Annotated in this window: 172 protein-coding genes and 3 tRNA genes (1 of these 175 cut by a window edge); 93 read left to right on the top strand and 82 right to left on the bottom strand. The window is 67.9% G+C overall.

Annotated features, from left to right (window positions below; genetic code table 11):
- Nucleotides 1-162: 162 nt before the first annotated feature.
- Complete coding sequence (locus tag ACFQ9R_RS23650) at nucleotides 163-1,698, bottom strand: amino acid permease (protein ID WP_378993322.1); 1,536 nt, start codon at nucleotides 1,696-1,698, stop codon at nucleotides 163-165.
- A gap of 217 nt (nucleotides 1,699-1,915) precedes the next feature.
- Here ACFQ9R_RS23650 and ACFQ9R_RS23645 point away from each other — a divergent pair, with 217 nt between their 5' ends.
- Nucleotides 1,916-2,587 (top strand): TetR/AcrR family transcriptional regulator, encoded by a 672-nt coding sequence (locus ACFQ9R_RS23645; RefSeq protein WP_378993320.1) that lies wholly within the window; start codon nucleotides 1,916-1,918, stop codon nucleotides 2,585-2,587.
- A 37-nt stretch (nucleotides 2,588-2,624) separates the two neighbouring features.
- On the opposite strand, the gene ACFQ9R_RS23640 is transcribed toward ACFQ9R_RS23645, so the two are convergent.
- Nucleotides 2,625-3,446, bottom strand: coding sequence for an alpha/beta fold hydrolase (locus ACFQ9R_RS23640; RefSeq protein ID WP_378993318.1), 822 nt, complete (start codon nucleotides 3,444-3,446; stop codon nucleotides 2,625-2,627).
- A 203-nt stretch (nucleotides 3,447-3,649) separates the two neighbouring features.
- Between ACFQ9R_RS23640 and ACFQ9R_RS23635 the strand changes: the two genes are divergently transcribed.
- Nucleotides 3,650-4,570, top strand: coding sequence for a GlxA family transcriptional regulator (locus ACFQ9R_RS23635; RefSeq protein ID WP_378993316.1), 921 nt, complete (start codon nucleotides 3,650-3,652; stop codon nucleotides 4,568-4,570).
- Nucleotides 4,571-4,576: 6 nt separating this feature from the next.
- Here the strand turns inward: ACFQ9R_RS23635 and ACFQ9R_RS23630 are convergent, their stop codons facing one another.
- From ACFQ9R_RS23630 to ACFQ9R_RS23605, 6 genes are all read right to left on the bottom strand, one after another.
- On the bottom strand, nucleotides 4,577-5,104 hold the full coding sequence (locus tag ACFQ9R_RS23630) for a hypothetical protein (protein WP_101465660.1): 528 nt from the start codon (nucleotides 5,102-5,104) through the stop codon (nucleotides 4,577-4,579).
- 95 nt (nucleotides 5,105-5,199) lie between these two features.
- Nucleotides 5,200-5,997: a family 1 encapsulin nanocompartment shell protein gene (locus tag ACFQ9R_RS23625; protein ID WP_378993315.1), complete on the bottom strand. Its 798-nt coding sequence runs from the start codon at nucleotides 5,995-5,997 to the stop codon at nucleotides 5,200-5,202.
- Entirely contained in the window at nucleotides 5,998-7,053 is a 1,056-nt protein-coding gene (locus tag ACFQ9R_RS23620) for a Dyp-type peroxidase (protein WP_378993314.1), read from the bottom strand.
- Nucleotides 7,054-7,130: 77 nt separating this feature from the next.
- Nucleotides 7,131-7,457 carry a cupin domain-containing protein gene (locus ACFQ9R_RS23615; RefSeq protein WP_101465662.1) on the bottom strand — a complete coding sequence of 109 codons (327 nt, stop codon included), beginning with the start codon at nucleotides 7,455-7,457 and terminating at the stop codon, nucleotides 7,131-7,133.
- Nucleotides 7,458-7,561: 104 nt separating this feature from the next.
- Nucleotides 7,562-8,047 (bottom strand): dihydrofolate reductase, encoded by a 486-nt coding sequence (locus tag ACFQ9R_RS23610; RefSeq protein WP_378993312.1) that lies wholly within the window; start codon nucleotides 8,045-8,047, stop codon nucleotides 7,562-7,564.
- Nucleotides 8,044-8,847, bottom strand: a complete 804-nt coding sequence (locus ACFQ9R_RS23605) for a thymidylate synthase (protein ID WP_378993310.1) — start codon at nucleotides 8,845-8,847, stop codon at nucleotides 8,044-8,046. The genes ACFQ9R_RS23610 and ACFQ9R_RS23605 overlap by 4 nt, the downstream gene beginning before the upstream one ends.
- A gap of 58 nt (nucleotides 8,848-8,905) precedes the next feature.
- Here ACFQ9R_RS23605 and cobF point away from each other — a divergent pair, with 58 nt between their 5' ends.
- Nucleotides 8,906-9,664 (top strand): precorrin-6A synthase (deacetylating), encoded by a 759-nt coding sequence (gene cobF / locus ACFQ9R_RS23600; protein ID WP_378993309.1) that lies wholly within the window; start codon nucleotides 8,906-8,908, stop codon nucleotides 9,662-9,664.
- A gap of 18 nt (nucleotides 9,665-9,682) precedes the next feature.
- A complete protein-coding gene (locus ACFQ9R_RS23595; protein ID WP_378993308.1) occupies nucleotides 9,683-10,552 on the top strand; it encodes an Fpg/Nei family DNA glycosylase in 870 nt (289 codons plus the stop codon).
- Here ACFQ9R_RS23595 and ACFQ9R_RS23590 read toward each other — a convergent pair.
- The 3 genes from ACFQ9R_RS23590 to ACFQ9R_RS23580 are packed head-to-tail and all read right to left on the bottom strand — an operon-like array spanning nucleotide 10,545 to nucleotide 13,677.
- On the bottom strand, nucleotides 10,545-11,990 hold the full coding sequence (locus ACFQ9R_RS23590; protein ID WP_378993306.1) for a dihydrolipoyl dehydrogenase family protein: 1,446 nt from the start codon (nucleotides 11,988-11,990) through the stop codon (nucleotides 10,545-10,547). The two genes, ACFQ9R_RS23595 and ACFQ9R_RS23590, sit on opposite strands and share 8 nt — an antisense overlap.
- Complete coding sequence (locus ACFQ9R_RS23585; RefSeq protein ID WP_101465668.1) at nucleotides 11,987-12,232, bottom strand: DUF2630 family protein; 246 nt, start codon at nucleotides 12,230-12,232, stop codon at nucleotides 11,987-11,989. Before ACFQ9R_RS23585 ends, ACFQ9R_RS23590 begins: the two co-directional genes overlap by 4 nt.
- Nucleotides 12,233-12,282: 50 nt before the next feature.
- Nucleotides 12,283-13,677, bottom strand: a complete 1,395-nt coding sequence (locus ACFQ9R_RS23580) for a PLP-dependent aminotransferase family protein (RefSeq protein WP_378993305.1) — start codon at nucleotides 13,675-13,677, stop codon at nucleotides 12,283-12,285.
- A gap of 79 nt (nucleotides 13,678-13,756) precedes the next feature.
- On the opposite strand from ACFQ9R_RS23580, the gene ACFQ9R_RS23575 reads away from it, so the two are divergent.
- A complete protein-coding gene (locus ACFQ9R_RS23575) occupies nucleotides 13,757-14,449 on the top strand; it encodes a pyridoxamine 5'-phosphate oxidase family protein (RefSeq protein ID WP_378993304.1) in 693 nt (230 codons plus the stop codon).
- 17 nt (nucleotides 14,450-14,466) lie between these two features.
- Here ACFQ9R_RS23575 and ACFQ9R_RS23570 read toward each other — a convergent pair whose 3' ends face one another.
- A complete protein-coding gene (locus ACFQ9R_RS23570; RefSeq protein WP_378993303.1) occupies nucleotides 14,467-16,569 on the bottom strand; it encodes a bifunctional lysylphosphatidylglycerol flippase/synthetase MprF in 2,103 nt (700 codons plus the stop codon).
- 132 nt (nucleotides 16,570-16,701) lie between these two features.
- Here ACFQ9R_RS23570 and ACFQ9R_RS23565 point away from each other — a divergent pair, with 132 nt between their 5' ends.
- Together ACFQ9R_RS23565 and ACFQ9R_RS23560 are read left to right on the top strand one after the other, a co-directional pair.
- On the top strand, nucleotides 16,702-18,000 hold the full coding sequence (locus tag ACFQ9R_RS23565) for an alpha/beta hydrolase (protein WP_378993300.1): 1,299 nt from the start codon (nucleotides 16,702-16,704) through the stop codon (nucleotides 17,998-18,000).
- Between the two features lie 44 nt (nucleotides 18,001-18,044).
- Complete coding sequence (locus ACFQ9R_RS23560; protein WP_378993299.1) at nucleotides 18,045-18,737, top strand: TetR/AcrR family transcriptional regulator; 693 nt, start codon at nucleotides 18,045-18,047, stop codon at nucleotides 18,735-18,737.
- On the opposite strand, the gene ACFQ9R_RS23555 is transcribed toward ACFQ9R_RS23560, so the two are convergent.
- Nucleotides 18,686-19,360, bottom strand: a complete 675-nt coding sequence (locus ACFQ9R_RS23555) for a DUF4386 family protein (RefSeq protein ID WP_378993297.1) — start codon at nucleotides 19,358-19,360, stop codon at nucleotides 18,686-18,688. The genes ACFQ9R_RS23560 and ACFQ9R_RS23555 overlap by 52 nt on opposite strands.
- A 57-nt stretch (nucleotides 19,361-19,417) precedes the next feature.
- Here ACFQ9R_RS23555 and ACFQ9R_RS23550 point away from each other — a divergent pair, with 57 nt between their 5' ends.
- The gene (locus ACFQ9R_RS23550; protein WP_378993294.1) at nucleotides 19,418-20,107 is read left to right on the top strand and encodes a TetR/AcrR family transcriptional regulator; all 690 of its coding nucleotides are present in this window, start codon (nucleotides 19,418-19,420) and stop codon (nucleotides 20,105-20,107) included.
- Here ACFQ9R_RS23550 and ACFQ9R_RS23545 read toward each other — a convergent pair whose 3' ends face one another.
- Nucleotides 20,108-21,475: a hypothetical protein gene (locus ACFQ9R_RS23545; RefSeq protein ID WP_378993292.1), complete on the bottom strand. Its 1,368-nt coding sequence runs from the start codon at nucleotides 21,473-21,475 to the stop codon at nucleotides 20,108-20,110.
- On the bottom strand, nucleotides 21,475-22,287 hold the full coding sequence (locus ACFQ9R_RS23540; RefSeq protein WP_378993291.1) for a crotonase/enoyl-CoA hydratase family protein: 813 nt from the start codon (nucleotides 22,285-22,287) through the stop codon (nucleotides 21,475-21,477). Before ACFQ9R_RS23540 ends, ACFQ9R_RS23545 begins: the two co-directional genes overlap by 1 nt.
- Before the next feature lie 64 nt (nucleotides 22,288-22,351).
- Here ACFQ9R_RS23540 and ACFQ9R_RS23535 point away from each other — a divergent pair, with 64 nt between their 5' ends.
- The 4 genes from ACFQ9R_RS23535 to ACFQ9R_RS23520 are packed head-to-tail and all read left to right on the top strand — an operon-like array spanning nucleotide 22,352 to nucleotide 25,943.
- Entirely contained in the window at nucleotides 22,352-22,957 is a 606-nt protein-coding gene (locus ACFQ9R_RS23535; protein ID WP_378993290.1) for a TetR/AcrR family transcriptional regulator, read from the top strand.
- A gap of 18 nt (nucleotides 22,958-22,975) precedes the next feature.
- Nucleotides 22,976-24,604 carry an acyl-CoA dehydrogenase family protein gene (locus ACFQ9R_RS23530; RefSeq protein WP_378993289.1) on the top strand — a complete coding sequence of 543 codons (1,629 nt, stop codon included), beginning with the start codon at nucleotides 22,976-22,978 and terminating at the stop codon, nucleotides 24,602-24,604.
- 47 nt (nucleotides 24,605-24,651) lie between these two features.
- Nucleotides 24,652-25,317, top strand: a complete 666-nt coding sequence (locus ACFQ9R_RS23525; protein WP_378993288.1) for a nucleoside/nucleotide kinase family protein — start codon at nucleotides 24,652-24,654, stop codon at nucleotides 25,315-25,317.
- Between the two features lie 59 nt (nucleotides 25,318-25,376).
- Complete coding sequence (locus ACFQ9R_RS23520) at nucleotides 25,377-25,943, top strand: potassium channel family protein (RefSeq protein ID WP_378993286.1); 567 nt, start codon at nucleotides 25,377-25,379, stop codon at nucleotides 25,941-25,943.
- Here the strand turns inward: ACFQ9R_RS23520 and pgi are convergent.
- Nucleotides 25,912-27,555 carry a glucose-6-phosphate isomerase gene (pgi, locus tag ACFQ9R_RS23515; protein WP_378993285.1) on the bottom strand — a complete coding sequence of 548 codons (1,644 nt, stop codon included), beginning with the start codon at nucleotides 27,553-27,555 and terminating at the stop codon, nucleotides 25,912-25,914. The genes ACFQ9R_RS23520 and pgi overlap by 32 nt on opposite strands.
- Nucleotides 27,556-27,745: 190 nt before the next feature.
- Here pgi and ACFQ9R_RS23510 point away from each other — a divergent pair, with 190 nt between their 5' ends.
- Nucleotides 27,746-29,200: an NAD-dependent succinate-semialdehyde dehydrogenase gene (locus ACFQ9R_RS23510; RefSeq protein ID WP_378993284.1), complete on the top strand. Its 1,455-nt coding sequence runs from the start codon at nucleotides 27,746-27,748 to the stop codon at nucleotides 29,198-29,200.
- A 102-nt stretch (nucleotides 29,201-29,302) separates the two neighbouring features.
- On the opposite strand, the gene ACFQ9R_RS23505 is transcribed toward ACFQ9R_RS23510, so the two are convergent.
- Nucleotides 29,303-29,596 carry a chorismate mutase gene (locus ACFQ9R_RS23505; RefSeq protein WP_056816138.1) on the bottom strand — a complete coding sequence of 98 codons (294 nt, stop codon included), beginning with the start codon at nucleotides 29,594-29,596 and terminating at the stop codon, nucleotides 29,303-29,305.
- A 377-nt stretch (nucleotides 29,597-29,973) separates the two neighbouring features.
- Between ACFQ9R_RS23505 and ACFQ9R_RS23500 the strand changes: the two genes are divergently transcribed.
- Nucleotides 29,974-32,556 carry a UvrD-helicase domain-containing protein gene (locus tag ACFQ9R_RS23500; protein WP_378993282.1) on the top strand — a complete coding sequence of 861 codons (2,583 nt, stop codon included), beginning with the start codon at nucleotides 29,974-29,976 and terminating at the stop codon, nucleotides 32,554-32,556.
- Nucleotides 32,557-32,608: 52 nt separating this feature from the next.
- On the opposite strand, the gene ACFQ9R_RS23495 is transcribed toward ACFQ9R_RS23500, so the two are convergent.
- Together ACFQ9R_RS23495 and ACFQ9R_RS23490 are read right to left on the bottom strand one after the other, a co-directional pair.
- A complete protein-coding gene (locus ACFQ9R_RS23495; RefSeq protein WP_378993281.1) occupies nucleotides 32,609-33,985 on the bottom strand; it encodes a DUF1731 domain-containing protein in 1,377 nt (458 codons plus the stop codon).
- 238 nt (nucleotides 33,986-34,223) lie between these two features.
- The gene (locus ACFQ9R_RS23490; protein WP_378993280.1) at nucleotides 34,224-35,264 is read right to left on the bottom strand and encodes a M23 family metallopeptidase; all 1,041 of its coding nucleotides are present in this window, start codon (nucleotides 35,262-35,264) and stop codon (nucleotides 34,224-34,226) included.
- A gap of 517 nt (nucleotides 35,265-35,781) precedes the next feature.
- On the opposite strand from ACFQ9R_RS23490, the gene sucC reads away from it, so the two are divergent.
- The 6 genes from sucC to purH all read left to right on the top strand — a co-directional run bounded on the left by sucC (nucleotide 35,782) and on the right by purH (nucleotide 43,024).
- Entirely contained in the window at nucleotides 35,782-36,951 is a 1,170-nt protein-coding gene (sucC, locus tag ACFQ9R_RS23485; protein WP_378993279.1) for an ADP-forming succinate--CoA ligase subunit beta, read from the top strand.
- A 12-nt stretch (nucleotides 36,952-36,963) separates the two neighbouring features.
- Nucleotides 36,964-37,881 carry a succinate--CoA ligase subunit alpha gene (gene sucD / locus ACFQ9R_RS23480; RefSeq protein WP_378993277.1) on the top strand — a complete coding sequence of 306 codons (918 nt, stop codon included), beginning with the start codon at nucleotides 36,964-36,966 and terminating at the stop codon, nucleotides 37,879-37,881.
- Between the two features lie 204 nt (nucleotides 37,882-38,085).
- Complete coding sequence (locus ACFQ9R_RS23475) at nucleotides 38,086-39,120, top strand: DUF5336 domain-containing protein (protein WP_378993276.1); 1,035 nt, start codon at nucleotides 38,086-38,088, stop codon at nucleotides 39,118-39,120.
- Between the two features lie 114 nt (nucleotides 39,121-39,234).
- Nucleotides 39,235-40,749: a DUF6350 family protein gene (locus tag ACFQ9R_RS23470; protein WP_378993274.1), complete on the top strand. Its 1,515-nt coding sequence runs from the start codon at nucleotides 39,235-39,237 to the stop codon at nucleotides 40,747-40,749.
- A gap of 36 nt (nucleotides 40,750-40,785) precedes the next feature.
- A complete protein-coding gene (purN, locus tag ACFQ9R_RS23465) occupies nucleotides 40,786-41,466 on the top strand; it encodes a phosphoribosylglycinamide formyltransferase (protein WP_378636340.1) in 681 nt (226 codons plus the stop codon).
- Nucleotides 41,459-43,024, top strand: coding sequence for a bifunctional phosphoribosylaminoimidazolecarboxamide formyltransferase/IMP cyclohydrolase (purH, locus tag ACFQ9R_RS23460; protein ID WP_378993273.1), 1,566 nt, complete (start codon nucleotides 41,459-41,461; stop codon nucleotides 43,022-43,024). Before purN ends, purH begins: the two co-directional genes overlap by 8 nt.
- A gap of 54 nt (nucleotides 43,025-43,078) precedes the next feature.
- Here purH and ACFQ9R_RS23455 read toward each other — a convergent pair whose 3' ends face one another.
- Nucleotides 43,079-43,522 carry a hypothetical protein gene (locus ACFQ9R_RS23455; RefSeq protein WP_378993271.1) on the bottom strand — a complete coding sequence of 148 codons (444 nt, stop codon included), beginning with the start codon at nucleotides 43,520-43,522 and terminating at the stop codon, nucleotides 43,079-43,081.
- A 170-nt stretch (nucleotides 43,523-43,692) separates the two neighbouring features.
- Here ACFQ9R_RS23455 and ACFQ9R_RS23450 point away from each other — a divergent pair, with 170 nt between their 5' ends.
- A complete protein-coding gene (locus ACFQ9R_RS23450) occupies nucleotides 43,693-44,250 on the top strand; it encodes a LysM peptidoglycan-binding domain-containing protein (protein WP_378635915.1) in 558 nt (185 codons plus the stop codon).
- 59 nt (nucleotides 44,251-44,309) lie between these two features.
- On the opposite strand, the gene rpsR is transcribed toward ACFQ9R_RS23450, so the two are convergent.
- The 4 genes from rpsR to rpmB are packed head-to-tail and all read right to left on the bottom strand — an operon-like array spanning nucleotide 44,310 to nucleotide 45,325.
- The gene (gene rpsR / locus ACFQ9R_RS23445; RefSeq protein WP_067449582.1) at nucleotides 44,310-44,567 is read right to left on the bottom strand and encodes a 30S ribosomal protein S18; all 258 of its coding nucleotides are present in this window, start codon (nucleotides 44,565-44,567) and stop codon (nucleotides 44,310-44,312) included.
- A 36-nt stretch (nucleotides 44,568-44,603) separates the two neighbouring features.
- Nucleotides 44,604-44,909: a 30S ribosomal protein S14 gene (rpsN, locus tag ACFQ9R_RS23440; protein ID WP_378993269.1), complete on the bottom strand. Its 306-nt coding sequence runs from the start codon at nucleotides 44,907-44,909 to the stop codon at nucleotides 44,604-44,606.
- The gene (rpmG, locus tag ACFQ9R_RS23435; protein WP_378635921.1) at nucleotides 44,909-45,079 is read right to left on the bottom strand and encodes a 50S ribosomal protein L33; all 171 of its coding nucleotides are present in this window, start codon (nucleotides 45,077-45,079) and stop codon (nucleotides 44,909-44,911) included. The genes rpsN and rpmG overlap by 1 nt, the downstream gene beginning before the upstream one ends.
- A 9-nt stretch (nucleotides 45,080-45,088) precedes the next feature.
- Nucleotides 45,089-45,325, bottom strand: a complete 237-nt coding sequence (gene rpmB / locus ACFQ9R_RS23430; RefSeq protein ID WP_194826729.1) for a 50S ribosomal protein L28 — start codon at nucleotides 45,323-45,325, stop codon at nucleotides 45,089-45,091.
- Nucleotides 45,326-45,428: 103 nt separating this feature from the next.
- On the opposite strand from rpmB, the gene mrf reads away from it, so the two are divergent.
- From mrf to rpmF, 3 genes are read left to right on the top strand one after another with little or no spacing between them, the layout of a single operon-like run.
- The gene (gene mrf / locus ACFQ9R_RS23425) at nucleotides 45,429-46,733 is read left to right on the top strand and encodes a ribosome hibernation factor-recruiting GTPase MRF (protein ID WP_378993268.1); all 1,305 of its coding nucleotides are present in this window, start codon (nucleotides 45,429-45,431) and stop codon (nucleotides 46,731-46,733) included.
- On the top strand, nucleotides 46,730-46,996 hold the full coding sequence (locus tag ACFQ9R_RS23420) for a type B 50S ribosomal protein L31 (protein ID WP_378635925.1): 267 nt from the start codon (nucleotides 46,730-46,732) through the stop codon (nucleotides 46,994-46,996). Before mrf ends, ACFQ9R_RS23420 begins: the two co-directional genes overlap by 4 nt.
- Before the next feature lie 3 nt (nucleotides 46,997-46,999).
- Complete coding sequence (gene rpmF / locus ACFQ9R_RS23415) at nucleotides 47,000-47,173, top strand: 50S ribosomal protein L32 (protein ID WP_378635926.1); 174 nt, start codon at nucleotides 47,000-47,002, stop codon at nucleotides 47,171-47,173.
- 76 nt (nucleotides 47,174-47,249) lie between these two features.
- On the opposite strand, the gene ACFQ9R_RS23410 is transcribed toward rpmF, so the two are convergent.
- From ACFQ9R_RS23410 to ACFQ9R_RS23385, 6 genes are all read right to left on the bottom strand, one after another.
- Nucleotides 47,250-47,474: a hypothetical protein gene (locus ACFQ9R_RS23410; protein ID WP_336084385.1), complete on the bottom strand. Its 225-nt coding sequence runs from the start codon at nucleotides 47,472-47,474 to the stop codon at nucleotides 47,250-47,252.
- Between the two features lie 504 nt (nucleotides 47,475-47,978).
- Nucleotides 47,979-48,755, bottom strand: coding sequence for an MHYT domain-containing protein (locus ACFQ9R_RS23405; protein ID WP_378993267.1), 777 nt, complete (start codon nucleotides 48,753-48,755; stop codon nucleotides 47,979-47,981).
- Nucleotides 48,748-49,347: an ATP/GTP-binding protein gene (locus tag ACFQ9R_RS23400; RefSeq protein WP_266295760.1), complete on the bottom strand. Its 600-nt coding sequence runs from the start codon at nucleotides 49,345-49,347 to the stop codon at nucleotides 48,748-48,750. Before ACFQ9R_RS23400 ends, ACFQ9R_RS23405 begins: the two co-directional genes overlap by 8 nt.
- Nucleotides 49,348-49,351: 4 nt before the next feature.
- Nucleotides 49,352-49,723, bottom strand: a complete 372-nt coding sequence (locus ACFQ9R_RS23395; RefSeq protein WP_056813973.1) for a DUF742 domain-containing protein — start codon at nucleotides 49,721-49,723, stop codon at nucleotides 49,352-49,354.
- Nucleotides 49,724-49,729: 6 nt separating this feature from the next.
- Nucleotides 49,730-50,134, bottom strand: coding sequence for a roadblock/LC7 domain-containing protein (locus ACFQ9R_RS23390; RefSeq protein ID WP_056813970.1), 405 nt, complete (start codon nucleotides 50,132-50,134; stop codon nucleotides 49,730-49,732).
- A complete protein-coding gene (locus ACFQ9R_RS23385; RefSeq protein ID WP_378993266.1) occupies nucleotides 50,131-52,911 on the bottom strand; it encodes an ATP-binding protein in 2,781 nt (926 codons plus the stop codon). The genes ACFQ9R_RS23390 and ACFQ9R_RS23385 overlap by 4 nt, the downstream gene beginning before the upstream one ends.
- A 292-nt stretch (nucleotides 52,912-53,203) precedes the next feature.
- Between ACFQ9R_RS23385 and ACFQ9R_RS23380 the strand changes: the two genes are divergently transcribed.
- The 8 genes from ACFQ9R_RS23380 to ACFQ9R_RS23345 all read left to right on the top strand — a co-directional run bounded on the left by ACFQ9R_RS23380 (nucleotide 53,204) and on the right by ACFQ9R_RS23345 (nucleotide 61,357).
- Complete coding sequence (locus ACFQ9R_RS23380) at nucleotides 53,204-53,890, top strand: response regulator transcription factor (protein WP_358071318.1); 687 nt, start codon at nucleotides 53,204-53,206, stop codon at nucleotides 53,888-53,890.
- A 9-nt stretch (nucleotides 53,891-53,899) separates the two neighbouring features.
- The gene (locus ACFQ9R_RS23375) at nucleotides 53,900-55,354 is read left to right on the top strand and encodes an ATP-binding protein (RefSeq protein WP_378993264.1); all 1,455 of its coding nucleotides are present in this window, start codon (nucleotides 53,900-53,902) and stop codon (nucleotides 55,352-55,354) included.
- A gap of 93 nt (nucleotides 55,355-55,447) precedes the next feature.
- Nucleotides 55,448-56,935, top strand: coding sequence for a trypsin-like peptidase domain-containing protein (locus ACFQ9R_RS23370; RefSeq protein WP_378993263.1), 1,488 nt, complete (start codon nucleotides 55,448-55,450; stop codon nucleotides 56,933-56,935).
- On the top strand, nucleotides 56,935-57,477 hold the full coding sequence (locus tag ACFQ9R_RS23365; protein ID WP_194826720.1) for a MogA/MoaB family molybdenum cofactor biosynthesis protein: 543 nt from the start codon (nucleotides 56,935-56,937) through the stop codon (nucleotides 57,475-57,477). The genes ACFQ9R_RS23370 and ACFQ9R_RS23365 overlap by 1 nt, the downstream gene beginning before the upstream one ends.
- A gap of 742 nt (nucleotides 57,478-58,219) precedes the next feature.
- Nucleotides 58,220-58,900 (top strand): MspA family porin, encoded by a 681-nt coding sequence (locus ACFQ9R_RS23360; RefSeq protein WP_378993261.1) that lies wholly within the window; start codon nucleotides 58,220-58,222, stop codon nucleotides 58,898-58,900.
- A gap of 66 nt (nucleotides 58,901-58,966) precedes the next feature.
- Nucleotides 58,967-59,626 carry an MspA family porin gene (locus ACFQ9R_RS23355; protein ID WP_378993260.1) on the top strand — a complete coding sequence of 220 codons (660 nt, stop codon included), beginning with the start codon at nucleotides 58,967-58,969 and terminating at the stop codon, nucleotides 59,624-59,626.
- 344 nt (nucleotides 59,627-59,970) lie between these two features.
- Nucleotides 59,971-60,639 carry an MspA family porin gene (locus tag ACFQ9R_RS23350; protein WP_378993259.1) on the top strand — a complete coding sequence of 223 codons (669 nt, stop codon included), beginning with the start codon at nucleotides 59,971-59,973 and terminating at the stop codon, nucleotides 60,637-60,639.
- A gap of 61 nt (nucleotides 60,640-60,700) precedes the next feature.
- A complete protein-coding gene (locus ACFQ9R_RS23345) occupies nucleotides 60,701-61,357 on the top strand; it encodes an MspA family porin (protein ID WP_378993258.1) in 657 nt (218 codons plus the stop codon).
- Nucleotides 61,358-61,430: 73 nt separating this feature from the next.
- Here the strand turns inward: ACFQ9R_RS23345 and mscL are convergent, their stop codons facing one another.
- From mscL to ACFQ9R_RS23325, 4 genes are all read right to left on the bottom strand, one after another.
- Entirely contained in the window at nucleotides 61,431-61,877 is a 447-nt protein-coding gene (gene mscL / locus ACFQ9R_RS23340; protein WP_378993257.1) for a large conductance mechanosensitive channel protein MscL, read from the bottom strand.
- Nucleotides 61,878-62,025: 148 nt separating this feature from the next.
- On the bottom strand, nucleotides 62,026-62,694 hold the full coding sequence (locus ACFQ9R_RS23335) for an SAF domain-containing protein (protein WP_378993255.1): 669 nt from the start codon (nucleotides 62,692-62,694) through the stop codon (nucleotides 62,026-62,028).
- A gap of 90 nt (nucleotides 62,695-62,784) precedes the next feature.
- Nucleotides 62,785-63,102 (bottom strand): FmdB family zinc ribbon protein, encoded by a 318-nt coding sequence (locus ACFQ9R_RS23330; RefSeq protein ID WP_378993253.1) that lies wholly within the window; start codon nucleotides 63,100-63,102, stop codon nucleotides 62,785-62,787.
- A gap of 71 nt (nucleotides 63,103-63,173) precedes the next feature.
- Nucleotides 63,174-63,773 carry a 5-formyltetrahydrofolate cyclo-ligase gene (locus ACFQ9R_RS23325; RefSeq protein WP_378993329.1) on the bottom strand — a complete coding sequence of 200 codons (600 nt, stop codon included), beginning with the start codon at nucleotides 63,771-63,773 and terminating at the stop codon, nucleotides 63,174-63,176.
- Nucleotides 63,774-63,923: 150 nt separating this feature from the next.
- Here ACFQ9R_RS23325 and ACFQ9R_RS23320 point away from each other — a divergent pair, with 150 nt between their 5' ends.
- The 6 genes from ACFQ9R_RS23320 (at nucleotide 63,924) to ACFQ9R_RS23295 (ending at nucleotide 70,220) form a co-directional block, all read left to right on the top strand.
- Nucleotides 63,924-64,850 carry a UTP--glucose-1-phosphate uridylyltransferase gene (locus ACFQ9R_RS23320; protein ID WP_378993251.1) on the top strand — a complete coding sequence of 309 codons (927 nt, stop codon included), beginning with the start codon at nucleotides 63,924-63,926 and terminating at the stop codon, nucleotides 64,848-64,850.
- A 39-nt stretch (nucleotides 64,851-64,889) separates the two neighbouring features.
- The gene (glp, locus tag ACFQ9R_RS23315) at nucleotides 64,890-66,149 is read left to right on the top strand and encodes a gephyrin-like molybdotransferase Glp (protein WP_378993248.1); all 1,260 of its coding nucleotides are present in this window, start codon (nucleotides 64,890-64,892) and stop codon (nucleotides 66,147-66,149) included.
- 12 nt (nucleotides 66,150-66,161) lie between these two features.
- Nucleotides 66,162-66,812, top strand: coding sequence for a GNAT family protein (locus ACFQ9R_RS23310; RefSeq protein WP_358109313.1), 651 nt, complete (start codon nucleotides 66,162-66,164; stop codon nucleotides 66,810-66,812).
- Nucleotides 66,813-66,948: 136 nt separating this feature from the next.
- Complete coding sequence (gene glpR / locus ACFQ9R_RS23305) at nucleotides 66,949-67,959, top strand: gephyrin-like molybdotransferase receptor GlpR (protein WP_378993246.1); 1,011 nt, start codon at nucleotides 66,949-66,951, stop codon at nucleotides 67,957-67,959.
- A gap of 98 nt (nucleotides 67,960-68,057) precedes the next feature.
- Nucleotides 68,058-68,130: transfer RNA gene (locus ACFQ9R_RS23300), tRNA-Ala, on the top strand.
- Nucleotides 68,131-68,450: 320 nt separating this feature from the next.
- Nucleotides 68,451-70,220, top strand: a complete 1,770-nt coding sequence (locus ACFQ9R_RS23295; RefSeq protein WP_378993244.1) for a glycosyltransferase family 39 protein — start codon at nucleotides 68,451-68,453, stop codon at nucleotides 70,218-70,220.
- 69 nt (nucleotides 70,221-70,289) lie between these two features.
- Here the strand turns inward: ACFQ9R_RS23295 and ACFQ9R_RS23290 are convergent, their stop codons facing one another.
- Nucleotides 70,290-71,774: an MDR family MFS transporter gene (locus ACFQ9R_RS23290; protein WP_378993242.1), complete on the bottom strand. Its 1,485-nt coding sequence runs from the start codon at nucleotides 71,772-71,774 to the stop codon at nucleotides 70,290-70,292.
- A 327-nt stretch (nucleotides 71,775-72,101) separates the two neighbouring features.
- On the opposite strand from ACFQ9R_RS23290, the gene ACFQ9R_RS23285 reads away from it, so the two are divergent.
- A complete protein-coding gene (locus tag ACFQ9R_RS23285) occupies nucleotides 72,102-73,028 on the top strand; it encodes an alpha/beta hydrolase (RefSeq protein WP_378993240.1) in 927 nt (308 codons plus the stop codon).
- 54 nt (nucleotides 73,029-73,082) lie between these two features.
- Here the strand turns inward: ACFQ9R_RS23285 and ACFQ9R_RS23280 are convergent, their stop codons facing one another.
- Nucleotides 73,083-75,371, bottom strand: coding sequence for a hypothetical protein (locus tag ACFQ9R_RS23280; RefSeq protein ID WP_378993238.1), 2,289 nt, complete (start codon nucleotides 75,369-75,371; stop codon nucleotides 73,083-73,085).
- 151 nt (nucleotides 75,372-75,522) lie between these two features.
- On the opposite strand from ACFQ9R_RS23280, the gene ACFQ9R_RS23275 reads away from it, so the two are divergent.
- The 7 genes from ACFQ9R_RS23275 to ACFQ9R_RS23245 all read left to right on the top strand — a co-directional run bounded on the left by ACFQ9R_RS23275 (nucleotide 75,523) and on the right by ACFQ9R_RS23245 (nucleotide 83,552).
- A complete protein-coding gene (locus tag ACFQ9R_RS23275) occupies nucleotides 75,523-75,966 on the top strand; it encodes a GyrI-like domain-containing protein (RefSeq protein WP_378993237.1) in 444 nt (147 codons plus the stop codon).
- A complete protein-coding gene (locus tag ACFQ9R_RS23270) occupies nucleotides 75,963-76,403 on the top strand; it encodes an AraC family transcriptional regulator (protein WP_378635974.1) in 441 nt (146 codons plus the stop codon). The genes ACFQ9R_RS23275 and ACFQ9R_RS23270 overlap by 4 nt, the downstream gene beginning before the upstream one ends.
- A gap of 205 nt (nucleotides 76,404-76,608) precedes the next feature.
- Nucleotides 76,609-77,325, top strand: coding sequence for a hypothetical protein (locus ACFQ9R_RS23265; protein WP_378993234.1), 717 nt, complete (start codon nucleotides 76,609-76,611; stop codon nucleotides 77,323-77,325).
- On the top strand, nucleotides 77,322-79,454 hold the full coding sequence (locus ACFQ9R_RS23260) for an Rv1355c family protein (RefSeq protein ID WP_378993232.1): 2,133 nt from the start codon (nucleotides 77,322-77,324) through the stop codon (nucleotides 79,452-79,454). The genes ACFQ9R_RS23265 and ACFQ9R_RS23260 overlap by 4 nt, the downstream gene beginning before the upstream one ends.
- Nucleotides 79,455-79,477: 23 nt before the next feature.
- Complete coding sequence (locus ACFQ9R_RS23255; RefSeq protein ID WP_378993231.1) at nucleotides 79,478-81,346, top strand: putative bifunctional diguanylate cyclase/phosphodiesterase; 1,869 nt, start codon at nucleotides 79,478-79,480, stop codon at nucleotides 81,344-81,346.
- A gap of 9 nt (nucleotides 81,347-81,355) precedes the next feature.
- Nucleotides 81,356-82,345, top strand: a complete 990-nt coding sequence (locus ACFQ9R_RS23250; RefSeq protein ID WP_378993230.1) for a GAF domain-containing protein — start codon at nucleotides 81,356-81,358, stop codon at nucleotides 82,343-82,345.
- A gap of 79 nt (nucleotides 82,346-82,424) precedes the next feature.
- Nucleotides 82,425-83,552: a glycosyltransferase gene (locus tag ACFQ9R_RS23245; RefSeq protein WP_378993229.1), complete on the top strand. Its 1,128-nt coding sequence runs from the start codon at nucleotides 82,425-82,427 to the stop codon at nucleotides 83,550-83,552.
- A gap of 23 nt (nucleotides 83,553-83,575) precedes the next feature.
- On the opposite strand, the gene rsmI is transcribed toward ACFQ9R_RS23245, so the two are convergent.
- A complete protein-coding gene (gene rsmI, locus ACFQ9R_RS23240; RefSeq protein ID WP_378993328.1) occupies nucleotides 83,576-84,445 on the bottom strand; it encodes a 16S rRNA (cytidine(1402)-2'-O)-methyltransferase in 870 nt (289 codons plus the stop codon).
- Nucleotides 84,446-84,622: 177 nt separating this feature from the next.
- Between rsmI and ACFQ9R_RS23235 the strand changes: the two genes are divergently transcribed.
- The gene (locus ACFQ9R_RS23235) at nucleotides 84,623-86,227 is read left to right on the top strand and encodes a dolichyl-phosphate-mannose--protein mannosyltransferase (protein ID WP_378993227.1); all 1,605 of its coding nucleotides are present in this window, start codon (nucleotides 84,623-84,625) and stop codon (nucleotides 86,225-86,227) included.
- Nucleotides 86,228-86,238: 11 nt separating this feature from the next.
- Here the strand turns inward: ACFQ9R_RS23235 and ACFQ9R_RS23230 are convergent, their stop codons facing one another.
- Entirely contained in the window at nucleotides 86,239-86,604 is a 366-nt protein-coding gene (locus ACFQ9R_RS23230) for a GntR family transcriptional regulator (protein ID WP_378993225.1), read from the bottom strand.
- Nucleotides 86,601-87,842, bottom strand: coding sequence for an arginine deiminase (gene arcA, locus ACFQ9R_RS23225; protein WP_378663679.1), 1,242 nt, complete (start codon nucleotides 87,840-87,842; stop codon nucleotides 86,601-86,603). The genes ACFQ9R_RS23230 and arcA overlap by 4 nt, the downstream gene beginning before the upstream one ends.
- 164 nt (nucleotides 87,843-88,006) lie before the next feature.
- Here arcA and soxR point away from each other — a divergent pair, with 164 nt between their 5' ends.
- Both soxR and ACFQ9R_RS23215 read left to right on the top strand, forming a co-directional pair.
- Nucleotides 88,007-88,492 carry a redox-sensitive transcriptional activator SoxR gene (gene soxR, locus ACFQ9R_RS23220; RefSeq protein WP_101465780.1) on the top strand — a complete coding sequence of 162 codons (486 nt, stop codon included), beginning with the start codon at nucleotides 88,007-88,009 and terminating at the stop codon, nucleotides 88,490-88,492.
- Between the two features lie 33 nt (nucleotides 88,493-88,525).
- A complete protein-coding gene (locus ACFQ9R_RS23215; protein ID WP_378993223.1) occupies nucleotides 88,526-89,278 on the top strand; it encodes an isocitrate lyase/phosphoenolpyruvate mutase family protein in 753 nt (250 codons plus the stop codon).
- A gap of 3 nt (nucleotides 89,279-89,281) precedes the next feature.
- Here the strand turns inward: ACFQ9R_RS23215 and ACFQ9R_RS23210 are convergent, their stop codons facing one another.
- Nucleotides 89,282-90,028, bottom strand: a complete 747-nt coding sequence (locus ACFQ9R_RS23210; RefSeq protein ID WP_378993221.1) for a TetR/AcrR family transcriptional regulator — start codon at nucleotides 90,026-90,028, stop codon at nucleotides 89,282-89,284.
- 132 nt (nucleotides 90,029-90,160) lie between these two features.
- Between ACFQ9R_RS23210 and ACFQ9R_RS23205 the strand changes: the two genes are divergently transcribed.
- Nucleotides 90,161-91,351 carry a DUF418 domain-containing protein gene (locus tag ACFQ9R_RS23205; RefSeq protein WP_378993219.1) on the top strand — a complete coding sequence of 397 codons (1,191 nt, stop codon included), beginning with the start codon at nucleotides 90,161-90,163 and terminating at the stop codon, nucleotides 91,349-91,351.
- 62 nt (nucleotides 91,352-91,413) lie between these two features.
- On the opposite strand, the gene metG is transcribed toward ACFQ9R_RS23205, so the two are convergent.
- On the bottom strand, nucleotides 91,414-92,982 hold the full coding sequence (metG, locus tag ACFQ9R_RS23200; RefSeq protein WP_378993217.1) for a methionine--tRNA ligase: 1,569 nt from the start codon (nucleotides 92,980-92,982) through the stop codon (nucleotides 91,414-91,416).
- Between the two features lies 1 nt (nucleotide 92,983).
- Between metG and ACFQ9R_RS23195 the strand changes: the two genes are divergently transcribed.
- From ACFQ9R_RS23195 to rsmA, 5 genes are all read left to right on the top strand, one after another.
- Nucleotides 92,984-93,838, top strand: a complete 855-nt coding sequence (locus ACFQ9R_RS23195; RefSeq protein ID WP_378993215.1) for a TatD family hydrolase — start codon at nucleotides 92,984-92,986, stop codon at nucleotides 93,836-93,838.
- 172 nt (nucleotides 93,839-94,010) lie between these two features.
- Complete coding sequence (locus tag ACFQ9R_RS23190) at nucleotides 94,011-95,138, top strand: transglycosylase family protein (protein ID WP_378993213.1); 1,128 nt, start codon at nucleotides 94,011-94,013, stop codon at nucleotides 95,136-95,138.
- A gap of 196 nt (nucleotides 95,139-95,334) precedes the next feature.
- Nucleotides 95,335-96,480 carry an alpha/beta fold hydrolase gene (locus ACFQ9R_RS23185; RefSeq protein ID WP_378993211.1) on the top strand — a complete coding sequence of 382 codons (1,146 nt, stop codon included), beginning with the start codon at nucleotides 95,335-95,337 and terminating at the stop codon, nucleotides 96,478-96,480.
- Between the two features lie 121 nt (nucleotides 96,481-96,601).
- On the top strand, nucleotides 96,602-97,759 hold the full coding sequence (locus ACFQ9R_RS23180) for an alpha/beta fold hydrolase (RefSeq protein WP_378993210.1): 1,158 nt from the start codon (nucleotides 96,602-96,604) through the stop codon (nucleotides 97,757-97,759).
- 34 nt (nucleotides 97,760-97,793) lie between these two features.
- Nucleotides 97,794-98,678 (top strand): 16S rRNA (adenine(1518)-N(6)/adenine(1519)-N(6))-dimethyltransferase RsmA, encoded by an 885-nt coding sequence (gene rsmA / locus ACFQ9R_RS23175; RefSeq protein ID WP_378993208.1) that lies wholly within the window; start codon nucleotides 97,794-97,796, stop codon nucleotides 98,676-98,678.
- Nucleotides 98,679-99,024: 346 nt separating this feature from the next.
- On the opposite strand, the gene ACFQ9R_RS23170 is transcribed toward rsmA, so the two are convergent.
- Nucleotides 99,025-99,231, bottom strand: a complete 207-nt coding sequence (locus tag ACFQ9R_RS23170) for a heavy-metal-associated domain-containing protein (protein ID WP_378993206.1) — start codon at nucleotides 99,229-99,231, stop codon at nucleotides 99,025-99,027.
- A gap of 153 nt (nucleotides 99,232-99,384) precedes the next feature.
- On the opposite strand from ACFQ9R_RS23170, the gene ACFQ9R_RS23165 reads away from it, so the two are divergent.
- Together ACFQ9R_RS23165 and ACFQ9R_RS23160 are read left to right on the top strand one after the other, a co-directional pair.
- Nucleotides 99,385-100,320 carry a 4-(cytidine 5'-diphospho)-2-C-methyl-D-erythritol kinase gene (locus tag ACFQ9R_RS23165; protein WP_378993204.1) on the top strand — a complete coding sequence of 312 codons (936 nt, stop codon included), beginning with the start codon at nucleotides 99,385-99,387 and terminating at the stop codon, nucleotides 100,318-100,320.
- A gap of 198 nt (nucleotides 100,321-100,518) precedes the next feature.
- Nucleotides 100,519-102,309, top strand: coding sequence for an ABC-F family ATP-binding cassette domain-containing protein (locus ACFQ9R_RS23160; protein WP_378993202.1), 1,791 nt, complete (start codon nucleotides 100,519-100,521; stop codon nucleotides 102,307-102,309).
- 58 nt (nucleotides 102,310-102,367) lie between these two features.
- Here the strand turns inward: ACFQ9R_RS23160 and ACFQ9R_RS23155 are convergent, their stop codons facing one another.
- Both ACFQ9R_RS23155 and ACFQ9R_RS23150 read right to left on the bottom strand, forming a co-directional pair.
- Nucleotides 102,368-103,270, bottom strand: coding sequence for an Abi-alpha family protein (locus ACFQ9R_RS23155; RefSeq protein ID WP_378993201.1), 903 nt, complete (start codon nucleotides 103,268-103,270; stop codon nucleotides 102,368-102,370).
- Nucleotides 103,261-104,475: a hypothetical protein gene (locus ACFQ9R_RS23150; protein WP_378636028.1), complete on the bottom strand. Its 1,215-nt coding sequence runs from the start codon at nucleotides 104,473-104,475 to the stop codon at nucleotides 103,261-103,263. The genes ACFQ9R_RS23155 and ACFQ9R_RS23150 overlap by 10 nt, the downstream gene beginning before the upstream one ends.
- Before the next feature lie 405 nt (nucleotides 104,476-104,880).
- Here ACFQ9R_RS23150 and ACFQ9R_RS23145 point away from each other — a divergent pair, with 405 nt between their 5' ends.
- Both ACFQ9R_RS23145 and ACFQ9R_RS23140 read left to right on the top strand, forming a co-directional pair.
- Nucleotides 104,881-105,753 (top strand): Abi-alpha family protein, encoded by an 873-nt coding sequence (locus tag ACFQ9R_RS23145; protein WP_378993200.1) that lies wholly within the window; start codon nucleotides 104,881-104,883, stop codon nucleotides 105,751-105,753.
- Between the two features lie 240 nt (nucleotides 105,754-105,993).
- Nucleotides 105,994-106,560 carry a nuclear transport factor 2 family protein gene (locus ACFQ9R_RS23140; protein ID WP_378993326.1) on the top strand — a complete coding sequence of 189 codons (567 nt, stop codon included), beginning with the start codon at nucleotides 105,994-105,996 and terminating at the stop codon, nucleotides 106,558-106,560.
- A 19-nt stretch (nucleotides 106,561-106,579) separates the two neighbouring features.
- Here the strand turns inward: ACFQ9R_RS23140 and ACFQ9R_RS23135 are convergent, their stop codons facing one another.
- Nucleotides 106,580-108,220, bottom strand: a complete 1,641-nt coding sequence (locus ACFQ9R_RS23135) for a peptide chain release factor 3 (protein WP_378636033.1) — start codon at nucleotides 108,218-108,220, stop codon at nucleotides 106,580-106,582.
- Nucleotides 108,221-108,702: 482 nt separating this feature from the next.
- Between ACFQ9R_RS23135 and ACFQ9R_RS23130 the strand changes: the two genes are divergently transcribed.
- Complete coding sequence (locus ACFQ9R_RS23130; RefSeq protein ID WP_378993198.1) at nucleotides 108,703-109,320, top strand: 50S ribosomal protein L25/general stress protein Ctc; 618 nt, start codon at nucleotides 108,703-108,705, stop codon at nucleotides 109,318-109,320.
- A 21-nt stretch (nucleotides 109,321-109,341) separates the two neighbouring features.
- The gene (gene pth, locus ACFQ9R_RS23125; RefSeq protein WP_378993196.1) at nucleotides 109,342-109,920 is read left to right on the top strand and encodes an aminoacyl-tRNA hydrolase; all 579 of its coding nucleotides are present in this window, start codon (nucleotides 109,342-109,344) and stop codon (nucleotides 109,918-109,920) included.
- Between the two features lie 42 nt (nucleotides 109,921-109,962).
- Here pth and ACFQ9R_RS23120 read toward each other — a convergent pair whose 3' ends face one another.
- Nucleotides 109,963-111,606 carry a fatty acyl-AMP ligase gene (locus tag ACFQ9R_RS23120; RefSeq protein WP_378993194.1) on the bottom strand — a complete coding sequence of 548 codons (1,644 nt, stop codon included), beginning with the start codon at nucleotides 111,604-111,606 and terminating at the stop codon, nucleotides 109,963-109,965.
- Between the two features lie 122 nt (nucleotides 111,607-111,728).
- Nucleotides 111,729-112,385, bottom strand: a complete 657-nt coding sequence (locus tag ACFQ9R_RS23115) for a lysophospholipid acyltransferase family protein (RefSeq protein ID WP_378993191.1) — start codon at nucleotides 112,383-112,385, stop codon at nucleotides 111,729-111,731.
- Between the two features lie 97 nt (nucleotides 112,386-112,482).
- Here ACFQ9R_RS23115 and ACFQ9R_RS23110 point away from each other — a divergent pair, with 97 nt between their 5' ends.
- The gene (locus ACFQ9R_RS23110) at nucleotides 112,483-113,043 is read left to right on the top strand and encodes a TetR/AcrR family transcriptional regulator (protein WP_378993190.1); all 561 of its coding nucleotides are present in this window, start codon (nucleotides 112,483-112,485) and stop codon (nucleotides 113,041-113,043) included.
- On the opposite strand, the gene ACFQ9R_RS23105 is transcribed toward ACFQ9R_RS23110, so the two are convergent.
- Entirely contained in the window at nucleotides 113,033-114,211 is a 1,179-nt protein-coding gene (locus ACFQ9R_RS23105) for an aminotransferase class V-fold PLP-dependent enzyme (RefSeq protein WP_378993189.1), read from the bottom strand. The genes ACFQ9R_RS23110 and ACFQ9R_RS23105 overlap by 11 nt on opposite strands.
- 122 nt (nucleotides 114,212-114,333) lie before the next feature.
- Between ACFQ9R_RS23105 and egtA the strand changes: the two genes are divergently transcribed.
- From egtA to egtD, 4 genes are all read left to right on the top strand, one after another.
- Nucleotides 114,334-115,620 (top strand): ergothioneine biosynthesis glutamate--cysteine ligase EgtA, encoded by a 1,287-nt coding sequence (egtA, locus tag ACFQ9R_RS23100; RefSeq protein WP_378993187.1) that lies wholly within the window; start codon nucleotides 114,334-114,336, stop codon nucleotides 115,618-115,620.
- Between the two features lie 82 nt (nucleotides 115,621-115,702).
- Nucleotides 115,703-117,037: an ergothioneine biosynthesis protein EgtB gene (egtB, locus tag ACFQ9R_RS23095; RefSeq protein ID WP_378993185.1), complete on the top strand. Its 1,335-nt coding sequence runs from the start codon at nucleotides 115,703-115,705 to the stop codon at nucleotides 117,035-117,037.
- Nucleotides 117,037-117,879 carry an ergothioneine biosynthesis protein EgtC gene (gene egtC / locus ACFQ9R_RS23090; RefSeq protein ID WP_378993182.1) on the top strand — a complete coding sequence of 281 codons (843 nt, stop codon included), beginning with the start codon at nucleotides 117,037-117,039 and terminating at the stop codon, nucleotides 117,877-117,879. Before egtB ends, egtC begins: the two co-directional genes overlap by 1 nt.
- Nucleotides 117,876-118,847 carry an L-histidine N(alpha)-methyltransferase gene (gene egtD, locus ACFQ9R_RS23085; RefSeq protein ID WP_378993180.1) on the top strand — a complete coding sequence of 324 codons (972 nt, stop codon included), beginning with the start codon at nucleotides 117,876-117,878 and terminating at the stop codon, nucleotides 118,845-118,847. Before egtC ends, egtD begins: the two co-directional genes overlap by 4 nt.
- A gap of 112 nt (nucleotides 118,848-118,959) precedes the next feature.
- Here egtD and ACFQ9R_RS23080 read toward each other — a convergent pair whose 3' ends face one another.
- The 6 genes from ACFQ9R_RS23080 to ACFQ9R_RS23055 all read right to left on the bottom strand — a co-directional run bounded on the left by ACFQ9R_RS23080 (nucleotide 118,960) and on the right by ACFQ9R_RS23055 (nucleotide 123,613).
- Nucleotides 118,960-119,334, bottom strand: a complete 375-nt coding sequence (locus ACFQ9R_RS23080; RefSeq protein ID WP_378993177.1) for a hypothetical protein — start codon at nucleotides 119,332-119,334, stop codon at nucleotides 118,960-118,962.
- Nucleotides 119,335-119,399: 65 nt separating this feature from the next.
- Nucleotides 119,400-120,065 carry a DUF2461 domain-containing protein gene (locus ACFQ9R_RS23075; RefSeq protein ID WP_378993175.1) on the bottom strand — a complete coding sequence of 222 codons (666 nt, stop codon included), beginning with the start codon at nucleotides 120,063-120,065 and terminating at the stop codon, nucleotides 119,400-119,402.
- A gap of 86 nt (nucleotides 120,066-120,151) precedes the next feature.
- On the bottom strand, nucleotides 120,152-120,778 hold the full coding sequence (locus ACFQ9R_RS23070) for a hypothetical protein (RefSeq protein WP_378993173.1): 627 nt from the start codon (nucleotides 120,776-120,778) through the stop codon (nucleotides 120,152-120,154).
- Between the two features lie 205 nt (nucleotides 120,779-120,983).
- Nucleotides 120,984-121,964, bottom strand: coding sequence for a ribose-phosphate diphosphokinase (locus ACFQ9R_RS23065; RefSeq protein ID WP_056813833.1), 981 nt, complete (start codon nucleotides 121,962-121,964; stop codon nucleotides 120,984-120,986).
- Nucleotides 121,961-123,451, bottom strand: a complete 1,491-nt coding sequence (gene glmU, locus ACFQ9R_RS23060) for a bifunctional UDP-N-acetylglucosamine diphosphorylase/glucosamine-1-phosphate N-acetyltransferase GlmU (RefSeq protein ID WP_378993172.1) — start codon at nucleotides 123,449-123,451, stop codon at nucleotides 121,961-121,963. Before glmU ends, ACFQ9R_RS23065 begins: the two co-directional genes overlap by 4 nt.
- Nucleotides 123,452-123,542: 91 nt before the next feature.
- Nucleotides 123,543-123,613 (bottom strand) — tRNA-Gln (locus ACFQ9R_RS23055).
- A 188-nt stretch (nucleotides 123,614-123,801) separates the two neighbouring features.
- On the opposite strand from ACFQ9R_RS23055, the gene ACFQ9R_RS23050 reads away from it, so the two are divergent.
- Both ACFQ9R_RS23050 and ACFQ9R_RS23045 read left to right on the top strand, forming a co-directional pair.
- Nucleotides 123,802-124,479 (top strand): TetR/AcrR family transcriptional regulator, encoded by a 678-nt coding sequence (locus ACFQ9R_RS23050; RefSeq protein WP_378993171.1) that lies wholly within the window; start codon nucleotides 123,802-123,804, stop codon nucleotides 124,477-124,479.
- 160 nt (nucleotides 124,480-124,639) lie between these two features.
- Nucleotides 124,640-125,287, top strand: a complete 648-nt coding sequence (locus ACFQ9R_RS23045; protein ID WP_358071707.1) for a TetR/AcrR family transcriptional regulator — start codon at nucleotides 124,640-124,642, stop codon at nucleotides 125,285-125,287.
- Nucleotide 125,288: 1 nt separating this feature from the next.
- On the opposite strand, the gene ACFQ9R_RS23040 is transcribed toward ACFQ9R_RS23045, so the two are convergent.
- Nucleotides 125,289-125,912, bottom strand: a complete 624-nt coding sequence (locus ACFQ9R_RS23040) for a TIGR03085 family metal-binding protein (RefSeq protein WP_378993169.1) — start codon at nucleotides 125,910-125,912, stop codon at nucleotides 125,289-125,291.
- Nucleotides 125,913-126,000: 88 nt separating this feature from the next.
- Nucleotides 126,001-127,284, bottom strand: a complete 1,284-nt coding sequence (locus ACFQ9R_RS23035; protein ID WP_378993167.1) for a hypothetical protein — start codon at nucleotides 127,282-127,284, stop codon at nucleotides 126,001-126,003.
- Between the two features lie 218 nt (nucleotides 127,285-127,502).
- Between ACFQ9R_RS23035 and mfd the strand changes: the two genes are divergently transcribed.
- From mfd to ACFQ9R_RS23015, 4 genes are all read left to right on the top strand, one after another.
- A complete protein-coding gene (gene mfd, locus ACFQ9R_RS23030) occupies nucleotides 127,503-131,117 on the top strand; it encodes a transcription-repair coupling factor (protein ID WP_378993165.1) in 3,615 nt (1,204 codons plus the stop codon).
- Nucleotides 131,118-131,125: 8 nt separating this feature from the next.
- Nucleotides 131,126-131,821: a MazG family protein gene (locus ACFQ9R_RS23025; protein ID WP_378993163.1), complete on the top strand. Its 696-nt coding sequence runs from the start codon at nucleotides 131,126-131,128 to the stop codon at nucleotides 131,819-131,821.
- 201 nt (nucleotides 131,822-132,022) lie between these two features.
- Nucleotides 132,023-132,508: a hypothetical protein gene (locus ACFQ9R_RS23020; RefSeq protein ID WP_378993162.1), complete on the top strand. Its 486-nt coding sequence runs from the start codon at nucleotides 132,023-132,025 to the stop codon at nucleotides 132,506-132,508.
- Nucleotides 132,509-132,546: 38 nt separating this feature from the next.
- The gene (locus tag ACFQ9R_RS23015) at nucleotides 132,547-133,122 is read left to right on the top strand and encodes a TerD family protein (protein ID WP_378993159.1); all 576 of its coding nucleotides are present in this window, start codon (nucleotides 132,547-132,549) and stop codon (nucleotides 133,120-133,122) included.
- A 57-nt stretch (nucleotides 133,123-133,179) separates the two neighbouring features.
- On the opposite strand, the gene ACFQ9R_RS23010 is transcribed toward ACFQ9R_RS23015, so the two are convergent.
- Genes ACFQ9R_RS23010 through ACFQ9R_RS22990 form a run of 5 tightly spaced genes read right to left on the bottom strand, consistent with a single transcriptional unit; the run spans nucleotide 133,180 to nucleotide 139,183 of the window.
- A complete protein-coding gene (locus ACFQ9R_RS23010) occupies nucleotides 133,180-134,571 on the bottom strand; it encodes an MATE family efflux transporter (RefSeq protein ID WP_378993157.1) in 1,392 nt (463 codons plus the stop codon).
- Nucleotides 134,572-134,608: 37 nt separating this feature from the next.
- Entirely contained in the window at nucleotides 134,609-135,643 is a 1,035-nt protein-coding gene (locus ACFQ9R_RS23005; RefSeq protein WP_378636088.1) for a PLP-dependent cysteine synthase family protein, read from the bottom strand.
- Nucleotides 135,644-135,679: 36 nt separating this feature from the next.
- The gene (locus ACFQ9R_RS23000) at nucleotides 135,680-137,134 is read right to left on the bottom strand and encodes a Y4yA family PLP-dependent enzyme (RefSeq protein WP_378993156.1); all 1,455 of its coding nucleotides are present in this window, start codon (nucleotides 137,132-137,134) and stop codon (nucleotides 135,680-135,682) included.
- Nucleotides 137,125-138,135: an ornithine cyclodeaminase family protein gene (locus ACFQ9R_RS22995; protein WP_378636093.1), complete on the bottom strand. Its 1,011-nt coding sequence runs from the start codon at nucleotides 138,133-138,135 to the stop codon at nucleotides 137,125-137,127. The genes ACFQ9R_RS23000 and ACFQ9R_RS22995 overlap by 10 nt, the downstream gene beginning before the upstream one ends.
- Entirely contained in the window at nucleotides 138,107-139,183 is a 1,077-nt protein-coding gene (locus ACFQ9R_RS22990; protein WP_378993155.1) for a TauD/TfdA family dioxygenase, read from the bottom strand. The genes ACFQ9R_RS22995 and ACFQ9R_RS22990 overlap by 29 nt, the downstream gene beginning before the upstream one ends.
- 327 nt (nucleotides 139,184-139,510) lie before the next feature.
- Between ACFQ9R_RS22990 and ACFQ9R_RS22985 the strand changes: the two genes are divergently transcribed.
- The 8 genes from ACFQ9R_RS22985 to ACFQ9R_RS22950 all read left to right on the top strand — a co-directional run bounded on the left by ACFQ9R_RS22985 (nucleotide 139,511) and on the right by ACFQ9R_RS22950 (nucleotide 148,766).
- Nucleotides 139,511-141,016: an ABC transporter substrate-binding protein gene (locus ACFQ9R_RS22985; protein ID WP_378993153.1), complete on the top strand. Its 1,506-nt coding sequence runs from the start codon at nucleotides 139,511-139,513 to the stop codon at nucleotides 141,014-141,016.
- A 5-nt stretch (nucleotides 141,017-141,021) separates the two neighbouring features.
- A complete protein-coding gene (locus tag ACFQ9R_RS22980; RefSeq protein WP_378993151.1) occupies nucleotides 141,022-141,951 on the top strand; it encodes an ABC transporter permease in 930 nt (309 codons plus the stop codon).
- Complete coding sequence (locus tag ACFQ9R_RS22975) at nucleotides 141,948-144,401, top strand: ATP-binding cassette domain-containing protein (protein ID WP_378993150.1); 2,454 nt, start codon at nucleotides 141,948-141,950, stop codon at nucleotides 144,399-144,401. Before ACFQ9R_RS22980 ends, ACFQ9R_RS22975 begins: the two co-directional genes overlap by 4 nt.
- Before the next feature lie 131 nt (nucleotides 144,402-144,532).
- Nucleotides 144,533-145,249, top strand: a complete 717-nt coding sequence (locus ACFQ9R_RS22970; RefSeq protein ID WP_378993148.1) for a lytic transglycosylase domain-containing protein — start codon at nucleotides 144,533-144,535, stop codon at nucleotides 145,247-145,249.
- A gap of 114 nt (nucleotides 145,250-145,363) precedes the next feature.
- Entirely contained in the window at nucleotides 145,364-146,650 is a 1,287-nt protein-coding gene (eno, locus tag ACFQ9R_RS22965) for a phosphopyruvate hydratase (RefSeq protein ID WP_378993146.1), read from the top strand.
- Between the two features lie 23 nt (nucleotides 146,651-146,673).
- On the top strand, nucleotides 146,674-147,249 hold the full coding sequence (locus tag ACFQ9R_RS22960) for a septum formation initiator family protein (protein ID WP_378636108.1): 576 nt from the start codon (nucleotides 146,674-146,676) through the stop codon (nucleotides 147,247-147,249).
- Nucleotides 147,246-147,761 (top strand): DUF501 domain-containing protein, encoded by a 516-nt coding sequence (locus ACFQ9R_RS22955; RefSeq protein ID WP_378636110.1) that lies wholly within the window; start codon nucleotides 147,246-147,248, stop codon nucleotides 147,759-147,761. Before ACFQ9R_RS22960 ends, ACFQ9R_RS22955 begins: the two co-directional genes overlap by 4 nt.
- 45 nt (nucleotides 147,762-147,806) lie before the next feature.
- Nucleotides 147,807-148,766, top strand: coding sequence for an exopolyphosphatase (locus ACFQ9R_RS22950; RefSeq protein ID WP_378993144.1), 960 nt, complete (start codon nucleotides 147,807-147,809; stop codon nucleotides 148,764-148,766).
- Between the two features lie 63 nt (nucleotides 148,767-148,829).
- On the opposite strand, the gene ACFQ9R_RS22945 is transcribed toward ACFQ9R_RS22950, so the two are convergent.
- Together ACFQ9R_RS22945 and ACFQ9R_RS22940 are read right to left on the bottom strand one after the other, a co-directional pair.
- A complete protein-coding gene (locus ACFQ9R_RS22945) occupies nucleotides 148,830-149,840 on the bottom strand; it encodes a hypothetical protein (RefSeq protein ID WP_378993142.1) in 1,011 nt (336 codons plus the stop codon).
- Between the two features lie 60 nt (nucleotides 149,841-149,900).
- Nucleotides 149,901-150,167 (bottom strand): YdeI/OmpD-associated family protein, encoded by a 267-nt coding sequence (locus tag ACFQ9R_RS22940; protein WP_378993139.1) that lies wholly within the window; start codon nucleotides 150,165-150,167, stop codon nucleotides 149,901-149,903.
- Nucleotides 150,168-150,262: 95 nt separating this feature from the next.
- Between ACFQ9R_RS22940 and ACFQ9R_RS22935 the strand changes: the two genes are divergently transcribed.
- The 4 genes from ACFQ9R_RS22935 (at nucleotide 150,263) to ACFQ9R_RS22920 (ending at nucleotide 154,010) form a co-directional block, all read left to right on the top strand.
- Nucleotides 150,263-151,504 carry a cytochrome P450 gene (locus ACFQ9R_RS22935; protein WP_378993138.1) on the top strand — a complete coding sequence of 414 codons (1,242 nt, stop codon included), beginning with the start codon at nucleotides 150,263-150,265 and terminating at the stop codon, nucleotides 151,502-151,504.
- Between the two features lie 70 nt (nucleotides 151,505-151,574).
- Nucleotides 151,575-152,153: a TetR/AcrR family transcriptional regulator gene (locus tag ACFQ9R_RS22930; RefSeq protein WP_378993136.1), complete on the top strand. Its 579-nt coding sequence runs from the start codon at nucleotides 151,575-151,577 to the stop codon at nucleotides 152,151-152,153.
- 52 nt (nucleotides 152,154-152,205) lie between these two features.
- Entirely contained in the window at nucleotides 152,206-153,432 is a 1,227-nt protein-coding gene (locus tag ACFQ9R_RS22925) for an acyl-CoA dehydrogenase family protein (protein ID WP_378993135.1), read from the top strand.
- 128 nt (nucleotides 153,433-153,560) lie between these two features.
- A complete protein-coding gene (locus tag ACFQ9R_RS22920) occupies nucleotides 153,561-154,010 on the top strand; it encodes a cupin domain-containing protein (protein WP_378993134.1) in 450 nt (149 codons plus the stop codon).
- A 14-nt stretch (nucleotides 154,011-154,024) separates the two neighbouring features.
- On the opposite strand, the gene ACFQ9R_RS22915 is transcribed toward ACFQ9R_RS22920, so the two are convergent.
- From ACFQ9R_RS22915 to ACFQ9R_RS22900, 4 genes are all read right to left on the bottom strand, one after another.
- Nucleotides 154,025-155,269 carry a hypothetical protein gene (locus tag ACFQ9R_RS22915; protein ID WP_378993133.1) on the bottom strand — a complete coding sequence of 415 codons (1,245 nt, stop codon included), beginning with the start codon at nucleotides 155,267-155,269 and terminating at the stop codon, nucleotides 154,025-154,027.
- Between the two features lie 178 nt (nucleotides 155,270-155,447).
- Nucleotides 155,448-155,996: a carboxymuconolactone decarboxylase family protein gene (locus ACFQ9R_RS22910; RefSeq protein WP_378993130.1), complete on the bottom strand. Its 549-nt coding sequence runs from the start codon at nucleotides 155,994-155,996 to the stop codon at nucleotides 155,448-155,450.
- 350 nt (nucleotides 155,997-156,346) lie between these two features.
- The gene (locus ACFQ9R_RS22905) at nucleotides 156,347-156,628 is read right to left on the bottom strand and encodes a hypothetical protein (RefSeq protein WP_378993128.1); all 282 of its coding nucleotides are present in this window, start codon (nucleotides 156,626-156,628) and stop codon (nucleotides 156,347-156,349) included.
- A gap of 98 nt (nucleotides 156,629-156,726) precedes the next feature.
- Complete coding sequence (locus tag ACFQ9R_RS22900; protein ID WP_378993126.1) at nucleotides 156,727-157,263, bottom strand: contact-dependent growth inhibition system immunity protein; 537 nt, start codon at nucleotides 157,261-157,263, stop codon at nucleotides 156,727-156,729.
- Between the two features lie 200 nt (nucleotides 157,264-157,463).
- On the opposite strand from ACFQ9R_RS22900, the gene ACFQ9R_RS22895 reads away from it, so the two are divergent.
- From ACFQ9R_RS22895 to ACFQ9R_RS22885, 3 genes are all read left to right on the top strand, one after another.
- Nucleotides 157,464-157,826 carry a hypothetical protein gene (locus ACFQ9R_RS22895; RefSeq protein ID WP_378993124.1) on the top strand — a complete coding sequence of 121 codons (363 nt, stop codon included), beginning with the start codon at nucleotides 157,464-157,466 and terminating at the stop codon, nucleotides 157,824-157,826.
- Nucleotides 157,827-157,921: 95 nt separating this feature from the next.
- On the top strand, nucleotides 157,922-158,203 hold the full coding sequence (locus ACFQ9R_RS22890; protein WP_378993123.1) for a hypothetical protein: 282 nt from the start codon (nucleotides 157,922-157,924) through the stop codon (nucleotides 158,201-158,203).
- 329 nt (nucleotides 158,204-158,532) lie between these two features.
- Nucleotides 158,533-158,892: a hypothetical protein gene (locus tag ACFQ9R_RS22885; RefSeq protein ID WP_378993121.1), complete on the top strand. Its 360-nt coding sequence runs from the start codon at nucleotides 158,533-158,535 to the stop codon at nucleotides 158,890-158,892.
- 134 nt (nucleotides 158,893-159,026) lie between these two features.
- Here ACFQ9R_RS22885 and ACFQ9R_RS22880 read toward each other — a convergent pair.
- From ACFQ9R_RS22880 to ACFQ9R_RS22870, 3 genes are all read right to left on the bottom strand, one after another.
- Nucleotides 159,027-159,100, bottom strand: a tRNA-Leu gene (locus ACFQ9R_RS22880).
- Nucleotides 159,101-159,216: 116 nt separating this feature from the next.
- Complete coding sequence (locus ACFQ9R_RS22875) at nucleotides 159,217-160,728, bottom strand: APC family permease (protein WP_378993120.1); 1,512 nt, start codon at nucleotides 160,726-160,728, stop codon at nucleotides 159,217-159,219.
- A gap of 51 nt (nucleotides 160,729-160,779) precedes the next feature.
- The gene (locus ACFQ9R_RS22870) at nucleotides 160,780-162,267 is read right to left on the bottom strand and encodes a peptide MFS transporter (RefSeq protein WP_378993119.1); all 1,488 of its coding nucleotides are present in this window, start codon (nucleotides 162,265-162,267) and stop codon (nucleotides 160,780-160,782) included.
- A gap of 163 nt (nucleotides 162,268-162,430) precedes the next feature.
- Between ACFQ9R_RS22870 and ACFQ9R_RS22865 the strand changes: the two genes are divergently transcribed.
- The gene (locus tag ACFQ9R_RS22865; RefSeq protein ID WP_378993118.1) at nucleotides 162,431-162,877 is read left to right on the top strand and encodes an SRPBCC family protein; all 447 of its coding nucleotides are present in this window, start codon (nucleotides 162,431-162,433) and stop codon (nucleotides 162,875-162,877) included.
- A gap of 187 nt (nucleotides 162,878-163,064) precedes the next feature.
- Nucleotides 163,065-163,862 carry an MHYT domain-containing protein gene (locus ACFQ9R_RS22860; RefSeq protein ID WP_378993117.1) on the top strand — a complete coding sequence of 266 codons (798 nt, stop codon included), beginning with the start codon at nucleotides 163,065-163,067 and terminating at the stop codon, nucleotides 163,860-163,862.
- Between the two features lie 36 nt (nucleotides 163,863-163,898).
- Here the strand turns inward: ACFQ9R_RS22860 and ACFQ9R_RS22855 are convergent, their stop codons facing one another.
- The 9 genes from ACFQ9R_RS22855 to ACFQ9R_RS22815 all read right to left on the bottom strand — a co-directional run bounded on the left by ACFQ9R_RS22855 (nucleotide 163,899) and on the right by ACFQ9R_RS22815 (nucleotide 169,561).
- Entirely contained in the window at nucleotides 163,899-164,111 is a 213-nt protein-coding gene (locus tag ACFQ9R_RS22855; protein WP_378993115.1) for a hypothetical protein, read from the bottom strand.
- Nucleotides 164,112-164,146: 35 nt separating this feature from the next.
- Complete coding sequence (locus tag ACFQ9R_RS22850; protein WP_378993113.1) at nucleotides 164,147-164,302, bottom strand: DUF6131 family protein; 156 nt, start codon at nucleotides 164,300-164,302, stop codon at nucleotides 164,147-164,149.
- A 159-nt stretch (nucleotides 164,303-164,461) separates the two neighbouring features.
- Nucleotides 164,462-164,737 (bottom strand): hypothetical protein, encoded by a 276-nt coding sequence (locus ACFQ9R_RS22845; RefSeq protein ID WP_378993112.1) that lies wholly within the window; start codon nucleotides 164,735-164,737, stop codon nucleotides 164,462-164,464.
- A gap of 85 nt (nucleotides 164,738-164,822) precedes the next feature.
- Nucleotides 164,823-165,554 (bottom strand): GntR family transcriptional regulator, encoded by a 732-nt coding sequence (locus ACFQ9R_RS22840; protein WP_378993109.1) that lies wholly within the window; start codon nucleotides 165,552-165,554, stop codon nucleotides 164,823-164,825.
- A 108-nt stretch (nucleotides 165,555-165,662) separates the two neighbouring features.
- Nucleotides 165,663-166,949, bottom strand: a complete 1,287-nt coding sequence (locus ACFQ9R_RS22835; protein ID WP_378993108.1) for a serine hydrolase domain-containing protein — start codon at nucleotides 166,947-166,949, stop codon at nucleotides 165,663-165,665.
- Nucleotides 166,950-167,058: 109 nt separating this feature from the next.
- Entirely contained in the window at nucleotides 167,059-167,598 is a 540-nt protein-coding gene (locus tag ACFQ9R_RS22830) for a hypothetical protein (protein WP_378993107.1), read from the bottom strand.
- A gap of 155 nt (nucleotides 167,599-167,753) precedes the next feature.
- Nucleotides 167,754-168,353 (bottom strand): DUF305 domain-containing protein, encoded by a 600-nt coding sequence (locus tag ACFQ9R_RS22825; RefSeq protein WP_378993105.1) that lies wholly within the window; start codon nucleotides 168,351-168,353, stop codon nucleotides 167,754-167,756.
- Between the two features lie 65 nt (nucleotides 168,354-168,418).
- A complete protein-coding gene (locus ACFQ9R_RS22820) occupies nucleotides 168,419-168,958 on the bottom strand; it encodes a DUF6153 family protein (protein ID WP_378993104.1) in 540 nt (179 codons plus the stop codon).
- Nucleotides 168,959-168,982: 24 nt separating this feature from the next.
- Nucleotides 168,983-169,561: a hypothetical protein gene (locus ACFQ9R_RS22815; protein ID WP_378993103.1), complete on the bottom strand. Its 579-nt coding sequence runs from the start codon at nucleotides 169,559-169,561 to the stop codon at nucleotides 168,983-168,985.
- A gap of 402 nt (nucleotides 169,562-169,963) precedes the next feature.
- Between ACFQ9R_RS22815 and ACFQ9R_RS22810 the strand changes: the two genes are divergently transcribed.
- Both ACFQ9R_RS22810 and ACFQ9R_RS22805 read left to right on the top strand, forming a co-directional pair.
- The gene (locus ACFQ9R_RS22810; protein ID WP_378993102.1) at nucleotides 169,964-171,112 is read left to right on the top strand and encodes a class I SAM-dependent methyltransferase; all 1,149 of its coding nucleotides are present in this window, start codon (nucleotides 169,964-169,966) and stop codon (nucleotides 171,110-171,112) included.
- 150 nt (nucleotides 171,113-171,262) lie between these two features.
- On the top strand, nucleotides 171,263-172,120 hold the full coding sequence (locus ACFQ9R_RS22805) for a Bax inhibitor-1/YccA family protein (RefSeq protein ID WP_378636207.1): 858 nt from the start codon (nucleotides 171,263-171,265) through the stop codon (nucleotides 172,118-172,120).
- A 178-nt stretch (nucleotides 172,121-172,298) separates the two neighbouring features.
- On the opposite strand, the gene ACFQ9R_RS22800 is transcribed toward ACFQ9R_RS22805, so the two are convergent.
- Nucleotides 172,299-173,519, bottom strand: a complete 1,221-nt coding sequence (locus tag ACFQ9R_RS22800; protein ID WP_378993100.1) for an acetyl-CoA C-acetyltransferase — start codon at nucleotides 173,517-173,519, stop codon at nucleotides 172,299-172,301.
- 61 nt (nucleotides 173,520-173,580) lie between these two features.
- Nucleotides 173,581-174,450, bottom strand: coding sequence for an SGNH/GDSL hydrolase family protein (locus tag ACFQ9R_RS22795; protein WP_378636213.1), 870 nt, complete (start codon nucleotides 174,448-174,450; stop codon nucleotides 173,581-173,583).
- A 113-nt stretch (nucleotides 174,451-174,563) separates the two neighbouring features.
- On the opposite strand from ACFQ9R_RS22795, the gene ACFQ9R_RS22790 reads away from it, so the two are divergent.
- A complete protein-coding gene (locus tag ACFQ9R_RS22790; protein WP_378636216.1) occupies nucleotides 174,564-175,946 on the top strand; it encodes a cystathionine beta-synthase in 1,383 nt (460 codons plus the stop codon).
- On the opposite strand, the gene ACFQ9R_RS22785 is transcribed toward ACFQ9R_RS22790, so the two are convergent.
- On the bottom strand, nucleotides 175,914-176,885 hold the full coding sequence (locus tag ACFQ9R_RS22785) for a LysR substrate-binding domain-containing protein (protein WP_378993098.1): 972 nt from the start codon (nucleotides 176,883-176,885) through the stop codon (nucleotides 175,914-175,916). The genes ACFQ9R_RS22790 and ACFQ9R_RS22785 overlap by 33 nt on opposite strands.
- 156 nt (nucleotides 176,886-177,041) lie before the next feature.
- On the opposite strand from ACFQ9R_RS22785, the gene ACFQ9R_RS22780 reads away from it, so the two are divergent.
- Nucleotides 177,042-177,748 carry the 5' portion of a Glu/Leu/Phe/Val dehydrogenase dimerization domain-containing protein gene (locus ACFQ9R_RS22780; protein WP_378993324.1) on the top strand. It continues 541 nt past the right edge of the window, so the window shows 707 of its 1,248 coding nt (coding positions 1-707); the start codon lies at nucleotides 177,042-177,044; the stop codon falls past the right edge of the window.

Genomic DNA, 177,748 nt, shown 5'->3' with positions numbered 1-177,748 from the left:
GGTCAGGCACCGGGCTTGCTCCTTCGTCGCCTACGCCCCGGCGCCTGACCGGCGGCCCGGCCGCGGACCGGCCACTTCGTGGCCGTCCCTCCCTAGGGGTCGGGAGTGCGGTGGCTGGGTTGGGTGGGTTGTTGAAGACGGGGACGGGCTGGGTGTGGCGGATCAGGTTGTGGCGGGGGCGGTTTCGGTGCGGGGAGTGGGGGTTTTGGCTGCTACTACCGAGCGGTAGACGATGGCGCCGGTGGTGAGGATTACGGCTACCGACAGGGGGCCTGCCCAGAGTTGCCACCAGCTGCCGCCGGCGGGGGTGTAGACCTCGGGGCGGGGCCAGGCCAGGTTGATGACCATGGCGATGCCCCAGACGACGGCGAGGGCGTTGATGGGGATGCCGAGGCGGCCCAGGTGGAACAGGGTCTTGTCGTCGGGGGCGGGCAGGCCCTGGACGCGGCGCAGCAGCAGTGGCACGGTGACCAGGAGGTAGGCCAGGTACAGGCTGACGATGCAGACGCTGGCGAGGGTGGCGAAGATGGCGGGGTTGCCGAGGTTCAGGACCAGCAGGCCGATGCCGAGGGCGCCGATCGCGACGGCGGGCCACACGGGGGTGCCGAAGCGGGGGTGCACGGTGGAGAGGGCCTTCGCGAAGGGGAGTTTGCCGTCGCGGGCCATCGAGAACATCAGGCGTGAGCCGGCGGTCTGGATGGCGAGGGTGCACACGATCACCGCGACCGCGACACAGCCGAGCAGCACCGAACCGGCGGGGCTGTTGAGCTTCGAGGTGATGACGTAAGCCAGTCCACCGGTGGACAATTCGCCGTCGGACAGGCTCGGAGCCGCCATCAGCGCGCCGAGCAGCATGAGGCCACCGCCCAGCGCCGAGACCGCCAGCGCGAGCAGGATGGTGCGGGGAGCGACCTTGCGCGGGTTCTTGGTCTCCTCGGAAAGCTCACCGGCGGAATCGAATCCGACCATCACGTACGCGGCCATCAGGCCCGAGACCAGGAATGCCGCCCAGTACGGGCCGGGGGAGGCCTGGTCGGTCTGGAACACCACATCGGGGCCGCGCTCGGTGTTGGCGAAGAACAGCGCGATGATCGCCAGCACACCGACGATCTCGACGGTGACACCGATCGAATTGATCTTCGACATCAGGTCGATGCCGATCACATTGATGGTGGTGGTGACGACGAGCAACACGCTGCCGAGCAGCACCGCGTTCATCGCGCCGTCGCGGGAGGTGAGCGCGGTGTCGGTGCCGATGAGCTGGAATCCGCTCCAGATCGAGGGCAGCACCACCTGGAGCGCGATGGCGGCCGCGGCGGCGGTCACGACCTGCGCGATCACCATCATCCAGCCGGCGAACCAGCCGATCAGCCCACCGGCCAGCCGACGTGACCACTGATAGATACAGCCCGAGATCGGGTAGCGGGCGGCGAGCTCGGCGAAGTTCAGCGCGACCAGGAACTGGCCCGCGAACACCAGCGGCCACGTCCAGAAGAAGGCGGCGCCGCCGAACGAATAGCCGAAGCCGAAGAACTGGAAGATCGTGGTGAGGATGGAGACGAACGAGAAACCTGCCGCGAAGGACGCGTAACGCCCCAGTTTGCGGTGCAGGACCGGCGTGTAGCCGAAGGCTGCCAGATCGGCGCTGTCGCGGCCGAGTTCGGTTGGGGCGGCGGGGGATTCGAATGTCGTGGCCATGTCGGAGTCCTTCAGCGGTTCGGCCAATATCTATCAGTCGATAGTTTTGCGCGCGCGATCGCTCGAACGGTGTCGTGCGTGTATCGACTGGACGCCCCGCGGTAACTTCTGCGTTGCGTGAGTTTCTGTCAAATGACAGAAATTCGACCGCTGGGCATTCCCGCCGGTGAGCTGCCCGCTGCGGTGCAGGTCGTGGCCCGATGACAGAATCTTCGGTGTGGCGAATCTCGGTCCCGGGCGTCCCCGGCTGGAACAGCGGCGCAGGCAGGGAACTACGCCGCGCGCGGAGATCCTCGACGCGGCGGCGGAGCTCTTCACCACCAAGGGGTACGCCAACACCTCGACGCGGGCAGTCGCCGACGCGGTCGGCATCCGGCAGGCATCGCTGTATCACCACTTCGCCGCCAAGGACGACATCCTCGACGCACTACTGGCCGAAACAGTGGCGGGACCGGTCGAACTGGCGCAGCGGATGATGACCGAACCGGATGACGTGGCGACCCAGCTCTACGCGCTTGCCCTGTTCGACGTGCGCCAACTGCGGACGGCGCGGTGGAATCTGGGCGCGCTGTACCTGCTCCCGGAGTTGCGCACGGAACGCTTCGTCGCGTTCCGGCGACGACGTGACGAACTGCGCGGACACTACGAGCGTCTGGCCGCCGCGGCCTCGACGGCCGCGGGGGAATCCGACGACGCGCGGATCCTTCCGTTCCGGCTGGTGGAGACGGTGATCGCGATCAGGTACGACGAGGGGGCGGCGGGCGTGGACACCGAGCGCGTCATCCCGGACGCCGTGCTGCGCATCGTCGGCTACCCGGGCGACACGGGTACGGTGCGGGCATCGGCCGCGGCGCTCCTCGCACGGCTGGGCGAGATCGCTCCCGCCTGAGAGGCCGTACCCGGTGGGCGAGGAGCGCCGCGATACCTCAACTTCGGATGAACGCCAGGATGTCCTGGATGAGTTCCTGCTGATAGGCGCCGAAGACGCCGTGCGGTGCGCCCGCGTACACCTTCAATGTCCCGTTCTCGACGAGCTCGATCGACTTCAGTGCCGCATTCGCGATCGGCACGATCTGGTCGTCGTCGCCGTGCGCGATGAAGACCGGCACCTTCAGGGCCTTCAGATCCTCGGTGAAGTCGGTCGCGGAGAACGCGGCGACACACTCGTAGGCGGCCTGGATCCCCGCGAGCATGCCCTGGCGCCAGAAGTCGTCCTGCGCGCCCTTCGAGACGACGGCGCCCTCGCGGTTGAAGCCGAAGAATGAGGGGGCGAGCTCCTGATAGAAGCGGGAGCGGTCGCTGAGCACCCCGGCGCGGATATTGTCGAACACCTCCATCGGCAGGCCGTCGGGATAGGCATCGGTGGCGACCATGATCGGCGGTACCGCGCCGATGGTGACGACCTTGGCGACCCGGTCCACACCGTGCTGGGCGGCGTAACGCACTACTTCGCCGCCTCCGGTCGAGTGCCCGACCACGATGACATCGCGCAGGTCGAGTGACTCGATCAGCTCGGCGAGATCGCGCGCGTAGGTGTCCATGTCGTTGCCCTGCCACGGCTGCGAGGAGCGGCCGTGACCGCGGCGGTCGTGCGCGATGACGCGGTAGCCCGCGTCGGCGAAGGTCTTGCGCTCCAGCGCCCACGCGTCGGAGCTCAGCGGCCAGCCGTGGCTGAACACCACAGGTCGTCCGGTGCCCCAATCGGAGAAATAGATCTCGGTGCCGTCGGTGATGGTGAAGTAGGGCATTGTGCTGTGCTCCTGTCGGAGATGCGGACGAATAGGTTGCCCATAGTTGTCGAGCGCCGGTGCGCTGTCGCCCACCGGAACGGCCGAAGATCCCGCCATTCCGGCCGAGTATTAGATTTATCGGCATGTCCACACCCCGGAATCGCCTACGTCACAGTGCATCCAGTGGTACACGGCGTATCGGGTTTCTCCTGTTCGACGGGGTGAAGGCGCTCGACTACGTCGGTCCCGCAGAGGTATTCGTCGAGGCGAATCAGTTCGCCGATGCCTACGAGATCGTGCTGATCTCGCCCACGGGCGCACCGGTGCACAGCTCGGTGGGCCAGGGAGTTGCTGTGACGACTTCCGTGGCGGACGCGCCCCCGCTCGACACGCTCGTGGTGCCCGGCAGCGAAGTGCGCCCCGCCGAGTTCGTACGTCCCGATCTGGTCGAGGCCGCTCGCGTTCTCGCGGCGCGCAGTCGTCGGGTCGTTTCCATCTGCAGTGGCGCCTTCGTGCTGGCCGAACTCGGGATGCTGGACGGCCGAAGCGCGACCACGCACTGGAAATTCGCCGCCGAGCTCGCCCGCCGGTATCCCCGGATCGACGTGCAGGCGGACCGGATCTTCGTGCGGGACAACGACATCGCGACCTCGGCGGGCGTCGCGGCGGGCATCGACCTCGCGCTCGCACTGGTGGCAGACGATCTGGGCAGCGACATCGCTCGCCAGGTCGCTCAGGGGCTTCTCGTCTATCTGCAGCGTTCCGGCGGGCAGACCCAGTTCTCGACGCCCATGCGCGCCGTCGCCCTGCCGCCCGGTCCGGTGCGCGTGGTCACCGACCTGATCGCCAGGGACCCCGCCGCGCGGCACAGTGTGGTGGACCTGGCGCGATACGTCAATGTGAGCGTCCGCCACCTCACCCGCCTGTTCACCGAGGAGACCGGGCTCAGCCCGGCCGAGTACGCGGCGAATGTGCGCTTCGATCTCGCCCGGGCCGAGCTCGAAGCCGGCAGTTCGGTGAGTCGGGCCGCCTCCGGCGCGGGTTTCGCCAGCGCCGAGGCGCTACGCCGGGCCTTTGTGGCGCGGCTCGGGGTGTCGCCCTCGGACTACCGGCGCAGGTTCGAATCCGAGGCGAGTGCGTAGCGGGTCTCAGCGGGCGGTCGGCGGGGCGATCTGCCAGTGCTGGTTGAGCGCGCCCGCGATCTCGGGCAGCACGGTGATCGGGATTCGTTTGGCGCGCAGCATTTCCCGGATCTCGCTCACCTGTTCGCGCTTGCGCATGTCGTAGGCGCCGGTGACGGGGCGGATCACCGGGGGGATGGACAGCAGTACGAGCTCGTCGGCCGACTCGCCGTTCAGGTCGAGTGCCAGTGCCCAGCGGGCGTGCTCGTCGAGGGTGAAGCGGCCGGCGACGACACGGTCCCACGGCACGGTCGACGAGCGGAACGGGGTCCGCGCGTAGATGGCGTGCTCGTGCAGTTCGATGACATCACGGACGAACAGCGCGACACCCACCGCGAACCCGCCGACCGCCCCGACCAGCAGGCCGGTGATCACCCGGTTCACCCCGAACATCGCCAGGAACAACCCGACGACGCCCGTGGTGACCAGGACCGCGATCAAGCAATAGAACAGACTCCGCCTGGTGGACACCACACCGGCACGCACGACCGACATGCGGACCTCCCTCTCCAGCTCGCCGGGCCCGATGCTCGCGCCGATCGGCGAATCACGATTCGTGGCTCACCCTAGCGGTGCGCATCGCCGCGGTCTCACGAGCCGAGCGACACCGCTGCCTCCGAGGTCTCGACGAGGAAGGTGAAGGTCTCCTGGAAGTACAGCTGCACCGTCTCGGCATCGTGGCTGAGGTAGCCGATCGACAGGTCCTGGCCCAGCGCGAGCTCGAAGTCGCCGCCGCGGGTGGTGAGCGCGAAACCGCCGGAGATCGCCGGCGCCCAGATGATCTCGCCGTCGATCAGCCGCTCGATGTGGGTCCGGATCGGGTGACCGTGATCGGAGGTCTCGCTGACCTGGGTGTACAGCTCGGCGCTGAGCACCACCGAATACGGGCCCTGCACGCCGGCCAGACGCAGGCCGGTGAGGGCGTGCGAGATGGCATCGGGAATGTCGACGACGTTGCTCGGCAGCGCGACGGGGGAGTTCGAGGCGGCATCGCGGATCCCGGTGATGCCCGCGGCGGCGTAGCTCTCGAAGATCGCACGGTCTTCGGCGAAGGCGATCTTCTGCGCGGCGTCCTTGAGATTGTCGAGGTCGGCGTCGCCCGCGCCGCGCTCGATGTCGTCGAGCTCGGAGCGTTGCAGGGTGAACGGCACCCGCAGCTCGATAACCGGTTGGATCAGGCGCTGATGAGCCTGCACGCCGTCGTCGGGCGAGGCGATCGAGGTGATCCGGCCGAGGTTGCGGGCCGAGAAGTCGAAACCATGCGGTCCCGATACGTCGACGACCCGGCGACCGGCGATATTGCGCTTGAACGTGCGGGTCGCCTCCTCCTCGATCTGCGACCAGGCTTCGCCGGTGATCGGCGCGAGTTCGCGATGCAGGTTGTTCATTCAATTACTCCTTTTCATCGTGCCGATTGCGAGGGAGCCGTCCGAGCGAGCGGCTGCCGCCGCGTTCGCACGTTCGACGGGGACGATTTCGGGCAGTGTCGCCGGCTCGATCTCGGTGGCCGCCGTGTCGGGTGCGTCGGGCAGGTCATCGAGGAAATCCACGGTGGGAGTGAAGAAGAGCGTGCCGGTCACGGCGAAAGAGAAGTCGAGGATGCGGTCGTAGGCGGCCTCGCCGGTACCGAGGAACATCCGTTCGAGCATGCGTTCGGTGACGCTCGGGGTGGCGGCGTAGGCCACGTAATAGGTGCCGAACTCGCCGGTGCCGATGGTGCCGAACGGCATATTGGCGCGCACGATCTGGCGTTCGGTGCCGTCGGCTTCGGTGATGGTGTTCACCGCGACGTGCGAGTCGGCGGGTTTCACGTCGTCGGGCAGTTCGTAGTCGGCGAGCTTGGTCCGCCCGATCACCCGCTCCTGTTCCTCGATCGACAGTGCGTTCCACTGGTCGAGCGGGTGGGTGTACTTCTGCACGACCACGTAGCTACCGCCGGTGAACTCGGGGTCCTCGTCGCCGATCAGCGCCGCCGAGGCCGCGCTCGGGCCCTCCGGGTTCTCCGTACCGTCGACGAAGCCGAGCAGGTCGCGCTGCTCGAAATAGCGAAAGCCGATCGTCTCGTCGACGATGGTCGCCGCGCCTTTGAGGCGAGCGCCGATCACCATGGCGAGTTCGAAGCACGGGCCCTGAGTTTCGCCTTTGATATGGAAGAACAGGTCGCCAGGGGTGGCCGGTGCGCTGTGGATCGGGCCGTTGTAGCCCGGGAAATCGTGCAGCTCAGCGGGTTTCGGGCCGACGAAGAGCCGGTCCCAGGCCGCGGAGCCGATCGAGGTGACGCAGGTCAATCCTTCACCGGGCACCCGGAAACCGATCGAACGGCGCAATCCGGAGAGATCTGCCAAGAGGTCACGGACCGCGGATTCGCCACCGGAGTCGATGGTGGCGACAAGGAAAATCGCGGACGGCGTGAGTGGATCGAGGATCGGCTGTGGCTCACCCATGGCGTCCACAGTACGGCTCCGCGCCGACAGGTTTGATCAACACCTCGCGGTGTCAAGCAATTCGGGCGATCGACCTGCTATTTCGCGACGGTCAGCAAAAATGTGACATCGTCGACAGCTTTGACGCTGTGCCGGGCGCGCGGCACCACGATGAGATCGCCCGCCGAACCCTTCCACTCGTCGGTGCCCGCGATCAGCACCAGCGTGCCGGAGAGCACCTGGATGGTGGCATCGCCCGCATTGTCGTGTTCGGCCAGGCTCTGTCCCTCGGCGAGTGCGACGACCGTCTGGCGCAGCGCGTGGGTGTGGCCGCCGATGAGGGTTTGCGAACTCCGGCCGCTCGTCGACGTGGCCGCCAGCTTGAGCTGTTGACGGGCCACGGCGGTCAGCGATTTCTTGTCCATGGATCGGGCCTTTCGCAGGCATCTCGCGGGCAGGTCTTGCCAGGAGTATGCCCGACGGTGCCCACGCGTTCGGGCGTTTTGCCGCGACCGTTAGCTGCGTGTTGTCAGCCGCGGGTGTAGTGGCGAATGCGGTAGCGCAGACCGGTTTTCGAGGTCAGCCACGGGGTGTCGTCCGCATGCCATTCCGGGCCGATGACCGGGGCGAACGCATCGCCCGCCACGGTGGTGTCGACCTCGGTGACCAGCAGCGTCGTCGCCGAGGCCAGCGCGGCGCGGTAGATCTCGCCGCCGCCCGCCACCCAGGTGTCGGACTCGCCGGTCATCGTCAGCGCGTCGGGTACGGATGCGGCGCGTTCGGCACCGTCGGCCGCCCAATCAGTCTGGCGAGTGACTACGATGTTGCGGCGGCCGGACAGCGGACGAAAGCTCGCGGGCAGCGAATCCCACGTCCGTCTGCCCATGATCACCGGGTGCCCCATGGTGGTGTCGCGGAAATTCGCCATATCCTCGGGCACCCGCCACGGAATGGTGTTGTCGACACCGATCACCCGGTCGTTCGCCTGCGCCCAGATCAGGCCGATCCGCTTCACACCGCCACCGGCGCCTTGATGCCGGGGTGATGTTTGTAGTCGGACAGCTCGATGTCCTCGTAGGCGTAGTCGAACAGGCTCGTCGCCGGGCGCAGGCGCAGCGTCGGGAACGGGTAGGGCTCGCGGGTGAGCTGCTCGCGGACCTGGTCGAGGTGATTGTCGTAGATGTGCACGTCGCCGCCGGTCCAGATGAACTCGCCCGGCTCGAGCTCGGTCTGCTGGGCGACCATCAGCGTGAGCAGGGCGTAGCTGGCGATATTGAACGGCACACCGAGGAACAGGTCGGCGCTGCGCTGGTACAGCTGGCAGGACAGTTTGCCGTCGGCGACATAGAACTGGAAGAAGGCGTGGCAGGGGGCCAGCGCCATCTTGTCCAGGTCGGCCACGTTCCAGGCCGAGACGATCATCCGGCGCGAGTCGGGGTCGGTGCGCAGGGTGTGCAGCACCTGGGCGATCTGATCGATGTGGGTGCCGTCGGGGGTGGGCCACGAGCGCCACTGCACGCCGTATACGGGGCCGAGCTCACCCTTGGCGTCGGCCCATTCGTCCCAGATGGTCACGCCGTGCTCGCGCAGCCAGGAGACATTGGAGTCGCCGCGCAGGAACCACAGCAGTTCGTAGGCGATGGACTTCATGTGGACCCGCTTGGTGGTGATCAGCGGGAAGGACTCGGCCAGGTCGTAGCGCAGCTGGTGACCGAAGATGCTGCGGGTTCCGGTGCCGGTGCGATCGGCTTTTGGCGTGCCTCGCTCCAGCACGTGCCGGAGCAGATCCTCGTACTGCGTATCAGGGGTGGCCACGTCTCGCGATTCTACGGGGGTCGGCTCGGCGGATCGGCACCTGGCAAGCTCTTCGGCTATGCGCAAGCTCTACGTGATCGGCATCGGCGCCGGCGACCCCGACCAGGTGACGGTGCAGGCGATCAAGGCCATGCGAAAGGCCGAGGCCTTCTTCGTGATCGGCAAGGGCACCGAGAAACAGGAACTGGTCGACGTGCGTACCACGATCCTGGCCGAACACGTGGACACGCCGCATCGGATCATCGAGATCACCGATCCGCCGCGTGAGCGCACTCCCGCCGACTACGCCGGTGTCGTCGTGGATTGGCACGAACGGCGCTCCGAGCTCCTCGAAGCCGCGTTCGACCAGGTGGACGGCATCGGCGCGATCCTCGTGTGGGGAGATCCGGCGCTCTACGACAGCACCCTGCGCATGGTCGAGCACGTGCTGGGGCGCGGGCGCGCCGACTTCGACTACGAGGTGATCCCCGGCGTCACCAGCATCGCCGCGCTGGCCGCCCGGCACCGCATGGTGCTGCACCGGATCGGTGAGCCCGTCCACGTCACGACGGGGCGCAGACTGCGCGAAGAAGGGCTCGGACCCGGATCGACCGTGGTGATGCTGGACGGTGAATGCTCGTTCACCGAGGTTCGTGGCGACGACATCCATATCTGGTGGGGCGCCTACCTCGGCATGCCCGACGAAATCCTGATCGAAGGCGCTCTGCGCGAAGTCGAAAGCCGCATAGTGGCCCGCCGCGCGGAACTGCGCGCGGAAAAAGGCTGGATCATGGATGTCTATCTGCTCCGCGACGGATCCCGCGCCGACGCACGATGAATAGCTAAACTGGCAACCGTGCCCGAACTGCCGGAAATAGAGGCGTTGGCGCAGTTCCTTCGGGATCATGCCGTCGGCGCTGTGGTCGGCCGTGTGGACGTGGCGGCGTTGAGCGCGGTGAAGACGTTCGATCCGCCGGTCACCGCGTTGTCCGGCCGCGATGTCACCGGTGCGGGACGGTGGGGGAAATTCCTCGGAATGGATTGTGGCGGACTGTGGCTGATCACCCATTTGTCGCGCGGCGGATGGTTGCGCTGGGTCGATGAGCCGAATCCGTTGCCACCCAAGCCGGGCGGTAAGAGCCCGCTGGCGCTGCGCGTGCATTTCTTCACGCCCGAGGGCGCCACGCCCGCGATCGACCTGACCGAGGCGGGGACGAAGAAACGGCTGGCGGTGTATGTCGTCGAGGATCCGATGCTGGTGCCGGGGATCGCGCGGCTCGGACCCGACGCGCTCGGACTGACCGAGGACGAATTCGCCGCGCTGCTGAAAAGTACATCGCAGCGAATCAAGACCGCGATCGTGGATCAGACTCTGATCGCCGGAATCGGCAATGCCTATTCCGACGAGATTCTGCACACCGCGAAGATCTCCCCGTTCGCGAACACCAGAACGATGTCCGCGGAGAAGGTTTCGCACTTGTACACCGCGATGCGCACGGTGCTGCTCGACGCGGTCGATCGTTCGGTGGGACAGGACGCGGCCCGATTGAAGGGCGAGAAGCGTTCGGGCATGCGGGTGCACGCCAGAACCGGCCAGGCGTGCCCGGTGTGCGGTGACACCGTGCGTGAGGTGTCCTACGCGGAGCGGTCCTTCCAGTACTGCGCCACCTGCCAGACCGGCGGCAAGGTGCTCGCCGACCGGCGGATGTCGCGGCTGCTCAAATAGTCTTCTCGCGCCAGGCTTCCAGCAGCCGGAGCCAGAATTCGCTGACGGCGGGAAAGGCGGGCACCGCGTTCCACAGCGTCTCCATGGGCACCCGTCCCACCACCGCGATGGTGGCCGCGTGCAACTGCTCGCCCATATCGGGGCCGACGAAGGTAGCACCGAGAATACGGTCGGCGGCGGTATCGATCACGAGTTTCGCGCGGCCGTGGAAGTCGTCACGCGAGAGCGCGGAACCCGCGACGGCGATGTCGAGCTCGACGGTGTCCACCGCGTGTCCGGCGGTGCGAGCCTCGTGTTCGGTGAGGCCCACGGAGGCGAGTTCCGGTGCGGTGTAGACGACTTGGGGAACCTGCTGATGGTCGGCGCTCGCGGTGAACCGCGAGCCGTCGAGTGGCTTGCCCTCCGCGCGGGCGGCGATCACGTCACCGCACACCCTGGCCTGGTACTTGCCCATATGTGTCAGCGCCACACGATGATTCACGTCGCCGACGGCGTAGAGCCAGTCGCCGGACACCGCACGCGCGGTCAGCTGATCGTCGACCTCGACATAGCCGGCGGGCAGCCCCACCGCGTCGAGGCCGAGATTCGAGGTGGCGGGGCTGCGGCCGGTGGCGACGACGAGTTCGTCGACCTCGAGTTCGCCGTCGCCGAGCACCAGGGTGACCGGACCGCCGTGGAGGCGGCCGACGCCGGTGTCCTCGGGATCGCGGCGCGAGACCAGTAACGGCTCGGTGTGGAACCGCACCTCGACGATTCCGGTGTCACGCAAGCCCCGCAGCACCAGCTCGGACGCGAACGATTCGCTGCGCGGCAGCAGGCGGTCACCCCGGACCAGCAGGGTCACCTCCTCGGCGCCGAGTTCGGCCAGCCAGGTCGCCGTTTCGCAGGCGACGACACCGCCGCCGATGATGGCGACCCGGCGCGGGACGACGGTCAGGTTGGTGGCGTCGCGGGAGGTCCACGGCAGCGCCTCGCGCACGCCCTGAATGTCGGGGATGGTGGCGGTGGTGCCGGTCGCCAGGACGACGGCGTGCCGGGCCCGCAAGCGCTTCACGCCGTCGTCGGTGGTTACCTCGACGAGTCGTTCGCCGACCAGACGGCCGGCCCCGCGGACGGTGTCGATGCCGGTCGATTTCGCCCACTCCACCTGGGAACTGTCGTCGCGGTCGTGCACGAAGGCGTCGCGGCGGGCGAGGATGTCGGCCACCTGCGGGCCGCTCGCGCTCACCCCCGGCATCGCCTCGCCGAGGTCGAGTACGGCGCCGGGGCGCAGCAGTGCCTTGCTGGGAATGCACGCCCAGTAGCTGCATTCGCCGCCGAACAGTTCCCGCTCGACCAGGGCGGCGGTGCGGTCGCTGCCCGCGATGGCGTAGGCGGCGGCGTTCTCACCCGCCGGGCCCGCGCCGATGACGATGACGTCGTACTCGAGCTCGGTCACTGCAGATAGCCCTCGACCTCACGGGGGGAACGCAGCCCGGTGTCCTCGGGAGATTCGCCGGAGCCGCTGCGGGCGCGCCGCTGCCGCAACAGATCCCAGGCCTGATCGAGCATCACTTCCAGTTCGGCCAGCTGCTTGCGTTCGGCTACCGGGTCGATCTCGCCCGCGGTGGCCTTGGCTCGCAGCGAGTGCTCGTCGTCGACCAGCTGTTTGATCCGCGCCAGAATGTCCTGATCGGTCATGCTCTCACCACTTCGATAGTCGGAGGGGTCGTGCCGGTTCCTGGTCCATGCTACGACCGCGCGGGTCCGGCGGGGCGTGCTGCTTCGGCGAGGCAGCGGGCCGCGATGGGCATGGCGCGGGCGAGGTCGGTGCTGTTCAGCGCGGTATAGCCGATGGCGACGCCGAAGTGGTGTGGTACGCCGAGGTGGTGGCGGGCCAGACCGTCGAGCAGGACGCCGCGGGCGCGGGCGGCGTCGACGGCGTGGCGCTCGGCGGCGGGACCGGGGAGTTCGACGACGACGTGTGAGCCCGCGTCGTCGCCGATGACGGGGAGCCCGCGGCGGGTGAGCGCGTCGACGACCAGGGCGCGTCGTGGCGGGACGACTCTGCGGAGCCGGCGCAGGTGCCGGGACAGGTCGCCGTGGCGGGCGAATTCGCTGAGGATCCGTTGCCCGGCGGGGCTCGGGGAACTACCGATCTCCGCGCGATGGGCCAGCACCGCGTCGGTGATGTCGGGGCGGGCGACGAGCCAGCCCACGCCGAGGGTGGTGGCGATGATCTTGCTGGTGGTGCCGAGATGGACGACGACATCCGGCGCCATCGCCGCGAGCAGTGGTAATGGTGCTGTGTCGTAACGCAATTCGCCGTCGTAGTCGTCTTCGATGATGAAAGCGCCCGTTCTTCTCGCGAATTCGATGAGCTCGACCCGGCGCGCCGCGGGCATCATCGCACCGATCGGGAACTGGTGTGCCGGTGTGCAATACACCGCGCGGACCCCGGGCGGAATCCGATCCACACACAAACCCCCGGCGTCGACGGGCACCGGCAGCACCTCGATGCCCACGGCTCGCAGCGCGCCGACGGCGCGTAGGTAGCCGGGATCCTCGATGGCGACGGTGTCGCCGGGACGGAGCAGCGCGGTGGCGAGCTCACCCACCGCCGCGCTGGTACCGGCGGTGGCCAGCACCACCGATCCGGCGCCTGCCGCCAGTCCTCGATGGCGCAGGAGGTGATCGGCGACCGCCGCCCGGAAGTCCGGTTCGCCCGCACGGTTCTTGCGGGCCTCGGGAGCTTGGTCGCCGGCCGCCCGCCACGCGCGGCGCCAGGCGGCGGAGTCGACCGCCTCGGCGCACGGTGCGCCCGGACCCAGATCGAGCAGGCCCGCGTCGGGATCGGCACCGTGGCCCGCGCCGGTGGACGGTGGCGCGGTGGCGGGGGCGGTGCTGAGGTAGGTGCCGGAGCCGTGTTTGCCGGTGAGCCAGCCTTCCGCGTGCAATTGGTCGTAGGCGCCCGCCACCACCGCCCGGCTCACGCCGAGCCGTCGTGCCAGGGCGCGCGAGGACGGTAGACGGTCGCCGATGCGCAGCACCCGATCGGTCGCCGCGGCGCGCAGGGCGTCGGCCACCTGCACCGACAGCGGTTCGGGGGCGGTGCGGTCGAGCGGGATCGGAAGGTCGTCGAGCATCGTCCACCTGGAATTGGCCTGTTGAAATTCTGTTGGATTGGACCTACGCGTAGTCCACTTCTTCGGCGAAGCTCATCTTATGAGCACGCACGACGTCAACCGCAACCCCCTGTCACCGACCCCGCGCACCACGCTGACACGCTCCAAGGAACGCGGCGCCACCGACCGCGCGGCACTGGACGCGGTGCTCGACGCGGGCCTGGTCTGCCACCTCGGCGTGCTGCTCGGTGGCTCGCCCGTGGCGCTGCCCACCATCTACGGCCGCGTCGGCGATACCCTCTACCTGCACGGATCCACCGGCGCGGGCAATATGCGCGCCGCGATCGACACCGACATCTCCCTGACGGTGACCCACGTCGACGGGCTGGTGTACGCGCGCTCGGCCATGCACTTCTCGATGAACTACCGCTCCGCGGTGATCCGGGGCAGGGCGGTGCTGGTCACCGACGAGGCTGAGCGCGACAACGCGCTGCGGGTGATCGTCGAGCACGCCGCGCCCGGCGCCTGGGATCGGGTACGCCCGCCCAACCGCAAGGAAATGGCGGCGACGATGGTGCTCGCGCTCGACCTCACCGAGGCCTCGGTGAAGGTGCGTTCGGGTGGGCCGAACGACGACGAGGGCGACATCGCGACCGGCGGTGTGTGGGCGGGCGTATTGCCGCTGCGTCAGGTGTGGGGCGAGCCGATCCCGGCCGGCGACCTCGAACCCGGCATCGACGTGCCCGCTGACGTCAGCGCCCGGGTTACGCCGGTCGCGGTGCCCGCGCGTTGAGATCCGCGCGTCGGCGTCTATTTGCCGGACGCTCCGAGAGTCATCAGATCCTTGGCCGAGACCTCGGGTAGGTATGCCTTCGTCAGAGCGATGCCGATGCGGGGCAGGTCTGCCTCGTCGCGGTAGCACAGGTACACCGGCTCGTGGCGGGGCTGGAACTTGGCCTTGAACGTATGCAGTGACCGGAAGCCGTAATACGGCTCCATCGCGGCGCCGAGCCCTTCGAGCAGACGGTCGATGGGCTCGGCACCGTCGGTCCTCGCACTGCGCGCCAACGGTGCCCCCGAGAGCGAAACGATCTCGGCGCCTTCCTCTTTGAACACCTGGCAGGACGAAGCGATGAGAAATTCCACCACCGGCCGGAAACCGCCGGGGCGCCTGCGCATCACGTCGAGGGTCCAGCCGCGGATCTCGTCGCCGGGGCCGTAGACGGGCAACCACGAGGTGACGCCGTGCACGCTGCCCTTGGCGTCGACGGCCAGCCCCACCCGCACGGCCGGGTCGAGTGCCTCCTCCACGCCGCCGAGGGTGAATCCCATTTCGGGCAGCCCCTTTTCGCCCACCCACTCCTCGGAGATGGCGCGCACCTGGGCGATCACCGCGAACGGTTCGTCGGCCAGCTCGACGAGCCGGAACTCGATGCCCTCCTTGTTCGCCTTGTTGATCGCGGACCGGATGTCCTGCCACGCCTTGCCCTTGAACTCGAGCTGCGGCAGGTCGACGATGGTGTCCTCGGCGATCTGCACACTGCGCCAGCCGAGTTCGTCCGCGATCTCGGCGACCGCCTCGGTGGTGGAGAACAGGCACGGGACGAGTCCGTCGGCTTCGCAGCGATCGGTGAACCCGGCGATGGTGGCGGGGAGGAGATCCGCGGGGCCGATCGGATCGGTGAGCACGATGACAGTGCCCGCGTGACGCTGGTAGGCGACGCAGCGTTCACCGTCGGCGGCGAACCAGTATTTGTTCTCCGGCCAGGTCGTCATCCACGACATGGTGCTGCCGCCGTAGCGGGCGAGCAAGGCGCGCACCGCATGTCCGGGATCGGTGCCGGTGAGTGCGCCGTCGGTGATCTTGCGCCGCACGGGCACCCGGAACGCGCCGCGGCCGCTGTAGAGCAGCGCCACCTCGACCGCCCACAGCAGACCTGTTCCGAAGGTCACCGCGCCTTCGGTCTCGAAGTCGGTGCCGATGGCCACGCCGAGCAGCACCAGCGTGAACACCACGTGCAGCAGGCCGTAGGCGAGAGTGCCCCACCACGCCCAGTGCCTGCCTTTCCGCAGTTGCTCGGCCACCACCGTGATCACCACCACGGTCAGGATCGTGCTCCACAGCGAGCCGCGTTCGTTCTCGGTGGGACCGAGCAGGCTGTTGCCGGGGAAGAAGTACACCGCCACCGAGGCCGTCGCGATCACCAGCAGGCCGATGAAGGCCAGCATGCGAACCTCACGTCGGGTGCGGGGCCAGAAGCCGTGTTCGGTGCGGCTGAACAGCTTTTCGCCCGCGGGCAGCCAGACGGCGATCGCGATGAGATGCATGAGATCGGCGAAGGTCGACTCGAACAGGAACGTGAGCGCCACGTGCGCCATCAGCACAGCGCGTACCCGCAGGCGCCACGGCGACCGCAGCGTTGCCGAGACCGCGGCCAGTGCCGAGAACGCGGCCGTGGTGAATCCGACATCGCGGACCTCGGAAAGCCGGTCGGCCCAACCGAGATGGGTGTGGGCCAGCAGCCCCACCGTCACCGACGCGCCGAGAATGCCGATCAGCTGGCCCGACAGACAGACCAGTGCGGTGCGCACGGTGCCGAGCCGCCACTCCGTCCAACCGACTGCCGCCGCGAAAATGACTGCCATGCAGAAGTATTGGAAGGGGGTGAGTCCGAAGAACCAGCCGGACAGCGGCGTCCACCACTTGCCCTCGGTGAGCGGCGGCCAGCCGTAGGCGATATCGGGATACCAGGAACGTTCGTCGAGCCTGCGCCACAGACCACCGCCGGCGATGCCGAGGATCGCGACCACGACGAGGAAGCCGAGGGTGAACGGCATCCGGCGGATCACAGTGTGCGCCATGGTGACGCCGCGCGAGGGCGCCGATTCGGGGGCAGCCGCGTTGTCGTTCATAGAACCACCCTTTGCTGCGAGTGCGCCGCACCGGCGCGGTGAGGTCGTCTGTGTACCGTATGTCATCGCGGTCGTACCAGGACCGCGATGCGCGCGCCAGGGCAGTCGAGGTGGCATCTGTGGAGGTCAGAGATGACGCAAATCACCGATCTGTCGTTGCTCACCGGATGGTTGCCGGTGGCGTTGACGGTCCTCGGCGCCCTGGGTGCGGTCTGGTTGCTGTTACCTCGTGTACGACGATATGTCACGACGATCATGCCGATCGTGGTGCTGGCCGCGGTGGTGCTCACCGTGGCGCTGTACTTGTTCGTGGAGGAGGTGTGGCGGCCCTTTCCCGATCCGATCGCCGTGTCGGTGTACGTGCTGATCGGGATCGCGGTGGCGGCAGTGCTGTTGGTGGTGCCGCGAATCCTGGTGCGCCGGACGGTGTGGACCGGCGTGGTGACTGTGCTCGCGGCCGTGGCGGTGCTGGTGGCGGTGGGAGTCAGGATCAACCTGGAGTACGCGTCGTATCCGACGGTGGGCGCGGCGCTCGGGGTCGAACAGATCGACCGGGTCGACGCGCGTGAGCTGACCCGGCGCGAGCAGGTGATCAGCGCGCGTCCGCTCGAGCCGGCCTGGCCCGCGCCCGGTGGATTGCCCGACGGCGGGCGAGTTCTGACCGCGACGGTGCCGCCGACGGCGTCCGGATTCACCGCGCGCGATGCCCAGATCTATCTGCCGCCCGCCTATTTCGCGGATCCACGTCCGCTGCTGCCGGTGCTGGTATTGCTCGCCGGTGAGCCGGGTGCGCCGCAGGACTGGTTCGTCGGTGGGCAGCTGGTCGAGACCATGGATTCGTTCGCCCGCGCGCACAACGGGCTCGCACCGGTCGTCGTGGTGGCCGACGGGACCGGCTCCCAGCTGGCGAACCCGCTGTGCCTGGACTCGAAACTCGGCAATGTCGCCACGTACCTGGCCGTCGACGTGCCGAACTGGACGCGAGCGAATCTGCAGATCGACCCGGATCCGCGTTCCTGGGCGGTGGGCGGACTCTCCTACGGCGGCACCTGCGCACTGCAACTCGCCACCAATTACCCCGCCGTCTATCCCACCTTCCTCGACATGTCGGGTGAGGACGAGCCGACCCTGGGGGACCGTCAGCGCACGGTGGACGCCGCGTTCGGTGGGGATACCGCGGCGCTGCTGCGGGTCAACCCGCTCGATCTGCTGCGGACGCGGGCGTATCCGGACTCCGCCGGCGCGTTCGTGGTCGGCGCCGATGACGAGACGTACCGGCCGCAGGTGGAGCGGATGTATCAGGCGGCGAAGGACGCGGGGATGGACGTGCGGTTACGGATTCTGCCCGGCGGACACAGCTTCGCGCTGTGGGAGTTCGGGCTGCGTGATCAGCTGCCGTGGCTGGCTACCCGGCTCGGCCTGACACCCTGATCGGCGACGGATTCCGCGAGGGTCCCCGGAGTACAGTTCGACGCATGTCCGAGGCGAAAACCCCAGGTACGGACGTTGGTGGCCCGCCCGCCGAGCAGCAGATCGCCGAGGCCGCGCTCGCCATCGTCGACGCGGACGGCGCGGGGGCCCTGTCCGTCGGTGCGGTGGCGCGACGGCTCGGGGTCGACGCGGACACTGTGCACGCCCGCGTCGGTGGGTTGGACGGCCTCGAACGCGCGGTGATCGACAACGTGCTGTCGTCGGTGGCGCTCGGGCCGCTCTCCGACGACGGTGTGGAGTGGACCGCGGCGGTGATCCAGTTCGCGCTCGGCATGCGCGCTCGGCTCTTCGACCACCCCGCCGTGGCGGAGTTGATCATGTCGGGGCCGATGGACAGTCCGTCGGCCGATGGACCGGTGGCACGGGATATGACCGAGTCGCTGTTCGTCTGCCTCGCCCGCGGCGGCCTCCAGGCGCCCATCCGTGCGCACGGGGTCTACGCGGTATTCGTGTACGTGCTCGGTTCGATCGCCCTCGACGTGGCGGAAACCGACGGAAAGCCGCCACTGCCAGGCGAATCGGAGCGGATCGCGGCCCGCCGCGCGGCGCTGCGAGACCTGGATCCAACCAGGTGGCCGCGCACCGCGGCGCACCTGGAGGAGATCGCCGCCTGGACCTCGGTGGATCAGTTCGTCTGGGGGCTTCGTGTGCTGCTCGTCGGGATGACGGCGACCTGACGCGCGAACGCGCCGCGGCCGAGCAGGGCCGCGAAGGCCAGCAGCCACCCGCTCCACAACAGGTAGCCGGGGAAATTGACGACGGCGGCGGGCTCGATGCCGAGCGGGATGACGACGCCGGTCGCGATGGCGGCGGCGCTGGTGTAGCCGAGTGCGGCGAACCACCGCGGGGTGCGCAGGGCCGCGATGACCAGCGCGGTCCAGATCGCGGTGAGGGTGTAGCCGGCGGTTTCGCCCAGGAGGGTGCCGAGCAGGGTGTGCTGTCGTTCGAAGGTGTCCGCGTCGGTCAGGGTGGGGACCAGTAGCGGCCAGCGCAGCAGGCCGATGGTTTGCACGAGGGCGGCGGCGATGCCGGCTCGCACCGCCCAGCGCATCGTGGGGGAGTCGTCCAGGCGCCCGATCAGAACGGACAACGGGACGAAAGCGCACGCCGCGGCCGCGAGGAGGGCGAACAGCGTGACGATCGTGGCTTGCTCGGCCCGGAATCGGGCGAGGACCTCGGTGGCGGGCAATTGCAGGACGTCGGGGTAGTCGAACGTCATCCCGAGGCCGACGAAGGCGAGGTTCATCAGGATCGGGGCGCCGATCAGCAGCGTGATGGTGGTCCATGGCTTGTTGTGCACGAGAATCCATTCTGGCTGTACGGGGTACAGGTAGCTGTACGGGGTACAGTCCACCGCATGTCGAAGGCGAAGTCAACAGGTGGCGGCGCGGCGCGGCCGGCGCGGCGCTCGTTCACCGAAGAGCAGGTGGTGGACATCGCGCTACAGCTCCTCGATGAGGGCGGGACCGGGGCGCTGTCGATCCGGGCGGTGGCGGGCAAGCTCGGGGTGAATCCCAATGCCGTGTACACCTACGTGGCGAGCCGGGCCGATCTGGAGCGCGCCGTGATCGAACGCGTGCTCTCGGCGGTTGCCCTCGAACCCCTGCGCGACCCCGGCGTGGAGTGGGCCGACGCGGTGATCCAGTTCGCGCGCGGCCTGCGCGCGGAGTTGCTCGCGCATCCGGCGGTCGCGCTGTTGATGATGTCGGGGCCGATGGACGGGCCGTCGGCGAGCGATGTCGGCGAGGCGCTGTTCGGGTGCCTGGCTCGAGGCGGTTTGTCCGAGGCGAGGCAGGCGAACGGTGTGTACTCGCTGATCGTGCAGGTGCTCGGCGGCATCGCGCTCACGGTCGCCGAGACCGACGGAAAGCCGCCGCTCACCCCGGAATCCGAGCGGGTCGCGCAACGTCGCGAGGGGCTGGCCCTGCTCGACGGCGATCGCTGGCCACGCTCGGCAGCACAGGTCGACGCGATGGCGGCGTGGAACTCCGAGGATCAGTTCGTGTGGGGGCTGCGTGCCTTGCTCACCGGGATCGCTGCCGGATGACTACCAGGGCGCGGGATGTAATCCTGTTGCCGCACAGGCCTTGTCGACGGCGTCGGGCAGGGAATCGTTGTCGGCGGCGAGGCTGACCAGGGCGAGTGTGTAGGTATCGCCGAGGTGGGAGAGGTAGCCCGCGAGCTGGGTGCGGGGGAAGGCGGTGATGCCGGGATGGATCGCGCGGGCGGCCACCCGGGTGCAGTCGTGCGGGCCGACTCTTCGCACCGCGTCGGGGAGGGTTCCGATGTTGGAGCACAGGATGTCTCGCTCGCCCGCGCCCTTGCTGAGGGTGTAGGCCCAGCGGTCGGGGATCACCTGGAGGATCTCCTCGGGCAGGCCCGCGGGGCTGGACATTCGGTGCTGATAGGCGGACCTCGCCTTGTCGCGAATGGTCGCGGGAGTGTCGACGCGGTGGATGGCGATCTCGGTCACCGCGAGATCGTTGTCGACTCGGGGTTCCTCGCGCGTGTCGACGGGCAGGCTCGCGGTGATGATCGGGTTCGGGAAGCCGTTCTGCCACAGGATGTTCGCGATCAAGTGGATGAACAGGCTGTTCGGGGTCCCGCCGAGAGTGCTCGCGGTGGCGTCCCAGTGGGCGGCATCGAAGGTCAGCAGGAGGGGGCGCAGGTGCCGGTCGCCGGTCGAACCGGGATTCGCCGGCGCAGCGCTGCTGGAGGCCGACTCGCGCGGAACGTGGTCCGTGGTCGGTCGGGCCGACCGCCGGGGGAACCTGCGTAGCAGCGCCCGGGTCGTGCCGCCGAAGATGGTGACCCACTGGGAGACCGCATCCGTCCACTCCGATGACGTTGTCCGGTACCGCGTTTCGCTGGTGGGCGCTGGGCCGATCGAGGCGTGCGCCGGATCGAGCGAGCGCAGGGCGGCGGTGACAGCGTGGATCAGGCCACGGGCGTCGGCCAGGACATGCGAACAGGTCAGGGCGACAACGGTTCCGCCGTCGTCGAGGCGGGCGGCGGACAGGCGCCAGCCGGGCGCGAACTCCGGGTCCAGATCGGTGCCGAGGCTGTCGGCCCATGGCAGGACCGCGTGGGCGGGGAGTGGGCCGATACCGCGACCGGAATCGTGGTGGGCGATCGGCATTGCCGGCCAGCCGGTCTCGGAGATCGCGGTCCGGTTCGGGAGGAGGTCGAGGGGGTGGGCGCTGGTGTTGGGCTGCCAGCCTCTGCGGGCGCCCGGAACCCGGGAGCCGACCACTCTGCGGCCGAGCCTGCCCAGCCGCAAGTGATCGTGAATCGCTTGCAACAGCGCGGGTTCCATCGCATCGGGAGTACGCCACAGACCCTGTAGCGCGATGGGCGTGCCCATCCCGCGGTGGGTCCGCAGGAAGATCTCGTCGACGACCGTGAGGCGGTCCATCAGCGGTGGTCGGCGCTACCGTGCCTGCCCTCACCCGCGGCGAAGCGGGCGGCGCCGTCGAGTGCGCCGCCGGTCAGGGCGGTCATGCCGTGCCGGAATTCGACGCGCAGCGCCTCCTCCTCGGTGTGTCCGTACTGGTCGTACAGGGCGGCGCGGTCGGTGCGCAGACAGGTCTGGGGGAGCGCGGCGAGCTGGGCGGCCAGTTCCTCTGCCGCGCGGCGGGCGTCGCCGGTGGGCACGACCCGGGTGACCAGGCCCATCTGTAGCGCCTCGGGCGCGCTCACCGGGCGGCCGGTGAGGATCATGTCGAGTGCGCGACCTTCGCCGACGATGCGTGGGAGGCGCACGGTGCCGCCGTCGATCAGCGGGACGCCCCAGCGGCGGCAGAAGACGCCGAAGATGGAGTCCTGCTCGGCGATTCGCAGATCGCACCACAGGGCAAGTTCGAGCCCGCCCGCCACGGCGTACCCGGACACCGCCGCGATCACCGGCTTGGACAGGCGCAGCCGGGTCGGGCCCATCGGGCCGTCACCGTCCTCGGTGGCCTGATTGCTGTTCTCGGTGCCCAGAGCTTTGAGGTCGGCGCCGGAGCAGAAGGTGCCGTGTTCGCCCCACAGCACGGCGACCGAGGAGGTGGGGTCGGCGTCGAACGCGCGGAACGCCTCCACCAGCGCGCGAGCGGTCGGGCCGTCCACCGCGTTGCGGGCGTGTGGGCGATCCAGGATCACCGTCGTGACCGGGCCCGCGTGTTCGACGCGCACCGAATTCGCCGGACCGGATGCGCTGGTTTCGGCGGGTGAACCTGTTTCCATTCCTCGACCATACGGCCACGGTGCCCCTTGTGTGAAGAGGTGAATCAATGGTTCACTTCTTCACATGGTGTACCGCAGGACCCCGGCCGTACAGGCCCGGCTCGACGCGCAACGGGCGCTGATCGTGCACGGCGCCACCCGCGTGCTCTCCCGTGACGGGTTCGCCGGGCTGTCGATGGCGGCGGTCGCGGCGGAGGCCGGCATCGCGACCGGCACCGTGTACAAGCAGTTCGAGAACAAGGCCGAATTGGTCGCGGCGGTCTTCGCGACGGTCGTCGCCCGCGAGGTCGACGCGGTCCGGGCCGCGGTGGCCGAGGGTGACGTGGTGGGGCGGGTCACCGCCGCGGTGGAGACCTTCGCCGGGCGCGCGATGAAGAATCCGAAACTTGCCTACGTGCTGCTGGCCGAGCCCGTCGACGCCGCCGTCGACGCGCAGCGGCTGGAATTCCGGCGGGCGTTCGCCGCGTCGTTCGAGACCGCGATCGCACACGGTGTCGCCGAAGGCCGCTTGCCTGCCCAGGAATCGAGCCTCACCGCCGCCGCCCTCGTCGGCGCGATCGGCGAGGTGCTGGTCGGCCCGCTGGCCGCCGCGCCGCACGCCGAGACCGTCATCCCCGAATTGGTCGCTTTCGCCGTGCGCGCACTCGGTGCGCGCCCGGAAACGTTGTAGTCGAAGGAGTTACCGGATATGCCGACCCACGAAGTCTTCAACCAGGCGCCACCACTGATCCCCTTCGATGCCGCGCGCAACCCCGCGCTGCTGGAAGGTCTGCACCGCGAAGGTGCGGGCTGGGCCGAAGCCGAAGTGCGCGAACTCGGCGCGCTGGCAGGCGGTTTCGCGGCGCAGGAGTGGGGCAGACTCGCCAACGAGTACCCGCCGGTGCTGCACACCCACGACCGGTGGGGCAATCGTGTCGACGAGGTGGAATTCCACCCGCACTGGCACGACCTGATGAATGTCGCGGTGACACATGGGCTGCACGGTTCGCCGTGGCTGGACGAGCGGCCCGGCGCGCACACCGCGCGCGCCGCAAAGTTCTACACCTGGGGCGCCGCCGATGCCGGACACATGTGCCCGATCTCGATGACCTACGCGGTGGTGCCCGCGCTGCGCCACAACCCCGAACTGGCGGCCCGCTTCGAGCCGCTGCTGGGCTCGCGCACCTACGATTTCGGCTTGCGCGAACCATCGACCAAGGCCGGTCTCATCGCGGGCATGTCGATGACGGAGAAGCAGGGCGGCTCCGATGTCCGGGCCAACACCACCACTGCCACACCGCAACCCGATGGCTCGTACCGCATCGTCGGGCACAAGTGGTTCACCTCGGCGCCCATGTCGGATATGTTCCTCACGCTCGCGCAGGCCCCGGGCGGCCTGTCGTGTTTCCTGCTGCCCCGGGTACTGCCCGACGGCACCCGCAACCCCCTCCGCATCCAGCGGCTGAAAGACAAGCTGGGCAACAAGTCCAACGCGTCCTCGGAGATCGAATACGAGAACGCCACCGGCTGGCTCGTCGGCGCCGAGGGGGCAGGCGTGAAGACGATCATCGAGATGGTCAACATGACCCGTCTCGACTGCGTGATCGGCTCGGCCACCGGCATGCGGCTCGGCGCGGTCACCGCGATCCACCACGCCCGCCACCGAAAAGCCTTCGGCGCCGAGCTGATCGACCAGCCCGCCATGCGCAATGTGCTGGCCGACCTCGTCATCGAATCGGATGCCGCGACCACGGTGATGATGCGACTGGCCGGGGCCACCGACCGCGCGGGCAGCGATCCGGCCGAGGCAGCGCTGCGCCGGATCGCGCTCGCCATCACCAAGTACTGGGTCTGCAAGCGTGCTCCCGCCCACGCCGCCGAAGCACTGGAATGCCTGGGCGGCAACGGCTATGCCGAGGAGTCGGGCATGCCGCGGCTGTATCGTGAGGCGCCGCTCATGTCGATCTGGGAAGGGTCGGGCAATGTGGCGGCGCTGGACGCGTTGCGCGCCATGGGACGTCAGCCCGAGACGGTCGAGGCCTATTTCGCCGAGGTCGGACTCGCCCGCGGCGCCGATGCGCGCCTCGACGACGCGATCGACCGGGTGGGCAAGGAACTCACGGACCTGTCCGATATCGAATATCGTGCCCGCCGCGTCGTGGAACTGATGGCACTCGTCCTGCAGGGCGCACAGTTGGTGCGGCACGGGCATCCCGCCGTCGCGGATGCCTTCTGCGCCACCCGCCTCGGCGCCGACTGGGGCATCGCCTTCGGCACGCTGCCCGTCGGCGTCGACACCGGTGCGATCCTCGAGCGAGGCTTCGTCGAGGTTCGCTGAGTCCGTCTTGTCCTCACGTGCTGCCACCCGGTGCGTAGGGTAGGCCCGTGACCTGGGCGAACGAGGTGCTGTCGGTGGGCGAACTGGCGCAACGGGTCCCGGTGCGTCATGAGCGGTTTCTGCTGGGGATCGCCGGGCCGCCGGGAGCCGGGAAATCGACACTGGCGCAGCGGCTTCGCGTCGAGCTGTGCCGGTCGGGGCGGCCCGCGGCGGTGGCGCCGATGGATGGCTATCACCTGCGAAACGAGGTGTTGCGGGCGCGGAACGCCCTGGCGCGCAAGGGTGAGCCGGATACCTTCGATGCGGGCGGGTTCGTCGCGGATCTGCGGTTGCTGCGGGAAGCGCCGGTCGGAGCGCCGGTGCCGTGGCCGCTGTTCGATCGCGCGATCGACGAGCCGACCGATGGCGGTGTTGTCGTGCGTGACGAGCGGGTGGTCGTCATCGAGGGCAACTATCTGCTGCTGACCGAGACCGAGGCACCGGGTTGGGCGGATGTCCGCGGGCTGCTCGACGCGTGCTGGTACCTGGACGCGCCGCGGCAGGTGCTCACCGAACGACTCATGGACCGGCACACCGCGGGCGGGCGAACACCGGACCAGGCGCAGGAGAAGGTGCTGGGGAGCGATCTGCGCAACGCCGATCTCATCGCGGCGAGCAGGAACCGCGCTGACCACGTGTTGACCGCTGTGGGGGACGGCTATCGCGTGACCTGATTCGTGTCGAACGGCGCGTGTGGCACGGAAATCGGCGGCTTCGGGGCAATCATGGAGTGATGACGCGAGGTCGGCGGTTTCCCGGGCATGCGATGCGCAACGGCGCGGCGGCGTTGTGCGCGGTGCTGTTGTACTACAGCGTGCCGGTGGGCTGGATGTTCGAGCTCGACGCGTGGCCGGGGCGGTTGGTAGGGGTGGTCCTCTTCGCCGGCGGGATCGCGGGGCTGGGCTGGCTGGTCTGGCGGCGGATCGACAACTATCTGCGGGAGCCGACCGCCGCGGGAGCACAGGTCGACGGATTGCTGCTGCTCGTATGCATCGTCGGCGTGGTGTTCGCCCTGTTCTACTACCGCTTGCAGCAGCTTCATCCGGATCAGTTCGCCGGGCTCGAAACTCGTACCGACGCACTGTATTACACGCTCGTCACCCTCGGCACCGTCGGATTCGGCGACGTGCACGCCGTCGGTCAGGCCGCGCGCATCGCCACGATGGTGCAGATCGTGTTCGACCTGGTGGTGCTCGGCACCCTGCTCACCATCATCACTACCAGCGTGACCGGCCGGATCCAGGCCGCGACCCGTGCCGCGCACAAGGTCAGCGGCGATGCGCCCGATACCACTCGATGAGCTCGTCGGTCGACGAATCACCCACCGACACCGGCTTTTCCGGTCCGCTCAGCAGCGGCATCAGGGCGAGCGCCTGCTGCTTGCCCAGCTCGACACCCCACTGGTCGAAACTGTCGACACCCCAGATGATGCCCTCGACGAACACCTGGTGCTCGTAGAGCGCGATCAGCTGACCCAGCGCCGACGGCGTGAGCTCCGCCGCCAGGATCGTGGTGCTGGGCCGATTGCCCGGCATCACCTTGTGCGGCACCAGTTCCGGGTCGGTGCCCTCGGCGCGGATCTCCTCGGCGGTCTTGCCGAACGCCAGCACCTTCGACTGCGCGAACAGGTTGCTGATCAGGATGTCCTGCATGCTGCCGGTGCCGTCGCGGGTCGGCAGGTCGTCGGTGGACCTGGCGAAGCCGAGGAAATCGGCGGGGATCAGGCGGGTGCCCTGGTGGAGGAGCTGGTAGAAGGCGTGCTGGCCGTTGGTACCCGGCTCGCCCCAGAAGATCTCGCCGGTCGACGAGGTGACCGGGGTGCCGTCGGCGCGGACCGACTTGCCGTTGGACTCCATCGTCAATTGCTGGAGATAGGCGGGGAATCGGGCCATGTCATTCGAATAGGGCAGGACCACGCGGGATTCCGCGCCGAAGAAATTCGAGTACCAGACACCGAGCATCGCCAGCAGGACCGGCGCGTTCTCCGCCAGCGGCGCGGTGGCGAAATGCTTGTCTATGGCGTGCATTCCGCTGAGGAATTCCGCGAACTGCTCCTTGCCGATGGTCACCATCACCGAGAGACCGATCGCCGAATCCACCGAGTAACGGCCGCCGACCCAATCCCAGAAGCCGAACATGTGCGCGGTGTCGATGCCGAAGGCAGCCACACGTTCCGCGTTCGTCGACACCGCGACGAAATGCTTGGCGACCGCTTCCTCACCGAGCGCGTCGACCAGCCAGCGGCGCGCGGCGGTGGCGTTGGTGAGGGTTTCCAGCGTCGAGAACGTCTTGGACGCGACAATGAACAAGGTGGTGGCCGGGTCGAGGCCGGTGAGCTTGGCGACCAGATCGGCCGGGTCGACATTCGAGACGAAACGGGCGCCGATGCCCGCGTCGACGTAGTGGCGCAGTGCGCGATACACCATGTCGGGGCCCAGATCCGAGCCACCGATGCCGATATTGACGATGGTCTCGATGCGTTCGCCGGTCGCGCCGCGCCACGCGCCCGAGCGCACGGAATCAGCGAATTCGCCCATCCGGCGCAGGACGTCGTGCACCTCTGCATCGGCGTCGGTGCCGTCGATGCAGAGCTGGTCGCCGACCGGTAGGCGCAGGGCGATATGGCCGACCGCGCGATCCTCGGAGGTGTTGATGTGCTGGCCCGCGTACATCGCGTCGCGGCGTTGCGGCACACCCGCCGTGTGCGCGAGATCGACGAGCAGGCGCAGGGTTTCGCGGGTCACGCGATGTTTGCTGTAGTCGATGTGCAGGTCCGCCACCTGCATCGTCAGCTCGCGACCGCGTGCCGGGTCATCGGCGAACAGCTGCCTCAGGTGCATCGGCGCAACGGTGCGGTGATTGCTGTGCAGTGCCTGCCAGGCCGCCGACGCGGTGATGTCGCTGCTGCTCACGAGCCGAGGGTACCGCGTTACCGGCGGGCAGGCGCGCGGGTGTCGACGACCTCGACAAGCCACCGGTACGGTCTGGGAGTGTGCCGGGCACGAGGCCCCACCGCCTCCCACTGCCGCGCACGCGACGCAGGGCCGAGAGCTGCCAGTCGAGCTCCCGGACGACGCGCTACATTCTCGGAGAGGCGGGACAGTGTCTGAACGCGATGTACTCGAATTCGTACCCAAGGGTTTGTGGATCGGCTCCGGGCCCGTCGACGCCACCGGGGGTGGCACTTTCGACGTACACAATCCGGCCGATGGGACGGTGATCGCGCAGGTCGCCGACGCGACTCCCGAGGACGCGATGCGGGCGCTGGACGCGGCCGTCGCGGCGGGACCGGCGTGGGCGGCGACGCCGTCGCGGGAGCGGGGCGAGATCCTGCGGACGGTGTTCGAGCAGCTCACCGCGCGAGCGGAGGAATTCGCGCTGCTGATGACGCTCGAGATGGGCAAGGCGCTGTCGGAGAGCCGCAACGAGGTGCGCTACGGCGCCGAGTTCTTCCGCTGGAACAGCGAAGAGGCCGTGCGGATCCACGGGCGGTATCTGAACGCGCCGTCGGGAACCGGGCGGATCATGGTCGCCAAGCAGCCGGTGGGTCCGTGCCTGGCGATCACACCGTGGAATTTCCCGCTGGCCATGGGCACCCGCAAGATCGGGCCCGCGCTGGCGGCGGGCTGCACGATGATCGTCAAGCCCGCCTCGGCGACGCCGCTGACCATGCTGGCGCTGGCCGAGCTCTGTAGCGAGGCAGGCCTGCCCGACGGGGTGCTGTCGGTGATCACCACCCAGCGTTCCGGGGCCGTCACGGGCCCGCTGATCGACGATCCGCGGCTGCGCAAGCTCACCTTCACCGGCTCCACCGAAGTCGGTAAGAAGCTCGTTGCGGCGTCCGCGAACCGGCTGCTGCGCACGTCCATGGAATTGGGCGGCAACGCGCCGTTCGTCGTGTTCGACGATGCCGATATCGACGCCGCCGTGGCCGGTGCGATGCAGGCGAAGCTGCGCAACGGCGGCGAAGCCTGCACCGCCGCCAACCGGTTCTACGTCCAGCGCGGTGTGGTCGCCGAGTTCACCGAGAAGTTCGTCGCCGCGATGGCAGACACCGTCGTGATGGGCCCCGGCACCGACGCCGCGACCACCCTCGGCCCATTGGTGAGCGAGGATCAGCGCGAGATCGTGAGCGACCTGGTCGACGATGCTGTCGCCGTGGGCGCGCGAGCATTGATCGGCGGCAAGGTTCCCGGCGGTCCAGGGTGGTATTACCCCGCCACGATCCTGGGCGATGTCCCGCCGTCCGCCCGCATCCTGCGCGAGGAAGTGTTCGGTCCGGTCGCCCCGATCGTCGCGTTCGACACCGACGAAGAGGGCGTCGCCGCCGCGAACGACACCGAATACGGTCTGGTCAGCTACGTGTTCACCCGAGATCTCGACCGTGCGCTGCGCATCTCGGAGGCGATGGAGAGCGGCATGGTGGGCGTGAACCGCGGCGTCATCTCCGACCCCGCCGCCCCGTTCGGCGGCGTCAAGGAATCGGGCTTCGGTCGCGAGGGCGGCACCGAGGGCATCGAGGAATACCTGAACACCAAATACATCGCCCTGACCTGAGCCGGACAGAAAAATAACCGCCCCGGGGATGGTGTCGCACCCGGGGCGGCTTTTCGGAAGCGGCGAACTGGCTGGTCCGTCGCGTGGTTTGTGGTCTGGGGGCTAGCGGCCGAGACGGCCGCGGCCGAGGCGGAGCAGGAGCATGGCGAGGGTGTGGCCCTCCTGGCCCAGCTCACTGAAGCGCTCGAGAACTTTCATCTCACGGCTGTGGACCAGGCGCGTACCACCGGAAGCCATCCGGGTGCGGCCGATGATCCGGGAGATCTCGCTGCGGCGTTTGATCGCGGCGAGGATCGTGGCATCGAGCTGATCGATCTCGAGGCGGAGCTTGTCGATCTCAGCTTCGGACTGCGGCAAGGCCGAATCGGAGCCGGTGGTCGTAGCAGGGGTGCTCATCATTCATCTCCTCGTGTCAGAACTTGGATCGGTCAAACCGAACGGCCTGTTACCCGATCTGTTCCGTCACCCTGAAACTTTTCCCGATGGGCAGTACTGGATCCCCCCGGGAGTGCGCGATCAGTACTCCCCGCCACGATATCGGATCGGCTGCCGACCCGGACATGCGGAGAAGCGCTGACCATGTGGCTCAGTCTGCCACGGGGCGCTAGGTAGGCAAAACAGTTCTGTTTGTGAATTCGCTGAGAACGTTCACCAAGCGTCGCCCGCGTCGACCTGGCCGGGTTCACCGGAAGTTTGCCCGGCTGTCGCTGCCCGGTCATCGTGGTAGCGGCAGTTCGCGGCTTGTCGGTGCCCGCCGGTAGCGTGGACACACGATGGATATCACGGTCGCTCCCCACGCCTCAGCCACCGATCCCAGCGAACCCGCGCCCGCGGCGAAGGGTGCCGTGCCAGCGCCTCGGGACGGGGGTGGCACCGGCGTGTCCGCGCTGGCTCAGGCGGCGGCGCGAAACAGCGCCGACCAGTCACAGCGTCGTCAGGAGCGGGAACAACAGCGCGCCGAGGAGATCGAGCGTCTACTCGACGGGCTCAACCCGCCCCAGCGTGCCGCGGTGATGCACGCGGGCTCCCCACTGCTGATCGTGGCGGGCGCGGGCTCGGGCAAGACCGCCGTGCTCACCCGCCGGATCGCCTATCTGCTCGCGGCGCGCGGCGTCCGCACCGGGGAGATCCTGGCCATCACCTTCACCAACAAGGCCGCCGCCGAGATGCGGGAACGGGTCGCCGGGCTGGTCGGTCCGCGGGCGGCCAGCATGTGGGTGTCGACCTTCCATTCCAGCTGTGTGCGCATTCTGCGGATGCAGGCGGCCCTGCTGCCCGGCCTGAATTCGAATTTCTCGATCTACGACGCCGACGATTCTCGTCGGTTGCTGACGATGATCAGTCGCGATTTCGAGATCGATACGAAGAAGTATTCGGCGCGTTTGCTGTCGACCGCCATTTCGAATCTGAAGAACGAACTGATCGGTCCGGAAAAGGCCGCCGCCGACGCCGAAGCCGACGACACCGAACTGCCCGCGCTGGTCGCCCGGGTCTACGCCGAGTACCAACGGCGACTGCGCACGGCCAACGCGATGGACTTCGACGATCTGATCGGCGAGACGGTGGCCCTGCTGCAGAACCATCCCCAGGTCGCCGAGTACTACCGGCGCCGGTTCCGGCACGTGCTGGTCGACGAGTACCAGGACACCAACCACGCCCAGTATGTGCTGGTGCGTGAGCTGGTCGGGCACCACAGCACGGCGCAGGAGCAGGCGGTCGAGCCGAGCGAGCTGTGCGTGGTCGGCGACGCCGATCAGTCCATCTACGCGTTCCGTGGCGCCACCATCCGCAACATCGAGGAATTCGAACGCGACTTCCCGGACGCGGAAACCATTCTGCTGGAACAGAACTACCGCTCCACCCAGCACATTCTGTCCGCCGCCAACGCGGTGATCGCGCGCAACGAGGGCAGGCGCGAGAAGAAACTGTGGACCGATTCCGGCGAAGGTGAACTGATCACCGGCTACGTCGCCGACAACGAGCACGACGAAGCGTCCTTCGTCGCCAAGGAGATCGATCGGCTCGTCGACACGGGCGAGGCCAACTACGGCGACGTGGCGGTGTTCTATCGCACCAACAACAATTCGCGTGCGCTGGAAGAGATCTTCATCCGCATGGGCCTGCCGTACAAGGTCGTCGGTGGTGTGCGGTTCTACGAGCGCAAAGAAGTGCGCGACGTGGTTGCCTACCTGCGCGTGCTGGAGAATCCCGAAGACGCGGTGAGTGTGCGCCGCGTTCTCAACACTCCACGTCGCGGGATCGGCGATCGTGCGGAGGCGTGCGTGGCAGTGCATGCCGAACAGCGCGGTATCGGTTTCGCCGCGGCGCTGCGTGATGCCGCCGAAGGCAAAGTCGCCCTGCTGAATACCCGCGCGCAGCGGGCCATTGCGGGATTCCTCGATCTGCTCGACGAGATCCGGGTGGCCGGAAAACGGGCCGACAGCGACTATCCCGATGTGGGCAATGTCGTCGAGGCGGTGCTCGACCGCACCGGATATCGCGGTGAATTGGAAGCCTCCGACGATCCGCAGGACGGTGCGCGGCTCGACAACCTCAACGAATTGGTCAGCGTCGCACGCGAATTCAGTTCCGAGGCATTCAACAACGCCGAGGCCGCCCGTGAGGAAGGGCTGGTGCCGGAGGCGGGCGACGGCGAACCCGAGCCGGGGTCGCTGGCTGCGTTCCTCGAGCGGGTGTCGCTGGTCGCCGATACGGATCAGATCCCCGATGAGGGCACCGGCGTGGTCACCATGATGACGCTGCACACAGCCAAGGGGCTGGAATTCCCGGTGGTCTTCGTGACCGGCTGGGAGGACGGGCAATTCCCGCACATGCGGGCGCTGGGGGATCCGAACGAGCTGGCCGAGGAACGTCGTCTGGCCTATGTGGGGATCACGCGGGCTCGCCAGCGGCTCTATCTCTCGCGCGCTGTGGTGCGGTCGGGCTGGGGGCAGCCGGTGTCGAACCCGGAATCCCGTTTCCTGCAGGAGATCCCGCAGCATCTGCTGGATTGGCGCAGATTGGAGCCGGTTGTCTCGCCGGTGCAGCGCGGGCGGCGCCGGGGTGAGGACAGTGGGTTCGATCGGGATTGGACCAGTGGGAGCGGCTGGGATCAGCGGCCGGGTGTGCGTGGTGGATCCGGCGAGCGCCGGCCCGCGCCGGGCGGGGCGGTGAAGCGGAACAACACCGAACTGGTTCTTGCCGTGGGGGATCGGGTTACCGATGACAAGTACGGGTTGGGGCGGGTTGTGGCCGCCGATGGGGTGGGGCCGTTGGCTACGGTGACCATCGACTTCGGGTCGGCGGGCAAGATTCGGCTGATTCCGCAGTTCAGTCGGACGATTGTGAAGTTGTGATGGTGGACCCCCGCCCACGCTCCCGGCATGCGGAGCGTGGGCGCGGGTCGGGTCAGTGGGGCAACAGGTCTGTCAGGGCCTCGTCGAGGGTGGGGTAGCGGAAGTCGAAGCCGGCCTTGTGGAGGACTTCGGAGGTGGCGTGGCGGCCGGTGAGGCCGAGTGCTGGGTCGGTGCGGAGGAAGACGGCGCCGACGGTGAGCACTGCCTTCGGCGTGGGGGGTGATGGGGGGCGGTGCAGGATTCGGCGGAGGGTGGCCATGAGTTCGGTGTTGCGGACCGGGAATTCGGTGGCGGCCACGAGGATGCCGTCGGGGAGGGTGACGGAGGGGTCGAGGCCGAGGGAAGCGCGGACGATGGCCAGCCAGTCCTCGATGTGGATCCAGCTGAACCATTGATCGCCGGGGCCTACGCGACCGCCGAGACCTGCCTTGGTGAGCTGGCCCAGGCGTTTGAGGGCGGGGGCGTCGGGGTCGAGGACGATGGAGGTGCGCAGGATCGTCCAGTGGTCGGCGCGAGCGGGGTCGAACGCCTCCTCCCATGGCTGGGCGACGCCGGTCATCTGCGGGAGGCCGACGGGCAGGGGAGTTGTTTCGGTGCACCGGGTTTCGCCCGCGTCGGACCAGATGGCCGTAGTGCTCGCCTGGACCCAGTAGTCGACGGGGGTGTCGCGCAGGCGGGCCGCGGCGACGAGAGCAGTGGTGGAATCGACTCGGCTGGAGCGTAATTCGGCGACATTGCGTTCGGTCGGCCTGCAGTCGACCAGTTTCCCGGCGAGGTTGATCACCGCGAGACGACCTGGTTCGCGCAGTTCGGCGGACCATGAGCCGACCGAGCGGCCGTCCCACTCGGTCTGGCGGAACGGCAGATCCGGGTTGCGGCGGCGGGTCAGCAGGGTGACACGTTGTCCGCGGCAGGTCAGATCGGCGGCGATCTGGAGACCGAGCGCGCCGGTGCCACCGGCGATGACGACATTCAGCGCGTCGTCGACGGGAGCCAGTCCGGCCAGCCGGGCCAGCCGCGAGAAGTTCACGCGCGCATCGGTTTCGATGAACGGACGGACTACGGTGCGCGCCGCGGCGGCGGGGCCGGTGAACCGCAGTTCCTGGGTGATCTCGGTGCCGCCGTCGCGCGGAGTCAACCGCCAGGTGAGGTGCATGGTGCCCGCGGGTTCGGGCTGCTCGATGCCGAGCTCACGATTCGGTTCGAACACGGTGACAGTGAACGGTTTCGCGAACCGCCCGTGAATTCGCGCGGAGACCTTGCCATCGGGGAGATAGTCGCCGGTGGCGCCGACGGCAACCGGCCCGTGCATCCGCACCGACCGCACCCCGGGGTTCCACTCCGGCCACTGCTCGAGATCCCCGAGCACCCCCCACACCAATTCCGGTGCGAGCCCGATGAACTGCGTGTACTTCGTCGTACCAGCCATAGCCGAAACGCTAACCCCGCCACCTGCTCAGGGGAAGCGTGCCGCTGGTCACGCAACAAGACCGTCCACAAGCTGCCTCGATTACGCAACAGCCGGGCGAACAAAAGATGATCGGTCGTTTTCACCGACCACGCGTCGGCATCCCGACGGCAGTCACAGCAAGCCGACCAGTGCTGAGGTCCGGCCTGAATTCATGGGAAGGCGGACCGCGAGTTATCCCTGTTCTTACCGGTGATCACTAATCGCGCTGGGCGCCGAGGCTGATGCCGCGGGTGGCCAGCCACGGGACCGGATCGATCTTGTCGGTGCCGTTGAGCCAGACCTCGAAGTGGCAGTGCGGGCCGGTGGAGAAGCCGCGGTTGCCCATCGTGGCGATCTGGTCGCCCGCCATCACGCGCTCGCCCTGCGAGACGGTGGCGGTGTCGATGTGGCCGTAGATGGTGACGGTGCCGTCGTCGTGCAGGACGCGGACCCACATGCCGAAACCGGACGCCGGGCCCGCTTCGATGATGGTGCCGTCGGCGACCGCGTAGATCGGGGTGCCGATCGGTCCCGCGACGTCGATGCCGAGGTGCTGGACGCCCCAGCGGGCGCCGAAACCGGAGGTGTAGTTGCCCGCGGCGAACTTGGTGAACAGGGGCCGCAGCTTGGCGGATTCCTGGGCGGCGAGGTCTTCGGCGAACTTGGCGCCCTTGGCCAGGATGTCGTCGAAGTGGTTCTTGTCGGCGATGGTGGTGGCGTCGAGTACCTGGGGTGCCGCGCCGGTGCCCGGGTCGCCGACGTCGGCCGTGCTCATGGACTGGGCGGCGATCTCGTGGACCTGACCCGCTGCCTCGTAATCGATACCGTGCGCGGGCTGGCCCGGATCGGCCATGGCCGCCTGACCTGCGGCGACAACCGCACCGGCGGCGACGGCGATGACCGCGGCGCGGCCCTTCAGCGCGGCGGGCGGTGCGGGGACGCGGTGTGCGCCACCACGCCGTTCGGCGCGGCGCGGCGCGGGGGATTCTTCCGCGGTGGTCTCTTCGGCCGCGGGCGCCCAGTCGGTGCCGTACGTGCCGGTGTCATAGGACTCGTCCGCGGTCCATTCGTCCTCGGCGGGCGTCCACGCCGCGTCGTCGGACCACGAGTTCTGGTCGCGCCACGCGTCGTCGGTCTGCGGCCATGCGGCGGCGGGAGCCCGGCGGGCCTGCGGATGCGACGTGTATTCGTCGGCGTACCGGTAACGGTGGCCGGAGTTGGTGCGATTTTCGACTGGAAGGGTGGAGCGGTGGTTCATCGGCCGGGCCGATTCGCCAGCTGTTCCAAGCGAGTACTGAAGTACCTCAAGCTTGTCGTCCTCCTCAGTCCTGACTTGCCAGTCGTGACCTGGTTGTCGTGACCTGGTTGTGACTTCGACCGCATTGACGGTAACGAAGCGATTGCAGAGTGGCAAGCGCTGGTTGAAAACCTACACGCGTGTGTGACATTCGTCACCGTAACGCCATGGAATATCTCACCGTTTTCCGGCATCTCGGGTGAGGTCTGTCGACGACATAACGTAGTAGATGCCGGGGGGTTCCAGTTTTAGGCGGCCCGACCTGCCAAGGCGTTGTGAAACATCCAAAAACTACTCGCCAGTAGCCTTGGCCAGCGGTTTTCCGGGGCTCCCGTTATGGGTCGTGACCTGCGCCACTTACTATGAACGTGGTCGTTTACCCCTCCCCGTGACTAGCTACAGTCCGATCCGACCCGCTACCGACGTCGGGCCGCCAACAAAGACGTTGTCATAGCAACGCAGACGAGACGGTGAGTACATGGATCTCTTCGAATATCAGGCGAAGGAGCTCTTCGTTAAGCACGGAGTGCCTTCGTCCGAGGGTCGTGTTTGCGACACGGCCGAAGAAGCACGCGCCATTGCCGAGGAAATCGGCAAGCCCGTGATGGTCAAGGCGCAGGTCAAGGTGGGCGGCCGCGGCAAGGCTGGCGGCGTCAAATACGCGGCCACCCCGGAAGACGCGTTCACGCACGCGCAGAACATCCTCGGCCTCGACATCAAGGGCCACATCGTCAAGAAGCTCCTGGTCGCCGAGGCCAAGGACATCGCGGAGGAGTACTACATCTCCTTCCTGCTCGACCGCTCCAACCGCACCTACCTGGCCATGTGTTCGGTCGAGGGCGGCATGGAGATCGAAGAGGTCGCGGAGAAGACTCCCGAGCGCCTCGCCAAGATCGCCGTCGACGCCGTCAAGGGTGTCGACCTGGCCTTCGCCCGTGAGATCGCGGAGAAGGGCCACCTGCCCGCCGACGTGCTCGACGCCGCGGCCGTGACCATCCAGAAGCTGTGGGAGGTCTTCGTCAACGAGGACACCACCCTGGTCGAGGTCAACCCGCTGGTGCGCACTCCCAACGACGAGATCCTCGCCCTCGACGGCAAGGTCACCCTGGACGAGAACGCCGAGTACCGGCATCCCGACCACCTCGAGTTCGCCGACGTCGACGCGACCGACCCGCTCGAGCTCAAGGCCAAGGAAAACGACCTCAACTACGTCAAGCTCGACGGTGAGGTCGGCATCATCGGCAACGGCGCCGGTCTGGTCATGTCCACCCTGGACGTCGTCGCGTACGCCGGTGAGAACCACGGCGGCGTGAAGCCGGCCAACTTCCTCGACATCGGCGGCGGCGCTTCGGCTTCCGTGATGGCCGCGGGCCTGGACGTCATCCTGGGCGATGCGCAGGTCAAGAGCGTGTTCGTCAATGTCTTCGGTGGCATCACCGCCTGTGACGCGGTCGCCAACGGCATCGTGGGCGCCCTCGAGGTGCTCGGTGCCGCGGCCACCAAGCCGCTGGTCGTTCGTCTGGACGGCAACAACGTCGAAGAGGGTCGTCGCATCCTCGCCGAGGCCAACCACCCGCTGGTGACGCTGGCCCAGACCATGGACGAGGGCGCCGACAAGGCCGCCGAACTCGCCTTCAGCGCCAAGTAAGGAACAGCGAACATGTCCATCTTCCTGAACAAGGACAACAAGGTCATCGTCCAGGGCATCACCGGCGGCGAGGGCACCAAGCACACCGCGCTGATGCTGAAGGCGGGCACCAACGTCGTCGGCGGCGTGAACGCGCGCAAGGCCGGCACCACGGTCAAGCACACCGACAAAGACGGCAACGCGATCGAGCTGCCCGTGTTCGCCTCCGTCGCCGAGGCGATCGAGAAGACCGGCGCCGACACCTCCATCGCGTTCGTGCCGCCCGCCTTCTCCAAGGACGCCATCATCGAGGCCATCGACGCGGAGATCCCGCTGCTCGTGGTCATCACCGAGGGCATCCCGGTGCAGGACTCCGCCTTCGCGTGGGCCTACAACGTCGAAAAGGGCGAGAAGACCCGCATCATCGGCCCGAACTGCCCCGGCATCATCACCCCCGGCGAGGCGCTGGTCGGCATCACCCCGAACAACATCACCGGCAAGGGCCCGATCGGCCTGGTGTCGAAGTCGGGCACCCTGACCTACCAGATGATGTACGAGCTGCGTGATTTCGGTTTCTCGACCGCGATCGGCATCGGCGGCGACCCGGTCATCGGCACCACCCACATCGACGCCATCGAGGCGTTCGAGAAGGACCCCGAGACCAAGATCATCGTCATGATCGGCGAGATCGGTGGCGACGCCGAAGAACGCGCGGCCGCGTACATCAAGGCCAACGTGACCAAGCCGGTCGTCGGCTACGTCGCCGGTTTCACCGCGCCCGAGGGTAAGACCATGGGCCACGCAGGCGCCATCGTCTCCAGTGGTGGCGGCACCGCGCAGGCCAAGCAGGAAGCGCTCGAGGCCGCAGGCGTGAAGGTCGGTAAGACGCCGTCCGCCACCGCCGCGCTCGCTCGCGAGATCCTGGAGAAGGCGTCCATCGCTTCTGCGTGATCTGAAATCTCACACTGTCGAAGGCCGCCTTCAGGTTTAACCTGGGCGGCCTTCGTCGATTCATCCACAGGCGGTGGTTTATCCACAGCCTGCATCGGTAGGTGATGACCGGGGCCGTGGCGTGCAGTAGCGTCAGGTATCGGATCAGGCACCAGTCAGTTCGACGCGACCGATGCGCACGACTCGACAAGGAGACGACGAGACATGTCATACCCGACCGGGGGCTCCGGGTACAACACACCCGCGACACCCGCCGCGCCTCAGGGCCCGAGTACCGGAGCCGCCGCGGCTTCGCCATCGACCGCGACCGGTTCGGATGGCAAAGGACTGCCGTTCATCCTGACCGCGGCCGCCGCCGGACTCGGCGTCGTCACCTTCCTCCTCGGCTTCGCGCCGTATGTCGGCTTCACCGCGCTGCGTGAGACCACCACCGGCAGCATGTTCGAGTCGAGCAGCGGCGCCCTCGCGACGCTGATCCTGGCCGCCGCCTTGCTGGCCGGGCTGTCGTTGCTACCCAAGCAGAACGTTCTCGGCGTCGCCGCGGCGCTGGCCGTGGCCTCGTTCCTCGGCGTCGTGGTCTCGCTGATCAGCGTGGGCGAGGGCATGGAACTGCAGTGGGGCGCGTTCGCGGTGGCCGCGTTCTCGTTCATCGTCGCCGTGCTGCTGGTGCTGGCATTGCTGTTCGGGCTCGGCATCATCAAGGTGCCGGCGCCGAAACCGGCCCAGCCGCAACAGCAGCAGAACCAGTACGGCCAGTACGCCCAGCAGGGTTACGGCCAGCAGGGCTACGGCCAGAGCACCGGCCAGCAGCCCTACGGGCAGACCGGTTACGGCCAGGCCCAGACCGGTGGGCAGTACCCGACGCAGTCGCCGTCGCCGTACGGCCAGCAGAGCCAGCCGTCGGTGCCGCAGGCGCAGCAGCCGGCCTACGGCCAGCCGGGCCAGCAGTCCTACGGTCAGCCGGCACAGCAGTCGCCGTACGGCCAGCAGTACGGTGCCCCGCAGGCGCAGCAGCAGCCCTCGCCGTATGGTGCGGCGCCGCAGGCACAGCCGCGTCCCGACGAGAGCGCGACGCAGACGTTCGGTGGGCAGCAGCAGGGCCAGCCGTTCGGTGCGCCGACCTACGGTGGCGCGCAGCCGTCGTCGCCCGGTCAGCCGCAGCCGTTCGGTGGCGAGCAGACCGCCGACCCGGCGGCCGATGCGACCACCGCGTTCCGTCCGAACGACGACAACAAGTAAAACCGACGGCTGCCGCACGGTGGTTCAGGTTCGATCGCGAGCCCACAGGTACGCCTGTGGGCTCGCGGCGCGCCTGACCCGCGGCCGCCGGGGAAGCTGCCACGCTGAATTGTCATGAGCTCCCGTAACGCCCTCGTGCGCCGGACCTCCGGGTCACGCGGCACCGGGGAGACAGTCGCCGCATCACCGCCCGGGCAGGAGCCCGGCTGGTGGTCGCTCTCGCCCGAGCGGGCGCGAACCCTGCTGCTGGTCGCGGCGAGGCCGACGATCACCGCCTTGGCGGCGACGGTGCTGCTCGTCCTCGTGGTCATGCTCACCACCGGCACCGATCTCACCAGTGCGCCCGCCGCGGTCGCCGCGACGTGGCTTGCCGCCCACCAGGTTCCGCTCACGGTCGGCAGGACGACCCTCGGCCTGCTGCCGCTGGCGCCGACGGCCGTGCTGGTCTGGCTGGCCGCCCGCGAATGCGCGCGGGCCGTTCCGAACCGCCCCACTCCCGTCGAGCTGGGCTGGTTGACCGGTGCCGTGCTGGCCGGACCGCTGCTGATGACAGCCGTCTGCCTCGCCGTCACCGGCGATGCCGCGGGTGTCACCCCGCTCGAATCCTCGGGTCCGATCGCGGCGTTCGGCTGGGTGTTCGTGCTGTATCTGTTCGCGGCCGCCGCCGGGATCGCCGGCCGGGCGTGGAGTTCGCTGTGCGCGCTGGTGCCGATCGAGATCCCGGAATGGGCGGTCCTCGGCGCCCGCGCGGCGCGTCGCACCGTGTTGCGCATGCTCGGCTGCGCCGTGCTGGCCACCGTGATCTCCTTCTTCGTGCATCTGTCCCGGCTCGACGGTGCCTTCCAGCAGGCCCACAACGTCACCGACGTGCTGGGTATGACCTTGCTTTCCCTGCTCTATCTGCCGAATGTGGTGATCGGCGCGGCGGGGATCCTCAGCGGCGCCGCGGTGCTGTTCGGAGCGGGCTCGGTCGGGCTGTTCGGCGTGACCGGCGGGCACATGCCGGTGCTGCCCGCGCTGATCCCCGTGCCGGAAGGCCCCGCGTCCCCGTGGTGGGCGGCGCTGCTGCTGGTCCCGCTCGCCGTCGGCGTGCTCGGCGGGATCGAACTCGGCCGCACCAGCGATGACCGGCCCGGCGCGCCGTGGGCGACGCTCACCTGCGCCGCGCTGTCCACGCTGACGTTCCTGATGCTCGCGATCCTCGGCAGCGGTCAGCTCGGCGCCGTCGGGTGGGTGGGCGTCGATCTGCTGATGCTGGTCGTGCTGATGGTCACCTGGTTCGGTTTCGGCGGCTTCGTCGGCATGGTGTTCGCCCGCCGCTTCCTGGCACCGACCGCGCCGGCCGAGGTGTACGACGACTACGACGACGCAGACGACTACGAGGACTACGACTACTACGACGAGGACGAGTACGACGACGAGGACGACGATCCCGACGAGTACGCCGATGCTGTCGAATACGACGATCCCGCAGTCGAAGTCGACGGCGAACTGGTCGAGGACTTCGACGACGACCTCGAAGTGAGCATCGCCGCGCCCGGCTCGACCGACGAGCCCGCCGACGACATCGTCGACGTCGAAGTGGTCGAGTCGGACCTGCCGGACGAGGACAAGACCCCCGGTCGCTAAGCTCGACCCGGCGCCTGTCGCCATCGCCGCCGCCCGATCACACGCAGGAGTAGAGCGCTGACGTCCTCGTTTGCCCCGTGGAAGCCCGCCAGAACACCGGCCACCGTCGTCGTTCTGGCCTCGGGCACCGGCTCGCTGCTCAACGCACTGCTGGCCGCCGCACGCGAGCCCGGCTACCCGGCGCAGATCGTGGCCGTCGGTGTCGACCGCGACTGCCCGGCCACCGCGCACGCCGAGGCCGCCGGTGTGCCGCACTTCAAGGTGGGGCTCAAAGACTATTCCGACCGGGACGCCTGGAACGTCGCCCTTACCGAGGCCGTCGACGCGCACAAGCCCGATCTGGTGGTCCTGGCCGGCTTCATGAAAATCCTCGGCCCCGCGTTCATGGAACGTTTCGGCGGCCGGCTCATCAACACCCATCCCGCGCTGCTGCCGTCGTTCCCGGGCGCGCACGGGGTGCGTGACGCGCTCGCCTACGGCGTCAAGGTCACCGGCTGCACCGTGCACCTGGTCGACGCGGGCGTGGACACCGGCCCGGTCCTCGCGCAGGAAGCGGTCGCCGTGATGCCCGGCGACGACGAGGACACGCTGCAGGAGCGCATCAAGGTTGTCGAGCGACGGTTACTGGCGGAGGTCATCGCCGCCGTCGCGACGCGAGGCATTGTCTCCGACGGACGAAAGGCAGAAATACCAGTGAGCGAGCACGCCGGTGAGTGAACGTAAGGCGATCCAGAGGGCGCTGGTGAGCGTCTACGACAAGACCGGGCTCGTCGAGCTCGCCACCGGGCTGCACGCGGCCGGTGTGGAGCTGGTGTCGACGGGGTCTACCGCGGGCAAGATCGCCGAGGCCGGGATTCCGGTCACCAAGGTCGAGGATCTGACCGGGTTCCCGGAGACCCTCGACGGCCGGGTCAAGACGCTGCATCCGCGCGTGCACGCGGGCATCCTGGCCGACACCCGTCGTGCCGAGCATGTCGAGCAGCTCGTGGAACTGGGTGTCGAGGCGTTCCAGCTGGTGGTGGTGAACCTGTACCCGTTCACCCAGACCGTGGCCAGTGGCGCGAGCGTCGACGAGTGCGTGGAGCAGATCGACATCGGCGGGCCGTCGATGGTGCGTGCCGCGGCGAAGAATCACCCGTCGGTGGGTGTGGTCGTCGACGTCACCGACTACGACGACGTGCTCGCCGCGGTGAAGTCCGGCGGGTTCACCCTCGCCGAGCGGACCGCGCTGGCCGCCAAGGCCTTCCAGCACACCGCGAGCTACGACGTGGCCGTCGCGAGCTGGATGGGCTCGGTCGCCGTGCCCGCCGTCGCCGAGGAGACCGAGCAGTTCCCCGGCTGGGTCGCCGGTTCGTGGGAGCGCGCCGCGGTGCTGCGCTACGGCGAGAACCCGCACCAGGCCGCCGCGCTGTACACCAGCAACGACGGCACGGTCGGGATCGCGCAGGCGAAGCAGTTGCACGGCAAGGAGATGTCGTACAACAACTACACCGACGGTGACGCCGCCTGGCGGGCCGCGTTCGACTTCGACGAGCCCGCGGTCGCGGTGATCAAGCACGCCAACCCGTGTGGCATCGCCGTGGCGGGCGATATCGCCGAGGCGCACCGCAAGGCGCATGCCACCGACCCGGTGAGTGCCTACGGTGGCGTGATCGCGGCCAACCGTGAGGTGAGCGTCGAGATGGCCGAGCAGGTCGCCGAGATCTTCACCGAGGTGATCATCGCCCCCGGGTACGCGCCCGGTGCGGTGGAAGTGTTGCAGCGCAAGAAGAACGTGCGCGTGCTGGTGGCCGACGCGCCGCAGCGCAAGGGCGTGGAGCTGCGCCCGATCAGCGGCGGTGCGCTGCTGCAGGACCGCGACGTTCTCGATGCCGAGGGCGATGATCCGGTCAACTGGACTCTCGCCGCGGGCGACCCGGCCGACGTGACGACCCTGGCCGACCTCGAATTCGCCTGGCGCGCATGCCGTTCGGTGAAGTCGAACGCGATCCTGCTCGCCGAGGACGGCGCCGCGGTCGGCGTCGGCATGGGCCAGGTCAACCGTGTCGATTCCTGCAAGCTCGCCGTCGAGCGCGCGGGTGAGCGTGCGAAGGGTTCCGTCGCCGCCTCCGACGCCTTCTTCCCGTTCTCGGACGGGCCGGAGATCCTGGTGGCCGCGGGTGTTCGCGCGATCGTGCAGCCCGGCGGTTCGATCCGCGACAAGGACACCATCGAACTCTGCAAGGAAGCCGGCGTCACCCTGTACCTGACGGGCGCACGTCACTTCGCTCACTGAGTCCGAACCCGAAACGGGTGCCGCGCCGAATCCTCGGTGCGGCACCCGTTTCGGCTATCCGGCGTCGACTACCTCGCGGCTGCCCAGCGGGGAACTCAAGGGGATTTCCAAGGTGCCGAAGACGGCGTTCATGGTGCACATCTTGTTCACGGAGTCCGCTCGGGTCCCGGAGCGCAGGGATACGGTGACCACCTCGGCGGTTTCGGTGACGGAGGCGTCCACGGCGTAGCACTCGGGGTTGCCGGTCTGGAAGTTGACGCTGATCTTGTTCTCGCTCAGCCGGTTCCAGGACGTGAACGGGATCGGGTGCGGGTTGACGAGGGTGGGATCCGCGGTGAAGGGCTGCCCGATGCCGGGGTTCGGGTCTTCGGGCCGGGTGTTCGTGGTCGACGTATTCGGTTGGGGCGCAGCATCATCCGAGGATCCGCAGGCGGTGAGCGGTGCGATCAGCACGGCCACGGCTGCCGCGGCGGCGGTGTAGCGCGACATCGTTCTCATGGTGTCGACCCTAGACGGCGCGGCCCGGCCGTGAACTTTCCGCGAACCCTGCGCATAACTCCTCCATTTCCCGGCCGCGGCGACTACATTCGGCTTCGATGCGGCTCTGCGGCAATCGGCCGGCATCTTCTGTTGGGCTGAAGCAATTGGCGATCTTCGAAAGGAACAACGTGGCCGACACGCTGCGCGTAGGCGAAGAACTGGGACTGGGGCAGTCCCTGACCGGCGGTGCGTACACCCTGGCTCTGCAGCCGGATGGCAACCTGGTGCTGACCGAGCCCGACGGCAATGTCGTCTGGGCCGCCATGACGCACGGGCAGGACGCGCAGCGCGCGGCCCTGCAGCACGACGGCGACTTCGTCGTCTACAGCGGTGGCGGCGCGCGTATCTGGGCGACCGACACCAGCGGCAAGAACGTCGAGAAGCTGGTCGTGCAGCCCGACCGCAACGTGGTGCTCTACGGCACCGACGGCTCGGTCGCGTGGGCCACCGCCACCAATACCGACAACCCGCTGCCCGCGCCGGAGCCGGTCGCGGCGGCCCCGATCGCCGAGGAGGTCCCGCCGCCGCCGGCTGCGCAGACCTACACGGTCGAGTCGGGCGACACCCTGTGGGCGATCTCGGAGCGCTTCTACGGTGACGGGAACCGCTACCAGGAGATCGCCGCGGCCTCCGGTATCGACAATCCGGATCTGATCAACGCCGGTCAGGTACTGACCATCCCGTAAGGCGCAGACGAAAGTGGCCCCGAGGCAACAGCTTCGGGGCCATTCTCGTGTTCACGGCGCTACTTGGTGGTGGTGAACGGCAGCAACGCCATCTCCCGCGCGTTCTTCACCGCGACGGCGACCTGACGCTGCTGCTGCGGGGTCAGGCCGGTGACGCGGCGGCTGCGGATCTTGCCGCGATCGGAGATGAAGGTCCGCAGCAGGTTGACGTCTTTGTAGTCGACGTACTCGATGCCCGCGGCGATCAGCGGATTCTTCTTCGGCTTACGCCCCTGGTCGGCGCGTGCCTTCTTGGACGGTGCTCGCTTCACTGCCATGGGATATTCCTTCTCACGAATCAGTTTGGGGAGTCTCTACCAGCTCGATTTGTGGACCCCGGGAAGCTCACCCCGATGGGCCATCTCGCGCACACGGACACGGGAGAGGCCGAACTTGCGGAGATAGCCGCGTGGGCGGCCGTCAGCAGCGTCCCGATTGCGCAATCGTACCGGACTGGCATTGCGTGGCTGGTTGCGCAGTTCGGCCTGGGCGGCCGAGCGTTCGGCCTCGCCGGTGCTCGGCTTGCGGATGATCTCCTTGAGCTCGGCGCGCCGGGCCGCGAACCGTTCGACGATCTCGCGCCGCTGCTCGTTGCGGGCGATCTTGGATTTCTTCGCCATCAGCGCTCTTCCCGGAAGTCGACGTGGCGGCGCACGACGGGGTCGTACTTGCGCAGAACCAGCCGGTCGGGGTCGTTGCGGCGGTTCTTGCGGGTGACGTAGGTGAAGCCGGTGTCCGCGGTGGACTTCAGCTTGACGATCGGTCGGATATCGGTCGCTTTCGAGGCCATGTTCAGCTCCTAGATCTTGTCCCCACGAGCGCGGATGCGGGCCACCACGGCCTCGATCCCGTCGCGGTCGATGGTCTTGATGCCCTTGGTGGAGACCGTCAGCGTGATGCGGCGGCCCTCGCTGGGCAGGTAGTAGGTCTTGTGCTGGATGTTGGGGTTCCAGCGTCGGTTGGTGCGCCGGTGCGAGTGGGAGACGGCTTTTCCGAAGCCGGGCTTGCGACCGGTGACCTGGCAGTGGGCCGACACGCGACCTCCTTCCATGGTTATGACAACCATTTTCGACAACGATTATTCCGCACTGTACAGTCGCCGTGAGGTAAATGAAAATCATTGTCGAAAGGGGTATCGGGTGCTGGACCAGTCAGACCGGAGAACGCCCGTGGTGCTGCTGGCCGGCTTCTCCGGACCCGCCATGGGCGGCGTCGAGCACATCGCGGCGACGCTGAGCGAGGACGCGGGCACCGTGGTGGTGCATCACGACCTCGCCGAGCTACGTGAAGGCGTGGTGCGGCGCACGGTGCGGACCGCGGGCAACGTGAGCACCACGGTGCTCGAACTGGCGCACGGGTGCGTGTCGTGCACGTTGCGCGCCGATCTGCTGCCGATGCTGTGCACGCTCGCCACCCGCGATCACGTCGAGCGGATCGTGCTCGCGCTGGATCCCGGCATCGAGGCGGAGGCGCTGTGCCACGCGATCGAGCATGTCGAGGTCAGCGGGGTGGCCGATCGTGTCGACGGGCCCGCGGGCCGCAGCGTGCGGATCGAAGCCGTGCTGACCTGCCTGGACGGGCAGCAGTGGCTCGCCGATGCCACCGGTGACGAGGTGCTGGCCGATCGCGGGCTCGCCTCGGCCGATGACGAGCGCACGGTCGCGCAGGTGGCTGTCGGCCAGGTCGACTTCGCCGACGCGCTGGTGGTACTCACCGCGGGCGCCGACGCGCTCGATCACGAGCGGCTGGCAGCCGTGCTCGCCCGCCTCGCACCCGCGGCGCCGGTCGCCTGGCTGCCCGACCTGTCCGGCTTCGACGCCATCGAGATCGGTGCGCTGCTGACCCGTGTGCCCGCGGACTCACGCCGGGGCCGGATCTTCGACGCGCACGCACCGCTGCTGCGGGGGCAGCCGCCGCTGAGCACCGACTGCGGCGTCTCGATCGTCGAATTCGCCGCGCGCAGGCCGTTTCATCCCGAGCGGCTGCACGAAGCCCTCGACGTACTCCTCGACGGCGTGGTCACCGCCCGCGGCCGGATCTGGCTGGCGACCCAGCCCGACCACGTGGTCTGGCTCGAGTCGGCCGGTGGCGGGCTGCGGGTCGGCGGCGCCGGTCGCTGGCTGGCCGCGATGAGCGCCGAGGAACAGGCCGGCGCCGACCGGGATCGGCGGGCGATGGGCGCGCTGGGCTGGGACGAGCGATTCGGCGATCGCGATGTGTCGCTGGTGATCCTGGCTCACGACGCGGACCCCGCCGAGATCCGGCACGCCCTGCACTGGGCGCTGGTCGAGGACGACGAACTGCTGCTCGTCGACCGGGCGCCGGAACGAGTCGCGTTGTGGGAGGACCCCTTCGGCGACTGGCATCAAGATCCCTGCGCCGATCCCACCGAGGCAACGGCCTCGGCGAGCGAGCGCACAAACCCGAGAGGAGAAACGGCATGAAAGCGGGCATCCACCCCGACTACCACCCCGTCGTGTTCGAGGACGCGAGCACCGGCAAGCAGTTCCTGACCAGGTCGACCGCGAACAGCGACCGCACGATCGAATGGGCCGACGGGAACACCTACCCGCTCATGCTGGTCGACGTGACCTCGGATTCGCACCCGTTCTGGACGGGCACCGCCCGCAACCTCGACACCCAGGGCCGGGTCGAGAAGTTCGAGCGCAAGTACGGAAAGCGCTCGCGCGCAGGCAAGGAAGGCTGAATCATGGCGGTCCCCAAGCGCAGAATGTCGCGCTCGAACACCCGAAGCAGACGCGCGCAGTGGAAAGCGGAAGTCCCGCAGCTGGTCCCAGTGACAGTGGGCGGTGTCGAGTACCGAGTGCCACGCCGTATCGTCAACGCCGTCCGCAAGGGCATGATCGACCCCGCCCGGCTCTGACGCCGACGACAACGGCCTGCCGGAACCGCCCGGCAGGCCGTTGCCTGTCTCTACCGCCCTGGGTTTGCGGCCCGCGTCATCCTTCTCGTTCGGCCAGCGCTACGAGGGTCGCGGCGAGCTGGAAGAACTTGTTGTTGCCCAGGTCGGCGATGGTCTTGATCTTCAGCGCCTCGAGCAGTTGCTTGTCGTGCGCCTCGGTGAGGCCGGCCAGCGCCGACGGGGGCGCGGCGAGAATTTCGGCGAGCGTCTTGTTCTCGAATTCCTTGTCGAGGACTTTGTCGAGCACCACGTTGACGGCCATGCGAACTCCTTCGAACGAACCTTGGATGTGCCGGGCGAGACGGATGCGCCCATCAGCGACCATAACTCGGTTGGCGCACCAGATGGTGGGCTTCCGGGGGCTCGGCGGTTCGTTCTGCCCTGCCATCTGTCCAGGGGACTTACTGCGGTGCTGTTCTGCCTGTTCAGGGCCCTAGGGGAGGGTGTGGGGCAACCGCCCCGTTAACCGTGTGATGCATGCCACTTGGCATGAACGCGCGCAAGGGCTTGCGGAGTATTTGCTGACGGTCGAATTACCAACTCTCGGTTTGTTTTTCGCCACAAGAAAATTCCCGAACCACTGATGCGGAGTCCCTCACAGGTATGTACTCTCGTGCGGGAGGGCGGGTTCCCCGAGTATGGGGAACCCGCTCATCGCCACTTCAGAGGCGGTTTTCGCGGCAGTTCGCCGCAGGTTGCGAGAGCTCGGATCAGCGGGGCGGAAGACCGGAAATATTCCGACAAACCGGACGTTAGCTGGTTGCGGTCAACGGGCCGGAACGGGCTGACGCACCGGGACCGCGACATCGCGTCGATCCGGCGCCACCAGCACCGCGGTGATCGGCACGGTCAGGCCGAGCGCACCGATCACGAACATCGGGAACACCAGGTCGAACAGGGGCATCCCGGCCGGTGTCCGGATACCCGGATCGATCGAGAAGCTCAGCGCGGCGATGGCCGTGTAATACACCGCCGCGACGCCGAGCGCGAACAGCACCGACACCAGCACCCGCATCGGCACCCGCCGGACCACCTGCGATACCCACAGGGTCGCGGTGCACAGCGCCATCGACACCAGCACCGACACCCCGATGAGGCCGAGTGACTCGTCGACGGTGCCCTGCACGGCGAGCGCGTCGAGGGTCAGATAGGTCGACAGCCCGATGCTCAACCCCATCGTCAGCCCACCGATGATCAGCCGCGGCACCTGGGGGGTCCGGCCACTGATCAGCAATCCGGCCAGGACGCCGACCACCGCGATGGCCAGTGCAGCGGCACCGAGCGCGACGTTGTAGCGCATCGTGCTGTCGTTCACCCGCATCGCCAGCAGCGCGACGGAATTCGCCAGCCACAGCCCGACCCCGCCGAGCGAGACCGCGGCCATCGTCAGCCAGATCAGCCGGAACCGGATCGAGTACTTCGCATGCCGGATACAGGCGAACGCCACCAGCGCGCCGAGCGCCGACAGGTCCAACGCGAGCCACGCGATCCCGGTGCCGTGCGCGAATGTCTCGGCACCGGTCGCGGCGAGCAGATCAGGCACGCCTGCCCGCTCCTTCGAACTGCTGCGGCTCGAGCTGGGCGATGGCGTATTCGGTCACCGCCGCCAGTGCCTGACGGACCTCGACGGCATTGCGCGCGTCGATGTCGACGATCGGGATGCCCTCGCGCACCGAGAGCGCTTCGCGCAGTTCGGCGATGGGGAAGCGCGGAGCGTTGGGGAAGCGGTTCACCGCGATCAGGAACGGCAGTCCACGCGCCTCGAAGAAGTCGACGGCGGCGAAACTGTCTTCCAGCCTGCGGGTGTCGATCAGCACCACCGCGCCGATGGCGCCCCGGATCAGGTCGTCCCACATGAACCAGAAGCGCTTCTGGCCCGGGGTGCCGAACAGGTAGAGCACCAGGTTGCCGGGCAGCACGATGCGCCCGAAGTCCATGGCCACGGTGGTGGTTTCTTTTTCCGGCGTCTCGGCGAGATCGTCGATGCCGTCGGAGAAATGGGTCACCATCGCCTCGGTGCGCAGCGGCACGATCTCCGACACCGCACCGACGAAAGTCGTTTTACCGGCGCCGAATCCGCCCGCTACGACGATCTTGGTCGACGCGACCCGTTGTTCTTGTGCCGGCGGGCGCATGCCATCAGAGGCCACGGAGTCCACGCAAAGTCCTCTCCATCAGTGATCGGCGTTCGTCGTAGCTCGCCTGTTCGGTCAGCGTCGAATGCACTCGAAGAATCCCGCCCACTACGAGATCACCGATCATCACCCGGACCATACCCAGTGGGCGACCAAGGTATGCGGCAATCTCGACGACAGAAAGCCGATGTGTGGCAAGACGCACGATTTCGATCCGCAAATCGCCTGCGGACCAGTCGTTGTGCGCTGTATAAGATACCGTCTCGACGACCGCCTCCAAGGGCAGCGCGATCGCGGGCTCGGTGCGGCCGGAGGTCAGGGCATAGGGCCTGACCCGGGTAGTCGGCCGGTGATCGGATCCGTAAGGGCTCGACATCTCACCTCAGCCGGCGGAGCGGGCGGTGGCGGTAACCGCCGAGCCCACCCGGTCGACGAGCAACGCCATCTCGTAGCCGATGCGGCCGATGTCGTGGCTCTTGTTGGCCAGAACCGCCAGGTGCGAACCGTTTCCGACGCTCATCACCAGCAGATAGCCCCGCTGCATCTCCACGATCGACTGCATCACCTTGCCGCCGTCGAACAGGTGCGCGGCACCCATCGACAGGCTGGCCAGACCGGCGGTGACCGCAGCCAATTGCTCGGCGCGGTCGGCGGGTAGATGCGGACTGGTCGCCTGGAGCAGTCCGTCGGCCGAGACGAGCACCGCGTGTGAGACGCCGGGTACGTCGCGGGTGAAGCGGGCGACCAACCAGTTCAGATTTTCGTCTGTGGGGTGCGCGTTGCTCATTCGAGGCCTCCGTCGTTGTACTGGATCTCGGCACGGCCGCTGCGGACGCCGCTGAGATGTCTGGTCAGGTTGTTGCGGATCTCCTCGGGGTCGCGAGCGCCCGCTTCCTCCGCGGGGGTGAGCCCACCGGGGACGAGCTGAGCGCCCGGCTTGCGGATCGGCAGCCCGCCGCTCGTTCGCGAGGACGTAGGTGGGTGGTCCGCCTCGGCGGCGGCCGACCAGCCCGCGTCGCCGGGGGCGCTCCACGACGCGCCGTTGCCGTTGCCGGATTCGGTGGGGGCCGAGGCGGGTTCGACGAGCCACTCCGAGACCATCCGCTGGTAGATCGGGGTCGGCGCCGGGCCGGAGACCGGCTGTAAACGGGTGCTCGTCGTCGGCATCGGGTCGACGTCGAGGGGACGCGGCGCGGGTTGCGGCTCCTGGGGCGCGGCCGGTGCGGACGACGCGGCGAGCTCGGCCAGCGCGTTCGCGGGGATGCGCTGCGGCAGGCCGAACGGCGACGAGTCGGGAGCGGGCGCCGCCGGATCGGTCGTCACCGGGAGATCGTCGGTGTCGTGATCGTGCTCGGCCCACATGCCCGCCGGTGCCGCGTCCTCGTCGGGTTCGACGATGGCCGGTTCCGGCGGGGGCGCCGGTACCGCGGCCGGAACACGTTGCGGGAGACCGACACTGGTGAGTGGGTTCTTGGGCGTGCTCGCGCCGTTGGCCGGGACGAGCGGATTCGGATCCGCGAACGTCGGCAGCGCGGGAAGCGGTGAGGCGGGCAGGTCGAGATCGGTCACGGCGTCGAGCGAGACCAAGGGGCGCGGTCCGGTCGGCATGATCGGATTCGGGCCGGTGATGTCGGCCGGAGTCAGCGCGTACGGGCCGATCCCGGCGGGGACGATCGGATTCGGCCCGGTGGCCGGACCCGACGACATGGGCGGCGACGGCGCGACGAGCGCACTGGGCAGATGCACGCTGGCCGTGATGCCGGGCTGCGGGGCCGCACCGCTGGTACGGCGCAGGCTGACCGTGATGGTGTGCCGCTTGGCGAGCCTGCCGACCACGAAAAGACCCATGCGACGGGCGGTTTCGATGGTCACCTCGCCACCGGAGGCGAGCCGGTCGTTGGTCGTCTGCAGATCCTCGGCCGACATGCCGAGGCCGCGGTCGGTGATCTCGATCAGATAGCCGCTGTCGACCGCCCGGCCGACGATGACCGCCACCGATGTACTCGGCGGGGAGTAGCGCAGGGCGTTGTCGATGAGCTCGGCGAGCAGGTGCTCGATATCGACCGCGGACTCACCGGCCACGACGCCGTCGGGCACATTGCCGATCTCGACCCGCTGGTAGTCCTCCACCTGCGAGACTGCGCTCCACAGCATGTCCGACAGCGGCACCGGCGGCAGATGACCGCGGCGCAGCACGGTGCCCGCGAGCACCAGCAGGTTGTCGCCGTTGCGGCGCATGCGGGTGGCGAGGTGGTCGAGGCGGAACAGCGTCTGCAGGCGCGAGGGGTTGTCCTCGTCGTGCTCGAGTTCCTCGATGAGCGCGAGCTGCTGCTCCACCAGCGACTGGCTGCGCCGCGACAGCGTCTCGAACATGTTGCCGATCTGCAGGCGCAGGCGGGCCTGATCGCCCGCCAGATTCAGCGCCTGCTCGTGGATCTCGTCTACGGCACGGGCCAGCTGACCGATCTCGTCGGTGGAGTGCACACCCACCGGCATGATCTCCGGCGTCGCGCCGCCGCTGCGGACCACGGCCAGCTCGTCGGGCAGCTTCACGTGCGCGACCTCGAGCGCGTCGCGGCGCAGCCTGCGCACCGGCACCACCAGGGTGCGGGCCACGGCCAGCGCGAGCGCCAGGCCCGCCAGCAGCATGCCGAGCACCAGGGTGGTCTCGCGCAGGGCGCCGGTCTGTGCCGTCGCGGTGTTGCTGTCGAGAGTGTGGTCGATGTTGTCGAGCAGCGCGGAGATCGTGGAGGCGTAGGTGTCGGCGCTCACCTGGAGCGTGTTGAGTACCGCCGCGTTGGTGGTCGGATCACCGCTGTTCTGGCTGAACACACTGATCCGGGTCTGCACCGCGTCGAGCAGCGCGGCCATGCTGCCCGCCTGGTCGGGCAAGACCATCGCGTAGGTCTTGATCATGTTCGATTCGGAGCCGAGCTCGACGAGCATCTTCGCTCGCGCGCTCTGGCTGCGACCGGATTCGGGCGAGACGACCAGCGTGCGCTCGCGGGTGAGCACCCGGCGGGCCTGGTGCAGCGCGGCCAGCTGGAGGAAGTAGCGCTGCACGACGAAGTCCTGGACCTGCGGGGTCTTGGACAGCGCCTTTCCGATCCGTTCGCCGATCTCGTCGGTCTGCTCGCCGACCATCGCCGGGGACCCGCCGCGCACGGTATTGCGCAGGGTGGCGCCGGTGGTGGTGGCCGCGGTGAGTTCACTGGCGACGACAGGGTCGATGCGGGCCGAGCGCAGCGCGCTCTGCACCTCGGCGAGCGCCTGGTCGTAGGTGGTGAGCGCGGCGTCGGTCTGGGGGTCGGCGATCGCACCCCAGTTGGCCGTCGCGGCGACGGCGAGTTGTTCGGTGGCGGTGGCGAATTTGACGACGGGACGGATGACGGTGGCCTGTTCGGTGGCCGCGCCCAGCTGCGTCATCGTCTGCAGTTCGTTGTTGATCCGCAGCACGGCGAAGGTGGTCGCGAGCATCACCGGCAGCACCAGCACCACACCGACCTTGCGCGTAACCGACCAGTTGGACAGGCTGAATTGCCAGGAGCGCGATGCAGGTTCCATCCGCGTGCGTTGCCTCTGCTTCCACGTGTGACCCCGGCCCGCGCGGGGAGGTCGCGGAGCGATGCGAGCGCAGAACCAACTGGAGGTCTTCTTTTACCGCAGGAAAGATACCGTGCCGAGTGGGCATCGGCAATCCGGGCCACACGGTCTGTAATTCGCCGAATATGCGCTGACACAACGACGATTCGTTCGGGTTTGTCAAGACCTACAACATACCTCCGGCGAGAACACGACGTTCGGCGCGCCGAGGCCTCTCAGTACGTTCTCAGTCGGTCACGGCAAACTACAGCACATGCGCATTCTGGTAGTCGACGACGATCGCGCGGTGCGGGAATCACTGCGCCGGTCACTGAGCTTCAACGGCTACACCGTCGACCTCGCTGTCGACGGTCTGGACGCACTCGAGAAAGTGACCGCGGCCAGGCCCGATGCGCTGGTTCTCGACGTCATGATGCCGCGCCTGGACGGCCTCGAAGTGTGCCGAAGGCTGCGCAGTACGGGCGACGATCTGCCGATTCTCGTTTTGACCGCGCGCGATTCGGTGTCCGAACGAGTGGCCGGCCTCGACGCGGGCGCCGACGATTATTTGCCGAAACCTTTCGCGTTGGAGGAATTGCTGGCGCGTTTACGGGCGTTGCTGCGTCGTCGAACGCCCGATCCCGGTGAAGCGTCGGAGGCGATGGTGTTCGCTGACTTGTCGCTGGATCCGGTCACCCGCGAGGTTTCGCGCGGCGAACGCGCGATCAGTCTGACGCGTACCGAGTTCTCGTTGCTCGAGATGTTGATGGCCAATCCGCGCCGAGTGCTCACTCGCGGACGAATCCTCGAAGAGGTCTGGGGCTACGACTTTCCGACCTCCGGCAACGCGCTGGAGGTCTATATCGGCTATTTGCGCCGCAAGACCGAGGCCGACGGCGAGGAACGACTGATCCACACCGTGCGTGGCGTCGGCTACGTGCTGCGCGAGACCCCTCCGTAGGCGGGCGAGATGGCACACAAGGAACCTGCGGTCGCCGTTCTCGGCAGGCCGCTGGACGCGAGCGAGATGCGTCCGCCGACCCCGCTCACCCGCTCGGTGTCCCTGCGCTGGCGGGTGACCCTGCTGGCCGCGTCGGTGGTGCTGATCGCGGTCGCGGTCACCTCGATCGCCGCCTACGCGATGGTGGCGCGCGCGCTCTACGCCGACGTCGACGCCCAGCTCGAGGCCCGGGCGGCGACGATGATCAACAACAATTTCGAGACCGCCGGTTTCCAGTCGATCGTGCTGGCCGGGCTGTTCTCCAACGATGTCGGCGTCGCGCTGATCTATGCCGGTCACAAGCCGTATATGCCACCCCAGCAGACGATTCCACCGGTCGGCGCCCAGGAGCTCGCGGTGGCCGACGGCAAGATCAATTCCTCGCTGCGCACCGTCGGTGACCAGCGGGTACTCGCCGCGCGTACGCACAGCGGCGCGACGCTGATCATCTCGCAGAAGCTCTACCGCACCCGCGAGGTGCTCGATCAGCTGGCGTGGCTGCTGTTCGTGGTCGGCGCGTGCGGCGTCGTGCTCGCCGCCGCCGCCGGAACCGCGGTGGGCCGCACCGGTCTGCGCCCGATCGCCCGGCTCACCGCGGCCACCGAGCGCGTCGCCCGCACCGACGACCTGACGCCGATCCCGGTGACCGGCGACGACGAATTGGCCAGACTCACCGAGAGTTTCAACACGATGCTGCGGGCGCTGACCGAATCACGCGATCGTCAGCGCCGGCTCGTCGCCGACGCGGGCCACGAACTGCGGACGCCGCTCACCTCGCTGCGCACCAATATGGAGCTGCTCATCGCCTCGGGCAGGCCGGGCGCGCCCCGGCTGCCCGACGAGGACATGGCCGAATTGCGCGCCGATGTGGTTGCCCAGATCGGTGAGCTGTCGACGCTGGTCGGCGACCTGGTCGACCTGGCCCGTGAGGATGCCCCCGAAACCGTGTACGAGCGGGTGGATCTCGGCGAGGTGGCCGAGCGTGCGCTCGAGCGTGCGCGCCGCAGACGGGTGGGGATCACCTTCGTGGCCGATCTGGCGCCCTGGTTCGTCTACGGGCACGAGGCGGGGCTGGAACGGGCCGTCCTCAACGTCCTCGACAACGCGGCCAAGTGGAGTCCGCCCGACGCGGTCGTGCGGATCACCATGCGCCCGGCCGGCCCCGGACTGCTCGAACTGGCAGTCGGCGACGCGGGCCCCGGCATCCCCACCGGCGAACGTGAACTGGTCTTCGAACGCTTCTACCGCACGACCGCCTCGCGCTCGATGCCCGGTTCCGGACTCGGGCTGGCCATCGTCAAGCAGGTGGTGACCAAACACGGCGGCACCATCGCGGTGGACACCTCCGATCGGGGCGGCGCGCTGGTGCGCATCGTGTTGCCGGGGGAGGCGCCGATCGTTCTCGACGAGTCCGACGCCGGGTGATCGCCGTCAGTCACGGCGAACTGATAGTCCGATCTCAGGCGCCTCTCAGTAGCCGTCAGGAAGCTGGTCAGCAAGCGTGAGGAGACAGACACCATGACCGACGATCCCCAGCACCCCGCTGACCGGCCCGCCGCTACCGGACCGGGCGACACGGGCCATCCCACCGAGTCGGGGCTACCGGCCGGGCACCAGGGGCAGGCGCCGGGCTTCGGCGACCAGCCGCGCTACGGCGAGCATGCCGGACCGGCTCCCTTCGGCGACCAGCCGCGCTACAGCGACCAGCCCCATGGCGAGCCTGCACCCTTCGGCGGGCAGGCACCCTACGGCGGACAGCAGGCCCACAGCGACCATGCGCCCTTCGGGAATCCCGCGCCGCACACCGCCCCCATGGCGTTCGGTGGCCCGCCGTCGCAGGGGGGTCAGCCGTCGCACGGTGCGCAGCCCCAGGCGTTCGGTCCCGCGCCGGCTCCGCAGCGAAAGCCGCTGCGGCTCGGCCTGATCGCCGGTGCGACGGCGCTGGCTCTGGTCAGCGGTGGTGTCGGTGGTGTCGTCGGAGTGCTCGCCACCGACTCGGGTTCCGCGCCGGTGACCAATGCGCTCGAGGCGCCGAAGCCCGCGGTCAACAACGTCGCCAACGCGCCCGCCGGGTCCACCCAGGCGGTGGCGCAGCGGGTGTTGCCCAGTGTCGTGATGATCAAGGTCGCGGGTAATCGCGCGTCCGGTGAGGGTTCCGGGGTGGTGCTGTCCACGGACGGTTTGATCCTCACCAACAATCACGTCGCCGCGGGCGCGGGTGCCTCGGCGAAGATGGAAGTGGTGTTCAGCGACGGCAGCACCGCGCCCGCCACGATGATCGGCGCGGATCCGGTCTCCGACCTGGCTGTCATCAAGGTCAGCGGCAAGACCGGGCTCACGCCGATCGAACTCGGCACCTCCGACGGTCTGGCCGTGGGTCAGCCGGTGATCGCGATCGGCTCGCCGCTCGGCCTCGCGGGCACGGTCACCACCGGCATCGTCTCGGCCCTCAACCGACCGGTCTCGACCAGCGGCGAGGGCACGCCGAGTCAGGTGAACCCGGTGATCGACGCGATCCAGACCGACGCGGCGATCAACCCGGGCAACTCCGGCGGCGCGCTGGTCGACGGACAGGGCAAGCTGATCGGCATCAACACCGCCATCGCCAGCCTCGGCGGCGAGGCGGCGGGCGGCACCCAGAGCGGTTCGATCGGCCTCGGCTTCGCGATCCCGGTGGATCAGGCGCGCCGGGTCGCCGACGAACTGATCAAGACCGGCCATGCCACCTACGCCCAGATCGGCATCAAACTGCGCCCGCAGGACACCGCCGCACGCGTACTCGAGGCCACTCCCGACGGCCCTGCCGCCAAGGCAGGCATCCCCGCGGGAGCCGTCATCACCCGCCTCGACGACCGCCCCATCGACTCCGGCGACGCGCTGATCGCCGCCGTCCGCTCACACCAGCCAGGAGACAAGGTGAAGGTGACTTACACCGACGAACAGGGCGGTAACTCCAAGACCGTCGAGGTCACGCTCACCGCCGCGGCGGCGGAAGGCGGCCGATGATGCGTTCGAACGCAAACCTGTCGTGCGTAGGCGCTACGGTGATGACCATGGACATCGATGCTCCCGTGGCAGGGCGCGCACTGGTTGTTGTCGTCGACGATCGGACGGCTCATGGCGGCGTGGATTCGCTCGGCCCGCTCGTCACCGAATTGCTCAACGAGGCCGGGTTCCTCGTCGACGCCTCGGTGACGGTGCAAGCCGAGGAGGTCGAGATCCGCAACGCGCTCAACACCGCGGTGATCGGCGGCGTCGACCTGGTGATCTCGGTCGGCGGCACCGGCATGTCGCCGCGCGACATCACCCCCGAAGCCACCACCCAGGTGCTCGACCGTGAACTGCCCGGCATCACCGAGGCATTGCGCGCGTCCGGCCGGGTGGCGGGCTCGCTCGACGCCGGTCTGTCCCGCGGCGTGGCAGGCATCTCCGGCAGCACCCTGGTGGTGAACCTGCCCGGCACGCGCGCGTCGGTCCGCGACGGCATGGCCACCCTCGGTCCGCTGGCCAGCAAGGTGATCGGCGAATTGTCCGGTCTGGACGAATGACATCCGACCCGCACGACGCAGTTTCCGGCCCCGATGATCGGGGCCGGAAACAGGCTGCGGCGGAGGAGTTGCGACGGAAAGCGGCCGAGGCGGCGCGACTGGCGAGAATCTTCGGCGACGTTCTCCCGGAGACCACCGGCGACGAACGCGGCGAGCGATCACGGGGCTCCGGTACCGACGATTGGTTACGGTCGCAAGTTCCACCGCACCACGGGTGATCAGCCCGTTATCTACGTAGCCGCTACGTAATAAGCCGCCTTGGAATTGCCGATTACGGCATGAACACACACTGCGGACAAATACTCGAGACCACGCGAAAGCGTGGTCTTTTGTCGTTCGACGACCCAGATCGTTACCCGGGGCCATCTCCTGTCAAGGTGTCATGACAGGGGCCTTCGCGACTGCATCAATGCACGTCAAGGCATGTGGCGATGTACGAATGTGTGCCGTGCTTCACAGTGAAATTTACGAACTCTTTCGTTGCCGAATCCGTGTAACGGCGTTTAATGTTCGCCATCGAGCCACCAACTATCGGTCCCCGCAGTACTCCCACCTCTGTGCGTTGAACCACCCGGTGGAACCCTGGCTCGGGTTCGCCACACCGGCCCCGGCCGTATCGTCGAAATAACAGTTAGTTACGTAACGGCAACAAAGGGGCGACACACTGATCTGGGCCCTGTGAGGTCCATTTGTCCGGCTTCGAAAGTCGAAGCCGGCTGTTAGACACCTGATGAGGGGAAGTATGAGCGAGAACCGCACCACCGGTGTGCGCCGTGGCGTCCGTGCCGCGGGCGTCGGCGCTGCCGCGGCCGCCGTGGCCTTGGGCCTGCTGTCGACCGGTGCCGCCAATGCCGATACCTTCGTGCCGTTGCCGGACGGCCAGAAGGTCAGCCCTGCTGGCGTGACCATCACCCGCACCCACGAGTCCGCACTGATCTCGCCGTCGATGGCCGCCAACGGCGCGGGTCGCGTCGTCTGGGTCTCGGGCACCGCGGTCGCCGAGGTCAACGAGACCCCCGAGGGCGAGGTCGGCCCCTGGAACGGCCCGACCGGTCGTCCCGGCTCGAACAACTCGTCGACGCACGGCACCTCCCAGCTGAACACCGGCTACATCGTCGGTTGCCAGGTGAGCATCGCCGATGACGCCATCGGCGCCGGTGTCTCCGGCGGAATCAGTACCGGCGGCGTGACCGCGGGCGGCTCCATCGGCGTCAACCTCGGCCCCGGTGAAGTGAAGTTCGTGCAGATCAGCTCGAAGGACATCCTGAAGGCCGGTACCTACGCGATCGATTACCAGGACGCGGAAATCGAGATCCAGGGCTGCGCCGGCTACGCGCAGGCCCGGGCGTACACCGTCGTCGAGGTCATCGGCGACAACTACTCGAAGACCACCCTGTACGGCATGCCGTTCAGCATCGGCTGACGTTCTTCGATCCGGCACGAATCTTCTTCTCGCTGCGGCGAACTCAATCCTCGAGGGACAAATCCTATGATCAACCGTAAGTTCATGGCGAAGGTGGCGGGCGTCAGCGCTGCGGCCACCGTGGCCGTCGGCCTGTTCTCGACGGGCGCGGCCAATGCCGATACCTTCGTTCCCCTGCCGGGTGGACACATCACCAAGACGCTGTCCGACGGCACCGTCGTCGACATCTCCCTTGTCGGTGAGTCGGCCCTGATCAGCCCGTCCATGGGTTCCACTCCGGTGCACCGCAACTCGTGGGTCTCCGGTAGCGCTCAGGTCACCGTTTCCGACGGCGGCTCCGGCAAGATCTACCCGGGCTACACCGTGGGTTGCCAGGTCAACATCTCGGGTGGCGGCGTCTCCGGCGGCGGCGAAGCCGCGATCGACCAGGACGGCAACGGCTCCGGTGGCATCACCACCGGCGGCGAGCTCTCGCTCGGCCCCGGCCAGTCGTCCTCGTTCTACATTCTCGACCGCGAGCAGGCCGACGACTTCGGCAGCGAATCGCACAGCAAGAGCAACAAGTTCAAGAACGGCTCCGGCTCGGTGACCTGGTCCGACACCACCATCGGCCTGAGCGGCTGCGCCGGCTACGCGCAGGCGCGTGCCTTCGTGTCCGTCGAGGTCGAGACCGACAACGTCATCTCCTGGGTGACCCTGTGGGGCGCTCCGTTCAGCCTCGGCTGATCTGTTCGCATCCCGCATTCGAAACGGGCCGGTCGCTATGCGACCGGCCCGTTTTGTTGTGCGCTCACCCTTGTATCGCTGGACATTACGAGTCAGTCTCACTATGTTGAACCCGAATCAACTGCCCCGGCAGTCGAAATCATCTTGCGTTTTCGTTCGCCGATCGGCTGAGAGTCGCGCCGATCCGGTGACGACCAGCTTCTCGATCCACCTCCCGGCAGGGCGCATCTGTCCTGTTGCCAGCGGTGCCTGTCCTGTGTGACACACCCCAGCTGGGTCCGGGCGCAACACAGATATCGACCTCGATGGTCGAGGTCGGATTTGCGTATACCTCGAGGGGAAGAATGAGCGAGAACCGCACCAACCGCGGGCGTCGCGGCGCGTGGAGCGCGGGCGCCGCAGTGGCCGTGACGATCGGCCTGTTGTCGGCCGGTGCTGCCAACGCGGACACCTTCGTACCGCTGCCGGACGGCCAGAAGCTGGGCCCCGGTGTCACTTTGAGTCGCACCGGCGAGCATGCCGTGGTATCCCCGTCGCTGGCCGCCAACGGTGCCGGTCGTGTCGTGTGGGTGTCGGGCAATGCTCGCGCCGATGTGCAGGTCACGCCGGAGGGCGAGGTCGGGCCGTACAACGGACCGACGAACCGTTCCGGTTCCAATAATTCTTCGACGCATGGTGCCTCGCAGTTGAATACGGGTTACATGGTGGGTTGCCAGGTGAGCATCGGTGACGACGCGATCGCTGCCGGATTGGCCGGTGGAGTATCGACCCTCGGCGCCTCCGCCGGTGGTGCGATCGGCCTTCATCTCGGCCCTGGTCAGGTCGCCTTCGTGCAGATCGACGCCAAGGACATTCTGAAGCCCGGCGTCTATTCGGTGGAATACCAGGACGCGGAGATAGATATCCAGGGTTGCGCGGGCTACGCACAGGCCCGGTCCTACTCGGTGGTCGAGATCATCGGTGACCACTACTCCAAGACCACGCTGTACGGAGCGCCGTTCAGCATCGGCTGATCATCGGCCGAATCGAAACTCTTTCTCGTTCACACGAATTCACCCTCGAGGGGTCACTGTGATGATCAACCGTAAGAGCATGGCGCGCGTAGCCGGATTCGCGGCGGCGACGACCGTGGCATTGGGTTTGCTGTCCACGGGTGCGGCGAACGCCGACACCTTCGTTCCGCTGCCGGGCGGCCACATCACCAAGACGCTGTCCGACGGCACTGTCGTGGACATCAGCCTGGTCGGCGAGTCCGCCAATATCAATCCGTCCATGGGGTCCACCCCGGCGCATCGCAACGCCTGGGTTTCCGGTAGCGCGCAGGTCTCGGTGTCCGGTGATGGCGGTGGCAAGATCTTCCCCGGTTACACCGTGGGTTGCCAGGTCAACATCGCCGGCGGCGATGCGCTCGGAGACAGTGGAGCCGAGGTGGTGGAGGGCGTGGGCTTCGGCGAGGTGAACACCGGCGGCGAGCTCACCGTCGGACCCGGCCAGGCGAAGTCCTTCTACGTTCTCGATCTCGAAATGCCCGACGACTACGGCAACGAATCCCACAAGACCCGCAATGCCTTCAAGGGTGGGTCGGGCTCGGTGACCTGGGCCGACGAGACCATCGGCCTGTCCGGCTGTGGTGGTTACGCCCAGGCTCGTTCCTTCGTGAGTGTCGAGGTGGAGACCGACAACGTCATCAGCTGGGTGACCCTCTGGGGCGCGCCGTTCAGCCTCGGCTGAGCGAACACAACAACGAGTTCGGGTCCTGCACACCGCGGTGTGCAGGACCCGAACTCGTTGTGGCAGTGAGGAATCAGTAGGCGTTGTCGCCGTCGGTGTGTTGCGCCGGCTCGGCCCGGAGGCCGTGTTTGCCGTTCGAGCGACCGCGCTGCTCGGCCAGCAGATCCCTGATCTGGATGAGGAGCTCGTTCTCGGTGAGTTCCTCGTCGGCCTGGGAGAACCGCTTCTTCATCCTGGTCGCGGGCACCACCAGGATGAAGTACAGGATCAAGGCGACCAGCAGGAAGTTGATCGCCGCGGTGATGATCGGCCCGATCTCGATGAAGGTGGCCGGCTTGTCCGCGACGAGCTGGAAGCCCAGCCCCATCTCGTTCGATCCGCCGAACAGCGCGAGCAAAGGATTGATGATTCCCTCGCTGAACGCGGTGACGATCGCGACGAACGCTGTGCCGATGACGACGGCGACCGCCAGGTCGACCACGTTGCCGCGGAGTAGGAAGTCTCTGAAACCTTTGAGCATTGCCGATGTCTCCTTCGTACAGGAGCCGGCCCGGGGCGCTGCGCTCCATATCGAATGCTGCGAAACGGTGTGCTTGGTTCCTGTGTGATGCTAACGAGAGTTCGGGCAAATTTCTCGCGAACTACACCGTGGGGCGACCGGCGAGGCGTCAGTGGAAGACGACAGTCAGTGCCGTCCGCAGCGACGCACCGGCCACGGCGGCGGCGTATGCGGTATCCAGCGCGAGCAGGACCACCCGTTCCGCGCCGCGCCGATCACCCGTCGCGGTGACGAGTACCACCGCGGCGTCGGTGGCCAGCGTCCGCGCGGGCTTGGTGGCACCTGGCGCGCCGGCATCCTCCACGCCGACGACATCGACCCGGTCGCCCGCCCGCAACACATCAGCCACCGCGGCATCGGCCAGCCGGATCGGCACGATCCGCGCATCGGTGCTGCCCGCGGCCGCGGCGGCCAACCGGGGGCCGACGACGCGCAGATCGGTGAAGGTCTCCCCGGCATGCATGGCGCCGGTCAGCGTCGCGCCGAGCAGGGGAGCGGTTTCGCTGACGGAACCTCTTGGCAGCGAACGCGATTCGTGATGGTCCACACGCAGATCGTCGACGGTGAGTAACCGGCCGGGCGCGAGATCGCGGGCGGCGACCACCACCGCGACCCTGGCTCCACCGGGGTCGCCACGCACGAACAGCACGACGGCGGCTACGGCGAGAACGGCGGCGGCGATCCGGCGGACGAGCAACGCGTCGGCCCAGGCCGGACGATTACCGAGGGCGAAACGCCAGGAGCTGCCACGTCCCAGATCGGCGAGACTGCGAGTCATGGGCGAAAGCGTAGAGCCGCGGGCCTGCGGCAAAGTCGCTGAAAGCCCCGCCTGTGGATAACCGCGGGGCTGTGGACAACTGCCGAAAAGTCAGCTGGCGGCGGCCGGAGTGGAGCTGGTCGACGCGCTCGACGACGAATCTCCGTTGCCGCCGGATCCGCTGCCGCTCGACCCGTTGCTGCTGGTGCTCTCGGACGAGGTCTTCGCCGGTTCGCTCGCGGTGGACGCGCCGCCACGGCTGTCGGTGCGGTAGAAACCGCTGCCCTTGAACACGATGCCGACCGAGTTGAACAGCTTGCGCAGCTTCCCGGAGCACTGCGGGCATACCGTCAGTGTGTCGTCGGAGAAGGACTGAACGATGTCGAAGCGGTTGTCACACTCGGTGCACGCGTACGAATAAGTTGGCACAGGATCCTCCGCAAGTCTCTCGTCGATCTAGCACTCTACCGCCGACACTGCCAACGTCGCGAATCGCCGTTTCATTCCGGCGAAACGGGGAGGTCGCGGCCCAGCTGTTCCAGTCCACCGCCTGGGGTGAGCACCCAGCCCATTCGCCGATCGTGCGGTTCCTCGGGAAGCCGGTCGACCAGTTCATTATCCCGGACAACAGCGATGAGGCGGACGTCCGCCCGCGCGGCGCCCAGCGTGCGGTCGTAGTACCCGGCACCGCGTCCGAGCCGTACCCCGCGCCGATCGACGGCGAGGGCCGGAACCAGGATCGTCGCGGCGTCGGCCACCACCGAGGGGGGCAAGGTCTCGCCGGCCGGTTCGAGCAGGCCGTAGCGGGCCTTGCGCAGTGAATCCGCGCCCTCGTAGCGCGCCCAGCTCAGCGGACCCGGCTCGCCGGTCACCGGCAGCAACACCGTGGCGCCCCGCTCGCGCAGCGCGTCGAGCATGCGTAGATCGCCGGGTTCGCCGCGGACCGGAACGTAGGCGCACACGATGTCATCGTCGGTGGCCAGCCCCGCTGCCGAGGCGGCGAGCGCCGCCGCGTCGACGGCGTGTTCGGCGGAGCCCACCTGTGCGCGAGTGGCCAGGATCTCGCCGCGCCACGCATATTTGGTGCGCTCACCGGGCATATCCACAGCGACCACCATAGTCTGCACAGGCGCGCGTCGATCCGATGTCTTGCGCGCACGGCCGAGCCGACGGCGGACGCCTAAGCTCTTGCCGACGCCGGATCGTCGCGGAGAGGCGATCGGACGGCACTGAATGGATAGGGTATGCGCATGACAGACAAGACTTCCGGTTTCCGCACTGCGGTGGTACCCGCGGCCGGACTCGGGACGCGATTTCTGCCTGCCACCAAGACGGTGCCCAAGGAATTGCTGCCGGTAGTCGACACCCCTGGCATCGAGCTGGTCGCCGCGGAAGCCGCCGATTCCGGCGCCGACCGCCTGGTGATCGTGACCTCGCCGGGCAAGGACGGCGTGGTCGCCCACTTCGTCGAAGACCTGGTGCTGGAGAGCACCCTGGCCGAGCGCGGAAAGTTCGCGCTGCTCGAGAAGGTGCGCAAGGCGCCGGGCCTGCTCGACGTGACCTCGGTCGTGCAGGAGGAACCGCTCGGCCTCGGCCACGCGGTTGCCCAGGCCGAAGCCGTGCTCGATGACGACGAACTGGCCGTCGCAGTCCTGCTGCCCGACGATCTGGTGCTGCCGTGTGGCGTGCTCGAGACGATGAGCCGGGTGCGCCGTGAGCGTGGCGGTTCGGTGCTGTGTGCCATCGATGTGCCGAAGTCCCAGGTCAGCGCCTACGGCGTCTTCGATGTCGAGGAATGCGCCGACAATGCCGAGACCGACGTGCTGCGCGTGAAGGGCATGGTCGAGAAGCCCGATCTCGCCGACGCGCCGTCGACCCTGGCCGCCGCCGGTCGCTATCTGCTCGACCGGGTGATCTTCGACGCACTGCGCCGGATCACGCCGGGCGCGGGCGGGGAACTGCAGCTCACCGACGCCATCGCGCTGTTGATCGCCGAGGGTCATCCGGTGCATGTGGTGGTCCACCGTGGGTCGCGCCACGACTTGGGCAACCCGGGCGGTTATCTTCGAGCTGCTGTGGATTTCGCCCTCGAGCGGGACGAATACGGCCCGCAGTTGCGCGAGTGGCTGAAGTTCCGGCTCAGCCCGGAGTGGGATCCACAGTCGCCCGTCGCCTAAACGCGGTAGATACGCCGCCGCCATAGATTCAGGAGCTCGATGCGCTCGGTTGAGGATCAGCTGATCAAGGTCACCGCGGCTGCGGTCGCACCCCGGCCGGTCCGGGTGGCGATATCCGAAGCCCAGGGTTTGCTCTGCGCGGAAGACATCGTCACCGAACGGCCGCTGCCCGGCTTCGATCAGGCCGCCATCGACGGATACGCGGTGCGCAGCGTCGATGTCACCGCCGCGGGCGTCGATGTGCGCGACGAGGAGGGCGAGCTGATCGACCTCACCCTGCCGGTGGTCGGTGAAGTGGTGGCCGGTTCGCGTCAGCCCATCCGGTTGCAGCCGCGCCAGACCGTGCGGGTCGATACCGGCGCACCGATGCCGACCCTGGCCGACGCGGTGCTGCCGGTCGACTTCACCGATGGTGGGCGGGCCAGGATCAAGGTTTTCGAGCCGGTTCGCTCGGGCGACTACGTGCGTCGCGTCGGCGACGACGTGCAGCCCGGTGACGTGGCCGTGCGCGCGGGCACGATCATCGGCGCGGCCCAGGTGGGGCTGCTCGCCGCGGTCGGCCAGGACAAGGTGCTCGTGCACCCGCGCCCCCGGCTGTCGGTGATCTCGATCGGCGGCGAGCTGATCGACATCGACCGCACCCCGGGCCCCGGGCAGGTCTACGACGTGAACTCCTATGCGCTGGCCGCGGCCGCGCGCGACGCGGGCGCCGATGTGAACCGGGTCGGCATCGTGAGCGCCGATCCGCGCCGGCTCCGCGATGTGGTCGAAGGCCAGCTGGTGCGCTCGGAGGTCGTGGTGATCGCGGGTGCGGTCGGCGGCTGGGCCTCGGATCAGGTACGCGAGGCCCTCGACGGGCTCGGCGAGCTGGAGGTCGACCGGGTGGCGATGCACCCGGGCTCGGTGCAGGGTTTCGGACGGCTCGGGCGCGACGAGGTGCCCACCTTCCTGTTGCCCGCGAATCCGGTGAGCGCGCTGGTGGTGTTCGAGGTGATGGTCCGTCCGCTGATCCGGATCGCGCTCGGCCGTCGTCAGCCGATGCGGCGGATCGTGAGCGCGCGCACCATCACTCCCATCACCTCGATGCCGGGCCGCAAGGGCTATCTGCGCGCGCAACTGCTGCGCGACGAGGCAACCGGTGACTATCTGGTGCAGCCGCTCGGCAACAGCAACGCGGGCTCCTCGCACCTGCTGGCGACCCTCGCCGAGGCCAACAGCCTGATCGTGGTGGAACCCGACGACACCGATTTCCGTACCGGTGACGAAGTGCAGGTCGCGTTCTTGGCGCAGCGCGGCTGACCAGTGGACTCCATGAACGTATTCCGGGCCGGACAGCATCCCGGCTGGCCCGCCCGGCTCGGTCCGGTGATGGTGGCAGGCGGCAGGGTGACGCTGCGGCCGGTGCGCTTTCGCGATGCCGCCGCGTGGAGCCGGATCCGGCTGCGCGACCGTGACCACCTGGAGCGCTGGGAGCCGACCGGGCGCGGCAGCTGGGAGGCGCGCAATCACGCGTCCAACTGGCCGTCGCTGTGGACGAGTTTGAAGGCCGAGGCCCGGCGCGGGGCGATGATCCCGCTGGTCATCGAGGTCGACGGGCAGTTCAGCGGTCAGCTGACCATCGGCAATATCGTGCGCGGGGCGCTGCGGTCGGGCTGGATCGGGTACTGGGTGGCCAAGGATCTCGGCGGCCAGGGTGTGGCGACGGCCGCGCTCGCGCTCGGGCTCGACCACTGCTTCGGGCCGGTCGGTCTGCATCGCGTCGAGGCGACCGTGCGACCGGAAAACCATGCCAGCCAGGCGGTTCTGCGCAATGTCGGTTTCCGGGAAGAGGGCCTGCTGCGCCGCTACCTCGATGTCGACGGTGCGTGGCGCGATCATCTTCTGGTCGGGCTGACCGTCGAAGAGGTTATGGGCACTGTGGTGGATCGCCTGGTCAGGGAGGGTCGGGCGGCGCTGCCGTGAAATTTCTGTTACTCATGTGGCAGGTGTGCACGGCGCGCCTGCCACACGGGCGCGTCTGCCCGAATTAACCTACGGACGTCAGTGGTGCGTCCACAGATGGACAACACGTAGGTGGGGACGGGAGGTGATGACCGCGATGCCGAATTCGATCCTGTGGATCGGACTGGTTGTGCTGTGGGTCTTCGTCCTGTTCCCGATCCTGGCGGACCGGCATCCCCGGATCCGCCGCACCACCGATGCCGCGCTCGCCACACGCGTGCTGCACCGTGGCGGGGCCGAACGACGGATCCGCATCGGCGCGGCAGGCGGTCACGAGAGTGACCCCGATTATCGACCCCGTGTGCTGCGTAAGCGCTCCCACCGAACTGATTCGGAGGATCGGATGACGACCGAAGAGCCCGTCACCGAAGACGACGACGAAAAACTGACCCCCGCAGCCGAACTCGAGGCAGCGGTTGCCGAGGTGGCCACCGACGATATCGGCGAGGCCACCGCGACAGCCGATCTCGACGACGACGAGACGGCAGACGTTGCGGCGCAACCGCTCTCGGCGGAAGCTGTCGAGGAACCACCCGTCGCCGCGCGCATCCCACCCGCGCCGCCTGCCCGGCTGGACGACCTCGTGGCCGAGGACGACGCCGAATTCGACGATGACGACGACTTCACCCCGTCGCGCCGTGGTCGCGGTGGCTACGACCCCGAGGCTGATGCCATCGCCCGCGCCGCCCGCTACAGCTTCCGTCAGCGCGCGGTCATGGGGCTGGTCATCGGCCTGATCCTGTTCGCCGCGTTCGGGCTGCTGCTCAACTCGATGTTCTGGTGGGCGTTCGGGCTGTCGGCTGCCGTGCTCACGGGTTACCTCGCGTACCTGCGCAAGCAGGTCCACGTGGAGGAGGAGATCCGCCGCAGGCGCGCTGCCCGCCTGGTCCGTGGCAAGCGCCACGAGGCCGCTGAAGTCACCCCGGAGGCGGCCACCACCCGTCGCACGATGGACCGTGACACCGCACGCGCCCTGCGCCGCCGCTCCACCCTGCTCGACACCGACGACGAGGATCCGAGGTTCGAGTTCCTCGAGATCTTCGATCCGGCCACGTCTCGCGCGCTCCGCAACCGGGTCGAAGACCTCGGTCAAGCCGTCGGCGAGTAGCTGGTAGTAACCACGCAAAACAGCAGGTCAGAGTACCGATTCGGTATCGGGGCGCAACCCCTGATACAGTGTCACAGCGCGGTTCACCAGAGCCGCACGGGGCTATAGCGCAGTTGGTAGCGCGTCTCGTTCGCATCGAGAAGGTCAGGGGTTCGATTCCCCTTAGCTCCACCCCAGAAGGGCCCGGTCACTGACCGGGCCCTTTCTCTGTGTCGGGCCGATGTCGGCCGTCGTGCCCTTGCGGCACGCACCTTAGACTCGACAGCGATCGAATGCATGCCCCCAATTGTTTTGGCATGATTCGTCGATTGAATAAATACTGGCGAGTAATAGTCTTTTCAATTTCCTTCATTATGAAAGCTTCACTTTGCTGTGCAGCAGAATTCACTTATTCGCAAACTGCTTAAACCGTTAGCTCGGTCACATCGGTAACGCTGCCCAGGTAGTAGCCGATACACCGAAAATGGCTATTACTGTGCACGTCAGCGCATTTGCGGACCCTGCTGAATAGCAGTAACGTTTCGGTAAATCACATGATCCGCGCAGGACCGCGAGCGCGCGCGCTCACCAAGTTCGCTGCCGGGGAGGAATCGTTTCACCAGCGAACAGATGTGGCGCCACCACGGGAGGGGGCGTCGAACGCGTCTGTTGGAAAGCATCAGAGGCAGTTCATGACAGCGGTCATCGAGGCTCGCACCGAGCCCGAAGAAATACCGAATACCCATCCGTCGTTCGCTTTTCGTGGCGTCGCGCTGATCGCTTCGATCGCCGCGATCGCGCTGACCGCGACGGCAGGCCGTTACGACTACTTCGGTGACGAACTCTATTTCCTGTCCGCCGGAAGGCGACTCGACTACACCTATGCCGATCAGGGCGTGGTGGTGCCCGTGTTCGCTTGGCTCGCGGACCAGCTCGCACCGGGATCGGTGACGGCACTGCGCTTCCCGGCCGTCGTGATGTGCGTGTGCGCGGTCGTGGTGGCGGCACTGATCGCCTACGAACTGCACGGCAGCCACCGTGTCCAGATGCTCGCCGCGGCCGCGTACGCGTTGTCGGGGCTGGCGGCCAACCAGGTCGTGTTGAGCACGTTCTCCTTCGACGCCACCCTCACGGCCGTGATCACCTGGCTGTTCATTCGCTGGGTTCGTACTCGCCAGGACTGGCTGATCGTCGTGGCCGGATTGGTTGCCGCCCTGGATATGCAGGTGAAGTGGATGATCCCCATCGTCTGGGCGTGCCTCGGCACCGCGGTCATCCTGTGCGGCCCCCGCGACGTCCTGCGCCGTCCCGCGCTGTGGGTGGCGACCGGCATCCTCGCCGCGTCCCTGATTCCGATTCTTTACTGGCAGTCACAACACAATTGGCCACAGCTGGCCATGGGTGCGGTCATCGGAGCCGAGCAGGACGCCACCGGCTACGGCCCGGTGGGATTCCTTCCGCAGTTTCCCATTTTGGCGGGCATCATGGGCACATTGTTGCTCGCTGTCGGATTCTGGGCGGCCTTCAAGCAGGAGTCGCTACGCCCGTATCGATTTATCGCGGTGGCACTTGTGATCATGACCGCATTTGTCATGATCACGCATGGGCGGCCGTATTACCCCGGGGGCCTTTTTCCCGCCATGTTCGCCTTCGGGGCCGTCGGTCTCTGGCAGTACGACCGGAAACGGTGGATGAATGTGGCGCTGGTTCCGATCGCCGCAATCTCGGTGCTGACAACCATTGTCACACTCACGGTGATACCCCTCGCGCCCAGTTGGCGTACGCAGGCCGAGGATGCGATCGACCTCGGACTCAAGACGGCATTCTTCGGAAACACCAATTGGTCGTCGATGGTCTCCGCCGTCAATGACGGCTACCGCACGCTGACGCCGGCGGAAAAGGCCGGTGCCGTCATCGTCGCGCAGGGCTATCCGCAGGCGGGCGCGGTCGAGCAGTTCGGCAGGCAGTACGGCTTGCCTGCCACGTACAGCCCGAGCCGTGGCTTCGGCTTCTTCGGCCCGCCGCCGGACTCGGCGACATCGGTGGTCTACGTCGGACTCGACACCGCCGAACACGACCTGCGCACCCGTTTCACCGAGGTGGAGCGCGTCGTCCACCTCGACGATCCCCTCGGTACCCCCGGCATCGACCGGATGACCGCCGTCTGGGTCTGCAAGGGCCCGAGGCAGCAGTGGTCGACCATGTGGGATTCCATGACCACGCTGTATTTCGATCTCGGCCTCTGGCGAGACGATCGGACCACCACCCGACCCACGCACTGAGCGAGGACGATACGAACGAACCCCCGGCCGCGATCGCGGCCGGGGGTTCGTCGTTCGAGCGGGAGCTGGTCAGTTCTTGACCAGCTCCGGTGCATCCACGTCGTCCTGCACGGGCGCGGCGTGCGGGTCGGTTGCCGCGCGGTTGGGCAGCAGGACCGCCATCGCGATCACGACCAGCGCCAGGACGGCCGAGATCAAGAAGGCCAGGCGCATGCCGTCGAGGGTGGCCACGGCAGGCGGGGTGCCCGCCTCGATGAGCGAGGTGCTGCGGGCCGACATGACCGTGACGACCAGCGCGGTGCCGAAGGCCGCCGCCACCTGCTGGATGGTGCCCAGCATCGAGCTACCGTGCGAGTACAGGTGCATCGGCAGTGCGCCGAGGCCGAGGGTGAACACCGGAGTGAACGTTGCGGCCAGCGACACCATCAGCAAAATGTGCAGACCGAGCAGCTGCCAGTACGGCATGTCCATCGAGATCTGGGTGAAACCGGCCAGCGAGGCGGCGATACCGATCGAGCCGGGGATCACCAGCGCCCGACCGCCGAACTTGTCGAACAGCTTGCCCACGGTCGGACCGAGCAGACCCATCGCCAGACCACCCGGCATCACCAGCAGGCCGGTCTCCAGCGGGCTCAGACCGCGCAGGTTCTGCAGGTACAGCGGCAGCAGGATCATCGAGCCCATCATCGCCAGGAACGCGACCGACATCAGGACCAGCGCCTTGGTGTAGGTGCCCTGCAGCAGGACCCGCAGATCCAGCAGCGGGGTTCCGTTGCGCTGCAAGCTGACCTGGCGCAGCGCGAACGCCGCGATCAGCGCGACGCCACCGGCGGTGATCAGTACCGCGGTGGAGTAGCTGTCACCGTGGAACTTGCTCAGCCCGAACACCAGCCCACCGAAGCCGAGGGCCGCCAGCGCCACACTGGGGAGATCGAGCGTGCCCGGCTGCGGCTCGCCGACGTTCTCCAGCTGACGCAGACCCAGCCAGGTGACCAGACCGGCGATCGGCAGCATCACCACGAACAGCAGTCGCCAGGAGTCGATTCCCGGGATGGCGATCTGCAGGATCAGGCCCGAGATCACCGGGCCCATGGCAGGCGCGACCGAGATGGCCAGGGTGACGTTGCCCATCACACGGCCACGGTCCTGCTCCGCCACCACGGTCATCAGGGTGGTCATCAGCAGCGGCATCATCACCGCGGTGCCACCCGCCTGGATGACGCGGCCGATCAGCAGCACCGCGAACGTCGGCGCGAGAGCCGAGATCACGGTGCCTGCGATGAACACGCCCATCGCGGCCGCATAGGCCTGACGGGTGGTGACCCGCTGCAGGAACCAGCCCGTGGTGGGAATGATGGCGGCCATCGTGAGCATGAACGCGGTGGAGACCCACTGCGCGGCGACCTCGGTGACATGGAGATCGCTCATCAACCGCGGGATCGCGTTGATCATGATGGTTTCGTTGAGGATGACGACGAAGGTCGCGAGCACCAGCACGCGGATGACGGTCGGTGTCTTGCCCTTCGTCGTCGGCGTGGATAGATCGGCTGGCATCGGGGTAACCTCCGGAAAACATGGGGAAACGGCGGGGCGTGAGCTGTGGCCCGATGCCGAGTCGACGACGTCCCGGCACCACAAGAGAAGAGACGGATTCCGTCGGTCCAACTCATCGGGCGCCGGTCAGTATTCCGGGCGGGTACGACACAAATCACCTGGTTTTTCGGATTCGCGCTGACAGGGGCGTATCGAAAGGTGCAGGTCCCGGGGATATCGAAGCTGGTCTCACGCTGGATCGTGAGCCTGGTCACTGCCCGATCTCGGCCGACGGCGCGCCGGTGTGTTCGGCGGAGTGGACCCCGGGATGCGGGGTATACCGGTTAGGTGACTGCGTCGAGAACCTGGCTTGCTGTGGTGTGCGCGATTGTTGCCGCTCTCGGGGGTGCGAAGGCATCGGCCGATCCGGGGGCGTATGTGGCGGGGGAGGCGCCGCTGGGTGGCAGGTCCGCTCAGATCGATGTGTACTCGCCCGCGATGGGGCGGGTGATCCAGAACAACGTGATCAAGGCGGCGGGGGCCGGGGCTCCCACGCTGTATCTGCTCACCGGGGCCGGTGGTGGGGTGGACGGGATCTCGTGGTGGGACGACACCGACGTGCGCAGCTTCTTCGCCGACAAGTTCGTGAACGTGGTGATGCCGGTCGGTGGGGCGTTCACGTTGTACACCGACTGGATTTCCGATGATCCGGGGGTCGGCCGGGTGCGGTGGGAGACGTATCTGACGCAGGAGCTGCCCGGGGTTATCGATGGTGCGCTGGAGACGAGTGGGCGCAATGCCATCGCCGGGGTGTCGATGAGTGCGTCGTCGGCGCTGGATCTGGCGATTCAGAGTGGATCACGGTTTTCCGCGGTGGCGGCGCTGAGCGGTTGCCCGTGGGCTTCGGATCCGATGGGGATCGCGATGGCCAGCGCGCAGGCGGTGCGTGGTGGGGGGAATCCGGGAAATATGTGGGGGATTCCCGGTGGGCCGGGGTGGCGGGAGCATGACGTCTTCGCCAACGCGGGGCGGCTCGCGGGGAAGACCATTTTCCTGTCTGCGGCTACGGGGTTTCCCGGTGCGCAGGATCGGGGGTTGCCGATGCCGCCGATCGAAGCTCTCGCGGGGGCGTGTACGGCTGCGTTCGCCGGGCGGTTGGGGCAGTTGGGGATACCGGCTGTGCATGTGCATCGGGCGACCGGGTCTCATACGTGGGGGCAGTTCCAGGCTGACCTGCATGAGGCTTGGCCGCATTTGGCCAGGGCTATCGGGTGAGGGGTTCCAGCACGAGGAGTGGCACCGGGACGGGTGAGAGGTAGCGCCGCGTGGTTATTGAACGCGGGGACTGGGCGGTGTGGTCGGGAGTGTGGGGGTTGAGTTCGGTGGGGTGGGTATCACGGTGACCAGTCGGGGGGTCGAGGCTTCGGGTTCGAGGGTTTCGGGCAGGGTTCTCTGGCGGGTTCTGCGGAACCACCACTGCAGCAACGCGATGCCGATCAGGGCCAGTAGGGCTGTGGTGAGGCTGATGGGTAGGCCGGGTGGGCGCCAGGTGACGGTGAGGGTCGCGTTGTGGGTGCCGGGTGGGATGTCGACCGCTACGAAGGTGCCTGCTACTGCGCGGATGGGGATTTCGCTGTTGCCGAGGGTGGCTGTGTAGCCGGGCCAGGCCAGGCGGGACAGCACGATTCGGCCGCCGGTGCCGGAGGAGACGGTGGCGCGGTTGGTGAGACCTGCCTCGGGCATGACGGTGGCGTGTACGCCGGATTCGTGGGCGATCAGGTCGCCGGGGGAGGGTAGGGGGTTGACCCGCTCGAGGACCCAGATCTGGTGTTCGTGACCGGGGTAGTGGACGAACTTCCAGCCCGCGGGGGCGGGCTCGGTTCCGGCATGGGGATACTGACTGCGTTGCAGGACAATGCGATCCAGGCGCATCAGATCGACGATCGGTGTGTCGGTCGACGGCTCGACGGCGAAGACCCTCCGGTACGCGTCAGGGCAGGTGCCGCCGTCCCAGGCCATGCACAGCAAGCCCGCGAAGGCGGCGTGCCCGACCGGCGTGTACCCGTTCACGTATTGCAATCCGAGGTTCTTGGCGTAGCTGCCCAGCGCGATGGAGCCGTAAGTGCCTGCGAGCGTGCGCTCTTCGTCGCGCACCATGATCCGGTCCGCCAATTGCAGTGTGCGACCGCCGAAATCGGGGAACGCGGCGGTCATGTCCGAGCGCTGTTCGGCGAATCCGTACGACATCGGAGTCCGGGGCGCCGACGCCACCTGGACGAACGCGATCGGGAAGGTCGTGGCGATGGTCAGCGCGGCCGCGGCGGCGATCCCGCGCGTGCGCGCCAGCCACACCACCCCGGCCCCGAGCCCGACCACCACGAACACGGCGAGGGCGTGGCGTTCGACGAGTTTCGGTGCGGCGGAGAACGATCGGATGAACAGCAACGCGATCAGCGCACCCGCCGCGGCGTACCGTCGCCGCGACGCGGCGAAATCGCCGTAGCGACTGATCAGCACGCACACCAGCACCAGCAGCGCGATCGCGAGCATCGGCAACACGCGCGCCGGCCACCGGAGCGGACCGATCGCTCCCGGCCCCGCCGTCCACATCAGGGTCGCCACCGCGAACAGTGCGATGCCACTCCACGAGGCGGCATGGCGTGCCGCGGACTTCCAATCGATGAAGGCGAGCGCGGGAATCACGAACCACGCGATGTAGACCATCGGTAGCGGCTGCACATGCCCCCACCACGCGGTGAACGCGGGGACGGTGCTCGGCAGGCTCGCGTTGAGCGATTCCGACCACGGGACGGTCAGGAACGGGTCGTTGTGGATGGTGGAGACGTCGCCGCGCCAGGTGGCCTGCGAGGACAGCAGGATCGGCAGGTTGGCGATCATGGACGCGAGCACCGCGAGCCCGGACGCGGTGAACAGTCGCACGACCGGCGCCCACCTGCGCTGGTACAGGTATTCGCCCGCGGCGACGGTGGCGATCATCAAGCCGGATTCGACTGCGGGAAACGCGTATTGGATGGTCAGCGCCAGATACAGGAACACGAACAGCGGGATCGGCCCGGTTCGGCCTCGCGCGTAGAGGACCGCGGAGGCCCAGGCGTGCACCAGCCAGGCGGTGCCGGTCTGCGAGGTGAACCAGCTGGCCTCGTCGAAGAACAGGAACCATCCGCTGAACGGAAACGCCACGCCCGCGACCGCGGCCCATGGCGCGCGGGCGCCGTAGGCCAGGCAGATGCGGAAGACGCCGAGTGCGGCGATCGCGGAGAACACGAACTTCACCGCGGTCGCGTACAGCGCGAGATTGTCGAACGAGGGCGCCAGCAGGTACACCAGCAGCTGCGCGGGGTTGTAGAGCCCGGCTTCCTCGAGGCTGTAGTTGCCCGCCATCCATTCCCACGGCACCATCGCCGGGAACCGCCCCGCCCGCAATTCGGTACCGAGCAACTGCCACATCGGCACGTATTGCGCCTCGGTGTCGTCGGTATAGAAGTGCCGCGAATCCCCCAGCAGCACAGCGAGATACCCGAGGAGGACCGCGGCGATGACGACCCCGGCCCACCGCACGACTTGTTTTCGCGGTTCGAGCTCCGCGCGTACCCACACGAGCGCGGGAGCTTAGAGCATGGAGATGAATCGAACAATAGCGCCGGGTATCCGTACGGAAGTGGTGGACGTTTGTCCAGCTCAGATATGGTTAGGGTGGGGTTTGATAGCATGGCGCAACCTGAGCAGGACCCTTCGAGAGAGTCGTCAATTGCAGTTCGAAATCGTCGAGCGGGACGAGACCTGGGTGGCCGGTCTTCCGGTTCGCAGTCCCAAACGCGCACTCGGTGAGCTCCGCGACCGTGACCTCGAAACGGCATGGTCGGCGGTTCTGCATCAGGATCTCGGCGGGCCTCTGGCCAGCGCCTATACCGACTACACCGGTGAGCTGAGTACGTACAACACCCAGATCGTGGGCTACCGGTGCGAGTCGCTCGATCAGGTCACTCGCGGACATCTGGCGGCCCGGTTGCCGCGCGGCACCTACGCGCGCTTCTCCTCGGTCGGTAATTTCCCGCAGGTGATGACGGATCTGTGGACCCAGATCGCCTACGCCGAGGAGCACAACCAGATCAAGCGCACCTTCACCGGCGATTTCGAGTGCTACCCGCACGCCTACAAGATCGACCTGTACCTGGCGGTCGACCCACGATGACCTATTCGATCGTGGTCCGTGGCGCGGCGCTGTACGGCGGCCTGGCGGTGCCGAAGGTGCACCCGAGCTTCAAGGTGAGCAACAGCGACCTGATCGAGTTCCTCAAGGACCGGCTGCGCGACCGCCCCGGCGGCGGCGAACCGCTGCACACGGTCTACGTGCCCGACCCGGCGGGCAACTGGAACGCGCTGGTGGCACGCGAATACGCGACTCCGGACGACGTGCCGGTCGGCGATCTCATGCTGCGAGTTCCCAAGGGTATCTACGCCCGTTTCGCGCCCAACGGCGACTATCACGACCCGGTGGAAGACGTCTGGGCCCAGGTCGACGACGCGACGGCGTCGGCCGAGATCTCCCGCGCCTACCGCGAGGAGATCGAAGTGTGGCACGGTCCCGACACGGTGGAATTGTTCGTGTCGATCACGGTTGATAGCTGAAAGTTAGCCGAATTCGAACCGATCGGTCTCGACTCGACCGCCTCTCGCGCATTCACCCGTTCTGACCTGGGATTATTTCAACTGGCTCAGAAGGTTACCGGAAAATTAGCCACTCGTATGGTGCATTCCTGCCGAATGACGGATACTGCGTAGGAAATCTTTGGCTGGTCGGACAAAGCCGACGTGGGTGTAGGTACGGAGTTGTATGAGGGTGTCGGCTCACACCGGCTCGGATAACCGGGTGGTCGGTGCGAATGCGGGCGGGTTGCGGTACCTCGACAGCAGCTCTGGATGCCACGTCCGCATCTGTTCACCAGCGGAAGATCCGGCACTGTGGGATCGGTATCTCGAGGGTGCGCTGAATGGTTACCGGCACTACGGAGTTCAGGACGCGCTCGATGTCGAGACCCTCGCCGACGGCCGTTCGACGTCGCTGTTCCTCGTCGCGATCGATCCTGACGGGTCGGTGGTGGCCGGCCTGCGCGCGCACGGGCCGCACGCGACCGCTGACGACATCCCCGGATTCCACCCATGGCTCGGCACTCCAGGCGAGGCCGCGTTGCGCGCCTCCGTCGACGCCAAGGTGCCGCACGGAGTCGTCGAATCCAAGGGCGGGTGGTCGATACGGTCGGTCCCGCGCAGGCCGGAGCTCGGCGCGTTGGTGGCCCGCGGCGTCGTCCACGTCACCTGGCTGCTCGACGTGCGGTACGGGTTCGGCGTCAGCCCCCTGCATCAGCTCGAGTCCTACCGATCGAGTGGGGCACGCCAGGATCCCGGCATTCCCGCCGTGTCCTACCCGGACGAGCGGTACACCACCGTGCCGGTGTGGTGGGATCTGTCCGATCTGTCGGCGGCGACGCCGACACAGCGCGATCTGATCGACGTCGAGCGCGCGCAACTGCTCGAAGTGCGACGCCCATGATCCGAGACCTCGCGCCCACCGATGTCTTCCGCGCATCGGTGCTCGATGACGCGGTCCCCGCCGACGCGGCCGAGCTGGCACGCCTACGGGAGCTCCCCGGTATCTCGGTGACCGATCTGCGTCCCGCGATGCGATCGGAACTGGCCCGGCTCAAAGCCGCGCCCGACGCGGACCCGGCCGACGATCGCTGGGTGTACTACCCGTGGCGCCGCACGCTGGTCGCCATCGTCGGCGCCACCGCGTTTCGCGCTGTTCGGCAGGACCGCAACCGGAACAAGCTGACCATCGCCGAGCAACGGCAGCTGCGCGGCCAGGCGGTCGGCGTCATCGGGCAGAGCGCGGGGCACGAGATCGCCTACGTCGCCGCGCTGGAAGGCGCCTGCGGGCTGCTGCGGATCGCCGACTTCGACACCGTCGAGCTGTCGAATCTGAATCGGATTCCCGGTGGGCTGTTCGACATCGGGCTCAACAAGTGTGTCGTCACCGGCCGGCGGATCGCCGAACTCGACCCGTATCTGCCCGTCGAGATCTTCCCGGCGGGCGTCGACGAGTCCTCGATGGACGAATTTTTGACCGGGCTGTCGGTGGTGGTCGAGGTCTGCGATTCCCTCGACGTGAAACTCGCCGCCCGCGAGGCGGCCAGGCGGCACCGCATCCCGGTGCTGATGGAGACCAATGATCGAGGTCTGTTCGATGTCGAGCGATTCGATCTCGAACCCGATCGGCCGCCGTTCCACGGCCTGCTCGGCGAGACGACGAGAGCTGATCTGCGCGGCTTGTCGAACCGCGACAAGGCTCCGCACGTGATGCGGATCCTCGACCCGGATCAGCTCTCGGCCCGGCTCGCCGCCAGCCTCACCGAAATCGACGAGACGGTCACCACGTGGCCCCAGCTCGGCAGCGATGTCGGGCTCGGCGCTGCCATCATCGCCACGGCGGTGCGCCGGATCGGCCTCGATCAGGCGCTGCCGTCCGGGCGAATTCGCGTCGACCTCGAGCGCGAGCTCGACAGCCTCGGCGAGCCCGATCGAGGTGACCGCGGATTCACGGCCGACGCCGTGCCGCTCGACGAGCTCGACGAGCCGCACACATCGATCGCCCGCATCCTGCACGGCATCGAACGCGCGCCGTCGGGTGGCAACGCGCAGCCGTGGGTGGTGCGCGTCGACGGTTCCGCCGTGCATCTCGCGGTCGACCCGGCGCGTACCTCCGGGATGGATATCGGATTCCGTGGCAGCGCGGTGGCTCTCGGCGCGGCCCTCTACAACGCCCGCGTCGCCGCCGCAGCTCAGGGTTTGCTGGGGGCGCACGAGATCGTGCTCGGCGGTACGGCGCCCGTGTCGGCGGTGCTGCACCTCGGTGCGCGCGCCGACCCGGAACTGGCCGCCGATTACCCTGGAATGCTGACCCGTGCCACCAACCGGCACCTCGGCGACGGGCGCACCTTGGCGCCGGAAGTGCTTGATGCACTGGCTGTTTCGGCTGCGGCGGAAGGTGCGTTCGTGCGCGGGGTCACCGATCGCGCCGGGCTCGGCGAGGTCGCCGAACTCCTCGCCGAATCCGACCGCATCCGCTACCTGACGCCCCGGCTGCACGCGGAGATGTTCGGTGAATTGCGCTGGCCCGCTGACGATTTACGAACCGGGCTCGACCTGCGAACCATGGAGCTGGCCTCCGACGAGTACGCCAAACTGGCCATCGGCGGGCGTGCCGATGTGATGGTCTACCTGCGGAACTGGTCCGGCGGCGCGGCGCTGGGCGACTACGCGCGCCAGCGGATTTCGTCCGGCTCGGCGCTGATCGCGGTCACCTGCCCAGCCGGCGCCGACGCCGATCTGGCCGATTATGTGCGTGGCGGTTCCGCCGTCGAGCGCGTGTGGATTGCCGCGCAGAAGCTGGGCCTCGCGGTCCAGCCGATGTCCCCGGTTTTCCTCTACGTCCGTGACGACAACGATTTGCGCAACGTATCCGCAGGATTCACAGATACACTGGCCTCGATCCACAAACGGTTCTCCGCACTGATGGGAATTCCCGGGCACGAGACGGTCACGGCAGTATTACGACTGAGCTATGCGCCCGCGCCGACAGTACGGAGCGCCAGGCTCCCGGTACTCGGTTCAGGGAACTGACAGATAGCACGATCGGAGAAACGGTGCCTCGGCGAAACCTCGACTCGTTGGTGACGCAGGTCGCCTCGGAGTTGATGGGCGTCGACGCCACGACCATGGTCGTGGCCAGCGAGCGCGTGCTCGCGAGCCTGGTGGACTACTTCGACGTCGAGTTCGCCTATCTGCGCCACACCGTGCGTGAGCAGCGCCAGACCGTGCTGATCGCCGAATGGCCGCGCCGGCCCTACGTGCCCGACCCCGACCCCTTACGCGTCATCGACTTCGCCGAGGCCGACTCGTTGTTCCTGGCCAGCGAGAACGCCGTCGAGCCGATCATCGTCAGCCGAGGCGACGAATACCCCGACTACCAGGAGATGATCAGGCAGACCACCGGCATGCCCTCGATGGTGACCGCCTGTGTTCCCCTGGTCTCGCGCGGGGTGTCCATCGGCGCGCTCGGCTTCGTCCGGCGCGGTGACCGGGCGTGGACCACCCGCGAGGTCAATGTACTCAAGGCGATCGCGGCCCTGTTCGCCCAGCTACAGGCCAGGGTGGAGGCCGAGGATCGGCTGCGCTACATCGCCTCGCACGACGATCTCACCGGCCTGGCCAACCGGCGCGCGCTGCTCGAGCACATGGAGGAACGGCTCGCGCCCGGGAACGAGGGTCCTGTCGCGACCTTCTTCCTCGACCTCGATCGGCTCAAAGCGCTCAACGACTTCCTCGGGCACAACGCGGGCGACAATTTCATCCGCACGCTCGCGGCCAGGTTGCGCAAGAACTTCGCCCCCGAGGACATGATCGCGCGCCTGGGCGGCGACGAGTTCGTCATCGTGCCCGCCAAGACGATGGACGCGGTGGCCGCCGAACTGGAGGCGAACCGGATCCAGGAGCTGGTCGGGCGCCGGGTCTCGGTCGGGCAGGAATCGGTGAGCCGCGGCGTCAGCGTCGGCGTGGCGCTCGGTGTGCCCGGCGAGACGACGGTGTCGGACGTGCTGCGCCGTGCCGACCACGCGTTGCTCTCGGCGAAATCCGGTGGTGGCAACGGGATCGCGGTGTTCACCGACGCCATGCGGGTCCAGTTCGAGTTACAGGACGACGTCGAGGTCAACCTACGCAGCGCGGTGTCCGACGGGTCGATGGTGCTGCACTATCAGCCCGAGGTCGACCTGCGCACCGGACGCATCGTGGCGCTGGAAGCGCTGGTGCGCTGGCAGCACCCCACGCGCGGACTCCTGCCGCCCGGCGCGTTCGTCGCCGTCGCCGAGGCCACCAACCTGGCGGGCGAACTCGGCCGGTGGGTGATCCGGTCGGCGTGTTCGCAATTCGCCGACTGGCGCCGCCGCGGGCTGGCCGCCAATGTGGTGATCCGGATCAATGTGTCCCCGGTCCAGCTGGTGAGCGCCGATTTCGTCGAGCGCATCGAGGACATTCTCCGCCTGTACGGCATCGACGGCAGTTCCGTCTGCCTGGAGATCACCGAGCACGTCGTCGTGCAGGACCTCGTGCGAACCAGACTCACCCTGCGCGGCCTGAAACGGATGGGCGTGCAGATCGCCATCGACGATTTCGGTACCGGCTACAGCTCGCTCTCCCATCTCAAGGCGCTGCCCGTCGATGCCGTGAAGATCGACCGCGGTTTCGTGCAGCGGCTCGGCGACAGCGACGACGACCTGGCGATCGTGAAGTCGATCATCGGGCTGGCCGGGTCGTTCGGCCTCGGCGTGGTGGGCGAGGGAGTGGAGACGCCGATGGCGGCCAGGACGCTGGTCGGTCTCGGCTGCTACCGCGCGCAGGGGTTCCTCATCGCCAGGCCGATGCCGGGTGAGGAAGTCGAGGCGCACCTGCGCGAAGGACGTATCCCGCTCGACCTCGACCTGCCGCGCGCGGGTCGTGGCGTGGCGTCGAGCTGAATCGCGGCGATGCCGTCCGACGATTGGCTCCTGGTGGAGACCCTTCTCCCCGGTGGTGAGCCGACGGTGGTCGCCGCGGGCGCGCACCCGAGGCACTGGTCCGGGCTCGGCTCGCTGCGTCGGGTTCTCGGCCCGTCCCGCGCGCGGATCGCGACAGAGGCGGTGCGGCGCTGCCACGCGGACGGGCACGCGCAGCGCCTGGTCGAGGCGGACACGCTGGTGGTGACCGAGCCGGTGCCGTGCGCTTACGGCGGCGTCCACGGGGTGCGGCTGTGGGCCGGAGCCGTCGATACCCCGATCCCGCCACCGCGCCGAGTCGCCGCCTGGGACTGGGATGCCGACACCGAGCTCGCCCATCACGGACCCGGTCTGGAGGAACTCGTCTTCGCCAGGGACCCCGAACAGGTCCGGGTGATCCGCACGCCGCCCGAGGCATTCGGCCGGATGGCGCGCTTCGACGGGCGCATCGAGTACTTCGCGATGGTCGCGCGCATCGATGACGGTGGCCTGTGGCAGGGCGAGGTCGACATGGCGGGCGACGACGACGAGGTCCGCCACTTCCAGATGATCACCAGGGCGGTACCCGCGCAACGCCGGATCAGCGCGCTGATGCACGCCATCCCCGAGCTCGATTCCGCCCAGCCCGCGGCCGATCCCGATACGGCCATGTTGCGCGCCGTTTCGCAGAGCAGCGGTGTGGGTGTCGGCATCATCGAGCTGACCAGCGCCCTGATCTACGAATGGGCCGGACCACCGCTGCCCCCGCTGGATCGCTGGCTGGTGGAGCGACCCGTCATCGATCCTGATGATCTCGCCACGTTGCGGGGCGCCTGCCGCGACCTGGCCCGCACTCCGGGTACCGGCAGGCGACTGGCGCTGCGGGTGCGGTTCGCGGTCGGGGAGTGGATCACCGCGCAGGCCGAACTGGTGGCCATGGGTACGGGGCACGGGCTGCTGCGGGTGTGGTCGGCCGGTGACGGCTCGCTCGTCGCGCACTGAGCCGCATCTTTCGACGCTGTTCACCTCCCGTTCCTCGGGCAGGACCCGGAGGTAACCCGCGCGGCGCGACGATCGGCGTGTGCGCATCGTGCAGCTTGCCAATTTCTATGGCCCGCGATCGGGTGGGTTGCGCACTGCCCTGCACCACCTCGGTGAGGGCTATGTGGCGGCGGGGCACGAAGTGGTGCTGATCGTGCCGGGGTCGCGGCGTTCGGAAGAGGTTCTGCCCACCGGTGCGTTGCGAATTACTCTGCCCGCGTTGGGAATTCCATGGACAGGTGGGTATCGCGCGGCGGATCCGCGGCGGGTGGCCGACGTGTTGTCCGGGTTGTCGCCGGACGTGCTCGAGGTGTCGGACCGGCTCACGCTGCGCGGTTTCGGCCGGTGGGCGGGGCGGCGCGGGGTGGCGAGCGTGATGATCTCGCACGAGCGCCTCGACCGGCTGCTCGGCCAGTTCCTGCCCGGACCCGCCGCGCGCCGCTGCGCCGACGTGGCCAACCGGCGCACGGCAGCCGACTACGACATGGTCGTGTGCACCACCGACTTCGCGCGGGAGGAATTCCTGCGGATCGGTGCGCCGAACGTGGAACTGGTCCCGCTCGGGGTCGACCTCGATCTGTTCAGTCCACGACGTCGTGACTCCGGCTTGCGCGCCGATCTCGGCGTCGCCGGGCATCCGATGCTGGTGCATTGCGGTCGGCTGTCGGTGGAGAAGCGTGTCGACCGCAGTATCGAGGCGGTCGGCGCCCTGCATCGCGCCGGCGTACCCGCCCGGCTGGTCGTCGCAGGCGACGGGCCGCGGCGCGAGTCGCTCGAACGCCGCGCCCGCACCCTGCCCGCCCTGCCCGGAGGCGAGCCCGCGGTCCACTTCACCGGCTTCATCAACGAACGCGCGATGGTGGCGAAACTCCTGGCCACCGCGGATGTTTCACTGGCGCCGGGCCCGCACGAGACCTTCGGCCTCGCTGCTCTGGAGGCCTTGGCCGCGGGCACTCCGGTCGTGGCGAGCCGCTCGTCCGCCCTCGCCGATATCGTCACCGCCGAGTGCGGGGCCATCGCCGCCGATCGGCCCCGTGCCTTCGCGCAGGCTGTCACCGATGTCTTGGCCATGCCCACCTCCGGCCGCCGTCGAGCTGCCCGCTCGCGCGCCGAGCAATTCGGCTGGCCCCGCGCGGTTGCGGGAATGCTCGCGGTGCTGGGTCGCTGATCGGGCAGGCTCGGCGTTCGGGCTCAGCTCTCCGAGCGGGCCGCCAGGACGGCGTCGTAGAGCTCGCGGCGGGAGGCGCCCCGGCCTGCGGAGACCTCGGCGCAGGCGTCCTTGAGCCGCATGCCGCCTGCCACCAGCGTCTCGACCTCGTCGACCAGTTCGGCGGGCTCGGCCGAAACCGGTTGGGAGCCTTCGAGAACCACGGTGATCTCACCGCGGGCGCCATCGGCGGACCAGGCGGCCAGTTCGCCGAGCGTGCCGCGGACGACCTCCTCGTAGGTTTTGGTGAGTTCGCGGCAGATGGCGGCGCGACGGTCGGGGCCGAGGACCGCGACCGCGTCGGCCATACAGTCGGCCAGGCGGTGGGGTGCTTCGAAGAAGACGATGGCACGCTGTTCGGAGGCCAAGGTACGCAACCACTCTCGGCGCTGGCCGCCCTTGCGCGGGGCGAAGCCGTCGAAACAGAAGCGTTCCACCGGGAGACCGGACAGGGCCAGCGCGGTGGTGACCGCCGAGGGGCCGGGCAGGCAGGTGACCGGGAGATCACGGTCGACGGCGGCGGCGACCAGGCGGTAGCCGGGGTCGCTCACCGACGGCATGCCGGCGTCGGTGACCAGCAGGACTGTCAGACCGCTCGCGATGTCGTCGAGCAGGGCGGGGATACGGGCGGCTTCCACATGGTCGTAGAAGCTGACGATGCGGCCGGTGATCTCGACGCCGAGTGCCTTCGCGAGCGATTTCGTGCGGCGGGTGTCCTCGGCCGCGACCACGTCGGCCGAACCGAGCGCGTCGCGCAGTCGCTGCGAGGCGTCGCCGATGTCGCCCATGGGGGTTGCCGCTAAGACCAACACAGTGTTGTCCGACCTCTCCGGTAAGTTCTCCCCGCAGGCGATCGAGTGCGGCGAGCAGTGCGGCCAGGCGGTATTCGGTTGCCCGGAAGCCGCGTGCGTAGATGGCGCGTGTTCATTCTGTCAGGCGGGGGAGCCGCGCCCGAGGGCGCGTAGGTGGGGAAACGAGGGGGCACAAGTGTCGGGTCGGACTTCGTGGGTGGCACCGCCTACGATCGGGGCGTGATCCCGGTGACCGATGAGCGCGCGATGCCTCCGTCGCGTCCCGTGTCGGCGTCGGTCAGTCCCGCGCCGCTGCGCCCGGCCCCCGATTTCGGTCCGCTCGACACCGCGCGCGGCTGGCTGGTCACCGCGGTGCTCACCGTTATCGCCGCGCTGACCAGGTTCATCAACCTGAACTATCCGACCGACGCGCGCACTCCCGTCTTCGACGAAAAGCATTACGCCCCACAGGCCTGGCAGATGGTCACCGGCGGCGGCGTGGAGGACAACCCCGCCTACGGCCTGGTCGTGCACCCACCCGTCGGCAAGCAGTTCATCGCCCTCAGTGAGGCGATCTTCGGCTACAACGCGTGGGGCTGGCGTGGCACGGCGGCGCTGGCGGGCACGATCCTGGTGCTGCTCGTGGTGCGGATCGTGCGCCGGATGGCCCGCTCGACGCTGATCGGCGCGTTCGCGGGCGTGCTGCTCATCGCCGAGAGCCTGACCTTCGTCTCCTCGCGCATCGGCATGCTCGACATCTTCATGTCGCTGCTGGTCACCGCGGCGTTCGGCTGTCTGATAGTCGACCGCGACGAAATGCGCGAGCGGATGGCTCGCGCGGATCTGGCCGGGCGGGTCGGCGTCTCGGACTGGGGTCCACGGCTGGGCGTGCGCTGGTGGCGGTTCGGCGCGGGCGTGCTGCTCGGGCTCGCGTGCGGCACCAAGTGGTCGGGCATCTACTACATCATGTTCTTCGGCCTGCTCAGCGTGGCCTTCGACGTGAGCGCGCGCCGCGCGTACGGGGTGCGCAAACCGTGGCTGGGCGCGATGGTGCGCGACGTGGGGCCCGCGCTGTACGCGCTGGTGGTGATTCCGCTGGTGGTGTACCTGTCCTCGTATTGGGCGTGGTTCGCCAGCGAGAACGGAGTGTTCCGGTACGCGGTGGGCAATCAGGTCGGCAGCGGTGGCGCGTTCGCGTTCTTGCCCGACGCGCTGCGCTCGCTCTGGTACTACCAGGGCGAGACCCTCGACTTCCATTCCAGTCTCACCAATTCGGCGGGCAACCACCATCCGTGGGAATCCAAGCCGTGGACCTGGCCGATGGGCCTGCGCCCGATGCTCTACTACTACGCCGACGGCACCGTCACCGGTTGCGGCGAAGCGCAGTGCGTGAAGGCCGTGATGGCCGTCGGCACGCCCGCGCTGTGGTGGCTGGCGCTGCCGCTGATCGGCTGGATGGTGTGGCGTTCGGTGGTGCGCCGCGACTGGCGTTACGCGGCGGTGCTGGTGGGCTACGGCGCGGGGCTGCTGCCGTGGTTCCTGACGCTGGACCGCCAGATGTACTTCTTCTACGCGGTGGTGCTCGCGCCGTTCCTGGTGATGGGGATGGCGCTGGCACTCGGCGACATCCTCGGGTCGGCGAGACCCGCCGGGATACCGCGCAGTCCGACGGGTACCTATCTTCCCGCCCCGGTGAACGAGCGGTACGCGCTCGGCTTGCTGATCGTCAGCATCTATCTGGGCTTGGTGATCGCGAACTTCGTCTGGCTGTGGCCGATCCTCACGGGCCAGGCGATCACGCCGCAGAACTGGCAGGACCACCTCTGGCTGCCGAGCTGGCGGTAGCGCCGGGGCAGTCAGTCCAGGGCGCGGTGGACGAAGGCGATCGCGTCGGCGTCGTCGAGCCCGAGCCGCCGGACCGTGGTCACGTAGTCGACGGCGGCGCGGCTGGCGATATCGCGGGTGGGGTCGCCGGAGGAGGCGATGAAAGAGCCTTGGCGGCCACGGGTTTCGAGCACGCCGTCGGACTCCAGTTCGCGGTAGGCGCGGGCGACGGTGTTGGGGGCGATGCCGAGATCGGCGGCCAGCGCGCGGACCGTGGGGATCTTGGTGCCCGCGGGGAGGGTGCCCGCGCGGACCTGTTCGATCACGGCCATGCGCAGCTGCTCGTAGGGCGGCTGCGAGGAATCGGTGGACAGCTCGACGTGGAACACGATGCTCACACCTCGTCTCGGGACAGCGGGCAGGACATACAGCGCGGACCGCCGCGGCCGGAGCCCAGCTCCGAGCCGCTGATGGTGACCACCTCGATACCCGCCTCGGTCAGGCGCGAGTTGGTCATCTCGTTGCGTTCGTAGGCCACGACCACGCCGGGCGCGAGGGCGAGGGTGTTGTTGCCGTCGTCCCACTGTTCGCGTTCGGCGTCGGGCCCCTCGCGGCCGGTGTCGATCACACGCAGCTTCGGAATGCCCATCGCCGCGGCGGCGGCGGGCAGGAACGGTTCGGGTCCGGTGATGCTGATGCGCTCGAGGTCACCGCGTCCGGAGAAGCCGTCCTCGCGGCGGATGGTGAACGCCTCCAACGATTTCCGCACGCCCGGATACATCACCACCGCGTCGGTGTCGACCATGGTGCAGACGGTGTCGAGGTGCATGGTGGCCCGGTTCTGCGCGATCGGCACCACCAGCACGGTGTGCGCGAGCTCGTCGTCGAACAGGCTGCGCGCCAGCGCTTCCGCGCCCGCGGGGGTCGTTCGCTCGCCGACACCCACGGCGACAACACCTTTGGCGAGCAGCAGCACATCGCCGCCTTCGATCGGCGCGGTGTGTGACTCGTAGGCCCGGCGCACGCCGAGAAAACGTGGATGGAACGCGTAGACGAGGTCGGTGATGGAGGTCTCGCGGCTGCGGGCGGGCAGGGCCAGCGAGGTGATCGCGACCTTCGGGCCGACCCAGAACGAGGAATCGCGGGTGAACAGCAGATTCGGGAGCGGATCGACGACGAAATCGCCGCCGTGGTGCATGCGCCGCACCAGCGAGGTGGCGTCGGGGCCGAACGGCAGCTCGTCGAAGGTCATTCCGGCCATCAGGATGTCGGCGAGCGCGGGGGCGTCGAATTTGCGCAGTTCGGCGGCGAGCTGGTCGGCCAGGCCGTGGCCGAGCCTGCGCGCGTCGACGGCCGCCGAGATGCCCTGGATCCTGGCTGCCCCACTGGCGCTGAGGGTTTCGGTCAGCAGGTCTGCCAGTAACAGCACCTCTACGCCGCGCTCGCGCAGTACGGTGGCGAAGGCGTCGTGTTCGGCTTGTGCGCGCTCGACCCAGGGGATGCCGTCGAACAGCAGCTGGTCGTTGTTGCTCGGGGTGAGTCGGCGTAGTTCTGCGCCGGGGCGGTGCAGCAGCACCGTCCGTAGCTGGCCGACCTCGGAGGTGACGGTCAGGCGCGAGTCGGGGGCGGTTCCCATCTGCAAACCGTAATGCGAGGACCGCGTGTCTGCGAGCTGCAACGCGCTGGGTTCGGCCGCGGCTGCTCGTCGGTGACCGCCGCTCGGGCGCGTGTTCCGCCCATTTTTCGTACACGACACGAATACCTGAAGTATTGTTTAGGTGGTAGTGGGAGGAGCTATAGATGACGATGGCCGATTGGCAAACGAAGGAGCTGACCCCCGGGCAGCTATCCGATCGTAGTGGAGTTGCAGTGTCCGCGTTGCACTTCTACGAACGCGAAGGTCTCATATCGAGCCGTCGAACCAGTGGCAATCAACGTCGATATTCTCGCGAGACCTTGCGCCGGGTCGCCTTCATCCGTATCTCGCAGCGGGTCGGTATCCCACTCAGTGAGATTCGCTCGGCCTTGGACCGGCTCCCCGAGGGGCGCACCCCGACTCGTCGCGACTGGGAGAACCTGTCGACCACCTGGCGCGAGGATCTCGACGACCGCATCACCCAGCTCGTGCGCCTGCGCGACAATCTGACCGGCTGCATCGGCTGCGGCTGCCTGTCGCTCGGCTCGTGCAAACTCGTCAACGAGCACGACCGGCTCGGTGCGGAGGGTCCTGGTGCGCGCGTGCTCGATGTCCAGGTGAACTGCCCGCCGAAATCCGGCTGCGTATAGCTCTTGTCGGATGCCTCGGGCATCATCGCGGGTATGACTTCTCTGGATGCCAAGGCGAAGACTCTGCTCGAACTGCACCGTCCGGGAAATCCGGTGGTGCTGCCGACCGTCTGGGACGCCTGGTCGGCGAATGTCGCTGTGGCGGCTGGTTTTTCGGGCCTGACCATGGGCAGCCACCCGGTCGCCGACTCGATCGGCCGCGCCGACGGTGAGGGGATGAGTTTCGACGAACTCCTGGCCCGCGTCACCCAGGTCACCGCCTCGGTCGAGGTCCCGGTCTCGGTCGACATCGAATCCGGCTACGGCCTCGAACCGCTGCAACTGATCGACGGCCTGCTCGCCGCGGGCGCTGTCGGCCTCAACATCGAGGACACGGTGCACAGCGAGGGCAAGCGCCTGCGTTCGCCCGCCGAACACGCCGACCTGGTCCGCGGCCTGCGCGAAGCCGCCGACGCGGCGGGCGTGCACGTCGTGGTCAACGCCCGCACCGACCTGTTCGTGCGTCAGGACGGCGACGAGGCCGACCGCCTCGACCGTGCCATCGCCCGCCTGACCCTGGCTGCCGAAGCGGGTGCCGACGTTCTCTACCCGGTGGGCAGGCACGCCGACGCCGACCTTCGCCGGCTCACCACCGAGCTGGCGTTGCCGATCAACGCGATCGGCCAACCGGGTAGCCCGGCCAAGGACTACTTCGCCGGCCTCGGCGTCGCCCGCATCTCCTTCGGTCCGTTCCTTCAGGCCGCATTGGGCGCCGAGGCGACCAACCTGCTGGCTGCCTGGAAATAGCCGCTAGGCCCTACCTTCGACCTCCGCGGCGACGCCGTTGAGGATCAGTTCCAGGCCGAAGACGAAGTCGCCGTCCGCCGGATCGTCGGGCGGCGACTGGAACAGCGGTGAGGCGAACAGCGCGGCTGCCTGCGGGAGCGGGTGGGGATCGACCAGCCGGGCCAGCGCCGCGCCGTAGTGCTGGTTGACGTCGGCCTCGTCCAGGCCGGTGCCCTGCCTGGCGTCCGTCAACTGCTGGGTGAGCAGACTCGATTGCCGCACATGCATGTCCACCAGCATCACGATGCCCACTTTTGTCGCCCAATCGAGCTCGGTCGCGGCGAGGGCGCGCAGCGCGGCGTCCAGCCAACCGATCGCGTGGGGTCCACGCGGTGGTCCGCCGATCGGCAGTTGCGCGTGCCACGGGTGCGCGAGTAGGACCGCGCGAAGGGCGTGCGCCCATCGGCGCAGTCCGGTGCGCCACTGTCCGGGGTCGGAACTGATGTCCGGTGCGGGGCCGAGTGCGAGATCGGACATCAACTCGAACAGTTCGTTCTTCGAGCCGACGTGGCGATAGAGCGCCATCTTCGTGAAGCCGAGGGTCGAGGCGACTTCGGCCAGGGTCACCGCCCCGATGCCGCGCCGGTCGGCCAGCTCCACCGCGGCGCGCACGACGCGCTCGACGTCGAGCTCCGCCGGTCGGCCGAGCCGCGCTCGATCCGGTAGTCGCCAGAGTCTGCTCAGGTCGGCGGGCACCGGCTCGTCGGTCATCGCGGAGACTTCCTCCTGGGTTCGGGCAGCGTCGGTCGGCTGCGGGCACATACTATCCACGTGATTACTATCCTTGAGATAGTATCCCAGGGATAATTAGTGCTGCCGCTATCCGAGAGGTTGGCAACCCGCATGACCGATCAACTGGTCGCCCCCAGACCGCGAGTACGCGACGTCGACGCGCTGCGCGGCTTCGCGCTCTTCGGCATCTTCGTCGTCAACATCACCTTCATGGCCTCGGGATATCCCGGCAATCTGGTCATCGATCCCGCCTTCACCTCGCCCCTCGACGACGCTGTGCGCGGCCTGTCGTCGGTGTTCGTCGACATGAAGTTCTATGTGCTGTTCTCGTTCCTGTTCGGCTACAGCTTCACGTTGCAGATGGAATCGGCGGCCGCCGCCGCAGTGGCCTTCGAACCGCGCATGCTGCGCCGGATCGCGGGGCTGTTCGTGCTCGGCGTGCTGCACATCGTCTTCCTGTACGGCGGCGACGTGCTGACCACTTACGCGCTGGCCTGCCTGGTGCTGTTCTGGATGCGGCGATGCCGGGATCGAACGGCGCTGCGGGTGGCCGCCGCGTTGTACGGTGCCGTGCTGGTGAGTCTGCTGCTGAGCGGGTTCTTCCTCGACACCGCGAGCTTCTTGCCCGCACCGGAGGTGGCGCACGCGAACGCCGAACAGGCCACCTCGGCGATGCTGGGCGGCTGGGGCGACATCATCGGCCAGCACCTCGACGGATTGGTGTTGCTGATCCTGCAGGCGGTCAGTCTGCAGGGCCCCACCGCGCTGGCGATGTTCCTGCTCGGCTTGGTCGCGGGTCGCCGGCAACTGTTCGCGCGGGTCCGCGGCGACGAACCGATCCTGCGGCGAATCCAGTGGGTCGGCTTTCCGGTGGGACTGGCGGGCAGCACGGTGTACACGCTCGGCGGGGGTACCGGGCACACGCTCGCGGTCGCCGTCAGCGTCGCCACCGCACCGTTGCTCGCTGCCGCCTACGTCGCGACGTTGCTGCGCTCGATGCACAGTCCGCGCACCGCGTGGATCCGCTCGGCGCTCGCGCCCGCGGGACGGATCGCGTTGACCAACTACCTGGGGCAGTCCGCGATCGGCCTGGTGATCTTCACCGGCGTCGGATTCGGTGCGGCCGGCAGCTTGTCGCCGTTGGCAACGATGGGACTGGCACTACTCGTTTTCGTGGCGCAACTCTGGGTGAGCGCGCTGTGGTTGCGCCGGCACCGCTACGGCCCCGCTGAATGGATCCTGCGATGGGTGACCATCGGTCGCAGACCGGCTTGGCGAACGCTGCCGACCACGGTGAGTTGAGATACCCGGCGGTTGCGAACGAGTGGCGCACGGCGAAAGGCCGTGCGCCACAGCTCGTTCGACTATTCCTTCGGCTCGACGTAGCGCGGAAAGATCGGTTCCGGCGCGGGCAGGTCGAGACCGGGGGCCAGGGGCGTGGCGATATCGGCGAAGGTGCGGCCTTCCTGGGCGAGCAGGTCCAGGATCTTGGCCGCGGAGCCCGGCATCACCGGTTGGACCAGGATGGCGACGATGCGGACCACCTCGAGGGTGACGTAGAGGACCGTCGCCATGCGGGCCAGGTCTTCTGCGGTGCCCGACTTGCGCAGTGCCCAGGGGGCATTGGCGGAGAAGTAGCGATTGGTTTCGCCGAGGGTGAGCCAGATGGCTTCCAGGGCGAGGTGCATCTGCTGGACGTCGAACTCGGCGCGGCATTTGGCGAGCAGCCCGTTCGCGCGGTCGAGCAGCGCACGGTCTTCGTCGGTGAACTCGCCGGGCGTGGGGGACTTGGCGTCGCAGTTCTTGTTGACCATGGTCAGGCTGCGCTGGACCAGGTTGCCGAACTCGTTGGCCAGGTCGGCGTTGATGCGGCCCGCGATGGCGTCGTTGCTGTAGCTGCCGTCCTGGCCGTAGGAGATCTCGCGCAGCAGGAAGAACCGCACCTGGTCGAGGCCGTAGGTGGACACCAGCGAGAGCGGGTCGACGACATTGCCCGTCGACTTCGACATCTTCTCGCCCTTGTTGTACAAGAACCCGTGCACGAACACCCGGTCGGGGAGTGCGATCCCGGCCGACATCAGGAACGCGGGCCAGTACACCGTGTGGAACTTGGTGATGTCCTTGCCGATGATGTGCAGGTTGGCGGGCCAGAACTTCTCGAACGCGGCGGAGTCGGTGTTCGGAAAGCCCACGCCGGTCAAGTAATTGGTGAGCGCGTCGACCCACACGTACATCACGTGGTCGGGCGCGCCGGGGACCGGAACACCCCAGTCGAAGGTGGTGCGGGAGATCGACAGGTCCTTCAGCCCGGACTTGACGTAGCTGACGATCTCGTTGCGCCGCGTCGAGGGTGCGATGAATTCGGGCCGCTCCTCGTAGAGGGCGAGGAGCTTGTCCTGATACTCCGAGAGCTTGAAGAAGTAGTTCGACTCCTCGGACCAGGTGACCGGGGTCTTGGTCTCGGTGGACTCGCGGGTGCCGTCGGCGAGGAGGGTGGTCTCGTCCTCGTTGTAGAAGGCCTCGTCGCGCACCGAGTACCAACCCGAGTAGTTGTCGAGGTAGATGTCGCCATTGGCGAGCATCCGTTCCCAGATGGCGACGCTCGCGGCCATGTGGTCGTCATCGGTGGTGCGGATGAAGCGGTCGAACGAGATGTCGAGCGCCTTGTCCATCGCCTCGAAGACGTCGGAATTGCGGGCCGCGAGCTCCTGCACCGGGATGCCTTCGGTGGCGGCGGTCTGCTGCATCTTCTGACCGTGCTCGTCGGTGCCGGTCATGAAGAACACGTCGTAACCGTCGAGTCGCTTGAAACGGGCGATCGCGTCGGTGGAGATGTACTCGTACGCGTGGCCCATATGCGGCACACCGTTGGGGTACGCGATGGCCGTCGTGACGTAGAAGGCGGGCGCCTCGGCGCCTTCGGCTGCACTCATGATGGGCACTACTCTAATCCGGGTGGCAAACACGAATCGTCCGGCTCCGCCTGTTCCGCCGCCGCTCGCGCCCCTGATCGACGCGCATACCCACCTCGATGCCTGTGGCGCAACCGATGCCGCGTCGACCGCGGCCATCGTCGACCGGGCCGCCTCGGCCGGTGTCGGGCACGTGGTGACCGTCGCCGACGATCTCGCCGCCGCGCAGTGGGCCGTGCGGGCCGCGAACTGGGATCCGCGGGTGTACGCCGCTGTCGCGTTGCATCCCACCCGGGCCAACGCCCTCGACGACACGGCGAAGGCCGAGCTCGAGCACCTCGCCACCGACCCGCGCGTGGTCGCGGTCGGTGAGACCGGCCTCGACTACTACTGGCCGGGCAAGCTCGACGGCTGCGCCGACATCGAAACCCAGATCGAGGGTTTCCGCTGGCACATCGACCTGGCCAAACGCGTGCGCAAACCGCTGATGATCCACAACCGCGAAGCCGACCACGACCTGCTCACGGTGCTGCTCGACGAGGGTGCGCCGGACACGGTGATCTTCCACTGCTTCTCCTCGGACGCCACGATGGCCGAGGCGTGCGTGGCGGAGGGGTACGTGCTGAGCTTCTCGGGCACGGTGAGTTTCAAGAACGCGCACGAATTGCGCGAGGCCGCCAAGCTGGTGCCCGACGACCAGATCCTGGTGGAAACCGATGCGCCGTATCTGACACCGCACCCGTATCGCGGTGCGCCGAACGAGTCGTACTGCCTGCCGTACACCGTCCGCGCGCTCGCCGAAGTGCGGGAACAGGACCCGCAGACGCTGGCCGAGATCACCACCGCCAACGCGCGCAGGCTGTATCGGATTCGGTAGTCCGTTTCGCCGGATCGACAGGGGGCTGGACATTAAACGTGAGTCGGCTCACATTCCTTCGCTGACATCGTTATCTACCAGCGCGGTCTATATCGAATTGTGATCTACGATCCCGCTGTTCGGGCGGCCTGGTGTTGTCTACCGCGCACCGCGTCGTTATCGTCCTGTAATCATGTCAGCTTTTGCGCGGATCAACTCGTCACGTTCACCGCTGCTGTTCGCAGCGGTGGCGGCCATGCTGCTGATTCTTCTCGTCGGCGCCTCGCTGGCCATCGTGAACCACAAGACGGTCGCGATCGTCATCGACGGCGAACGGACCGAGCTCTCGACGATGTCGCGCGACGTGCGCGCCATCCTGGCCGACGCGGGCTACGAGATCGCCGAACACGACGAGGTGATCCCCGCCGCGAGCGCCAAGGTCGGCGACGGCGCCACCATCACCTTCAACCGGGGCCGCGAGATCACCGTCACCGTCGACGGTGTCGAGCGCAAGGTGTGGACCACCGGCACCACCGCGGGCGACGCGCTGGCATCGATGCAGATCCCGTCCGACACCCACGTGTTGCCCTCGCGCACCGAGAAACTGCCCCTCGCGGGTGCGGCGCTGAGTGTGTACACCCCGCGCACCATCGCGCTGGTCGACGGTGGCGCAGCCCCGGTCGATGTGCGCCTCGCCGCCGCGACCATCGGTGAATTCCTCACGGCCGCGGGCGTTCCGTTGAAGGACGAGGACTTCACCGAGCCCGCCGCCACGACCCCCCTCGCCGAGGGTATGCAGGTCGTCGTCACCCGGCAGCGCACCGAACAGCGCACCGAGACCCTGCCGCTCGATCCCACCGAAACGGTGATCGAGGACGTGACCATGAACATGAGCCGCACCGTGGTGGAGAACCCGGGGATGCCCGGTCTGCACGAGGCGACGTTCGCGGTGAAGATGGTGAACGGCGTCGAAGCCTCACGCGTGCAGGTGCATTCGAATGTGATCACGCCCGCGCAGAACAAGACGATCCGCAAGGGCGCCAAGCCGGGGACCGAGGTTCCGCCGGTGCGTGACGGTGCGGTGTGGGATGCGCTGGCCAAGTGTGAGTCGACGGGGAACTGGGCGATCAACACCGGCAACGGGTACTACGGCGGCATCCAGTTCGATCAGAGCACCTGGGAACGCCAGGGTGGCTTGAAGTACGCACCGCGCGCCGACCTGGCCAGCCGCGAAGAGCAGATCGCGATCGCCGAGGTGACGCGGGCCCGTCAGGGCTGGGGTGCCTGGCCCGCGTGCACCGGACGCCTGGGAATCAGCTGATTTCGCAAGAACAGTAGGTAACTCTCAGCCACCTCCACTCCGGCGTGGGGCCGAGAACTGGCACTCGGGCTCCGGGCGACACGCTGGACACGCGCAGAGGCGGAACAGCCCAGCCTGTTAGCGTGCTCTCGTTTCGCCGGGTCTGCTGTGCTCGTGCGGCGGGGTCGGGTCGGTGACGAGTCGACGGGTGGTTGTGATGCGTAGGGTTTCGGCCTGGAGGCGTTCGGTGGCCGCGGCGGTTCTGTCGGCGGGGGTCGGGGTGTGTGTGCCGCTGCCGGTGGCGCATGCGCAGGCTCCGGGGACTGTTATCGCGGTTGTTCCGCAGGGGGATGGATTCCACGGGATGTCGGGGGCTCAGGTCATCGACTACTGGACGCGCGGGGTGGGCGGTGTGTCGCAGCCCGCCAGCGGTGCGCTGTATTTGCCGAGTGGTGTTGCGCCTGCGGGTGGTTGGCCTGTTGTCACTTATGACCACGGGACTACCGGGCTCGGGGCGGGGTGTGGGGGACAGTCGGATCCGGCGGGGGCACCGTGGCCGGAATCGCAAGTGGGGCAGGATGTTTTCCTGCGGTATCTGGTGTCGAAAGGGTTCGCTGTCGTCGCGCCGGATTATCTGGGGCTCGGCAGGTTCGATACCGGTCCGCATCCGTATCTCGGCATCGACACCGAGGCCACTGCCACCATCGACATGCTCCGGGCCGCGCATTCTGTGCGCGATGATCTCTCGCCGGTGTGGGTGGCGACGGGGATGTCGCAGGGCGGGCAGGCCGCGCTCGGCACCGCGCACCGGCAGGCCAGTTACGCGCCGGAGCTGGACTTCCGCGGGACCATCGCGATCGACCCGGAATCGGACGTGGAGAAGGTGGCCACGCTGCTCGGGCCGGGCAATCCCGATCGCCTCAGCGGCGGGATTCTGGGGTTCTCGGCCAGCATCCTGGCCGGACTGCGCGCTGCCCGCCCGGACGCGCAGGTCGACAGCTATCTCAGCCCGCTCGGCCGCCAGGTCCTCGACGAGATCGGCGCCCTGTGCTCGGACGCCATCGACGACCGGGTCGCTGATCTGACGCTGGGCGCGATGCTCAGCCGCTCCCTCGGCGACGAGCCGCTGCGGTCGGTGATGGCCGACTACATGACCGTGCCGACCAGCGGTTACGACGCGCCGATCCTGCTGCTGGTCAACGCCACCGACCGCACGGTGCCCTCGCCACTGCACGCGGCACTGGCCGCCCAGTTCACCGCGGGCGGCGTGAACTACACACCGGTGGTCGGGACGGGTAGTCACTGCGAGCTGAATCCCGCGATGTGGTCCGCGATCGATGAGTTCCTCGCCCGGGTGCGCTGATCGCCTGCCGCTCTCCGGCACTGCCCATCGGTCTGCATGGATGTCGGTTGATCCAGGGCCCGGCCCGCCGTGATCTGTACACTCGTCCAAGATCGTGATCGCCTGGTAGGGAGACTGAGTTGTGCTGAACAACCCGATTCGCGCGACCTTCGTCGCCACGCTGGTCGCGAGTGCGCTGACCGCGGCCGGATTCGCTCCGGCCGCCGCAGAGGCGCCCGGTTCGCTCATCTCGGTGCAGGCCGAACCCGCGGGCTGGCACGGGCTCGACCGTGGCTCGTCGGTCGAGTACTGGATGACCGACTCGGCCGGCGTCCAGCGCCCGGCCAGCGGCGCGATGTTCCTGCCCGAAGGTGACGCACCGGTCGGCGGCTGGCCGATCCTGGCATACGACCACGGCACCTCGGGCTCCGGCCCGGGTTGCGGTGGTCAGGCCGATCCGGAGACCGCGCCCTTCCAACAGCAGCGCGGGGGGGAGGACCGGCTGCTGAAGCGGTTCGTCGACCAGGGCTTCGCCGTCATCGCGCCCGATTACCTCGGCCTCGGCCGATTCGACACCGGCCCGCACCCGTACCTCGAGGTGCGCAGCGAGGCAACTGCGACGATCGATCTGGTCCGTGCTGCCCGCGCCGCCAACCACGACCTCTCGCGCACCTGGAGCGTGCTCGGCGTTTCACAGGGTGGCCACGCGGCGCTGAGCGCGGCGCACGTGCAGGCTGAGTACGCCCCTGAGCTCGACTTCCGTGGTGTCGCCGCGATCGACCCAGCCTCGGACGTGGAGAAAATCCTGCCGTTCGTCAGCCCGACGACGCCGATGGTGCCGGGGCTTTCCAGCGCCACCACCTCGTTCATCGTCAGCATCCTGGCCGGTCTGCGCGCCACTGACCCCGCGCTCGACATCGACTCCTACCTGACTCCGCGCGGCAAGGAAATTGTCGACGCAGCGGGCAGCCAGTGCCTGGACGAGATCCTTGCGTCGACCAAGGGCGTCACCTCCGCCGACCTGCTGGCCCGCCCGCTCGCTCCGCTGCGCGATCCGCTCGCGGCCTACATGATGCTGCCGACCAGTGGTTACGATGCCCCGATCCTGTTGTCCATGAACGTCGCCGACATGGTCGTGCCGTCGCCGCTGCACGCGGCGCTGGTCGCCCAGTTCGCGGCCAACGGCGTCGACCAGCAGGTGGTCCTCGGCAACGGCCAGCACGGCTCGGTCTCGCCCGAGCAGCTCGCCGCCATCGACGGTTTCCTCGCGCGCGTCAACGCGGCCCCGACACAGCGCTGAGCTGCCCGATCAACGAGGTTGGTAGGTTCTAGCAGTGTCCGAACCAGAGAATTCCGCTCGAGGTAGCCGTGCCGCCTTGCTCGGTCCCGCCGAGGTGCGGACCCTGGCCGAGCGTTTCGGTGTCCGACCCACCAAGCAGCTCGGACAGAATTTCGTGCACGACGGCAATACCGTGCGGCGCATCGTGTCCGCGGCGGGTGTCGGCGCGGGTGACACCGTGCTCGAGGTCGGCCCGGGTCTCGGCTCGCTGACGTTGGCGCTGCTCGACGTGGTCGACCAGGTGGTCGCCGTCGAAATCGACCCCGTGCTCGCGAACTATCTGCCCGAAACCGTCGCTGATCGCGCGCCGGGCCTGGTCGAGCGTCTGCGCGTGGTCGAGGCAGACGCGCTGCGGGTGCGTCCGGAGCAGTTGCCCGCCGTACCGACCGCGCTGGTGGCGAACCTGCCGTACAACGTGGCCGTGCCGGTGCTGTTGCACCTGCTCGCGACGTTGCCCAGCATCATGGTGTCGCTGGTGATGGTCCAGGCGGAAGTGGCCGACCGGCTTGCCGCCGAGCCGGGGAACCGGGTGTACGGGGTGCCGAGTGTCAAGGCGGGTTTCTTCGGAAAGGTCCGGCGGGCCGGTCACGTGGGGACGCAGGTCTTCTGGCCGGTGCCGCGCGTCGAATCGGGTCTGGTGCGGATCGACCGATACGCCGAAGCGCCGTGGCCGATGGACGACGCGCATCGCAGGCGGGTGTTCGAGGTGATCGACGCGGCGTTCGCGCAGCGGCGAAAGACGTTGCGGGCGGCGCTGTCCGGGTGGGCGGGCTCGCCTGCCGAGGCCGAGCGCCGACTCGTCGCCGCCGGGATCGATCCGACGGCACGGGGCGAGACCCTGGAGACGTCGGCGTTCGTCCGGTTGGCTGCGACGACCTGATCGGCGCGAGCGGTTCGCCCGTGCGGCGAATCGTGGGCTCCCGCAGGAGAACCCGCAGTACACCGGCCGTTCACCGGCGCGGGTTGTGGTGCCCCTGTGAAAGCAATTGTGGACAACCGGTTTTCGCGGCACTCGGAGTTGATCATGATCGGCGGGTGGCGCTCCCGGTGGAACCCGGAAATTTGTGTCGCACCACGTCCGGGGAAAGATGTGGATGACGTTGTGGATGATTCGTGACGCGTCCTGACGTGGGTGAACCCACGGTGAACGGGGGCGTTGTCGCGAACCGGGTCGATGCTGGGCGAGCTGGACGCGCGCGGCGCCTGCTCGCCCAGCACAGGTGGAGTCAGGCGCTCAGCGCGTAGCCCGCTTCGTCGACCGCGGCGGCAACATCGGCGTCGGCCAGTTCGCCCGAGCTGTCGACGCGAACGAGGCCGCTGGCGAGGTCGACCTCCACGCCGGTGACGCCATCGATCTTGCCGATCTCCTGCTTGACCGAGCTCACGCAGTGTCCGCAGGTCATCCCCGTGACGGTGTAGGTGGTGGTGGCCATGGCCGGCTCCTTCGCTCTTCCAATATACGGTCCAGGGGTATGTCCCCGACACGAACGAACATACCCCCCAAGGGTACCTGGCGCAACCCCTCGGCCGAGTGCCGGGCATTCGGCGTGCGTACTAGTCGGTGGAACCTATTACGCTGGGGAATCGTGCTGTCAGTTGTGCCCAGCCCGGTCGTCGTGCGAGCTCCGTCGAAGGTGAACCTGCATCTCGGAGTCGCTGATCTGCGCCCGGACGGATACCACGACCTGACCACCGTGTTCCAAGCATTGTCCCTCGCCGACGACCTCCGTCTGGCCCCCTCGGCCTCGCTTTCCGTGCGGGTGAGCGGCGAAGGCGCCGCCGAGGTGCCCACCGATCGCACCAACCTGGTCTGGAAGGCTGCGGTCCGCCTGGCGCATCTGGCGGGCCGTGCCCCGCTGGTCGAGATCGCGATCACCAAAGGCATCCCGGTGGCCGGTGGTATGGCGGGCGGCAGCGCCGACGCGGCCGCGACCCTGGTCGGGCTGAACGAGCTGTGGGACCTCGGCCTGACCCGTGAGGAACTGTCCACGATCGCCGCCGAACTCGGCAGCGACGTCCCGTTCTCCCTGCACGGCGGCACCGCACTGGGCACCGGCCGCGGCGAACGCCTGCTTCCGGTGCTGTCGCGCAACACCTTTCACTGGGTCCTCGCGCTGGCCAAGGACGGTCTGTCCACCCCCTCGGTCTTTCGCGAACTCGACCGGCTACGCGCCGAAGGGGAGCCGCCGCGCCTCGGTGATCCCCAGCAACTCATGCAGGCACTGGCCGCCGGCGACCCGCACACCCTCGCGCCGCTACTCGGCAACGACCTCCAAGCCGCGGCACTCTCCCTGAAACCGGAACTGCGCCGCACGCTGCGCGCGGGCGTCGGCGCGGGCGCCCTGGCCGGGCTGGTCTCGGGGTCGGGGCCCACATGCGCGTTCCTCTGCGAATCGGAGGAGGCCGCGATCGGTGTCGCCGCGGAGCTGGCAGGCGCGGGCGTGTGCCGCAGCGTGCGCACGGCCACCGGTCCTGTTCAGGGCGCCCGCGTGCTCGACACCGAGGCACACTCCAAACGCTGACGACCACCAGCTGAGTCCGGCCGCCGCGGTGCCGGTCAGAGCGACCGGCGGCGTCCACTATGATCGCAATCAACAGATCTCGCACGAACATGGGTAATTCACCGGGAACGGGCCAACTGGTCCAGCAATCCCCCCGTCGGACGCCGACGCACCGCAACCCCGCACCTATGTCTGGCCTGAAGTCGCGGAGAGGCGGCAATGCCCAACCTGATCAACCTGGAACAGGTCTCCAAGAGCTTCGGCGTCAAGCCGTTGCTGGATGACGTCTCCCTCGGAATTCACGCGGGGGAACGGATCGGGGTGGTGGGCCTCAACGGTGGCGGTAAGACCACGCTGCTCGAGGTCCTGACCGGACTGGAGCCGCCCGACAAGGGCCGGGTGAGCCGAGTGGGCGGGCTGCGGATGGCCGTGGTCACCCAGCGCGGCGTGCTGCCCGAGGGCGCCAGCATCGGTTCGATCGTGTTCGCCGGGCTGTCCGACGACCTGTCGACCGCCGACATCGCCGACCACCAGTGGGCTGCCGACTCGCGCGTGCGCTCGATCCTCGAAGGCATCGGCATCGCCGATCTGGGCCTGGACACCCTCGTCACGAACCTCTCCGGTGGCGAACGCCGCCGCGTCGCCCTGGCGGCGGCGCTGGTGCGCGACCTGGACCTGCTGGTCCTCGACGAGCCGACCAACCACCTCGACATCGAGGGTGTGCAGTGGCTGGCCGAACACCTGGTCGCCCGGCGCACCGCGCTCGTCGTCGTGACCCACGATCGCTGGTTCCTCGACACCGTCGCCAACCGCACCTGGGAGGTCGTCGGCGGCAAGGTGGAGACCTACGAGGGCGGCTACGGCGACTGGATCTTCGCCCGCGCCGAACGCGCACGTCAGGCCGACGCCTCGGAGTCGCGCAGACAGAATCTGGCCCGCAAGGAGCTGGCCTGGCTGCGGCGCGGCGCCAAGGCCCGCACCTCCAAGCCGCGCTATCGCGTCGAGGCCGCCGAGGCCCTGATCGCCGATGTGCCCGCGCCGCGCGACTCGGTCTCGCTGGCCGCGTTCGCCCGCAAGCGCCTGGGCCGCGTGGTGATCGAACTCGAGGATGCCGCCCTCACCACCCCTGACGGCCGGGTGCTGGTCGACGACCTCACCTGGCGACTCGCGCCGGGCGAGCGGGTCGGCCTGGTCGGTGTGAACGGGTCGGGCAAGACCACGCTGCTGCGCGCGCTGGCCGGGGAGACCGAACCCGCCAAGGGCAAGCGGATCCAGGGCCAGACCGTGCAGATCGGCTGGCTGCGGCAGGAACTCGACGACCTGCCCACCGATATGCGGGTGCTGGAGGCCGTGCAGCAGGTCGCACAGCGAATCATGCTCGGCGACAAGGAGATCTCGGCCGGTCAGCTCGCCGAACGGCTCGGTTTCACCCCGGCCCGCCAGCGCACCCCGGTCGGTGACCTCTCCGGTGGTGAACGCCGTCGCCTGCAGCTCACCCGCATCCTGATGGCCGAGCCGAACGTGCTGCTGCTCGACGAGCCGACCAACGACCTCGACATCGACACCCTGCAGCAGCTCGAGGATCTGCTCGACAACTGGGCGGGCACGCTGGTGGTCATCAGTCACGACCGCTACCTGGTCGAGCGCATCTGTGACTCCACCTGGGCCCTGTTCGGCGACGGCAAACTCACCAACCTGCCCGGCGGCATCGATTCCTACCTCGCCAAGCGCGCCACCATGGCGGGCAACGCCAAGCCGCTCACCGCGAAGACCGGTGGCACCTCGACGGATTCGTCCGACCGCCGCGCCGCCCGCAAGGAACTGTCGAAGGTCGAACGCAGCATCGCCAAACTCGACGAGCGCGAACAGAAACTCCATGCCGCCCTCGCCGACGCCGCGACAGACCCGGACAAGCTGGTCAAGCTGGGAGCCGAGCTGAAGGAAGTTGTCGCCGAAAAAGAAGCGGCGGAAGAGCGCTGGATGGAATTGGCAGAAGCCGCCGACCAGTGATCTCGCACGCACATGGGTAACTCCCGGGGTACGGGCTGACTCGGCGGGAGTCCTGCTGTCAGCCGCCGACGCTCCGTGACCGCGCACTCGAGTCCGGCCCGAAGTCGCGGGGAGGCGGACCAGTGGTTTCGCGGCCGTCGTTGATGACGACCGGTAAACACGTCTGGACGAAGTCGGCGCCGAATTCGGTGAGCAGGATGCTGCGGTAGCTCACCTTCGTACCGAAACCGGGGCGCTTCAACGCCTCCCGCACCTGCTCCTGGGCTTCGATGACCTGGTAGCGGTGCGGGTTGCCGACGGGTTCGCGGGTGGACTCGATGAGCCCGAGCCTGCGCAGGTTGGGCAGGTACTGCGGCACCCGGTTCGGAAACCGCAGGCCGGCGTGGTCGCCCAGCATCGTCAGTCCACTGATCAACCGCTCGCCACCGAACGCCCGCTGCCGCCCGGTGCGCACATCGATGGCGGGCTGCGGCCCGTCGACGTGCAGGAAGCGCAGGATCCGTGCCTCGTCCGGCGTGATCTCGGCGAGAATCCCGGGATAGGCCGGATGGGTGTCGGGCTGTGCGGCGGTGGTGCTGGCGGACAGGCGCAGCAGTTCGGCGCCCTGCTCACGCAGAGTCGGCGTGCCGTCCTCGTGGTGGTGTTCGGCGCCCGTCGGCAGGCCGAGGGCGTGCCGGAGCCGGTCGCGCACTTCGGTTTCCGCTTCGGCGAGCACCTCGTTGGGCGGGTTGCCCGCCATGCTGCCGCGCAACACCGTGACGGTCACCCCGAGCGCGGTGTCCAGGGTCCACAGCGTCATTCCCGAGGCGGCGGTCAGCGCGACGCGCGCCACCCCGGTCGCAGCCCGAACCGTGCGCACCGGTGAGACGGGCAGCAGGCCACGCCTGTCGTGGGATACCTCGAGCGGCGGTACCGATCGTCGCACCATGTCGGTGGACGGGGTCCCGTCGTCTACATCCATGTCGTCGCTACTCCTGTTCCGAAGACCAGGATGTGAGCGTATCCGGCGAGCAGTCCCAGCGCGCCGCCATGGACAAAAAGCAACCATTCGTCCTGTTTGATCGCCGAGCGCAGCATGTCCACGAAGTCATGGGGAGAAAGTGCGGACATTTGCCGGGCGATGTAATCGTTGACCTGCCTGCTCTGCTGAGCATTGAACGCGGGGTCGGCGAACGCCATGGGCGCGATCGTCATGGCTTGCGTGGTGAGAGTTGTTTGCAGCGAGTCGTATTCGCGGCTGCCGAGCATGAATTTCACCGCGGGCCGCGCGGGCCCGAGCGCACGGTCGGCGGCCGGGCGCAGGGTGTCCTCGAGCATCTGCAGGGTCCGGTCCGAGCGCGGTCCGTTGAGCAGTTCGTCGCCGATGTTGGCCACCGTGACGACCTCGGTGGACACCAATGCCGCGTAACCCGCGGTGATTTCGGGCTGGCGCTTGATCAGCAAACCCTGCCGCCACGGGCACCACCACTTCGGTGTGGCGGGCGCGAAGATCATGTTGATCCCGATCCAGTTCACCACCCAGCCGATGATGATCCCGCCGACCGGCAGCACGACCAGCGCCGAGAGCCCGGTGGTGTGCAGTGCCAGCACCAGCAGCAGGCCGCAGGGTGCGCCGAAGTAGAAGCCGAAGTTCTGCATGAACCGAAGCTCTTTGGCGCCGAGCACCTGGAACAGCTGGTTGAGCAATTGTGGTCGGGCCTGGAAGTAGCGGATCACCATCTGCTTCACATCGAGCAGTTGATCGATATTGGCGCCGAGTTCCATGGTGAGGTCGCGCAGGATCTCCGGCAGTTGCGAACGCACCCGCTGATGGATCATCTCCCTGACTTGAACAGGCAGGTTGTACCAGAGCTGTGGATGCTCGCGGCGCAAGATCACCTCGACGATGTCGCGGATCTGCGCGTCGGCCACCTCGGCCAGATGTTCGGCCAGCTTCTCCGGGTCGAGCTCGCGATAGAAGTCGGCGACGCTGCCCAGCTTGGACAGGCCCTTGTCGACCGCGATGCTGGCCATCTTGTCGGCACGCGAGGGCACGATGCCCTGCCAGCCGATCCGGCCGTCATAGCTGAGCAGCGGCAATACCTGGATCCGCTTGGGCAGATAAGGGAAGACCGCGCGCAGACCGGGCAGTCGGAATCCGTGGAATTTGATCGGCTGGAACAGCATGAGAATGCCGGACCAGTTGGTTATGTAACCGATAATTCCTGTGAAAAGAGGAATGGTCAGAATTTCTAGCAGGAGTGTCGGGTGTAACCCGAACACACTCTCCAACACGACACGCCCTCCTGCCGATACCCGGTGACCACCGCCTCACCGAGAACCAAAAATTTATCACCCCCGCGGCGAGGTGACCCTACTGTGAGATGAGGAACTGGGTCCATTCGTCGTGTGTCAGGCCACAGGGTAGTGTCTGAGACATCAGTCACAGAACCTGTCCCGAATGACGTACTCGTCTTGGCGAGTCGGACACAATGACCACCACCACCTTTCGTGACAGGCCACAAATACCGTGCAGAGGGGACGCGCGGTAGGTGGTGGCACTGTTCACATGGCGAGACTTCGGAGTAGGACGTGACAGACGACAGGACCGGACAGGACCTGGCCCGTGCCGGTACCCGCGCCGTCGAGCGCAGCTCGGACGTCGAGCAGCGACAGATCAGTAATGAAGCACGGCTGATCCGTGGCGTCTTCCGCGCCGCCGGATTGGCCGCCGGTACCGCGGTGCGCGGCAGCCAATGGGCTGTCGGCACCACCTACGAGGTCACCAAGGAGCTGGCGCAGGCGGCGCTGGACGGCGAATCCTCCGCCGATATCGCCGAGCGCACCGGCAATGCCCTGCGCTCCATCGCGCGCAGCGCACTCGGCGTCACCGAGGGGTCGGTGCGCGAGATCGTCAGCTATGTGCCGACGCCGAACGGCTCGTCGCAGCAGGCCATCACCGTCGGCCCGTACCTGCGCTCGGCCACTACCGATGACCTGCGGCGACGCGGCGACGCGCTGTTGGCCCGTTCGGCCGACGTGTACTTCACCGAGGACGTGCACCCGGCCTACGACCGCATCCTCGACGAGGTCGCTCCCGACGAGGCCCGCATCCTGCGATTCATGGCCCTCAACGGTCCGCAGCCCTCGGTCGACGTGCGCACCAACCGCCCGCTCGGCATCGGCTCGGAGCTGGTGCAGGGCGACCTCACCTCGGTCCCCGAACAGGCGGGCGTGCGCTACCCGGACCGCGCTCGGTCCTACCTGATCAATCTCAACCGTCTCGGCCTCACGCTCACCTCCGACGATCCGGTGGTGCTGAGCCGGTACATGGTGCTGGAAGTGCAGCCCGTCGTGGAACACGCGCTCAAGAAGGCGGGCCGCGCGCCCAAGATCGTGCGCAAGAGCCTGCGTCTGTCGGAATTCGGCGAGGATTTCTGCCGCACCTGCTTCACCATCGGGTAGCTCAGACAGCCGGGCAGGCCGGCGCCGGAGGTCACACTCCGGTTTCGGCAGTGATAGCGATCTGATACAGAACGGGCGGCGAGCCGTTTCTGGTGGGATCGTGGAGAAATGGAGCAGGGCCCGGAATCACCGAACGTGCACGTCGACGAACCTGTCGCGGCCGCGTGGGCAGGGCCTGCGCCGGTGCTGCCCGGCGAGGACGAGCCGTTGGTCGCCGGGGCGGACTCGGGGGAGGCATGGATGGTGACAGCGCCGTCGGACGACGACGAACAGCCCGCACCCATCGAGCGCCCGCCGGACGACCCCGACGATCGCATCGCGATCAGCAGGCTGAAATACCGCTATCTGCGCAGCCTGGACACCAAGTCGTGGGACGAGTTCGCCGATACCCTGGTTCCCGAGGCGACCGCCACCTATAGCGAGTATCTGCAGTTCGAGTCGCGCGAGGCCTTCCTGGCCTTCCTGCGCAACACCCTCGGACCGCACGTGATCACCGAGCATCGCTGCGACCACCCCGAGATCGATGTCGACGGCGACACCGCCTCCGGCACCTGGTATCTGGCCGACACGGTGATCATTCCCGAACACAACATGTGTCTGCGCGGCGCGGCCTTCTATACCGACAGCTATGTGCGCTGCGAGGACGGGCACTGGCGCATCTCGCACACCGGGTACGAGCGCACCTACGAAGTAGTGCTCTCGCTCAGCGATCTGCCCAGCCTGCGGCTCACCGCGAGCCGCTGGGGAATGATCGCCCAGGAGAACCACATCTCCTCGGTGGAACGCAATCCCGGGCCTGCCGCCTGAACCTCCGGCCCAGACAGCGTCAGTCCGCGGTCGCGACCAGCGGTTCCAGCGTGAGTTTCGGGTGTTCCTTCTCGATGTACTGCAGCCGCCACTTGTCGCTGAACAGCGCCAGGATCACGCCGTCGGTGCGGGTGAACACCTCGACCCCGCGCTGGCGATCCAGTTCGGGCGCCGACTCCGCGTCGGTGCGCCGTGCCAGCGTGAAGGGCAGGAAATCCAGCTGGGTCTCGACGTTGAACTCGCCCTGCATCCGTGCGGTGACCACCTCGAACTGCATCGGACCGACCGCGGCCAGCACCGGGGTGGCGTCACCGCGCGCGTCGTTGCGCAGCACCTGCACCACGCCCTCGGAATCGAGCTGGTCGATGGCCTTGCGGAACTGCTTGTACTTGCCCGCGCTCTGCGCGCGCAGCGTCGCGAAATGCTCGGGGGCGAAGCTCGGGATCGGTGGGTACTCCACCTTCTTCTCGACGAACAACGTGTGACCCGGCGCGAGCGCGGTGGCGTTGACCAGGCCGACCACATCGCCGGGGTAGGCCGTGTCGACCGTGGTGCGCTCGCGGCCGAAGACCGTCAGCGCGTATTTGGTGGCGAACGGGCGACCGGTCTGCGCGTGGGTCACCACCATGCCGCGCTCGAATTCGCCGGAGACGATCCGCATGAACGCCAACCGGTCGCGGTGGGCGGTGTCCATGCCCGCTTGCACCTTGAACACCACCGCGCTGAACGGGTCACCGGTCGTGCGTTCCTTGCCCGTCACGTCCTCGCGTGAGCCGGGCGCGGGCGCGAGCTGCACCAGCGTCTCGAGTAGTTGGCGCACACCGAAGTTCAGCATGGCCGAGGCGTAGATCACCGGCGAGGTCTGGCCCGCCAGGAACATCTCCTGATCGTGGTCCTGCCCGGTCGCCGAGAGCAGTTCGCTCTCTTCGGCCGCGGTCGTCCACGCCTCACCCTCGCGGGCTTCGGCTTCGTCGGCGGTCAGGTACTCCTCGGGTGCGATGGTCGCGCCACCGGCGGTGCGGGTGAAGTGGATGTACTCGGCGGCCTCGCCTTCCGGTCCGCGACGCAGCAGGCCGCGGAAATCGCCCGCGATGCCGACCGGCAGGAACAGCGGTGTGGGGGTGAGGCCGATCCGCTCGCTGATCTCGTCGAGCAGTTCGAGCGGGGCCTGACCCGGCCGGTCCCACTTGTTGATCACGGTGATCACCGGGATGCCGCGGTGGCGACACACCTGGAACAGCTTGAGCGTCTGTGGCTCGAGGCCCTTGGCCGCGTCGATCAGCATCACCGCCGCGTCGACGGCGGTGAGCACCCGGTAGGTGTCCTCGGAGAAATCGGAGTGGCCGGGGGTGTCGACGAGGTTGATCACATTGTCGATATCGGACCCGGCGGCGCGGTAGTTGAACTGCAGCGCGGTCGAACTGACCGAGATACCGCGCGCCTTCTCCATTTCCATCCAGTCCGACACCGTCGACTTGCGACCGGCCTTACCGTGGATGGCGCCCGCCTCGGAGATCATCCTGGCGTGCAGGGCCAGCGCTTCGGTGAGCGTCGACTTACCCGCGTCGGGGTGCGAGATCACGGCGAACGTGCGCCGACGGGCCACCTCGGCGGGTAACCCGCGGGGGGTGGGGGCGACGTTCTCTCCGGACTCGGACAAAGGGGAGCCTTTCGGTGGGGGCAGCCTTTCCAGGGTACGAGGGGCTGAAGGGGTGGTCACAGGGGGGATCAATTGTTCGGTAGTCCCAGGAGGTTTGACGCTGTGTTTTTTGGAGCGCTGGTGCGCTCGAGTCGCGGCCCCTGGGGGCCGCCGGTTAGCCACCGGGGCTTGCTCCTTCGTCGCGTACGCCCCGGCGGCTGACCGGCGACCCGGCCGCGACCGGCCACTTTGTGGCCGCTGCTCCCTATGGGTCGCAGGTGGGGGTTCGGAGTGCGGTCATGGCGGTTTCAGATCGCGGATTGCTATGCGGTATGGTTGGCGGGTTGTCTCGGCGAGGGTGAGTGCCCGTTTGGTGCGCACACCGTGATCGACGCGGCTCGGCTGAGTTTGTTTGGGCCGTCCTCGTTCGTTCTTTCGTCCGACGAGTAGACCTTGACCCCGGAGTTGGGTCACCCATGACCAGCCGTAGGAGCGCATTCAGTATGTCCGACGCCAATCTGATCGAAGCTGCCGTCCGCACCGAATTCGGTAAGGGTGCCGCCCGCCGCACCCGTCGCGACGGCAACGTGCCCGCCGTGCTGTACGGCCACCACGCCGAGCCGCAGCACCTGTCGCTGAACGCCAAGGCGTTCGCCGCGATCCTGCGCCTGCACGGCACCAACGCCATCCTGAACCTGCAGATCGACGGCCAGCCGCAGCTGGCGATGACCAAGTCGGTCGTCGTGCACCCGATCCGTCGCTACATCGAGCACGCCGACCTGCTGATCGTCAAGCGTGGCGAGCGCGTCACCACCGACGTCAACGTCGTCGTCACCGGCGAGGCCGCTTCCGGCACCCTGATCACCCAGGAAGCCAACACCCTGTCGATCGAGGCCGACGCGATGAAGCTCCCCGAGACCATCGAGGTTTCGGTCGAGGGCATCGAGGCGGGCACCCAGATCCTGGCCGGCTCCATCGCGCTGCCCGCCGGCGTCACCCTGGCCGGCGACCCGGAGTCGCTGATCGTCAACGTGATCGAAGCGCCGTCGGCCGCCAAGCTGGACGAAGAGGGCGAAGGCGCCGAGGCCGAGACCGCGGAGACCGCTCCCGAGTCCGAGTAAGACTGCGCTACGGTTCGGCCTGTGACCGAATCTTCCGGGCCCGCGCTCGTAGTCGGACTGGGTAACCCCGGCTCCGAGTACGAGCGCACCCGCCACAATGTGGGCTTCCTGGTCGCCGATGTGCTCGCCGAGCGCGTCGGCGGCCGTTTTGCCGTGCACAAGAAGTCCGGTGCCGATCTGCTCCAGGCGCGATTGGACGGGCGTCAGATCCTCATCGCGAAGCCGCGCACCTATATGAATCTGTCCGGGCGGCCGGTGGCCGCGCTGGCGAAGTTCTTCTCGGTGCCGGTGGACCAGGTGATCGTGATCCACGACGAGCTGGATCTGCCGTTCGGGACGCTCAAGCTCAAGCAGGGCGGCGGCGAGGGTGGTCACAACGGGCTGCGGTCTATCTCGCAGGCGTTGACCACCAAGGAATATCTGCGGACCAGGATCGGGATCGGGCGCCCGCCCGGTCGACAGGATCCGGCCGACTACGTCCTCAAGCCCTTCGCCGCGCCGGAGCGCAAAGAGGTTCCGGTGATCGTGGAGCAGGCCGCCGACGCGGTGGAGCTGCTGTTGAAGGTCGGGCTGGAAGCAGCCCAGAACAACCTGCATTGAGACACTCGGCGCGCCAAGGCACTTGGCGCGCCGAGTTCGTTCTCAGCGCAGGTGCACCGCGGTGGCCGAGCGGCGGAGTTTGCCCGAGGAGGTCTTCGGGAGAGCTCCGGGGCCGAGCACGGCCACGGTGCGCGGGCGCGAGCCCACTTCGGCGAAGACCTCGTGGACGATCTCGCGCTCGATGCGCTTCACCTCGTCGGCCTCCTGGTAGTCGTTGGATTCGACCACCACCGCGAAGCTTTCGCGTTTCTCCCCCGCGTCGAGGCGCACCGCGACCGCGTTGCCGGGGCGCACGCCCGGTACGCGCAGTGCGGCTCGTTCGATGTCGGTGGGGTAGATGTTGCGCCCGCCCATGATGATGACGTCCTTCATGCGCCCACATACCACCATCAGGCCGTCTTCGGTGAAGTAGCCGATATCGCCGGTGTCGAGCCAGCCGTCGGCGTCCTTGGCGGGGCGGAAGCCGTCGACGGTGACATAGCCCGAAGTGACAGCGGGGCCGCGCAATTCGATGACGCCGACCGAGCGGACCGGCAGCGGCTGACGTTCGGCGTCGACGACGCGCCCCTCCAGATCGTCGACCAGGTGCCCCAGCGTGGGCAGCCTGCGCGGGGTGCCGTGGTGGCCGTCCTCGGCGATCGGTACCGCCTTGCCGACGACCTCGAGCAGGTCGGCATCGATCACGTCGAGCACCTGCCCGTTGCCGGGGTCGGGAATCGATACGGCCAGGGTGGTCTCGGCCATGCCGTACACCGGCGTGAGTGCCATCGGGCTGAGCCCGAACTGGTCGCCCGCCGCCGCGAGGGCGATCATGGTGTCGGGGTCGACCGGTTCGGCGCCGTTCCACATGTAACGCACGCTGGACAGGTCCAGGGAGCCCGGTTCGGCCTGACGCAGGCGCCGGGCCAGCAGGGAGTACGCGAAATTCGGCGCGGCGGTGACAGTTCCGCGATACTTGTCGATCAGCTCGGCCCACAGCAGTGGCCTGGCAAGGAAGTCCAGTGGCGTCACGCACACCACCTCGGCGCCGAATTGCATAGGTACGCTAAGGAATCCGACCATCCCCATGTCGTGGAACAGCGGCAGCCAGCTGATCATCACGTCGTCGTCGAGCTGGAATTTGACCCGGTTGAACATCGCGTACGCGTTGGTGTTGAAGTTGCCGTGGGTGATCCGGACGGCCTTGGGGGATCCGGTCGAACCGGACGTCAACTGCTGCAACGCGATATCGCCCTCGGTGGTCGGCACCGGATCGGTATCGGCACCTCGGTGCAGGTCCTCGACCGGCACCACGATGATTCCGCGTTCCCGCAGCACCGGTTCGGCCGCCGCGAACGGCGCGCCGAGTACGACAGCCTTCGCGTCGATCATGTGCAGCACCGTTTCGGTGTCACGCACCCAGACCGCGAGGTCGGTGCGTGGCGTCGGTTGATGCAACATGGTGATGGAAGCGCCACGCATCCAGATGGCCTGGCAGGCAGGCGCGATGTCGACCGGCAGGCCGGCCAGCACGCCGACGGCGTCGCCGTGCCCGATCCCGGCGTCCGCGAGACCACCCGCCATCCGCCGCGCCTGCCTATGAATGTCCCCCCAGGTCTGCCGCAGTGGTGCCTCCGGCTCTCCGGTGACCAGCCCCTTGGAGCTGGTCAACGCTGTGCCAAACATTTCGTCGGTGAACCTGCTCAACGTCGGTCTCCCTTTACGCCAACGATCGGTTACGGCCGTGCTCTGCACTCCCAACAAGAAATCCCGCCCCGCCCCACGCGTGTTAACCCGGGCTGACGCCCCAGCACCCCTGCTGTTGCGCCCTAGCCAGCGAAGGTGGCTGCGTAGCGGTCTACGTATGGTCTACCCGATAGCGTGGCAATTTCCCGCATCAGCAGGTCGGTTGCCGCTCTGACCTGGGCGTGATGAACAGCTGTGGGATAGTGCCGCGCGGGGTGGACGGTGATGCGTACCTTGGTGAAACGCAACAGTTTCCGACCGCGAGGATTCATGCGATCGGTACCGTCCAGGACCACGGGCACCACTGGTGCCCCGGTGGCCATGGCAACGCGCAGCGCCCCGGTGCGACCACGATAGACCCTGCCATCCCGTGACCGTGTGCCCTCCGGGTGAATTGCCCAGGCGCCGCCGCCGTCGAGGATCGCGGTGGCCGCCGCGAGCGCGTCGGCGGCCGCGTCGCCGCCGGTGCGGTCCACCGGTACCTGGCCCGCGGCGGTGAAGAACCAGCGTTTGCATCGCCCACGCAACCCCGTGCCGGCGAAGTACTCCTGCTTCGCCAGGAACGTGAGCGGCCGCGGGATCACCAGGGCCAGGTAGAGCGAGTCGATGAAGGCCAGGTGATTGGCCGCGATGATCACCGGGCCGGTGCGTGGAATGTGCTCCAGCCCTTCGACGTGCGGGCGGCCGAGCAGGCGCAGCGCCGGGCCGATGAGGACGTATTTGCACAGCAGGTACCACATGGGCAGACCCTTCGTAGACGGTGTCTACGCAGACTAGTAGACACTGTCTACGCAGGCGACCGCGAAGGTCTGTGAACGGGTGTGCAGAATTGCCGGTATGCCTGAATCGTTGCGCGAGCGCCTGGTCGACGTCGGTGTCGATCTGCTCGAAACCGACGGCTTCGGCGCACTCGGGCTGCGTGCGATCGCGCGGGCCGCCGGCGTCTCCCACGGCGCGCCGCGGCGGTGGTTTCCCACGCACGCGGCGCTGCTCGCGGCGATCGCGGCGCGCGGATTCGGGGAGCTGATCGAGCGGTTCTCGATGCTCGACACGATCGACGACCCGCGTGAACGGTTACGCCGAATGGCCGTTGACTATGTGGATTTCGCGGTGTCGCGGCCCGAGATGTTCACGCTGATGTTCCGCCACGATCTGCTGGCGGGCTCCGGCGAGAATCTGCGGGCGACGACGCGGCCGCTGTACGGGCAGGTGGTGGAGTTGGTCGCGGCGGTGGCGCCGGAGTCGGCGCCGCAGCGCGCGCTGGCCCTGTGGACCAATGTGCACGGTTTGGCGACGATCGCCGTCAACCGGACGCTGGAGATCGTTGCCCCCGACCAGGATCCGCGGGTGCTCGTGGACCGGATCGTCCGCGAGCACCTCGCGGGACTCAGCGGGTGAGGTCGGCCAGCGTCGCGACGAAGCGGTCCAGGTCGGCCGGGCTGACGAAATAGTGCGGGGAGGCCCGCAGCACGGCGGGCAGGGTGCGCTCGGACATGTCGAGCAGGGTGGAGCCCGCGTGACTGACGGTGACGGTGATCGCGTGCTCGGCGAGCCGATCGCGCAGCTGTTCGGGATCGTGGCCGTCGGCGGTGAACGAGACGAGGCCGCTGTGCTCGGTGCCCAGATCGCGCACGGTCACGCCGGGCAGTTCCGGCAGGGTCTTGCGCAGGTACTCGGCGCGGGTGGCCACGGCCGCGTAGACCTCGTCGGAGCCCTGCTCGAGCAGGTAGTCGACGGCGGCGCCGAGACCGAGGCGGGCGGCGACACCGCACTCCCAGAATTCGAACCGGGCCGCGTCGTCGGCCAGACGATATTCGCCGGGGCTCACCCACGCGGCACTGTGCAGGTCGAGGCGGGCCGGTTCCATGGTCTGCGCCAATTCGGAACGGACATACAGGAACCCGGTGCCCCGGGGGCCGCGCAACCACTTTCGACCGGTCGTCGACATGGCGTCGACCCCGAGTTCGATGACGTCGATGGGCAGCTGGCCGGTCGACTGGCAGGCGTCGAGCAGTACCAGCGCACCGGCTTCGTGGGCGATTCGGGTGGCTTCGGCGACCGGGTTCACGAGGCCGCCGTTGGTCGGGGCGTGTTGCAGCGAAACCAGCCGCACGCGTTCGTCGAGCATGTCGGCGAGCGCGTCGGTGTCGAGGCGGCCGGTGTCGTCGCTGGGAATGCGCTCGACCACCGCACCGGTGTGCTTCGCGCGCTGGAGTGCGGCGATCGCGTTGCTGGCGTAGTCGGCGCCGGAGATCAGGATCCGGTCACCGGGCCGCAGTGGTACCGAATAGGCGAAATCGGCCCATGACCGGGACGCACTGTCGCTGAGGGCGATGGTGCCGGGCGTAGCGCCGATGAGCGTCGCGATCGAGGTCTTCACCGCGGCGAGATCGTCCAGACGCTCATTAGCCGCCCGATAGCCACCGATCTCCGCTTCGCGGTGTAAATGGGTGATCATCGTGTCGAGGACGATCTTCGGCGGCAGCGACGATCCGGCGCTGTCGAGGAAGACCTGACCGTTGGCAAGTCCTGCGGTGTCGGCTCTGATCGCGGCGAGGTCAAGCATGGTGACGACGATAGCGCCCCGAGTCGTTCCCCTTTTGGTCACTTTTTCTGTCGGTGGACCTCGCTACTCTGGAATGAGCGAAACGCAGGTTCCCCGGCAGCACGCAGCACGTGGAGGTTGGTATGGCGGTCACCCTGGAACGTTCGTCGTGGCCCGATTATGCCCCCGACCAGGGCGAAATGTCGTCGAGGGCGGCGGCCGAAGCCTATGTCGGCGGCGTCTGTTTCAAGCTCGGTCCACCTGCGCTGATCGGCGCCGAACTGGAGTGGCTCACCGCTGGTCCCACCGGTTCGCGGCCCTCGCTCGACCAGCTGGCAGCGGCCCTCGGGCCGCATGCACCGACCTCCCTCGCCCCCGCTTCCGCCGCGGTTCCCCTGCCCGGCGGGAGCCTGGTCACCGTCGAACCCGGTGGTCAGATAGAACTTTCCAGCGCACCGTTCGCTGATCCGGCCGCGCTGACGCAGCATCTACGCGCTGATGCGGCCCGTTTGCGGGACCTGCTCGCCGCCCAGGAGATCAGTATCTTCGCCGCCGCCGCCGATGCGGGCCGTCCCGCCGAGCGCCTGCTCCGTTTGCCCCGCTACGCGGCGATGGAACGTCATTTCGACGGCGTCGGCCCCTTCGGCACCCTCATGATGTGCAACACCGCCGCCACGCAGGTCAGCGTGGACGCGGGCGCCGATCCCGCCGAGGTGCGGGCGCGCTGGACCGCCCTCTACGTCCTCGGCCCCACCCTCATCGCCGCCTTCGCCTGCTCACCGCGCCTGCACGGCGTACCACGCGGCGACTGGGCGTCTCAGCGAATGCGCACCTGGTTGCGCCTCGACCCTGCCCGTTCCAGACCCCCGGTGGCCGACTGGGCGGACCCGATCACCTCGTATGCCCACTGGGCTCTCGACGTGCCGCTGCTGTGTGTGCGCTGCACCGATGTCGATGCCGACTGGTCCCCGCCTCCCGGCGCCACCTTCGCCGATTGGCTGTCGGGCGCCCTCGACGACGAAGTGGGCCGCCGCCCGACCCGCGCCGATCTGGACTACCACCTGACCACCCTCTTTCCCCCGGTCCGAGCATCCGGTCACCTCGAGGTCCGCTACCTCGACACCCAGCCCGGTGAAGCGTGGACCACCCCGATCCACCTGTTCGACGCGCTGCTGTCGACCCCCGCTGTCGTCGCCGAGGCGACAGCCCTCGCCGCGCCCACCGCGGGGGAGTGGTTGACGTCGGCGCGTTGCGGCCTGCTCGACCCACACTTGCGCCGCGCTGCGGTAGACGTGCTCGACCTGGCCGCCGCGCATGCGCGAACACCCTCCGCTGCCGCGGAATTGGCCGCCGCGGCCCGCCGATGTAGTGCGGGCCGCAGTCCACTCGCCGAGGTCGACTCGGCACGCAACGGCGCGGGCGGGTCGTGATGATCTCGCCGGCGGCGCGTGGTCGGCATGCCGCTGTCCTTCTGTCCGAAGTCGTTGTCGACCTGCCTGTTTCGGAGCTCTCGTGACTCTTTCCGCCCCCGCCGACCACAGTGACCGCGACCGGACGCGTGCCCGCATCGCCGAGGTCCTGTCGCGTGCTCGCCGCCGCACCGCCCTGCTCACCGAGAGCGTGGACGAAGCCGATCTCGTCGCGCAGCATTCGCCGCTGATGTCGCCGCTGGTCTGGGACCTGGCGCATATCGGGAACCAGGAAGAGCTGTGGCTGGTGCGCGATGTCGGAGGCCGCGACGCGGTGCGGGCCGATATCGACGAGCTCTACGATGCGTTCAAGCACGCCAGGTCGAACCGGCCCGCGTTGCCGCTGCTCAACCCCGAGCAGGCGCGCGGCTACGTCGGCTCGGTGCGCGAAAAGGTCCTCGACGTCCTCGATTCCAGTGATCTGGCCGGTAATCCGCTGGTGGACAACGGTTTCGCGTTCGGCATGATCGCTCAGCACGAACAGCAGCACGACGAGACCATGCTCGCCACCCATCAATTGCGAATCGGCGCGCCGGTCCTGTCGGCGCCGCCCGCTCCGGTCGCCCAGGCGTCGGCAGGTGGCGAAATCATCCTTCCCGCAGGTGAATTCCTGATGGGGACCTCGGCCGATCCCTGGGCGCTGGACAACGAACGCCCCGCCCATCCGGTGCACGTCGGCGGCTTCGCGATCGATGTCGCGCCGGTGACCAACGGGCAGTTTCTCGCCTTCCTCGACGACGGGGGCTACGACCGGTCCGAGCTGTGGTCGGAGCGCGGCTGGGCGCACCGCGGGGAGGCAGGCTTGGTCGCTCCGCAGTTCTGGGAGCGCGACGGTGACGGGTGGACGCGCACGGCATTCGGCGTCCGCACCCCGCTGCGGCTCGATCAGCCGGTGGTGCATGTGTGCTGGTTCGAGGCCGAGGCCTACGCGCGGTGGGCGGGCAAGCGCTTGCCGACCGAGGCCGAATGGGAGAAGGCGGCCCGCTTCGACCCGGAAACCGGTGCGTCGCGGCGCTATCCGTGGGGCGAGGACCAACCGGACGCGCACCTGGCCAATCTCGGCCAGCGACATTTGGAACCAGCCGAGATCGGCGCCTATCCGGCCGGTGCGTCGGCCACCGGCGTGCACCAGCTCATCGGCGATGTCTGGGAATGGTGCTCCTCGGGTTTCGAGGCCTACCCCGGGTTCCGCGCGTTCCCCTACCGCGAATACTCGGAGGTCTTCTTCGGCGGTGACTACCGCATCCTGCGCGGCGGATCCTTCGGCACCGACGAGGTCGCCTGCCGTGCCACCTTCCGCAACTGGGATCACCCGATCCGGCGGCAGATCTTCGCAGGGTTCCGGCTCGCCCGAGATCTGCGCGAGGACGAACTCTGATGTGTAGGCACCTCGGTTACGTCGGCCCGCCGGTGGGGGTCGGCGAGCTGATTCTGCGCGGCCCCCACTCGCTCTACACCCAGTCCTGGGCGCCGGTCGACATGCGCGCGGGCGGCACCATCAACGCCGACGGCTTCGGCGTGGCCTGGTGGCGCCGCGCCGATGTGGGAACGGAGGGTGCCCGCGACGCGGTGACCCGCTACCGCAACCACGCCCCGATCTGGACCGACCCCGCCGTCGCCGAAGTGCTCGGGCAGCTCGAATCCCGGTCGGTCGTCGCCGCCGTCCGCTCGGCCACCGTCGGCATGCCGGTGGAGCGTTGCGCCTGCGCGCCCTTCACCGACGAACACTGGGCCTTCAGCCACAACGGCGTCGTGCCGGACTGGCGAACCACGCTCGTCGCCGTCGTCGCCGATCTGCGTGAAATCTGCACCACCGCAACGCTGTTCGATTCACCCGCGGTGCTGCTGCAGGCAGAGGCGCTCACCGATTCCGCCGCACTGTGGGTGCTGCTGCGCGGCCTGCTCGGGGAGATCGACCCCGCCGGTCCCGTCACTTCCCCGGCCGACGCCCTACAGCTGCTGGTCGCGACCGTTCTCCGGTATCAGCCGAGCGCTCGCCTGAACCTGTTGCTCGGCAACGGAATCCAGCTGTGGGGCACCACCTGCTGGCATGCGCTGTCGGTGCTCGTCACCGACGACTACGCCGTGCTCTCGTCCGAACCCTACGACGCGGACCCACGCTGGCAATCCGTCGTCGACCACCAACTGGTCACCGCCACACCCGGCCACTGCACCATCACCGCACTCGAACTCCCCGCTACCGAAAGGGTCCGTTCATGACCGCGCCGCTGCTGGACATTCACCTCACCGACGACGATCTCACCGCGGCCTTGCGCACCGACGCCCGCACCGGTCTCACCGCCGACCCGAAGTCGCTGCCGCCCAAGTGGTTCTACGACGCACGCGGGAGCGAGCTCTTCGAGCGGATCACCGAACTGCCCGAGTACTACCCGACCCGCACCGAGCGAGCCCTGCTCGAGCGGGTCGTCGGCGAGATCGCCGCGGCCGCTCGCGCCGAGGTGCTGGTGGAGCTCGGCTCGGGCTCCGCCGCCAAGACCCGTCTGCTGCTGGATGCGCTCACCGCCGAAGGTTCGCTGAAAACCTATGTTCCGCAGGATGTCTCGGCCTCAGCGCTACGCGGCGCGGCCGACGAGATCGCAGCCGAGTACCCGAACCTGTCCGTGCACGGCGTGGTCAGCGACTTCACCGACACCCTGCACAACCTGCCCCGCGGTGGCCGCCGCATGATCGCCTTCCTCGGCGGCACCATCGGCAACCTGGTCCCCGCCGAGCGCGCCGAATTCCTGGCGGGCATCAACGAGGTCCTCGAACCCGGCGAGCTGCTGCTGCTCGGCGCGGGCCTGGTCATCGACCCGGCGATCCTGGTCCCCGCCTACGACGACGCCGCGGGCGTCACCGCCGAATTCAACCGCAATGTCCTGCACGTCCTCAACCACCGTCTCGACGCCGATTTCGTCCCCGAGAAATTCGACCACGTCGCCCTCTGGGACGCCGAGAACGAGTGGATCGAAATGCGCCTGCGCGCCACCGAGGCGATGACGGCCACCGTCGCCGGTCTGAACCTCACCGTCGACTTCGCCGCGGGCGAAGAGATGCGCACCGAGATCTCCGCCAAGTTCCGCCCCGATTCCCTCGCCGCCGAACTGCACCGAGCCGGCTTCACCCCCACCCACACCTGGACCGACCCCGACAACCGCTTCATCTTGTCCCTGTCCGAACGCCGCTGAGTCCTGGCTCCGGGGCAGGCCGAGCGCGCCGGCGGTCAGGTCAGGAGGGCGGCAACCGAGCCGTCACGCAGCGGGGTGCGTCGGCGGTGATGTCATCGCGCGGGATGGGTGGTCAGAGGTCGAGTTCGTCGGCGAGGTATTCGCCGCTGGTGAGGTTCTCGTCGCCCTCCAGGTCTTTTTCGACGCCTTCCTCGCCGTTGACGGCGTCGTCGTCGAAGAGGGCGCCGTCGACATCGTCGTCGCCGACCACGCGCATCGCGCCTTCCTCGGCGGGGCGTTCGTCCTCTTCCATCGCCTCCCGGCTGGACCCGCGCTCGGTGTACTCCTCGGAGATTTCCTCGTTGATGCCGAGGAAGCCGTCGGCGTCGGCTTCGTGATTGCGGATCACATAGTCGGCGGGCGGGTCTTCCACATAGCGTTCGTATTCGACGATGTCGTCGGCTTGATCGTCGTCGCCCATGTCCATGTCCAACGGTTCACGGCTCATGGTCTCCAGTATCGGCCTCCGACGGCCGTCCGTCACGAACCACGCCCGGGCCGGGCGGTCGTCGGCTACGGGCGTCTGCCGCTGGTGTCCTCCGGGACGCCGTGGAGGACGGCGGCGAACCATTCGACGAGCGGGCGCAGGTCGTTCCAGGCGCGGCGGATCTCGGTGGCCGCGGCCGGGGTGGTGAGCCACTCCGGTGCGCCGAACTCGCGGTGCACGGTCAGGGACTTGTGACGCAGCAGGTCGATGCGTGGATGGTCGATGGCGTAGCCCTTCGGCTTGGTTTTGAGCTTGTCGCCGCCGAGGGTGAAACCGGCTGCCGTCGTCGCGGCCAGGATCTTCTCCAGTTCCGCGCCGCGCACCTCGTCGTCGATCGTGGCCCGCAGGACAGCCAAGGCGGTGGGCGAGGGCCGGAAGCAGCCGCCCGCGACGAACAATCCCGCCGCCCCGATCTGCACGTACCAGCCGACGCCGGGCGACACTCCCGCCACCGCGCCCTGGTGGGTTTTGTAGGGCAGTTTGTCGGCCGAGAATCGGACGTCACGGTAGGGCCGAAAGATCTTGGCCTGTCCGAATTCCGCCGCCAGTTCGGCGGCGAGCGCGACCATCGGTGCGCGCACGGCCTCGTCGTAGAGGTGTTTGTGCGCGTTCCAGAAGGCCTTCGAGTTGTCGGCCTCCAGGTCTTCGTAGAAGTCGAGTCCGGCGAGCGGGAATCCGGTGAAAGCGTCCATCGGTGCGGCGTTTCTCAGTTCTGTTCGGGGACGGGGGCGGCGTGGCGATCGAGCCGGCTACCCCTACCAGTATCGCCCGCCGAGGCTCACAGACCGCCGATCAGTGCCACGAACACGAGCACCAGAACCGCGGCCAACGCCGCGATGGCCCCGTTGGCGATCGCCGCCCACTTGCCCATCGGCTCACCCTTGGCATGTCCGACCAGCCCGAGCACGACTCCCGTCGGCGCGGTGACGAGCACCGGCAGCCCGCACAGCATCACCCCGCCGAGCACCGACGCCGCGACACAACAGAAGCTGATGATCGACCACACCGGCGTGCTGTCCCGGTAGCCATACCCCGGCGGAGGCGGCGACGGGAACTGCCCCGGGTATTGCGGCGCTCCGTAAGGAGCCCGACCAGGCGGCGGATAGCCCGAAGCGGGATATATCGGCGCGGCATTGCCGACAGCGGGATACCCGGGCGCGGGAAACATCGGCCCCGGCGGTGGCGGCGGGTACGGCGGCAACTCGACAGCCGGATTCGCGACCCCTGCCCAGGGCTGAGCGACGGGCGGTGGGGGATACGACGTCGCGTCGTCAGGGGTTACCGGATCGGCGATCCCACCCCATGGTTCCCCGCCCACCGGATCAGCCACTTCCGGCGCGTCCTGCACCCGCGGCACACCCTGATCCTTACCGAGTTCGACCCGCCGCTCCGGCTCAGTCCCCATGCCGCCCCCTATAACGTCCCGAATTACAGGACCACCATGCACCAAAGACCAGCCGGTGCGCCATTGTCCGAGGACAAACGCACCGACTGGTCTCGAGAGAACATGGGTAACTCACCGGGCACGAGCTAACCCTCAACCTCTGAAGGCTTGCCGCGTCCCCACCCCACCCCGCGCCTCAGTCTGGCCAAAAGTCGCGGGGAGGCGGTTAGGCGTTGCCGTTGAACAGGCCCGTGACCGAGCCGTTCTCGAAGACCTCGCGGATGGTGCGGGCCAGCAGCGGCGCGATCGACAGCACGGTCAGCGTCGGGAACTTCTTGTCCTCGCTGATCGGCAGCGTGTTGGTGATGACGACTTCCCTGGCGCCACAGTTGGCGAGGCGCTCGGCGGCCGGATCGCTGAGCACACCGTGGGTGGCCGCGATGATGACGTCGCCCGCGCCGGCTTCCTTGAGGACCTTCACCGCACCGGCGATGGTGCCACCGGTGTCGATCATGTCGTCGATCAGCACGCAGGTGCGGCCTTCGACGTCACCGACGACGCGGTTGGACTTCACCTGGTTGGGCACCAGCGGGTCGCGGGTCTTGTGGATGAACGCCAGCGGCGTGCCACCGAGCGCGTCGGCCCACTTCTCGGCGACCTTCACGCGGCCGGCGTCGGGGGAGACGACCGCGAGGTTGTCCGACGGGTAGTTGGTGCGGATGTAGTCCGACAGCTGCACCAGCGCGTGCATGTGATCGACGGGGCCGTCGAAGAAGCCCTGGATCTGGTCGGTGTGTAGGTCGACGCTGATGATGCGATCGGCGCCCGCGGTCTTGAGCAGGTCGGCGACCAGGCGGGCCGAGATCGGCTCGCGGCCGCGGTGCTTCTTGTCCTGGCGCGCGTACGGGTAGAACGGCAGCACCGCGGTGATCCGCTTGGCCGAACCGCGCTTGAGCGCGTCGATCATGATGAGCTGTTCCATCAGCCACTGGTTGAGCGGCGCGGGGAAGCTCTGCAGCACGAAGGCATCGGAACCGCGGACCGACTCCTCGAACCGGACGAAGATCTCACCGTTGGCGAAGTCACGCGCGGTCTGCGGGGTGATGTCGACGTCGAGTTCCTTGGCGACCTGCTCGGCCAGCTCAGGATGTGACCGGCCGGCGAAGAGCATCAAGTTCTTCTGGTTGTCGATCGAGAACGCGGTCACTGCTGGTTGCCATCCTTTTGCTCGATTGTCTTCGAAGACGTCTCGTCTGCCGCGATGGCTTCCGCCGCCGCGCGCGCCGCAGCGGTTCCTGGACGGTAGCGCTGCACCCAGTTTTCAAAAGTGCGCTGTGGCCCACCCGACACAGCAAGTGCACCCGGTGGAACGCTTCTGCGCAGTACAGTACCCGCACCCGTATAGGCGCCGTCACCCACGGTGACCGGCGCGATGAACATGGTGTCGCTACCTGTTCGCACATGGGAACCAACCACGGTGTGGTGCTTGTTCACTCCGTCATAGTTCACAAAAACGCTGGAAGCGCCGATGTTGCTGTGCTCGCCGATCGTCGCGTCGCCGACGTAGGTGAGGTGGGGCACCTTCGAGTGCGCGCCGATCGAGGCGTTCTTGGTCTCGACGAACGCGCCGAGTTTGCCTTCCTCGCCCACGACGGTGCCGGGGCGGAGGTAGCTGAACGGGCCGATGGACGCGCCGTCGCCGATCTGAGCGTGCGTTCCGTGCGTTCGGATCACACTCGCGCCGACTCCGACGAGCACGTCGGTGAGCGTGGTGTCGGGCCCGATCTCGGCGTCCTCGCCGATCTCGGTGCTGCCGAAGAGCTGGGTACCGGGCCGCAGCACGGCGTCGCGCCCGATCCGCACACTCGCGTCGATCCAGGTGGTCGCCGGGTCGATGATGGTGACGCCCGCGCGCATGTGGCGTTCGAGAATGTAGCGATTGAGGGTGGCGCCCGCCTGGGACAGCTGCACCCGGTCGTTCACGCCGGTGACCTTGTTCGAGTCGACCAGTCGCGCGCCGTGCACGGGGCGACCGGCCTCGCGGGCCAGTCGAAGCACGTCGGTGAGATAGAGCTCGTGCTGGGCGTTGGCGGTGGACAGCCGCCCGATCATGGTGCGCAGTACCGACGCGTCGAACGCGTAGACGCCGGAGTTGACCTCTTTGATCTTGGCCTGTTCGGGGGTGGCGTCGGCGTGCTCGACGATCTCGGCGAGCTGGCCGTCGTCGTCGCGCACGATCCGGCCGTAACCGTTGGCGTCGTCGGGCACGAAGGTCAGCACCGTCACGGCGGGCCGTTCGGCGTAGCTGCGGTGCTCGTCGAGCAGCGCGGACAGCGTGTGCCCGTCGAGCAGCGGCACATCGGCCGAGGTGACGAGAAGGTCGCCGTCGAAGTCCGCGGGGATCGAACCCAGTGCGCACTGCACCGCGTGTCCGGTTCCGAGCTGCTGCTCCTGCACCGCGCACACGATCTCACGGCCGAGTTCCTTACCCACGTCCGCGACGGCGGCTCCGACCTTGTCCCGGTCGTGCCCGACAACGGTGATCAGGTGGGTCGGATCGATCTCGACGGCGGCGTGCAGCGCGTGCGAGAGCATCGACCGTCCTGCTAACGGGTGCAGCACTTTCGGAGTCTTCGACCGCATTCGCGTTCCAGCACCTGCTGCGAGAACGACGACGGCGGTCTGCGGTGGCATGGATCTCCCTCGGCTGCCTGTCAGCGAGTGCTGTGGCGGGTTCGGTCGGTAGATGGTGCGGGCCGACGATACGTCACTGTGTGTCCGTGTGCTCCGCCGCCAGGACTCGAACCTGAACTATCTGAACCAAAATCAGAGGTGCTGCCATTACACTACGGCGGATCGCCACACCAGTGGGCTCTCGGAGCCCACCACTGTGCTACGGCACGCCAGTGATCCTCGCACACGATCCCGCCCTCGGGCGAATCTTGTGTACGCCTGTCGCGTCCGTGCTCGGATGCCGTTGTTAGCCTTCTGGAACGCACGTACTGATTTCTCGTGAGTCGAAACGCGGAGAGGCGGGGGCACGCATGTCGTCCAGTGAGCCGGGGCGGGCCACCAGGCCCAGGATGACGGGTACGCAGCGCAGGCAGCAGCTGATCGAGATCGGTCGCGCCTTGTTCGCGGAGCGGGGGTACGACGCGACATCGATCGAGGAGATCGCGCAGCGAGCGCAGGTGTCGAAGCCGGTGGTCTACGAGCATTTCGGTGGCAAGGAGGGCCTCTACGCGGTGGTCGTCGATCGCGAGATGTCGATGTTGCTGGAAATGGTCACCTCCTCGCTCACCCGCAATCGATCGCGGGTGCGATTAGAGCAGGTGGCGCTGGCCTTGCTCACCTACATCGAGGAGCGGACCGACGGTTTTCGGATCCTGGTCCGCGACCAGCCCGCCGCCAACTCCGACGGTCGCTACTCGAGCCTGCTCAACGAGGCCGTGAATCAGGTGGCCCATCTGCTCGCCGGTGATTTCGGCCGTCGCGATCTCGATACCAGCCTCGCCCCGCTCTATGCCCAGGCTCTGGTCGGCATGGTCTCGACCACCGCCACGTGGTGGCTCGACGAGCGCACCCCGCCCAAAGAGGTGGTCGCGGCGCACCTGGTCAACCTGTGTTGGAACGGTTTGAGTCATTTGGAAGCCGAACCGGGGCTCAGCTCCGAATGGAATACGGGGACTACGCCGACCAGCGGTGGGGTAACCGGACGTTAGCGCAAGCAACGTGGACCGAATCCATGATTCGGCTGCCACTTTGCCGCCTGGTGGTACGGTTCACCCATCCTTTTGGGTGCTGCCGGGCGGTATGTCGAGCAAATTTCGGGATGTCGGTCTACTTCAGGATGGCTGGATTATTGGATGACAGGCGGATCTGATGGCTAGGCAAGCACGCGCGGAGATCACCCGCGACTCCGTCCTTGCTGGCGCTGCCGATGTCTTTCTCCGTTTGGGCTACGCCAACGCGAGCCTCAGCGAAATCATCGCGCAGTCCAATGTGACCAAGGGCGCCTTGTACTTTCACTTCGGCTCCAAGGAGGAGCTGGCCAGGGCGGTGGTCGATCAGGGCAACGAGCGCCTGACCGGATCCTGTCAGGGTTTCTTCGATTCCCGGGTGCCCGCGCTGGAGGCGGCCGTCGGGATCACCTACGTGGTGGCCGATCTGTCGATGAACGATCCGATGGTGGGCGCGATGCTCAAGCTCACCCACCAGATCGGTGACTATCGCGGCGCGCAGGGCGACAACATCGCCAAGACCTGGGGCGAGACCTACCGGTTGCTGTCGGAGCGGGCCATCGCCCAGGGCGACCTGATCGCCGACCTCGATCCCGAGGTGGTCGGTGTGCTGCTCCAGGAACTGACCGCGGGCGTGCACATCGTCGCGGTCGGCACCGAGTCGATGGAGCAGATGGCGGCGCGGATGGAACGGGCCTGGTACTTCCTGCTGCCCTCGCTGGTGCCGCCGGAGAAGCTGTCGTACTTCCGGGAGTTCGCGGCGCGCAGGCTGCGCCGCTACGTCGTCTAGTTCACACGCTGCGGTCGGTGGCGAGCACCGTCCGCACGTCGGCCTCGGGTCCGGTCGGGGTGATCCGGACTTCGTCGCGGCCGAAGGCGTGCAGGAGCAGCTCCGACGGCGTGCCGGTGAGCACCACTTCGGCGCCGTCGCCACGGTGCGCCGTGATCCGGGCTCCCTGCGGCGTCGCGAGGACAACCGGAACCGGCGACTTGCGGTAGGCCGCGCGTGCGACGGTGCGCAGTGCGGTCCACAGGCGGTCCTCGTCGCGCGCCGCCAATTGCCTTGGCTCCCAGCCCGGTTCGGACCTGCGCACGTCTTCGTGGTGGACGAACATCTCGCTGAGATTGGCCACCGCGTCGACCGGGCGCAACGGCGACCACCACGGCGGCCCGGTGCGGACCAGCTCGAGCAGTTCGGCGAACGGCCGCTGCGCGATCTGGGCCTGCTTGGCCTCCAGGTAGCCGGCCATCGGCCGGAAGACGATGCCCACCGACGCGTCGGGCCTGCGTTCGCGGACCACCAGGTGGGCCGCGAGGTCGTGCACCGTCCAGGTGCCACACAGGGTCGGCGCGGCAGGGCCGGCCTCGGTCATCGTTTCCACGAGGGCGTGGCGTTCACGTCGAGCCAGACTCACGCCTCGACCCTACGCGTATCGCGACATCCACGGCGCCGAGCCTGTCGACAAGCAGCCGCCTCCCGAGCGATCCCGGGCCTGTAGCGCGTCAGCCGCCGTTCATCCACCGTCGCTTGAGGTTCCAATGGTTGGCCCACCACGCCTGTTCCGCCGCGGGGTCAGAGCCTGCCGCCGGGGGTGGTGATTCTCCCGGGAACAGCCCTTGCGGACCTGGGGCGCCGACCTTTGCCGGGGTCGCAGCGGCACTCGGTGCGGCCGCTTCCGGTGTGTCCGCCGGTTCGGGGGAGTCTGTGGGACCGGCTTCGGGTGCCGGAACCCAGGTGGGCGGTTCTGGATCACGAGGCCCGGCGGTGGTGGGGGCCGTAGCAGCTGACGGTGGCGCTGGAGCGGGAGCCGGCGCTGAGTGGTTCGGCGCCGCTGCCGGAGCAGGTGTCACAGGTTGGGTTCGATCTTGCGGCGAGGCCGGAAGCGAGGCATCAGGGGTTGTCTCGACAGTGGCAGGCGCTGAGGGCGACGGTGGAGCGAGGCTGGTCGTGCCGGGGGAACCCGCGTTCATGGCAGGCGAGTTCTCCTCCAGTGCCTGCGACGCGGCGAATCCGGCGACGCCGAGAAAGGCCGCGAGGGCCGCCGCGGTCAGCAGTAGCCGCCGGTGGCGGCGAGGCGCCTGCGGTGGTTCGGCGAGTTGCCTGCGCACCTGGCCGGCGGCGATCAGCGCGGCTGCGCGCGCCGTCGCCTGCGCGAAGTCCGGGACGAGGACCACGCGCGCGGTGAGTTCGTAGCGCAGGGCGCCCGCGATCTCGGGATCAGCGGCCGACGAACCACAGAGGGCCACCGCGTCGGGGTGCGCCGGGATCGACGCCAGCACCGACCGCACGCGACCGATCGTCTCGGTCATCGCGTCGGTATCGAACGATTCCGCGAGACCGTCGGCCGAGGCGCCCTCGGCAATACCGGTGGTCCAGGCGTCCGAGGCCAGGATCTGCCGACGATCCGGTCCGACCACGACGGCGGTCGCGGCGTGATCGGCGAGGTCTAGCAGCACCACGGTCCCGAACTCATCGAGTTCCGGCATGTCACCGACCAGCGCGAACAGTGCCGATCGGGTCGAAACCAGCGATGATGTGTGCCACGGGCCGGCCGCGAGCTCCGAGACGATCTGTTGCCGGTCCTGCGCAGTGTGATACGCCACGGCGACATCCGCGATCACCGGGGCTGCCTCGGCGAGGGCGTCGAGTGCGTGGACGATCGAGCCCCCGTCTTCGACACGCTGCTCGACCGACTGAAGGACCTCGGATTTCTTCCCCGGTGCGTTGGACAGGAGCACCCCCCTGACGACAGTGCGTTCCGCTGATATTCCGACTGTGGTCGTCATAGATCACCCACTCGATAGACGTATAGCTTTCGGAGATTCGTGGTGGGTGCGCTCGGTGATTGGTCGATGTTCCGACTGTGATGTCTCTCACAAGGCATCCGTCGCTCCTGAGTCGGCTCACACCCGGGGTCAGCCGCGGGCCGACCCCCGGGAATCACTCATCTAGACTTCGAGACGGGCTGCCTCGCCTATCCCGTCTGCGTATTCAGGAGCGAACAATGTCCTCCCTTCGTCCTCCGCTCGCCGGTCTGGCCGAAGTGGTCGCGGGTGACGCCGCGCTGCGGACGGTCACCGATCTGGTCGGCAAATCCGGGGTGGAATTGGTCGCGCCGTCGGCCGTGCGGCCGTTCGTCGCCGCGACGATCGCCGATCAGCGTCCCCTGGTGGTGGTGACCGCCACCGGTCGTGAGGCCGACGATCTGACCGTGGAACTCACCGAGATGCTCGGCCCGTCGGTCGCCATGTTCCCGTCCTGGGAGACCCTGCCGCACGAACGCCTCTCGCCCGGCCCCGACACGGTCGGGCGCAGGCTCGAGGTACTACGCAGGCTGGCCCATCCCGAAGACCCCGTCTACCCCGAACCGCTGCGGGTGGTGGTCACCACGGTGCGTTCGCTGATGCAGCCGATGACGGCCGGGCTCGGCGATATCGAGCCGGTGGTGCTGCGGGTCGGCGGCGAACACGATTTCGACGAATTGCTCACTCGCCTGGTGGAATTCGCGTACACCCGCGTCGACATGGTCGGCAAGCGCGGCGAGTTCGCGGTGCGTGGCGGCATCCTCGATCTGTTCGCGCCGACGGCGGATCATCCGGTGCGCGTGGAGTTCTGGGGCGACGAGGTGACCGAGATCCGCCCGTTCTCGGTCGCCGATCAGCGATCGCTCACCGAGAGCACCGTCGAGATGGTGGTCGCGCCGCCGTGTCGCGAGTTGCTGCTCACCACGCCGGTGCGCGAGCGCGCCACCGCGGTCGCCGCCGACAACGAGGCCGACGCCTCCCTGGTCGAGATGCTGAACAAGATCGCCGAGGGCATCCCCGTCGACGGCATGGAGGCCCTGCTGCCGGTCCTCGCGCCGGGCAAGCTCAGCCTGCTCACCGAGGCGCTGCCCGGGGGCACCCAGTTGCTGCTGTGCGACCCGGAGAAGATCCGTACCCGCGCAGCCGATCTCGTGCGTACCGGCGAGGAGTTCCTCGAAGCCTCGTGGACCGCCGCCTCGTTCGGTAGCGACGCGCCGCTGGGCGCCAACGGCCTCGACCTGGCTGCCTCCGGCTACCGCAGCCTGCCCGAATTGCACACCAGTGCGGACGAACTCGGCCTGCCGTGGTGGACGCTGAGCCCGCTCAGCTCCGGCGACCCGATCGAGGTGAACCTGCCGGTGGCCGCCGGGCCCACCGCCCGCGGGTCCGAGGAACTGGTCGCCACCATCTTCGCGTCGCTGCGCGCGCATGTCGCCACCGGCGGTCGCGCGGTCGTCGTGGTCACCGGTCACGGCACGGCGCAGCGGGTACTGGAACGGCTCGGCGAGGCCGAAGTGCCCGCCGCGCTGCTGCCCGCCGGTGGGGTGCCGGAGCCGGGAGTGGTGGGCGTGCTGTGTGGTTCGCTGCACGACGGGCTGATCTTCGACGATGCCGGACTGGTGGTCGTCGCCGAGTCCGATCTCACCGGCAACCGGGTCACCGCGCCCACCGAGGGCAAGCGGCTGCCCGCCAAGCGCCGCAACCAGGTCGACCCGCTCGCCCTCACCTCGGGCGACATGGTGGTGCACGACCAGCACGGCATCGGCCGGTTCGTCGAGATGATCGAGCGCACCATCGGCGGCGCGCGCCGCGAGTACCTGGTGATCGAATACGCGCCGAGCAAGCGCGGCCAGCCCGGCGACCGCCTGTTCGTGCCGATGGAATCGCTGGACCAGCTCTCCCGCTACGTCGGCGGCGAACTGCCGAGCCTGTCCAAGCTCGGCGGCTCCGACTGGGCGAACACGAAACGCAAGGCGCGCAAGGCCGTTCGCGAGATCGCGGGTGAGCTCGTGCAGCTCTACGCCGCGCGCCAGGCCGCGCCGGGTCACGCCTTCGCCCCGGACACCCCGTGGCAGCAGGAGATGGAGGACGCGTTCGCGTTCACCGAGACCGTCGACCAGATGACCGCCATCACCGACGTGAAGTCGGACATGGAGAAGGCGGTGCCGATGGACCGCGTGGTCTGCGGCGACGTGGGCTACGGCAAGACCGAGATCGCCGTGCGGGCCGCGTTCAAGGCGGTGCAGGACGGCAAGCAGGTCGCCGTGCTGGTGCCCACCACGCTGCTCGCCCAGCAGCACCTACAGACCTTCACCGAACGCGTCGCCGGCTTCCCGGTGACGGTGAAGGGGCTGTCCCGGTTCACCGATGCCTCCGACTCCAAGGAGATCCTGGCCGGGCTGGCCGACGGCTCGGTCGACATCGTGGTCGGCACCCACCGGCTGCTGCAGACCGGTGTGCGCTGGAAGGACCTCGGCCTGGTGGTGGTCGACGAGGAACAGCGCTTCGGTGTGGAGCACAAGGAACACATCAAGGCGCTGCGCACCCACGTCGACGTGCTCACCATGTCGGCCACTCCGATCCCGCGCACCCTGGAGATGAGCCTGGCCGGCATCCGCGAGATGTCGACCATCCTCACCCCGCCCGAGGAGCGTCATCCGGTGCTCACCTATGTGGGCGCCTACAACGACAAGCAGGTCACCGCCGCCATCCGCCGCGAGCTGATGCGCGACGGTCAGGTGTTCTACGTGCACAACCGGGTGTCCTCGATCGACAAGGCCGCCAAGAAGATTCGCGATCTGGTGCCCGAGGCGCGCGTCGTCGTCGCGCACGGTCAGATGAACGAGGACCAGCTCGAGAAGACCGTGCAGGGATTCTGGGAGCGCGAATACGACGTGCTCGTGTGCACCACGATCATCGAGACCGGCCTCGACATCTCCAACGCGAACACGCTGATCGTGGAACGTGCCGATTCCCTCGGCCTTTCGCAGCTGCACCAGTTGCGTGGTCGGGTCGGTCGTTCCCGTGAGCGCGGCTACGCGTACTTCCTGTATCCGCCGGAGAAGCCGCTCACCGAGACCGCCTACGACCGCCTGGCCACCATCGCGCAGAACTCCGATCTGGGTGCGGGTATGGCCGTGGCGATGAAGGACCTCGAGATCCGCGGCGCGGGCAATGTGCTCGGCGCCGAACAGTCCGGTCACGTCGCCGGTGTCGGCTTCGACCTGTACGTGCGACTGGTCGGCGAGGCCGTGGAGGCCTACCGCGCGGCCGCCGACGGCAAGCCGATCGTCACCGAGGAGAACAAGGAGGTGCGCATCGATCTGCCCGTCGACGCGCACATCCCGCCCGACTACATCGCCAGCGACCGGCTGCGGCTCGAGGGCTATCGCAAACTCGCTTCCGCCCAGGACGATTCGGCTCTGGCCGCGGTCGTCGAGGAGCTCGTCGACCGCTACGGCCCGCTGCCGGTGGAGGTCGGGCGACTGGTGGCGGTGGCCAAGCTGCGCCTGCTCGCGCGCGAGTACGACGTGTCCGAGATCGTGGTCACCGGCTCGTCGCTGAAGATCGCGCCGCTGAATCTTCCTGATTCCAAACAGCTTCGGCTCAAGCGGATCTACCCCGCGGCCAACTATCGCCCGGCGAGCGGGCTGATCACCTTGCCGCTGCCGCGGATCACCGACAGCGTCGGCGCCGACCGGGTGCGCGACGTGGCAGTGCTGCAATTCGTCGCCGATCTGCTGCTGGTGCTGGACGGTAAACCCCAGGGGATGGTGGATCTTTCGGTGCCGACGGAAGCCGCGGCGGCGCGATGAGCCAGGAGATGTCCCAGGAACAGGCCGACACCGCGGTCGTCGCCGCGGGACTGTCCGACGCCGTCGAGGTGATGGATCGCCTCTGGCATTTCGGCGGCTGGGAGCGCACCCAAACCCACGATTCGCTGCGCCCCTATCTCCTCGAGGAGACCTACGAACTCCTCGACGCCATCCAGGCGGGCGACGCCGAAACCATCAAGGAAGAACTCGGCGACCTGCTGTTGCAGGTGCTGTTCCACTCTCGAATCGCCGAACACGCGGGCGAGTTCACCGTCGACGACGTGGCGGCGACCCTGGTCGGCAAACTCGTCCATCGCAGTCCCTACCTCACCGATGCCGATTTCTCCTCGGGTACCTCGGTGGCCGCCAAGATCGCGGCGCAGGAAAAGGCGTGGGAGGAGCGCAAATCCGCGGAGAAATCCCGCCGCTCCTGCCTCGACGGCATCGCCATGGCCCAGCCCGCTCTCGCTCTCGCCGAGAAGATCCGCACCCGCAGCGCCAACGCGGGCCTGCCCGCCGACCTCGTCCCGGACACCCTGCGCGTGGTGGAACTGGGCGGGCCTGATTCGGCCGAGGAACGGCTCCGCACAGCGGCCGTCGACTTCGCCACCGCCATCCGCGCCGCCGAGGACGCCGCCGAAGCCGAACGAGGCGCTCGGTCCCCGCTCGGCGCGGATGACTGGCATACCTTCTGGCCGCGCTGAGCATCACCCGCCGACGGTGTCGGCTACCGCTGAGCTAACGATGCTCGGTGGGTGGGTGGACGGCGTCGGCGGCTGAGACGTTGCTGAGATCTTGTGGACAATCGTGCGCGCGCCAGCGGGCAAGGGCCACACAGCTTTAGACTCGAAGCAGCTCGCCGTCCGCGGCGGGGCAGGGGTCCGGCGATCGTCGAGGTGAGGTTGATGGGTACAGAGGTAGATCCGGCAGGACAGGATGTGATGGCCGACCATCCTGAGCTGGACGTGTTGCCGGTATGGCCGCAGGAAACCATCGCAGTGCTGGTGACCACCGACGCGGGGCCGCACGCGATCCCGGTGTCGTGGCCGGTGCGCGCGGACGACCGGCGGATTCTCCTCAGTTTGAAGTCCGATCGTGGTTCGCTGGCACGGTTGCGGGCACAGCCGGAGGTGGCGTTGCTGATTCTGGGCGGCGGCAATGTGGCGCTGTGTGCGCGCGGCCGGGCGACGGTCATCGCCGAGCAGATGCCGTCGGCGCCGGATTACACCGCGGTGCAGCTGGACGTCGACGTGATCGACGACCATCGGCAGTCCGCGTTCGCCGTCGACCGTGGCATCCAGCGCACCGTCCTCGACGACACCGAATTGCGGGCGCTGGAGGGTCGGGTCGAGACCCTGCGATCCTGGGCCGACAACGGGCCCGCAGCGTAAGTTCCTCTACGGCACACCATCTGGACAGAAGGGTTTTCATGAGCGTCACACTCGCCAAGGGCGGCAATGTCTCGCTGTCGAAGCAGACCGACAACCTCACCAAGGTGGCGGTCGGTCTCGGCTGGGACGTGCGTACCACCACCGGTGCCGACCACGACCTGGACGCCAGCGCGTTGGCGACCGGCACGAATCTGAAAGTGCTCTCGGACCAGCACTTCGTCTTCTACAACAACCTGCGCTCGCCGGAAGGCACCATCGAGCACACCGGTGACAACCTGACCGGTGAGGGCGACGGCGACGACGAGATCATCAACGTCGATCTGGCCGCCACCCCGCCGACGATCACCAACATCTTCTTCCCGGTGTCGATTCACGACGCCCAGGCCCGTGGCCAGTCGTTCGGCCAGATCCGCAACGCCTACATCCGCGTCACCGACGCGAACACCGGCGTGGAACTGGCGCGCTACGACCTGTCCGAGGACGCGTCCACGGAGACCGCGATGGTGTTCGGCGAGCTCTACCGCCACAACAGCGAATGGAAGTTCCGCGCGGTCGGCCAGGGTTACGCCTCGGGCCTGGCGGGCATCGCCCGCGACTACGGCGTGAATCTCTGACCAACCACGACAGGAAGGCGGGCGACCGAGTGTCGCCCGCCTTCGCTGTGCTCGCTGTCATCGTGATTGTGTGACCGGCACCCGTCGTGGCGGGACCACGCCCGCCTGATCGAGCAGCGCGAAGTACTTGCGCAGCATCAGTACGGCGGTGGTGGCCAGGCCGGCCGTCAAGCCCCACCAGACCCCGGCCGCGCCCAGATGCAGCGGGAAGGCGAGCAGCAGCGCTGAGGGCAGGCCCACGCCCCAGTAACCGACCAGTGACAGCCGGAAGCCCGCGGAGGTCTCCTTCAGACCACGCAGGAGCCCGGTGCCGATGTTCTGGGCGGCGTCGAAGAATTGCAGCACGATGCCGATGAGCAACAGGGTGTGCGCGATGGCGACGGTGCCGGTGTCGGTGGTATCGAGGAACGGTGCGAGCACGATGTCCGGGGCGAGCACGTAGACAGCGCCGGTGACGATCGCGATCACCGCGGCCATCCGCAGCGCCAGCCAGGCCAGCGCCCGCGCGTGCCCGAACTCATCGCGCGCGACCGCATCGCTCACCAGGATCGACGCCCCGTGGGACAGCCCGATCGCCATCTGGAACACGATGTAGATGATCTGGTAGACCACATTGTGCGCGGCCAGCGCGGCCGGCCCGAAGCTGCCCATCACCAGCGCGAGCACCGAGAACATGCCCGCTTCCGAACCGTAGGTGAGCGCGATCGGCGTGCCGAGGCGCAGTTCCTCGCGCACGGTCGCCCAGCGCACCGGCCACGGCGTCGAGGGCAGGGTGCGGCCGAGTTGCTCGTCGCGGCGCACCATCGCCCAGAACACCCCGAAGGTGATCAGGAAGACCAGCGAGGTCGCGATGCCGACACCGGTCAGGCCCATCGCCGGAATGCCGGCCCAGCCGTGGATGAAGGCCAGTGCCAGCACCAGATTCAAGGCCACCGAACCGAGCGTGACCAGCAGCAACGCCTGGGGCCGCTGCATGCCGACGGTGTATTGGCGCAGCACCTGGAACCACAGACACGGCAGTAACCCTGGCGCGAGGGCGATCATCATCGGCCGCGCCGCGTCGAGCACACCGGCATCCTGGCCGAGCCACGGCAGTACCCACCCGAGCCCGATCAGCAGCGCGCCGCCGAGCAGTCCGGCGATCGTCGCAATGACGAATGCCGCCCGGACCACCGCGCGCACTTCGTCGTCGGCCGAACCGCCGCGCTTCCCGGCCGCGCCGAGCGCGCCCGCGATCTGATTCCCGGTGCCGGTGATCAGCCCGACGCACATCGTGCGGATCTGGTTGAACAGCACCAGCGCCAGCCCGCCCGCGGCGACCTCGCGCACACCGAGGGTGCCCATCAGCGCGAGATTGGTCGTCGAGACCGCGATCTGCGCCAGTTGGGTGAGCGCGATCGGCGTCGCCAGCCTGGCCAGCGCGCTGCTATCGGTCGCCGTGCCGTTCACCCACCCGCTCCGTGGTTCGTCTCGCGCGCGATCGCGCTCACCTGACCTCCATCAATTCGTCCTGGCGCCGCAGCGGTGAATAGCGGCGCAGCAGGGTGGTCACTTCCGCTTCGGCGGCGGGATCGAGCAGGTCGCGGGCGCTCATCCAGTCGTCGTCGAACACGGTGTCGAGATACTTCTCGCCACCATCACACACGATGGTCACCACGGTGGACCCGGCCGGGAACTCCTCGAGCCGCGCCAAGGCATTGTGCACCGAACCGCCCGCCGAACCACCGATCAACAGACCGTGTGTCCTGGCGACGGCGCGGGTGGTGGCGAAGGCGTCGACGTCGCTCACCTTCACGCCCTCGTCGAGCAGGGCGTAGTCGACGGCGGTGCCGATGGTCGCGCCGGGTGGGGTGCCGGTGCCCGACTGCCAGTACGGTCCGCCCTCGCCGCCGAAGGCGATGGATCCGACCGGCTCGATCCCGATCACCCGGGCGGGCAGGCCGAGGTCGCGCAGCCGGGTGGCGGTGCCGAACAGGGAGCCGCCGGTGCCGACCGCGGAGAGCAGTATGTCGACCCGTTCGACCTCGGCCAGCAATTCCTCCGCTACGGCGTAGTAGCCGACGGCGTTGGCGTCGTTGTTGTGCTGTTCGGTGAAGTACGCGTCGTCGCGGGCAGCCGCCATGGCCTCGGCGAGGTCTTCCCGGGCCGAGGTGGCCAGCTCGTCGTCACCGTCGTCGGCGACGAACACCAGGTCGGTGCCCATGGCTCGCATCGCGCGCAACTTGTCCTTACAGGCGTGGTTGTCGACCACGGCGGTGAATCGATAGCCACGTTCGGCCGCGACCACCGCCAAGCCGAGTCCGGTGTTGCCGGACGTCGACTCGATGATATGCCCGCCATCGCGCAGCAAACCTCGCCGCTCCGCGTCGAGCACCATCGAACGGGCCATTCTGATCTTGGCGGCACCGGTCGGATTGAACTGCTCGAGCTTGAGCAGCAGCCGCGTGCCGGTGTCGGTGACGGCGAGTTCGAACAGGGGCGTGCGGCCGATCAGGTCCGTCACGCGCGTGACGAGAGCCATGGGTTGTTCCTCCATCGGATCGAGAGCTCGGGTGGATCAGCGGGCAGTGCTGTCCAGGCTCCAGCGCAGTCGGTCCGCGCCTGGGCGCAACACCACCTTCGGCGGGAGCGGGAGTTCGTGGAACGGGGACTCGTTGGAGTCCATCTGATACCCGGCGGTGTTCGGGTAGACGAGCAGGTCGCCGGTTCGTGCGCGGCGGGGCAGCGGGATGCGCCGTCTGCTGAGCAGGTCGGACTCCAGACAGGTGGTGGCGCCGACGCAGGTGGGGGTGAGGTGGCCGGCGCTTTCGGGCCACAGCACGGGATCGGGCAGGTATTCACTGTCGAACCACTGTTCGGACAGGCTGAGACTGGTGCCGTCGACGGTGAGGATGTCGTACGGGCTTCCCTGTGCGGTCCGGGTTTTCACGCCCTGGACCCGGAAGACGGAACTTCCCGCCCGGTCGAGCAGGGCCCGGCCGGGCTCGACCGCGAGCCGTATTCCGTTGTCGCGCAACAGTCCGGCGAGGTCGTTGTGGGAGAGAACGGCGTCGAGCATGGCCGCGCCGGGAGCCGGGAAGTGATAGGGGTAGTAGTCGCCGGGCGGATTCGTGTGGAACCACTTGTCGCTGAGGGTGTTCTGGAACTCGGTCCACGCCGAGGCATCGAGATAGTCGACGCCGAACCCGCCACCGATCGAGATCGTGTCCGCCCGATGGCCGTTGGCTCGTGCGCGCCTGCAGTGCCCGACCAGCGCGGCCGCCTGTTCGGAGCGGTCGACAGCGTCATAGCCGGACAGGTGGAAACTGAAGCCCGACAGCGTGATCGGTGCACCGATGGCCTGGATCGCTTGTTCGAGCTCCATCGGGTCGAGCCCGAAGCGGCTGGTCGAGCCCTCCGGCAGTACCCGGAGCAGCACTCGCACCGGCAGTTCGAGCGCGGCGAGCCGGTCGAGTTCGTCGAGCGCGTCGATCGCGATCAACGACCCGTGCCGAGCCGCCAGCCACAGCAGCTCGTCGGACTTCGCGGGCCCGGTGACCATCAGGTCCTCGCCGCGCACCCCCTGCCCCAGCGCCGCGACGAGTTCTCCGGTGCTGGCGACATCGATCCCCGCCCCGCTCTCCGCGCACGCCCGAGCCACGCACGCCGCCTTGTTCGCCTTCTTCCCGAAGTAGACGAACCCGTCGACGTCTGCCTCGGTGAAGACCGACTGAAACGCCCGGATATTCACCGCGACGCGCTCGGGGAACAGCACATGAAACGGTCCACCGACCGCGTCGGCGATCTCGCGGAGCAGGCGGGGATCGGCGAGCAGCCGCTGTTGCGCCACGTCGGTGTGAGCGGGCATCGGCGGTGCGCAGTGCGCCGGCCGGTCGGTGGTCGCCGACGGCGCCCGGTCGGCGACGCGGTCCTCGATGTGCGGCGGGCTCGGCGGAACCCGCGCGTCGGATCGCGGCGCGGCCCGCGGGGTGCTGTCCCCGGCGACCCCGGGCTGCGCACCCGTCAGTCCCACAACGGCACCTCCGTGCCACGTCCTTCGGCGATCGCCCTGGCGGCCAGTGCGTGCGCGACCGCGATATCGGTGAGCACCAGTCCGCTGTTGTAGACGAAGATCTTCTCGTCCTCGGTCCGGCGGGCCACGGCGCTTCGGGTGAGCACTTGCGGCAGTTCGGCATCCACCGAACGCAGCGTTCCGTCGGGTCCGGCCATGTCGGTGCCCGTCAGCGCCATCTGCGCCGCGCTGGTGGCGACGACCCGATCGGCCTCGACCAGCGTCGACGGCGCCAGACCGTAGCCCACCAGCACCGCCACCGAACCCGGTGCCAGATGCGAGGATTCCAGGGCCACCTCGGTGCCGGGTCCGGCCGTGGCCAGCACCACATCGGCGGAGGCCGCCGCCGCGTATGGGTCGTCGACCACGTCGAGCAGCGCGTGGGGCGCCGCGTCGGCCAGGTGCGAGTGCACGGCGGCCAGTCCCTCGGGATGAGTGCCGTACACCATCAGCTTGCGCAACTGCGGGTTCGCGGCGAGCAAGTGCGGCAGCGCATTACGTCCCTGGGTCCCGGTACCGATGAGCAGCACGCTCTCCGCCCCGCGCCGCACCGTCTCGCGCACCAGCAGTGCCGACACGGCGGGCGTACGCAACGCGCCGACCCGCGCGCAGTCCATCATCGCGATGGGGGCGCCGGTGGTGTCGTCGTAGAGCGTGATGGTCGTGTAGTACCGCTTGGTGCTGCGGTCGTGACCGGGATCGAATTTGTAGGAGGTCTTCATGGCCACCACGCGCCGGCGCCCGTCGCGGCCCAGCATGGCGTAGGACACCGACGAGCCGCCGGGGTCCGCGACGCTCAGCTTGCGTGGATTGTCGGATTCGCCCGCCGCGAAGGCGAGATAGGCCTCCTCGACGGCGCGCACCACTTCGGCGGGGCTGATCGGTACGTCGGCCAGGTCGCTGCGGGAGAGGACGCGCAGCCCGATCCCGCGGTCACGGTTGTTCAACGGATCCTCGTTCATCTGCCATGCCCCGCTCTGCTGTCCGATCAGCGGTCGCCCGGAACGGCGCGACCACACGTTGGCCATACCCATTCTCGGACGACTCCTGCGCGCGCCGACGGCGTTCGGGCAGTCGGACGTTGATGCGTTTGAGCCAGCGGTCGGTGCCGTCGTAGCGCGCGCGGAACGGAACGCGCCCGTGCACGGCCACGTCGTTGTCCACCAGCAAGAGCTCGCCGGGGGCCAGCGCGGGGGCGTGACTGACCCTGGCGAGTTCGGCGGTGAGCCTGGCGTAGGCGGCGCGGAAGACTTCGTCCGCATCGTCGATCGGGGTGTAGGCGGGATCGTAACGTGCTGTGACAGCGTCATTTTCGTCGAGCCACAGCGTCGGCAACGGTGCGAGCTGATCGAAACCGGTGCCGTAGGAGACATCGGGCAGGATCGGCAGCGTGGGGGTGGTGAGGGTGCGCAGGTCCTCGCCGGACAGGCGCACTTCGCGCACCGAGGAGACCGTGGTGGCGACCCGGTCGGGGTTGCGCAGGCAGGCCAGCATGAGCAGGTTCGCGCGCTGAGCGTGGAAGGCATCCTCGGTGTGCGGGCTGAGCAGGGTGGAACTGCTCGCGCCCGACTGCTCGTCCTCGTGGCCCGCGGCAGGCACGATGTTGTTGACCAGCCTGCCGTTCTGCTGGCCCTGCCAGCCGAACGGCTCACCGGCACAACGCCCGAGCAGCAACATCACGATGTCGAGTTCGAGCGAGCCGGGATGCGCGTGCTCGGCCGCGGCCTGCCAGTGCTGCGGGGTGGGACCGAAATCGGCGTCGTCGACAGGCAACCCGCGCACCACGGTCGCGCCCGCGGCGGTGGCGGGCGGTCGAACGGCGTGGCGCAGGCTGTCGGGCAGGTCGCCGACGCGCTCGGTGATCCGGGCGATCAACGCGGGATCGTGCAGGGTCGTGGTGTGTGGTGCGTCACCTAATCGGTGGCGAATATCTGTCGCGAGCGATCGGAGCGCCGTCGCGGCGTCGGGATCGAGCTCGCGGTATTCGATGTCGTGCTGGTGAATCGTCATACGTTCGGAGAGAACGCTTTTCACCGGTTTCCCTTCTTCGCATCGGTCGAAAGCGGGTGAACTTCAGGCTCGATGTGCGAAGGTAGTGCCTGTCGTGTGATTAGGCAAGACTTACCTAATGCGTCGGCGAGGGAAATAGCCGATCCATATAACGTAGCTTCCTACCCGAGTTGGCGAAGTGAGCGCTGGCCGGGGTGTCGCGGGTCGCTGCGGTTCGGTGACGGTCGAAGTGAAGCTCCCCACTCGGAACCTCTTTTAGGCTAGCCTCGCCTAGTTTGCGGCGTCGGGAAAGGGGTTTCGGCGCACGCGGTTCGAGGAGGCAACACGATGGGTTTCACTCGCAGGCAGCTCTTCCAATCCGGCGTCGGCGTCACCGCACTACTACTGGCGGCGGCATGCGGCACCGATGATCGGTCCGCCACCGCGCAGCGCGGCGGCACTCTGCGAGTCGGCGCGCTCGGCACGGCCGCTCGCAGCGAACGCGACCCGCACGCCAACCTCAGCAACGACAGCGACTTCCTCATCGCCTCGCTCGTCTACGACGCACTCACTGTTCCCGGCGCGGATCCGACCGTCGCTCCGCGCCTCGCCTCGCGCTGGGAGCCCAGCGCGGACAACCGCAGCTGGACCTTCACCATCGCCGACGGCGCGACCTTCCACAACGGTGCGCCGGTGACCGCCGACGACGTGGTGTGGTCGATGCGACGCCTGCGCTCGGTCGGTGGCGCGTCGAAGATGCCGGTGGCCGAGAACGACATCGTCGCCGACGGTCCGAACCGCGTCGTGTTCACCATGCCCGCACCCAATACCCAACTGCCGCTGCTGCTTCGGCTGATGACCTTCACTGTGCCGAAGGACACCACCGACTTCACCGCCGCGATCGGCACCGGCCCGTTCCGGCTCGAGTCCTACCAGGGCGGCAACGCCCGGCTGGTGCGCAACGAGCGCTGGCACGGCACCCCGCCACTGCTCGACGCCATCGAGGTGACGATGTTCGACAGCGTCACCGCTCTGGGCAACGCGGCGCTGGGCGGGCAGATCGACCTCGCTTCCAATGTGGGCGCGATCGCAGGCCGCACCGCCGCGGGACGCGGCGACCTGCAGGTGATCCGGCGCGCCGACGACACCATGCTCGGCGTGGCGATGCGTGCCGCCGACGGCCCGTTCGCCGATGCCAGGGTGCGCACGGCGTTGCGTCTCGGTGTCGACCGGACCGCGCTGGTCAACCAGGTGCACTCCGGCTACGGCACCGTCGCCGCCGACGTTCTCGGCACCGCCGACCCGCTCTACGACACCACGCTGCGCCGCGACCGCGACGTCGAACGCGCGAAAACCCTGCTGCGCGAAGCCGGGTTCGACACCGGCCGCAGCTACCCGTTCGTGACGAAGGCCGAAGTTCCGGGCGAGGTCGAATCGGCGAAGGTGATCGCCACCCAGCTCGCCGAGATCGGCGTCCGGCTCGACGTGCAGGTGGTCGAATCGGCCGCGTTCTACGACCAGACCTGGCTCAACGCACCGCTGTACACGGTGTCGTGGGGGACCAACGACTCGGTGCTGTTCCTGGCCGACAAGCTGATGACCTCGGGCACCAACCGCAACGAAACCGCCTTCCGTGACCCGGAATTCGATACCGCCGACGCCAAAGCCCTTGCCGCGTCCGGCGAAGACTACACGCGTGCGGTGCGCGAACTGCAGCGCATCGAGTTCGAGCGTGGCGGCTATCTGGTGTGGGGCATGGCCGACGGTGTCGACATCGCCGCGTCGACGGTGCGTGATCTGCCGACGCTCGGCGGTTTCGCGCGCGTCCAGCTGGAACGTGCCTGGCTGGCGTGAATGTCATGAAAACCTTTGCCCTGCCGATGGTGCGGCGGATCGCGCTCCTGATGACCCTGCTGGCCATCGTGTACGTCGCGGTGGATCTGCTGCCGGGCAACGCGGCGCGGGCGGCGCTCGGCAGGGACGCGGATCCGGCCGCGCTGGCGGCCAAGGAGCACGAGCTCGGCCTGGATCGCGCGCTGCCGGTGCAGTTCCTGGACTGGATCTGCGGGGTACTCACCGGAGACTTCGGGCAGACCGCCCGCGGGAATTCGATCGGTGCGCTGCTGGCCGACAAGTTCCCGCAGACTCTGCTGCTCGGGGGGATCGCGTTGCTGCTGACCATCGCGGTGTCGCTGGGGCTCGGCTGCTGGTGGGCGATGCGTCCGACCGCGCTCGGGGCGCGAATTCTGCAGCCCGTCAGCACGGTTGCCGTGGCGGTACCGGAGTTCGTCGGTGGCACGATGCTGATCCTGGTGTTCTCCCTGGCCACCGGATGGCTTCCGGCCGTGACCATTACCGGCCGATCCGGCTTTCCCGTCGGCCCCGAGATGCTGGTGCTTCCGGTGCTGGCGCTGGCGATTCCGCAGATCGGCTGGAACGCCCGAGTCGTGCGCTCGGCGCTGCTCGATGTCGCCGCGGCCGCGCATGTGGAAAGTGCTGTGCTGGAAGGGCTGCCGACACGCACGATTCTCTTCCGGCACATGCTGCCGTTCGCGGCGCCGACCATCGTCGCCGGATACGCCACCTCTGTCGGGATGCTGTTCGGCGGTGCGCTGGTGGTCGAGACGCTCTTCAACTATCCCGGTGTCGGCGCCGTTCTCGCCGGGTCCGTCGCCGACCGTGACTCCACCATGGTCGCCGCGGTGGTCGCACTGACGGCGATCGTCATCATGGCGCTGCTCGCGATCGCCGACATCGTCCGGGCGTGGGCGTCGAGGAGTGCGCGATGAGCAAGCCCGACGCGGAAGGCCGAGCGGTGGTGTCCAAGTGGGGCGCCTACTCGGTGGCGGCCGGTGTGGGACTGGTTGTGCTGCTCGCGGTGGTCGGGCCGCTCTTCGCGCCCTACCCGGGGGACGCAGCCGTCGGGATGCCGTTCGCGCAGCCGGGTGGGGGAGCGTTGCTCGGGACGGATCGGCTCGGCCGGGATGTGTTCAGCCATCTACTCACCGGCGGCACGCAGCTGCTGGCCGTCTCCGCGGTGATCGCGGTGGCGGTGACCGTGCTGTCGGCCGTCCTCGGCGCGATCGCCGCCGTGCGCCCGCGTGCGGGCAAGATCATCGAACTCTGCGGCGATCTGGTGATCCTGCTGCCCGCGGTCCTGGGCATCCTGCTGGTGCTCACCGCATGGCCCCAGGGTGGTGTCACCGCGCTGATCGCGGTGTCGCTGCTGTTCGGAGTTCCCTACTGCGCCAGGATCTTCGCGGCGTCCGCCTCGACCATCGCGGCCTCCGGCTACGTCGAAGCCGCCGTCGCCAGTGGAGAATCCCTGTCCCACCTGGTCTTCCGCGAAATCCTGCCCAACCTGCGCGCCGTCTTCACCACCCAGCTCGGCCTGCGCTTCGTCGTCGCCGTGTATCTCGTCAGCACCATCGCCTTCCTCGGCGTCTCCGCGCTCGACTCCGACAACTGGGCGATCATGGTCCGAGACAATGCCTCCGGGCTGCTCCTGAATCCCTGGGCGGTGCTGGCACCGAGCGCGGCCATCGCCATCGTGGCGGTCGGTGTGAATCTGGTGGTGACCAGTGGGCCCAGGACCCGCCAGACCCCGAAAATCGCATCGGATGTGGTCGCCGCTGCCGGGATTGCGCCGGCTGGCGCTGGATGTGGGATCTCGGTGGTGGATTCGGGGGATGCGGTGGCGGTGGACGCGTTCAGCGTTGTCGCTGACAGCGGGGCGGTATTGCTGGCGCCGTTGTCGTTTCGGCTGAAGTCGGGGACGGTCACCGCGCTCACCGGTGCATCGGGTGCGGGGAAGTCGACGGCGATGCGTGCGCTGCTCGGACACCTGCCCGCCGGGGCTCGCGGGCAGGGCGCCGTGCTTGTCGCGGGACAGGATGTGTTCGCGCTCGACGCGGGCGCGCTGCGCGCATTCCGTCGTGAACAGATCGCCTACGTCGGCCAGGATCCCGGCTCCGAACTCAACCCGCTGCTTCGCGTCCGGGCAGTCCTGGCCGAGGCGGCGCCCGGCACCTCCGACGCCGACCGCCTCGCCGTCCTCGCGCAAGTGGGTCTCGATCCCACCCATCTCCGCCGTCGCTGCGCCCGCCTCTCGGGCGGGCAGCAACGCCGTGTCGCCCTGGCCCGAGCCATTCTCCGCCGCCCCCGGATCCTCGTCCTCGACGAACCACTCGCAGGTCTCCACAGCACTCTCCGCACCGAAATAGCCCAGCTGATCGCGACTCTCGCCACCGAGAACCGCACGGCCGTCCTGCTCTCCGGCCACGACACCGACGCGATCAACGTCATCGCCGACTCCGTGATCGAGCTCGATCCACCCGGTGATCGGCCGGTGAATGTCGCTGCCGTGGTGACTGATCCGGTGCGCGCCGAACACCTGGCCGACGAGCGCGCGGGGGCGACCGGCCGTCGACCCGTCGATCCGGCGGCCGAGGGCGCGGGGAGCGAGGAAGCATCTCGAACGAACGGCTCGGCGGGCGCCGACGAGGTGATCGCCTTGCAGGCCACATCGATCAACGCCGACGCGGGCGGCCACAGGGTGCTCGAGAACGTCGGTTTCAGCCTGTCCCCGGGCGCGGCCCTTGCTGTCGTAGGGCCGTCCGGGGCGGGTAAGACCACGCTCGCGCGGGTGATCGCGGGTTTGCACCCCGACGCCGGCGGATCGCTGGATGTGGGTGGTGTGCGCGTTCCGGTGGGAAGCGGGCGCCGGATCAGGGTCGGCGCCAACGGGATCCAACTCGTCACCCAGAACCCGCGCGCGGCGTTGAACCCGCGCCGCACCGTCGAGCAGACCCTGGCACGCCCGTTGCGCCGCATCGCGCGAGTCACCGGACCCGAAATCCGCACCCGCGTCAGCGCTCTGCTCGCCGCGGTCGACCTCCCCGCCGACCTCGCCGGCCGCCGGCCCCATCAACTCTCCGGTGGTCAACGTCAACGAGTGGCTCTGGCCCGCGCCCTCGCCGCCGACCCGGCCGTCCTGATCTGCGACGAGATCACCACCGCCCTCGACACCGAAACCGCCACGGCCATCATGTCCCTGCTCGACCGTCTCCGCGCCGACCGTGCCACCGCGATCATTCTGATCAGCCACGACATGACCCTGGTCCGCGGCCACTGCACCGATCTCCTCGTTCTCGATCAGGGCCGAGTAGTCGAAACAGGCACCCCGGAAACAGTTCTCACCACCCCGACCCACCGGGCCACCGCGGCGCTTCTCGGCTGATACCGCCCTCGTCGAACCAGTTAGCCGTGACCTGTAATTCGTCCGTAGCCGGCCAACCGCGGGATTCGCGGGGAGCTGAGAAGTGGCTGTGAGATGTGCGCAAAGCGCGCTGGATCTGGATGATTGAACAGATGTCAGTGCAGAAGGTCGGCGTGGCCGCCGCAGTCGCGATCAGCGCCCTGTTAGCGGGGTGCAGTTCGCTCGCGTCGATCCCCGATGACATGCCGCCGGGGCCGGGGGTCGCGCTGCCGCTGATCGATGTCGACGCACCCGGCCGCGCGGCCGAACAGCTACGCGGCTGGGCCGACGAGCAGTCCGACGCGATCGGCATCCAACCGGTCGCGCTCGAGGCCTACGGCTACGCCGCCGCCGTGCTGGCGAAGTCGAAGCCCGAATGCGGAATCGCCTGGACCACCATCGCCGGCATCGCCAGCGTGGAGAGCGGACACGGCACCCATCGCGGTGCCGGCGTCGACGCCGACGGGACCGTGCGCCCGGCGATCATCGGCGTCGCCCTCGACGGCACCCGAGGCAACGCCGACATCCGCGACACCGACGGCGGCAGCCTCGACGGCGACACCACCTACGACCGTGCCGTCGGCCCGCTGCAGTTCATTCCCGAAACCTGGAAGCGCTGGGGTGTCGACGCCAACGGCGACGGCGTGGCCGATCCGCAGAACATCGATGACGCCGCCCTCACCGCCGCCCGCTACCTCTGCACCCGCGGCGGCGATCTGACCTCGGCCGACGGCTGGCAGCGCGCCTTGTTCGCCTACAACCAGTCGAACAAGTACATGCATGTGGTGCGCGATCGCGCCGCCATATACAGCATCGGCCGCCGCGTGTAGTTGCCCATGGCCCGGAGTGCCGGTTACTCCACACTCCGCCGAGACGATAGGCTCGGCACCGCACGGCCCTTCCCGTGATACCTACCGTGCCTTCCGTCGTAAGGAGCAGTTTTCGTGGCCATTATCGAACAGGTCGGAGCTCGCGAGATTCTGGATTCGCGCGGCAATCCCACCGTCGAGGTCGAGATCGCCCTCGACGACGGCACCCTGACCAGGGCAGACGTACCTTCCGGTGCGTCCACCGGCGAGCACGAGGCCGTCGAGCTGCGTGACGGCGGCGACCGCTACGGCGGCAAGGGTGTGACCAAGGCCGTCGAGGGTGTTCTCGACGAGATCGCGCCCGCCATCATCGGCCTCGACGCCGTGGAGCAGCGCACCGTCGACCAGGTCCTGCTGGACCTGGACGGCACCCCCGACAAGTCCCGCCTCGGCGCGAACGCCCTGCTGGGTGTGTCGCTGGCCGTGGCCCGCGGTGCCGCAGAGTCCTCGGGTCTCGAGCTGTTCCGCTACCTGGGCGGCCCGAACGCCCACGTGCTGCCGGTCCCGATGATGAACATCCTCAACGGTGGCGCGCACGCCGACACCGGCGTGGACGTGCAGGAATTCATGGTCGCCCCGATCGGCGCGCCCACCTTCCGCGAGGCACTGCGCTGGGGCACCGAGGTGTACCACTCGCTCAAGGCCGTGCTGAAGGAGAAGGGCCTGTCCACCGGCCTCGGTGACGAGGGCGGCTTCGCCCCCGACGTCGCGGGCACCGTGGAGGCGCTCGACCTGATCAGCGTCGCCATCGAGCGCGCGGGCTACAAGCTCGGCACCGATGTGGCGCTGGCGCTCGACGTGGCCGCCACCGAGTTCCACACCGAGGGCGAGGGCTACAAGTTCGAGGGCAAGATCCGCACGGCCGCCGAGATGGGCGAGTTCTACGCGGACCTGCTCACCCGGTACCCGCTGGTCTCCATCGAGGACCCGCTGTCGGAAGACGACTGGGACGGTTGGGTCGCACTGACCGACGCCATCGGCGACAAGGTGCAGCTGGTCGGCGACGACCTGTTCGTCACCAACCCCGAGCGCCTCGAAGAGGGCATCGCCAAGGGCGCGGCCAACGCGCTGCTGGTGAAGGTCAACCAGATCGGCACGCTCACCGAGACCCTCGACGCTGTCGAGCTGGCGCACCGCAACGGTTACAAGACCATGATGTCGCATCGTTCGGGCGAGACCGAGGACACCACCATCGCCGACCTCGCGGTCGCCGTCGGTTCGGGCCAGATCAAGACCGGTGCTCCCGCGCGTTCCGAGCGGGTCGCCAAGTACAACCAGCTGCTGCGCATCGAGGACGCCCTCGGTGATTCGGCACGCTACGCGGGTGACGTGGCGTTCCCGCGTTTCACCGGCGAATTCTGAAAGCAGTACAGGGGCGGTAGCGAATGACCGAGCGACGTGCGCGTGGAACCAGTCCTGGTGGACGAGGCGACAGGCGCACGTCGCGGGCCGCGCGCTCGCGCCCCCGTCTGGACACGCCGAGCCGCCCCACCGCGGCCAAACGTCCCACCCGCCGCCGCCCGGATTCGGCCACCTCGCGCAAGCCCAGCGGCAAGCTCGAGCGCAGCGAACACACCATTCTCGGTCTCTCGACCGGTAAAGCGGTGATCCTGGCGGCGGTGCTGTGCGGCCTCGCGCTGACCTTGGCCGTGCCCACGCGCACCTATTTCAGCCAGCGCGCCGAGGCCGTGGCACTGGCCAAACAGCGGACCGAGCTCGAAGCCGACCTGGCGGGCTTGCGCGATCGTCGTGCGCAACAACAGGATCCGGCCTACATCCGTTCCGAGGCGCGTGATCGTCTGCGCTTGGTGATGCCCGGCGAAACCCCCTACATCGTGCAGATTCCCGGCATCGAAGCACCAGCGCCGCCGCCGATGAGCACCCGCACCGCGGCGCCCGACCCCTGGTACACCGACCTGTGGCGCAGCATCTCCGAACCAGCCCCGGAAGGACCACGGTGACGACACCGAACGCCGACGACCTCGAGATCATCGCGAAGCAGTTGGGCCGCGAGCCTCGCGGAGTGCTCGAAGTCGCCTACCGCACCCCCGACGGCCTGCCCGCCGTGGTGAAGACCGCGCCCCGCCTGCCCGATGGCACCCCGTTCCCCACGCTCTACTACCTGACCGATCCCCGGCTCACCGCCGAGGCGAGCAGGCAGGAGTCGGCCGGGGTGATGCGCGAGATGACCGAACGCCTCGCCACCGACCCCGAACTGGCCGCCGCCTACCGTCGCGCGCACGAGAGCTACCTGGCCGAACGTAACGAGATCGAGTCCCTCGGCACCGATTTCACCGGTGGCGGCATGCCCGACCGGGTGAAGTGCCTGCACGTGCTGATCGCGCACTCCCTCGCCAAGGGGCCCGGTCTGAACCCCTTCGGTGACGAGGCCGTCGCGCTGGCCGCCGCCGCGGGCTTCCGCGGGACCGCGATCCCCGCCGACTGGCCCGCCGCACCTGACGAACAGGCATAATCGCGGGCAGTGCCCGTACGTGGGTCGAGACCTCTGGAGGACACCATGAGTGAGCGCATCGCCGCAGTCGACTGCGGCACCAACTCGATCCGCCTGCTGATCGCCGAGGTCGGGGCCGACGGCGGCCTCACCGACGTGCACCGGGAGATGCGCATCGTGCGGCTCGGTCAGGGTGTGGACGCCACCGGACGCCTCGCGCCCGAAGCCATCGAACGCACCCGCCTCGCCCTGGCCGATTACGTGGATGTGATGGTGGCGCAGGGTGTCTCACGCGTCCGCATGGTCGCCACCTCCGCCACCCGCGATGCCGCCAACCGCGACGATTTCTTCTCGATGACCCGCACCGAACTCGGCCGCGTCGTGCCCGACGCGGTCGCCGAGGTGATCACCGGCGACGAGGAAGCGCGACTGTCCTTCGCCGGTGCCGTCGGTGAATTGTCCGCTGATGCGGGACCTTTCGTCGTGGTCGATCTCGGCGGCGGCTCGACCGAACTGGTCGTCGGCGACGAGAACGGTGTCCAGGCAGCCTATTCCGCGGATATCGGCTGTGTCCGCATCACCGAACGCTGCCTGGCGGGCAACCCGCCGACCGCCGACCAGGTCGCTGCCGCACGCGAATTCGCCCAGCAGAAGCTCGATGAGGCCTTCGCGAAGGTCCCCGTCGACAAGGTGCACACCTGGGTCGGGGTGGCGGGCACGATGACCACGATCACCGCCGTCGCCCTCGACCTGCCCGAATACGACTCCGCGCGGGTGCATCTCACCCGCCTGAGCCTCGCCGAGGTGCACCAGGTGTGCGACCGACTGATCGGCATGAACCACGACGAACGCGCCGCCCTCGGCCCGATGCATCCCGGCCGCGTCGATGTGATCGGCGGCGGCGCGGTGATCACCGAAGTACTGGCCGACGAATTGGCAGGCCGCGCGGGAGTTTCCGAACTCGTCGTCAGCGAGCACGACATCCTCGACGGTATCGCCATGTCGATCCTCGACGCACCCGCCTGACTTCCGGCTCCCCGACGAGCGCAATCGCACCGGGTTCGGGTCGGCGGGTGTGCGCGACCCGGGTCAGGTGTCCGAGGCTGCGAGCGTCTCGGCTTCGGCCCGGAGTTCGGCCGCCTCGGCGGTCCGCTCCAATGCCGTCAATCCGGCGGTCTGGGTGGTCAGCGCGGTAACGAGCGACGCCTTCAATCCCTGCCCGAGCAACTGAACCGCGACCGCCTGCTGCTTCGTCGCGGTTTTCGCCCGCGGCCGGGTGGCTTTCGCGACCAGCGCCGGAAACCGCTTGTCGAAGCGGCGGACGAGCTGACGACGCAGGTCGATCTCTTCGGCCCGTAGCTCGACGGCTTCGCGCTTACGGTGGAGTTCGTCGAGGTAGAACGCCTCCTCGTAGAGCGACTGCGCCAAGTCGAGCATCTTCGCGTGTCGCAGCGGCCCGCTGACCAGCTCGCGGCGTGCCGCCGACGATTCCGCCGCGTGCAGCAGGGCCAAGTCGCTGTGGGCGCTGATCCAATAGCGGCGCGCCATCCTGGCGTGGTATTCACCGAGCTTGTCGTTGATCCCGTGCGCCCCGATCACGAACGGCGGCGGCCGGAGCCCGAGCGTGGGCCCCGAGGCATACATCGACGACCGATCGATACGCGGCGTCTGCTCCGGATGCGCCGACGCGAGCTCCTGTTCGACGTGCCGCAGCGCGGTCCCGTGGGCGAGCAGCCAGCCGTCGGCCACCTCGGAGGCGACCGCCAGATAGGTCACCGCGCCGAGGAACAGCGCCCCGGCCGCGGCGACCGGCCAGGTCCACCCCGAGGGCGACAGCTTCCACACCGATATCGCCACCGCGTCCGCAACGGCGACCGATACGAAGAACCATCCGGCGAAGCGGGTTCCGCGAGCGGACAGGGTGGCCAGTGCCATCCACACGATGCCCCGGCCGACACCCGTGAACCCGATGCCGGGTATCACCAGGACTATCAGCCAGGCTTCCTCGCCGGTCCACAACCACAGCGGCCCCGCGATCGACCAGGCGAGTAGTGCCCAGATGAACGCGGCTCCCCAGCTACCGAAATCCTCCCCATCCATGCCGCGATGTTCGCAGGTGCCGCCGACAGAAAGCTTGCCGGATTCTTGGAATCCGCCGGTTCAGCTGCCGGTGCGCTCGCGATGCCGGCACCCGGGCCAGCAGCACGGACGCCGCTGACCTTCCTCCAGCTCCTCCTGGGTGCGCCGAATCCGCCGTGCGCGGGTCACGTCCTGCTTGGCGTCCTCGACCCAGCAGATGAACTCGTTGCGGGCCAGCGGCGTGATGTCCTGCCAGGCGCCCAGCGCTACCGAGTTGGCGAGCAGCGCAGCACGCAGATCAGCCGGCAACTCGTGCACAACGCCCCCGGGTACCTGTCGACTGCTCATCGGTCCACGGTAGCGCGCGAGCGTTCGACCTGCGGGTATCGCGAGCTTCATCGGCGATGCTAGACAAAACAGAGTATATGTCTCATGATGAAGTCATGAGTACAACGATGTCTCATTCGGTGCGGTTCGAACTTCGCTCCGGAGACACTTGGCGCGATCCCTGGTCCATGTATTCCGCACTGCGTGATCACGACCCTGTTCACCGAGTGATCCCCGCGGGGCAGGAGGACAACGACTTCTACGTGCTGTCCCGGCATGCCGACGTGTGGATGGCGGCGCGCGACCCCGCGACCTTCTCCTCCGCGTCGGGGCTGACCGTCGACTACGTCGACCTGGTCGCCGCCGGGTTCGGCGCCGTCAAGCCGTTCGTCTTCATGGACCCGCCGGAGCACACCGATTTCCGGCGTCGGGTGTCGCCGGGATTCACTCCGCGCCAGGTGAATTCGGTCGAGCCCGCGGTGCGCAGATTCATCGTCGAACGCATCGAGAGACTGCGCGCGGCGGGCGAGGGCGACATCGTCAAGGACCTGTTCAAGCCGCTGCCCACCATGGTCGTCGCCCACTATCTCGGTGTGCCGGAACAGGATCACGAGAAGTTCGACGCGTGGACCGAGAACATCGTCGGCGGCGCGGTCGCGGGGGCCGGGCTTGCCGCGGGCGACCAGAACGCTTTCACCGCGGTGGGCGAAATGGTCGGCTATTTCAGTGAATTGATCGCCCGCCGCCGCGTCGAACCGGGCGACGACACCATCTCGCACCTGCTGGCCTCCGGTCTCGGCGCCGACGGCGACAACGAGGGCCTGGTCGCGATCCTCGGCTTCGCGTTCACGATGATCACCGGCGGCAACGACACCACCACCGGCAATCTCGGCGGTGCGGTCCAGCTGCTCACCGCCGCCCCCGACCAGCGACAGCTGCTCATCGACGATCCCTCGCTCATCCCGGACTCCATCGAGGAGTTCCTGCGGATGACCTCACCGGTGCAGGGCCTGGCACGCACCACCACCCGCGATGTCGAACTGCACGACACCATCATCCCGGAGGGCCGCCGCGTGCTGCTCCTCTACGGTTCGGGCAACCGCGACGAGCGCGAATTCGGGCCCACCGCAGGCGAACTCGATATCCGCCGCGACCCCAAGCGCATCCTCAGCTTCAGTCACGGCCACCACCACTGCCTCGGCGCGGCGGCCGCCCGCATGCAGGCGCGCGTCGCGCTCGAGGAACTGCTCACCCGCTGCCCCGGCTTCACCGTCGACCTCGACGCGGTGCAGTGGTCGCAGGGCAACTACGTGCGCTGGCCGGTCTCGGTGCCGTTCCGCGCGGAGGGCCCGGCATGAGCGGTCGGCGCCCGGAGGCGGCAGCCCGAGTAACCACGCAGGGCGCCCGAGCATGCCGCGGGGAAACAGCATGAGCGGTGACTGGCTGGGCGCCGATCGGGCGGACCTGGCCGCCGAACGCATCATCGACGCGGCCGCCGAACTGTTCGCCGAACACGGGGTGGCCGCGGTCGGCATGGCCGAAATCGCCAAGGCCGCCGGGTGCTCGCGCGCCACGCTGTATCGCTACTTCGACAACCGGCACGCGGTGCGTCTGGCGTTCGTGCATCGCGAGACCCGCCGCATCGTCGCCCAGCTCGGCGAGCGGTTCCGCGACATCGCCGACCCGGGCGAACGCATCATCGCCGCGATGCTCGGCGCGGTCGAAGAAGTCCGCGCCAACCCCCTGCTCATCGCGTGGTTCCGGCCCGCCGACTCCGGCACGGCGGGCCGCATCAGCCAGGACTCCGACGTCATCGAATCGCTGGCCGCCACCATCTTCGCCCCCACGGACCTGACCGACCCGGAACGGAGCCGCCTGGCCCGCTGGCTCACCCGCATCATCGTCTCGCTGCTGTCGGCTCCCGGCCGCGATGCCGCCGACGAACGCGCCATGCTCGAAGAATTCGTCGCCCCGGTCATCAGCCGTACGTTCGTCGCACCGAATTAGAACGTGTTCTATATTCGAGGGAAAGTTCCGGCGATCCCTCGGGAGTCCAGATATGTACCAGTGGTCAGACGAAGACCTGATGTTCCGCGACGCTGTGCGCGGCTTCATCGCCAAGGAGGTCACCCCGCACGTCGACCAGCTGGAGAGCGGTGCGCTGCCGCCGTTCGACATCATCCGCAAGCTGTACGCCACCTTCGGGCTCGACGAGCTGGCGCGCGAGGGCCTCGAGAAGGCGCTCGCCCGCGAAGAGGCGGGTACCACCGGCTCGGGTAAGCCGGGCGGCGGTTTCAGCGGCGCGGGCAGCATGGGTGTGGTCCTCAACAGTGAGCTCGCCGGCGTGAGCCTGGGTCTGGTGGCCTCCATGGGCGTGAGCCTCGGTCTCGCCGTGGGCACCATCCGCAGCCGCGGCACCCTCGCGCAGAAGAAGCGCTGGCTGCCCGAACTGGTCACCATGGCGAAGGTCGGCGCCTGGGCCATCACCGAACCCGATTCGGGCTCGGACGCGTTCGGCGGCATGAAGTCCTACGTCCGCCGCGACGGCGAGGACTACATCCTCAACGGCCGCAAGACGTTCATCACCAACGGCCCCCACGCCGACGTCACCATCGTCTACGCCAAGCTCGACGAAGAGGACGGCACCGACCGCCGCGACCGCAAGGTGCTGACGTTCGTGCTGGACAAGGGCATGCCCGGTTTCGTGCAGAGTCCCGCGTTCAAGAAGATGGGCATGAACTCCTCGCCCACGGGCGAGCTGTTCTTCGAGAACGTCCGCATCACCCCCGACCGGTTGCTCGGCGAAACCGAGAACCCGGCCAAGGGCGACGGAAAAGACAGCGCTAAAGAATCTTTCGCGGCCGAACGCATCGGCATCGCCTCCCTCGCGCTGGGCATCATCAACGAATGTCACCGCCTGTGTGTGGATTACGCCAAGTCCCGCACGCTGTGGGGCAAGGAGATCGCGCAGTTCCAGCTCATCCAGCTGAAGCTGGCCGAGATGGAGATCGCGCGAATCAATGTGCAGAACATGGTGTTCAACGCCATCGAGCGCACCGCCGCGGGTGACAAGGTGACCCTCGCCGAGGCCTCGGCGATGAAGCTCTACTCCTCCCGCGCCGCCACCGAGGTCGCGATGGAGGCCGTGCAGCTGTTCGGCGGCAACGGGTACACGGCCGAGTACAAGGTCGAACAGCTGGCCCGTGACGCCAAGTCGCTGATGATCTACGCGGGCAGCAACGAAATCCAGGTCACCCACATCGCCAAGGGCCTGATCGCCGGGTAGTACGCGGCGGCCCGCGTTCGCGGCACGCTCCGGCTTCGGAGCGTGCCGTCCGTTTCGCGGCGGGCTGTCCTGCAGTGGGGTCTATTTTCGGCTGTTCGCGCAGGTAGTCCGCTCGTATACTGATGAAGGTGCGAACCCACCGGAATGCTCTCGCCGGCGCCGTGGTGGTCGCCGCCGCGGTCGTCACCCTGGCGCCGTCGTCTTCGGCCACCCCGTCCTCCGGCGTGACCGTCGAACCGCTGGCCCAGGTCGATGTCAGCGCGTTCAGCCCCTTCGCCTCGTTGCCGAGCACGTTCACCTTCCGGCGGATCACCATCGCCCCCGGGGGCACGCTCGGGTGGCATTACCACGACGGCACTGTTCTCGCCGTGATCACCGCGGGCCAGGTGACCCGATACGAGGCGGATTGCGTACCGACGACGTACTCCGCCGGCGAGGGCCTGTCCGAGACCGTCGGCCCGGACCACGTCCATGTTGGCCGCAACCTCGGCGACCGGCCCGCCGAGCTGTACGTCGCCTATCTCAACCGCGCGAACGAACCGCTCTTCGTGGACGCCCCTGCCCCGGACTGCCCGTAGCCGCTACTCGGGGCTCAGGTGGTCAGGCACGCTCCGGCGCCGCCCGCGGCGAACGTCACGGTGCCGCAATAGGCGGTTTCCGGGTAATACGGGCCCATCGTGGCGGCCGGGTCGGCGCCGGAGTCCTGGGACGCCTGGATCGAATTCGGATAGAACGCCGGGCTCGGGGTCATGTTCCGCAGGAACAGGACCTTGTCCACGTCGGTGCTGCCCCAGGGAATCACCGTCACGCTCGGGTCGAGGTTCGCGGGCACGTCCGCGGGTGCGGCGACCACATAGGTGTAGTAGCCGGACGCGTCGATCGCGGTCTGGAAGTCGGCCGCGCAGGCGACAACGGGGTAGGGCGAGCGCAGGTCGTTCTGGCACATCGACCAATACCGCACCTGCTGGTTCGGATCGGTAGGCGATTGTCCCGCACGGGTATTCGGGAATGTAGGGGCCTTACCGCGCACCACCAGCAGGCGTCCCGGCTGATAGCTGATCCGCGTTCCGATGTACTTGTTGTCGCCGTTCGGGAAGAGCCCGGAGGTGCTCGCCGGGTTCCCGAACGTCGCCTCCGGTGTGTTGCCGGGGAACGCGCCCGAGGCGGCCTGGGCGATCGCGCGATCGAAGGCGGCCTTGGCGGCGTCAGCGACCGGGCCGGTGTAGGTGGCCGGGTCGAAGGGCTGCGCGCACGGCTGGGCCGGAGCGTCGGAGCCCGCGATCGAGAGCTTCACATCGGGCAGCGCGACGCCGCCGCTGAGCGAAGCCGGATCGGTCGGAACATAGACACGGACGATGACGAAGCCGATCGGTGTGCTCTGCCCACTCGCGACAGCCTGGATCTCGTTGCGGCTGTGATCGGCCGGCCTGTTGACCAACGTGGCATGCCAGCGCTGCTGCGCGGCGGGCAGCGACGCGGCGGCGGCATCGACGAACGGGTTGGCGCTGCCCGGGTCGGCGACGATCTGGTCGTCGCGCAAGGTGTCCACGGTGTCGAGGTCGGTCCCGTAGGTGTTCAACGAGAAATACCGGGCGGCCGGATAGGTACCGGACAACTCGATCGAGTCACCCGGTCCCAGCGCGTAGGGCATCAGCCAATACGTCGAATTCGCATCGGGGAACGCCACATTCAGCACGGTGCTGTTGGACATGAACCGCCACGCGCACAGCGGCGAGTCCGGCGGGTCCGCGGAGGCGGGCGCGGCGAACCCCACCGCGGCCAGCACCGTTGCCACCACACAACCGACGCGAACGATCAAAGCCCCAACCGAATGCATGACGATCCCCTCGCTGCGCTCGAACTGGCGAACTGTCGAAGAATCCCGCGCGTCCACGTCACCGTGGTCGGCTCGCGATCACCGTAGTGCACTGCATGGCAGCGAACGCCCACGGGCTACTCGTATCCCCAACTCGCGTCCTATCCAGGCGCGGCTGTCGGCGTCTGGTATTCGCCGTTTACGGGGCCTGCCGTGGTTCCGGCATCGCGCACGCCAGCCCGTCGGCCATCCCGGTCGGCTGCACACCGAGACCTTGGTTGAGCCGAGCCCGCTGGTTCTCCCACGCGATGCTTGCCGCCAACTCGGCCAGCTGTGCCTTCGACAGATGGGTGAGCAGCGTTGCGCGCAATTCCTCGATATCGACCGCCGGTGTCACCGTCATCGCCTCCGCGAACGCGATCACCAGCTTCTCCAGCTCGGTGTAGGCATCACTGGTCCGATACCGAGGCAGATCGACGAGCTGCTGCTCGGTCAGCCCCGACGTATGCGCCAGGGCGGACCCGATATCGAGACAGAACTGACAGGCCACCAGCCCCGCCGTCTTGAGCTCGGCCAACTCCTTGAGCCGAGGATCGAGCTTGTTGCTGAACAACAACGCCGTCTCATAGGTCAGCGTCGCCGCCGCGATCTGCGGCCGCCGCCCGAGCCACCCCACCAGATCCCCCCGATGACGCCGAGCCTGCCCCAGCACCTTGACGTATCCCCGAACCCGCGTGACCACCCGCATCGATAACACCCCTTCGTGCCGACGATTTCCCTGCAAATGAACCTACGCCGGATCCCACTGAACCCCCAGGGTGATCCGCCTTACTTGCCCGGCGCGACCCACCGAAAGCGTCACGCCCGAAGTTTGGGTGGGCGAACCGTGTTGCTCGGGGACGGGCTGCACAGTGATCCGGCGTGGTGGCGTAACAGCAAGCGGTTCATCAGATTTCGCCAAGGGAGCGCCTGGCCGGATCGGCCATGGCACTAGATGGGACCGCGACGTCCTTCTTGAACGCCACATCCGCGCGGTAAGCGGCAGCAGAGGATGTCTAGAGGCAGTCTCGACGCACCGGATCCAGCCCGAGCTACGGGCTACCGCCCGTCGAGGTCAACAGGCCGTTGATGGCCGCACTCGAGCTCAATTCCGTCCCGATCCCGCACGGTGCTGTCCACCATCACACCGACCATGATGCCGTCCTCGAGCCACGACACCTCGAATGGCGGATCATCATTCGCCTGCTCGAAGGAGGCGCGGTTGTCGGATTCGATGATGAAGACATCTCCCGGTCGCATCCAGTAATCCCGGCCCCACGGTTCGAGCCAGACCGTGAGTATTTTCTCTGAGAAAGGGTTCGACAGGATCAGCTTGGGCACTGCGGCAGACTATGCGATTTGCCTGTGAGAAGGCGGGTCTGACGGACACTCGACCACAAGCGGCACTGGCCGGTTCGGTCAGTGCGGTGAGCGGCATTTCAGTGCGTTCGACCTGGATCGACCTCGGACCGGTCTGACAGGAATTTCACGATCAAGCCGCGCAGCTCTGGAACTTGCGCGCCGTCCGTCTCGACGATCATCACATCCGCTCGCTGGGCAATGCCTCGCACTTTAGCCAAGACCTCGGCAGAGTCTGACCATCGTTCCTCATGAAGCCGGAGTACCGCCCGCAACAGGTCACCCGGACCAAAGTGACCGGCGGCAAGCGGATTCGCCTCCAGCTGATCAAGCGCTCGAGAGAGTATTGCCGTGGTTCCAACATTCTGCGACAACATGATTCGCAGGCCCTCGATATCCAGTTCTCCGATCGGAACCTGCCGCATCCGGTGGATTGTCCTAACCAGATAAGTGTCCTCCGGAGCGGCTGCCGGCCAAACGTCACCCTCGATGTCCTGCACCGATTGTGAGAACTCTTCGCTGTCGGCCACGTTTTTCACCGCTCTCATCTCAATGGCACTCTGCTCGTTCACGTGAAGCATCGGCGCTGTCAGGACCGGCCCCACAGTAATGGTCACCGGTCTGGTCCGACGCCCTCGCTGACACGTACATCGGCAATTGAGTCCGTTCGACGGGTGGTTGTGCGGCCTTCGGGCTCGCGCGGGTCGCGGCACTGCAGGATGCATGGGATCGTCCAACGGTGATAGGTCAGTACGCGTCGGAGGTGCCCGAGAGCCCAGAGAGTAGGTGGGCGCGGCGTTGGAAGAATGCTGCGATCGTGGTAGCCGGGCTCTACCTCGCTGCCATGATTCGATTGATCGTCAGCCAGGATTGGAACGACGTCGCAGCTGCTCGAATGTTCGGCTTGGCGACCGCGATCGCCAGCCTGCTGTTCCTCGCCGCATTCGCCACGGCCGGGAACCCCGCCACCTCGGCACGCGATCCCCAGAAGCGATGGACCGAACGCAGGACAGTAGTCGCAGTCATCGTCGCCATCTTGGTACTCGCCGGGGTGTCCCGGATGGTGCTCAGTAGCGATCTGGGCGACCCGGCAGCTCGGCTGCTCACGCAAACAGGGATAGTCGCTTTTCTGCTGTCTGCTGTCATCGGACGGCTGCCGCCCCTGAGCGATCGGCGCTAAACGTCGAGCAGACGATCACCAGTCCGACGTGAAAGCGAGCCGACCTGCGCGGATCGGTTACCGAACGAATCAGACGTTCTCATAGGCTTTGTTCCGTGGCGGCTATCAGGTTGAGAAATGGGAGCGAGACGACGCTGGAGGTCCGCATCGAGCCATGGGGAGAGGACTACTGGATGCGCCCTGGGGACGAGTTCACCATCGGCTACGACGAGGCCGACCATGACGAGAAGATGATGGGCGGCCCACATTTCGACGTCACGTTCCACGGAGATTGGTACGAGGTGTGGGTTGGTTCTTCCGACATGAAGCTGCGGATGCACGATCAGTCAGGAGCAGAACTCGAACACGGCCACCAGCGGCCGAGCGATCCTGCATGACCAGTTCTGTCAGGGGAAGGCATCGCCCGGCGGTAAGAATCGACGGGTCCTCGAATGCCTCCAGCGCATGCCGTTTGCTCCGATAACCCCAGTCGCCTCCCTCTGTCATCAGTAGGATGCTGCCGTCGTTCAGGCCGATGACCAGCTCGTACTCGTCGAAATCCTCATTGCTGAAACGGAAACCCACATCGATGACGAACTCACCGCCAATGGCCTCACAGATGGACTCGAGGGCATCGACGTAGTCTTCAGCCCTGTCCGGATCGAAAGGCATAGTTGGACGTATGAGGAGCAACAGGCTCAGTGCGTGGACTGAGGACTTCCATGATGTGCCCTGGAGCGAGATCGCGCGCTTCTATCGGAGGTTGTCCGAGCGGCACCCCAACATGCAGCACCTGACCGACATCGTGGATAGCGTTGTGCGCTCCGGCCGTGACCAGGACATGGCAGCGACGATGTCGATGCACGATCTGGTTGTCACGGTCCGGCCGGTGTCCGAAGCGTCGATCGAGGAAGTGGTCGTCCGCGCCCCGGGATCGCTCATCGAGGCGGTCGACGGCACCGTGATCATCGAGTGCCTCTCGGATGTCCACCCCGGCCAGATAGTGGGTCCGGTCGGCGAGGCGGTCCCATCGTTCTGGCACTGCGTCGCTACCGTCTTCAGCATCATCCCACCGTCAACGGACTAGGTCACTCCCCAGTCGACCGCCGACTCGAGGATCGGCGGCAGGAAGTTGGCCAGGAATTCTTGGCATATTTTTGGTGACAGGCCGCAGTTTGCAAGCAGTTCAGCCCAGTTACCGGGCATGACCTGGTACTTGAGTGCCCCCACAGGGACTCGAACCCTGACTGTGCGGATTTTAAGTCCGCTGCCTCTGCCAATTGGGCTATAGGGGCGTCCCGGATAGCGTAGCGAATCGTACGGGTGTACCGGAATCCTGTTGGTCGACAAGGTCGGCCCGGCGTGTCGGAACAGACCACGCCGGGACCGATCATGTCATCGAAGGGGCTGGTCAGTCGTCACTCGCGGCCTTTTTGCCGAGGACCGAGTGGCGGCGGCCGTAGGCGAAGTAGACGGCGAAGCCGATGGCCATCCAGATCACGAAGCGCAGCCAGGTTTCCACCGAGAGGTTCACCATCAGCCACAGGCAGGCCGCGACCGCCAGGATGGGGATGAGGGGGACCAGGGGGACCCGGAAGCCGCGGGGCAGGTCGGGGCGGGTGCGGCGCAGGATGACGACGCCCACCGAGACCAGGACGAAGGCGAACAGCGTGCCGATGTTCACCATTTCTTCCAGCGTGCCGAAGTCGACGAAACCGGCCAGCACGCAGCAGATCACACCGACGATGGCGGTGAGCCGCACCGGCGTGCCGCGCTTGCCGGTGTGGGCCAGCCCGCGGGGCAGCAGACCGTCGCGCGACATCGCGAACAGCACGCGGGTCTGTCCGAGGAACAGCACCATCACCACGGTGGTGAGGCCGGCCAGGGCGCCGATGGAGATGACGTTCTTGGCCCAGTCCACGCCGTGGATCTGGAATGCCGTTGCCAGCGTGGCGTTCTCACCGGACAGCTCGGTGTAGGGCACCATGCCGGTGAGCACCAGCGTTACCGCCACGTAGAGCACGGTGACGATCAGCAGCGAACCGAGAATGCCGCGCGGCACCGCCTTCTGCGGGTTCTTGGTCTCCTCGGCGGCGGTCGCCACCACGTCGAAGCCGATGAACGCGAAGAACACGATGCTGGCCGCGGCGAGCAGGCCGTACCAGCCGAAGTTGGTGTCACCCGCGCCGGTGATGAACTGGAACAGCGTCTGGTGCAGTCCGCTGGCGCTTTCCTCGGCGGGCTGCGACGGCGGGATGTACGGGCTCAGGTTGGACGCCTTGAAATAGGTGATACCGAGCACGAGCACCAGCGCGATGACGGCGAGCTTGATCGCCACCGCGACGGCCGACACCCGTGAGGACACCTTGGTGCCGACGGCGAGCAGCACGCCGAGTACGGCGAGCAGTAACACCGCGCCCCAGTCGAAGGTGATCGACCCCAGTTGCACAGTGGCGGAATCGAATCCGAATACCGTGCCGAGATATTGCGACCAGCCTTTCGCGACCACCGACGCGGCGAGCGCGAATTCCAAGATCAGGTCCCAGCCGATGATCCACGCCACCAATTCACCGAAAGTGGCATAGGAATAGGTGTAGGCGCTACCGGCCACCGGCACGGTCGACGCGAATTCCGCATAACAAACCGCGGTGAGCCCACACGCGATCGCCGCGAAAACGAATGCCAGTGACACCGACGGCCCGGCCACATTGCCCGCGGTGCGTGCGGTCAGTGTGAAGATGCCCGCGCCGACGACGACGGCGACACCGAAGACCGTGAGATCCCAGGCCGTCAGATCTTTGCGGAGTTTGGAATCGGGATCGTCGGTGTCGAGAATCGACTGCTCGACGGATTTGGTGCGGAACAACCCGCTCCCTCGGCCGGGCGATCGGCCCACGCCTGGAGCGTCTTGCGGTGTCGGCACGGTATTTCTCCTTCTTCTCACGAACGTAATCGGGGATTACCCGTAACCAGGTCAGTGCACGCCCTGCATGCGGCGCTTGATCCAGGGCGCGCACGCGATGACGACGAGACCGGCCACGATGGCCGCGGCACCGCTGAACCCGAAGTAGGCGGTTTCGCTCTCGGGGCTGTAGAAGCGGGCCAGCGTGCCCGCCATCGACGTGCCGATACCGACGGAGAAGAAGTACAGGGCCATCATCTGCGAGCGGAACGCGGCGGGCGCGAGATGCGTGGTGACCGCGAGACCGATCGGCGAGAGCAGCAATTCCGAGACCGCGAAGCCGCCGAGGATCACGAAGACGGCGAGCACCGGCACGGTCTTGCCGTCGAAACCGCTGAGCAGCGCGAACAACCAGAACGCGATGCCCATCCCGATGACGCCGAGCGCGAACTTGATCGGCGTGCTCGGCGCGCGATTGCCGAGCTTGGTCCACATCAGCGCGAACAGCGGCGAGAGCGCGATGATCCACACCGGCTCGACCGAACCGATCCAGCTGGCCGGTGCCTCCCAGCCGAAGATCCGCCAGTCGACGCGCTCGTCGGAATACACCGCGAGCATGGTGAACATCTGCTGGAACAGCGACCAGAACACCGCGTTGGCGAGGAACAGCGGGATGAACGCGACCACCCGTGTTCGTTCGACCTGGGTCACCTTGGCGCTGCGTAGCATCACCGCGAAGTAGACGACCGAGGCGGCCACGATGACGCCGGTGGTGACGTCGGAGAGATTCTCGAGGGTGATCAGCTTCGTCAGCACGGCGACCAGCACCGCGACCGCGGCGACGACGACGCCGATCAGCACGGGGGTCAGTTCACGGCGGGTGATGGGATTGGGGACCTCGCGCCCGTGGGTGCCGAGATTGCGGCGGAAGATCACGTACTGGGCCAGGCCGAGCGCCATGCCGATGGCCGCCGCGCCGAAGGCGACGTGGAAACCCCACTCGCGCTGCAACAGGCCGGTCAGCAGCGGGCCGCAGAACGCGCCGATGTTGATGCCCAGATAGAACAGCGTGAACCCGCCGTCGACTCGCGCGTCCGTCGGCGCGTAGAGAGTGCCAAGCAGCGACGACGCGTTCGCCTTCAACCCGCCACTGCCCAGCGCGACCAGCACCAGACCCACGCCGACACCGGTGAGCCCGGGCAACACCGCCAGCGCGAGATGCCCGGCCACGACCACGACACCGCCGTAGAAGACCGTTCGCTCCATCCCCAGCACCCGGTCGGCAATCCAGCCGCCGAGCACGGTGGACAGGTATACCAAGCCGCCGTACGCGCCGACGATGCCGAGCGCGGTGCTCTGCGCGATCCCGAGGCCGCCCTCGGTGGTGGAGTAGTAGAGGTAGTAGCCCAGGATGGTGAGCATGCCGTAGAAGGAGAAACGCTCCCACAGCTCGACGCCGAACAGGTTGGTCAAACCGATGGGGTGACCGAACAGGGTGCGTTCGGCCGCCGTGTCGGCGGGGCTCGGCGGGTCGCCGAGCCGTGTTTCTTCCGTGGACATAAGGGAACGATCCCACGCCGAAACGGCGGACAGCAATTTTCCCGCATCGTCGCGGGTTCGGCGTGCCGTGCCCGCCGGGCCGGTGCGAACACGTCCGGCGGCGGACCCCGGCACCAATTAGGCTGTGGTGACCGGACTCCCGCGACGGACGAGGAAATCAGACGTGCTGACAGCCCAGGTGACCGTGCCCGTGCGGCCGGAGCGGGCGTTCGCGACCCTGGCCGACGGCTGGCTCTACGCGAGCTGGGTGGTCGGCGCCTCGCACATCGGCGAGGTCGACCCCGGCTGGCCTGCCATCGGTAGCCGCATCCACTACCGATTCGGGCTGTGGCCGGTGCTGATCAGCGATACGACAGTGGTGCGGGCGATCGACCCGCCGCGCCGGCTGGAGTTGGAGGCGCGGCTGTGGTCGGTCGGCTCGGCATGGATCACGCTCACGCTCGACGAACAATCCCCGGGGCACACCACGATCCGGATGGTCGAACGCGCCGCCCGCGGACCCGCGCAGTTGATCCCCGGCATGGCGCAAGATCTGCTCTTCTCGGCACGTAACCAGGAATCGCTGGATCGGTTGGCCGCTTTGATTCGTGCTCGTTCGCAGAATGAATGACTCGCAGGAATTCCGACCGGTTCGTATTTCTCGATAGCGAGTATTTCGCGCTGCAATAGTTTTGTGGAATTCGCTGTCCTGGTGTTCTGTCTGCGCATGTGGATTAGTCTCTAGCCCACTATCGAAATGCACAGGGTAGATCAGGGGAACGCGTGTGCTTCATATCGAGCACTTCAACAATGGCTGGATGAATCCGGTACTGGCCTTCGGCCTGTCGTTCATCGGTTCAGTATTGGGGCTACGGTGCGCGGTGCACGCCAAAGCGTCGTCCGCGCCGCTCGGGTGGCTCATCGCCGCGTCGGTCGCGCTGGGTGGAGCCGCCATCTGGGTCATGCACTTCACCGCCATGCTCGGATTCGGCATCGACGGTGCGGCCATCCGCTACGACGTGCCGTTGACGCTGCTCAGCGCGGTGATCGCGATCGTGGTGGTGCTGATCGGGCTCACCATCGTCACCGGGGGCGGCAACGAGTGGGTGGCGCTGCCGATGGGCGGCGCCATCACCGGGCTCGGGGTGGCTGCCATGCACTATCTGGGGATGTGGGCGATGCGCACCCAGGCTGTCATCGAATACGAGCCGGCGCTGATGGCGTTGTCGCTCGTGATCGCGGTGGTAGCGGCCACGGCGGCGCTGTGGTTCATGCTGCACGTGCGTGGCCTGCTGATGACGGCGGGCGCCGCGCTGGTCATGGGAATCGCGGTGTGCGGCATGCACTACACGGCGATGGCGGCGATGCGCGTGCACCACGGTGAATCGATGACCGTGGTGGACGGTGTCACGCCGGTGCAATTGCTGCTGCCGTTGATCGCGACGGTGTCGCTGGTGGTCACCGGATTGGTGATCGTGGTCGGGCTGGCCGAAGTGGAAGCCGGCGACAGCCGGTCGGAATTCACGCCGGTGCGAACGAGCGCGGGCGGCATGTACAGCACCGATCCGGCCACGCTCTCCGACAGCGGAAAGCACTGGCCGCGTCAGCCGGAGTGACCGCCGTGGCCGAGTATTCGGCCACGGCGGCATCCATCAGCTCGGCTGAGGTAGGTCGCAATCATCGACCTTCGGATTGGCGCCCACATAGTTCAAGGGGCCCGCGATGATCGTCACCGCGATGGTGCCGAGGGTCGCGCAGTTCTGATCGCGTTCGGTGTAGTAGCCGCGTTGGCCCGCGGCCAGGATTCCGATCAGCAACCACACCAGCACAACGATCGAAATGATGCGTGATCTACTGCCTGCCATGACTGGTCCTCTGGTTCGACGGATTCTGCGCATGGTCAGTAGTAGTGCCGACGGCCGCCGATAACACGCCCGGTGCTACCGACCAATGCCAGGACGAGACCGACCACGAGGAGGATGACTCCCACCGTGCTGAGGAGGGGGATGCCGAAAACGAGTCCAGCAATGAGAAGAATTGCGCCGAGAATAATCATCAGATCTCACCTTGTTCGGTGTCGGGACTGTGGAATGCCGGCAGGCACCCACAATGGCCGCATGCCCGGTTTTCCCGATTCGAAACAGGCTGTGCCCCAAGCGACCGGGGCACCGCGCCGCCGTGGCCGACCAGTCGGTCACGGCGGCGCGGGGACGGGTCAGCGTCCGAAGATCGGCAGCGCGGCCGAGCCCGTCGACGGCGGGGGCGGGGCGCTGGAACCGAGGTCGGCGTCGAACGAGCCGGTGCCGCTACCGACGTCGACCGAGCCCATCGAGCTACCGGTGGGTGGGCCGATCACGACCGAACCGGAGGGGAGCAGATCCCAATCGGCGCTGCCGACCGCGCCGGCGGTGCCGGCGGTGCCGAGCAGGGTTCCCGCGGCGAGCACGGCCAGCAGGCCTGCCCTGGCGGCGGTGGTTTGACGGATGGACATGGCTGATACCTCCGAGAGCTTCGCTGTGATAGCTCCCAGACGGTAACTGAAATACGCTGATTTCACACCAGATCGGCGCGGTCCGCTACGCCTGTGGCCGCTGGCCCACTTCCATCTGAACGCGGTAGCGGTCGGCGCGGTACCAGCTCTGAGTGTGCTCGATCGGCACCTCCGCGCTGAACGACACCCGGTCGAAATGCAGTACGGGAGCGCCCTTCTTGACGCCGAGCAGCGCCGCGACACCGGCTTCGGCGGCCTGGGCGTCGACTGTTTGCACGGCGCGTTCGATCGGCCTGCCGTAGCGGTCTGCCGTGGTCCGGTAGATCGAGCCGGTGAGGTCGTGCGAGATCAGGCCCGGCACCAGTTCGGGGTTGAACCAGGCGTCGTCGACGCTGACCGGATCGTCGTCGGCCAACCGCAATCGGCGCACGTGATAGGCGAGCACGCCCTGCGGCAGACGCAGCGCGCGGGCGGTGGCCTCGGGCGCTATCGCCTCCTCGGCAACGAGCACCAGGGTGGTCGGATGGTGGCCGAGCGCGCGCATCTCCTCGGTGAACGAGGCCAGGTGCAGCCGCGACTGCACGGGCCGGTGCGCGACGAAGGTGCCCTTGCCGCGAACCCGGACCAGATATCCCTCGTTCACCAGCTGACCGACCGCCTCGCGCACGGTGATCCGGCTGACGCCGTAGTCCTGCATCAGATTGCGCTCGCTGGTCAGCAGGTCGCCCGGCTGTAGCTCGCGCGTGCACTTCTGCAGCAGGATCGCGCGCAGCTGTTCGTGTTTGGGCACTGCGCTGTCGCGCAGCGGTGCGGGCATCGCCAGTGGCTCCTTTTTCCTGGTAGGCCGACCGGTCCCTACTGGTCCTATCCGGTGGAACCGAGAATACGCGACCGGCGCCGAGGAGCCCAGAGATCTACACCCGGATCAGCGGATTCCCGGTGTACGCGGGTCGGTGCCGACGCATCCCAGGATGACGCATCCCGGTGGCGAATCCGCGAACGGGGCCTTCGGAGTTTCGCCGAGGCAGTCGAGGAAGTTGCAACCGGGGTAGGCGTACGGGCCGACCCCGAGCGTGCCGAAGAAGGCATCGGGCCGGGCGATCATCGGATCGGTCACGCTCACATCGGGACGTTCCCGATACTCGCCGGGATCGGGGATCTGCTGGTCGCGGAACGCGGAGACGAGTGTGCGCATCACGTCGTGGGTGTAGGTGGTCGAACTGCCCACCGTCGCGACACCGGTCCAATTCAGCACCAGGCCGAGGCTGGGCACGATGAAGCTGTCGTTGCGCAGCATGCCCGACATCTTCACCGCGTCGTCGGGCAGTCCGGGGAATTCGAGCCGACACGGTGCGCCGTTGATCACGAACAGGAAGCCGTAGCAGGGCATGCTCGGCGACGGTGACACGGCCGCGCGCATGTAGTCCTCGGAGATCACCTGCCGGTCGTTCCAGTGGCCCCGATTGCCCACGAGCAGACCGAGTTTCGCGAAGTCGTCCGGCGGCAGGATCAAATGCGCGTGGCCGTAGGTGTTTCCGGCGCGGTCGCGGGCCCAGTAGTAGTCGCCGCGGGCGATGCCCAACGGGTCGAACAGCTTTCGCTGCGCGAAGCTCTGGAAATCCTCGCCGACCGACTGCTGGACCACGTAGACCAGCAGGTCCACCGCGCGCTGGCTGTAGCGGAACATCGTGCCCTGCGGGCGTTCGATCGGCATCGCGAGGGCCTGCGCGACGACATTGGGATCGAGTTGCGCCAGCCCGGTCGCGCCCTCCGCGGCGACGGCGACTTCCATGCCCGAGGACTCGGTGAGCAGATTGCGCACGGTGATCTCCCGGTGCGCGGCGTCGCCGAGGCCCGGTGGCAGATAGCGGCCGATCGGCTCGTCGATCCGCAGCAGCCCCTCGTCGACGGCGGCCCCGGCGACGAGCGCCACGACACTCTTGGTCCCGCTCCACAGATTCCACGCCACCCCGCCGGATTCGGCGTTGCGCGGGCCCGTCGCGATCAGGCAGTTGTTGCGGTACAGCTGGATGTTGAAGCGGGTCACGTCGGTGGCCCGCGCCATGGCGGCGGCCAGCACGGCGGGGTCGAGCGCGGCTTCGGCCGGTGTCGCGGACTGCGGGGTGCGGCCGGTGGTGACCTCACACTGCTTCGCGGTGACCGGGTCGGCCTTCGCCGAGCTCGGGAGCCATGCCCCCGAAATCAGGGTCATCGCGGTAATCGTCGCTGCCACAACGTATTTCAGAAAGCCCTGCACGCAACCCTCCAGATGGTGTGTCCGGAGGGGAATCGTGAACGATCACGTTCTTGTTACGAGGGGATCAGCTGCCGTACGGCGTGCACACCGCGATCGCTTCGTCTTTGGACGTGTTGAAAATGTCGATCACGCCGTTGAGTTCGTCGGTGGGCGCCCGGCGTTCGAGGGTATCGGCGAGGGTGTTGGTCTTCTCGATGTAGGCACGCAGCGGCACGGACAGATCGGCGATCACATCAGCGGTGATCTTGCGGTCGAGGTCCTTGGCGCTGTTGCGCAGGGTGGTGACCGCGTCGGTGGCCTTGGCATCGGCATCGGGGGCCTGATCGTTGGACGCCGCGATGTAGGCGTTGAACGAGGTCACCGAGGTCTTGTTCGCCGAGCGCAGGCCGTCGCACGCCGTGTCGTTGGCCGCCTCGATCTTCGCCGCCTTCGACGACGCCGCCGCCGCCGAGGACGCCGCCACCTCGGAGGTGTACGAGGCGAGCTCGCTCTGGTTCACCTCGGCGGTGCCCGGTACCTGCTGGGAGCAGGCGCCGAGGAAGATCACTCCGGTCGCGGTGGCCGCGAACGCGGTCCCGAGCCCCAGCCGTTCCAGTACTCGCATTTCTCTCTCCTGCCTCGAGATTGCAGGCACCGGTTGGGCCGGAGCCGAACATATCGACCGTACTGGCAACTTCCGGGTGACGTCAGGTCGCGGTGGCGATTTCGATGACGAACCGAGACGCGGCGCCGGGGTGTCGGGCCCGGCGCCGCACCCGATCAGTTCTGTCCGAGCATGCCGCGCATGGTGGCGATCTCAGCCTCCTGATCGGCCACGATCGTCGTCGCGAGCTGACGTGTTTGCGGATTCACACCGGCGTTCAGCTCCGTCTGGGCCATCCCGACCGCGCCCTCGTGGTGCTCGATCATCATCTCCAGCCACTGCCGGTCGAAATCGGCGCCGTTCGCGGCCTGCAGGCTGCTCATCTGCGCGTCGGTCATCATGCCGGGCATGTCGTGCCCGCCGTGTCCTTCGGTCGCGCTCGGCGCGGGCTTGCCGAAACCGGCGAGCAGGTCGGTGATCTGCTGCATCTCCGGGGCCTGTGCCTTCTCCACCTGGGCGGCCAGTGCGATGAGCTGCTGGTTCTGGGTGTGGCTCGGCACCATCTTCGCCATCTCGACGGCCTGCGCGTGATGCGGGTACATCATCTGCAAAAAGGTGACGTCGGCATCGTTGAAGTCGGTGCTCGCGGCGGCGCTGGTCGCGGTGGTGGTGGAGTGCTCGGTGGTGTGCGTGGTGGTGCTGTCGTCGCTACAACCCGCCGCGAACAAGACGGTGGCGGCCGCGGCGACGAGGACGTGGGTACGGCTGATGGACATGGTGATCCTCCTGGGGATTCGGGTGAGGTGTCGAAACTGGCAGGGCACGCGTGGTGCCGTGCCTGTCAGATCCGCAGAATCGCCAGTTGGGACAGGGTAAGGACGGTCCATGGTGGTGGGCGTTCGCGTCGGCCGCGCCATGCCCTCGACGGTTGCCGAGCGGCTTCGGAGGTGTCGCCGAGGCGGTAGAGCAAGACCAGGGTCAGTGCGATGGCGAGTGCGGCCAGGACGAAAACGCAGGCGTGGACGGCGGAGTGCTCATCACAGCCCGCCGCGCCGCAGCCCGTGTGCGGGTCGGCGGGGGCGGCGATGGACAGCGTCGAGCCTGTCGACGGTACTTCGGCGAGATCTTGCGTGGAGTGGTCGATCGCGGGGAACACGGCGTGCTGGTCGGGCGGAGCCGCGGCCGAACGCGGGTCCGAGTGGTCGGTGGCGACCGGAGCCTGCGGGCCGTGCGCACTGTCGCCGGCGTGCGCGGTGCCGAAGACCGCGGAGTGCATGGCGACGATCCCGGCGAGCAGCATCAACACGGCGAGCGCCCTGGCAATGCCGGGTGCGCGCGCGGGCTGCTGGTCCATCACGGCGACCAGTCTAGCGATCGCCATCGTGATACCCGGTAGGGGTAGCGATCACGGGGTGGCGATGTCGACGACCAGGCGCGGGGGATCGGCGAGAGCAGTGACGGAGAACGGTGGCTGGTCGGCGTCGAGGCCGATGAACGACTGGGTGACGCCCTCGTAGACCAGCTTCTTGTAGACGCCGGTGATGGTCGGCGTGCCCGGATCGGTCACCGGATCAGGCCCGGCGAACGGGGCGACGGTCGAGTCGAACGGGTACGCCGAGCCGAGAATGCGCACCTCGAGGATCGCGCGGCCTGCCACGTCGATGGTCTTGCCGCTGCCGTCCTGCACCGCGCTGTCGGTGTAGGCCACCTGCCAGCCGGGGGAGCCCGTGCCGCCGAGTTGGTAGACCACGCGGTCGAAGCCGGGCTGCCTGCCGATCCGGATATCGCTGACGGTCAGCGCCGCACCCGGGGAGGCCGCGCCGGACTTCGGGCTCGCGTCGGCCGGCACTTCGCCGGTGGCATCGGCGAACGTGCTGGTGGTGCTCGTTGTCGGCGGCGCGGCGGCCGGTGCGTCGTCGGTGCCGCAGCCGGATACCGAAACCGCGGCCGCGGCGATCAGCACGAACACGAGGGCGTTGCGCATGGGGCTGATGCTACGCAGGGACAGCGGCGTGGTGGGCGAAGTAACACGGGGTGTGTTCGGGCTACCGAAAGTTTGCTGATTACTTCGAAATGGGAGCGGTTGCGGTTGATGCGCCCAGGTCGGGGCCGGGTTTTTCGGTGAACGCGTACCAGTTCCGCGGTTAGCGCGACCTGCGGCGATCGGTTCCGGCACGGACCGGGCGGTGACCTTCGGCGAAGCATTGGGGAACAACGAAATTCGTGAGACCGGCGAATCCGGAGCGATCTGCAAGGACGTCGCAAATCGACGGAACCCGTTAGTGCTCAGTGAAATACGTCTCACGGCGACCCCTCCGGAGCCACCTCGCCTGTCGATACCGGGGCCGGATGTGACGGTGGGGCAACGATCTAGCACACTTGCCGGGTGGACAGTGTTGAGGACGTATTCGACCGACTACGCCGGTATCCGGATGTGGAGGCGCCGAACCTCTATGCCGTCGACGCCGCCGACCGACTGATCCTCGACACAGCCGCCGATGCCCTCGCGGCCGCGGGTAGCGGTGAGGTTGCGGTGATCGGCGACGCGTACGGCGCGCTCACCCTCGGGATCGCCGCGCAGCACGGACTCGCCGGTATTCGCGTGCACCAGGACCTGATCACCGGCGAATCTGCGCTGGCGGCCAACGCCAAGACCCTCGGGCTCACCGATCGCTACACCGCCCACGCCCTCGACGCCGACCTGTTGTCCGGGGCGCGCGTGGTCGTGATGCGGTTGCCGCGGATGCTGTCGGGTGTCGCCGAGATCGCCGAGGCCATCGCCCGCCACGCCGCCGGCGATGTGGTGGTGTTCGCGGGCGGTCGCGACAAGTACCTCACTCCGGCCATGAACGAGATACTCGCCGAATTCTTCGCGCAGGTCCGCGCGGGCCGGGGTCGGCAGAAGTCGCGCGTGCTCGTGGTCGGCGAACCGCTGCCGGTGGGCGAACCCCGGTTCCCGGCGCGCGAGCACGTCATCGAGATCGACGGCGACGTCGTCGCTTTCGGTGCGGCGTTCTCGGGCTCGCGCCTCGACATCGGCACCCGCTTCCTGCTCGAGCACATGGACCGGATGAAGCCCGACGCGCGTGATGCCGTCGATCTCGGTTGTGGCACCGGCATTCTCGCGGTCGCGCTGGCCAAGTCGCGCCCGCACATCCGGGTGGTCGGCACCGACCAGTCCGCCGCCGCCGTCGCCTCGGCGAGGGCCACCGCCGAGGCCAACGGCGTCGGCGATCGGGTGACGGTGGTGCGCGACGACGCCATGTCCTCGGCCGCCGACAACAGCGCCGACCTGGTGCTGTGCAATCCGCCCTTCCATGTCGGCGCGGCCGTGCACACCGGTTCGGCGATCAAGATGTTCGTCGAGACCGGGCGCGTGCTGCGGCCCGGCGGCGAGCTGTGGACGGTGTACAACTCGCACCTGAACTATCGCGGCGTGGTGGAGCGGATGGTGGGGCGCACCGATGTGATCGGCCGGAACCAGAAGTTCACGGTCACGCGGTCCGTTCGTGGTCTGCGCGACGTACAACGATAGGGCGACCCGAACGCGGTAGAGTCCGATTTGTCCGAACGGGCGGGCGGTGTGGTCATGGACCGGACCGCTGGGAACTTTGTCCGATCGTGGCGCGTTGAACAGGGCAGTTGGAGCTTGTACAGCGACTCGTAACTCCAAGAAAGGCGCACGGTGCGTACCTCATCGAATCCGGTGTTCAAGAACCTTCCCCGCCAGGAGGGTGTCGGCGGTTACGCGAACTTCGGTTCGGGCGTAGCCGGCGCGGGCCAGCTGGGCAACCAGCAGTACGGCGAATACGGGCAGCAGTACGGCCAGCAATTCCAGCAGGCCCCTGCCACCCGCGCGATGACCATCGACGATGTGGTCACCAAGACCGGCATCACCCTCGCGGTGCTGACCGTCTCGGCGATCATCTCCTTCGCGCTGTCCAGCGCGAACCCGTCGCTGGCGCCACTGTTCGTCATCGGCGGCGCCATCGTCGGCCTGGTGCTGGTCCTGATCGCGACCTTCGGCCGCAAGATGGACAACCCGGCCATCGTGCTGTCCTACGCGGCCTTCGAGGGCCTGTTCCTCGGCGCGCTGTCGCTGATGTTCACTGACACCGAATTCGGCGGTGTGGGCGGTAGCGCCCTGATCGGCCAGGCGGTGCTCGGCACGTTCGGCGTGTTCTTCGGCATGCTCGTCGTCTACAAGACCGGCGCCATCCGCGTGACCCCCCGCTTCACCCGCATGCTGATCGGTGCGATGGTCGGCGTGCTGGTGCTGATGGTCGGCAACCTGATCGCGAGCTTCTTCACCGACGGCGGCTTCGGCCTGCGCGACGGTGGCGCCTTGGCGATCGTGTTCAGCCTGGTCTGCATCGCCATCGCCGCGTTCAGCTTCCTGCTCGACTTCGACGCCGCCGACCAGCTGATCCGCGCCCAGGCCCCCGAGAAGGCCGCCTGGGGCGTCGCCCTCGGCCTCACCATCACCCTGGTCTGGCTCTACGTCGAGATCCTGCGCCTGCTGAGCTACTTCCAGCGCGACTGATCTAGAAGCACACAAACAAACCGAGCGGCTCCCCACGATCTGTGGGGAGCCGCTCGACTATGTCCAGCGAGTACATGGGTAACTCACCGGGGACCGGCTGACTCGGCCGACTGCGAAGTCTGGCCGCGTCGGATGTCTCGCGGCACCCGATCCTGGCCAGAAGACGCGGAGAGGCGGACTAGCTCAAGCGCTCGATGACCAGCGCCATGCCCTGGCCGCCGCCGACGCACATGGTCTCCACGCCGAACTGCTTGTCGTAGGTCTGCAGGTTGTTCAGCAGGGTGGTGGTGATGCGGGCACCGGTCATGCCGAACGGGTGGCCCAGCGCGATCGCGCCGCCGGAGACATTGAGCTTGTCCTCGTCGATCTTCAGCTCACGCGCCGAGCCGAGCACCTGCACGGCGAAGGCCTCGTTGATCTCGAACAGGTCGATGTCGGAGACCGACTTGCCCGCGATCGCCAGCGCGCGCTTGACGGCCTCGACCGGGCCGAGGCCCATGATCTCGGGCGACAGGCCGGAGACACCGGTGGAGACGATGCGGGCCAGCGGGGTCAGGCCCAGTTCCTTGGCCTTGGTGTCGCTCATGATCACCAGCGCCGCGGCGCCGTCGTTGAGCGCGCAGCAGTTACCGGCGGTGACGGTGCCGTCGGGACGGAACACCGGCTTGAGCTGGCTGACCGCCTCGTAGGTGACGCCGGCGCGCGGGCCGTCGTCCTTGCTCACGATCGAGCCGTCGGGCAGGGTCACCGGGGTGATCTCGCGCTCGAAGAAGCCGGCCTTGATGGCCTCTTCGGCACGGTTCTGCGAGCGCACGCCCCAGCGGTCCTGGTCCTCGCGCGAGATGCCGGTCAGCGACGCGACGTTCTCGGCGGTCTGGCCCATCGCGATGTAGGCGTCGGGGAGCAGGCCGTCTTCACGCGGGTCGTGCCATGCGCCCTTGCCGCCCTGGGCGGTCTCGGCGGTGCGGGCCTCGGCCTCGGCGAACTCGGGGTTCTTGGTGTCGGGGGAGCTGTCGGCGGAGCCACGGGCGTAGCGCGAGACGGTCTCCACACCGGCGGAGATGAACACGTCACCCTCGCCTGCCTTGATGGCGTGGAAGGCCATCCGGGTGGTCTGCACCGACGACGCACAGTAGCGCTGCACGGTGGTGCCGGGGACGACGTCGAGGCCGAGCTGGATGGCGAGGATGCGGCCCATGCCGAAGCCGCCCTCACCGGCCGGGGAGCCGGTGCCGAGGATGATGTCGTCGATCTGCGTCGGGTCGAGCGAAGGCACCTTGGCCAGCGCGGCACGAATCATCTGCGTGGTCAGGTCGTCCGGGCGCATTCCCGCCAGTGACCCCTTGACGGCACGGCCGATGGGGGAACGGGCGGTGCTGACGATGACGGCCTCGGGCATGAGGACTCCTTTTCGCGTTGTTCGACGTGAACGGCTGTTTACATGCCGGTCATTCTCGAATCTACGTCTCCAGCTGCGCGACGGGAAGAGCAGGGCGGTCGCGCACCTGGGCGATCAGCACGGGGAGCAGCTGCGCGGCGGCCAATTCGTAGCCTGCGGCGGACGGGTGGAATCCGTCGGTGGCGAAGAGGATTTCGGGCGCGGCGCGGAACTCCGAGGCGACCAGCGGTGAGCCCATCGGCACCGCGATGCCGCCCGCGATGGTGGTCGCGACCGTCTGCGCCTTGGCCAGCCGCACACTCCAGTTCGCGACGATCGTGCGCAGCGGCTGCTGGATCGCGGTGACGGTGCCCAGGTTCGGGCAGGTGCCGACCACCACCAGCGCGTCGGCCTCGCGCAGCCGCGACACCGCGGCGGCCAGCCTGCGCGCCGAGGCCCGGATGGAGTGCTTCTTGGTGATGTCGTTGGCGCCGACCAGGATCACCGCCGCGTCCGGCGGCGGCCCCGCCACGAACATCGCGTCGACCTGTCCGGCCAAGCCCTTCGAGGTGGCGCCGGAGATGGCCTTGGTGCTCAACCGGATGCGCAGGCCGGTGGCCTCGGCCAACCCGCGGGCCAACCGCACCCCCGGCACATCGGCGGCGCCGAGACAGCCGAGCCCGGCCGCGGTGGAGTCGCCGAAGATCATCAGGTGCAGGTCGACCGGCGTCGTCTTACGCCACGGTTCCGGCAGGCTCGCGCCCGGTGCGTACACGCCATCGGCCTCGGGCGGCTTGGAGGTATCGCGGCCGATCACCGCGCGCGCCGCACCCGCCTGCGTCATCAGCAAGCGATACGTCGCCCAGGAGACAGTTCCGGCGCTCGATCCGGCGAGCACCGTCGTCGCTCCGGTCACGGCCGCCGTCCGCCAGCTGATTCGAGGTGCGCTCACATTCGAAAATTCTACGACGGAGATCGTGAGGAACGGAGATGTCGGCCACTTGCGGCCTGGTGGGCGCCCCTCCGCTCGGCGTCGGGCGCAAGTGCTCGGCTACCCTCGGCACCATGCGCATCGCGGATCATGTCGTCGATCTCATCGGCAACACCCCCCTTGTTCGGCTGAACTCGGTGGTCGGCCCCAACGCGGGCCTGGTGGCCGCGAAGGTCGAATACCTGAACCCGGGCGGCAGCTCCAAGGACCGGATCGCGGTCAAGATGATCGACGCCGCCGAGCAGGACGGACTGCTGAAGCCGGGCGGCACGATCGTCGAGCCGACCTCGGGAAATACCGGTGTCGGCCTGGCGCTGGTCGCCCAGCAGCGCGGGTACAAGTGCGTGTTCGTGTGCCCGGACAAGGTCAGCGAGGACAAGCGCAACGTGTTGCGTGCCTACGGCGCCGAGGTCGTGGTCTGCCCGACCGCCGTGCCGCCGGAGCACCCCGACAGCTACTACAACGTCTCCGATCGCCTGGTCAGGGAGATCGAGGGCGCTTGGAAGCCCAACCAGTACTCGAACCCGGGCGGCCCCGACAGCCACTACGAGACCACCGGTCCCGAGATCTGGGCCGACACCGAAGGCAAGGTCACCCACTTCGTCGCGGGCGTCGGCACCGGCGGCACCATCTCCGGCACCGGCCGCTATCTCAAGGAAGTGTCCGGCGGCAAGGTCAAGATCATCGGCGCCGATCCGGAGGGCTCGGTGTACTCCGGCGGCACCGGGCGCCCCTACCTGGTCGAGGGTGTCGGCGAGGACTTCTGGCCCACCGCCTACGACGCGTCGATCCCCGACGAGATCATCGCCGTCTCCGACGCGGACTCCTTCGAGATGACCCGGCGCCTGGCACGCGAGGAAGGTCTGCTGGTCGGTGGTTCCTGCGGCATGGCCGTGGTCGCCGCGATCGAGGTCGCCCGCCGTGATCCCGACGCCGTGGTGGTCGTGCTGCTGCCCGACGGTGGCCGCGGCTACCTGTCGAAGATCTTCAACGACAAGTGGATGAGCTCCTACGGCTTCCTCCAGACTCCGCTGGAAGCCGGCCCGGAACCGCTGGTCGGCGACGTGCTGCGCGGCAAGTCCGGCGCCCTGCCCGACCTGGTGCACACCCACCCGTCGGAAACCCTGCGCGACGCCATCGAGATCCTGCGCGAATACGGCGTCTCCCAGATGCCCGTCGTCGGCGCCGAGCCGCCGGTCATGGCCGGTGAGGTCGCGGGCAGCGTCACCGAACGCGACCTGCTCTCGGCGGTGTTCGAAGGCCGCGCCAATCTCACCGACTCCGTTGCCCAGCACATGAGCCCGTCGTTCCCGCTGATCGGCTCGGGCGAGCCCCTCTCGACCGCCACCAAGGCACTGTCGGATTCCGACGCGCTGATGGTCGTCGAAGACGGTAAGCCCGTCGGCGTCATCACCCGCCACGATCTACTCGGTTTCCTGAGCACCGGCAGCATCTGAGGTTCGGCGCACGGTGGGTGCGGTGCGGATATCGGGGGCGAGTCCCTTCTTCGCCGCGGCGGTCCGGATCGCGTCCACCACCAGCAGCAGCGCGGCCCGGCCCGCCGAGTTGGTGCGGTAGGCCAGCGACACCGTGCGGGTGAGGGCGTCGCCGAGCGGCACGATGTCCACCCCGGGTGGGCGCAACGCCAGACCCAGATCCGACACCAGCGTCACACCGAGACCGGCCGCGACCATCGCCATCGAGGTCGCCTGCTCTTCCAGTTCGTGATCGATGCGCGGCCGCAGCCCGGCGGACTGGAACGCCAGCCGCGCCGCGTGCCCGAAGTGCGACCGGGCGGGCGCGATGATCCACGGATGCTCGGACAACTCGGCCAGGGTCACCCCTGCGGTGGGCACCGCGCCTGCCGGGACGGCGGCGTGGATCCGTTCGACACCGATGACCGCCCGCTCCAGGCCACGGTCCCAGGTCATCGGATAGTTCGAGTAGTCGAGAACGAACGACAGGTCCAGCGTGCCGTCACGGACCGCGGCGGCCGTCGACTCCGGTGCGAGTTCGGTGGTACGCACCAGAATGCCCGGGTGTGAGGCGGCGAGGGTGGTGAGCGCGTCGGGGAGCAGCCCGGAGGCCACCGACGCCCACACTCCGGCGGTGATCTTCGCCGTCACCGATCCGCCCGCTTCCTCGAGCGCCTGGGTCGCGCGCTCGACCGCGGCCAGGATCTCTTCGGCGTGCTCTGCCAGCACGATCCCGAGGTCGGTGAGCTGCACGCGGCGCCCGCGTCGTTCGAACAGCCGGGTGCCCGCGTCGCGTTCGAGCTGTGCAAGCTGTTGGGAGACCGCCGACGCGGTGTAGTGCAGAGCGGCCGCGGCGGCCGTGATGGTGCCGCGCCGGTGTAGTTCGCGCAACATTCGCAAGCGGGCCAGAGACAGGTCCATAGCACCGAGCGTATGCACTGTGCAGGAACCGTGAAGGGTGCCGTGAACGAACCGTAAATAGACGCGCGGGCAGGGGCCGCGCAGGCTTGGTGCTACCGGGGACGACGAGGTCCGCCACAGGCGATCACGACGAATGAGGAGGTGGGCACCATGACGATGCTCGACCCGGGCACAGGTATGCCGCAGGTGAGTTCGCACGGCGTTGCGGGCACATCGACGGACCCGGCCATCACTCCCGCGAACCGTCGTTGCGAGCCGTACCTGCGTCTGCACTGGACGGATTCGCGCACTGACGCGGTCGGCTACCTTGTCGTCCACACCCTGCGCGGCGGCCTGGCCACCGGTGGCACCCGGATGCGCGCCGGCTGCACCCTGCGCGAGGTCGAGGATCTGGCGCGCGGCATGGCGAACAAGACCGCCACCTTCGACCTCCCGATCGGCGGCGCCAAGGGCGGGATCGACTTCGATCCGAAGGATCCGCGCGCGGTGGACGTGCTGGAGCGGTTCTGCGAGGCGATGCGCCCGTGGCTCGACACGCACTGGGTGACCGCCGAGGACCTGGGGGTCCCGCAGCACCTGATCGACGCGGTCTTCGTCAAGCTCGACCTGGATCAGAGCTTCCACGCCGCCATCCGGCGCTCCGCCGACCCGGCGGCGACGCTGGCGCGAGTCCGCGGCGGGCTCAACGTCGCGGTCGACGGCGGCTTCCTGCTCGGTGACGTCATCGGTGGTTTCGGTGTCGCGCACGCCTGTCTGGCCGCGGCGGTGCAGTGGGGGCAGGCGCCCGCCGACACGACCGCCGCGATCCAAGGCGTGGGCACCATGGGCGGGGCGGCGGCGTACTACCTGCACGAGGCGGGGAT

This window comes from Nocardia sp. NPDC056541, assembly GCF_042794235.1.
GTDB lineage: Bacteria > Actinomycetota > Actinomycetes > Mycobacteriales > Mycobacteriaceae > Nocardia.
Note: the sequence above shows the minus strand (reverse complement) of the source record. Positions and strands in the feature narration are given on the sequence as shown.

What these genes read in the sequence shown, in the direction of transcription:
- rpmF (WP_378635926.1), top strand. Translation starts at nt 47,000, where the DNA reads ATGGCGGTCCCCAAGCGCAGAATGTCGCGCTCGAACACCCGAAGCAGA.
- ACFQ9R_RS23115 (WP_378993191.1), bottom strand. Translation starts at nt 112,385, where the DNA reads ATGTGGTACCTGCTGTGCAAATACGTCCTCATCGGCCCGGCGCTGCGC.
- ACFQ9R_RS22930 (WP_378993136.1), top strand. Translation starts at nt 151,575, where the DNA reads ATGAGCGGTGACTGGCTGGGCGCCGATCGGGCGGACCTGGCCGCCGAA.
- ACFQ9R_RS23250 (WP_378993230.1), top strand. Translation starts at nt 81,356, where the DNA reads ATGCCGTCCGACGATTGGCTCCTGGTGGAGACCCTTCTCCCCGGTGGT.
- ACFQ9R_RS23350 (WP_378993259.1), top strand. Translation starts at nt 59,971, where the DNA reads ATGAGCGAGAACCGCACCAACCGCGGGCGTCGCGGCGCGTGGAGCGCG.
- arcA (WP_378663679.1), bottom strand. Translation starts at nt 87,842, where the DNA reads ATGGGAACCGCCCCCGACTCGCGCCTGACCGTCACCTCCGAGGTCGGC.
- ACFQ9R_RS23395 (WP_056813973.1), bottom strand. Translation starts at nt 49,723, where the DNA reads ATGTCGAGCCCTTACGGATCCGATCACCGGCCGACTACCCGGGTCAGG.
- ACFQ9R_RS23140 (WP_378993326.1), top strand. Translation starts at nt 105,994, where the DNA reads ATGGTGACAGCGCCGTCGGACGACGACGAACAGCCCGCACCCATCGAG.
- ACFQ9R_RS22960 (WP_378636108.1), top strand. Translation starts at nt 146,674, where the DNA reads ATGACCGAGCGACGTGCGCGTGGAACCAGTCCTGGTGGACGAGGCGAC.
- mfd (WP_378993165.1), top strand. Translation starts at nt 127,503, where the DNA reads ATGTCCTCCCTTCGTCCTCCGCTCGCCGGTCTGGCCGAAGTGGTCGCG.
- ACFQ9R_RS22870 (WP_378993119.1), bottom strand. Translation starts at nt 162,267, where the DNA reads ATGTCCACGGAAGAAACACGGCTCGGCGACCCGCCGAGCCCCGCCGAC.
- ACFQ9R_RS23650 (WP_378993322.1), bottom strand. Translation starts at nt 1,698, where the DNA reads ATGGCCACGACATTCGAATCCCCCGCCGCCCCAACCGAACTCGGCCGC.
- egtA (WP_378993187.1), top strand. Translation starts at nt 114,334, where the DNA reads ATGGCGGTCACCCTGGAACGTTCGTCGTGGCCCGATTATGCCCCCGAC.
- ACFQ9R_RS23550 (WP_378993294.1), top strand. Translation starts at nt 19,418, where the DNA reads ATGTCGAAGGCGAAGTCAACAGGTGGCGGCGCGGCGCGGCCGGCGCGG.
- ACFQ9R_RS22800 (WP_378993100.1), bottom strand. Translation starts at nt 173,519, where the DNA reads ATGCCCGAGGCCGTCATCGTCAGCACCGCCCGTTCCCCCATCGGCCGT.
- ACFQ9R_RS23370 (WP_378993263.1), top strand. Translation starts at nt 55,448, where the DNA reads ATGACCGACGATCCCCAGCACCCCGCTGACCGGCCCGCCGCTACCGGA.
- ACFQ9R_RS23575 (WP_378993304.1), top strand. Translation starts at nt 13,757, where the DNA reads ATGAGCACGCACGACGTCAACCGCAACCCCCTGTCACCGACCCCGCGC.
- ACFQ9R_RS23320 (WP_378993251.1), top strand. Translation starts at nt 63,924, where the DNA reads ATGACAGACAAGACTTCCGGTTTCCGCACTGCGGTGGTACCCGCGGCC.
- ACFQ9R_RS23020 (WP_378993162.1), top strand. Translation starts at nt 132,023, where the DNA reads ATGGGTACAGAGGTAGATCCGGCAGGACAGGATGTGATGGCCGACCAT.
- ACFQ9R_RS23130 (WP_378993198.1), top strand. Translation starts at nt 108,703, where the DNA reads ATGTCCGACGCCAATCTGATCGAAGCTGCCGTCCGCACCGAATTCGGT.
- ACFQ9R_RS23500 (WP_378993282.1), top strand. Translation starts at nt 29,974, where the DNA reads ATGGATATCACGGTCGCTCCCCACGCCTCAGCCACCGATCCCAGCGAA.
- ACFQ9R_RS22950 (WP_378993144.1), top strand. Translation starts at nt 147,807, where the DNA reads ATGAGTGAGCGCATCGCCGCAGTCGACTGCGGCACCAACTCGATCCGC.
- rpmG (WP_378635921.1), bottom strand. Translation starts at nt 45,079, where the DNA reads ATGGCCTCGAAAGCGACCGATATCCGACCGATCGTCAAGCTGAAGTCC.
- ACFQ9R_RS23625 (WP_378993315.1), bottom strand. Translation starts at nt 5,997, where the DNA reads ATGAACAACCTGCATCGCGAACTCGCGCCGATCACCGGCGAAGCCTGG.
- rpsR (WP_067449582.1), bottom strand. Translation starts at nt 44,567, where the DNA reads ATGGCAGTGAAGCGAGCACCGTCCAAGAAGGCACGCGCCGACCAGGGG.
- glp (WP_378993248.1), top strand. Translation starts at nt 64,890, where the DNA reads ATGCGCTCGGTTGAGGATCAGCTGATCAAGGTCACCGCGGCTGCGGTC.
- ACFQ9R_RS23615 (WP_101465662.1), bottom strand. Translation starts at nt 7,457, where the DNA reads ATGGACAAGAAATCGCTGACCGCCGTGGCCCGTCAACAGCTCAAGCTG.
- ACFQ9R_RS22925 (WP_378993135.1), top strand. Translation starts at nt 152,206, where the DNA reads ATGTACCAGTGGTCAGACGAAGACCTGATGTTCCGCGACGCTGTGCGC.
- ACFQ9R_RS23420 (WP_378635925.1), top strand. Translation starts at nt 46,730, where the DNA reads ATGAAAGCGGGCATCCACCCCGACTACCACCCCGTCGTGTTCGAGGAC.
- ACFQ9R_RS23170 (WP_378993206.1), bottom strand. Translation starts at nt 99,231, where the DNA reads ATGGCCACCACCACCTACACCGTCACGGGGATGACCTGCGGACACTGC.
- ACFQ9R_RS23005 (WP_378636088.1), bottom strand. Translation starts at nt 135,643, where the DNA reads ATGGCTCTCGTCACGCGCGTGACGGACCTGATCGGCCGCACGCCCCTG.
- ACFQ9R_RS23270 (WP_378635974.1), top strand. Translation starts at nt 75,963, where the DNA reads ATGACCTATTCGATCGTGGTCCGTGGCGCGGCGCTGTACGGCGGCCTG.
- ACFQ9R_RS23160 (WP_378993202.1), top strand. Translation starts at nt 100,519, where the DNA reads ATGCCCAACCTGATCAACCTGGAACAGGTCTCCAAGAGCTTCGGCGTC.
- ACFQ9R_RS23185 (WP_378993211.1), top strand. Translation starts at nt 95,335, where the DNA reads ATGCGTAGGGTTTCGGCCTGGAGGCGTTCGGTGGCCGCGGCGGTTCTG.
- ACFQ9R_RS22850 (WP_378993113.1), bottom strand. Translation starts at nt 164,302, where the DNA reads ATGATTATTCTCGGCGCAATTCTTCTCATTGCTGGACTCGTTTTCGGC.
- ACFQ9R_RS23265 (WP_378993234.1), top strand. Translation starts at nt 76,609, where the DNA reads ATGAGGGTGTCGGCTCACACCGGCTCGGATAACCGGGTGGTCGGTGCG.
- ACFQ9R_RS23290 (WP_378993242.1), bottom strand. Translation starts at nt 71,774, where the DNA reads ATGCCAGCCGATCTATCCACGCCGACGACGAAGGGCAAGACACCGACC.
- ACFQ9R_RS22785 (WP_378993098.1), bottom strand. Translation starts at nt 176,885, where the DNA reads ATGGACCTGTCTCTGGCCCGCTTGCGAATGTTGCGCGAACTACACCGG.
- ACFQ9R_RS23375 (WP_378993264.1), top strand. Translation starts at nt 53,900, where the DNA reads ATGGCACACAAGGAACCTGCGGTCGCCGTTCTCGGCAGGCCGCTGGAC.
- ACFQ9R_RS22815 (WP_378993103.1), bottom strand. Translation starts at nt 169,561, where the DNA reads ATGCGCAACGCCCTCGTGTTCGTGCTGATCGCCGCGGCCGCGGTTTCG.
- ACFQ9R_RS23215 (WP_378993223.1), top strand. Translation starts at nt 88,526, where the DNA reads ATGACTTCTCTGGATGCCAAGGCGAAGACTCTGCTCGAACTGCACCGT.
- ACFQ9R_RS23490 (WP_378993280.1), bottom strand. Translation starts at nt 35,264, where the DNA reads ATGAACCACCGCTCCACCCTTCCAGTCGAAAATCGCACCAACTCCGGC.
- ACFQ9R_RS23050 (WP_378993171.1), top strand. Translation starts at nt 123,802, where the DNA reads ATGTCGTCCAGTGAGCCGGGGCGGGCCACCAGGCCCAGGATGACGGGT.
- ACFQ9R_RS23150 (WP_378636028.1), bottom strand. Translation starts at nt 104,475, where the DNA reads ATGCTGTTCCAGCCGATCAAATTCCACGGATTCCGACTGCCCGGTCTG.
- ACFQ9R_RS23075 (WP_378993175.1), bottom strand. Translation starts at nt 120,065, where the DNA reads ATGGACGCTTTCACCGGATTCCCGCTCGCCGGACTCGACTTCTACGAA.
- glpR (WP_378993246.1), top strand. Translation starts at nt 66,949, where the DNA reads ATGCCGAATTCGATCCTGTGGATCGGACTGGTTGTGCTGTGGGTCTTC.
- ACFQ9R_RS23620 (WP_378993314.1), bottom strand. Translation starts at nt 7,053, where the DNA reads ATGGGTGAGCCACAGCCGATCCTCGATCCACTCACGCCGTCCGCGATT.
- ACFQ9R_RS23570 (WP_378993303.1), bottom strand. Translation starts at nt 16,569, where the DNA reads ATGAACGACAACGCGGCTGCCCCCGAATCGGCGCCCTCGCGCGGCGTC.
- ACFQ9R_RS23400 (WP_266295760.1), bottom strand. Translation starts at nt 49,347, where the DNA reads ATGCGCCCGCCGGCACAAGAACAACGGGTCGCGTCGACCAAGATCGTC.
- sucC (WP_378993279.1), top strand. Translation starts at nt 35,782, where the DNA reads ATGGATCTCTTCGAATATCAGGCGAAGGAGCTCTTCGTTAAGCACGGA.
- metG (WP_378993217.1), bottom strand. Translation starts at nt 92,982, where the DNA reads ATGAGTGCAGCCGAAGGCGCCGAGGCGCCCGCCTTCTACGTCACGACG.
- ACFQ9R_RS22915 (WP_378993133.1), bottom strand. Translation starts at nt 155,269, where the DNA reads ATGCATTCGGTTGGGGCTTTGATCGTTCGCGTCGGTTGTGTGGTGGCA.
- ACFQ9R_RS23380 (WP_358071318.1), top strand. Translation starts at nt 53,204, where the DNA reads ATGCGCATTCTGGTAGTCGACGACGATCGCGCGGTGCGGGAATCACTG.
- ACFQ9R_RS22970 (WP_378993148.1), top strand. Translation starts at nt 144,533, where the DNA reads ATGTCAGTGCAGAAGGTCGGCGTGGCCGCCGCAGTCGCGATCAGCGCC.
- ACFQ9R_RS22845 (WP_378993112.1), bottom strand. Translation starts at nt 164,737, where the DNA reads ATGTCCATCCGTCAAACCACCGCCGCCAGGGCAGGCCTGCTGGCCGTG.
- ACFQ9R_RS23630 (WP_101465660.1), bottom strand. Translation starts at nt 5,104, where the DNA reads ATGTCGGTCGTGCGTGCCGGTGTGGTGTCCACCAGGCGGAGTCTGTTC.
- ACFQ9R_RS23325 (WP_378993329.1), bottom strand. Translation starts at nt 63,773, where the DNA reads ATGCCCGGTGAGCGCACCAAATATGCGTGGCGCGGCGAGATCCTGGCC.
- ACFQ9R_RS23210 (WP_378993221.1), bottom strand. Translation starts at nt 90,028, where the DNA reads ATGACCGACGAGCCGGTGCCCGCCGACCTGAGCAGACTCTGGCGACTA.
- soxR (WP_101465780.1), top strand. Translation starts at nt 88,007, where the DNA reads ATGACGATGGCCGATTGGCAAACGAAGGAGCTGACCCCCGGGCAGCTA.
- ACFQ9R_RS23345 (WP_378993258.1), top strand. Translation starts at nt 60,701, where the DNA reads ATGATCAACCGTAAGAGCATGGCGCGCGTAGCCGGATTCGCGGCGGCG.
- ACFQ9R_RS23260 (WP_378993232.1), top strand. Translation starts at nt 77,322, where the DNA reads ATGATCCGAGACCTCGCGCCCACCGATGTCTTCCGCGCATCGGTGCTC.
- ACFQ9R_RS23385 (WP_378993266.1), bottom strand. Translation starts at nt 52,911, where the DNA reads ATGGAACCTGCATCGCGCTCCTGGCAATTCAGCCTGTCCAACTGGTCG.
- ACFQ9R_RS23545 (WP_378993292.1), bottom strand. Translation starts at nt 21,475, where the DNA reads ATGGACCGCCTCACGGTCGTCGACGAGATCTTCCTGCGGACCCACCGC.
- ACFQ9R_RS23195 (WP_378993215.1), top strand. Translation starts at nt 92,984, where the DNA reads ATGGGCACTACTCTAATCCGGGTGGCAAACACGAATCGTCCGGCTCCG.
- ACFQ9R_RS23535 (WP_378993290.1), top strand. Translation starts at nt 22,352, where the DNA reads ATGGTGTACCGCAGGACCCCGGCCGTACAGGCCCGGCTCGACGCGCAA.
- ACFQ9R_RS23190 (WP_378993213.1), top strand. Translation starts at nt 94,011, where the DNA reads ATGTCAGCTTTTGCGCGGATCAACTCGTCACGTTCACCGCTGCTGTTC.
- ACFQ9R_RS22935 (WP_378993138.1), top strand. Translation starts at nt 150,263, where the DNA reads ATGAGTACAACGATGTCTCATTCGGTGCGGTTCGAACTTCGCTCCGGA.
- egtD (WP_378993180.1), top strand. Translation starts at nt 117,876, where the DNA reads ATGACCGCGCCGCTGCTGGACATTCACCTCACCGACGACGATCTCACC.
- ACFQ9R_RS22985 (WP_378993153.1), top strand. Translation starts at nt 139,511, where the DNA reads ATGGGTTTCACTCGCAGGCAGCTCTTCCAATCCGGCGTCGGCGTCACC.
- ACFQ9R_RS23390 (WP_056813970.1), bottom strand. Translation starts at nt 50,134, where the DNA reads ATGAGCAACGCGCACCCCACAGACGAAAATCTGAACTGGTTGGTCGCC.
- ACFQ9R_RS22835 (WP_378993108.1), bottom strand. Translation starts at nt 166,949, where the DNA reads ATGACCCTGATTTCGGGGGCATGGCTCCCGAGCTCGGCGAAGGCCGAC.
- ACFQ9R_RS22840 (WP_378993109.1), bottom strand. Translation starts at nt 165,554, where the DNA reads ATGCCCGCACCGCTGCGCGACAGCGCAGTGCCCAAACACGAACAGCTG.
- ACFQ9R_RS23470 (WP_378993274.1), top strand. Translation starts at nt 39,235, where the DNA reads ATGAGCTCCCGTAACGCCCTCGTGCGCCGGACCTCCGGGTCACGCGGC.
- ACFQ9R_RS22940 (WP_378993139.1), bottom strand. Translation starts at nt 150,167, where the DNA reads ATGAGCAGTCGACAGGTACCCGGGGGCGTTGTGCACGAGTTGCCGGCT.
- ACFQ9R_RS22945 (WP_378993142.1), bottom strand. Translation starts at nt 149,840, where the DNA reads ATGGATGGGGAGGATTTCGGTAGCTGGGGAGCCGCGTTCATCTGGGCA.
- ACFQ9R_RS23475 (WP_378993276.1), top strand. Translation starts at nt 38,086, where the DNA reads ATGTCATACCCGACCGGGGGCTCCGGGTACAACACACCCGCGACACCC.
- ACFQ9R_RS22790 (WP_378636216.1), top strand. Translation starts at nt 174,564, where the DNA reads ATGCGCATCGCGGATCATGTCGTCGATCTCATCGGCAACACCCCCCTT.
- ACFQ9R_RS23205 (WP_378993219.1), top strand. Translation starts at nt 90,161, where the DNA reads ATGACCGATCAACTGGTCGCCCCCAGACCGCGAGTACGCGACGTCGAC.
- ACFQ9R_RS22990 (WP_378993155.1), bottom strand. Translation starts at nt 139,183, where the DNA reads ATGACGATTCACCAGCACGACATCGAATACCGCGAGCTCGATCCCGAC.
- ACFQ9R_RS23080 (WP_378993177.1), bottom strand. Translation starts at nt 119,334, where the DNA reads ATGAGCCGTGAACCGTTGGACATGGACATGGGCGACGACGATCAAGCC.
- ACFQ9R_RS23015 (WP_378993159.1), top strand. Translation starts at nt 132,547, where the DNA reads ATGAGCGTCACACTCGCCAAGGGCGGCAATGTCTCGCTGTCGAAGCAG.
- cobF (WP_378993309.1), top strand. Translation starts at nt 8,906, where the DNA reads ATGCGCAAGCTCTACGTGATCGGCATCGGCGCCGGCGACCCCGACCAG.
- ACFQ9R_RS23520 (WP_378993286.1), top strand. Translation starts at nt 25,377, where the DNA reads ATGACGCGAGGTCGGCGGTTTCCCGGGCATGCGATGCGCAACGGCGCG.
- ACFQ9R_RS23540 (WP_378993291.1), bottom strand. Translation starts at nt 22,287, where the DNA reads ATGGAAACAGGTTCACCCGCCGAAACCAGCGCATCCGGTCCGGCGAAT.
- ACFQ9R_RS22860 (WP_378993117.1), top strand. Translation starts at nt 163,065, where the DNA reads ATGAATCCGGTACTGGCCTTCGGCCTGTCGTTCATCGGTTCAGTATTG.
- ACFQ9R_RS22910 (WP_378993130.1), bottom strand. Translation starts at nt 155,996, where the DNA reads ATGCGGGTGGTCACGCGGGTTCGGGGATACGTCAAGGTGCTGGGGCAG.
- ACFQ9R_RS23365 (WP_194826720.1), top strand. Translation starts at nt 56,935, where the DNA reads ATGCGTTCGAACGCAAACCTGTCGTGCGTAGGCGCTACGGTGATGACC.
- ACFQ9R_RS22855 (WP_378993115.1), bottom strand. Translation starts at nt 164,111, where the DNA reads ATGGCAGGCAGTAGATCACGCATCATTTCGATCGTTGTGCTGGTGTGG.
- ACFQ9R_RS23035 (WP_378993167.1), bottom strand. Translation starts at nt 127,284, where the DNA reads ATGACGACCACAGTCGGAATATCAGCGGAACGCACTGTCGTCAGGGGG.
- ACFQ9R_RS23505 (WP_056816138.1), bottom strand. Translation starts at nt 29,596, where the DNA reads ATGAGCACCCCTGCTACGACCACCGGCTCCGATTCGGCCTTGCCGCAG.
- ACFQ9R_RS23495 (WP_378993281.1), bottom strand. Translation starts at nt 33,985, where the DNA reads ATGGCTGGTACGACGAAGTACACGCAGTTCATCGGGCTCGCACCGGAA.
- ACFQ9R_RS22830 (WP_378993107.1), bottom strand. Translation starts at nt 167,598, where the DNA reads ATGCGAGTACTGGAACGGCTGGGGCTCGGGACCGCGTTCGCGGCCACC.
- ACFQ9R_RS23355 (WP_378993260.1), top strand. Translation starts at nt 58,967, where the DNA reads ATGATCAACCGTAAGTTCATGGCGAAGGTGGCGGGCGTCAGCGCTGCG.
- ACFQ9R_RS23530 (WP_378993289.1), top strand. Translation starts at nt 22,976, where the DNA reads ATGCCGACCCACGAAGTCTTCAACCAGGCGCCACCACTGATCCCCTTC.
- ACFQ9R_RS23640 (WP_378993318.1), bottom strand. Translation starts at nt 3,446, where the DNA reads ATGCCCTACTTCACCATCACCGACGGCACCGAGATCTATTTCTCCGAT.
- sucD (WP_378993277.1), top strand. Translation starts at nt 36,964, where the DNA reads ATGTCCATCTTCCTGAACAAGGACAACAAGGTCATCGTCCAGGGCATC.
- glmU (WP_378993172.1), bottom strand. Translation starts at nt 123,451, where the DNA reads ATGCCACCGCAGACCGCCGTCGTCGTTCTCGCAGCAGGTGCTGGAACG.
- ACFQ9R_RS23560 (WP_378993299.1), top strand. Translation starts at nt 18,045, where the DNA reads ATGTCCGAGGCGAAAACCCCAGGTACGGACGTTGGTGGCCCGCCCGCC.
- ACFQ9R_RS22825 (WP_378993105.1), bottom strand. Translation starts at nt 168,353, where the DNA reads ATGTCCATCAGCCGTACCCACGTCCTCGTCGCCGCGGCCGCCACCGTC.
- ACFQ9R_RS23310 (WP_358109313.1), top strand. Translation starts at nt 66,162, where the DNA reads ATGAACGTATTCCGGGCCGGACAGCATCCCGGCTGGCCCGCCCGGCTC.
- egtC (WP_378993182.1), top strand. Translation starts at nt 117,037, where the DNA reads ATGTGTAGGCACCTCGGTTACGTCGGCCCGCCGGTGGGGGTCGGCGAG.
- ACFQ9R_RS23025 (WP_378993163.1), top strand. Translation starts at nt 131,126, where the DNA reads ATGTCCCAGGAACAGGCCGACACCGCGGTCGTCGCCGCGGGACTGTCC.
- ACFQ9R_RS23360 (WP_378993261.1), top strand. Translation starts at nt 58,220, where the DNA reads ATGAGCGAGAACCGCACCACCGGTGTGCGCCGTGGCGTCCGTGCCGCG.
- rpsN (WP_378993269.1), bottom strand. Translation starts at nt 44,909, where the DNA reads ATGGCGAAGAAATCCAAGATCGCCCGCAACGAGCAGCGGCGCGAGATC.
- ACFQ9R_RS23105 (WP_378993189.1), bottom strand. Translation starts at nt 114,211, where the DNA reads ATGCTTGACCTCGCCGCGATCAGAGCCGACACCGCAGGACTTGCCAAC.
- ACFQ9R_RS23580 (WP_378993305.1), bottom strand. Translation starts at nt 13,677, where the DNA reads ATGCTCGACGACCTTCCGATCCCGCTCGACCGCACCGCCCCCGAACCG.
- ACFQ9R_RS23585 (WP_101465668.1), bottom strand. Translation starts at nt 12,232, where the DNA reads ATGACCGATCAGGACATTCTGGCGCGGATCAAACAGCTGGTCGACGAC.
- ACFQ9R_RS22995 (WP_378636093.1), bottom strand. Translation starts at nt 138,135, where the DNA reads ATGAACGAGGATCCGTTGAACAACCGTGACCGCGGGATCGGGCTGCGC.
- ACFQ9R_RS23110 (WP_378993190.1), top strand. Translation starts at nt 112,483, where the DNA reads ATGCCTGAATCGTTGCGCGAGCGCCTGGTCGACGTCGGTGTCGATCTG.
- mscL (WP_378993257.1), bottom strand. Translation starts at nt 61,877, where the DNA reads ATGCTCAAAGGTTTCAGAGACTTCCTACTCCGCGGCAACGTGGTCGAC.
- ACFQ9R_RS23070 (WP_378993173.1), bottom strand. Translation starts at nt 120,778, where the DNA reads ATGGGGACTGAGCCGGAGCGGCGGGTCGAACTCGGTAAGGATCAGGGT.
- ACFQ9R_RS22820 (WP_378993104.1), bottom strand. Translation starts at nt 168,958, where the DNA reads ATGGCGATCGCTAGACTGGTCGCCGTGATGGACCAGCAGCCCGCGCGC.
- ACFQ9R_RS23155 (WP_378993201.1), bottom strand. Translation starts at nt 103,270, where the DNA reads ATGGATGTAGACGACGGGACCCCGTCCACCGACATGGTGCGACGATCG.
- ACFQ9R_RS23335 (WP_378993255.1), bottom strand. Translation starts at nt 62,694, where the DNA reads ATGACTCGCAGTCTCGCCGATCTGGGACGTGGCAGCTCCTGGCGTTTC.
- ACFQ9R_RS23455 (WP_378993271.1), bottom strand. Translation starts at nt 43,522, where the DNA reads ATGAGAACGATGTCGCGCTACACCGCCGCCGCGGCAGCCGTGGCCGTG.
- ACFQ9R_RS23045 (WP_358071707.1), top strand. Translation starts at nt 124,640, where the DNA reads ATGGCTAGGCAAGCACGCGCGGAGATCACCCGCGACTCCGTCCTTGCT.
- ACFQ9R_RS23565 (WP_378993300.1), top strand. Translation starts at nt 16,702, where the DNA reads ATGACGCAAATCACCGATCTGTCGTTGCTCACCGGATGGTTGCCGGTG.
- ACFQ9R_RS22975 (WP_378993150.1), top strand. Translation starts at nt 141,948, where the DNA reads ATGAGCAAGCCCGACGCGGAAGGCCGAGCGGTGGTGTCCAAGTGGGGC.
- ACFQ9R_RS22980 (WP_378993151.1), top strand. Translation starts at nt 141,022, where the DNA reads ATGAAAACCTTTGCCCTGCCGATGGTGCGGCGGATCGCGCTCCTGATG.
- ACFQ9R_RS23410 (WP_336084385.1), bottom strand. Translation starts at nt 47,474, where the DNA reads ATGGCCGTCAACGTGGTGCTCGACAAAGTCCTCGACAAGGAATTCGAG.